At 69.6% G+C, this 226,580-nt stretch carries 215 protein-coding genes, 5 tRNA genes, 4 pseudogenes and 1 riboswitch (2 of these 225 running past the window's edge); of the genes and pseudogenes, 109 read left to right on the forward strand and 115 right to left on the reverse strand.

Translation table 11 applies throughout. From position 1 onward, the window contains the following. The 3 genes from OIE13_RS00995 to OIE13_RS01005 all read right to left on the reverse strand — a co-directional run. On the reverse strand, positions 1-665 hold the 5' portion of the coding sequence (locus tag OIE13_RS00995) for an MvdC/MvdD family ATP grasp protein (protein ID WP_326644060.1). Its footprint begins 361 nt before the window's first position; the window shows 665 of its 1,026 coding nt (coding positions 1-665); the start codon lies at positions 663-665; its stop codon lies beyond the left edge, outside the window. Positions 666-800: 135 nt separating this feature from the next. Then, positions 801-941, reverse strand: coding sequence for a putative ATP-grasp target RiPP (locus OIE13_RS01000; protein ID WP_326644058.1), 141 nt, complete (start codon positions 939-941; stop codon positions 801-803). Between the two features lie 47 nt (positions 942-988). Next, positions 989-1,126 (reverse strand): putative ATP-grasp target RiPP, encoded by a 138-nt coding sequence (locus OIE13_RS01005; protein WP_326644056.1) that lies wholly within the window; start codon positions 1,124-1,126, stop codon positions 989-991. Between the two features lie 644 nt (positions 1,127-1,770). On the opposite strand from OIE13_RS01005, the gene OIE13_RS01010 reads away from it, so the two are divergent. Then, complete coding sequence (locus OIE13_RS01010) at positions 1,771-2,127, forward strand: SH3 domain-containing protein (RefSeq protein WP_326644055.1); 357 nt, start codon at positions 1,771-1,773, stop codon at positions 2,125-2,127. Positions 2,128-2,213: 86 nt separating this feature from the next. On the opposite strand, the gene OIE13_RS01015 is transcribed toward OIE13_RS01010, so the two are convergent. Together OIE13_RS01015 and OIE13_RS01020 are read right to left on the reverse strand one after the other, a co-directional pair. Then, positions 2,214-2,555, reverse strand: a complete 342-nt coding sequence (locus tag OIE13_RS01015; RefSeq protein ID WP_326829423.1) for a tripartite tricarboxylate transporter permease — start codon at positions 2,553-2,555, stop codon at positions 2,214-2,216. Between the two features lie 82 nt (positions 2,556-2,637). Then, positions 2,638-3,015: pseudogene (locus OIE13_RS01020) on the reverse strand (hypothetical protein); the annotation flags it as partial. Between OIE13_RS01020 and OIE13_RS01025 the strand changes: the two are divergent. From OIE13_RS01025 to ilvC, 7 genes are all read left to right on the forward strand, one after another. Beyond that, on the forward strand, positions 2,947-3,099 hold the full coding sequence (locus OIE13_RS01025; RefSeq protein WP_326644052.1) for a hypothetical protein: 153 nt from the start codon (positions 2,947-2,949) through the stop codon (positions 3,097-3,099). The pseudogene OIE13_RS01020 and the gene OIE13_RS01025 sit on opposite strands and share 69 nt — an antisense overlap. Positions 3,100-3,207: 108 nt before the next feature. Continuing rightward, positions 3,208-5,253, forward strand: a complete 2,046-nt coding sequence (locus OIE13_RS01030; protein WP_326829424.1) for a VanW family protein — start codon at positions 3,208-3,210, stop codon at positions 5,251-5,253. Positions 5,254-5,287: 34 nt separating this feature from the next. Further along, positions 5,288-6,196, forward strand: a complete 909-nt coding sequence (locus OIE13_RS01035) for a 2-hydroxyacid dehydrogenase (RefSeq protein ID WP_326644049.1) — start codon at positions 5,288-5,290, stop codon at positions 6,194-6,196. Between the two features lie 259 nt (positions 6,197-6,455). After that, a complete protein-coding gene (locus OIE13_RS01040) occupies positions 6,456-9,113 on the forward strand; it encodes a putative bifunctional diguanylate cyclase/phosphodiesterase (protein WP_326644048.1) in 2,658 nt (885 codons plus the stop codon). Between the two features lie 177 nt (positions 9,114-9,290). After that, the gene (locus tag OIE13_RS01045) at positions 9,291-11,078 is read left to right on the forward strand and encodes an acetolactate synthase large subunit (RefSeq protein WP_326644047.1); all 1,788 of its coding nucleotides are present in this window, start codon (positions 9,291-9,293) and stop codon (positions 11,076-11,078) included. Positions 11,079-11,080: 2 nt separating this feature from the next. Further along, entirely contained in the window at positions 11,081-11,605 is a 525-nt protein-coding gene (gene ilvN, locus OIE13_RS01050) for an acetolactate synthase small subunit (protein WP_326644045.1), read from the forward strand. A 39-nt stretch (positions 11,606-11,644) separates the two neighbouring features. Beyond that, positions 11,645-12,625 (forward strand): ketol-acid reductoisomerase, encoded by a 981-nt coding sequence (ilvC, locus tag OIE13_RS01055; protein ID WP_326646885.1) that lies wholly within the window; start codon positions 11,645-11,647, stop codon positions 12,623-12,625. A gap of 192 nt (positions 12,626-12,817) precedes the next feature. Here ilvC and OIE13_RS01060 read toward each other — a convergent pair whose 3' ends face one another. The 3 genes from OIE13_RS01060 to OIE13_RS01075 form a co-directional block, all read right to left on the reverse strand. Continuing rightward, complete coding sequence (locus OIE13_RS01060) at positions 12,818-13,678, reverse strand: CAP domain-containing protein (protein WP_326644043.1); 861 nt, start codon at positions 13,676-13,678, stop codon at positions 12,818-12,820. Between the two features lie 310 nt (positions 13,679-13,988). Beyond that, positions 13,989-14,537 (reverse strand): DUF1707 and FHA domain-containing protein, encoded by a 549-nt coding sequence (locus OIE13_RS01065; RefSeq protein WP_326644041.1) that lies wholly within the window; start codon positions 14,535-14,537, stop codon positions 13,989-13,991. 202 nt (positions 14,538-14,739) lie between these two features. Further along, on the reverse strand, positions 14,740-15,594 hold the full coding sequence (locus OIE13_RS01075) for a hypothetical protein (RefSeq protein ID WP_326644039.1): 855 nt from the start codon (positions 15,592-15,594) through the stop codon (positions 14,740-14,742). Between the two features lie 252 nt (positions 15,595-15,846). On the opposite strand from OIE13_RS01075, the gene serA reads away from it, so the two are divergent. Then, the gene (serA, locus tag OIE13_RS01080; protein WP_326644038.1) at positions 15,847-17,436 is read left to right on the forward strand and encodes a phosphoglycerate dehydrogenase; all 1,590 of its coding nucleotides are present in this window, start codon (positions 15,847-15,849) and stop codon (positions 17,434-17,436) included. 484 nt (positions 17,437-17,920) lie between these two features. On the opposite strand, the gene OIE13_RS01085 is transcribed toward serA, so the two are convergent. Further along, complete coding sequence (locus OIE13_RS01085) at positions 17,921-18,517, reverse strand: C40 family peptidase (RefSeq protein ID WP_326644036.1); 597 nt, start codon at positions 18,515-18,517, stop codon at positions 17,921-17,923. Continuing rightward, a riboswitch (cyclic di-AMP (ydaO/yuaA leader) is annotated at positions 18,505-18,735 on the reverse strand. Its footprint overlaps the gene before it by 13 nt. 147 nt (positions 18,736-18,882) lie before the next feature. Here OIE13_RS01085 and OIE13_RS01090 point away from each other — a divergent pair. Together OIE13_RS01090 and OIE13_RS01095 are read left to right on the forward strand one after the other, a co-directional pair. Further along, the gene (locus OIE13_RS01090; protein ID WP_326644034.1) at positions 18,883-19,929 is read left to right on the forward strand and encodes a 3-isopropylmalate dehydrogenase; all 1,047 of its coding nucleotides are present in this window, start codon (positions 18,883-18,885) and stop codon (positions 19,927-19,929) included. Positions 19,930-20,099: 170 nt separating this feature from the next. Further along, a complete protein-coding gene (locus OIE13_RS01095) occupies positions 20,100-21,194 on the forward strand; it encodes a branched-chain amino acid aminotransferase (RefSeq protein ID WP_326644032.1) in 1,095 nt (364 codons plus the stop codon). A gap of 60 nt (positions 21,195-21,254) precedes the next feature. Here OIE13_RS01095 and OIE13_RS01100 read toward each other — a convergent pair whose 3' ends face one another. The 3 genes and pseudogenes from OIE13_RS01100 to OIE13_RS01115 form a co-directional block, all read right to left on the reverse strand. Then, positions 21,255-21,905: a Uma2 family endonuclease gene (locus OIE13_RS01100; RefSeq protein ID WP_326829425.1), complete on the reverse strand. Its 651-nt coding sequence runs from the start codon at positions 21,903-21,905 to the stop codon at positions 21,255-21,257. Next, positions 21,847-23,444 (reverse strand): annotated as a pseudogene (gene iscB, locus OIE13_RS36520) (RNA-guided endonuclease IscB). The gene OIE13_RS01100 and the pseudogene iscB overlap by 59 nt, the downstream one beginning before the upstream one ends. Before the next feature lie 198 nt (positions 23,445-23,642). Then, a complete protein-coding gene (locus OIE13_RS01115; RefSeq protein ID WP_326644026.1) occupies positions 23,643-24,296 on the reverse strand; it encodes an O-methyltransferase in 654 nt (217 codons plus the stop codon). Between the two features lie 287 nt (positions 24,297-24,583). Between OIE13_RS01115 and cimA the strand changes: the two genes are divergently transcribed. After that, positions 24,584-26,158, forward strand: coding sequence for a citramalate synthase (cimA, locus tag OIE13_RS01120; RefSeq protein ID WP_326644024.1), 1,575 nt, complete (start codon positions 24,584-24,586; stop codon positions 26,156-26,158). A 104-nt stretch (positions 26,159-26,262) separates the two neighbouring features. Here cimA and OIE13_RS01125 read toward each other — a convergent pair whose 3' ends face one another. After that, positions 26,263-27,942: a heparinase II/III family protein gene (locus OIE13_RS01125; RefSeq protein ID WP_326829427.1), complete on the reverse strand. Its 1,680-nt coding sequence runs from the start codon at positions 27,940-27,942 to the stop codon at positions 26,263-26,265. Positions 27,943-28,148: 206 nt separating this feature from the next. On the opposite strand from OIE13_RS01125, the gene OIE13_RS01130 reads away from it, so the two are divergent. Beyond that, the gene (locus OIE13_RS01130) at positions 28,149-28,745 is read left to right on the forward strand and encodes an HD domain-containing protein (RefSeq protein ID WP_326829428.1); all 597 of its coding nucleotides are present in this window, start codon (positions 28,149-28,151) and stop codon (positions 28,743-28,745) included. Positions 28,746-28,883: 138 nt separating this feature from the next. Here the strand turns inward: OIE13_RS01130 and OIE13_RS01135 are convergent, their stop codons facing one another. The 7 genes from OIE13_RS01135 to OIE13_RS01165 are packed head-to-tail and all read right to left on the reverse strand — an operon-like array spanning position 28,884 to position 32,548. Then, positions 28,884-29,303, reverse strand: a complete 420-nt coding sequence (locus OIE13_RS01135; RefSeq protein ID WP_326644019.1) for an antibiotic biosynthesis monooxygenase family protein — start codon at positions 29,301-29,303, stop codon at positions 28,884-28,886. 52 nt (positions 29,304-29,355) lie between these two features. After that, positions 29,356-29,943: an alkaline shock response membrane anchor protein AmaP gene (locus OIE13_RS01140; RefSeq protein ID WP_326644018.1), complete on the reverse strand. Its 588-nt coding sequence runs from the start codon at positions 29,941-29,943 to the stop codon at positions 29,356-29,358. A gap of 5 nt (positions 29,944-29,948) precedes the next feature. Continuing rightward, positions 29,949-30,671 (reverse strand): DUF6286 domain-containing protein, encoded by a 723-nt coding sequence (locus tag OIE13_RS01145; RefSeq protein ID WP_326644016.1) that lies wholly within the window; start codon positions 30,669-30,671, stop codon positions 29,949-29,951. After that, positions 30,668-31,276 carry an Asp23/Gls24 family envelope stress response protein gene (locus OIE13_RS01150; protein ID WP_326644014.1) on the reverse strand — a complete coding sequence of 203 codons (609 nt, stop codon included), beginning with the start codon at positions 31,274-31,276 and terminating at the stop codon, positions 30,668-30,670. The genes OIE13_RS01145 and OIE13_RS01150 overlap by 4 nt, the downstream gene beginning before the upstream one ends. Next, the gene (locus OIE13_RS01155) at positions 31,273-31,461 is read right to left on the reverse strand and encodes a hypothetical protein (protein ID WP_326647132.1); all 189 of its coding nucleotides are present in this window, start codon (positions 31,459-31,461) and stop codon (positions 31,273-31,275) included. Before OIE13_RS01155 ends, OIE13_RS01150 begins: the two co-directional genes overlap by 4 nt. Then, a complete protein-coding gene (locus OIE13_RS01160) occupies positions 31,458-32,045 on the reverse strand; it encodes a hypothetical protein (protein WP_326829429.1) in 588 nt (195 codons plus the stop codon). Before OIE13_RS01160 ends, OIE13_RS01155 begins: the two co-directional genes overlap by 4 nt. 8 nt (positions 32,046-32,053) lie before the next feature. Further along, positions 32,054-32,548, reverse strand: a complete 495-nt coding sequence (locus OIE13_RS01165) for an Asp23/Gls24 family envelope stress response protein (RefSeq protein ID WP_326644012.1) — start codon at positions 32,546-32,548, stop codon at positions 32,054-32,056. Between the two features lie 268 nt (positions 32,549-32,816). Here OIE13_RS01165 and OIE13_RS01170 point away from each other — a divergent pair, with 268 nt between their 5' ends. Together OIE13_RS01170 and gltX are read left to right on the forward strand one after the other, a co-directional pair. Then, on the forward strand, positions 32,817-33,593 hold the full coding sequence (locus OIE13_RS01170; RefSeq protein WP_326644010.1) for a fumarylacetoacetate hydrolase family protein: 777 nt from the start codon (positions 32,817-32,819) through the stop codon (positions 33,591-33,593). Positions 33,594-33,621: 28 nt separating this feature from the next. Further along, on the forward strand, positions 33,622-34,953 hold the full coding sequence (gene gltX / locus OIE13_RS01175) for a glutamate--tRNA ligase (protein WP_326646884.1): 1,332 nt from the start codon (positions 33,622-33,624) through the stop codon (positions 34,951-34,953). Between the two features lie 163 nt (positions 34,954-35,116). Here the strand turns inward: gltX and OIE13_RS01180 are convergent, their stop codons facing one another. Continuing rightward, a complete protein-coding gene (locus tag OIE13_RS01180; protein ID WP_326644008.1) occupies positions 35,117-35,353 on the reverse strand; it encodes a hypothetical protein in 237 nt (78 codons plus the stop codon). Between the two features lie 194 nt (positions 35,354-35,547). Then, positions 35,548-37,527: a M3 family metallopeptidase gene (locus OIE13_RS01185; protein ID WP_326644007.1), complete on the reverse strand. Its 1,980-nt coding sequence runs from the start codon at positions 37,525-37,527 to the stop codon at positions 35,548-35,550. A gap of 175 nt (positions 37,528-37,702) precedes the next feature. Here OIE13_RS01185 and OIE13_RS01190 point away from each other — a divergent pair. The 3 genes from OIE13_RS01190 (at position 37,703) to OIE13_RS01200 (ending at position 37,998) form a co-directional block, all read left to right on the forward strand. After that, positions 37,703-37,774: transfer RNA gene (locus OIE13_RS01190), tRNA-Gln, on the forward strand. A gap of 62 nt (positions 37,775-37,836) precedes the next feature. After that, positions 37,837-37,912 (forward strand) — tRNA-Glu (locus tag OIE13_RS01195). Between the two features lie 13 nt (positions 37,913-37,925). Next, positions 37,926-37,998 (forward strand) — tRNA-Glu (locus OIE13_RS01200). A 152-nt stretch (positions 37,999-38,150) separates the two neighbouring features. Here OIE13_RS01200 and OIE13_RS01205 read toward each other — a convergent pair. Further along, on the reverse strand, positions 38,151-39,893 hold the full coding sequence (locus OIE13_RS01205) for a hypothetical protein (RefSeq protein ID WP_326644005.1): 1,743 nt from the start codon (positions 39,891-39,893) through the stop codon (positions 38,151-38,153). Positions 39,894-39,972: 79 nt separating this feature from the next. After that, the gene (locus tag OIE13_RS01210; protein ID WP_326644003.1) at positions 39,973-40,689 is read right to left on the reverse strand and encodes an IclR family transcriptional regulator; all 717 of its coding nucleotides are present in this window, start codon (positions 40,687-40,689) and stop codon (positions 39,973-39,975) included. Between the two features lie 70 nt (positions 40,690-40,759). Here OIE13_RS01210 and leuC point away from each other — a divergent pair, with 70 nt between their 5' ends. From leuC to OIE13_RS01230, 4 genes are all read left to right on the forward strand, one after another. After that, positions 40,760-42,136 carry a 3-isopropylmalate dehydratase large subunit gene (gene leuC, locus OIE13_RS01215; RefSeq protein WP_326644001.1) on the forward strand — a complete coding sequence of 459 codons (1,377 nt, stop codon included), beginning with the start codon at positions 40,760-40,762 and terminating at the stop codon, positions 42,134-42,136. Between the two features lie 12 nt (positions 42,137-42,148). Further along, positions 42,149-42,736 (forward strand): 3-isopropylmalate dehydratase small subunit, encoded by a 588-nt coding sequence (gene leuD, locus OIE13_RS01220; protein ID WP_326829431.1) that lies wholly within the window; start codon positions 42,149-42,151, stop codon positions 42,734-42,736. Then, entirely contained in the window at positions 42,715-42,969 is a 255-nt protein-coding gene (locus OIE13_RS01225) for a hypothetical protein (protein WP_326643997.1), read from the forward strand. Before leuD ends, OIE13_RS01225 begins: the two co-directional genes overlap by 22 nt. A 163-nt stretch (positions 42,970-43,132) precedes the next feature. Then, a complete protein-coding gene (locus OIE13_RS01230) occupies positions 43,133-43,432 on the forward strand; it encodes an HU family DNA-binding protein (RefSeq protein ID WP_326643996.1) in 300 nt (99 codons plus the stop codon). Between the two features lie 202 nt (positions 43,433-43,634). Here the strand turns inward: OIE13_RS01230 and OIE13_RS01235 are convergent, their stop codons facing one another. Continuing rightward, positions 43,635-43,856 (reverse strand): hypothetical protein, encoded by a 222-nt coding sequence (locus OIE13_RS01235; protein WP_326643995.1) that lies wholly within the window; start codon positions 43,854-43,856, stop codon positions 43,635-43,637. 56 nt (positions 43,857-43,912) lie between these two features. Then, positions 43,913-44,608, reverse strand: a complete 696-nt coding sequence (gene cofC / locus OIE13_RS01240; protein WP_326643993.1) for a 2-phospho-L-lactate guanylyltransferase — start codon at positions 44,606-44,608, stop codon at positions 43,913-43,915. Positions 44,609-44,675: 67 nt separating this feature from the next. On the opposite strand from cofC, the gene OIE13_RS01245 reads away from it, so the two are divergent. From OIE13_RS01245 to OIE13_RS01260, 4 genes are all read left to right on the forward strand, one after another. Further along, positions 44,676-45,389 (forward strand): lysophospholipid acyltransferase family protein, encoded by a 714-nt coding sequence (locus OIE13_RS01245; protein ID WP_326643991.1) that lies wholly within the window; start codon positions 44,676-44,678, stop codon positions 45,387-45,389. A 100-nt stretch (positions 45,390-45,489) separates the two neighbouring features. Next, positions 45,490-46,500 (forward strand): NAD(P)H-dependent glycerol-3-phosphate dehydrogenase, encoded by a 1,011-nt coding sequence (locus tag OIE13_RS01250; RefSeq protein ID WP_326643989.1) that lies wholly within the window; start codon positions 45,490-45,492, stop codon positions 46,498-46,500. Positions 46,501-46,516: 16 nt separating this feature from the next. Continuing rightward, on the forward strand, positions 46,517-47,743 hold the full coding sequence (locus OIE13_RS01255) for a trans-sulfuration enzyme family protein (RefSeq protein ID WP_326643987.1): 1,227 nt from the start codon (positions 46,517-46,519) through the stop codon (positions 47,741-47,743). Positions 47,744-47,793: 50 nt separating this feature from the next. Continuing rightward, positions 47,794-48,903, forward strand: coding sequence for a D-alanine--D-alanine ligase family protein (locus OIE13_RS01260; protein ID WP_326643985.1), 1,110 nt, complete (start codon positions 47,794-47,796; stop codon positions 48,901-48,903). Here the strand turns inward: OIE13_RS01260 and OIE13_RS01265 are convergent. Continuing rightward, on the reverse strand, positions 48,886-49,332 hold the full coding sequence (locus tag OIE13_RS01265; RefSeq protein ID WP_326643983.1) for a DUF3515 family protein: 447 nt from the start codon (positions 49,330-49,332) through the stop codon (positions 48,886-48,888). The two genes, OIE13_RS01260 and OIE13_RS01265, sit on opposite strands and share 18 nt — an antisense overlap. A gap of 39 nt (positions 49,333-49,371) precedes the next feature. Beyond that, complete coding sequence (locus OIE13_RS01270) at positions 49,372-49,605, reverse strand: Lrp/AsnC family transcriptional regulator (RefSeq protein WP_326643981.1); 234 nt, start codon at positions 49,603-49,605, stop codon at positions 49,372-49,374. Between the two features lie 51 nt (positions 49,606-49,656). Here OIE13_RS01270 and OIE13_RS01275 point away from each other — a divergent pair, with 51 nt between their 5' ends. The 3 genes from OIE13_RS01275 to thiD all read left to right on the forward strand — a co-directional run bounded on the left by OIE13_RS01275 (position 49,657) and on the right by thiD (position 52,710). Next, positions 49,657-50,613, forward strand: a complete 957-nt coding sequence (locus tag OIE13_RS01275; protein WP_326829432.1) for a thiamine-phosphate kinase — start codon at positions 49,657-49,659, stop codon at positions 50,611-50,613. Between the two features lie 225 nt (positions 50,614-50,838). After that, positions 50,839-51,735, forward strand: a complete 897-nt coding sequence (locus tag OIE13_RS01280; protein ID WP_326643977.1) for a hypothetical protein — start codon at positions 50,839-50,841, stop codon at positions 51,733-51,735. Positions 51,736-51,903: 168 nt separating this feature from the next. Further along, positions 51,904-52,710 carry a bifunctional hydroxymethylpyrimidine kinase/phosphomethylpyrimidine kinase gene (gene thiD / locus OIE13_RS01285; protein ID WP_326643975.1) on the forward strand — a complete coding sequence of 269 codons (807 nt, stop codon included), beginning with the start codon at positions 51,904-51,906 and terminating at the stop codon, positions 52,708-52,710. A 72-nt stretch (positions 52,711-52,782) separates the two neighbouring features. Here thiD and OIE13_RS01290 read toward each other — a convergent pair whose 3' ends face one another. After that, complete coding sequence (locus OIE13_RS01290; protein WP_326643973.1) at positions 52,783-53,943, reverse strand: RNA-guided endonuclease InsQ/TnpB family protein; 1,161 nt, start codon at positions 53,941-53,943, stop codon at positions 52,783-52,785. Positions 53,944-53,962: 19 nt separating this feature from the next. Between OIE13_RS01290 and tnpA the strand changes: the two are divergent. After that, a pseudogene (tnpA, locus tag OIE13_RS01295) lies at positions 53,963-54,403 on the forward strand (IS200/IS605 family transposase); the annotation flags it as partial. Positions 54,404-54,668: 265 nt separating this feature from the next. Here tnpA and rpmB read toward each other — a convergent pair. Then, complete coding sequence (rpmB, locus tag OIE13_RS01300) at positions 54,669-54,854, reverse strand: 50S ribosomal protein L28 (protein WP_012894387.1); 186 nt, start codon at positions 54,852-54,854, stop codon at positions 54,669-54,671. 353 nt (positions 54,855-55,207) lie between these two features. Between rpmB and OIE13_RS01305 the strand changes: the two genes are divergently transcribed. From OIE13_RS01305 to OIE13_RS01350, 10 genes are all read left to right on the forward strand, one after another. Beyond that, on the forward strand, positions 55,208-56,785 hold the full coding sequence (locus OIE13_RS01305; protein WP_326643967.1) for a DAK2 domain-containing protein: 1,578 nt from the start codon (positions 55,208-55,210) through the stop codon (positions 56,783-56,785). A 189-nt stretch (positions 56,786-56,974) separates the two neighbouring features. Beyond that, positions 56,975-59,146: an ATP-dependent DNA helicase RecG gene (recG, locus tag OIE13_RS01310; RefSeq protein ID WP_326829433.1), complete on the forward strand. Its 2,172-nt coding sequence runs from the start codon at positions 56,975-56,977 to the stop codon at positions 59,144-59,146. Between the two features lie 576 nt (positions 59,147-59,722). Continuing rightward, positions 59,723-60,310, forward strand: a complete 588-nt coding sequence (rsmD, locus tag OIE13_RS01315; RefSeq protein WP_326643963.1) for a 16S rRNA (guanine(966)-N(2))-methyltransferase RsmD — start codon at positions 59,723-59,725, stop codon at positions 60,308-60,310. Positions 60,311-60,326: 16 nt separating this feature from the next. Continuing rightward, the gene (coaD, locus tag OIE13_RS01320) at positions 60,327-60,803 is read left to right on the forward strand and encodes a pantetheine-phosphate adenylyltransferase (RefSeq protein WP_326643961.1); all 477 of its coding nucleotides are present in this window, start codon (positions 60,327-60,329) and stop codon (positions 60,801-60,803) included. A gap of 66 nt (positions 60,804-60,869) precedes the next feature. Further along, positions 60,870-61,424: a YceD family protein gene (locus OIE13_RS01325; RefSeq protein WP_326643958.1), complete on the forward strand. Its 555-nt coding sequence runs from the start codon at positions 60,870-60,872 to the stop codon at positions 61,422-61,424. Between the two features lies 1 nt (position 61,425). After that, positions 61,426-61,605, forward strand: a complete 180-nt coding sequence (rpmF, locus tag OIE13_RS01330) for a 50S ribosomal protein L32 (protein ID WP_012894381.1) — start codon at positions 61,426-61,428, stop codon at positions 61,603-61,605. Between the two features lie 271 nt (positions 61,606-61,876). After that, positions 61,877-62,548: a ribonuclease III gene (gene rnc, locus OIE13_RS01335; protein ID WP_326646883.1), complete on the forward strand. Its 672-nt coding sequence runs from the start codon at positions 61,877-61,879 to the stop codon at positions 62,546-62,548. A 22-nt stretch (positions 62,549-62,570) separates the two neighbouring features. Next, positions 62,571-63,437 (forward strand): bifunctional DNA-formamidopyrimidine glycosylase/DNA-(apurinic or apyrimidinic site) lyase, encoded by an 867-nt coding sequence (gene mutM, locus OIE13_RS01340; protein WP_326643950.1) that lies wholly within the window; start codon positions 62,571-62,573, stop codon positions 63,435-63,437. Beyond that, a complete protein-coding gene (locus tag OIE13_RS01345; protein WP_326643949.1) occupies positions 63,434-63,709 on the forward strand; it encodes an acylphosphatase in 276 nt (91 codons plus the stop codon). Before mutM ends, OIE13_RS01345 begins: the two co-directional genes overlap by 4 nt. A gap of 192 nt (positions 63,710-63,901) precedes the next feature. Continuing rightward, positions 63,902-64,096, forward strand: coding sequence for a hypothetical protein (locus OIE13_RS01350; RefSeq protein WP_084195478.1), 195 nt, complete (start codon positions 63,902-63,904; stop codon positions 64,094-64,096). 65 nt (positions 64,097-64,161) lie between these two features. Here OIE13_RS01350 and OIE13_RS01355 read toward each other — a convergent pair whose 3' ends face one another. Beyond that, positions 64,162-64,956 carry an alpha/beta hydrolase-fold protein gene (locus tag OIE13_RS01355; RefSeq protein ID WP_326643945.1) on the reverse strand — a complete coding sequence of 265 codons (795 nt, stop codon included), beginning with the start codon at positions 64,954-64,956 and terminating at the stop codon, positions 64,162-64,164. A gap of 164 nt (positions 64,957-65,120) precedes the next feature. On the opposite strand from OIE13_RS01355, the gene smc reads away from it, so the two are divergent. Both smc and ftsY read left to right on the forward strand, forming a co-directional pair. Next, the gene (gene smc, locus OIE13_RS01360) at positions 65,121-68,804 is read left to right on the forward strand and encodes a chromosome segregation protein SMC (RefSeq protein ID WP_326643943.1); all 3,684 of its coding nucleotides are present in this window, start codon (positions 65,121-65,123) and stop codon (positions 68,802-68,804) included. 243 nt (positions 68,805-69,047) lie between these two features. Further along, on the forward strand, positions 69,048-70,214 hold the full coding sequence (gene ftsY / locus OIE13_RS01365; protein WP_326830256.1) for a signal recognition particle-docking protein FtsY: 1,167 nt from the start codon (positions 69,048-69,050) through the stop codon (positions 70,212-70,214). On the opposite strand, the gene OIE13_RS01370 is transcribed toward ftsY, so the two are convergent. Further along, positions 70,129-71,055: an iron chelate uptake ABC transporter family permease subunit gene (locus tag OIE13_RS01370; protein WP_326643941.1), complete on the reverse strand. Its 927-nt coding sequence runs from the start codon at positions 71,053-71,055 to the stop codon at positions 70,129-70,131. The genes ftsY and OIE13_RS01370 overlap by 86 nt on opposite strands. A gap of 519 nt (positions 71,056-71,574) precedes the next feature. Here OIE13_RS01370 and OIE13_RS01375 point away from each other — a divergent pair. Next, complete coding sequence (locus OIE13_RS01375; protein ID WP_326643939.1) at positions 71,575-72,171, forward strand: sigma-70 family RNA polymerase sigma factor; 597 nt, start codon at positions 71,575-71,577, stop codon at positions 72,169-72,171. A gap of 78 nt (positions 72,172-72,249) precedes the next feature. On the opposite strand, the gene OIE13_RS01380 is transcribed toward OIE13_RS01375, so the two are convergent. Then, positions 72,250-73,086 carry a DMT family transporter gene (locus OIE13_RS01380; RefSeq protein ID WP_326829434.1) on the reverse strand — a complete coding sequence of 279 codons (837 nt, stop codon included), beginning with the start codon at positions 73,084-73,086 and terminating at the stop codon, positions 72,250-72,252. A gap of 85 nt (positions 73,087-73,171) precedes the next feature. Here OIE13_RS01380 and OIE13_RS01385 point away from each other — a divergent pair, with 85 nt between their 5' ends. Both OIE13_RS01385 and OIE13_RS01390 read left to right on the forward strand, forming a co-directional pair. Then, complete coding sequence (locus OIE13_RS01385; protein ID WP_326643934.1) at positions 73,172-73,747, forward strand: helix-turn-helix domain-containing protein; 576 nt, start codon at positions 73,172-73,174, stop codon at positions 73,745-73,747. A 215-nt stretch (positions 73,748-73,962) separates the two neighbouring features. After that, positions 73,963-74,895, forward strand: coding sequence for a polysaccharide deacetylase family protein (locus OIE13_RS01390; RefSeq protein WP_326829435.1), 933 nt, complete (start codon positions 73,963-73,965; stop codon positions 74,893-74,895). 201 nt (positions 74,896-75,096) lie between these two features. Here OIE13_RS01390 and OIE13_RS01395 read toward each other — a convergent pair whose 3' ends face one another. The 3 genes from OIE13_RS01395 to typA form a co-directional block, all read right to left on the reverse strand. Continuing rightward, positions 75,097-75,246, reverse strand: coding sequence for a hypothetical protein (locus tag OIE13_RS01395; protein ID WP_326643930.1), 150 nt, complete (start codon positions 75,244-75,246; stop codon positions 75,097-75,099). A gap of 178 nt (positions 75,247-75,424) precedes the next feature. Beyond that, positions 75,425-76,048, reverse strand: coding sequence for a superoxide dismutase family protein (locus OIE13_RS01400; RefSeq protein ID WP_326643927.1), 624 nt, complete (start codon positions 76,046-76,048; stop codon positions 75,425-75,427). 207 nt (positions 76,049-76,255) lie between these two features. Beyond that, on the reverse strand, positions 76,256-78,109 hold the full coding sequence (typA, locus tag OIE13_RS01405) for a translational GTPase TypA (protein ID WP_326643925.1): 1,854 nt from the start codon (positions 78,107-78,109) through the stop codon (positions 76,256-76,258). A 256-nt stretch (positions 78,110-78,365) separates the two neighbouring features. Between typA and OIE13_RS01410 the strand changes: the two genes are divergently transcribed. From OIE13_RS01410 to OIE13_RS01420, 3 genes are read left to right on the forward strand one after another with little or no spacing between them, the layout of a single operon-like run. Beyond that, positions 78,366-79,145 carry an alpha/beta hydrolase gene (locus OIE13_RS01410; RefSeq protein WP_442811718.1) on the forward strand — a complete coding sequence of 260 codons (780 nt, stop codon included), beginning with the start codon at positions 78,366-78,368 and terminating at the stop codon, positions 79,143-79,145. Between the two features lie 35 nt (positions 79,146-79,180). Further along, a complete protein-coding gene (pta, locus tag OIE13_RS01415) occupies positions 79,181-81,226 on the forward strand; it encodes a phosphate acetyltransferase (protein ID WP_326643921.1) in 2,046 nt (681 codons plus the stop codon). After that, positions 81,223-82,359: an acetate/propionate family kinase gene (locus OIE13_RS01420; RefSeq protein WP_326643920.1), complete on the forward strand. Its 1,137-nt coding sequence runs from the start codon at positions 81,223-81,225 to the stop codon at positions 82,357-82,359. The genes pta and OIE13_RS01420 overlap by 4 nt, the downstream gene beginning before the upstream one ends. 244 nt (positions 82,360-82,603) lie before the next feature. Here the strand turns inward: OIE13_RS01420 and OIE13_RS01425 are convergent, their stop codons facing one another. Then, positions 82,604-84,037: an aldehyde dehydrogenase gene (locus OIE13_RS01425; RefSeq protein ID WP_326643918.1), complete on the reverse strand. Its 1,434-nt coding sequence runs from the start codon at positions 84,035-84,037 to the stop codon at positions 82,604-82,606. A gap of 383 nt (positions 84,038-84,420) precedes the next feature. Between OIE13_RS01425 and OIE13_RS01430 the strand changes: the two genes are divergently transcribed. Then, positions 84,421-85,332: a coiled-coil domain-containing protein gene (locus OIE13_RS01430; protein WP_326643916.1), complete on the forward strand. Its 912-nt coding sequence runs from the start codon at positions 84,421-84,423 to the stop codon at positions 85,330-85,332. A 149-nt stretch (positions 85,333-85,481) separates the two neighbouring features. Continuing rightward, positions 85,482-85,913 (forward strand): hypothetical protein, encoded by a 432-nt coding sequence (locus OIE13_RS01435; protein ID WP_326643914.1) that lies wholly within the window; start codon positions 85,482-85,484, stop codon positions 85,911-85,913. 127 nt (positions 85,914-86,040) lie between these two features. On the opposite strand, the gene OIE13_RS01440 is transcribed toward OIE13_RS01435, so the two are convergent. The 16 genes from OIE13_RS01440 to OIE13_RS01515 all read right to left on the reverse strand — a co-directional run bounded on the left by OIE13_RS01440 (position 86,041) and on the right by OIE13_RS01515 (position 103,990). After that, positions 86,041-86,586 carry an AAA family ATPase gene (locus OIE13_RS01440; protein ID WP_326829436.1) on the reverse strand — a complete coding sequence of 182 codons (546 nt, stop codon included), beginning with the start codon at positions 86,584-86,586 and terminating at the stop codon, positions 86,041-86,043. Positions 86,587-87,579: 993 nt separating this feature from the next. After that, the gene (gene meaB / locus OIE13_RS01445; protein ID WP_326643911.1) at positions 87,580-88,617 is read right to left on the reverse strand and encodes a methylmalonyl Co-A mutase-associated GTPase MeaB; all 1,038 of its coding nucleotides are present in this window, start codon (positions 88,615-88,617) and stop codon (positions 87,580-87,582) included. Positions 88,618-88,643: 26 nt separating this feature from the next. Beyond that, positions 88,644-89,054, reverse strand: a complete 411-nt coding sequence (locus OIE13_RS01450) for a VOC family protein (RefSeq protein WP_326643909.1) — start codon at positions 89,052-89,054, stop codon at positions 88,644-88,646. 27 nt (positions 89,055-89,081) lie between these two features. Beyond that, complete coding sequence (locus OIE13_RS01455; protein ID WP_326643907.1) at positions 89,082-90,155, reverse strand: ABC transporter permease; 1,074 nt, start codon at positions 90,153-90,155, stop codon at positions 89,082-89,084. Between the two features lie 15 nt (positions 90,156-90,170). Beyond that, a complete protein-coding gene (locus tag OIE13_RS01460; protein ID WP_326643906.1) occupies positions 90,171-91,274 on the reverse strand; it encodes an ABC transporter permease in 1,104 nt (367 codons plus the stop codon). Continuing rightward, positions 91,271-92,830 (reverse strand): ABC transporter ATP-binding protein, encoded by a 1,560-nt coding sequence (locus tag OIE13_RS01465; RefSeq protein ID WP_326643904.1) that lies wholly within the window; start codon positions 92,828-92,830, stop codon positions 91,271-91,273. The genes OIE13_RS01460 and OIE13_RS01465 overlap by 4 nt, the downstream gene beginning before the upstream one ends. Positions 92,831-92,833: 3 nt before the next feature. Further along, the gene (locus tag OIE13_RS01470; RefSeq protein ID WP_326643903.1) at positions 92,834-93,835 is read right to left on the reverse strand and encodes a BMP family ABC transporter substrate-binding protein; all 1,002 of its coding nucleotides are present in this window, start codon (positions 93,833-93,835) and stop codon (positions 92,834-92,836) included. Positions 93,836-93,900: 65 nt separating this feature from the next. Further along, on the reverse strand, positions 93,901-95,322 hold the full coding sequence (locus OIE13_RS01475; RefSeq protein ID WP_326643901.1) for an amidohydrolase family protein: 1,422 nt from the start codon (positions 95,320-95,322) through the stop codon (positions 93,901-93,903). Between the two features lie 353 nt (positions 95,323-95,675). Beyond that, on the reverse strand, positions 95,676-96,362 hold the full coding sequence (locus tag OIE13_RS01480) for a GntR family transcriptional regulator (protein WP_326643899.1): 687 nt from the start codon (positions 96,360-96,362) through the stop codon (positions 95,676-95,678). Positions 96,363-96,481: 119 nt separating this feature from the next. After that, positions 96,482-97,453 (reverse strand): hypothetical protein, encoded by a 972-nt coding sequence (locus OIE13_RS01485; RefSeq protein ID WP_326643897.1) that lies wholly within the window; start codon positions 97,451-97,453, stop codon positions 96,482-96,484. Between the two features lie 6 nt (positions 97,454-97,459). Further along, on the reverse strand, positions 97,460-98,452 hold the full coding sequence (locus tag OIE13_RS01490; RefSeq protein WP_326643895.1) for an LLM class flavin-dependent oxidoreductase: 993 nt from the start codon (positions 98,450-98,452) through the stop codon (positions 97,460-97,462). Position 98,453: 1 nt separating this feature from the next. Beyond that, a complete protein-coding gene (locus OIE13_RS01495) occupies positions 98,454-99,593 on the reverse strand; it encodes a M20/M25/M40 family metallo-hydrolase (RefSeq protein ID WP_326643893.1) in 1,140 nt (379 codons plus the stop codon). Next, positions 99,590-100,759 (reverse strand): CaiB/BaiF CoA transferase family protein, encoded by a 1,170-nt coding sequence (locus tag OIE13_RS01500; RefSeq protein ID WP_326643892.1) that lies wholly within the window; start codon positions 100,757-100,759, stop codon positions 99,590-99,592. The genes OIE13_RS01495 and OIE13_RS01500 overlap by 4 nt, the downstream gene beginning before the upstream one ends. A gap of 14 nt (positions 100,760-100,773) precedes the next feature. Beyond that, the gene (locus tag OIE13_RS01505) at positions 100,774-102,366 is read right to left on the reverse strand and encodes an acyl-CoA mutase large subunit family protein (RefSeq protein WP_326643890.1); all 1,593 of its coding nucleotides are present in this window, start codon (positions 102,364-102,366) and stop codon (positions 100,774-100,776) included. Beyond that, complete coding sequence (locus OIE13_RS01510) at positions 102,363-102,785, reverse strand: cobalamin B12-binding domain-containing protein (protein ID WP_326643888.1); 423 nt, start codon at positions 102,783-102,785, stop codon at positions 102,363-102,365. The genes OIE13_RS01505 and OIE13_RS01510 overlap by 4 nt, the downstream gene beginning before the upstream one ends. Next, positions 102,782-103,990, reverse strand: coding sequence for a M20 family metallopeptidase (locus OIE13_RS01515; RefSeq protein WP_326643886.1), 1,209 nt, complete (start codon positions 103,988-103,990; stop codon positions 102,782-102,784). Before OIE13_RS01515 ends, OIE13_RS01510 begins: the two co-directional genes overlap by 4 nt. Positions 103,991-104,785: 795 nt before the next feature. Between OIE13_RS01515 and OIE13_RS01520 the strand changes: the two genes are divergently transcribed. Both OIE13_RS01520 and OIE13_RS01525 read left to right on the forward strand, forming a co-directional pair. Beyond that, the gene (locus tag OIE13_RS01520) at positions 104,786-105,064 is read left to right on the forward strand and encodes a peptide chain release factor family protein (RefSeq protein WP_326829437.1); all 279 of its coding nucleotides are present in this window, start codon (positions 104,786-104,788) and stop codon (positions 105,062-105,064) included. A 17-nt stretch (positions 105,065-105,081) separates the two neighbouring features. After that, positions 105,082-105,381, forward strand: coding sequence for a hypothetical protein (locus tag OIE13_RS01525; protein WP_326643882.1), 300 nt, complete (start codon positions 105,082-105,084; stop codon positions 105,379-105,381). Positions 105,382-105,622: 241 nt separating this feature from the next. On the opposite strand, the gene OIE13_RS01530 is transcribed toward OIE13_RS01525, so the two are convergent. The 4 genes from OIE13_RS01530 to OIE13_RS01545 all read right to left on the reverse strand — a co-directional run bounded on the left by OIE13_RS01530 (position 105,623) and on the right by OIE13_RS01545 (position 109,693). After that, a complete protein-coding gene (locus tag OIE13_RS01530; RefSeq protein WP_326643880.1) occupies positions 105,623-106,504 on the reverse strand; it encodes a hypothetical protein in 882 nt (293 codons plus the stop codon). Between the two features lie 525 nt (positions 106,505-107,029). Next, a complete protein-coding gene (locus OIE13_RS01535) occupies positions 107,030-108,091 on the reverse strand; it encodes an iron chelate uptake ABC transporter family permease subunit (RefSeq protein WP_442811654.1) in 1,062 nt (353 codons plus the stop codon). After that, entirely contained in the window at positions 108,072-108,887 is an 816-nt protein-coding gene (locus OIE13_RS01540; RefSeq protein WP_326643876.1) for a siderophore-interacting protein, read from the reverse strand. The genes OIE13_RS01535 and OIE13_RS01540 overlap by 20 nt, the downstream gene beginning before the upstream one ends. After that, positions 108,884-109,693 (reverse strand): ABC transporter substrate-binding protein, encoded by an 810-nt coding sequence (locus OIE13_RS01545; protein WP_326643874.1) that lies wholly within the window; start codon positions 109,691-109,693, stop codon positions 108,884-108,886. Before OIE13_RS01545 ends, OIE13_RS01540 begins: the two co-directional genes overlap by 4 nt. Positions 109,694-109,775: 82 nt before the next feature. On the opposite strand from OIE13_RS01545, the gene OIE13_RS01550 reads away from it, so the two are divergent. Then, positions 109,776-110,597: a helix-turn-helix transcriptional regulator gene (locus OIE13_RS01550; RefSeq protein WP_326643873.1), complete on the forward strand. Its 822-nt coding sequence runs from the start codon at positions 109,776-109,778 to the stop codon at positions 110,595-110,597. 49 nt (positions 110,598-110,646) lie between these two features. Here the strand turns inward: OIE13_RS01550 and OIE13_RS01555 are convergent, their stop codons facing one another. Further along, positions 110,647-111,000, reverse strand: a complete 354-nt coding sequence (locus tag OIE13_RS01555; RefSeq protein ID WP_326643872.1) for an rRNA adenine N-6-methyltransferase family protein — start codon at positions 110,998-111,000, stop codon at positions 110,647-110,649. 148 nt (positions 111,001-111,148) lie between these two features. Between OIE13_RS01555 and OIE13_RS01560 the strand changes: the two genes are divergently transcribed. Continuing rightward, complete coding sequence (locus OIE13_RS01560; protein ID WP_442811652.1) at positions 111,149-111,376, forward strand: aldo/keto reductase; 228 nt, start codon at positions 111,149-111,151, stop codon at positions 111,374-111,376. A 67-nt stretch (positions 111,377-111,443) separates the two neighbouring features. Here OIE13_RS01560 and OIE13_RS01565 read toward each other — a convergent pair whose 3' ends face one another. Next, a complete protein-coding gene (locus tag OIE13_RS01565) occupies positions 111,444-112,745 on the reverse strand; it encodes a GH1 family beta-glucosidase (protein ID WP_326830257.1) in 1,302 nt (433 codons plus the stop codon). A gap of 69 nt (positions 112,746-112,814) precedes the next feature. On the opposite strand from OIE13_RS01565, the gene OIE13_RS01570 reads away from it, so the two are divergent. The 3 genes from OIE13_RS01570 to OIE13_RS01580 all read left to right on the forward strand — a co-directional run bounded on the left by OIE13_RS01570 (position 112,815) and on the right by OIE13_RS01580 (position 115,641). Next, the gene (locus tag OIE13_RS01570; protein WP_326643870.1) at positions 112,815-113,471 is read left to right on the forward strand and encodes a TetR/AcrR family transcriptional regulator; all 657 of its coding nucleotides are present in this window, start codon (positions 112,815-112,817) and stop codon (positions 113,469-113,471) included. Positions 113,472-113,539: 68 nt separating this feature from the next. Next, positions 113,540-113,923 carry a MerR family transcriptional regulator gene (locus OIE13_RS01575; protein ID WP_326643868.1) on the forward strand — a complete coding sequence of 128 codons (384 nt, stop codon included), beginning with the start codon at positions 113,540-113,542 and terminating at the stop codon, positions 113,921-113,923. 251 nt (positions 113,924-114,174) lie between these two features. After that, positions 114,175-115,641: a peptidoglycan D,D-transpeptidase FtsI family protein gene (locus OIE13_RS01580; protein WP_326643866.1), complete on the forward strand. Its 1,467-nt coding sequence runs from the start codon at positions 114,175-114,177 to the stop codon at positions 115,639-115,641. On the opposite strand, the gene OIE13_RS01585 is transcribed toward OIE13_RS01580, so the two are convergent. Beyond that, complete coding sequence (locus OIE13_RS01585; protein WP_326643865.1) at positions 115,629-117,506, reverse strand: ABC transporter ATP-binding protein; 1,878 nt, start codon at positions 117,504-117,506, stop codon at positions 115,629-115,631. The genes OIE13_RS01580 and OIE13_RS01585 overlap by 13 nt on opposite strands. Positions 117,507-117,823: 317 nt before the next feature. Between OIE13_RS01585 and OIE13_RS01590 the strand changes: the two genes are divergently transcribed. From OIE13_RS01590 to OIE13_RS01610, 5 genes are all read left to right on the forward strand, one after another. Continuing rightward, positions 117,824-120,301 (forward strand): ATP-binding protein, encoded by a 2,478-nt coding sequence (locus OIE13_RS01590; RefSeq protein WP_326643863.1) that lies wholly within the window; start codon positions 117,824-117,826, stop codon positions 120,299-120,301. 720 nt (positions 120,302-121,021) lie between these two features. Continuing rightward, the gene (locus OIE13_RS01595; protein WP_326643861.1) at positions 121,022-121,798 is read left to right on the forward strand and encodes an AMP-binding protein; all 777 of its coding nucleotides are present in this window, start codon (positions 121,022-121,024) and stop codon (positions 121,796-121,798) included. An 86-nt stretch (positions 121,799-121,884) separates the two neighbouring features. Continuing rightward, on the forward strand, positions 121,885-122,196 hold the full coding sequence (locus OIE13_RS01600) for a hypothetical protein (protein WP_326643859.1): 312 nt from the start codon (positions 121,885-121,887) through the stop codon (positions 122,194-122,196). Positions 122,197-122,482: 286 nt separating this feature from the next. Then, positions 122,483-123,319 carry a pentapeptide repeat-containing protein gene (locus OIE13_RS01605; RefSeq protein ID WP_326643857.1) on the forward strand — a complete coding sequence of 279 codons (837 nt, stop codon included), beginning with the start codon at positions 122,483-122,485 and terminating at the stop codon, positions 123,317-123,319. Positions 123,320-123,413: 94 nt separating this feature from the next. Next, a complete protein-coding gene (locus OIE13_RS01610; protein ID WP_326643855.1) occupies positions 123,414-123,608 on the forward strand; it encodes a hypothetical protein in 195 nt (64 codons plus the stop codon). Between the two features lie 443 nt (positions 123,609-124,051). Here the strand turns inward: OIE13_RS01610 and OIE13_RS01615 are convergent, their stop codons facing one another. Further along, positions 124,052-124,531: a hypothetical protein gene (locus tag OIE13_RS01615; protein WP_326643853.1), complete on the reverse strand. Its 480-nt coding sequence runs from the start codon at positions 124,529-124,531 to the stop codon at positions 124,052-124,054. Between the two features lie 28 nt (positions 124,532-124,559). On the opposite strand from OIE13_RS01615, the gene OIE13_RS01620 reads away from it, so the two are divergent. Further along, positions 124,560-124,778, forward strand: a complete 219-nt coding sequence (locus OIE13_RS01620; protein ID WP_326643852.1) for a winged helix-turn-helix transcriptional regulator — start codon at positions 124,560-124,562, stop codon at positions 124,776-124,778. A 17-nt stretch (positions 124,779-124,795) separates the two neighbouring features. Here the strand turns inward: OIE13_RS01620 and OIE13_RS01625 are convergent, their stop codons facing one another. The 5 genes from OIE13_RS01625 to OIE13_RS01645 all read right to left on the reverse strand — a co-directional run bounded on the left by OIE13_RS01625 (position 124,796) and on the right by OIE13_RS01645 (position 129,085). Beyond that, positions 124,796-125,617, reverse strand: a complete 822-nt coding sequence (locus OIE13_RS01625; protein WP_326643850.1) for an IclR family transcriptional regulator domain-containing protein — start codon at positions 125,615-125,617, stop codon at positions 124,796-124,798. Continuing rightward, entirely contained in the window at positions 125,601-126,023 is a 423-nt protein-coding gene (gene pcaC / locus OIE13_RS01630) for a 4-carboxymuconolactone decarboxylase (RefSeq protein WP_326643849.1), read from the reverse strand. The genes OIE13_RS01625 and pcaC overlap by 17 nt, the downstream gene beginning before the upstream one ends. After that, positions 126,023-127,372 (reverse strand): 3-carboxy-cis,cis-muconate cycloisomerase, encoded by a 1,350-nt coding sequence (pcaB, locus tag OIE13_RS01635; protein ID WP_326646879.1) that lies wholly within the window; start codon positions 127,370-127,372, stop codon positions 126,023-126,025. Before pcaB ends, pcaC begins: the two co-directional genes overlap by 1 nt. A 142-nt stretch (positions 127,373-127,514) precedes the next feature. Continuing rightward, entirely contained in the window at positions 127,515-128,243 is a 729-nt protein-coding gene (locus OIE13_RS01640; protein WP_326646878.1) for a CoA-transferase subunit beta, read from the reverse strand. Positions 128,244-128,284: 41 nt separating this feature from the next. Continuing rightward, entirely contained in the window at positions 128,285-129,085 is an 801-nt protein-coding gene (locus tag OIE13_RS01645) for a CoA transferase subunit A (protein ID WP_326643848.1), read from the reverse strand. A 71-nt stretch (positions 129,086-129,156) separates the two neighbouring features. Between OIE13_RS01645 and OIE13_RS01650 the strand changes: the two genes are divergently transcribed. Next, positions 129,157-130,611, forward strand: coding sequence for a CynX/NimT family MFS transporter (locus OIE13_RS01650; RefSeq protein ID WP_326643846.1), 1,455 nt, complete (start codon positions 129,157-129,159; stop codon positions 130,609-130,611). Positions 130,612-130,639: 28 nt separating this feature from the next. Here OIE13_RS01650 and OIE13_RS01655 read toward each other — a convergent pair whose 3' ends face one another. Genes OIE13_RS01655 through OIE13_RS01665 form a run of 3 tightly spaced genes read right to left on the reverse strand, consistent with a single transcriptional unit; the run spans position 130,640 to position 133,646 of the window. Beyond that, positions 130,640-131,713 carry a sensor histidine kinase gene (locus OIE13_RS01655; protein ID WP_326643844.1) on the reverse strand — a complete coding sequence of 358 codons (1,074 nt, stop codon included), beginning with the start codon at positions 131,711-131,713 and terminating at the stop codon, positions 130,640-130,642. Beyond that, entirely contained in the window at positions 131,710-133,224 is a 1,515-nt protein-coding gene (gene kaiC, locus OIE13_RS01660) for a circadian clock protein KaiC (RefSeq protein WP_326643842.1), read from the reverse strand. The genes OIE13_RS01655 and kaiC overlap by 4 nt, the downstream gene beginning before the upstream one ends. After that, positions 133,221-133,646, reverse strand: a complete 426-nt coding sequence (locus tag OIE13_RS01665) for a circadian clock KaiB family protein (RefSeq protein ID WP_326829438.1) — start codon at positions 133,644-133,646, stop codon at positions 133,221-133,223. Before OIE13_RS01665 ends, kaiC begins: the two co-directional genes overlap by 4 nt. 284 nt (positions 133,647-133,930) lie before the next feature. On the opposite strand from OIE13_RS01665, the gene OIE13_RS01670 reads away from it, so the two are divergent. The 3 genes from OIE13_RS01670 to OIE13_RS01680 all read left to right on the forward strand — a co-directional run bounded on the left by OIE13_RS01670 (position 133,931) and on the right by OIE13_RS01680 (position 136,935). After that, positions 133,931-134,584: a response regulator transcription factor gene (locus OIE13_RS01670; protein ID WP_326643838.1), complete on the forward strand. Its 654-nt coding sequence runs from the start codon at positions 133,931-133,933 to the stop codon at positions 134,582-134,584. 186 nt (positions 134,585-134,770) lie between these two features. Beyond that, a complete protein-coding gene (locus tag OIE13_RS01675) occupies positions 134,771-135,661 on the forward strand; it encodes a sensor histidine kinase (protein WP_326643836.1) in 891 nt (296 codons plus the stop codon). 176 nt (positions 135,662-135,837) lie between these two features. Beyond that, on the forward strand, positions 135,838-136,935 hold the full coding sequence (locus tag OIE13_RS01680) for a glycerophosphodiester phosphodiesterase (protein ID WP_326643834.1): 1,098 nt from the start codon (positions 135,838-135,840) through the stop codon (positions 136,933-136,935). Here the strand turns inward: OIE13_RS01680 and OIE13_RS36525 are convergent. The 15 genes from OIE13_RS36525 to OIE13_RS01750 all read right to left on the reverse strand — a co-directional run bounded on the left by OIE13_RS36525 (position 136,860) and on the right by OIE13_RS01750 (position 150,604). Continuing rightward, positions 136,860-137,294, reverse strand: coding sequence for a cytidylyltransferase domain-containing protein (locus OIE13_RS36525; RefSeq protein ID WP_442811650.1), 435 nt, complete (start codon positions 137,292-137,294; stop codon positions 136,860-136,862). The two genes, OIE13_RS01680 and OIE13_RS36525, sit on opposite strands and share 76 nt — an antisense overlap. Positions 137,295-137,320: 26 nt before the next feature. Continuing rightward, a complete protein-coding gene (locus tag OIE13_RS01685; protein WP_326643832.1) occupies positions 137,321-137,884 on the reverse strand; it encodes an NUDIX hydrolase in 564 nt (187 codons plus the stop codon). Positions 137,885-137,889: 5 nt separating this feature from the next. Then, a complete protein-coding gene (locus OIE13_RS01690; protein ID WP_326643830.1) occupies positions 137,890-139,011 on the reverse strand; it encodes an adenosylhomocysteinase in 1,122 nt (373 codons plus the stop codon). After that, entirely contained in the window at positions 138,924-140,072 is a 1,149-nt protein-coding gene (locus OIE13_RS01695; protein ID WP_326643829.1) for an NAD-dependent epimerase/dehydratase family protein, read from the reverse strand. Before OIE13_RS01695 ends, OIE13_RS01690 begins: the two co-directional genes overlap by 88 nt. A gap of 32 nt (positions 140,073-140,104) precedes the next feature. Continuing rightward, positions 140,105-140,944: a phosphotransferase gene (locus OIE13_RS01700; RefSeq protein WP_326643827.1), complete on the reverse strand. Its 840-nt coding sequence runs from the start codon at positions 140,942-140,944 to the stop codon at positions 140,105-140,107. After that, positions 140,941-141,579, reverse strand: a complete 639-nt coding sequence (locus OIE13_RS01705; RefSeq protein ID WP_326643825.1) for a histidine phosphatase family protein — start codon at positions 141,577-141,579, stop codon at positions 140,941-140,943. Before OIE13_RS01705 ends, OIE13_RS01700 begins: the two co-directional genes overlap by 4 nt. After that, complete coding sequence (locus tag OIE13_RS01710; RefSeq protein ID WP_326643823.1) at positions 141,576-142,346, reverse strand: phosphotransferase; 771 nt, start codon at positions 142,344-142,346, stop codon at positions 141,576-141,578. Before OIE13_RS01710 ends, OIE13_RS01705 begins: the two co-directional genes overlap by 4 nt. Beyond that, positions 142,343-143,185: a class I SAM-dependent methyltransferase gene (locus OIE13_RS01715; protein WP_326829439.1), complete on the reverse strand. Its 843-nt coding sequence runs from the start codon at positions 143,183-143,185 to the stop codon at positions 142,343-142,345. Before OIE13_RS01715 ends, OIE13_RS01710 begins: the two co-directional genes overlap by 4 nt. A gap of 34 nt (positions 143,186-143,219) precedes the next feature. Next, entirely contained in the window at positions 143,220-143,738 is a 519-nt protein-coding gene (locus OIE13_RS01720) for a topology modulation protein (RefSeq protein WP_326643820.1), read from the reverse strand. A gap of 96 nt (positions 143,739-143,834) precedes the next feature. Continuing rightward, positions 143,835-144,917 (reverse strand): glycosyltransferase family protein, encoded by a 1,083-nt coding sequence (locus OIE13_RS01725; protein ID WP_326829440.1) that lies wholly within the window; start codon positions 144,915-144,917, stop codon positions 143,835-143,837. Continuing rightward, positions 144,902-146,623 (reverse strand): carbamoyltransferase family protein, encoded by a 1,722-nt coding sequence (locus OIE13_RS01730; protein WP_326829441.1) that lies wholly within the window; start codon positions 146,621-146,623, stop codon positions 144,902-144,904. Before OIE13_RS01730 ends, OIE13_RS01725 begins: the two co-directional genes overlap by 16 nt. Before the next feature lie 8 nt (positions 146,624-146,631). Then, entirely contained in the window at positions 146,632-147,576 is a 945-nt protein-coding gene (locus OIE13_RS01735) for a thymidylate synthase (protein WP_326643813.1), read from the reverse strand. Between the two features lie 66 nt (positions 147,577-147,642). Beyond that, positions 147,643-149,391 (reverse strand): hypothetical protein, encoded by a 1,749-nt coding sequence (locus OIE13_RS01740; protein ID WP_326643812.1) that lies wholly within the window; start codon positions 149,389-149,391, stop codon positions 147,643-147,645. After that, a complete protein-coding gene (locus OIE13_RS01745; protein ID WP_326829442.1) occupies positions 149,388-150,092 on the reverse strand; it encodes an HAD family hydrolase in 705 nt (234 codons plus the stop codon). Before OIE13_RS01745 ends, OIE13_RS01740 begins: the two co-directional genes overlap by 4 nt. A gap of 44 nt (positions 150,093-150,136) precedes the next feature. Beyond that, entirely contained in the window at positions 150,137-150,604 is a 468-nt protein-coding gene (locus tag OIE13_RS01750) for an ATP-binding protein (protein WP_326643809.1), read from the reverse strand. Between the two features lie 414 nt (positions 150,605-151,018). Here OIE13_RS01750 and OIE13_RS01755 point away from each other — a divergent pair, with 414 nt between their 5' ends. Further along, positions 151,019-151,786, forward strand: a complete 768-nt coding sequence (locus OIE13_RS01755) for an SDR family NAD(P)-dependent oxidoreductase (RefSeq protein ID WP_326829443.1) — start codon at positions 151,019-151,021, stop codon at positions 151,784-151,786. A 2-nt stretch (positions 151,787-151,788) separates the two neighbouring features. Here the strand turns inward: OIE13_RS01755 and OIE13_RS01760 are convergent, their stop codons facing one another. From OIE13_RS01760 to OIE13_RS01770, 3 genes are all read right to left on the reverse strand, one after another. Beyond that, positions 151,789-153,171 carry a hypothetical protein gene (locus OIE13_RS01760; protein ID WP_326643805.1) on the reverse strand — a complete coding sequence of 461 codons (1,383 nt, stop codon included), beginning with the start codon at positions 153,169-153,171 and terminating at the stop codon, positions 151,789-151,791. Between the two features lie 191 nt (positions 153,172-153,362). Then, on the reverse strand, positions 153,363-153,881 hold the full coding sequence (locus OIE13_RS01765; RefSeq protein WP_326643803.1) for a cysteine dioxygenase: 519 nt from the start codon (positions 153,879-153,881) through the stop codon (positions 153,363-153,365). A gap of 112 nt (positions 153,882-153,993) precedes the next feature. Next, positions 153,994-154,917 (reverse strand): amidohydrolase, encoded by a 924-nt coding sequence (locus OIE13_RS01770; RefSeq protein WP_326643801.1) that lies wholly within the window; start codon positions 154,915-154,917, stop codon positions 153,994-153,996. A gap of 235 nt (positions 154,918-155,152) precedes the next feature. On the opposite strand from OIE13_RS01770, the gene OIE13_RS01775 reads away from it, so the two are divergent. Continuing rightward, complete coding sequence (locus OIE13_RS01775) at positions 155,153-156,106, forward strand: LacI family DNA-binding transcriptional regulator (RefSeq protein WP_326643800.1); 954 nt, start codon at positions 155,153-155,155, stop codon at positions 156,104-156,106. A gap of 11 nt (positions 156,107-156,117) precedes the next feature. Here OIE13_RS01775 and OIE13_RS01780 read toward each other — a convergent pair whose 3' ends face one another. Beyond that, positions 156,118-157,584 (reverse strand): aromatic amino acid lyase, encoded by a 1,467-nt coding sequence (locus OIE13_RS01780; protein ID WP_326643798.1) that lies wholly within the window; start codon positions 157,582-157,584, stop codon positions 156,118-156,120. A 4-nt stretch (positions 157,585-157,588) separates the two neighbouring features. Continuing rightward, the gene (locus OIE13_RS01785; RefSeq protein WP_326643797.1) at positions 157,589-157,969 is read right to left on the reverse strand and encodes a phage holin family protein; all 381 of its coding nucleotides are present in this window, start codon (positions 157,967-157,969) and stop codon (positions 157,589-157,591) included. 702 nt (positions 157,970-158,671) lie between these two features. Here OIE13_RS01785 and OIE13_RS01790 point away from each other — a divergent pair. The 4 genes from OIE13_RS01790 to OIE13_RS01805 all read left to right on the forward strand — a co-directional run bounded on the left by OIE13_RS01790 (position 158,672) and on the right by OIE13_RS01805 (position 161,129). Beyond that, positions 158,672-159,676, forward strand: a complete 1,005-nt coding sequence (locus OIE13_RS01790) for an NADP-dependent oxidoreductase (RefSeq protein ID WP_326646877.1) — start codon at positions 158,672-158,674, stop codon at positions 159,674-159,676. A 22-nt stretch (positions 159,677-159,698) separates the two neighbouring features. Then, positions 159,699-160,022 carry a hypothetical protein gene (locus tag OIE13_RS01795; protein WP_326829444.1) on the forward strand — a complete coding sequence of 108 codons (324 nt, stop codon included), beginning with the start codon at positions 159,699-159,701 and terminating at the stop codon, positions 160,020-160,022. Between the two features lie 73 nt (positions 160,023-160,095). After that, on the forward strand, positions 160,096-160,491 hold the full coding sequence (locus OIE13_RS01800) for an OsmC family protein (RefSeq protein WP_326643795.1): 396 nt from the start codon (positions 160,096-160,098) through the stop codon (positions 160,489-160,491). Positions 160,492-161,052: 561 nt separating this feature from the next. After that, positions 161,053-161,129 (forward strand) — tRNA-Lys (locus OIE13_RS01805). A 52-nt stretch (positions 161,130-161,181) separates the two neighbouring features. Here OIE13_RS01805 and OIE13_RS01810 read toward each other — a convergent pair. Together OIE13_RS01810 and OIE13_RS01815 are read right to left on the reverse strand one after the other, a co-directional pair. Next, positions 161,182-162,894 carry a protein kinase domain-containing protein gene (locus tag OIE13_RS01810; protein WP_326643794.1) on the reverse strand — a complete coding sequence of 571 codons (1,713 nt, stop codon included), beginning with the start codon at positions 162,892-162,894 and terminating at the stop codon, positions 161,182-161,184. A gap of 6 nt (positions 162,895-162,900) precedes the next feature. Continuing rightward, positions 162,901-164,301: a DUF4407 domain-containing protein gene (locus OIE13_RS01815; RefSeq protein ID WP_326643793.1), complete on the reverse strand. Its 1,401-nt coding sequence runs from the start codon at positions 164,299-164,301 to the stop codon at positions 162,901-162,903. Positions 164,302-164,605: 304 nt separating this feature from the next. Here OIE13_RS01815 and OIE13_RS01820 point away from each other — a divergent pair, with 304 nt between their 5' ends. From OIE13_RS01820 to OIE13_RS01835, 4 genes are read left to right on the forward strand one after another with little or no spacing between them, the layout of a single operon-like run. Further along, positions 164,606-166,027: a hypothetical protein gene (locus tag OIE13_RS01820; RefSeq protein ID WP_326643792.1), complete on the forward strand. Its 1,422-nt coding sequence runs from the start codon at positions 164,606-164,608 to the stop codon at positions 166,025-166,027. Positions 166,028-166,050: 23 nt separating this feature from the next. After that, positions 166,051-167,049 (forward strand): hypothetical protein, encoded by a 999-nt coding sequence (locus OIE13_RS01825; RefSeq protein WP_326829445.1) that lies wholly within the window; start codon positions 166,051-166,053, stop codon positions 167,047-167,049. Between the two features lie 20 nt (positions 167,050-167,069). Further along, positions 167,070-169,031 carry a hypothetical protein gene (locus OIE13_RS01830; RefSeq protein WP_326829446.1) on the forward strand — a complete coding sequence of 654 codons (1,962 nt, stop codon included), beginning with the start codon at positions 167,070-167,072 and terminating at the stop codon, positions 169,029-169,031. 14 nt (positions 169,032-169,045) lie between these two features. Further along, complete coding sequence (locus OIE13_RS01835; RefSeq protein ID WP_326643789.1) at positions 169,046-170,839, forward strand: hypothetical protein; 1,794 nt, start codon at positions 169,046-169,048, stop codon at positions 170,837-170,839. A gap of 25 nt (positions 170,840-170,864) precedes the next feature. Here OIE13_RS01835 and OIE13_RS01840 read toward each other — a convergent pair whose 3' ends face one another. Genes OIE13_RS01840 through OIE13_RS01860 form a run of 5 tightly spaced genes read right to left on the reverse strand, consistent with a single transcriptional unit; the run spans position 170,865 to position 178,003 of the window. Next, positions 170,865-173,663, reverse strand: a complete 2,799-nt coding sequence (locus OIE13_RS01840) for a serine protease (protein WP_326829447.1) — start codon at positions 173,661-173,663, stop codon at positions 170,865-170,867. Then, positions 173,660-174,973: a CHAT domain-containing protein gene (locus tag OIE13_RS01845; RefSeq protein ID WP_326646876.1), complete on the reverse strand. Its 1,314-nt coding sequence runs from the start codon at positions 174,971-174,973 to the stop codon at positions 173,660-173,662. Before OIE13_RS01845 ends, OIE13_RS01840 begins: the two co-directional genes overlap by 4 nt. A 5-nt stretch (positions 174,974-174,978) precedes the next feature. Continuing rightward, positions 174,979-176,727, reverse strand: a complete 1,749-nt coding sequence (locus OIE13_RS01850; protein ID WP_326643787.1) for a hypothetical protein — start codon at positions 176,725-176,727, stop codon at positions 174,979-174,981. A gap of 2 nt (positions 176,728-176,729) precedes the next feature. Further along, positions 176,730-177,665 carry an AAA family ATPase gene (locus OIE13_RS01855; RefSeq protein WP_326643785.1) on the reverse strand — a complete coding sequence of 312 codons (936 nt, stop codon included), beginning with the start codon at positions 177,663-177,665 and terminating at the stop codon, positions 176,730-176,732. Next, positions 177,662-178,003 (reverse strand): CU044_2847 family protein, encoded by a 342-nt coding sequence (locus OIE13_RS01860; RefSeq protein ID WP_326643783.1) that lies wholly within the window; start codon positions 178,001-178,003, stop codon positions 177,662-177,664. The genes OIE13_RS01855 and OIE13_RS01860 overlap by 4 nt, the downstream gene beginning before the upstream one ends. Positions 178,004-178,854: 851 nt before the next feature. On the opposite strand from OIE13_RS01860, the gene OIE13_RS01865 reads away from it, so the two are divergent. After that, the gene (locus OIE13_RS01865) at positions 178,855-179,712 is read left to right on the forward strand and encodes a 3-methyladenine DNA glycosylase (RefSeq protein ID WP_326643781.1); all 858 of its coding nucleotides are present in this window, start codon (positions 178,855-178,857) and stop codon (positions 179,710-179,712) included. A 37-nt stretch (positions 179,713-179,749) separates the two neighbouring features. On the opposite strand, the gene OIE13_RS01870 is transcribed toward OIE13_RS01865, so the two are convergent. Further along, entirely contained in the window at positions 179,750-180,559 is an 810-nt protein-coding gene (locus OIE13_RS01870) for an SAM-dependent methyltransferase (RefSeq protein WP_326643779.1), read from the reverse strand. Positions 180,560-180,754: 195 nt separating this feature from the next. Between OIE13_RS01870 and OIE13_RS01875 the strand changes: the two genes are divergently transcribed. Both OIE13_RS01875 and OIE13_RS01880 read left to right on the forward strand, forming a co-directional pair. Beyond that, complete coding sequence (locus tag OIE13_RS01875) at positions 180,755-181,003, forward strand: hypothetical protein (protein ID WP_326643778.1); 249 nt, start codon at positions 180,755-180,757, stop codon at positions 181,001-181,003. Further along, complete coding sequence (locus OIE13_RS01880; protein WP_326643777.1) at positions 181,000-181,296, forward strand: hypothetical protein; 297 nt, start codon at positions 181,000-181,002, stop codon at positions 181,294-181,296. Before OIE13_RS01875 ends, OIE13_RS01880 begins: the two co-directional genes overlap by 4 nt. A 257-nt stretch (positions 181,297-181,553) precedes the next feature. Here the strand turns inward: OIE13_RS01880 and OIE13_RS01885 are convergent, their stop codons facing one another. After that, the gene (locus OIE13_RS01885) at positions 181,554-181,931 is read right to left on the reverse strand and encodes a YdcF family protein (protein WP_326643775.1); all 378 of its coding nucleotides are present in this window, start codon (positions 181,929-181,931) and stop codon (positions 181,554-181,556) included. 288 nt (positions 181,932-182,219) lie between these two features. On the opposite strand from OIE13_RS01885, the gene OIE13_RS01890 reads away from it, so the two are divergent. Beyond that, positions 182,220-185,354, forward strand: a complete 3,135-nt coding sequence (locus OIE13_RS01890) for a M14 family metallopeptidase (protein ID WP_326643773.1) — start codon at positions 182,220-182,222, stop codon at positions 185,352-185,354. Between the two features lie 133 nt (positions 185,355-185,487). On the opposite strand, the gene OIE13_RS01895 is transcribed toward OIE13_RS01890, so the two are convergent. Then, positions 185,488-185,661 carry a hypothetical protein gene (locus OIE13_RS01895; protein WP_326643772.1) on the reverse strand — a complete coding sequence of 58 codons (174 nt, stop codon included), beginning with the start codon at positions 185,659-185,661 and terminating at the stop codon, positions 185,488-185,490. Between the two features lie 16 nt (positions 185,662-185,677). Between OIE13_RS01895 and OIE13_RS01900 the strand changes: the two genes are divergently transcribed. The 7 genes from OIE13_RS01900 (at position 185,678) to OIE13_RS01930 (ending at position 189,139) form a co-directional block, all read left to right on the forward strand. Next, a complete protein-coding gene (locus OIE13_RS01900) occupies positions 185,678-185,830 on the forward strand; it encodes a zinc ribbon domain-containing protein (protein ID WP_326643770.1) in 153 nt (50 codons plus the stop codon). 231 nt (positions 185,831-186,061) lie between these two features. Continuing rightward, positions 186,062-186,304 (forward strand): carbohydrate-binding protein, encoded by a 243-nt coding sequence (locus tag OIE13_RS01905; protein WP_326643768.1) that lies wholly within the window; start codon positions 186,062-186,064, stop codon positions 186,302-186,304. Positions 186,305-186,492: 188 nt separating this feature from the next. After that, positions 186,493-186,717, forward strand: a complete 225-nt coding sequence (locus tag OIE13_RS01910; protein ID WP_326643766.1) for a DUF305 domain-containing protein — start codon at positions 186,493-186,495, stop codon at positions 186,715-186,717. 118 nt (positions 186,718-186,835) lie between these two features. Beyond that, positions 186,836-187,624, forward strand: coding sequence for a MetQ/NlpA family ABC transporter substrate-binding protein (locus tag OIE13_RS01915; protein ID WP_326643764.1), 789 nt, complete (start codon positions 186,836-186,838; stop codon positions 187,622-187,624). A 161-nt stretch (positions 187,625-187,785) separates the two neighbouring features. After that, the gene (locus tag OIE13_RS01920; protein ID WP_326643761.1) at positions 187,786-188,052 is read left to right on the forward strand and encodes a DUF6458 family protein; all 267 of its coding nucleotides are present in this window, start codon (positions 187,786-187,788) and stop codon (positions 188,050-188,052) included. Between the two features lie 131 nt (positions 188,053-188,183). Then, positions 188,184-188,429, forward strand: coding sequence for a BON domain-containing protein (locus OIE13_RS01925; RefSeq protein WP_326643759.1), 246 nt, complete (start codon positions 188,184-188,186; stop codon positions 188,427-188,429). Then, a complete protein-coding gene (locus tag OIE13_RS01930) occupies positions 188,426-189,139 on the forward strand; it encodes a metallophosphoesterase family protein (protein WP_326643757.1) in 714 nt (237 codons plus the stop codon). The genes OIE13_RS01925 and OIE13_RS01930 overlap by 4 nt, the downstream gene beginning before the upstream one ends. 349 nt (positions 189,140-189,488) lie before the next feature. Here the strand turns inward: OIE13_RS01930 and OIE13_RS01935 are convergent, their stop codons facing one another. Further along, entirely contained in the window at positions 189,489-189,638 is a 150-nt protein-coding gene (locus tag OIE13_RS01935) for a GPGG-motif small membrane protein (RefSeq protein ID WP_165959640.1), read from the reverse strand. A gap of 22 nt (positions 189,639-189,660) precedes the next feature. Next, the gene (locus OIE13_RS01940; protein ID WP_326643753.1) at positions 189,661-190,164 is read right to left on the reverse strand and encodes a DUF6328 family protein; all 504 of its coding nucleotides are present in this window, start codon (positions 190,162-190,164) and stop codon (positions 189,661-189,663) included. 60 nt (positions 190,165-190,224) lie between these two features. On the opposite strand from OIE13_RS01940, the gene OIE13_RS01945 reads away from it, so the two are divergent. Then, positions 190,225-191,349, forward strand: a complete 1,125-nt coding sequence (locus OIE13_RS01945; protein ID WP_326643752.1) for an RNA-guided endonuclease InsQ/TnpB family protein — start codon at positions 190,225-190,227, stop codon at positions 191,347-191,349. 168 nt (positions 191,350-191,517) lie between these two features. After that, a complete protein-coding gene (locus OIE13_RS01950; RefSeq protein WP_326643750.1) occupies positions 191,518-192,114 on the forward strand; it encodes a hypothetical protein in 597 nt (198 codons plus the stop codon). Positions 192,115-192,276: 162 nt separating this feature from the next. Here the strand turns inward: OIE13_RS01950 and OIE13_RS01955 are convergent, their stop codons facing one another. After that, positions 192,277-192,648 (reverse strand): PRC-barrel domain containing protein, encoded by a 372-nt coding sequence (locus tag OIE13_RS01955; protein ID WP_326643748.1) that lies wholly within the window; start codon positions 192,646-192,648, stop codon positions 192,277-192,279. Positions 192,649-192,899: 251 nt separating this feature from the next. Here OIE13_RS01955 and OIE13_RS01960 point away from each other — a divergent pair. Continuing rightward, positions 192,900-192,973, forward strand: a tRNA-Lys gene (locus OIE13_RS01960). 265 nt (positions 192,974-193,238) lie between these two features. Here the strand turns inward: OIE13_RS01960 and OIE13_RS01965 are convergent. Beyond that, a complete protein-coding gene (locus OIE13_RS01965; RefSeq protein ID WP_326643746.1) occupies positions 193,239-194,054 on the reverse strand; it encodes an SDR family NAD(P)-dependent oxidoreductase in 816 nt (271 codons plus the stop codon). A 90-nt stretch (positions 194,055-194,144) separates the two neighbouring features. Between OIE13_RS01965 and OIE13_RS01970 the strand changes: the two genes are divergently transcribed. Next, positions 194,145-194,690 carry a TetR family transcriptional regulator gene (locus OIE13_RS01970; RefSeq protein ID WP_326643745.1) on the forward strand — a complete coding sequence of 182 codons (546 nt, stop codon included), beginning with the start codon at positions 194,145-194,147 and terminating at the stop codon, positions 194,688-194,690. A 108-nt stretch (positions 194,691-194,798) separates the two neighbouring features. Here the strand turns inward: OIE13_RS01970 and OIE13_RS01975 are convergent, their stop codons facing one another. Then, on the reverse strand, positions 194,799-195,482 hold the full coding sequence (locus tag OIE13_RS01975) for an alpha/beta hydrolase (protein WP_326643743.1): 684 nt from the start codon (positions 195,480-195,482) through the stop codon (positions 194,799-194,801). A gap of 81 nt (positions 195,483-195,563) precedes the next feature. On the opposite strand from OIE13_RS01975, the pseudogene OIE13_RS01980 reads away from it, so the two are divergent. Continuing rightward, a pseudogene (locus OIE13_RS01980) lies at positions 195,564-196,115 on the forward strand (AMP-binding protein); the annotation flags it as partial. Then, positions 196,037-196,504, forward strand: coding sequence for an aromatic-ring hydroxylase C-terminal domain-containing protein (locus tag OIE13_RS01985; protein ID WP_326643741.1), 468 nt, complete (start codon positions 196,037-196,039; stop codon positions 196,502-196,504). The pseudogene OIE13_RS01980 and the gene OIE13_RS01985, both read left to right, overlap by 79 nt. Positions 196,505-196,568: 64 nt before the next feature. Here the strand turns inward: OIE13_RS01985 and OIE13_RS01990 are convergent, their stop codons facing one another. Next, the gene (locus OIE13_RS01990; protein WP_326643739.1) at positions 196,569-197,801 is read right to left on the reverse strand and encodes an ADP-ribosylglycohydrolase family protein; all 1,233 of its coding nucleotides are present in this window, start codon (positions 197,799-197,801) and stop codon (positions 196,569-196,571) included. 137 nt (positions 197,802-197,938) lie between these two features. Continuing rightward, positions 197,939-198,295: a hypothetical protein gene (locus OIE13_RS01995; RefSeq protein WP_326643737.1), complete on the reverse strand. Its 357-nt coding sequence runs from the start codon at positions 198,293-198,295 to the stop codon at positions 197,939-197,941. Between the two features lie 215 nt (positions 198,296-198,510). Here OIE13_RS01995 and OIE13_RS02000 point away from each other — a divergent pair, with 215 nt between their 5' ends. Beyond that, positions 198,511-198,807: a hypothetical protein gene (locus OIE13_RS02000; RefSeq protein WP_326829448.1), complete on the forward strand. Its 297-nt coding sequence runs from the start codon at positions 198,511-198,513 to the stop codon at positions 198,805-198,807. Between the two features lie 40 nt (positions 198,808-198,847). Here OIE13_RS02000 and OIE13_RS02005 read toward each other — a convergent pair whose 3' ends face one another. After that, positions 198,848-199,825: an SCO6745 family protein gene (locus OIE13_RS02005; protein ID WP_326829449.1), complete on the reverse strand. Its 978-nt coding sequence runs from the start codon at positions 199,823-199,825 to the stop codon at positions 198,848-198,850. Positions 199,826-201,634: 1,809 nt separating this feature from the next. On the opposite strand from OIE13_RS02005, the gene OIE13_RS02010 reads away from it, so the two are divergent. Genes OIE13_RS02010 through OIE13_RS02040 form a run of 7 tightly spaced genes read left to right on the forward strand, consistent with a single transcriptional unit; the run spans position 201,635 to position 212,528 of the window. Next, positions 201,635-202,519, forward strand: coding sequence for a DUF1702 family protein (locus tag OIE13_RS02010; protein ID WP_326643732.1), 885 nt, complete (start codon positions 201,635-201,637; stop codon positions 202,517-202,519). A gap of 20 nt (positions 202,520-202,539) precedes the next feature. Then, complete coding sequence (locus OIE13_RS02015) at positions 202,540-204,414, forward strand: FG-GAP repeat domain-containing protein (protein ID WP_326829450.1); 1,875 nt, start codon at positions 202,540-202,542, stop codon at positions 204,412-204,414. A gap of 31 nt (positions 204,415-204,445) precedes the next feature. Beyond that, on the forward strand, positions 204,446-205,381 hold the full coding sequence (locus tag OIE13_RS02020; protein WP_326829451.1) for an enediyne biosynthesis protein UnbU: 936 nt from the start codon (positions 204,446-204,448) through the stop codon (positions 205,379-205,381). Beyond that, positions 205,378-211,056 carry an SDR family NAD(P)-dependent oxidoreductase gene (locus OIE13_RS02025; protein ID WP_326829452.1) on the forward strand — a complete coding sequence of 1,893 codons (5,679 nt, stop codon included), beginning with the start codon at positions 205,378-205,380 and terminating at the stop codon, positions 211,054-211,056. The genes OIE13_RS02020 and OIE13_RS02025 overlap by 4 nt, the downstream gene beginning before the upstream one ends. Next, positions 211,056-211,466 (forward strand): acyl-CoA thioesterase, encoded by a 411-nt coding sequence (locus OIE13_RS02030; protein WP_326643724.1) that lies wholly within the window; start codon positions 211,056-211,058, stop codon positions 211,464-211,466. Before OIE13_RS02025 ends, OIE13_RS02030 begins: the two co-directional genes overlap by 1 nt. Before the next feature lie 34 nt (positions 211,467-211,500). Beyond that, positions 211,501-212,040, forward strand: coding sequence for a hypothetical protein (locus tag OIE13_RS02035; protein WP_326643722.1), 540 nt, complete (start codon positions 211,501-211,503; stop codon positions 212,038-212,040). Further along, positions 212,037-212,528 carry a hypothetical protein gene (locus tag OIE13_RS02040; RefSeq protein ID WP_326643719.1) on the forward strand — a complete coding sequence of 164 codons (492 nt, stop codon included), beginning with the start codon at positions 212,037-212,039 and terminating at the stop codon, positions 212,526-212,528. The genes OIE13_RS02035 and OIE13_RS02040 overlap by 4 nt, the downstream gene beginning before the upstream one ends. Before the next feature lie 35 nt (positions 212,529-212,563). Here OIE13_RS02040 and OIE13_RS02045 read toward each other — a convergent pair whose 3' ends face one another. Together OIE13_RS02045 and OIE13_RS02050 are read right to left on the reverse strand one after the other, a co-directional pair. Beyond that, entirely contained in the window at positions 212,564-213,256 is a 693-nt protein-coding gene (locus OIE13_RS02045) for a helix-turn-helix domain-containing protein (protein ID WP_326829453.1), read from the reverse strand. 70 nt (positions 213,257-213,326) lie between these two features. Continuing rightward, the gene (locus OIE13_RS02050; protein WP_326643715.1) at positions 213,327-213,926 is read right to left on the reverse strand and encodes a hypothetical protein; all 600 of its coding nucleotides are present in this window, start codon (positions 213,924-213,926) and stop codon (positions 213,327-213,329) included. Positions 213,927-214,106: 180 nt separating this feature from the next. Here OIE13_RS02050 and OIE13_RS02055 point away from each other — a divergent pair, with 180 nt between their 5' ends. After that, positions 214,107-214,577, forward strand: coding sequence for an SRPBCC domain-containing protein (locus OIE13_RS02055; RefSeq protein WP_326643713.1), 471 nt, complete (start codon positions 214,107-214,109; stop codon positions 214,575-214,577). A gap of 19 nt (positions 214,578-214,596) precedes the next feature. Here OIE13_RS02055 and OIE13_RS02060 read toward each other — a convergent pair whose 3' ends face one another. From OIE13_RS02060 to OIE13_RS02085, 6 genes are all read right to left on the reverse strand, one after another. Further along, positions 214,597-214,824 carry a hypothetical protein gene (locus tag OIE13_RS02060; RefSeq protein ID WP_326643710.1) on the reverse strand — a complete coding sequence of 76 codons (228 nt, stop codon included), beginning with the start codon at positions 214,822-214,824 and terminating at the stop codon, positions 214,597-214,599. Between the two features lie 7 nt (positions 214,825-214,831). Next, positions 214,832-216,043 (reverse strand): HEAT repeat domain-containing protein, encoded by a 1,212-nt coding sequence (locus OIE13_RS02065; protein ID WP_326829454.1) that lies wholly within the window; start codon positions 216,041-216,043, stop codon positions 214,832-214,834. 418 nt (positions 216,044-216,461) lie between these two features. Next, complete coding sequence (locus tag OIE13_RS02070) at positions 216,462-217,679, reverse strand: ATP-grasp domain-containing protein (protein ID WP_326643706.1); 1,218 nt, start codon at positions 217,677-217,679, stop codon at positions 216,462-216,464. A gap of 33 nt (positions 217,680-217,712) precedes the next feature. After that, positions 217,713-218,525 (reverse strand): ABC transporter permease, encoded by an 813-nt coding sequence (locus OIE13_RS02075; RefSeq protein WP_326643703.1) that lies wholly within the window; start codon positions 218,523-218,525, stop codon positions 217,713-217,715. Between the two features lie 10 nt (positions 218,526-218,535). Next, complete coding sequence (locus OIE13_RS02080) at positions 218,536-219,318, reverse strand: ABC transporter permease (RefSeq protein WP_326643702.1); 783 nt, start codon at positions 219,316-219,318, stop codon at positions 218,536-218,538. Positions 219,319-219,327: 9 nt separating this feature from the next. Beyond that, on the reverse strand, positions 219,328-220,266 hold the full coding sequence (locus OIE13_RS02085; protein ID WP_326643701.1) for an ABC transporter ATP-binding protein: 939 nt from the start codon (positions 220,264-220,266) through the stop codon (positions 219,328-219,330). A 178-nt stretch (positions 220,267-220,444) separates the two neighbouring features. Between OIE13_RS02085 and OIE13_RS02090 the strand changes: the two genes are divergently transcribed. From OIE13_RS02090 to OIE13_RS02115, 6 genes are all read left to right on the forward strand, one after another. Continuing rightward, a complete protein-coding gene (locus tag OIE13_RS02090; protein WP_326643700.1) occupies positions 220,445-221,137 on the forward strand; it encodes a GNAT family N-acetyltransferase in 693 nt (230 codons plus the stop codon). Then, on the forward strand, positions 221,094-222,209 hold the full coding sequence (locus OIE13_RS02095) for an amidohydrolase family protein (RefSeq protein ID WP_326643699.1): 1,116 nt from the start codon (positions 221,094-221,096) through the stop codon (positions 222,207-222,209). Before OIE13_RS02090 ends, OIE13_RS02095 begins: the two co-directional genes overlap by 44 nt. Before the next feature lie 97 nt (positions 222,210-222,306). Then, positions 222,307-223,602 (forward strand): amidohydrolase family protein, encoded by a 1,296-nt coding sequence (locus tag OIE13_RS02100; RefSeq protein ID WP_326643698.1) that lies wholly within the window; start codon positions 222,307-222,309, stop codon positions 223,600-223,602. Continuing rightward, positions 223,583-224,629 (forward strand): phytanoyl-CoA dioxygenase family protein, encoded by a 1,047-nt coding sequence (locus tag OIE13_RS02105; protein WP_326829455.1) that lies wholly within the window; start codon positions 223,583-223,585, stop codon positions 224,627-224,629. The genes OIE13_RS02100 and OIE13_RS02105 overlap by 20 nt, the downstream gene beginning before the upstream one ends. Next, positions 224,626-225,375 carry an HAD family hydrolase gene (locus OIE13_RS02110; protein WP_326643696.1) on the forward strand — a complete coding sequence of 250 codons (750 nt, stop codon included), beginning with the start codon at positions 224,626-224,628 and terminating at the stop codon, positions 225,373-225,375. Before OIE13_RS02105 ends, OIE13_RS02110 begins: the two co-directional genes overlap by 4 nt. Before the next feature lie 10 nt (positions 225,376-225,385). Then, a protein-coding gene (locus OIE13_RS02115; RefSeq protein ID WP_326829456.1) for a PEP/pyruvate-binding domain-containing protein crosses the window boundary here: on the forward strand, positions 225,386-226,580 show its beginning. Its footprint extends 1,463 nt past the window's final position; 1,195 of the gene's 2,658 nt are visible here — the first part of the coding sequence; it begins with the start codon at positions 225,386-225,388; the stop codon falls past the right edge of the window.

A 226,580-nucleotide genomic window follows, 5' to 3' on the forward strand; every position in this document is an offset into this window, starting at 1 on the left:
AGGATGACCGGCTCGTGCTGGATCCGGTGCCGGGAGGTCAGGTGGCGGCGGGTGACCACCGTCGTGTACGCGCGGTGCTCGGCGCCGTCGACCTGGAACGGCTCGGCGGTGATCTGCTTGGCGACCAGCCGCCCCTCCGCCGCCTCGTACGCGCCCGCCAGCCCCGCGGGGTCGTTGGTGTACATCGTGTCGGGTACGGAGAAGCCCAGCTCGATCGCCCGCGCCATGTGGAAGATCTTGTTGTGCGCGCGGCGCTCGTCCGCGCGCCGTCCGGGCAGCCAGCGCGCGGGTAGCAGGCTCCACACCCCGTCCAGCATGAACTCCGCCTGCTGGTCGACGTGTGCGCGGTGGCTCGGCTCGGTCACGGTGTCGGCGGCGGAGGGGGCGCTTGGCCGGCTGCGCCAGACCGCGGTGATCCGGGACAGGTCGATCGTCTCCGTACCGGTGTCCAGCAGCAGCCGCCGCTCCCCGCCGGCGAACGACGCGGTGATCCGGCTGCGGCCCGGGAAGTCGCCGGTGTCCCACCACAGCACCGGCGTTCCGGGACCATCCGTGGTGGTGTCCGTGCCGCCGTCCGGCCCCACCAGCCGAGCGCCGCGCCGACGGAGCGCGGTCACAACCCTTTCGACCGCCCCGTCATCTCGCTTGCTGATGATCAGAATCACTGTCCGGTCCCGTCTCGAAGACGCGGCGGAACGGGTATCCCGTTCCGCCGCGCCGTGTTCATCCGATGCGCCGTCCGTCGAAGGCCCGGCCCGTCTCACGGCGGGCGGGTTCTCGGTGCCGGTTGGGCGGCCCGATCAGTTGGCGGACTCGCGGACACAGCCCTCAGGGCGGTAGGTCAGCACCCACCCGGGCATACCGCCGGACACCTGGCCCAGTTCGGCCTCGGCCAGCTCGGCGCCCTCGAAGGGCAGGTCGTCGATCGTGATCTTCGACATGGTCACTCCTCTCGGTCGCGTCGCTGCGGTACGGTCGTGTGCTCGGGTCAGTACTGCCACCACTCGCACGGCAGGTCCTTCTTCCAGGCGCTGACCGACCACCTGCCGCCGGACACCTCGCTCAGTTCGGCCTCGGCCAGCTCGGCGCCCTCGAAGGGCAGGTCGTCGATCGTGATCTTCGACATGGTCACTCCTCTCGGTCGCATCGCCGCGACCCCCACTGGTCATCCGGCCTCGGTGTCGAGAACCGGCCACCGGGCCCCCGTCTTCGGCACCCGGTCATGTGGAGAAACCTATGAACGATCACTTGTGGGTTACTTGTGTCCTGCTTGTGGCACGCCGATTTCGGAGGGAGGCTCATCACGGGTGTGGGCGGAGATCCCGAAGGCCGGCCCGGGGACGCGACCCGTTTCGCGGGGCTCCGTACGCGCCCACGCGCGCCGCAACCTTGATCGGCTGCTGGGCCCGGCCTCGTCGACCAGGGCGACCACTTTCCGGGGCTCATGATGGACGGGCTGCGGTGGATGGATAGGGACGGGGCTCTGGTCCTCTCGGTCGTGTAGCGGAGGTGAAGGTCCTTTCGGTCATGCAGCGGAGGTGAAGGTCCTCTCGGTCATGCAGCGGAGGTGAAGGTCCTTTCGGTCGCTTGCATTCCAGTAATCGGAGGGGCCTTTTTTATGTGGTAATTCACATTTTTGAAACCGAGTAGGTATTGACGAAATTCTTGATGGCTTGCACAGTATTCACTGCAGTCCCTACTGTCACTCCGGCACGACCTGACCTCGCGATCGGAAGACGTCCAATGAAAAGGTTTCTGGCATTCGCCGCCGTGACGTTGACGGCCGCCGCGGGAATGGCCGTTGTGGCCGTCCCCGCTCAGGCGACCCATGTGAACAGTGCTTTCGCCCTGGCGGCGCTCCCTGCCGTGGACGCGGTGGTCATCGCCAACGGGGTGCGTCTGCGATCGAGCCCGGGAGGGGCGACGGTTATCGGCTATCTCTACCACGGCGATTACGGTCAGATTCTCAATCCGCTCTCGACGAACGGCTGGTGCAACTTCCGGCTGGGTGCCAGTTCGGCTTCGGGGCTGCCCTCCGGCACCACGGGATGGGTTTCGTGTACCTATCTGGCCAGGGAGGACGGCCGGAAATTCAACGGCCCGGCGGTGGACACCCTGCGGGAATAGCCTGCCCTCCGGGATAAGCCCGGCCGCCCGACTTCCCACGGTCGGGCGGCCGTTTCCGTTTTGCACGTCAGCGCCCTCGGCGCCGGTCAGGCTCCGCGACGGGCGATCGTCTTCCTGATGAGGGGGGTGAACAGCGCCAGGAGCGAGACGACCAGCAGCGTCGCCGCGATCGGGCTCCTGACCAGGACCGTCGCGTCGCCCGCGCCGATGGCCAGGGCCCGGCGGAGTTGGATCTCGGCCATCGGGCCCAGGATCAGGCCGATCACCGCCGGGGCGATGGGCAGGCCGAACCGGCGCATCGCGAAACCGAGCAGGCCCAGAAGGTAGAGGATGACCAGCTCCACCCAGGAGGAGTTCAGCGCGTAGACGCCGAGCGCCGCGAACAGCGTGATCCCCGAGTAGAGGTAGGGGCGGGGGATCTGCAGCACCCGGGCCCAGAGCGGAGCCAGCGGCCCGGGCCCAGAGCGGAGCCAGCGGCAGGTTGAGCACCAGCAGCATGGTGTTGCCCACGAACAGCGAGGCGATCATGCCCCAGACCAGCGCCGGGTTGTGGTCGAACAGCTGCGGCCCCGGCTGCAGCCCGTACTGCCCAAGGCCTCCTCCACCCTGGAGTCGTCGGACAGCACCAGGGTGGAGGAGGCCTTGGGCAGTACGCCGAGATCCGCCGGAGGCCGGCCACTCTCGGGGACGAGGCGCGCCAGGACGAGGTCGACCAGCTCTTCGGCACGGTAATAGGGGGTCCAGCCGCCACTGCCCAAAGGGTTGTCGGCCACCACGTGCACCCCGGTGGCCGCCGCGCTCAGGAAGAGTGACACCGACATGTCGGCGGCCGAGGCGGCGGCGATCACCGGTCTCTCCAGAGTCGGCGCCCGCCGGTACCTGGAGCACCTGTGCGCGGCGGGTCAGGCGGAGCTCCGTCCGAAGTACGGCACCGCGGGCCGGCCCGAGCACCGCTACCGCTGGACTGGTTGATTTGTTATTTCTTTTCGGTTGTTGGTTGACCGATGTGGTTTAGGGTTACAGGAGGTAGAAGCTGCGAAGCAGGAGGAGACGGAGGCCGTGCGGAACGCCGGAGCGTCTGTGGACCCGCCGACGGATCCCTTTGAGGCGATGCCGCTCCCCTCGCGTCCTGTCCCGCCCGGTGCCCGCGATCCGCGCCGTCCTCCGGGAGCACAGGCCGGGCATTCCCAGGATGGCTCGCGCCTTCCTCCGGGAGTCTCACCTGACATCTTCGGCTCCACCGGCTCCACCGGCTTCGGCGGTCCCGCCGCACCGGCCCGCGGGGCGACGGCGCTCCCGCCCGCGGCACAGCCGCCGCAGCCCTGGCAGATGGCGGCCCCGCCCGAGCCCTCCTTCCGGCGGGACGAGCCCTCGCTCGTCCCCGGCGGCGACGGGGGGTTCCCGCCACCTGGCGGGCTCCGTTACGAGGAGCCGCCCCCAAGCCGTCGCAAGGGCCGCGGGGTCTTCCTGATCGTCCTCGCCGTGCTGTTCGTCGTCGGCCTCGCCTACGCGGTGCCCGCGGTCATCATGTCCGGCAAGATGCTGCCGGGCACCACGGTGCGGGGTGTCGACATCGGCGGTCTGACCGCGACCGAGGCGGCCGACAAGCTCAGAGACCGCCTGGCGGGCGAGGCGTCGGAGGAGATGACCCTCCTGGCCGCGGGCAAGCGCTATGACTTCGACCCGGGCAAGGCGGGGCTGGAGTTCGACGTGGTCGCCACCATCGACCGGGCGCCCAGCGACTTCCCCACCCCCGTCGAGGTCTGGCGGGCCTTCACCGGCACCACCGAGCTGGACCCCAGGATCTCCACCGACCCCGAGGCGATGAAGACCGCGGTCGCGGGCCTGGCCAAGAAGATCGACCTCAAGGTCCGCGAGGGCTCGGTCACGTTCAAGGGCGTCAAGCCCGTCGTCGTGACGCCCCGCGACGGCAGGGCGCTGGAGAGGGAGGCCGCGGTCGCCGCGATCACGGACGCCTTCCTCGGCCCGGCGAAGGAGGTCCGGCTCCCGGTCTCGGTGATCAAGCCCAAGGTCGGTGCGGAGACGGTCAAGAAGGCCGCGAACGACGCGGTCAAGGCTCTGTCCGGGCCGGTCACCCTGACCTTCTCCGGCAAGCAGGTCCAGTTGCCGGTGGAGACCCTCGCCGCGCACCTGTCCTTCGAGCCGGAAGGTGCCGGCGGGATGCGCCCGGTGTTCGACGCCAGGAGCGCCGTGGCCTCGGTGGAGGGGGAACTCGTCGATCCGGCAGTGGCCCCGCGCGACCCCACGTTCCAGATCGTCGGCGGAAAGCCGAAGCTGGTGCCCGGCCGCAAGGGGAAGGGCATCGACGACGAGCGGCTCGCGGCCGACGTGGCCGAGATGGTCGCCCGTGACGGAGACCGGACGATCCCGGTGGCCATGACCACGGTCCGGCCGCGGATGTCCGACGCCGAGGCGCGCAAGCTCGGCATCAAGGAGCGGATCAGCCAGTTCACCACGCCCTACGAATGCTGCCCGCCGCGGGTGACCAACATCAGGGCGATCGCCAAGCTGATGGACGGTTACCTGGTCAAGCCGGGCGAGACCTTCTCGCTCAACGGTGTCATCGGCCAGCGCGACACCGCCCGTGGCTTCGTCCCCGCTCCCATGATCCAGGGCGGCAGGCTGGTCGACTCGGTCGGCGGTGGAATCTCCCAGTTCGTAACCACGATGTACAACGCGGTGTTCTTCGGCGGCCTTGAAGACGTCCAGCACATGGCACACGAGTTCTACATCTCCCGCTACCCCGCCGGACGGGAGTCCACGGTCTCCTGGCCCCAGCCCGACTTCCGCTGGAAGAACGACTCGCCGTACGGGGTGCTGGTGAAGACCTCCTTCGACAACAGCGGGGTCACCGTCGCCTTCTGGAGTACCAAGCGGTACGAGATCGAGTCGATCTCGTCCGGGCGCTATAACGTCACCCCGTTCAAGAGCGCGACCGACAGCGGCCCCGCCTGCATCCCGATGGTCGGCCAGCAGGGCTTCACGATCGACGTCTGGCGCGTCTTCAAGCAGGACGGCAAGGAGATCAAGCGCGTCAAGAAGACCACGGTCTACCGCCCCGAACTCGACCTGAAGTGCGTGCCCGAGGGAAGCGCGGACGAGTAGTGGCTCACGGGCATCGCGCTTGGATAATGCGAGGATGAAGATCTGGGTCCCCTCGAAAGCCGCCGCCGACGTTCTGTGTGATCTGCCCGAGGTCGAGTGTGTCGTCTACGACGGCACGGGGCCGGTGCAGGAGGGGGCGGAGAAGGTCGAGGTCTGGATTCCACCGCTGATGCCGGTGGCGGATCTCCCCGAGTTGCTCGCCCGGATGACCGGCCTGCGGTTGCTGCAGACCGTCACGGCGGGTGTCGACGCCTACCGGCCGCACCTGACGGAGGGGGTGACGCTGTGCAACGCCCGGGGCGTGCACGACGCGGGTACCGCCGAGTGGGCGGTGGGAGCCATGATCGCCGTGCTCCGGGAGTTCCCCGGGTTCGCCCACGCGCAGCGGAAGGGTGAGTGGACCTACCACCACACCGGGGTGCTGGCCGACTCCACGGTCCTGATCGTCGGCTATGGCTCGATCGGTGAGGCGCTGGAACGACGGCTCGACGGTTTCGAGGTGGACGTCGTCCGGGTGGCCAGGACCGCCAGGCCCGGCGTGCACGGCATGGACGAGCTGCCCGCCCTGCTGCCCGCGGCGGATGTGGTGGTGCTGCTCGTGCCGTCCACCCCCGCGACCGCCGGCATGGTGGACGCCGGCTTCCTGGCGGCGATGAAGGAGGGCGCCGTCCTGGTGAACGCGGCCAGGGGCTCGGTGGTCGACACCGCCGCGCTCGTCGCCGAGCTGGGCAGCGGCCGGATCCTCGCCGCGCTCGACGTCACCGATCCCGAGCCGCTGCCCGAGGGGCACCCGTTGTGGAGCGCGCCGGGGGTCTTCATCACCCCGCACGTCGCGGGCAGCAGCCCGGCGTCCGTACGGCGCACGCTGAAACTGCTCCGCTCCCAACTGCTGCGCTACCTCGCGGGCGAGCCGCTCAAAAATGTGATCACGGGTTCCTACTGACCGGCAAAGGAATCCGGACCGTGGCTGCCTCGTGACCTGCGGTGCGTACCGTCGGCTAAAGCGATTTCCATCGCCCGCGCGGTTATCAGATCGGTGACGACTACGGTGTTGTCGCCCCTCGCGCGGGCTGGACGGCCCACACTGGCCGTGTGCCGGTACGAGCGACGAGGACGACGCTCGCGCCGGCGGCACGAGCGCAGCGAGCAAAGGATGCTGCGGGAGCAGAACACACCAAAACGACACCGATGGGCAGACGACATTGATCCGCTGGCGTGACCCCCGGGTAGCGCTGACCGCCGCCGCCGTCGGCGTGGTGGGGCTCGTTGCCGCTCTTGTCGGCGGCGCTCCCGCCGTGGTCGTCGAGGCGGTGGCGGGCGTCGTCACCGCGGCGGCCGCCGCGGGCTCCCTGTTCACCGCGGCCTCCAGGGGGATCGGCCGGCGCAGGGCGCTGGCCTGGCGCTGGCTGGCGGGTGGCTCGGTCACCTGGCTGGCCGGGGTGGGGGTGCGGCCGATCGCGGACGGCGCGCCGTTCGTGGTGACCTTCGCCGACCTGGTGCTCCTGGCCGGTACGGCCATGATCGCCGTCGGTGCCGTGCTGTCGGCGACCCGGCCCGCCCGAGGGCATGCCCTGCTGCGCGACCTCGCCGACTCCTACGTGTGCGCCGCCTCCATCCTGGTGATCATCTGGGTGACGTTGGTGGGACCGGTCTACCGCGACGCCGGCGACGCGGGCAACATCGCGGTCACCTTTGCCTCACCCCTGTTCTGCCTGATCCTCGCCTGCGTCGTGGGCCCCGCCGTGGTGCCGATCAGGAGGTCGGCCTGGCCGGTCGGCCTGGCGGCGCTGGCCGTGCTGGCCGCCGTCGCGACCTCCGAGACGATCACCGCGCTGGCCCGGGTGAGCGGTGACACGCCGTCGCTCACCTGGGTGTGGCTGGCCCCCGTCGCGTTCCTGGTGCTCGCCGCGGTCCCGTGGAGCGGGCGCGCGGCGCGACCGCCGGATCTCGAGGACGACGAGCCCCTCCTCCGGGAGAGCACGTCCTCGCTGATCGCGGCGGTGCCGCTGTTCCTTGTCGCGGTGGCCGCCGTCGTCGTGCTCCTGAAGGTTATCGGCGGCGGGGTGCAGGGGCCGCCGGTGGTGCTGGCCTCGGTGTGCGCGTCGATCGTCGCGGTTCTGCTGGTCCGCATGTTCGTGATGCTGCTGGAGACCGGGCGGCTGCGTAGCCTGCTCCATTTCGGTGAGCGGCAGCTGCACGACCTGGCCGAGAGCGCCGGCGACGTGGTCCTGCTCTGCGACTACGACGGCGTGGTGCGGCAGATCGGCGAGGGTGTCGAGATCACGTACGGGTACCGCCCCGAGGAGCTGGTCGGCGGGAAGATCTTCGACTACATCCATCCCGAGGACGTGCCGGGAATCCAGAGGGCGCTGAGCGCGATGAGCCTGGAGGAGGAGCCCGAGGAGGGGCCTGGCGCATGCATGGTCGCCTGCCGGGTCCGAGCCTCCGACGGTACCTGGCGTCCCGCCGAGTCGGTCGCCACCCGGCACGTGCGCGGCGAGGGTCTGCTGCTCGTCACCACCCGCGACATCAGCGACCAGGAGGCCCTGCGCAGCCAGGTCGCCCACCTGACCTTCCATGACGGCGTCACGGGCCTGCCCAACCGGGCCTACTTCGAGGAGCGCACCCGCGAGGTGCTCGGCCGTCCCAGCGCGAGCAGCGTCGCCGTGGTCTTCCTGGACCTGGACGGCTTCACCGCGGTGAACGACTCGGTCGGCCACGCCAGCGGCGACTACCTGCTCGGCCAGGCGGCCCGCAGGCTCCGCGCCGCCGTACGGACCGACGACACCCTGGCGCGCTGGGGCGGAGACGAGTTCGCGGTGCTGCTTGAGGCGGCCGACGCCCAGACGGCGGTGGACCTGGCCGAGCGACTGGTTCGTACGGTCTCGTCCGAGCCGTTCCGGGTGGCCGACCGCGACATCGCGCTGACCGCGAGCGTCGGGGTGGCCTTCGCGGCCGACGACGTCTCCTCCGCCGATCTGATCCGCAACGCCGACGTGGCGATGGCCAGGGCCAAGGAGCTGGGCGGGCGCAGGGTCGAGGTGTTCGCCGCGCACATGCACGCCGACGTGGTACGGCGCCTGGAGCTCGCCGCCGACCTGCAGCGGGCGCTGCTGGAAGACCAGTTCGTGATCGAGTACCAGCCGGTGGTCGACCTGGCCACCTCGCGCGTCACCGCCGTCGAGGCGCTGGTGCGCTGGTGCCGGGGGGGCGAGTTCGTGCCGCCCGAGCAGTTTCTCGGCCCGGCGGAGGACACCGGCCTGATCGTGCCGCTGAGCGAGTGGATCCTGCGCGAGGCATGCCGGGAGGTGGCCGCCTGGCGCGCCTCCGCGTGGGAGATCGGGCTCTCGCTCAACCTGTCCGCCCGGCAGATCATGGCGCCGCGTTTCGTGGAGACCGTCGAGTCGGCCCTGGTCGAGAGCGGACTGCCGCCCAGCGCGCTGACCCTGGAGGTCATCGAGGAGATGCTGGTCGAGGACGCCGAGCAGATCATCGCCCGGCTCTCCGAGCTGCGCACCCTCGGGGTCCGGCTGGCCATCGACGACTTCGGCACCGGCTACGCCTCGCTGGCGCTGCTGCGGCAGCTACCGGTCGACATGATCAAGATCGACCCTTCCTTCGTGTCCGGGCTCGGTCGCGACGAGACGCTGACCCTGCTGACCCGTACGATCGTGCGGCTCGGTCACGACCTGGGGCTGATCGTGGTCGCCGAGGGCATCGAGCGGCCCGAGCAGCTGGAATCGCTGCGCGAGATGGGCTGCACCCGAGGCCAGGGATTCCTGGTGGCGCGCCCGATGGCCGCGCGCGGCGTCGACTCGCTGATGCGCACCAGCCTCTCCAGCCTCGGGACGCACGCATGACCTCACATCTTGGACTCTGAGATATGTGTCCCATGAATTTGACGCGGGGGCACTTCGTCGGCCAAGGTGGAGGCATGCAGATTGACCGTGGGATCCTCGTAGTACTTCACCGGCGCGCAGGTCGCTGAGCGAAGTACTTCGACCTGCGCGCCGCCCCAGCTCCGCCGATCAAGCGGAATGGGGCATTTTTTATGCCACCAAGCATGTTCAGCCACAAGGAACGAGCCGATGACCGAACAGATGACAGGAGCCCAGGCCCTCGTGAGGGCGCTGGAGCACGTCGGGGTCGACACTGTGTTCGGGATCCCGGGCGGCGCGATTCTCCCCGCCTATGATCCCCTCTACGACTCGACCAAGGTCCGGCACGTGCTTGTACGGCACGAGCAGGGGGCGGGGCATGCGGCCCAGGGCTATGCGCAGGCCACCGGCAAGGTCGGGGTCTGCATGGCCACCAGCGGTCCCGGCGCGACCAACCTGGTCACCCCGATCGCCGACGCCTACATGGACTCGGTCCCGATGGTCGCGATCACCGGCCAGGTGGCCAGCCACGCCATCGGCACCGACGCCTTCCAGGAAGCCGACATCTCCGGCATCACCATGCCGATCACGAAGCACAACTTCCTGATCACCGACCCCAACGACATCCCCAGGACGATCGTGGAGGCATTCCACATCGCCTCGACCGGGCGTCCGGGGCCGGTGCTGGTCGACATCGCCAAGGACGCGCTCCAGGCGAAGATGACCTTCGAGTGGCCGGTCGTCATGCAGCTGCCCGGCTACCGGCCGGTGACCCGGCCGCACTCCAAGCAGATCCGCGAGGCGGCCAAGCTCATCGCCAACGCCGGCAGGCCCGTGCTCTACGTGGGCGGTGGCGTGCACCGGGCGGGGGCGTCGGCACAGCTGCTGGAGTTCGCCGAGTTGACCGGCATCCCGGTGGTCACCACCCTGATGGCGCGGGGCACCTTCCCCGACAGCCACCCGCAGCACATGGGCATGCCCGGCATGCACGGCTCGGTGTCGGCGGTCGGCGCGCTGCAGAAGGCCGACCTGATCATCGGGCTCGGTGTCCGCTTCGACGACCGCGTCACCGGCGACCTGTCGAGCTTCGCGCCGTACGCGAAGATCGTCCATGCGGACATCGACCCGGCGGAGATCTCCAAGAACCGGCACGCGGACGTCCCGATCGTGGGCGACTGCAAGGAGGTCATCTCCGAACTGATCACGGCGGTGCGCAATGAGGGGCGCGCGGGCGACTACGCCGACTGGTGGAAGGCGCTCAACGCCTACAAGGCGACCTACCCGCTGGGCTACACCGAGTTCGAGGACGGCTCCCTCGCCCCGCAGTACGTGATGGAGCGGCTGGGCGCGCTCGTCGGCCCGGACACGATCTACACCGCCGGGGTCGGCCAGCACCAGATGTGGGCCGCGCAGTTCATCGGCTACGAGAACCCCGGCACGTTCATCAACTCCGGCGGCGCGGGCACCATGGGCTTCGCCCTCCCGGCGGCGATGGGTGCCAAGATGGGTCGGCCAGACGTCACGGTCTGGGCCATCGACGGTGACGGCTGCTTCCAGATGACCAATCAGGAGCTCGCCACCTGCACGATCGAGGGTGTGCCGATCAAGGTCGCGATCATCAACAACGGTAACCTGGGCATGGTCCGGCAGTGGCAGACGCTGTTCTACAACAAGCGTTACTCCAACACCGACCTGCAGACGGTCCGCCGCATCCCCGACTTCGTCAAGCTCGCCGAGGCCTACGGTTGTGTGGGGTTGCGGTGCGAGCGTCCCGAGGACGTGGACGCGACGATCAAGAAGGCCATGGAGATCAACGACGTGCCGGTGGTGGTCGACTTCGTGGTGCATCAGGACGCCATGGTGTGGCCGATGGTCGCGGCCGGGACCAGCAACGACGACATCAAGTTCGCGCGCGACATGGCGCCGGTCTGGGACAGCGAGGACTAGGCATGAGCAGGCACACGCTCTCCGTGCTGGTGGAGAACAAGCCCGGCGTGCTCGCGCGCGTCGCGGCGCTGTTCAGCCGCAGGGGGTTCAACATCGACTCGCTGGCGGTCGGGCCGACCGAGCACGCGGACATCTCCAGGATGACCATCGTGGTCAGCGTCGCCGACCTGCCGTTGGAGCAGGTCACCAAGCAGCTCAACAAGCTCGTCAACGTGCTGAAGATCGTGGAGCTCGACCCGGCGCAGTCGGTGCAGCGCGAGCTCACACTGATCAAGGTGCGTGCCGACGCCGACAACCGCTCCAACGTGCTGGAGCTGGTCAACCTGTTCCGGGCGCGCTGCGTCGACGTCTCCTCGGACGCGGTGACCATCGAGGTCACCGGCACGCCGGACAAGCTGCAGGCCTTCATCAAGGTCCTTGAGCCGTTCGGTATCAAGGAGCTTGTCCAGTCGGGCATGGTGGCCATCGGCCGCGGCGCCCGTTCCATCACCGACCGTTCTCTCCGGGCCCTGGACCGGACCGCATAACGCACATGAGAAACCCGAAAGGTTGAGCAAGTGACTGAGATCTTCTACGACGACCAGGCCGACCTGTCGATCATCCAGGGCCGGCACGTCGCCGTTCTGGGATACGGCAGCCAGGGCCACGCCCACGCGCTCTCGCTGCGCGACTCCGGCGTGGACGTCCGGGTCGGCCTGCCCGAGGGTTCCAAGAGCCGGGAGAAGGCCGAGGCCGATGGCCTGCGGGTGCTCACGCCCTCGGAGGCCGTCGAAGAGGCCGACCTGACCATGATTCTCGCGCCGGACCACATCCAGCGCCACCTGTACGCCGACCACGTGGCCCCGAACCTGGTCGAGGGCGACGCGCTCTTCTTCGGGCACGGCCTGAACATCCGCTACGGCCTCATCGAGGCGCCGGAGGGTGTGGACGTGGCCATGGTCGCCCCCAAGGGCCCTGGTCACCTCGTGCGCCGCCAGTACACCGCGGGCCGCGGCGTGCCGTGCCTCGTCGCGGTGGAGAAGGACGCCAGCGGGAACGCCCTGGACCTCGCCCTGTCCTACGCCAAGGGCATCGGCGGCACTCGCGCCGGCGCGCTGAAGACGACCTTCAAGGAGGAGACCGAGACCGACCTGTTCGGTGAGCAGGCCGTGCTCTGCGGCGGTGTGTCCGAGCTGATCAAGGCCGGTTTCGAGACCCTGATCGAGGCGGGCTACCAGCCCGAGGTCGCCTACTTCGAGTGCCTGCACGAGATGAAGCTGATCGTCGACCTGATGTACGAGGGCGGCATCCACAAGATGTACTGGTCGGTCTCCGACACCGCCGAGTACGGCGGCTACTCCCGTGGCCCGCGCGTGGTGACGCAGGAGACCAAGAAGGAGATGCAGCGCATCCTCGCCGAGATCCAGTCCGGTGAGTTCGCCAGGGAACTGGTGGAGGAGTTCGACAGCGGTCAGAAGAGGTTCACCGCCTACCGCGAGGAGCTCGCCGAGCACCCGATCGAGAAGACCGGTGCCAAGCTCCGCCCGATGATGAGCTGGCTGAAGTAGGAGCCGGCTGCGCCAGGCGCCCGGTATGGCCCGCGCCCCCGCGACGTGAACTCGTCGCGGGGGCGCGTGCCGTTTTCACGGGGATGGCCGACCGGCTCCCATACCCTGGCCGGGGCGTGGGAGCCGGTCGGACGCGGAGTCCGGCCGGGCCCAGGGCCTGGGGCCCGGCCGGATCCGGTACCCGGTGGGTGCTCAGTGCTTGGCGAAGTTCTGGGTCCAGTAGATGCCACGGGAGCTGTTGGCCACGCCCACTCCGAGGTGGGTGTAGCCGCAGTTCATGATGTTGGCTCGGTGACCGGAGCTGTTCATCCAGGCCCGCACCACTTCGGCGGGGGTGCGCTGGCCCATCGCGATGTTCTCCGCCCAGGCTCGCACCGGGCTGAACCCGCTCGCCTTGATGCGGGCGGTCAGGTTCCTGCCGTCCGCCGAGGTGTGGCTGAAGTAGTTCTTGGCCGCCATGTCGGCGGAGTGGCCCTGCGCGGCTGAGCGCAGCTGGGGGTCGGAGACGAGTGGAGCACAGCCGCCCTTCTGCCGCTCGGCGTTGGTCAGGCGCACCACCTCCTCCGAGGTGGAGGACCCTCCCGGTGCGGGTGTGGGAGCCGTGGTGCCGGGGGTGGTGGGAGTGGCGGTGGGAACAGGGGCCGGTGTCGGCTTGGCGGTGGAGGTCGGGGTGGGCGTGGGGGAGCAGGCGAGCCTGACGGCCGTGGAGCGGCTGACATTGCCCCGGTAGTCGGTGACGACGGAGTAGTAGACGCCGGGGGCGCACGACAGCCTCACGGTCACCCGTCCGTTGGTCCCGCGCAGGGAGGCGCTCTTGACGACCGGGTCGGCACCGGCCACGGCGCGCTTGATGCGGATGCGGACCAGCGCGGTGTCGTCGCAGCCCAGCCGTGCGGCGGACGCCTGGATCCGTCCCGCCGCGGTGACGTACGGCTTGGCGGCGTACACGCGGCACTCGGCCAAGGGGGCGCTCGCGGCGTTAGCCGTGGCGATCGGCGTGCTGAGGGCCGCCAGGCTCCCGAGGCACAGCAGTACCCCTAGCGGTCTGCGCATGTCGGTTCCTCCAGTTGGTTAGACGCTGGACGGTTCCGCATTCTTTCGGGGACAGATCAGTCTTGTCAGCAAATTACCGACATTAACTGTGGGCTCCAGGTAAACCAGAGCGATCACATAGGCGTCTGGGGGCGGTGATGCACCGGTCCAAATCGGAGGTGATTTGCCGAGAAAACCCTACGGCGACCACCACGCTCTTCCTGAGTCTCGTCGGCCCGCTGCTGATCACCATTTGCGTTCGCCGGAAGCCCTTGGGCTTTGGCCCCGGTGAGCGTTGAGGAGCCGCAGGCCCCCGGCTTTGGCCGTGGGGTCAGGACAGCAGCTGAGGCGTGATCATCAGGAAGCCGCAGTCGCCGAAGGAGACGACGTCGCCCGGCCGGACCTTCGCCGGGCCGACCAGGCGCCAGTCGTTCAGCCGGGTACCGTTCAGCGAGCCGAGGTCGACGAGGACCCAGCCGTCCGCGTCGCGGCGGAGTTCGGCGTGCACCCGGGAGACGGTCAGGTCGGCGAGGACCAGGTCGCAGGCGGATCCCCTGCCCACCACGTAGCGGGCCCGGTCGTCGGCGGGTAGCGCCAGCCTGGGCAGCCTGGGGCGCCGCCAGGCCGACTCCACGCGCTTGGTGAAGTCGGAGGCAGAGGCGACGACCTCGGTGACCATGCGGCGGAACCGGCCGCGTTGCGGCAGGTCGGCGACAAGATTGTCGAGTTCGCCCTGGTTGCGTGCGCGCAGGGCCATGTCGACGCGGCCGAGGAACGTGTCGTGCGACAGATGCCCCTCGACAGCACGGTCACGGAGCTCGTTGATCGCACGATCGCGATCCCCGTCGGAGGCGCGGGACGGGGGATGCGTCGAGCTCATCCTCCGAGTATCGGCCCCAGGGGCGGAACCTGTCCAGAATATGTAAATCTCGTGCAAGGAGCATACCGGGTATGCATACTTAGTATGCATGGCGATCCGACAGGGGCTACTCGCCCTGCTGAGTCAGGGACCTCGCTACGGCTACCAGCTGCGCACCGAGTTCGAGGCGTCGACGGCGGTGGTGGTGGTGGTGGGGGTGCCGTCAGTCGGTGACGTCGGCGCAGACCACGTGGGCGCCCAGTTCGACCATCCGCTGCTCGCTGCGGGCGTCGGCGACCCTGGCCATCAGGATCGGCGCCTCGCTCGCGGCGAGTTGCGGCAACCGGGCGCGCACCCCGCGATGGATGTCCCTGACCACGTCCTCGGCCGCCGACATGTGCACCTTCACGTGCAGCATGATTCCCGGCGCGCCGGAGGAGGTCCTGGCCTCGGAGATCCACACGTGAGGGACGAGCGGGTAGTCGACGAGCAGGTGCGAGATCGCGGCGCGCAGCGCGGGCAGGATCGGGTGCTCGCACCGCCGGTAGCCGGGATCCACCAACTGCATCGGCCCCGACAGGTGGGGCCGGGGCGCCGGGATCCACGGCTGGGCGGGTGAGGCGGGCACCGGCGTTCTTTGCGGGCGCGCCGGCGCGGGACGCGAGACCGTGGCCATCGCCCCGGTCGCGTACGCCGTCGGCGCCGCGCTCGACAGCGCGGGCGCGGGGCCGCTGCGCTTCGAGAGCAGGTAGCGCTGGAGGTCCTCGATCGGCACGGCCGCGGCCGCTGGGCCTGCCGCGTCGATCACTATCTCCCGCACGCCGGTGACCCGCTGGATGTCGAGGACAGTGTCGGCGTCGCACGCCGACAGCGAGTGGCTGCCACGGTGCCGCGCGTAGGTGTCCGCCGAGGTGTACCCCAGCAGAACACGCTCACCGGCCTGCGTCGTGCCGAGCACGACGGAGCGGTCGGGTCGCACGGCAACCAGGAGTCCCCATTCGGCAAGCGCCGCCAGCAGCCGGTGCGGGTCGCCGTGCTGCGCGAGCACGTTGCCGAGAGCGGGGTTCCCGATGCTCATATGAGGAACGATAGGTAGTGAACCACGGCTTATCAGAGTAATCGCGAAGTTTTCTTAGGATCAAGACCAACTTGAATTTCGGCCGCATGAGATGCGTCAAGGACGGGTACCGGCGTGCTGGATCATGGAGGCGGCCGCGTCTCGTATCTCGGGACACTCGTGAATGGGTTCACAAGCGCCGATAGACTACGTGAGGTCCGTGCACCCTCACCGCCTAGTGTGCACCCTCACCGCCTAGTAAGGATCCAGCCTGTGAACAAGCCCGTCGTACTGGTCGCCGAGGAACTTTCCGAGGCCGGTCTCGCGGTCCTGGGCGCGGACTTCGAAGTCCGCCACGCCGACGGCGCCGACCGTGCCCAGTTCCTGCCCGCGCTCGCCGACGTGGACGCGCTCATCGTGCGCAGCGCCACGCAGGTCGACGCAGAGGCGATCGCCCACGCGCCCAGGCTCCGCGTCGTCGCCCGCGCCGGTGTCGGCCTGGACAACGTCGACGTGGAGGCCGCCACCAAGGCCGGCGTCATGGTCGTCAACGCGCCGACCTCCAACATCACCAGTGCCGCCGAGCACACCGTCGCGCTGATCCTCGCCTCCGCCCGCAACGTCGCCCAGGCTCACTCCGCACTCAAGGGCGGTGAGTGGAAGCGCTCGAAGTACACCGGCGTGGAGCTCGACGAGAAGGTCGTCGCCATCCTCGGTCTCGGCAAGATCGGCCAGCTGGTCGCGCAGCGCCTCCAGCCGTTCGGCGTCGAGCTGATCGCCTACGACCCCTACCTGCAGCCGGCCCGCGCCGCGCAGATGGGCGTCCGCCTGGTCTCGCTGGAGGAGGCCCTGCGCGAGGCCGACTTCATCACGGTGCACCTGCCCAAGTCCAAGGAGACCATCGGTCTCATCGGTGACAGAGAGCTGCACGCGGTCAAGCCGAACGTCCGCCTCATCAACGTCGCCCGCGGCGGCATCATCGACGAGAACGCCCTCTACTCCGCGATCAAGGAGGGCCGCGTCGCCGGCGCCGGCATCGACGTGTTCCCGAAGGAGCCGGTCACCGACAGCCCGCTCTTCGAGCTCGACCAGGTGGTCGTCACCCCGCACCTGGGCGCCTCCACCCACGAGGCCCAGGAGAAGGCCGGCACCCAGGTGGCGCGTAGCGTGAAGCTCGCCCTGGCCGGGGAGTTCGTGCCCGACGCGGTCAACGTCCAGGGCGGCGCCGTCGCCGAGGGCGTCAAGCCGGGCCTGCCGCTGGCCGAGAAGCTCGGCCGGGTGTTCACCGCCCTCGCGGGCGAGGTCGCCACCAAGCTCGACGTCGAGGTGCGCGGCGAGATCGCCGCCCACGACGTCCGCGTACTGGAGCTGGCCGCGCTCAAGGGCGTCTTCACGGACGTGGTCGAGGACTCCGTCACCTATGTCAACGCCCCGCTGCTGGCCAAGGACCGCGGCGTCTCGGTCGAGCTGGTCACCAGCACCGAGAGCCCCGACTGGCGCAACGTCGTGACGGTCCGCGGCGTCCTCGCCGACGGCCGCGCGGTCTCGGTCTCCGGCACCCTGTCGGGTCCGAGGCAGATCATGAAGATCGTCGAGGTCAACGGCTACCAGATGGAGATCGAGCCGACCGACCACCTGTCGTTCTTCACCTACACCGACCGCCCCGGCGTCGTCGGCGTGGTCGGCCGCATCCTCGGCGACCACTCGATCAACATCGCCTCGATGCAGGTGGCCCGCGACGTCAAGGGCGGCAAGGCCCTCATCGCGCTCACCGTAGACACCGCCATCCCGGCAGAGGTGATCGACCAGATCGGTGCGGAGATCGGCGCCGACAGCGGTCGCTCGGTCGACCTGGCCGACTAGGCCCGGTAGGCAAAAGATCCACCGAGATGGCCGCCGCCCCGCAGTGCGGGGCGGCGGCCATCTTTCGTCCCGGCATGTGAGAAGTGTGTACACCGGGTGAGACGGTGCTTCGGCCGGCAGGTAACCTGAAGTGGAATGCGCCAGGTCTTACCTGCCGCGACGAGGCCTGACAGGGACAGGCCGGCAACTCGCCGGCTCCACACCACGAATCATCGGTCCGTGATCCGGATCCGTGACATCAGGCCTGGCCGGAGCCCTGATCGGAGTCTCGACCATCTTCCTTGCTCGCATGCGACCGAGACGAGATCCACCATGTACGACATGTATCCCTGGAACCGCGCCGAAGAGGTCGAGGACGAGGCCGCCGAGGCGCTCCAGACCGCCCTGGACCGCCGGGACAACGGTGGTGCTCCCATCCGCTGAACCTGATTCCCGATGCCGTCGGGATTTTTGGGGCTTTCTACCGGTTGCCGGCCGGCGTGTCCTATCCGCCGGTCGCGATTTTGATCTGTTCGGTCAGCTTGACCCCCTGCGGATCGGGGCGCACCGCGCCGACGAAGGAGGACCGGCGCCAGGCGCTGAGCTTCTCCTCCTTGACCACGTCGCCGCTCCGCGGGGCGTGGACCATGTAACCGGGCCTGGTGATCATGCCGACGTGGCCGAGGCCGCTGAAGAAGGCCAGGTCACCGGGCTTGAGATCCTTCCAGGCGATCTTCTTGGAGAAGGCCGCGTACTGGTCGTTGGTGACGCGGGGCAGTGTGATCCCGGCGGCGCCGTAGGCGCGGAGCATCAGGCCCGAGCAGTCGAAGCCGCCGTTGCCGGTGCCGCCCCAGACGTAGGGCGTGCCGCGCTTGGACATGGCCCAATTCACGGCTTTCCGCCAGGCGGGCCTGGGCGTCGCGCTTTTCAGCGCCGCCTTCAGCGTGGAGGTGCCGAGCGCGGGGGATTCGGGGGAGGGGAGGGGGGCGGCGGCCAGTGCCGCTGTCGGCGCCATGGCCGAGGCCGCGAACACCGCGGCGCCGGAGACGAGGATGGACAGGACGCGAGAGTACATCTTGCCGGACAGGATGATTCCTTCCATAGGGCCGGCCGGGTGAGCTGTCGGGCTCGGGCGTGGAGGCCGCCCTACGGTGCGCGAGCGCACCGATTCGCCCCAAGGAATCCCGTGATGGCGGCCGGGAACGCGCTCCGGGGGAGGAGCGGGTTCCCGGGGGCCGGGTGGATCCCGGAAAAAGTGGTTCCCCGGCTCCGTACGGGCCGATAAGGGGATGGTCCGTACGGATTAGGCATCAATGTGAATGGGGAGGACGATAACGAAACCTCGCGAAACGGTCAATAGGGAGTAAAAAAGGACAAAGTGATCACATGTGGACGTGTGGACGTGTTGACGTGTCCGAAGAGTGAGACCGGTGTTCGATCACCGAGACGGACAGGTAAGGTGCCTGCATGGATTCGCGTAACATTCGCCTGGCGGTCATCCCCGGGGACGGGATCGGAGTCGAGGTCGTCACCGAGGGACTGAAGGTCCTCGAAGCGGTCGGCACCAAGATGGAGACCACCACGTACGACCTCGGAGCCAAGCGCTACCACGAGACCGGCGAGACCCTGCCCGACCCGCTCCTCGACGAGCTACGCGGATACGACGCGATCCTGCTCGGCGCGGTCGGCGACCCCAGCGTGCCCCCGGGCATCCTGGAGCGCGATCTGCTGCTCAAGCTCCGCTTCCAGCTCGACCACTACGTGAACCTCCGCCCGGTCAAGCTCTTCCCCGGCGTCGAGACGCCGCTGGGCAATGCCCGCCCCGAGGACATCGACATGATCGTCATCCGCGAGGGCACCGAGGGCCTGTACGCCGGAGCCGGCGGCGTCCTGCGCCGCGGCACGCCGCACGAGATCGCCACCCAGGAATCGCTGAACACCGCCTACGGGGTCGAGCGTGTGGTGCGCTACGCCTTCGAGAAGGCCGTGGCCCGCCCCCGCAAGAAGCTGACGCTGGTCCACAAGACCAATGTGCTCACCTACGCAGGCGACCTCTGGGCCCGCACGTTCGACCGGGTCAGCCTGGAGTATCCCGAGGTCCAGACCGACTACTGCCACATCGACGCGGCCTCGATGTTCTTCGTCAGCCAGCCGGAGCGCTTCGACGTGATCGTCACCGACAACCTCTTCGGCGACATCATCACCGACATCGGCGCGGCGATCGCCGGTGGCATCGGCCTGGCGGCCAGCGGCAACGTCAACCCCGACCGCACCGCGCCGAGCATGTTCGAGCCGGTCCACGGCAGCGCCCCCGACATCGCGGGCCAGGGCAAGGCCGACCCGACCGCCACGATCCTGTCGGTCGCCATGCTCCTGGACCACCTGGGCCTGGCCGACGAGGCGGCCCGGGTCGAGCAGGCCGTCGCCGACGACCTGCTCGAGCGGCTGGCCGGCTGGGCCGGCCGGACCACCCAGGAGATCGGTGACGACATCACCGCGCGAGTAGCCGGCTGAGGAAGCCGCCCCCTCGACTCTGACGCGCCCGGCGGCTCTCTGAGCCGCCGGGCGCGTTTTTGTTTCCTCCGCACTGCCGGTTTGCGGCATGGATGCAGTAGTTTCCCGTTACCCGGTCCAACGCAGAATGGACCCGAGGTAAGCCAGACATCAAGATAAGGATCCGCGTCATGACCACCGCTCAGAAGCTCAGCTTCGACGTGCAGCTCTCCGACCACGCTCGTACCGCGGCCGAGCGCGAGCAGGTAATGGCGACTCCGGGGTTCGGTCAGGTCTTCACCGATCACATGATCTCGATCGACTACACCGAGGGCGAGGGCTGGCACGACGCCCGGCTCATGCCGTACGGCCCGCTCAGCCTCGACCCCGCGACCGCGGTCTTCCACTACGCGCAGGAGCTCTTCGAGGGCATGAAGGCGTACCGCCAGCAGAACGGTGCGATCGTGACCTTCCGCCCCGAGGCCAACGCCGCCCGCTTCAACACCTCCGCGCTGCGGATGGCCATGCCCGAGCTGCCCGAGGAGACGTTCGTCGAGTCGCTGGAACTGCTCGTCCAGACCGACCGCGAGTGGGTTCCGACCAGGCCCGGACACAGCCTCTACCTGCGCCCCTTCATGATCGCCACGCAGCCGGCGCTCGGGGTCAACTACCCCTCCAGGACCTACAAGTACATGGTGATCGCCTCTCCGGCGGCGGCCTACTTCGGCGGCGGGCAGGCGGTCAGCGTCTGGCTCTCCACCGAGTACACCCGTGCGGCCCCCGGCGGCACCGGCTTCGCCAAGTGCGGCGGCAACTACGCCGCGGCCTTCGTGGCCCAGCGCCAGGCCGTCGAGCAGGGCTGTGACCAGGTGGTCTGGCTGGATGCGAGCGAGCACCGCTACGTCGAGGAGATGGGCGGGATGAACCTGTTCTTCGTCTACGGTGACCGCCTGCTGACCCCGGCGCTCACCGGCACGCTCCTGCCGGGCATCACCCGCGACTCGATCCTCGCCCTCGCCGCGGACCTCGGCCTGCGGGCGGAGGAGGGGCGGCTGTCGATCGAGGAGTGGCAGCGGGGCTGCGAGTCGGGCGAGCTCACCGAGGTCTTCGCCTGTGGCACCGCCGCGGTCGTCACCCCGGTCGGCTCGGTCAAGGGTGCGGACCGCGGCTGGACGATCGGCGACGGCACCCAGGGGCCCGTCACCGAGAGGATCCGCGAGGAGCTCGTGGGCATCCAGTACGGTTCCCGCCCGGACTCGCACAACTGGGTCCACAAGATCTGCTAGTCCCGTCCCCTTGGAGGAAGCCCGGTCTCCAATCCGGCCGGGCCTCCTCCTGCGGCGGGTCTATCCTTCGCTCAGCTTGCCGGTGTCGATCGTGAGGTTCCACGGCGCGGGCAGCTCAAGCGGCTTGCCGATCGACTCGGTGATCTCGTCGGAGTACCCCTCCGGCCCTGGCCTGCTGAGCAGCCTGAAGCGGTTCGCGAAGGTGTCTATCACCAGGTAGAGCGGAACTCCCGCGAGTGCGCAGGCCCGCGGTTTGACCACGTGGTCATCGTGAACGCTGCTGGGGGAGACGACTTCGGCGACCAGTAGCGTGGCGTTGGCGTACACGTGGCTGGGGTCCCAGAGGGGAGGGTTCGGGGGAACGACGACGAGGTCAGGTTCGAAGCGGTCCGCCTGCACCTGCAGGAGGAGTTTGGCCTCGGGGTAGACACGCCATCCCTTCTCTATGGAGAACGGTATGAGCTCCGCCATGAGCTGGTAAGCGACTTCGGCGTGAGCGATCGTGGGCATCTCCCTCACCACGATCCGGCCGTTGATGATCTCGATTCGGTGCTTCTCGAACCGATCGACGAGCTCCAGGTAGAGCCGTTCGAGCTCTTCCTGATCGTTGATCTGGTATGCGATCGATCTTTTCATGAGTAGTCCCACGAGGTCATCGGTTACTTCCAGCGTGGATACCTCCGCCCTCGGGCGGGGGAGGAAACGCGGCACTGTGCCGCGCTTCTGGGTGGGTGATGTAACCGTAGCCGTCGGCTCGTTGGAGCAGGCGAACATGGCGGTGGTGGATGCCCTGCACGAGGCCGTGCCGGGTGCGAATGTTGAATTTGCCGGTGGAGCGGACCGCGACCCGCCCCGTGTGCGTCCCGGTTTTGGTGCCGGTCGGGACGATGGCGCGGACCAGGTCGCCGGTCTGGTAGCCGTGGTGGCGTTTGGTGCGGGGTAGTGCCAGCCGGGGGAATCCGTAGCGGTCGCTGCGGGTGCGGCGGTAAGTGCCGCGCCCGGTCGCTGCGACCACCAGGATCACAGACGGCCAACCGGTCACGGTGTCGAGGTGGCCGACGTGCAGGGCGTCGAGGGTGTGGGATTTCGCGGCGCCGGTGCGGGACCGGTTCCATTTCGTGCGCCCGCCGGACGCGACGGCGACCGGTAGGCCGGTGGCCTCCAGTGCCCGCCACAGTGCCCACCGGGTGGCGTTCACGGCGGCGGCGTCCCGCAACGGGGCCTTGATCTGCCGCAGTACCTTCGCCAGCACCTTCGGCCGGTCGGCCAGGAACTCCTCGACCAAGGTGGCGGCCTTGGCCTGGTTGCACGGTATGCACGCCACGACAAGGTTGCTGAGGCGGTTGGAGCCGCCTCGGCTGTGCGGGTGGAGGTGGTCGAGGTTCAACGGTACGCCGGAGGCGCCGCAGTAGGCGCACGCCCGCCCCCACCTGGCCAGCAGGTACTCGCGGACCTCGTACCCGGCGAGGGTGCCCTGCTGGTATTCCACTCCTTCGAGTGGCCTGCCCGCCGACAGGGCGTGGGTGTCGAACGCGACCCGCTCGACGTGGACGGCCCGTACGGGCGCCCACCGGGTCAACCGGGTCGCCCACGACATGGTGGTGTCGACGCGGTGGCGCAGCGACGGCGCCAACCACCCCTGTGGTTTCGTGCGGTTGTTGAAGCGGGGGGGGCGCGGTAGCGCAGGTTCCGCGACCGGCGCCCCCGGCGTAGAGCGGCGCGGGCGGTGAGCCTGTCGCGGATCTGCCCGCCCCGGTGGTCGAGCTGAATGCCGTACAGGCCGGTGCGGTCGGCGTGGCCGGTGCGGAACACCGCGATGCCGGTGTGTTTGCTGCCGGGGTCGATGCCGACCTGCACACCCTGGACGACGGAGTCGGCCACGGTGCGGTCGCGCAGGCGGATGACGAACGGGGTGTGACGCACCACCACCGCCCGGCCCGCCGCCAGCAGGCGGCGGGCACGAGCCGGGTGGCATGGGTCAAGCGGGTGGCTGTGCACGTCCAGGACGAACACGGCCGGGTGAACCTCACGGTTCGCTCCCTCGGACGCCTCAGCGCCCTTGGGGTGACGCCGGTCAGATGGTGCGGCCTGGCCGGTCTCCCCTCGCCCAGGTTGAACACCCGTTGCCTTGCGGCGTCCACGTCCCGTTTCGTCCCGACCCTGCGGGGTGTCTGCTGACGTGGATTCGAGGATCCGGGGCTGAGGAAGCACCCCGGAGTCGGTCTGCCGGCGTGTGTTCAACGTAGCCATCTGGTTCGCACCTCCACATCGTGATGGCTGGGGCTGGTCAACATGGAGCTAGCGGTGCGCGGTGCGGCACTTCAAGCTCCGGCCTTCGGACCGGGGTCGTTGACCCTTCCCTCCGCGCGGGTGGGCGTAACGTGTTTGGCATGTCGCTTAAAGTAATCGAAAAGATTTCTGCCCGCCCGGGGTTCGGGAAAGTTCTCGTCAGTGCTTTCGAATCATGGTGAGGCCGTCGGCGATGGGGAGCATGATCGAGGTGACCCGCACGTCGGCGCTGACCATGTCGTTGAACTCGCGGATGTGTCTGACCGTCTCGTCGTCCCTGCTGGGATCGGCGACGTGGCCGTTCCACAGCGTGTTGTCGACGAGGATCACCCCGCCGGGGGCCAGGCGCGACATCAGGATCTCGTAGTAGACGGGATAGTTGACCTTGTCGGCGTCGATGAACGCCAGATCCACCGCGGGGTGCTCGGGGAGCTCGCGCAGCCGCTCGGCCGCCGGGCCGATCCTCAGCTCGATGCGGTCGGAGACCTGCGTCTTCTCCCAGTATCTCCGGGCCACCGCCGTCCACTCCTCGCTCACGTCGAAGCAGGTGAGCCCACCGCCGGGGGCGAGCCCGCGGGCGAGGCAGATGGAGGAGTAGCCGGTGAAGGTGCCCACCTCCACCGCGTTCCTGGCGCCGCAGATCTGAGCGATCATGGTGAGGAATCGCCCCTGGTCGGGGGAGATCTGCATTACCGCACTGTCGCCGGTCAGCTCGCGGGTCTCGACGGCGAGCGCGTCGAGGACGTCGTCGGGCAGGGTGGTGTGCGCGAGCAGATACTGCCCCACTGCGGGGTCGAGATAGGTCGCCTTCATGGGCCTCATTCTCGCCGGTGCGAGGCGATCGCGAGGCGATGACGGGAGTGAAGCCGGGCCGTGTCGGCAGGTCGCGGGTCTCAGATCCTAAGATCGATGTGTCGGATGCTGTCAGCGTGTGGCAGACTCCAAAGCATCATGTTCTACGGTCTGCTCATTATCGGCAGGCGCGCTGGCTGAAAAGGGACACCGCCAGCGCGCAGACCTCTCACGTCCGTGAGGGGTTTTTTTGTTTCTCGAAGCCGAATGAGCGCGCGGCGAATCATCGAACCGCGAAGGAGAACGACATGGCCGACGATCGCTTCCACGTGTACGACACGACTCTCCGTGACGGAGCCCAGCAGGAGGGGCTCAACCTCACGGTGGCCGACAAGCTGGCCATCGCGCGTCACCTGGACGGCCTGGGCGTCGGTTTCATCGAGGGAGGCTGGCCGGGGGCCAATCCCAAGGACACAGAGTTCTTCAGGCGCGCTCAAACAGAGCTCGACCTGAAGCACGCGCAGCTCGCCGCGTTCGGCGCGACCCGCCGGGCAGGTGCGAAGGCAGCCGACGACCCATTGGTGGCCGCGCTGCGCGAATCCGGCGCGCCGGTCGTGACCCTTGTCGCCAAGAGTCACGACCGGCACGTGGAGCTGGCCCTCCGCACGACCCTGGAGGAGAACCTCGCGATGATCCGCGACACGGTCTCCCACCTCCACGCGGAGGGGCAGAGGGTCTTCCTCGACGCCGAGCACTTCTTCGACGGCTACAAGTCCAACCCGGCGTACGCGCTGGAGGTGCTGCGCACCGCCGCCGAGGCGGGTGCCTCGGTCATCGCGCTCTGCGACACCAACGGGGGCATGCTCCCCGACGAGCTGGCCGAGGTCGTGCACGCGGCCGTCGGGACGTCGGCCAGGATCGGCATCCACTGCCACGACGACACCGGCTGCGCGGTCGCCAACACCCTGGCCGCGGTGAAGGCCGGCGCGACCCACGTGCAGGGCTGCGCCAACGGCTACGGCGAGCGCTCGGGCAACGCCAACCTGTTCACCGTGGTGGCCAACCTGCAGCTCAAGCGGGGATTCGACCTGGTGCCGAGGGAGGCGCTGGCCGACATGACCAGGATCGCCCACGCGGTCACCGAGGTCACCAACGTCACCCCCAACTCCCACGCCCCCTACGTCGGCGTCTCCGCCTTCGCGCACAAGGCCGGGCTGCACGCCAGCGCGATCAAGGTCGATCCCAACCTCTACCAGCACATCGACCCCGCCGAGGTCGGCAACGACATGCGCATGCTCGTCTCCGACATGGCCGGACGCGCCTCGGTCGAGCTCAAGGGGCGCGAGCTGGGCTACGAGCTGGCCCCCGAAACCTCGCGGGAGCTGGTGAACCGGGTCAAGGAGATGGAGTCGAAGGGGTACACCTTCGAGGCCGCCGACGCCTCCTTCGAGCTCCTGCTTCGCGACACCGTCGCGGGCGAGCGCAAGCGCCACTTCCAGGTCGAGTCCTGGCGGGTGATCGTCGAGCGGACCCGCGGCGGCGAGGTCGTCAGCGAGGCCACCGTGAAGCTGCACGCCAAGGGTGAGCGGATCGTCGCCACCGGCGAGGGCAACGGTCCGGTCAACGCCCTCGACCGGGCCGTACGGCAGGGACTTGAGCGGCTCTACCCCGAGCTGGCGGGGGTCGAGCTGATCGACTTCAAGGTACGCATCCTGGAGGGCGCGCACGGCACCGACGCCGTCACGCGCGTGCTGATCACCTCCAGCGACGCGGCCGGGGAGTGGTCCACCGTCGGCGTCGACGAGAACATCATCGAGGCGTCCTGGCAGGCGCTGGAGCAGGCCGTCACCTATGGCCTGCTGCGCGCCGGCCACACCGACTGAGGGGCGGCCTCCGGGGTGCTTTCCCTGGCCGGCTCGGAAACTTCCGGCCAGGGCGGATGCGGGCGGGCTCTTTGGGGCTCGCGCGCCCCGGCCGGGGCTTGTCGTCAGGAGAGGTCGGCGCCGCCGACGCGGAAGCTCACCGGGCCCTTGGAGGTCTCCACATTGACCTTGCCGCCGGAGCAGGAGAGAGACGGTTTTCCGGTACCGGGCACCAGCACGGTCAGTACGGAGTCGCCCGAGGCGGGGGAGACGACCGCGGGTGCGGGGTGTCTCTGCAGGTAGGCGGAGGAGACCCAGCCCTGGTAGGGGTTCTTCTGGCCGCGGACCACCTTGAGCCCGCCGACCGGCTTGCAGGAGGGCATCGAGACCTGCACGAGCGTCGCCTTCCAGCCCGCCTTGTCCTTCACCACGACCTGGCCGCCGCTGTTCGAGACGGTGGACAGGTCTCGCGAGAAGTGCCAGATGTTGCGGACCGAGGAGCCCTTGGGGACCGTGTCCAGCACGGCCATCAGGTCCCGTTCGTGGTTGACGAGCACCGAACGGGTCCTGGGCACGCCGTAGGCCCTGTCGGTCAGCCGGTAGCTCTGCCGCTCGGACCCGATCGAGGATTTGCTCAGGGTGGTGGCGGTCCTGCCGCGGAACCGGGCCCCGGACACGATCGAGGTGTTGTGCGCCTCGGCCGACATCGTCCAGTGCCGGTAGCCGCTGTTCTCGTACGAGTCGAAGCCGACGTCGACCAGGACGTCGCGGCCCTGGGCGTAGTAGGTCACGCCCAGGTGGTCCTCGTGGCCGTGGTACTTCATGCCGGGCCCGAAGCGGATGGAGTAGAACGCCGACTCGGGCTTGTCCCAGGCGGTGCGCCCGTAGACGTAGCCGTTGCCGAACACCCGCACCGTCTTCTTCGGGTGGGAGTAGCCGACGGGCCGCACGTCCGCGCCGCCGTCGCCGATCGGGACCATGAACCCGTCGGGCTGGGTGGAGTGGGAGATGAAGTCCTCCAGCGACTCCCAGCGGCGTGAGATGTCGGCGGGCACCTTCCGCCCGCACGACTTGATGTTGTCCATCGCGACCTTCAGACGCTCGTAGACGTAGATCGCGTAGCGGGGGGCCTGCTCGCGCAGCGCGCCCTGGGAGTCGACGTCGAGCTTCACGGTCTCGGTGAGCCGCCTGATCGCGAGGCTGGACCACTGGTCGCGGCCGTAGCGGCAACCGATGCCGAGCAGCGCGATGTCCTGGTCGATGCCGTGGTTGTGGCCCTTCTCATACAGCTTCGGGTCCGACAGCATCCTGGCGTGCTCGGCCAGGCTGCCGGAGAGCCACGACTCGTTGACGTGCTTGCTGAGGCAGACCAGCGCGGGGGCGCGCAGCGCGATCGGGTGCTCCTGCCAGGCGTACGGGCTGGTCCCCGCGCCGCCGCGGGGGTTGTCGGCCACCCAGTCCTTGGCGATCTCGGCGGCCCGCGCCAGGTACGCCTCGTTGCCGTTCGTCTCGTAGTCGGCGACGAGGCGGCCCATCCAGCGCAGCGAGTGGAAGACCATGCTCCAGGAGCGGTTCCGGTAGGGGTCGGTGCGCCAGTCGACGTTCTTGCCGATCTTCACCGGGGCCAGGTCCAGGAAGGCGACCTCGCCGTTCATGATGTCCGCCGCCGTCGGCGTGGCCGGCAGCCAGTCGCCCTGGCACTCAGCGGTGCGTTTTACCTCCTGTGCCTCCGCGGTGCCGGCCGTGGCACCACAGGTCATCAGGAGGACGAGGGAGAGAGCGAGTGCTTGTGTGCGGCGGCGCACGCCAGTTCCTTCCGGGCCGAACAAGGGGAGTGGATCATGCTGTCCGAATCCCACTGAACCGGTCAAGCCGGGAGAGGCGCTTCCGGGACATCGTTAGCAACTAGATGCGGGTCTCCCAGGTTTCCCGGAGGGTGTGGCCTGATCCTGCCGGCCGATGTCCCTGCGGCCACTCGCGGGTGCCTTCGTGTTTCGGCAGGCTGGGCGGTATGAGACTCGCCGACATCGTCATCCCCGACACACCGGCCGCCCGCGGCGCGCTGGAGGTGGCGACCGCCTACTGCTCGCCCGCCCTGCTCAACCACTCCGTGCGCGCCTACCTGTGGGCGGCGGCCTACGGTGCGATGAACGACGTCGCCTTCGACGCCGAGTTGCTGTACGTCGCGTCGATGATGCACGACATCGGCCTGGTCAAGGAGTTCGACAGCCACACCGTGCCGTTCGAGGAGGCGGGAGGCCATGTCGCGTGGGTCTTCGCCGCCGGGGCCGGATGGCCCGTCGAGCGCCGCGTGCGCGCGTCGGAGATCGTCGTACGCCACATGTGGGACAGTGTGGACCCCGCGTGGGACCCCGAGGGGCACCTGCTAGAACTCTCCACCGCGCTCGACATCTCAGGGCGCCGGCCGGAGGACTTCCCCCCGGGGCTCCGCGCCGAGGTGCTTGAGAGTTACCCCCGGAAGGGGATCGGCTCCGAGTTCACCGCGTGTCTCATGAACCAGGCCACGCGTAAGCCGGACAGCCTGGCCGGAGGGTTCGCCCGCTCCGGGGTCGCCGAGCGCATCGCCGCCAACCCCCTGGACCGCTGAGGGTACCCGGCTCGGCCCCGCTCCCTGGACCGCTGAGGGTACCCGGCTCGGCCCCGTTCCCGGGGGAGCGATCGGGAGCGGAGCGCGCGCCCGGAGCGGACCCGGGCGTGCGCTCCTCCTGGCCGGTGCCCCCGACGATCAGGCTCCGGGCGCGGGGCCGGTGCTCTGCACGACTTCAAAGGACCACAACTCGGCCCCGGAGGCGGCCGGGCCCTGCCCGTGGCCGTGCCCCTGGGCCGGGCCGCCCTGGTCCTGGCCGTGCCCGTGGCCCTGGGCCGCACTGTGGGCGTGGCCGTGCCCCTGACCGGCCTCGGCGGCGGCCTGGGCGTGGCCCCGCTGGAAGGCCTGGCTCTCGGTCCAGCGCTTGAAGTCCTCCTCGGAACGCCAGCGGGTGTAGACCAGGTAGCGGTCGGTGCCGTCCACCGGGCGGAGCAGTTCGAACCACTCGAACCCGTCCGCGGACTCGACCACTCCCGCCCGTCCGGAGAAGCGGCGCTCCAGCTCCTCGCGCATCTCCGCGGACACTGTCAGCACGTTTATCTTCACGACCGAAGGCACATCGTCTCCTCGAAGCATTGGTTTCCCTGATCACCCTATGATCGGTGCTCCGTCAGGCGACGGTCCTTCGGGGGGGCGGCGCGTCCCCCAGGCTCACCCGGGCGACGGCGGGCATGCGCTCGGTCTCCAGGGCCTGGCGCATGTGCGGGATGACCACCCCGCCCAGCTGCTCGCGGACCGCGCTCATCGGCGCGTCCTCGGCGACCGCCACCCGCATCCGTACGACGGGGTGCTCGCTCGTGCCGACTATCGCGGCGGTGGCGCCGATGATCGAGGGGTGCGAGCCCGCCTCGGCCGCCGCCGCGTCGGTCACGCTGTGCGTGTCCACCTCGGTGATCCCTGCGGGGCCGCCGTCCAGGCGTATGCCGCTCAGCTTCCGGCGGCGTCCCTGGACCAGCAGCCAGCGCAGGCCGAACAGCGCGAGCACTATCGCCGCCGCGGCGACCACCCACCACAGCCACGGGTCGTAGCGGGCGAACGGCGCACGCGTCCGGGCGTCCACGAGTGGCCCGTGGGCGGACGCCACGGCCGGAGAGAACGCCCCCGCGCCGCGCGCCATCGCCAGGGCGCCCAGGGCCATCAGGGCCAGTCCCACGAGCAGCAGCCCCAGCCGGTTGCCCCGGGCGGTCTTGTCGTCCATGGCGCTCACTTCCCTCGCAGGTGCACGTGGACCGGATGGTTCCAGACGGGGGAGAGCGCGACGATCCGCGCGGCCACCGCCTCCCGTACGGCGTCGGCCAGTCCGGTGGTGTCCCGAACGCCGCTGTGGGCGTCCACTCGCACGGTCTTCCCCACCAGCCGTACCCTGGCCCGGTCGACCCCCTGCACCCGCTCGGCCGTGTGGGCCAGCGACCGGGCGAAGCCCCGGCGCTGCATGCCGATGACCAGGTCCTTGTCGCCCGTCCTCACCGGGATCAGCGTGGGCCGCCCCGGGATGAGCGCGAACAGCACCAGCAGCAGGCCCAGCAGGCCGATCAGGCCCGCGCCCGCCATCACTCGCGGATCGCTCCACGGCGTTGACGATGCCCAGGTGAGCATCCGGTCGTAGGGCAGCAGGCGTAGCGGGTGGCCCACCAGCGCGGAGATGACCTCCAGCGCCACGATGACGCCGATCGCCGTCATCAGCACGGCCGTGATGACCGAGGGGACCACCCGGCGCGGGCGGAAGGCCCTGACCGCCGCGCGATCCGCGGAGGCGTCCCTCGCCACCTCGTCGGGTGCCCGCGACGCGGGCGGTTCCACGAACGCCGAACCGGGCGCGGCCGGGATCTCCTCGGTCGGCCCCGTCTCGGAGACATGCTCGGAGAAGGGCGTCTCGGAGACATGCTCGGAGAAGGGGCCGGCCGGGTCGGGGGTCTGGGAGGTCATCGCCCTTCCTCCCGTGACGGGACGTCGGTCCCGTGGGCCGCCGTGTCCGGTGTCCGGAAGTCGGGCTGGTTCCCGCCCTCGGCCCATGAGAGCCCGCCTGAGACCTCGTGCGAGGTCTCGGCAGGGCTCTCGGCCGGGTTCTCGGGGGCGCGGGTCACGTTGGTGACGTCGATGTCGATGTGGCCGACCTCCATGCCGGTCAGCGTCATGATCCGCTCGGCGACATGGCGCCGGACCTCGTCGGCCACCTCGCGGATCGGGGCCGGATACTCCACGGTCACATCCAGCCGGAGCGTCGCGAGCGTGCCGTCGACGGCGGCGCGGGTGCCGCCGCGGAAGGACAGCGGCCCCTGTTCGCCGACCTTCCGCACCCGTGCCACCTCTCTGGCCGCGCCGGCCGCGATGCGTGACACCACCCGGTTGGATATGTCGGTTCTGCCGCGCAGTTCGGCCGGCACGGCCCGTTGTGACGGCTGGGCTGGTACGGCGGGTGGCGCGGACCGCTCGGTCCCGGCGAGGACGGAGCCCACCTGGTCGGCGGGGAGGCCGCCCGGGTCCGCGGCCGTTCCCGAGGAGGTGGCGCGGTGCTCGACGGGGGTGTTCATCGCCGTCTCGCCGAGAGCCGGGACAGGTCGACCTCGCCGACCTCCGCGAAGTGGCCGATAAGGAATCCGATGGCGCCCAGCACGAGCACCAGCAGGAATGCCCCGAAGCCGCCGAAGGCTCCGGCGAAGCCCAGAAGAACGCCGACGATCGTGCCGAGCACGGACCACACTGGGAACTTGTTCATGTCAAACCTCCGATATGGACATTCACCGGCCGGTCGTCCGCCATCGGGACGACCGCCGCGCGTATCTCGTCGGCGATCTCCGGTAGCGGGCGCCCCAGCTTGACGACCACCGAGACCTCGATCCCGTCCTCGTGCAGCGCGACACCGGAGATCCTCTCGCCGGGCAGGTAGGTCGCCACCGTCCCGAACGGGCCGCCCGAGAGGTCGACGACATCGGGGCAGCGCCGTACGGCGTCGGCTATCCCGTGCGCGAGACCCGACTCCTGGCGGGCAGGGTCCCGCTCAGTGGCCCGCCCAGTGGCCTGCTCACTGGCCCGCTCAGCGGCCGCGGCCGGTTTCTCGCGGGCAGGACCCGCCTTCTCGCCGGGTGCCGCGGCTGTCGTGCGGGCCGGGCCCCGTGGCCTCTGCGCGGGAACGGCCTCCGCCGGGGTGGCAGGCCGGTGGGCCGGGTGCTCCAGTCTGTGTGCGGGCATGACGGCCGGGGTCGGGTGCTCCGGTCCGTGCTCGGGCATGACGGCCGGGGTCGGGTGCTCCGGTCCGTGCTCGGGCATGACGGCCGGGGTCGGGTGCTCCGGTCCGTGCACCGGATCTCTCACTGGACGCGCGGCTCAGGCCCGGACGACTCCCCCGAATCGTCCTTGTCCTGGCCGGGCATGTGGACGTCGGAGACCTTGATGTTGACCTCGGTGACCTCTAGCCCGCACATGCGCTCGATCGCCGTGATCACGTTGCGGCGTACGGCGGTGGCCAGGTCGGGGATGGCCATGCCGTATTCGACGACCACTTCGAGGTCGGCGGCGGCCTGACGCTCGCCCACCTCGACGGAGACCCCCTGCGTGATGTTCTGGTCGGCGCCGACCATTCCGCGTACCGCGCCTAGGGCGCGCGCCGTGCTCGCGCCCATGTTGTGCACGCCGGGAATCTCCCGGGCCGCCAAGCCCGCGATCTTCGCTACGACGGCGCTCTCGATGGTGGTGGTTCCCCTGGGAGTGACCAGGCCACCCTGGGATCCGGGAGTGTCGGTGCGTGCCCGGGGCACAGATACCTCGTCGCCCTTGGGCCTGTTCACCGTGCTGGCTTCAGTCACGTCCGTTCCTTCCCCCGAGGGAAGACCTGCTGGCCCTCCCGCATACTGACAGAAACGGTCATACCCCTAGTATTCCTGGCAATCAGGACATACTTATTCTTAACTCAATCGTGGTCGTATTGGGAAAATAGGTTTTATGGGTATTTTTAGTTGTATATAGCCCAGAGGGTTCGGTGGTGTGCTGGAGGATGCCGGACGGGCGGGGCGCGAGTCCTCCGGAGACGCGGGGGCGGTCAGGCGAGACCTGGAGCCCGACTAGCCTTGTCGTGTGCGTATAGCGAGGTTCTCCACAGGAGACGGTGTCGGGTTCGGGGTGGTCGAGGGTGGACCAGGGGAGGAGTTCGTCTCCGCGATCTCCGGTCACCCGTTCGGACCGATCCAGTTCACCGGTGAGCGTTACTCGCTCTCCCAGGTCAGGCTGGTCGCGCCCATGCTGCCCAGCAAGGTCGTCGCGATCGGCAAGAACTACGCCGACCACGCCCACGAGATGGGCGGCGAGGTCCCCGACGAGCCACTGGTCTTCCTCAAGCCGTCGACCTCGGTGATCGGTTCGGGTGAGGCCATCGCCTACCCGACGACCCTGTCCCAGCGGGTCGACTACGAGGGGGAGCTGGCGGTGGTGATCGGCAGGCTCTGCCGGGAGGTGCCCCGTGAGCGGGCCCACGAGGTCATCTTCGGCTACACCTGCGCCAACGACGTCACGGCCAGAGATCTGCAGAAGAAGGACGTCCAGTTCACCCGGGCCAAGGGCTTCGACACGTTCTGCCCGCTCGGCCCGTGGATCCAGACCGAGCTCGACCCGAGCGACGTCGCCATCGTCACCTCCGTGAACGGCGAGGTCAAGCAGAGCTCGCGCACCTCCAAGCTCATGTACGACATCCCCGCGCTGATCGCTCACGTGAGCGCGGTCATGACTCTGATCCCCGGCGACGTCATCCTCACCGGGACGCCCGAAGGGGTCGGCCCGCTCAGCGTCGGCGACGAGGTCAGCGTCTTCATCGAAGGAATCGGCACTCTCAGCAACCGGGTGGTCTCCCGTGATTAGGGTTCGTTTCGCCCCCTCGCCGACCGGCATGTTCCATGTCGGCGGCGCCCGCTCCGCGCTGTTCAACTGGGCCCTGGCCGAGAGGACCGGCGGAAGGTTCGTGCTCCGAATCGAGGACACCGACGCCGCGCGTAACCGGCCGGAATGGACCGAGGGCATCATCTCGGCGCTCGCCTGGATCGGGATCAACGACGGTGCCCCGGCCTTCGAGGGGCCCTACTTCCAGTCCTCGTACGAGAAGCAGCACCGCGAGGCCGCGGCCAGGCTGCTGGCCGAGGGCCGGGCCTACTACTGCACGTGCACTCGCGACGAGGTCAAGGCCCGCACCGGGTCCGAGCACCAGGGGTACGACGGCTTCTGCCGCGACCGGGGCCTGACCGAGGGCGCGCTCCGCTTCCGCACCCCCGGCGAGGGCGTCACCGTGATCTCCGACCTGGTCCGCGGCACCGTCGAGTTCCCCAACGGCGCGATGGAGGACTTCGTCATCGCGCGCGGCGACGGCTCCCCGCTCTTCGTGCTGGCCAACGTCGTCGACGACGTCGAGATGCGGATCAGCCACGTGGTCCGCGCCGAGGAGCACCTGTCCAACACCCCCAAGCAGCAGCTGCTCTGGGAGGCGCTCGGCGTCACCCCGCCCACCTGGGCGCACGTGCCGGTCATCGTCAACGAGAAGCGCCAGAAGCTGTCCAAGCGCCGCGACAAGGTCGCCCTGGAGTCCTACCGCGAGGAGGGCTACCTGGCCGAGGCGATGGTCAACTACCTGATGCTGCTCGGCTGGGGACCCGGCGACGACCGGGAGATCATGCCCTGGTCGGAGATGGTGCCGCTGTTCAAGCTGGAGGACGTCAACCCCTCCCCGGCCTTCTTCGACGAGAAGAAGCTCCGCGCGTTCAACGGCGAGTACATCAGGGCACTGCCCCTGGAGGAGTTCATCGCCCGCTGCGAGCCGTGGCTGGACCCGAGCTGGGACCGCGAGACCTTCGCCAAGGTCGCCGAGCTCGCCCAGACCCGCATCGCGGTCCTGTCCGAGATCACGGCGAATGTGGACTTCCTCTTCCTGGACGAGCCCGTCTTCGACCAGGTGTCGTGGGACAAGGCCATGAAGAACTCCGCCGTGGAGATCCTCACCGGCTACCTCGACCGGCTTGAGAAGGTCGAGATGGACCCCGAGTCGCTCAAGACGGCGCTGGAGGAGGTCGGCGTCTCCTGCGGCCTCAAGCTCGGCAAGGCCCAGGCGCCGGTCCGGGTGGCCGTCACCGGCCGCACCGTCGGCCTGCCGCTGTTCGAGTCGATCGAGGTCCTCGGCCGGACGCGGTCGATGGACCGCATCCGCGCCGCCCTCGCCAGGCTCCAGGCCTGAGGAACGCAGACCGGACGAGGCTCGGGTGTGCGGCGGAGCCGTCAGCGCATCGGAGGTCATCGTGGAGCCGGGGGTTCCGCCCAGGCCTGGGAGGAGTCACCCCCACCCAGGCCGGGGCAGGACCGGTGGTGCGGGAAGGATCAGGTCGGCAGGCCCCGGCGCCCTAGGAGGGGCGTGCCGGCGCCGTCCCGTGCGAGGCGAGCGGTCTGACCCCGCCGGGCAGCGGGAAGAGCTGGGGCGCCGTCTTCTCGTTGACCGCGGCCTCGTACTCCTCGGCCGTCATCGGCGGGAACATCAGCGACGTGAACAGCATGCCCTCGTCCCTGGTGATGCCCGTCAGCATGGGCACGCGGTGGAAGCGGCCCTCCCCGAACACCTTCGAGGGATCTTCGGGCAGCACCGCGTTACCGTACGCCGGCCCCCGGTGCCAGCAGCAGGGCGCAGGCCAGGCCGGAGACGAGCGCGGCGCCCATCCCGGTCCACTTCCATGGTCGTTTCATGGTGTTCAGTGTGCGCACCGCCCGTGCGGAGCGCATTGGAGATGCGTACCCGTCCGGGGTGCGGTTTCCCGCACCCCGGACGGTGCGCGAAGGGCTATGCCTCCAGGCCGCGGCGCTTCAGCAGAGGCTCGATGCGCGGGTCGCGGCCGCGGAAGTCGCGGAAGGCGTCCATCACGTCCCGCGAACCGCCGACCGACAGCAGGGTGGAGCGGAAGTGGTCGCCGTTGCCGCGCGTCAGGCCGCCGTTCTCCTCGAACCAGTCGACGCTCTCGGCGTCCAGCACCTCGCTCCAGATGTAGGAGTAGTAGCCGGCGCTGTAGCCGCCCACCCCGCTGACGAAGATGTGCGCGAAGTAGTTGGTCCGATAGCGGGTGCGGACCAGGTCGTAGGCGATCCCGGCGCGCTCCAGGACCGCGTTCTCGAACGCCTCGGCGTCCTCGACCCTCTCGCCCGCGGCCAGCTTGTGCCAGGCCCAGTCCAGCAGCGCCGCCGCGAGATACTCGACGGTGGCGAAACCCTGGTTGAACTTCTCCGCGGCCCTCATCTTCTCCAGGAGCTCCGCGGGCACCGGCTCGCCGGTCTCGTGGTGCCTGGCGAAGCCCGCGAGGATCGAGGGCCAGGTGGCCCACATCTCGTTGACCTGCGAGGGGTACTCCACGAAGTCGCGCGGCACGTCGGTGCCGGAGACCCGGGGGAAGCGCACATCGGAGAAGAGGCCGTGCAGGGCGTGGCCGAACTCGTGGAAGGCGGTGTTGACCTCCTCGAACGTCAGCAGCGTCGGACCCTCGGAGGGCTTGGTGATGTTGAGGTTGTTCATCACCACGGGCAGCTCGCCGAACAGGTGCGACTGGGTGACCAGGTTGTTCATCCAGGCGCCGCCGCGCTTGGTCGGCCGGGCGTACGGGTCGAACACGAACAGGCCGAGTGGTGAGCCGTTCGCGTCGGACACCTCGAAGACCCGGACGTCCGGGTGGTACCCGGCCAGGTCGTCCCGGTCGGCGAAGGTGATCCCGTACAGCTCGCCGGCGGCGCGGAAGACACCGTCCCGCAGCACCCGGTCCAGCTCAAAGTAGGGGCGAAGGTCGGCGGCGTCGAAGTCGTAGCGGGCCTTGCGCACCCGTTCGGCGTAGAAGGACCAGTCCCACGGCGCCAGGGGGAAGCCGGCCTGCTCGCTCAGCGCCTCGGCCTCCCGGCGGGCGTTGGCCACCGCGGGACCCACCAGCTTGCCGAGCATCTCCTCGACGGCGTCGGTGGTCTTGGCGGTCTGGTCGGCGACGGAGTATGCGGCGTGGTTGGGATAGCCGAGCAGGGCCGCCCGCTCGGCGCGGAGCATCGCCATCCTGGCCGCCAGCTCGAAGTTCTCCGGCGCCCGGCCGACGGACAGCTCGTACAGCCTCCTGCGGGTCTCCCGGTCGGTCAGCTCGGCCAGCGCGGGCTGGTTGGTGTAGTTGAACAGCGGCAGGACGTAGCCGCCGTCCTTCTCGATCGCCTTGATCGTGCTCTCGGCGAGCCCGTCCAGCAGCTTGACGTCCTCGACGACCAGCGCGGAGGCCGTGGAGGCCGTGAGCAGGTTCTGGGAGAAGGTCGTGGCGAGCCTGGTCAGTTCCTCGTTGAGCGCCCTGAGGTGATCCTGGTCGCTCTCGGACAGATCCGCGCCGGCCCTGACGAAGTCGACGCGGTACTTCTGCAGCAGCCACGCCTCCTCGGGGTCGTCGGTGGCCACCTGTTTGATCCGGGCGTACAGGGCGCGGTTCAGGCGGATGGAGTCGGCGTGCTGGGTCAGCCGGGGGGAGACCTGGGTCTCGATCTCCCGGATGCCGTCGGTCGTGTCGGAGGCGGAGATGCTGCTGAAGACGGTCACGACCCGCTTGAGAATCCGGCCCGAGCGCTCCAGGGCCTCGATCGTGTTGGCGAACGTCGGGGGCTCCGGGTTGTCGGCGATCTCCCGCACCTCGCGCAGCTGGTCGGCCATGCCGCGCTCGAAGGCGGGAAGGTAGTGCTCCTCCCTGATCAGGGCGAACGGCGGCAGTCCGTACGGCAGCGTGCTGGGTTCGAAGAACGGGTTCTCGGCCAAGGCGGGAACTCCTCTCAGGTGGACGGATCTCTCCAGCAGGGTTACACAGCGGACCTTCGTTGCGGCAGCCCGGTGATACCGCGATTCGGTCGCAGGCAATCGTTTTGGTCTTGACCCCCAACCTGGGCTATTCTTTCGGAGGCGCCAGCGAGTCCCGCAAGGGAGTCCAGCGCGGTGGGGTATGGTGTAATTGGCAACACGGCTGATTCTGGTTCAGTTGTTCTAGGTTCGAGTCCTGGTACCCCAGCTGCATCTTCTCCGGAAGATGCCGCAGATTCGGCTCCCTCCGAATCTGATGACAGTGTGTAGGGTCCCGTCGTCTAGTGGCCCAGGACGCCGCCCTCTCAAGGCGGTAGCGCCGGTTCGAATCCGGTCGGGACTACCACTGTCTCTCGCAAGGCTCCGTCGTCTAGTGGCCTAGGACGCCGCCCTCTCAAGGCGGTAGCGCCGGTTCGAATCCGGTCGGGGCTACAAGTGCGAAACCCCCGGGAGCAACGGCTCCCGGGGGCTTTTTTCGTTTCAGGGGCGCCTGAACGCTCCCCGCCATGGCGGAACAGGAACTTCCCGCCATGGCGGAACAGGAAAGGGACGGGGCGCCGCCCCGTCCCTTTCCTGTTCCGTTCCTAGTTCTGCCCCGAGCGGGCCTTGAACAGGGCACGCTTGGCGGCCTTGCCGACCTGCTTGTCCGGATGCGCCTTGCCGATCGCCTCCAGCAGTTCCTCCAGGTGCGGGTGCGGCACCTTCCAGATCACTTCGAGCAGGCTGACCAGGTTCGGCACGTTGCCGATGTCGTCCAGGCTGCTGACGAACTCGGGACGGCCCAGGCCGGCGGAGATGGTCAGCATGTCGAGGATCAGCCAGTGGGTGTCGGCCTGGGTGGGCGGGGGAGCGTCCTCGACGCCCAGTTGGGCCAGGTGGGTGGCCGCGTACGGGCGCAGGGACGGCTCGTCGAGCGCCTCCCGCCAGGCGGGTATGGCCACCTCGCCGAGCGAGCCGACCATGCTGGCCGCCTGGACCCGGATCAGCGCGTTCGCGTCGTCCTCGGCCGCGGCCTCCAGCAGGTCCCTGGCGGCCTGTTCGGGCGCGCGCAACTCCATCCAGGCCTCGAACTCGGCGTCCGCCTCCTCCTCGGGCAGCTCGGAGCCGAAGGAGAGCAGGTCCAGGGCGGTCATCGCGTCGATGGCGGGCCGGGCGTCCAGCTCGATGTCGGCGTCGTCCACGAGGTGGACCACGCCTTCCATGCCGAGCGGGGTCAGCCGCACCTGGTCGTGCTCGACCTCGACCATGCCGTACCCGGCCAGCCAGTCGAGCACCGGGTTGAGCGGGTCGCCGTACTGCGCGGTGGCGGCGGCCCAGGCCTCCGTGCCCAGGTCGTCGTACTCGGCGGCGGCCTCGGCCAGCTCGGTGCGGAGCTCGGCCAGCGGCTTCGAACCGGTCGCCAGCAGCACCCGGACCAGCAGTGCCCTGGTCAGCCCGGACAGGGCGATCGTGGCCTCCTCGTCCTCCAGCTCCGGGTCGCCGTAGTCGATGGAGTGCAGACCGGCCATCCACGCGTCGAGGGCGTCGTCGTCCTCCTCGAAGGGCCACTCCGCGGTGTCGGCGTCGACGCTGACCGTGTCCTCCCCCTCGGGCTGGAGGAAGTCGAGGTCGATCGCGAGGTTCCAGATGTTCCAGAGCGCGGGGACGGAGTCGGCCAGCGACTTGTCGCCCTTCTCGGGAACGGGGAGGCCGAGGGCGGCCAGGGCCTCGGTGATCTCGGCGTCGTCGAGCAGGCTCGTCTCGCCCACCCGGCGCTCCGAGCCGACCCAGACCGCGAGGTCGCGGGCCTTGGAGATCAGAGGTGCCCTGCGGGTGGCCGCGGCCAGCTCGGAGTCGGGGCGGAGCCTGATCGTCGGCAGCTCGGAGAGCTCGTCGGCGAAAGGCTCGAAGTCGCCGAGCCCCTCGGACTCCTCCTCGTCGTCGTACTCGTCGTCCTCGTCCTCCTCGACGACAAGATCCTCCATGGCGTCGACGAAGTCGTCTTCGAGGCGGTCGAGCTCGGCGAGCAGGTCCCCCAGCGGAGCGGAGCCCTTGGCCAGGCGGTCGGACTCCGACAGGAAGGTCAGGTAGGCGCGGATCGCGGGCACCATGCCGTCGGCGGCGGCGTCCGGGTCCTCGACGACCTGGGGCATCCGGTCGAGGAGAACCGTGCGCAGGTCGGACTGCCTCCACCGGCCGACGTCGTCGGAGGCGATCAGCCGGTGCCACAGCGCGACAGAGCCGACCAGGTTGGAATCGCTGCCGGGCGCGTTCTCACGCGCCCACAGGATGAAGTTCTGGAGCAGGGGACGCAGTTCAGCCGCGGCTGCCTCGATGCGATCTGTCACCTGCCCAGCCTAGGGGGCCGCAGGGGTGCTCGCCTCCTCATATCGCCCACAGGTCGACCGGTGTCAGCCGCCGTGGACGTCAGTTGGCGCGGCGCATCGACTCGGTGATCCGTTCGGCGGCGGTGACCACGGGGGCGGCGTGCAGCCTGCCGGGGGTGCGGGTCAGGCGCTCGATCGGGCCGGAGACCGACACCGCGGCGACCACCTTGCCGCCCGCGCCCCTGATCGGCGCCGAGACGCTGGCCACGCCCTGCTCGCGCTCGCCGACGCTGTGCGCCCAGCCCCTGCGCCGCACGCTCGCGAGCGTGGCCGCGGTGAACTTGGCCCCGCGCAGGCCCCGGTGCAGGCGGTCGGGCTCCTCCCAGGCGAGCAGGATCTGCGCCGCGGACCCCGCGAGCATCGGCAGGGCCGAGCCGACCGGCACGGTGTCGCGCAGTCCGCTGGCACGTTCGGCGGCGGCCACGCAGACCCGCTCGTCGCCCTGGCGCCGGTAGAGTTGCGCGCTCTCCCCGGTCAGGTCCCGTAGCTGGGTGAGGACCGGCGAGGCGACGGCCAGCAGCCTGTCCTCACCGGCGGCGGTGGACAGTTCGGACAGGCGGGGGCCCAGGACGAAACGGCCCTGGGTGTCGCGGGTGACGATGCGGTGGTGTTCCAGGGCGACGGCCAGCCGGTGGGCGGTGGGGCGGGCCAGGCCGGTGGCCTGTACGAGCTGCGCGAGGGACGCAGGGCCGGCTTCAAGGGCGTTGAGCACGAGGACGGCCTTGTCCAGTACGCCGACTCCGCTAGAGTTGTCCATACACCGATACTGCCGTCTCGACATATGAGAAAGCAAGTGGATGTGGGACAGCCGATCGCAAGGAGGCGACATGGGCCGCACGCTCGCGGAGAAGGTCTGGGAGCAGCACGTCGTGCGACGTGCCGAGGGAGAACCGGACCTGCTCTACATCGACCTGCACCTCATTCACGAGGTCACGAGCCCGCAGGCGTTCGACGGCCTGCGCATGGCGGGTCGCCCCGTCAGGCGGCCCGACCTCACCATCGCCACCGAGGACCACAACGTCCCGACCGTACGCGGCCCCATCGACGACCCGGTGTCGCGGGTGCAGGTGGAGACGCTGCGCAAGAACTGCGCGGAGTTCGGCGTCCGGCTGCACCCGATGGGTGACGCGGGGCAGGGCGTGGTCCACATCATCGGCCCGCAGTTCGGCCTGACCCAGCCCGGCATGACGATCGTGTGTGGTGATTCTCACACCTCCACCCACGGCGCCTTCGGCGGCATCGCGTTCGGCATCGGCACCTCCGAGGTGGAGCATGTGCTGGCCACCCAGACGCTGCCCGCCTACCGGCCGAAGACCATGGCCATCGAGGTCTCCGGCGAGCTGCCCCCCGGTGTCACCGCCAAGGACCTGATTCTGGCGATCATCGCCAAGATCGGCACCGGCGGCGGCCAGGGCCACATCGTCGAATACCGCGGTGAGGCCATCCGCAAGCTCTCCATGGAGGGCCGGATGACCGTCTGCAACATGTCCATCGAGGCGGGCGCCCGCGCGGGCATGATCGCTCCGGACGAGACCACCTTCGAATATCTCAAGGGCCGTCCGCACGCGCCGTCCGGTGCCGACTGGGACGCCGCGGTCGAGTACTGGAAGTCACTGGTCAGCGACGAGGACGCGGTCTTCGACACCGTCGTGGAGATCGACGCCACGACGCTGACCCCGTTCGTCACCTGGGGCACCAACCCGGGCCAGGGTGCCCCGCTGGGAATGCCGGTGCCCCGCCCCGAGGACACCGACGACCCGGCCGCCGCCGCGCGTGCCCTGGAGTACATGGGCCTGACCGCGGGTACCCCGCTCCGCGAGGTCAAGGTCGACACGGTCTTCGTGGGCTCCTGCACCAACGGCAGGCTGGAGGACCTGCGCGCCGCCGCCGAGGTGCTGCGCGGGCGCCAGGTCGTGACGCGCACGCTGATCGTGCCCGGCTCGATGCTGGTCAAGCTGCAGGCCGAGCAGGAGGGGCTGCACGAGGTCTTCAAGGCCGCGGGCGCCGAATGGCGCGAGGCCGGCTGCTCCATGTGCCTGGGCATGAACCCCGACACCCTCGCCCCCGGCGAGCGCAGCGCCTCGACCTCCAACCGCAACTTCGAGGGACGCCAGGGCAAGGGCGGCCGTACGCACCTCGTGTCCCCGCAGGTCGCCGCCGCGACCGCCGTCACCGGCAAACTCACCGCGCCCGCCGACCTGTAAGGAGTCCTCGAGATGGAAGCGTTCGTCACCCACACCGGCCGGGCCGTTCCGCTGCGCCGCAGCAACGTGGACACCGACCAGATCATCCCCGCCGTCTGGCTCAAGCAGGTCAGCAGGACCGGGTTCGAGAAAGGCCTGTTCTCCGCCTGGCGCGAGGACCCCGGCTTCGTCCTGAACGACCCCGTTCACGCCGGCGCCACGGTCCTGCTCGCCGGCCCCGACTTCGGCACCGGCTCCTCCCGCGAGCACGCGGTCTGGGCCCTGCAGCAGTACGGCTTCCGCGCCGTGATCGCAGCCCGTTTCGGAGATATCTTCCGTAATAATTCCACCAAGATGGGCCTGCTCCCGGTCGTCCTGCCGGGCGAGGTCGTCGAGGCGCTGCAGACCGCGGTCGAGGCGGACCCGACCCTGGAAATCACCGTTGACCTGGAGGGACGCCAGGTCCGCTGGGGCGCGGAGGCCGTCGCCTTCGAGATCGACGACTACACGCGCTGGCGGCTGATGGAGGGCCTGGACGACATCGGGCTGACCCTGCGCAACGCCGATGCCATCGGGACATACGAGAATGGTCGGCAGCCATGGCTGCCGACGACCATCTGACGAGTTCAGAACACGAGCTGGCGTGGCGGCTGCGCGAGGCGCACCGCCGCGTCCGGTCCCTGCACGTCTCCGTCGAGGAGAGAAAACGTCTCACCAGGCGCCTTCTGGCCATCTGCGATATGGCCAAGCGTGACCTCGATCACGCCACAGGGCGCCTTGATTTGTTCCTTCTCAGCATTGATGTCTTGGTTTCAGATACGCCGAGCACTGGAAACATTGCGGAAGGTGATTGAGTCATACGGCTCCGTCCCCTAATTTCAAGCGAGCAGGGGGTTTCTCACCGTGATCGTTGATGAGAGATCTGTGATGAGACCCCTCGCCGTGACAAATCGGGTGAGACGGGTTTTCTGCCCCGTGACCCACTCCCGGACATCGGTAAGCAGGGGGAGCAACCTTATGAACAAAAAGGAACTCGTCGACGCCATCGCGGATCGGGTGGGCGACAAGAAGACGGCCACCGAAGCCGTGAACGCGGTGCTCGACACGATCCAGGCCGCCGTCGCGAGTGGCGACAAGGTCTCGATCACGGGGTTCGGTGCCTTTGAGATGGTGCACAAGCCGGCCCGCACCGCACGTAACCCCTCGACGGGTGCCGAGATCCACGTCGCCGAGAGCTGGGGGCCGAAATTCCGGCCGGGTTCCGACTTTAAGGAACTCGTCAACAACGGCGGCAAGAAGGCGGCGAAGAAGAAATAGGCCCCGGCGCCCGGACTCCCGAAGCGGGGCGTCCGGGCGTCCGGCCTCCCGACCGGCGCCGCCGGCTCGGGATCCCCGGCAGGGGCCGGCGAAAGCGCCCGGTGCGGTGTCCGGCCACATTCACCGGGTTCGACAGCGGGGCGCCCCGGAGATGATCTCGGCCCCGGACCGCCGGGGAAGCCGGTGAGGATTCCCGGCCGCCTCACCGGCCGGGTACGGGGAAACCGGGTACGGGGAAAGTCGAGAGAGTGATGTAGGAGACATCGTCGCCGTCCATGACGATGTTGACCCGCTGGCCTGACCTGAGCAGCCTGAGCGGCCCCGCGTCGAACGCCGCCGCGCCGAACGGGATCTCGGTCCCGTCGTCCAGAAAGACCGACCCCGACCGGGTCGCCTCCTCGAAGCTCCGCACCGTCGCCTGCACACGCCCAGGGTAGCCTCCGGGCCGGAATCCCGCCCGAACCAGGTCGGGGCGTTCCGCTACCGGTCTCTGTCGCGCTCCTCCGGCCGCGAAGACCCGCCGGACGCCGAGATCTTTTCCGCGATGGCCAGTGTGCGGGGGCCGACGCCCAGGATCAGCGCCTGGCGCAGGTCGTCTGGGGTGTCCACGTCATGGCGGACCGACACCACCCCCTCCACGCAGAGCTCCTTGGCGCCGCGCCGCAGGTGCCGGTCCCGTGACTCGCCGCCGAACCCCGGCGTGAACGGCATGCCGGGCCGTACGCCGTAGAAGGTCGTGCCGACCTCGGCGGCGTCGGGCAGGAACATCTGGTCGAACTCCGTGGCGGCGGTCAGCACGCGGGCCAGCTCCGCGGGGCGGAGGGCGGGGAGGTCGGCCTGGAGGGCGCCGACGGCGTCGCCGGGCGCGAGCCGTACCGCCTCCAGGGCGCCGTGCCGCAGGGCGGCGTTCAGCCCCGCCTCCGGGTCGCCGACCACGTGCGCGCCGACCTCGCCGAGTGCCCCGGCGGCCACGGGGTCACCCGTCACCACGACCACCCGGGTGACGAGTGCGCAGCTCAGCGCCGCCTCGACGGTGTCGCAGGCGATCGCCACGGCCAGTGCGGCCCGGTGCGGGCCCGCCGCCGCCGACAGGCGGGTCTTGGCGGCGACCAGCGTTTTGACCGGGACGACAAGGGTCCAGGCGGAACTTCCCTGAGCAGGCATAGCGTTAAGCATCCCGCCTCGACATCCCGGGGAGCCAACCGGGAGACTTGGTGTGCAAACCGTTCATATGGAGGAGCCCATGAGACGCCCTGGCTGGCCCTCGCGATTCTGGGTCGCCTTCGCCGTCGTGATCGTCAAGCCGATCTCATGGCTCCTGGTCAAGAAGGACTGGCGTCGCAGCGACCGGTTGCCCAGGACGGGCGGGGTCATCGTGGCGACCAACCACCTGTCGTGGCTGGATCCGATCCTCATCTCGCACTTCCTCTACAACAACGGCCGCTGGCCGGTGATTCTCGCCAAATCGGGTCTCTTCTCGGTGCCGCCGCTCGGTCCCCTGCTGAGGGCGCTCCAGGCCATTCCCGTCTACCGGGGGAGCTCTGACGCGGGGCGCTCGCTGGAGGAGTCACGGCGCCGGTTCGCCGCGGGGGCGTGCGTGATGTTCTATCCGGAGGGTACCTGCACCCGCGACCCGGACTTCTGGCCGATGGAGGGCAAGACCGGCGTGGCCAGGCTCGCGCTGGAGACCGGCGCGACGGTTGTCCCCGTCGCGCACTGGGGAGCCCAGGAGATCCTGCCCTACGGAGCCAGAAAGCCCCGCCTGCTGCCGCGCAGGACCTTCCACGTGCTGGTCGGACCACCACTCGACCTGTCGCGGTACGAGGGGCGGCCGCTCCAGGCCGACGCGCTGCGCGCCGCGACCGCCGACATCATGGCGGCGATCACGGCGCAGCTGGCCGAACTCCGCGGCGAGAAGGCACCCGAGGCGCCGTTCAAGCGACCTTCCGACGCCTGACTTCGGCGTACGGTGTTGACATCCTCCTCTCCCCGCAGGGAGGGGATTCCCGTTTTCTCCCCCGCCCGGAGGCGGAGGTTTCCACGCCCAAGGAGAACCGATGACCAAGGCGGCTGTATTCGGCACGGGTTCGTGGGGAACGACCTTCGGCGTGATCCTCGCGGGGGCGGGCACCCGGACGATCCTGTGGGGCCGCAGCGCGGAGGTCGTCGAGGCGATCGACCGGCGGCACGAGAACCCCGTCTACCTGCCGGGCACGGTGCTGCCCGAGACGCTGCGCGCCACGACCGACCCCGCCGAGGCTCTCGACGGCGCCGACTTCGTGGTGCTCGCGGTGCCATCCCAGACCCTGAGGGAGAACCTGACACGCTGGAAGCCGGACCTGCCACCGGAGGCGGTGCTGGTCAGCCTGATGAAGGGCATCGAGCTGGGCACCACCAAGCGGATGAGCGAGGTGATCTGCGAGGTCGCCGGGGTGCCCCAGGAGCGGGTCGCGGTGGTGTCGGGGCCCAACCTGGCCGGTGAGATCGTCCGGGGCCAGCCCGCCGCCACCGTGGTCGCCTGCACCGACGAGCGGGCGATGGAACGCCTTCAGGAGGCCTGCTACCTGCCACCCTGGTTCCGCCCCTACACCAACCCCGACGTCGTGGGGGTCGAACTCGGCGGGGCCGTCAAGAACGTGATCGCCCTCGCGGTCGGCATCTCGGCGGGGATGGGGTTGGGCGACAACGTCGGGGCGATGCTCATGACGCGCGGGCTGGCCGAGATCTCCAGGCTCGGCGCGGTGCTCGGCGCGGACCCGCACACCTTCGCGGGCCTCGCGGGCATGGGCGATCTGGTGGCGACCTGTATATCCCCATTGTCGCGGAACCGAACTTTCGGGGAGAATCTGGGGCGGGGCATGACCTTGGCCGAGGTCGTCGCCGCCACGAAACAGACCGCCGAGGGGGTCAAATCCTGCGAGTCGGTGCTCGAACTGGCCAGAAAGCACGACGTGGAGATGCCGATCACCGAAGTGGTGGTGGCCGTCGTCCACGACGCAATGCCTCCCAGCGAGGCCGCGGTGCTCCTGATGTCGCGGACTCCCAAGCCGGAACGGTACGGCCTGTGAACACACGGTGTGGCCCATGAACAGACGGATACGCAGGCGTAGGGGGGAGAACACCCGGTCGGTACACCTGCCGGCTCCCGAGACGCCCCCGCAGCGGCCCTTCGGCCTTCCCGTGTGGCGCAGCTCCGCGTGGGGTTTCGGCGACTCCGCCGAGTACGCCGACGCGTTCGAGGAGAAGGGCTCCGGCCACACCTACGGCCGGATCGACAACCCCACCACCGCCGCGTTCGCATCGGCGGTGGCCTCTCTGGAGGGGGCCGCGGCGCCCGAGGACGTGGCCGGGCAGGCGTTCGCCTCGGGGATGGCCGCCGTCAACGCCGTCCTGATGACGTTCCTGCGCGCGGGCGCGCACCTCGTGGCACCCACCCCGCTGTACGGCGGGACCCACTCGCTGATCACCAACGTGCTGTCCAGGTTCGGGGTCGGCGCGGACTTCGTCGGCTACGGCGACCTGACCGAGGTGCGGGCGGCGATCAGGCCCAACACGAAGATCATCTATGCGGAGACGCTCTCCAACCCGACCATGGCGGTCTCCGACATTCGCGGCCTCTACCGGATCGCCCGAGCCGCGGGGGCGCTGCTGGTGGTCGACTCCACCTTCGCCACCCCGATCGTGTGCCGCCCCCTGGAGCACGGCGCCGACCTGGTGATCCACTCCGCGACCAAGTATCTCGGCGGCCATGACGACTGCGCCGGGGGCGTCGCGGTGGGCCGCCCCGACCTGATCGCCCAGTTGCGCGAGGTCAGGATCGACACCGGGGGCACGCTCTCTCCCGACGACGCGTTCCTGCTCCGCCGGGGGCTCGCGACCCTGCCGCTGCGGGTCCGCCGGATGTGCTCCACCGCGATGGTCTTCGCCGCGGCCGTGGCCAAGCACCCCGCCGTGCGCCGGGTCGACTACCCGGGGCTGCCGGAACACCCCGGCCACCAGCTCGCCAGGCACCTGTTCGACTCGGGGCCCGAGGGCACCAGGTACGGCGCCTGTGTGACGATCACCCCGCGTGGCGGTTACGACGCCGGCGTGGCCCTGGCCGACGCACTCAGGCTCGCCTCGATCGCCACCTCCGCCGGAGGAATCCACACCAAGGCCGCGCACGTGGCCTCGACCACCCACCGGAGAGCCGGCAAGGCGTCGGGGATCGACGAGGCGGCTGTCCGGTTCTCCATCGGACTGGAGGATGCGGAAGATCTCATCATGGACGTGACCAAGGCGCTCGACTCACTACCCGCATCGGGTAGATAGGCGCGTCTAACAGCCGGATTGCCCCCTAACAGGGGGTAGATTCGGTCATCATGAGTGAGCAGCACGAACCTCTACCGAGGGTCGCCGTCGTCTTCGGCGGTCGCAATTCCGAGCACGCCGTCTCCATTCTCGGGGCGGGAAGCGTGCTGGAGGTCATCGACAGGTCCAAGTACGAGGTGGTCCCGATCGGGATCGCCCAGGACGGCCGGTGGGTGCTCGCCTCCGGGGAGCAGCGATACGGGATCGAGAGCGGTGAGTTGCCCGCCGTCGACGCGGCGAGTGCGACGCTGGCGCTGACATCCGGTAGCGGCTCGCTGGTGGCGTACGACCCCGGCAGCATTCCCGTCGAACTCGGCCACGTCGACGTCGTCTTCCCGGTGATGCACGGCCCCTTCGCCGAGGACGGCACCATTCAGGGGCTGCTGGAGATGGCCGGGGTCCGCTATGTCGGCTCCGGGGTGCTGGCCAGCTCCGTCGGCATGGACAAGGCGTACATGAAGATGGTCCTCGCCGCCTCGGGCCTGCCCATCGGGCCGTACGTCGCGATCCGTGACCGCGACTGGCGGACCGACCGTGGCCGGGTGCTCAAGGAGGTCCAGGAGCTCGGCTGGCCGGTCTTCGTCAAGCCCGCCCGCGCCGGGTCCAGCCAGGGCATCTCCAAGGCCGCCGACCTGGAGGAGCTTGAGCGGGCCATCGAGTTCGCCCGCGAGCACGACCCCAAGGTGCTGGTCGAGGCCGCGATCACCGGCCGCGAGATCGAGTGCGCCGTGCTGGAGTCGCCGGACGACGAGGCGCCCCGCGCCAGCGTGCCAGGCGAGGTACTGGTCCACGGAGAGCACGAGTTCTTCGACTTCGAGGCCAAGTACATCGGGAATGACATGTCCCTGTCGGTGCCCGCGGACATCCCACAGGAGGCGGCCGAGCAGTTGCGGGCGATGGCCGTGCGCGCATTCGAGGCGCTGGGCTGCGAGGGCCTGTCGCGGGTCGACTTCTTCTACACCCCCGACGGGCGGCTGATCGTCAACGAGATCAACACCATGCCGGGCTTCACCGCGATGTCGGTCGCGCCGCAGCTCTGGGCCGCCACCGGGGTGCCCTACCCGGAGCTGGTCGACCGGCTGATCCAGCTCGCGCTGCGCCGCTCACCCGGTCTGAGGTAGGGCGGCCTTGATCGGTGCCGCGAGATCGACAAGCACGTTCTGCGGGGTGTGCTCCCGCGCGATCGTCACCTCGACGTAGGCCGCCCTGCCGATCGACGTGAACAGCGTCGGTCGGGCCGGGTCGGCGTACCACGCCACTCCGTCGATCTCGGGCACCTGGTCGGTGGGTGACATGGTCACCGGCCGTGGCACCCCGCAGCGCAGGGCGATGCGGCCCTGCCCCCACACGGCGACGTAGGGTGAGGCGGGGGTGGACTCGACCCGGTCAGCGCCGTCGAGTCTCCGCGGGAGCCGCTCGGCGAGCGCCTGGCACGCGGCGGCGGCGGACCCCTCGGGGACGGGCGGCTCGACCTGGACGGCGCCACCGCATCCCGCCAGGATCAGCAGGGCGCAGGTGCACCCCGCCAGGCGGGCGAACCGCAGTGGCATGTCACGTTCCCGACGGTCGGATACGGACCAGATACGGACTCAGATGTGGACGATGGGACACGTCAGTGTACGCGTGATCCCCTCCACAGCCTGAATCTGCGCCACCACGAGCTTTCCCAGCTCATCGACGTTGCGGGCCTCCGCCCGCACTATCACGTCGTAAGGGCCGGTGACGTCCTCGGCCTGGGTGACACCCGAGATGCCGGAGATCTCCGAAGCCACGTTCGCGGCCTTGCCGACCTCGGTCTGAATAAGGATGTAGGCCTGCACCACAACGACCTCCGGGGCGATTGGATCAGTGCCGAAGGGCCACCGTACCCTGTGATGAACGGGAGGTGTGTCATCACAGTCGGAGATCTCGGCGAATTCGGGGTTGTTGCACGTATTGCCGGACGCTTGCCACAGGGTGGGGCCGTATTGCTCGGTCCCGGAGACGACGCCGCGGTGGTGAGCGCTCCCGATGGGCGGGTCGTCGTGACGACTGACCTGTTACTCGAGGGTAGGCACTTTCGCCGTGATTGGTCCAGCGGCTACGACATCGGACGCAAGGCCGCGGCACAGAATCTCTCGGATGTCATGGCGATGGGAGCCCGTCCCACCGGCCTCGTGGTCGGCCTCGGGCTGCCCGCCGACGCCGCCATCGGCTGGCTGGACGACCTCACGGACGGCTTCCGCGACGAGTCCGATCTCGTCGGTGCCAGCGTGGTGGGAGGCGACATCGCCCGCTGCGACCTCGTCATGATCGCGGTCACCGCCCTCGGTGACCTGGGTGGCCGGGCGCCGGTCACCCGGTCGGGGGCCCGGCCCGGTGACGTGGTGGCGGTCGCGGGCCGCCTCGGGTACGCCGCGGCGGGCCTCGCGCTGCTCCGTGCGGGCCTGGCCGGGCCGGTGGAGCTGATCGACGCCCACCGCCGCCCCTGCCCTCCCTACGCGCAGGGCCCCGAGGCCGCCACGCTGGGCGCCACCGCCATGCTCGACGTGAGTGACGGCCTGCTCCAGGATCTCGGCCACGTGGCGGCCGCGGCCGGAACCGCGCTCGTGCTCGACCCGGAGGCGTTCGACGTCCCGCCGGTGATGCGGGAGGCGGCCCGGCTGCTCGGCGCGGACCCGCTGGAGTGGGTGCTCTCCGGCGGCGACGACCATGCCCTCGCCGCGACCTTCCCGGCCCACGTACGGTTCCCGGCGGGCTGGAACGTGGTGGGGCATGTCATCGAGGGGGAGGGAGTGCAGGTCAAGGGCCATCTGCTCGACCGTGGAGGCTGGGACCACTTCCGGGAGTGACTTTTACCACTCGTTGTTACATCTGCGAAAATTACGACAAACGGTTATTGAACTGGTATGAAGTTGGGCGGTCGAGATTCCCTCCGAGAAAGGGGCGATATGGGCCGCCATGCTGGAAACGGGGATGAGGCTTCCCCGGGCCGGGGGAAACGCGGGCCGGAGTCCGCTCCGGCACCCGGTCACCGGGACGAGCCGATCGGGCGCCGGCTCCGTCCCGAGGAGTCGATGATCACTGAGCCCCAGACGGGTTTCCTGGGGTCGGGATGGACGTCGGAGTCCAAGACGTCCGTCACATGGCCCGAGGACGAGGAAAGGTCCGGCGGACGGATCAAGACGACCCTGCTGATCGTCGCCGCGGTGGCGGTGGTGCTCGGCGGGACAGTGTTCGGGATCCGGGCGCTGACCGGCTCCGAGGGTTCCGCCGCCGACTGCCCGCCCACCGGTTGTGTCACGGCGGCGTCGAACCAGCCGGAGCTGCAACCCGACCCCGTCGGTGAGACCGAGCCCGAGGAGCCCGTACCGACCGACGAGCCCGCGGAGGCGGGCGACAGGACCGCGGAGGCCACCCCCTCCCCGACCCCCACCTCCACTCGCAGGGGAGGCGGGGCCACCCCCACCTCCCGGCCCACCGCGACGAGAAAGGCCACCCGCGCGCCCCTGGCCACCGACGAGCCGTCGTCCACCGACAAGCCGGAACCCACACCCACCTCCGAGCCTCTCGTCGTCGGTGACCACCGGACACCGGCCCCTGAACAGTCCCCGAGCACCACGGCGCCCGCCCCCGTGCCCAGCGACACCTTCGAGCCGCCCGTGCCCGCCGCGGGGGGCGCCATGATCATGGTCGGCGCCGCTCTCGTGAGGAGCAGGGCACAGTCGTACACGGTCAAGCTCGTGGTCGCCGCGGACGAGAGCGTCGAGAACCTGAAGGTGAGCGTGCCGGTCAGCGGGACGGTCTCCTCGGCGAGCGGAGCCGACTGGGAGCAGGTCGGCGACAGTCTGGTGATCGAGTCGCCGGAAGGGCTGCAGGTCGGCGAGGAACTCGTCGTCGTCTTCACCGCGAGCGGTGACGCGGAGATTCCGGAGACCTGTGAGAGCGACGGGGGAGAGTGCGCCGTCGCCTGACCCGGTGCCGTCGCGGCTCTGCCTGCGCGGCCCAGGTGCGGTGGGGAGTGGCAGCGGGGGTCTGATCCGCCACAGCCCCCGCACTTCAGTCTGCCTGCGCGGCCCAGGTGCGGTGGGGAGTGGCAGGGGGGCGCCAGCCGGTCGGGACGGGGCTGGTTGGATGGGGGCATGACCGTTCTGGCTCCCCCACGCGTGCTGACCGTCGCCGGCTCCGATTCCGGAGGCGGCGCGGGCATCCAGGCCGATCTGAAGACCATGCTGGCCCTCGGCGTCCACGGCATGAGCGTGATCGCCGCGGTGACCGCCCAGAACTCGGTGGGCGTGCAGGGCTACTGGGAGCTTCCCCCGGAGGCGGTCCGTGCCCAGCTCGACTCGGTGCTCGGTGACATCGGCGCCCAGGCGGTCAAGACCGGCATGCTCGCCTCGCCCGTACTGGTGGAGACGGTCGCCGAGGTGCTGGCAGGGCTGGATGTGCCCGTCGTGGTCGATCCCGTGGGAGTCTCCAAGCACGGTGACGCGCTCCTCGCCCCGGAGGCCGTGGAGACGGTCAAGTCGAGCCTGCTGCGCACGGCCACGGTGGTCACCCCCAACCTGTGGGAGGTTCTCCAGCTCACCGGGGTGAAGGTCGAGGACGACGCCGACCTGCGCCGGGCCGCCGACGCGGTCCTGGAGCTCGGGCCCGGGTGGGCGCTCATCAAGGGCGGCCACCTTCCGGGGGCCCCCGTCGATCTGCTGACCGACGGCACGCGGGAGTTCCGCTTCACCGCGGAGCGCCACGACAACCGGCACACCCACGGCACGGGCTGCACCCTGGCCTCCGCGATAGCCTCCTACCTGGCCCTCGGCGAGGATGTCCCCGCCGCCGTGGAGAAGGCGAAGGCGTACGTCACCGGTGCGATCGAACACGGCTTCCCCCTGGGGGCCGGCATCGGCCCGGTGGACCACGGCTGGCGCCTGCGCTCCCAGTCAACTTGACCCGGCCCTAAAGGACCGGGCTTGGAGGTAGGGCACCACTGGCTGTGGTGTGGCCTCCTCCGTCCAGACCACCTACGGGGTGGCTGGGACGCGTGACTCACGCCCCGCAATCCACGCAGCCTCGCCGCGTGCGGCGATGTTGCGGGAGGCATTCCGGTCGGCGTGGGCAACGACCCCGCAGTTCCGGCAGACGAAGAGGGCCTGGTTGACCCGGTTGTTCTTCTCGATGTGGTGGCAGTCGGCGCATTCCTGACTGGTGCAGGCCGGATCAACGCGCACCAGCGGGACGCCCGCCCGCCGCGCTTTGTACTCAAGGAAGGCCCCGAGCTGGTGGAAAGCCCAGGAGTGGAGCATGACCCGTTGGGGCTTGCGGAGCCGTACCCTCTCCCGGATTCCGCCCAGGTCTTCCAGGGCGATACCGGACGAGGTGCGTGCAGCCTCGGTCACGATCTTCTTCGAGATGATGTGGTTGACGTTCGCGGCGTGCCGCCGCTCTTTGCGACGGCGGCGCTTAAGCCGTCGCCTGGCGGACTTGGTGCCCTTGGCCTGGAGCTTACGGCGAAGTTCGAGCTGCCGCTTGCGGTGCCGGTTCAGACCACGTCCGTTGAACGGCGTCATGCCGTCCACGGTGGCGATGTTGACGATGCCGAGGTCCACGCCGAGCCAGCCGTCGGGGTACTCGTTGACCGGGGCCTCAGGTACCTCGCACACGGCGATCAGGTAGAAGGCGCCGTCGCGTTCGATCAGATCGGACTCACCCTTACGGTGTTCACGCAGCGCCTTGAGCGCCTCGGCCGAACAGACGAAGCGGACGTTCCTGATACGCCCGGCGGTGGTCCAGATACTGACGGTCTGAGCGTCGTACTGCCAGCTCAGACACCGGTCGTCAAACGGGTGCGCCGCCTGTGGACGGAAGGTGATCGGCGTGGACTCCGCTTTGATCCGGCGCTTGGAGCCCTTCTTGCCGAGGTTGCCGGCACGGACGTTCGCCTTCAACGTGGTGTAGGCATCGCGGACCTTCTTGATGGTGTGCTGAGCGGCCTGTGCCCCCAGCCCCCGCGCCTTCAACTCGGCGTAGGTGTGCTTGCGCAGCTCATACTCACGCGGCACGCCGTGCTCGAATGCCACGGCCGACACCCGGTTCGCGGCGTCGTTGACCGCATGCAGGGTAGCCGACAGCGCGGTGGCCTGATCGGCCTGCGGCATCAGCTTCACCTGCACGACGACCTTCACTTGGAAGATCGTATGATCTGTGTCACCACGCCGGGAGCCGAACCCCGACATTCGCAGGGGCCGTACACTCGTCTGCACCCTCTGCGCACACGTGGTCTTCACACCCGGGTATCGGCGCGGACCGTTCACCGACGAAATCCTCAGGCGGTGCGAAGACGTCATGCGGGCCGTCCGCGCCGACTTCGAGACCGAACCGGTCGAGTTCAACGGCGAGCGTGATCACGTGCACCTGCTGGTGCGCTACCCGCCGAAAGTCTCCCTGTCCAGGCTGGTCGGCTCCCTGTCCAGGCTGGTCGGCTCCCTCAAGGGCGTGTCCGCCCGGAGATCGCGACAGCAATACCCCGACCACATCGGCAAATACCTGTGGGGTGCCCACTTCCGGTCACCCTCGTACTTCGCGGCCCGGTGCGGCGGAGCACCGCTGTCCATCATCAAGGAATACATCGAGAGCCAGAAACGCTCAGGCCGAGCCGCTCTCCGAAAGGTGCCGTCACCGCACCGCTCGGCCCTTGGCGGGCCTCCCGCGCTGCCGTTTCCTCCCGGGCGTGAACGCCCAGGGTTCCACGACAGATCACGCTGAACGTGGAGAACCTGCTCCGAACGAGGCGGAGCCGTCCTCGGAAGTGGGCCGTCCTCGGAAGGGGTCGTCCTGGGCCGCGAAGCCCGTTGGGAATGGCGAAGCCCGCCGTCCCATCGAGGGGACGGCGGGCTTCGCGGAAGTCCGACTAGCGGGTGACCTTGCCGGCCTTGATGCAGGAGGTGCACACGTTCAGCCGCTTCGGCGTGCCGTTCACCACTGCGCGCACGGGCTGGATGTTCGGGTTCCAGCGGCGGCGGGTGCGGCGGTGCGAGTGGGAGACGTTGTTGCCGAAGGTCGGCTTCTTAGCGCAAACGTCGCAAACGGAAGCCACGGTTCGCTCCTTAGATCAGTCGAGAGGCTCGATCCGCCGCACTGGCGGGCGGTCATCGGGCATGCCGGGACGACCGGCTGGCCATACGAGGATACCCGATGTTCGGCCCTACAGGCGAACGTGAGCCGCCATGAACGGTCGAACGGGGATAATCTCCGGAGGCAACCGTAGCGCATCCCGGGACACGCCACGGCGGGTCGTGTCCGGCGAGCGACGATCAGCCGGTGCGGCCGGGGTCGGCCGGGCTGTGCGGACGCTGAGCCACAGGTGGCGGCATGCCGGTCGCGGAGCCGGGACTCGACCGGAGAGACCGGAGAGACCGGAGAGAGCCGGTCAGGAGCAGGAGGGCAGGAATGCTGCAGGTTCTCGACCCGCCCTCGGTGCGGAGGTGGTCGCGGCTGGCCGCGGAGACACTGGGGAAGGCGCGCGAGGAGATCGACGCGCTCAACGTCTTCCCGGTGCCCGACGGCGACACCGGCACCAACCTGCACCTGACGATGCTCTCCGCGGCCGAGGCGCTCGACGGGCTGCCCGCCGACGCGGGGGCGGAGGCCACCTGGCAGGCACTCGCGCAGGGAGCGCTGCTCGGCGCGCGGGGCAACTCCGGGGTGATCGTCAGCCAGGTGCTGCGCGGCCTCGCCGAGGTGTTCAGGGAGGCCGAGGGGCGCGGCACGGACCTTGGCCGCGGCCTGGTCAGAGCCGCCGAGCTGGCCCGCGCCGCGGTGGCCAGGCCGGTCGAGGGCACGATCCTGAGCGTCCTGACCGCCGTGGCCGCGGTGGTGCGCGAGAGCCGGGAAGATCTCGTCTCGGTCGCGAGAAGGGCGGCAGAGGAGGCGCGCTCCGCGCTCCGCCGCACCCCCGGGCAGCTCGACGTGCTGGCCCGCAGTGGGGTGGTCGACGCGGGCGGCGCGGGCTTGACGATCATTCTGGAGAGCCTCGCCGCGGTCGTCACCGACTCCTACACCGAGCGGGTGGACATCCCCGCCCCGGCTCACCGGATCGGCGTGGAGGTCACGGAGGAGAGTGCGGACGGGCCCGGCTACGAGGTCATGTATCTCCTGGACGCCGGAGCGGCGCAGGTCACGGCGCTGCGTGCGGAGCTCGACGCGCTCGGCGAGTCGCTGGTGATCGTGGGTGGGGACGACCTGTGGAACGTGCACGTCCACGTGGACGACGCGGGCGCGGCGATCGAGGCGGCCGTCCGGCTGGGGCGGCCCCACCGGATCAGGGTGACGTATCTGGTCGGCTCGGGCAGGACCCGCCCGGCAGCGCGGGGCAGGGGGGTGGTGGCCGTGGCGGCGGGACCCGGGCTGGCCGCGCTGTTCGAGGAGTCGGGGGCCGTGGTCGTCCGCCGCGAGCCGGGCTCCAGCCCGCCACTGGCGGCGGTGCTCGCCGCCATCCGCGAGGCAGGCTCGGAGGTCGTGGTCCTGCCCAACGACAGTGGGACGCGTGAGGTCGCGGCCGCCGCCGCGGAGATAGCCAGGGAGGAGGGCCTGGTGGTCGGCGTACTCCCGACCAGGGCCTCGGTACAGGGCCTGTCGGCGCTGGCCGTGCACGACCCGCTGCGCCGCTTCGACGACGACGTGGTGGCCATGACCGAGGCCGCCGCGCACACCCGCCACGGGCACGTCTGGGTGGCCGACCGCGAGGTCATGACGAGCGCGGGCCTGGCCGAGCCCGGTGACGTTCTGGGGGTGGTCGACGGGGACGCCGCGCTGATCGGCAGGGACCTCGGGGCCACCGCTCTGGAGGTCGTGGGCCGCATGGTGTCCTCCAGCAGTGAGCTGGTGACCGTGCTGGAGGGCGTCAACGCCCCCGAGGGGCTTGCGCGCGCGGTGCGGGACCATCTGGCCGAGACCAGGCCGGACATCGAGGTGCTCCTGTACGAGGGTGGCCAGGGCGGCTACCCGCTGCTCATCGGTGTCGAGTGAACCGGTGTCGGACGAGCCGGTGTAGCGAGATTCGGTGTCAAGTGAGTCGGTGTCGCGAGATTCGGCGGCCGGTGCGCCGCCGGGGCGTTCGCGGGTGACGGCGCGTGAACCGCTCCGCGAGCCGGATCGGCGGCGCCGTCCGGGCCGGGTCGGGCGATTTCTGTCCCCCGCGCACGGTAGAAAGCTGGGGTGACGAGCTTCGACGAGCCGCTGGCGAAGGCGCTGGACCCTAAAACCGCCAAGTTGCTGGAGAGCGTTCTCGACCTGCGCACCGTCGGCGACCTGCTGCGGCACTACCCGCGGCGCTACGCCGAGCGGGGCGAGCTGACCGACCTCGACGATCTGCGGGTTGACGAGCACGTCACGGTGGTGGGCGAGGTCACCAGGGCGATGCGCAGGCCGATGCGTAACAAGGGCGGCACCTGGCTGGAGGTCGAGGTCGTCGACGCCCGCCGCAGCAAGATCTACCTGTCGTTCTTCGGCAAGGCGTCACACATCGCGGAGACGCGGCTGCGACCGGGCAGGCGCGGCATGTTCGCGGGGAAGGTCAGCGCCTTCGGCCAGGGCGAGAAGCGCAAGTGGCAGCTCTCCCACCCCGAGTTCGAGATGATCGAGGAGAGCGAGACGGGGGCCGAGGAGTTCGCCGCCGCGCTCGTGCCGATCTACCCGGCGGGCAAGGACGTGACGCCCTGGGCCATCCGCAGGGCGCTGGGCGTCGTCCTCGACACGATGGGCGAGCTCGACGACCCGCTCCCCGCGGAACTGCGCGGCCGGCACAGGCTCCCCGGCCTGTCGGACGCGTTGCTGGCGGTTCACCGCCCGCGCGACCACGCCGACGTGAGCAGGGCGCGCAAGCGGCTCAGGTTCGACGAGGCGTTCCTGCTCCAGGCGGTGCTGCTGCAGCGCCGGATGGCCGCGGCCTCCTGGCCCGCCACGCCCAGGCCCGCGATTCCCGACGGGCTGCTCGCCGACTTCGACGGGCGGCTGCCGTTCGAGCTGACCGAGGGGCAGCGCGAGGTGGGCAAGGAGGTCGCGGCCGATCTGGCCATGACCCACCCCATGCACCGGCTGCTCCAGGGCGAGGTCGGGGCCGGCAAGACCGTGGTCGCGCTGCGGGCGATGCTCCAGGTGGTCGACGCCGGGGGGCAGGCCGTGCTGCTGGCGCCCACCGAGGTGCTCGCCCAGCAGCACCATCGGTCGATCTCGGCCATGCTCGGCGACCTGGCCACCGGTGGCATGTTCGGCGGCACCGCGGTCGCCCTGCTGACCGGCTCGCTGGGTGCCGCGGCCCGTCGTTCGGCCATGCTCGACGCGGCCTCGGGCGCGGCGGGCATCGTCGTCGGCACCCACGCGGTCCTGCAGGAGCGGGTCCAGTTCGCCGATCTCGGCCTGGTCGTGGTCGACGAGCAGCACAGGTTCGGCGTCGAGCAGCGCGACGCGCTCCGCGAGAAGGCCGGGGGTGGCCGCCCGCACGTGCTCGTCATGACCGCCACGCCCATTCCCCGCACGGTCGCCATGACGGTCTTCGGCGACCTCACGGTCTCCACACTCTCCCAGTTGCCCTCCGGGCGTGCCCCGATCACCACGCATGTGGTTCCCGCCGCGGAGAAGCCGCACTTCCTCGACCGCGCCTGGACCCGGCTGCGCGAGGAGATCGGGCTGGGCCGCCAGGCCTACGTCGTGTGCCCGCGCATCGGCGATCTGGAGGGCGACGAGGGCGACATGTCGAAGGCCGACGATGAGCGCAGGCCGCCGCTGGCGGTGCTCGACGTGGCTGAGACGCTCTCGCACGGGCCGCTGCAGGGGCTCCGTACGGAGGTGCTCCACGGCAAGCTGCCTCCCGAGGAGAAGGAGGCGGTGATGAAGGCGTTCACCAGGGGAGAGATCGACGTGCTGGTGGCGACCACGGTCATCGAGGTCGGCGTCGACGTCCCCAACTCCTCGGTCATGGTCATCATGGACGCGGACAGGTTCGGCGTCTCGCAGCTCCACCAGCTCCGCGGCAGGGTCGGCCGCGGCGGGCTGCCGGGTCTCTGCCTGCTGGTGACCGATTCCCCGGGGGGCACGCCCGCCAGGGAACGGCTCGACGCCGTGGCGGCCACCCTGGACGGCTTCGAGCTGTCCCGTGTCGACCTGGAACAGCGTAGGGAGGGTGATGTGCTCGGCGTGGCCCAGTCGGGGCGCAGATCGTCGCTGAAGATGCTCAGGCTCCTCCGCGACGAGGATGTCATCCACGCCGCACGCCTGGACGCCGAGACGATGCTGGAGGCCGACCCCGAGCTGGCGGGGCACCCCGTGCTCCGCGCGGAGATCGACAGGCTCCTGGCGGACGAGCGCGCCGAATATCTGGAGAAGACCTGACAGGTGGCGGAGGCGATGCCAGGCGGAAAGGCGGGCGTCGTGGGTGTCGCGGGTGTCGCGGCGGTGGCAGACGGCCGGGCCGCGCTGTGCCCAACTGCGGGGACGGCCTCCCCCCGAATGCCGTCCCCGCCTGGGCCCACTCCCGGGTCAGGTGCCGAGAGCACCGGCGTGCGGAAGGGCTCACGATCACGCCGGTCGGCCTCCCCCTGGGTCACTTGGAGGCCGCAGGAATCATCATGCAAGGGACCGGCACCTGACGGAACGACCCTTACGCTTTCGTCGCCACTCCTTGCCCACTCTTGACCTAGATCACCTACCAGGACCCTTTTGACCTGCGGTTATGTGATGCGTCGCGACACGCCGTGCTGTGCGCGGCGCACCTGGGCGTCTCAGGGGCCGGTGTCGGAACCGGTGTCGGAACCGGTATCGGGACCAGTGTCGGGACGGGGTGCGGGCCGCGTCTGACGGTGTCTGACGGCACTGGGCGGCGCCTGACGGAACCGGTATCGGGACAGGGGGCGGGCGGCGCCTGACGGTCCTGACGGCACTGGGCGGCGGCACTGAGAGGATGGCCGGGTGAGCCGAGTCATCGCGGGAAGCGCAGGGGGACGGCGGCTGGCCGTGCCGCCGGGGCGGGGGACCCGCCCCACGAGTGACAGGGCGAGGGAGGGGATCTTCTCCACGGTGGGGTCGCTGATCGGCCCGCTGGAGGGGTGCCGGGTGCTCGACCTCTACGCGGGCTCGGGCGCGCTCGGGCTTGAGGCGCTCTCCCGGGGGGCCGCCCGTGTGCTTCTCGTGGAGTCGGACGCCAGGGCGATCCGGACGATCAGGCAGAACGTCACCTCGCTGGGGTTGCCCGGAGCCGAGGTAGCCGCCGACAGGGTTGAGCGGCTGCTGGCCAGGGGTGTCGGGGACACCGGGGACACTGGGGAGCCCTACCACCTCGTCCTCGCCGACCCGCCGTACGCGCTGGGTGACGAAGAGGTGGGGACGGTGCTTGAGCTGCTACGTGACCGGGGCTGGCTGGCCGAGGACGCGCTCGTCGCGGTGGAACGTGAGAGCAGGGGTAGAGACCTCCTGTGGCCCACGGGCTACGAAGAGGAGAGGGTCCGTCGTTACGGTGAAGCGTCCGTTTGGTACGGTCGCGCCGCCGGGAATCCTTAAGAGCAGGGAGTCCACCTTGCGTCGCGTTGTCTGTCCGGGATCATTCGATCCCGTCACGAACGGTCATCTGGACATCATCGGCCGGGCTTCCCGGCAGTACGACGAGGTCGTTGTAGCCGTACTGATCAACATCGAGAAGAAGAGCCTCTTCACGGTGGATGAGCGCATCCAGACGCTCCGGACGGTCACCAAGGAGTACGGGAACGTCCGCGTGGACAAGTTCCACGGCCTCCTGGTCGACTACTGCAGGCAGCAGGAGATCCCCGCCATCGTGAAGGGCCTGCGCGCGATCAGCGACTTCGACTACGAGCTCCAGATGGCGCAGCTCAACTACCGGATGTCGGGGGTGGAGACGCTGTTCATGGCCACCGGCCCCGAGGTCTCCTTCCTGTCTTCCAGCCGCATCAAGGAGATCGTCAAGTACGGTGGCAGTGTGGCCGGACTGGTACCTGATCTTGTCCAGGAACTCCTGGTCGAACGGCTCAGGGGCTAGGCCCTGCTATTCTCTTGTTTCGGCCTTGCACGATGGCGATGATGCGCCATGCCTAATGAGAGTGAAATGATTCAGCGCAACCTTGACCCCCGAGCCCCGTGGGTGATCTCTACCCATGACCTGGGGCGACGACCAGGGTCAATGCGTCGGATGAATCTCGTTCTCCCGGCACCGGCGGACATCGGCGTCGACATGATCGGCGTCCCCAGGGACGCCGATGTCGAGCTGGACATCCGGCTTGAGGCGGTCATGGAGGGTGTGCTCGTCACGGGCACTGCGCAAGCCCCGCTGCGGGGGGAGTGCGCACGCTGCCTGGAGCCGGTCATCTCGCGAACCGAGGTGGACTTCCAGGAGCTGTTCTTCTACTCGGCAGAGGATGCTGCCGAGAGTGACTCGCTTCTCGACGGTGAACTTCTCGACCTCGAACCCGCGTTTCGCGACGCGGTGGTGCTCACACTGCCGTTGAGTCCGGTCTGCGGTGAAGACTGCACCGGGCTCTGCGCGGAGTGCGGGGTCAGGCTGGCGGATGCCGAGCCTGACCACGGCCATGAGGTGATCGACGCCCGCTGGGCGAAGTTGCAGGGTCTGGTTCCGGAACATAACAACGATCAGGAGAGCTGACGTGGCTGTCCCCAAGCGCAAGATGTCGCGGAGCAACACCCGCTCCCGCAGGTCGCAGTGGAAGGCCGCCGCGGTTTCGCTCGTGAGCTGCCCCCAGTGCCGCTCGCCGAAGCGTCCGCACGTGGCATGTCCGACCTGCGGCACTTACAACCGCCGTCAGGTGATCGAGCCCTCCGCCTGATCGCATTCTGACTGACGGATGCCGACCGGGTCCTCCACGGCCTCGGTCGGCGTCACCGTCTGCATCCCCTGCGATGGCGGCCCGCCCGCGGCTGTGGTGGACGCCGGGGTTCGCGGTAGAACGCGTGCCCTCCCGGCGCCCACCACATCTTCGGGCATCTCTCGTTCCTTCGCCATCGCGCATTCGATGAGAGAACGTGCGAGGAGAAGCCTTGGGTACGAGCGTCAAGCCGGTCGCCGTCGAGTTCGTCAAGAACGAGCTTGAGCGCCTTCTGTCGGTGCGCCTGGACGTCGCCATCCTGGAGCGTGCGCTGACGCACCGCTCCTACGCGTACGAGAACGGCGGCCTGCCGACCAACGAGCGCCTGGAGTTCCTGGGCGACTCGGTGCTGGGCCTGGTCGTCACCGACAGCCTCTACCGCAACCATCCAGACCTGCCCGAGGGGCAGCTCGCCAAGCTCAGGGCCGCGGTGGTGAACATGCGCGCCCTCGCCGATGTGGCCCGCTCGCTGGGCCTTGGCCGCTTCCTGCGGCTCGGCCGGGGCGAGGAGGGCACCGGGGGGCGTGACAAGTCCTCGATCCTCGCGGACACCCTTGAGGCGCTCATCGGCGCGGTCTACGTGAACAGGGGCCTGGACGAGGCGTTCCGCGTCGTCCACCTGCTCTTCGATCCCCTCATCACCCGCTCCGCCTCGCTCGGCGCCGGGCTCGACTGGAAGACCTCCCTGCAGGAGCTCACCGCGTCCGAGTCGCTCGGCGTGCCCGAATACCATGTCGAGGAGAGCGGCCCCGACCACGCCAAGTCCTTCACCGCGGTCGTTCGCGTCGGCGGAGAGGGGTACGGTTCGGGATCCGGCCGCTCAAAGAAGGAAGCCGAGCAGCAGGCCGCCGAGGCGGCCTGGAACAGGATCCGCCAGGACCGCGACAGGCGCGAAGCCGGCTGACTCGTCGCCAAAGGAGGGGTGCATGCCCGAACTGCCCGAGGTCGAGGTGGTACGCCGTGGCCTGGAGCGGTGGGTTTCCGGCAGGGTCGTCGCCCATGCCGAGGTGCTCCACCCGAGGGCGATCAGGCGGCATCTTCCCGGAGCCGAGGAGTTCTCCGCCCGGCTGCAGGGCCGCACCGTCGGCCCGGCGGAGCGCAGGGGTAAGTACCTCTGGCTGCCGCTGGACGGCTCCGGCGCGATCCTGGCGCACCTCGGGATGAGCGGCCAGCTGCTGGTCGTGGAGCCGGACTCGGCATCGGAGAAGCACCTGCGGGTCCGGATCGGCTTCACCGACGGCGGCCCGGAGCTGCGCTTCGTCGATCAGCGAACCTTCGGCCACGTGCTGGTGACCACCATGACCCGGGCCGGCGGCCGGGCGGTGCCCGAGCCGATCGCGCACATCGCGGCCGACCCGTTCGAGAGGCATTTCGACGACGAGGCGTTCGCCCGCCGGCTGCGCGTCCGGCAGACCGAGGTCAAGCGCGCGCTTCTGGACCAGTCGCTGATCAGCGGTGTCGGCAACATCTATGCCGACGAGGCGCTCTGGCGGGCCGGACTGCACGGTGCCAGGCCCACCGGGTCGCTGACCAGGCCGAAGATCGCCGAGCTGCTGGGCGCCGCCAGGGAGGTGATGTCCGCCGCACTGGCCGAGGGCGGCACATCTTTCGACAGTCTTTACGTGAATGTCAATGGTGAGAGCGGTTACTTCGACCGTTCCCTCGCTGTCTACGGCAGGCGCGACGAGCCCTGTTCCCGGTGCGGTGCCCTGATCGTCCGCGAGTCGTTCATGAACCGCTCCTCCTACAGTTGCCCTCGCTGCCAGCCCAGGCCGAGGGGGGCCGCGGAGTGACGGACGTGCGGCTGACCGCCTGGGTCAGAGGTCGTGTGCAGGGTGTGGGGTTCCGCTGGTGGGCGCGGGCCAGGGCGCTGGAGCTCGGCCTGGTCGGCTGGGCACGCAACACGGCCGACGGCCGGGTCGAGGTGGTCGCGCAGGGTCCTGAGCAGTCGTGCTCCATGCTGCTTGAGCTGCTCAGGGGTGGTGAGACACCCGGCAGGGTGGACGGGGTCGTCGAACGTTGGAGCGAGGTCAAAGGTAGTCCCGAAGGTTTCGTTGAGCGTTGACCACTTTCCAGACCCACCCAAAATAAGGTATAGTTAACTGTCGAGAGTGCCTACTGGTGCATCCACTCGGAGCGTTCAACTTGACCGTCTCCCTCACCGGTGCGACTCTTGCATAAAGAACCACGCGCACCCCTCCCGCGGCAAAGAAGTGCGCGAACCAGTCTGGTCACTCAGCGTGGAGGACCCTTTACTATGGCGAAGGCTCTACTCGGCCACGTCGGCGGTCCCGACCCTCGTATGGTCTCGGAAATGCGTCGTCTTCAACAACGCATCCGTGATCTCGAGGGAGAGCTCACCCGGCTCCAGGCCCAGAACGACGAACTCGCGGCAAGTGCCCGCGATGAGGAGTTCAACCGTCTGCAGGATCGTGAGCCGGCCCTCACTTAACGGGGCCGGGGCGGAAACACACTGTCCGGGGACGCCTCGTCGGGGCGTCCCTTGTCATATACGTGTCATATATGTCGTGCGAGGAAGGCCAGCTGCTCGGGTAACACCCTGCGGCGATAGGCCGTGTCCTGGCATCCGTCGCTGATCCCTCCCTCGGCCGTGGCGCCCAGTGCCTTCAGGCCCTTCAGCATGGTCTGGGTCTGCCGTGCCCATGCGTCGCGCTCTCCACACCCCAGCCAGACCGGGATGTTCACGAGTTCGCGCAGCGGCGCCTGCGCCGCGCTCACCGTCGGCGATGCCGCGACGACCGCCCCCACCTGTGCGGGGCCCAGCTCCGCGGCCAGCCTCAGCGCCCCCGCGCCGCCCGCCGACCAGCCCATCAGCCCGATCTTCGTGGTGTCCATCCCGTTCATGCTCAGGTAGGGCAGCAGGGTTCCCGGGATGTCGGCGGAGGGCCAGTCGTCGATGGAGGCCAGCGCGAAGCGCCCGCCCCCGGCGGCCAGATAGCGGTCGATCGCGTAGACGTCGAACGGCGTGCGCGCGTCACCCGCGGCCCCGTGAAGCATGATCACCACGGGTAGCCCGTCCGCCGCCCCCGGGGGCAGCCCGACGATGACCCGCCGCCGGTCGACCCGGCTGCGCTGGAGCGTTCCAGGAGACGTCACCGGGGGTGCGGGGACCAAGCCGCAGACGATCTGGGCGTACGCCCCCCGGATGCCGTCGGGGCCGGCCGCCAGCACGGCGCCACCGAGGCCCAGCGCGGCCAGTCCGCCGCCCACCAGGAAGGCGCGCCGCCCGAGACGACCCCTGCCGCTCGATGGGCGTGACGGAGCTCCGTCGGCACCGCGTTCACCGTTCATGCAGGGCACCATAGGCGGTGTGCGGGCGGGTGCGGGTGAAGAACGGTAGTCTTCCCGCGTTGGCGAAGCCGTGGGCTGACGAGGGATGACGCGTTCATCGGTGCCGGGGGTGCGGCGCGTGACGCGCAGGCCGGCGCGGCCGCACCGTGAACGGGGGGTTTTCCTTGTATCTCAAGACCCTTACCCTGCGCGGTTTCAAATCCTTCGCCTCGGCCACCACGCTCAGGTTCGAGCCGGGTATCACCGCGGTCGTCGGCCCCAACGGGTCCGGCAAGTCCAACGTGGTCGACGCCCTGGCCTGGGTCATGGGGGAGCACAGCGCCAAGTCGCTGCGCGGTGGCAAGATGGAGGACGTCATCTTCGCCGGCACCTCCTCGCGGGCACCGCTGGGCCGCGCCGAGGTCACGTTGACCATCGACAACACCGACGGCATGCTCCCGATCGACTACACCGAGGTGACGATCAGCCGCCTGATGTTCCGGGCCGGCCAGAGCGAGTACGCCATCAACGGCGACATCTGCCGCCTGCTCGACATCCAGGAACTGCTGTCCGACTCCGGCATCGGCCGCGAGATGCACGTCATCGTCGGCCAGGGCCAGCTCGACCAGGTGCTGCACGCGGGACCCGAGGAGCGCCGGGCGTTCATCGAGGAGGCCGCGGGCGTTCTGAAGCACCGCAAGCGCAAGGAGAAGGCGCTGCGGAAGCTCGACGCGATGCAGGCCAACATGACCCGGGTCCAGGACCTCACCACCGAGCTGCGCCGCCAGCTCAAACCGCTGGGCCGCCAGGCCGAGATCGCCCGCAGGGCCGCCGTCATCCAGGCAGACCTCCGCGACGCCAGGCTCCGGCTGCTCGCCGACGACGTGCTCACCCTGCGGACCACCCTGGAGCGGGAGATGGCCGACGAGGCGGCGGTCCTCGCCCGCCGCACCGCTGTGGAGATCGAGCTGGAGCAGGGGCAGGCCGCCGAGGCCGAGCTGGAGGGCGCCGAGGCCGAGGCCCAGCCGCGCCTGGCCGCCGCACAGGAGACGTTCTTCCGGCTCTCCTCCCTCCGCGAGCGGCTCAGGGGCCTGGCAGGGCTCGCCGCCGAGCGGCACCGGCACGCCACCGACAACGCGGTGGAGCGGCGGGGGCGTGATCCCGAGGATTTCGAACGTGAGGCCGAGGAGGTCCGCGAGCAGGAGCGGGTCCTGGTCGAACTGCTCGAAGGGGAGCGGGAGTCACTCGCCGAGGCCGTGGCCCGGCGTGCCGAGACCGAGGCCGCGCTCGCCGCGGAGGAGCGGCGGCTGGGCGCGGAGGCCAGGGCCGCCGCCGACCGGCGCGAGGGCCTGGCCAGGCTCAGGGGTCAGGCCGGGGCCGCGCGCAGCCGGGCGGGGGCCGCAGAGGAGGAGATCGGCCGGTTGCGGCGCTCGCTGGAGGAGGCCGAGCAGCGCGCAGAGGGAGCCCGCGCCGAGTACGACGGCCAGGAAAGTGCCGAGCCGACCGCCGACCCGGCCCTCGCCGAGGAGCTGGAGATCGCCCTGGAGACGGTCGAGCAGGCCAGGGAGTCCGTCGAGTCGGCCAGGGCCGGGGGCGAGGAGGTCAAGGCGGCCGTCGCGGGCCCGAACGCCGCGCTCGCCGCCGCCAGGGCCGCCCTCGCCGCGGCCCGCAAGGCCGACCAGCAGGCGCAGCGCCAGGTGGCCGCGCTGGAGGCCAGGTTCGAGGCTCTGGAGCTGGGGCTGGCCGGTGGTGCCGACGGTGGAGCCGCGCTGCTCGCCGCCGACCTGGCCGGGGTGCTCGGGCCGGTGGCGACCATGCTGTCGGTGCGGGCCGGCGCCGAGGAGGCCATCGCCGCAGTGCTCGGGGCCGACGCCGAGGCCGTCGCCGTCGAGTCGCTGCAGAGCGCGGCCGACGCCATCGAGTTCCTCAGGGGCCACGACGGCGGCCGGGCCGGTCTCGTCATCGCCGCGGGTGGAGCGGCGGTCCCACCGGGCCAGGTGCCGCAGGCCGGTGCGGAGTGGGCGATCGACCTGGTCACGGTCTCCGCCGAGCTGCGGGCCGCCGCCACCCACCTGCTGGCGGGCGTGCTGGTCGTGGACGATCTCGCGATCGCGAGGAAGACGGTCGAGCAGTACCCCGAGCTGCGGGCCGTCACCCGCTCCGGCGACCTCCTGGGTGCCCACGTCGCCGGCGGCGGCTCGGCGGGCGGCACCTCCGCCATCCAGATGCGGGCCGCGCTCGACGAGGCGGCCGCCGACCTGGCCGAGGCCAGGGTCGCCGCCGAGCTGGCGGCAATGGAGCTGGAGGAGACCGCACAGGCCGAGGGGGAGGCGCAGCTCGCGGTCGAGACCGCCCAGGCGCGGGTCGCCGACGCGCAGACGGGGGTGCAGAACACGCAGGCCGCCTTCAACGCGGCGCAGGCCGCCCTGGACCGGGTCAGGGCGAGGCAGCGCGACGTGGACCAGAAGGTCGCCGCGGTGGCCAGGCGGCTCGCCCAGCTGGACGCCGCCGCCAAGGCGGCCCGTGAGGAGTGCGAGCGCCTGGCAGGGGGCGTACGGGCGGCCGAGGAGGCGCGTGACCGCGACACGGCCGGTTTCGCCGAGCTGGAGGAGCGGCTCGCCGAGGCCGTAGGTGCCGAGGAGCAGCAGAGCGAGCCCGGCACCGACCTGCGCGACGAGCTCGCCGAGATCTGCGCGACGGCCAGGCAGGACGAGATGGAGGCCCGCCTCACCGTACGGACGGCGGAGGAGCGGGTCAGGAGCATCGACGGCAGGGCCGAGGAGCTGACGCGCGCCGCGGAGCGCGAGCGCGAGGAGCGTGCCAGGGCGGCCGAGCACAGGGAGCGGCGGCGTGAGCAGGCGCGGACGGCCCAGGCGGTCGTCAGGGGCGCGGAGCTGGCGCTGCGCGCGCTGGAGACCTCCCTGACCGCCGCCGCCGGAGAGCGCGACGAGGCGGAGCGGGCACGCGGGCAGATCGACGCCTCGCTCAAGGCGGTCAGGGTCCGGGTCCGGGAGCTCACCGGCGAGCTGGACAAGCTGGTCAATCGGGCGCACGGCAGCGAGGTGGCCCGCACCGAGCAGCGGCTCCGCCTGGAGCAGCTCCAGGGGCGGGCGGTGGAGGAGTACGGCGTCGAGACCGAGACCCTCATCGCCGAGTACGGCCCCGGCGAGCCGGTTCCGACGGAGGACGGCGAGCCCATCCCCTACGACCGCGAGGAGCAGCTCAAACGGGCCAGGGCGGCCGACCGCCAGATGGCCCAGCTCGGCAAGGTCAACCCGCTCGCGCTTGAGGAGTTCGCGGCGCTGGAGGAGCGGCACGCGTTTCTCACCTCGCAGCTGGAAGACCTCAAGAAGACCCGCCGCGACCTGCTGCTGGTGGTCAAGGAGGTCGACGAGCGGGTCGAGCAGGTCTTCGGCGCCGCGTTCGCGGACGTGGCCCGCGAGTTCGAGACGATCTTCACGCGGGTGTTCCCGGGTGGTGAGGGCAGGCTGCTGCTCACCGACCCGCAGGACATGCTGACCACCGGTGTCGAGGTCGAGGCCCGGCCGCCGGGCAAGAAGGTCAAGCGGCTGTCGCTGCTGTCCGGCGGTGAGCGGTCGCTGACCGCCGTGGCGTTCCTCGTGTCCATCTTCAAGGCGCGGCCCTCGCCGTTCTACGTGATGGACGAGGTCGAGGCCGCGCTGGACGACACCAACACCCAGCGCCTGCTGACCCTCTTCGAGGAGCTCCGGCAGACCTCGCAGATCATCATCATCACCCACCAGAAGCGCACCATGGAGATCGCCGACGCGCTGTACGGCGTGTCGATGCGCGGGGACGGCGTCACCCAGGTCATCAGCCAGCGCCTGAGGGAGAACGAGCCCGCCTGAGGTCCCCAGGGGGCCTGGAGAGAGCCCGCGGGATGAGGCGCCGGTAGGCCGTGAACCTGCCCGAGCCCTCGGGGGCGGTCCGGGGCCGTCCTCACGATGAACGAGTCCGTCCGGGTCTTTGAGGGTGGTCCGCCCGGTCGGGGGTGACCGGTGACGAGGGACCGCGCACCCGTCCGGGCACCTTGAGGTCGGAGCATCCCGGGCCGTCTGGAAAACTGTGGTCTTGTGGAAGGCTATCTCGGCATGATCGCGATCATCGTCGTCGTCGCCCTGCTGGCGGCAGGCGGCATGCTCCTGCTGTTCAGGAGGGGGGGCACCAGTGCGCCGCCGCGGGTCGAGGCGCCCGAGGCGCCGACGACCCCCGAGGAGACGCGGGCCCCCGGCAGGGGCGCGGTCGTGGAGGACGACGAGGCGACGACCACCCTGCCGCCGCCGGCCAGGCCGGTCGAGCCCGAGGCCGTCGTCATCCCGGAGATCGAGATCCCGCCGCCGTCCGCCGGCCGGATGGTGCGGCTCCGCGCCCGGCTGGCCCGGTCGCAGAGCACCCTGGGCAAGGGGCTTCTTGAGCTGCTCTCCCGTGACCGTCTCGACGACGACGCCTGGGACGAGATCGAGGAGACCCTGATCACCGCGGACGTCGGCGTGGCGCCGACCCAGGCGATGGTCGAGGAGCTGCGTACCCGGGTGAAGGTGCTGGGCAGCCGGACGCCCGAGGAGGCGCGCGCCCTGCTCAAGGAGCAACTGCTCGGCCAGATCGGTGCCGACATGGATCGTACGCTGCACGTCAAGCCGCACGGTGAGCGTCCCGCGGTGGTCCTCGTGGTCGGGGTCAACGGCACCGGCAAGACCACCACCACGGGCAAGCTGGCGCGCGTCCTCATCGGCGACGGCGGCAAGGTCGTGCTGGGTGCCGCCGACACCTTCCGCGCCGCCGCCGCCGACCAGCTGCAGACCTGGGGAGACCGGGTTGGGGCAGCGGTCGTACGCGGCCCGGAGGGCGGTGACCCCGCCTCGGTGGCCTTCGACGCCGTGGCCGAGGGCATCAGGGAGAAGGCCGACGTGGTGATCGTCGACACCGCCGGGCGGCTGCACACCAAGACCGGTCTGATGGACGAGCTCGGCAAGGTCAAGCGCGTCATCGAGAAGAAGGCCACCGTCGACGAGGTCCTGCTCGTCCTCGACGCCACCACGGGTCAGAACGGCATGCGCCAGGCCCAGGTGTTCGCCGAGGTGGTCAACATCACCGGCATCGCCCTGACCAAGCTTGACGGCACCGCCAAGGGCGGCATCATCATCTCCGTCCAGCGCGAGCTGGGCGTCCCGGTCAAGCTGGTCGGCCTTGGCGAGGGTCCCGACGACCTCGCCCCTTTCGATCCCGAGGTCTTCGTGGACGCGCTCCTCGGGGAGTGAGTCCCGCCCGGTTGAGCCGGTCGGTCTCGGGGAGAGGCCGATCGGTGTGGCCCGGTTCGATCCCGAGGTCTTCGTGGACGCGTTCCTCGATGAGAGGCCGGACGGGCCTGGCCCGGTTCGATCCCGAGGTCATGGAGATCCAGGCCCGCTGTCGCTGCCCGCCTGACAGCTCGTCCAGCGGACGATCGCCCAGGTCGAGCAGGCCGGTCATGGCCAGGGCCACGCCGACCGCGGACTCGTCGTCGGACGACCACTGCCGGTACCAGGTCTGGTGCGGGTGCCTTCCCCTGGCGACCAGGTCCGCGCCGACGACCAGGACCGCGCCGGTGAGGGCCGAGACGACCAGCGGTGGCTGCGCCACCCCGGCCAGGCGCAGCGCGATCTGCGGGGCGGTCAGGGCGACGAACGCGATCGGCCCGGCGGAGGCGGTCGCCGTCGCCGCGAGAAGTACGGCCGCGAGGATCATCAGGCCCCTGGCGAGGTTCATCCGCACTCCCAGGCCGGTCACGGTGTCGTCGCCGAAGCGCAGCGCGCCGAGCGAGGCGGTGCCGACCAGGACCAGCCGGTAGCCGTCCATGCCGCTACGCCAGGCCAGCAGGTAGACGGTCAGCGCGCCGAGCAGGCCGCCGAGCAGGGCCGCCGCGGGGACGCCCGCCTCGGCGAGGACACCGCTCACGCCGCCCCAGGTGTTTCCCGCCGCTACGATGACCGCGACCACGGTCACGCTGGCGCCGGTGGTGACGCCCAGGATGTCGGGGCCGGCCAGCGGGTTGCGGGTCCGGTCTCTGCCGGTCGCGGTTGGCCCGCGACAGGAACGCGCCCCAGGGCGGCGCCTTCTCAAATACTGATTAATTTCAGGTACCCGTACATCACATACTTGGACGCGACCACGGTACGAGCCGTGTCCGCCAAGGGGAGCGCGTGCGGTGAACCGCCGGGGTATGCCGGGCCGTCTTCCAAGTGGAGATTAAGTCCCCAACGCGTGGGAAGCGGGAAGGCGTGGAGATGGGTCTTGGAACTTCTGTGGGCGTAGGCCTCGATCCGGAGGCTATCCGGTGGCGAGTCCGTCAGGCGTGGCGATTGACACCTTTCCTAACCCGAAAGATGTCACTACCTGAGGCTATGTGATGATAGACACACCTTCGACCGAATCCGGAGAACGATGTTACGATATTGATACTTGTTCGGCTGTAGGGCGTGTCGTGCCCGCCGTTGGCGCAGTCGGCGAGCAGCCTCCCGATCGCGCAGGGCTTTTAACGGCCCCCTTACGGGGTGCCTGCGAGCATCGGCTACGCCGTCAGAAAGGGTGCGCCGCAGCCTTGCCGGGCGGCAGCGGGGGGAAAAGCACGAGGGGGGTCCAATGATCACGATGACGGAAGAGCAACGCCAGGACTGGTTCGAACGCGATGTCGTGCCGGTCACCGGTCAGCTCTACGCGTCCGCGATGCGTCTGACCCGCAACACCGCCGACGCGGAGGACCTGGTCCAGGAGACCGTCACCAAGGCGTTCACCTCATACCACCAGTTCCGCGAGGGTACCAACCTCAAGGCGTGGCTGCACCGCATCCTGACCAACAACTTCATCAACGACTACCGCAAGAAGCAGCGCTCGCCCAAGCTCTCGGCCGCCGAGGAGATCGAGGACTGGCAGCTCGCCGCCGCCGAGTCCCACATGTCCAGTGGTCTCAAGTCCGCCGAGACCGAGGCACTGGAGCAGCTGCCCGACAGTGCGGTCATGAACGCCCTACGTGCCCTGCCTGAGGACTTCCGGGTCGCCGTCTACCTGGCCGACGTCGAGGGCTTCGCCTACAAGGAGATCGCCGAGCGGATGGGCACCCCCATCGGCACGGTCATGTCCCGCCTCCACCGCGGTCGCCGCCAGCTCCGTACCATGCTTGAGGACTACGCCCGCGAGGAGGGCGGCCTCCGCTCGTCCGAGCAGGTCCAGGTCGCCTGAGCCGTTTCCCGCCTTCCCGCCTCGCCTTCCTGCTTTCTTGCCGGGACACCGCGAGGCCGGGAGGCCGGGACGGACGGGTCAACCGGATGCGATCAGCGCGACCGCGGCGAGCGTGAAGCCGATGCCCACGGTCTGCACGGTGTTGAGCCGTTCCCCCAGCACCTGACGGGCCAGCAGCAGCGTGCTCGCCGGGTAGAGCGAGACCAGGACGCCGACGAGGCTCAGCAGCCCTCGCTGCTGGGCGAGCATGAAGAGCACGTTGGCGACCATGTCGAGCGTTCCGGCCGCGATGATGACGCGCAGCGCGCCCGGTCCCGGCCGCAGGGTGCGGCCGGTGGACAGGGCCAGCAGTGCGATGAGGGTGACCGAGGCCAGGCGTGCCCCGACCAGAGGCCACACGCCACCTTCCGCCGGGGCCTGGGCGAGCATGATGAAGAAGCCGCCGAAACCCGCGCCCGCGGCGAGTGAGGCCAGGATCGGGCCGTACCCTCTGACGCTTTTCCCACCGGAGGAGTCGCGGCTCACCAGTAGCACCGCCAGCAGTGCGAGAACCACCCCCGCCAGCGCGATCGGCTCCGGACGCTCTCCGACGGCCAGCCCGAACAGCACGGGCAGCACCGCCGAGACGGTCGCGGTGATCGGCGCCACCACCGACATCACGCCGGTGGCCAGCGCCCGGTAGAACAGCACCACCGCCGCCGCGCCGCAGAGACCGGAGGCCGCGCCCCAGGCCAGCGTCACGGGTGCCGGGGTTCCCGGCAGGGCCGGTAGCAGCGCGACGGCCACGGCCAACCCTGCGACCTGGGAGAGGACCACCACGGCGAGCACCCGCGACCGGCGAGTGGCCATGCCGCCCAGGAAGTCCGCGGTGCCGTAGACCATCGCGCAGGCCGTCGCCAGCACCACAGCGGTCACGCGTCACCTCAGTTCAATGGACTGTACTCCTAGGACAATATATGAAGTGCAATGGAGTGCCAACAAAGTTCACTAAACTGAACTTGTGGACCCAGAGACGATCACTGCCGCAGTCGCCAACAACGTGCGGGCCCAGCGGGCGCACCGGCAGATGACCCTCGACGAGCTCGCCGCGCGCTCCGGGGTGAGCCGGGGCATGCTCGTCCAGGTCGAGCAGGGCAGGACCAACCCGAGCATCACCACGCTCACCCGCATCGCCGACGCGCTCGGGGTGACCGTCGCACGGATGGTGGAGGTCTCCGACACGCCCGTGGTCCGGGTGGTCCACAGATCGGACGTGGTCACCTTCCCGCACGGCGAATCCAGCACCGCGCGCCTGCTGGTCGGCACCGACGCGCCCGCCATCCTGGAGCTGTGGGACTGGCGGCTGGCCCCCGGCGACCACCATGACGGCGACGCCCACCCCCCGGGAACCCGCGAGATGCTGACCGTGCTGGAGGGACGGCTCACCCTCTCGGTGTACGGCAGGAGCCACACCGTTGAGGAGGGTGACGCGGTCGTGTTCAGTGCCGACCGCCCGCACAGGTACGCCAACGAGGGGGACGTCCCGCTGCGGTTCATGATGGTCGTGACCGAGCCCCGGGAGACGCCGGACCGCTGACCGATATGAGACGTTCGCTGGACAGAGCCCTTTTAAGGCGCTAACTGGCCTCATCAGATGAGACATCGCCCCAGGTTATGCATCTCACTGAATGTGGCGCGTCGATACGGACAACTGGCGATTGACGCCCCATCCTGGTAGAAGTCCCGGCCATGATCCTGCGGGGGAGGCCGCCGGGGCTGCTTGTCGTCCCCGCGCCGCTTTCTGGGGGAAGCATGCGGGTATGGATGGTGGTGGCGACCCTGCTGCTCGTGGTCGCGGGATGCGCTTCCCCGAGCACCACGACGGGCTCGCCCGAGCCGGCGGCGCCCACCGGGACCATCGCGCCCACCGGGAGACCCACCCCGATCGAGCCGACCGCCCCGATCGAGCCGACCGCCCCCATCGTGCCCATCGTGCCCGCGCCTGCCGGTACCCCCGCCGGCGGCGTGCCCTCACCGGCCGGTTCCGGGAGGGCCGGCGCGAGGAAGGCCGAGGTCCGGCCGGGCCGGCCGGCGGGAAACCTCCCCGCCCCGCGCCCGGCGCGCAGGATCGACTGCGAGCGGGTCAAGTGCGTGGCGCTGACCTTCGACGACGGTCCGGGTGCCTACACCGAGAGCCTGCTCGACATGCTCGCCAGGCACCGGAACAGGGCGACCTTCTTCGTCGTCGGGCAGATGGTGCCGGGGAAGGGGGAGAGCATCCTCCGCAGGATGGTGGCCGAGGGGCACGAGCTGGGCAACCACAGCTGGAACCACCCGGAGCTACCCGGCCTGTCGGAGGTCGGTATCAGAGAGCAGCTGAACCGTACCCAGTGGATCGTCAAGCGCGCGACGGGGGTGACGATGGACCTCATACGCCCCCCGTACGGGGCGACCGATGCCCGGGTCGCCGCGGAGAGCCGCCACCTGGGGCTGGCCCAGATCATGTGGGACGTCGACACGCTCGACTGGCGTGACAGGGACTCCTCGCTCGTCGCCCGCCGCGCGGCCGAGGCGACACCGGGCTCCATCGTGTTGATGCACGACATCCATCTCTCCACCGTTCAGGCCGTCCCGCGGCTGCTGCACCATTTCGCCGCCAGGGGCTACAGGTTGGTGACGCTCTCGGAGCTGTACGGGAGGCGCCTGCTGTCGGGCAGGAAGTACCCCAGAGACAGCGGCTTCTGACCTCCGGTGACGGCCCCGCCCGGGAGGACCTCCGGTGACGGCCCCGCCCGGGAGGACCTCCGGTGACGGCCCCACCCGGGAGGAGGGCGGCCTGACGATCACCGTCGAGTTGCTGTACGAGAGCCCCTGACCAGATCCGGTACGGCTCCGTTCCCCCGAGCGGAGGCCGTACCGGTCGTGCTCTCAGGTGAGCAGTAGCTCTCAGGTGAGCAGTAGTACGAGCGCGGTGAAGGCCACCCACGCGAACAGCAGGGCCAGACGCATCCGGCCGGTCACGACCTGCATGGTGATGATCCCCCTTTCTATGCGGAAATCCTGCCCGGCCGCTCTTGGAGGGGGGTTGGAAGTCACTGGGGCCGATCCTGCCGATCCCGCCGTGGTGAGGCGTGGTGAGACGTAGTGAGGCATGGTGAGGATCGGTCAGGCGCTGCCCCGCAAGGCGCGAGAGGAGCGGCGGCGTGTGGCGGTGATCGGCGACGGCGCGGCGCCGCCTGACCGCGGTGGGCGGAGGATCCAGGGGATGGAACCCCTAATGCCTGATGATCACGCCGCAGGCGACGCGTCCGCCGGAGTCTCCCGCCTTGAGGGTTTCCGCGTCCGGGCCGCCTGTGCCGGCCGGGTCGCCGGGATCGGCGGGGTGGCCGTAGCGGTCGGGGATGTTGGCATGGTTGTCGGGCAGCATGTGGACGACGATGGAGCTGCCGTCGGAGTCGAAGAGCTGTCCCACCCGGAAGCGGTCGGTCACGACCGTGGCCTCACCGGTGCCGTCCGCGGCGACGAGGAGGTTGGGCAGGTCGCCGGAGTGATCGCCGTGCGTGGCCGAGTGGATGGTGAAGTGCGCGCCCGCGCTGGAGAAGGGGCTGCGGGTGACCGGGTCGATCGCCTTGGGGTCGCAGACACCCCTGGTGTGGATGTGGAAGCCGTGATAGCCGGCGTTCAGGCCGCTGACGGAGACCGTGAGCCTGGACTTGTTGTACGGCTTGTGGTCGATGCGCAGAAAGCCGACGTTCTTCCCGGCCGTGTTCTTGATGACGGCCTCGGCCGACGGCCAGGGCCATCGTGGCACGTGTGACGTCGCCTGGGCGGTCGCGCCGGTGCCGGCCGCCAGCGTGCCGAGCGCGACGGCCAGGGCGAGACAGGTCCTGTGAAACATGAGAGATCCCCCGTACGGTTCCCGGGCTCCCCCTCAGGTGGGGGGAGCGGCCCCAGCACAGGTTCATACCCCAACGGGGACGGGCACCCGCGTCACCACGCCGCCCCTGTGGGCACTCGGGGTGATCGCCGGCTCGTCGTGTTTACCCGGCGGGCGTCCGACCTGCCCGGCCCGCGTGGTGACGCGGGCCGGGCAGGTCGGTGGCGATCAGTTGGTCCGCTTGGCGCGGGCGGTGGTCCTGGCGCGGGTCGAGGCGTCGAGGACGACCTTGCGGATGCGCACGTTCTCCGGCGTGATCTCCACACACTCGTCCTCACGGATGAACTCCAGCGCCTGCTCCAGCGAGAGCTGGCGCGGCGGGATCAGCGTCTCCGTCGTGTCGCTCGTCGAGGAGCGCATGTTGGTGAGCTTCTTCTCCTTGGTGATGTTCACATCCATGTCGTCGGAGCGCGAGTTCTCACCGACGATCATGCCCTCGTAGACCTCGGTGGTCGGCTGGACGAACAGCACGCCGCGCTCCTGCAGGTTCAGCATGGCGAACGGGGTCACCGGGCCAGGCCGGTCGGCCACCAGCGAGCCGTTGTTGCGGGTGCGCAGCTCGCCGAACCACGGCTCGTAGTTCTCGAACACGTGGTTCACGATGCCGGTGCCACGGGTCTCGGTCAGGAACTCGGTGCGGAAGCCGATCAGACCGCGGGCCGGGACCACGAACTCCATCCGGATCCAGCCGGTGCCGTGGTTGGTCATGTGCTCCATGCGGCCCTTGCGGACGGCCAGCAGCTGGGTGATCGCCCCGAGGTAGTCCTCCGGGCAGTCGATGGTCACCCGCTCGACCGGCTCGTGGACCTTGCCGTCGACGAGCTTGGTGACGACCTGCGGCTTGCCGACGGTCAGCTCGTAGCCCTCGCGGCGCATCTGCTCGACCAGGATGGCCAGCGCCAGCTCACCGCGGCCCTGCACCTCCCAGGCGTCGGGGCGCTCGGTCGGCAGGACGCGCAGCGACACGTTGCCGACGAGCTCCTTGTCGAGCCGGTCCTTGACCATGCGGGCGGTGACCTTGGAACCCTTGACCCTGCCGACCAGCGGCGAGGTGTTGGTGCCGATGGTCATGGAGATCGCGGGCTCGTCGACCGTGATGAGGGGCAGCGGACGCGGGTCGTCGGGGTCGGCGAGGGTCTCGCCGATCATGATGTCCGGGATGCCGGCGATCGCGATGATGTCGCCGGGGCCCGCCTCCTCGGCGGGCTTGCGCTCCAGCGCGTCGGTCATCAGCAGCTCGGTGACCTTCACCCGCTGGATGGTGCCGTCGGTGCGGCACCAGGCGACCTGCTGGCCCTTCCTGATGGTGCCCTGGTGGACACGGCAGAGCGCGATCCTGCCCAGGTAGGAGGAGGCGTCGAGATTGGTGACGTGCGCCTGCAGCGGGGCCGTCGGGTCGTACGTCGGAGCCGGGATGGTGTTCTTGATCACCTCGAACAGCGGCTCCAGGTCCTCGGAGTCCGGCATGCCGGCGTCCTCGGGACGGTTGAGCGAGGCGCGGCCGGCCTTGGCCGAGGCGTAGACGATCGGGAAGTCGATCTGCTCCTCGGTGGCGTCCAGGTCGATGAAGAGCTCGTAGACCTCGTCCACGACCTCCTTGATCCGGGCGTCGGGGCGGTCGACCTTGTTGATGCACAGGATGACCGGCATCTTGGCGGCGAACGCCTTGCGCAGCACGAACCGGGTCTGCGGCAGCGGGCCCTCGGAGGCGTCGACCAGCAGCACGACGCCGTCGACCATGGACAGACCCCGCTCGACCTCACCGCCGAAGTCGGCGTGGCCGGGGGTGTCGATGATGTTGAGCGTCATACCGCCGTGCTTGACCGCGGTGTTCTTCGCGAGAATGGTGATGCCCTTCTCGCGCTCGAGGTCGTTGGAGTCCATGACACGGTCGTCCACGTCCTGGTTGACGCGGAATGCGCCCGACTGCCAGAGCATGGCATCCACGAGAGTGGTCTTGCCGTGGTCGACGTGCGCGATGATCGCGATGTTCCGCAGGTCGTCGCGGCTGTTCAAAGGCATGATGGAATCTCACTCTGTGATCGTGGAGGCGGCCGAGGAACCTGCGGCTCTCCTATTTTAGTTGATCCGGACAATCGCTCTCACGCCTCTGACCGATGAAGTGTGTCAATTCACCCTCAGAACCCCCGCCGGTCCCCTTCGATCCACAATCGGTACCGGGGTGGACGTCCACGACGAGCTCGCGCTGGAGAAGGCCGGGACCTTCCTGTGGGTCCATGCCGTGGCCGGCCACCGGGCACTCCCTAAGCTCGGATACATGCCTTACGCACCGTCGTTCCCCGTGATGCTCAGGACCCGGGATGATCTGCGGATCGATGCCGCGCACACCCCGTCGCGCGGGGCGGCCGACCTCGGGATCGTGCTGGCCCACGGTTTCACCGGGTCGTGGAGGGAACGTGTCACCCGCCGCATCGCCCACGTGCTCAGCGGGTTCGGCGGGGTGGTGGCGTTCGACTTCCGAGGGCACGGCCGCTCGGGAGGGCTGTCGACGGTGGGCGACCTGGAGATCCTCGACGTGGACGCGGCGGTGCGGCACGCGCGGACGATCGGCTACCGCAGGGTCGTGACCGTCGGGTTCTCCATGGGGGGTGCGGTGGTCCTGCGGCACGCGGGGGTGCTCGGCGGGGCGGACGCGGTGGTGTCGGTGAGCGCGCCGGCGCGGTGGTACTACCGGGGGACCCGGCCGATGCGCCAGGTGCACTGGGCGATCGAGAGGCCGGTCGGGCGGCTGGCCACCCGGCTGGGCAAGAACACCCGGATCATGAAGGGCGTGTGGGACCCGCTGCCGCTGGCGCCGTACGAGGCGGCCGCGAAGATCTCACCGGTGCCGCTGCTCGTCGTGCACGGGGACGCGGACCCGTTCTTCCCCCTGGAGCACGCGCACCAGATCCACGGGTGCGCGGACGAGCCGAAGGAGCTGTGGATCGAGCCCGGGTACGGTCACGCGGAGTCGGCGGCCACGCCGGAGCTGATCCGCCGCATCGGCGGGTGGGCCGTCGCCCGTTCCCGCCCGCCGGAAGGTGTTTACTCCTCTTGACGACGAATGATCGACAACGGTGGGGGACGGGGCGTATGCGGAGCATCTACGTGGCGGGTCTCGGGCGGGGAGACGGCAGGCAGATCGTCGAACTCGGCCTGATGGAACTGCTCACCCGGAGGGCCGGCCGTACGGGGGTGTTCCGGCCGATCACCGGGGGCGGCGAGGACCGCATCCTGGAACTGCTCAAAAGCAGATACCAGCCCGCAGCCGCGGTGACGGGGGTGAGCGCCGAGGAGGCAGCGGAGATCTACGCGGAGCGGGGCGTCGAGGAGCTCGTCGGCCGGATGGTCGCCCGCTTCCACACGCTGGAGCGGGAGTGTGACGCGCTGCTGGTGCTCGGCAGCTATTTCGACACCGACGACCTGCCGCGCGAGCTGGGTTTCAACGCCCGTCTGGCCGCCGAGTTCGGCGCTCCGGTGATCGTGGTGGTGGGCGCGCACGGCGACGCCGCCGAGGAGATCGCGGCCGAGATGCGCACCGGCTACCAGGTCTTCTCCGACCTGGGGTGCACCGTGCTCGCGGTGATCGCCAATCGGGTGCCCGAGGGCACGGTCGTCGACTGTGAGCTCCCGGTCCTCTGCTACGCCATCCCCGAGCATCCCTCGCTGTCGGCGCCGACCGTCGGGCAGGTCATGCGGGCGGTGGACGCGGAGCTGATCCAGGGCGACGAGGACGGCCTGCTCCGCGACGTGTTCGGGTTCGTGTTCGGCGGGGCGACGCTCCCGGTGTTCCTGGAACATCTGCTCGACGGCGCGCTGGTGATCGCACCGGGCGACCGCGTGGACCTGCTGCTGGTCTCGCTGGCCGCCGAGGCGGCCGGTACGGTGCGACCGGCCGGGGTCGTGCTCACCGTGGGGGAGCGGCCCACGACGCCCGTACGGGCGCTCACAGCCCGTCTGGCGCCCGGCATGCCGGTGCTCGCGGCCGACGGGGGCAGTTTCGAGGTGGCGACCACCCTGGCGGGCCTGGAGGGGCGGCTCACCGCGGACAACCCCCGCAAGATCGAGACAGCCCTGGGCCACTTCGAGGCCCATGTGGACGCCGACGCCCTGGCCGACCGGATCGAGCTGACCCGCTCGGAGCGGGTCACCCCGATGATGTTCGAGCACACGCTGCTGGAGCGGGCGCGGACCGACCGGCGGCACATCGTGCTGCCCGAAGGCGAGGAGGACCGCATCCTGCGGGCGGCGGACATCCTGCTGCGGCGCGGCATCGTCGACATCACCCTGCTGGGCAGGGAGGACGTGGTGCGGCGGCGGGTCGCCGACCTCGGCCTCGACCTGTCGGGTGTGACCGTCGCCGACCCGCTGACCTCGCCGCTGCGGGAGTCGTTCGCCCGGGAGTACGCCGAGTTGCGGGCGCACAAGGGCGTCACCCCCGAGCGAGCCGTGGACGTGGTCGCCGACGCCAACTTCTTCGGCACGATGATGCTGCACCGGGGCCTCGTGCACGGCATGGTCTCCGGGGCCGCGCACACCACGGCCGCCACCATCCTGCCCGCCTTCCAGATCATCAGGACGGTCCCCGGCACCTCCATCGTCTCCTCGGTGTTCTTCATGTGCCTGGCCGACCGGGTGCTCGTCTACGGCGACTGCGCGATCAACCCCGACCCGGACGCCGAGCAACTCGCCGACATAGCGATCTCCTCGGCCCGTACGGCGGAACGGTTCGGCATCGAGCCGAGGATCGCGATGCTGTCCTACTCCACCGGCGAGTCGGGCAGCGGCGCCGACGTCGACAAGGTCCGCGCCGCCACCGCCCTGGTCGCCGAGCGCGCGCCGGACCTGCTGGTCGAGGGGCCCATCCAGTACGACGCGGCGGTGGACGCCCGCGTCGCCGCGGCCAAGCTGCCGGGGTCGCGGGTCGCCGGCCGGGCGACCGTGCTGATCTTCCCGGACCTGAACACCGGCAACAACACCTACAAGGCGGTGCAGCGCTCGGCCGGGGCCGTCGCGATCGGACCGGTCCTGCAGGGGCTGCGCAGGCCGGTCAACGACCTGTCGCGCGGCGCCCTGGTCACCGACATCGTGAGCACCGTCGCGATCACCGCCATCCAGGCGCAGGAGGTCACGCTGTGAGCCGGGTACTGGTCCTCAACTCCGGGTCGTCCTCGGTGAAGTACCGGCTGCTGAGCGGTGCCGAGCACCTGGCCTCGGGAGTGGTGGAGCGGATCGGCGAGCTCGGCTCCCCGGTGCCCGACCACCGGGCGGCCCTGAAGGTGGTCGCCGACCTGCTCGCCGCCGAAGGGCTGGGGCTCGACTCTCCCGAGCTCGTCGCGATCGGGCACCGGGTGGTGCACGGCGGCACGACCTTCGCCGAGCCCACACTGATCACCGACGAGGTGGTCAGGAAGATCGAGGAGCTCATCCCGCTCGCCCCCCTGCACAACCCCGCCAACCTGACGGGCATCGAGGTGGCGCGGCGGCTTCGCCCCGACCTGCCGCAGGTGGCCGTCTTCGACACCGCCTTCCACGCGACGATCCCCCCGGCCGCCTCGACGTACGCGATCGACAGGGCGGTGGCCGAGCGGCTGAGCGTGCGGCGCTACGGCTTCCACGGCACCTCACACGCGTACGTCTCCCGCCAGGCCGCACTCCTCGCGGACCGGCCCGGGGCCAACGTGATCGTCCTGCACCTGGGCAACGGGGCCAGCGCCTCGGCGGTGTCCGCGGGGCGGTGCGTGGACACGTCCATGGGCATGACCCCGCTGGAGGGCCTCGTCATGGGCACCCGCAGCGGCGACCTGGACCCGGCGGTCGTCCTCTACCTGGCGCGTGCCGGAGGCATGTCCCTCGACGAGATCGACGTGCTGCTCAACCGCCGCAGCGGGATGCTCGGCCTGTGCGGTGACAACGACATGCGCGCGGTGGCGGAGCGGGTGAGCGAGGGCGACCCGGACGCCGAGCTGGCCATGTCGGTCTACTGCCACCGGCTCCGCAAGTACGTCGGCGCCTACTACGCGGTCCTCGGCACCGTCGACGTCATCGCCTTCACCGGAGGGGTGGGGGAGAACTCCGCGCTGGTCAGGGAGCGGTCGCTGGCCGGTCTCGGGGCGCTCGGCATCACCGTCGACCCGGCGCGCAACGTGCGGGGCGGCACGATCATCTCCCCTGACGGCGGTGGCGTGAAGGTCGCGGTGATCCCCACCGACGAGGAATTCGAGATCGCCAGGCAAACTCTGCTGGTCGTTTCGCGAACCAACCGGGGATGAATCACGTCTACCCATGGTGGACACATGAAATCCGCCGGAAGAAGTCCAGGGGACACGGAGCATCGCTCGACGATGCTCCGCGGGACATACTTCAGTGGTCGGGCGGTTGCCCAGTGTCGCGGGGGCGCGCTGGGCGGTGTGTCCGACGAGGGTGCCGGTACGGCTCGACACGAGCCGTACCGGCACCCACTCAAAGGAGCGGATCAGCCCGGACCAAGGATCAGCCCGGACTCAAAGGAGCGGATCAGCCCAGGCGGGCGATCGACTTGTACTCCAGGAAGGACGACAGTCCCTCGGGGCCCAGCTCGCGGCCGAGGCCGCTGCCCTTGAACCCGCCGAAGGGCGAGCTGGTCTCGATCATGAAGAGGTTGACGCCGTAGGTGCCGGTGCGCACCTGACGGGCGATGTCCATGCCGTGCTCGGTGTCGGCGGTCCACACCGTCCCGGCCAGGCCGTAGTCGCTGTCGTTGGCGATCCGGACCGCGTCGGCCTCGTCCTCGTACGGGATCACCGCCAGGACCGGGCCGAAGATCTCCTCGCGGGCGATGCGCATCTCGTTGGTGGCTCCGGCGAAGACGGTCGGCGCCACGTACCAGCCGCGGTCGTGGGGGCGCTCCAGGCCGCCGACGACGGCCTTGGCCCCCTCGTCGATGCCGATCTTGATGTAGCCCTCGACCCGCTCCTGCTGCCGCTTGGCGACCATCGGGCCGATACCGGTCGCCGGGTCGGACGGGTCGCCGACCGGCATGCCCCGTACCATCGCCGAGACCGCTTCCACCACCTCGTCGTAGCGGTTGCGCGAGGCCAGGATGCGGGTCTGGGCGACGCAGGCCTGGCCGTTGTTCATCAGCGAGGCGATCGACAGGAAGCCCATCGCGGAGGGCAGGTCGCAGTCGTCCAGAATGATCGCCGCGGACTTGCCGCCCAGCTCAAGCGTGCAGCGCTTGAGCTGCTCGCCGCAGATCGCCGCGATGCGGCGCCCGGCGGCGGTGGAGCCGGTGAAGGCGACCTTGTCCACGCCGGGGTGGGAGACCAGGTGCTCGCCCGCCTCGCGCCCGGCGGCGACGATGTTGACGACGCCGTCGGGGACGCCCGCCTCCCTGACCATCTCGGCCAGCAGGTAGGCGTCGAGCGGTGTCTCGGGCGCGGGCTTGACCACGATCGTGCAGCCCGCGAGGAGGGCGGGGGCCAGCTTGATCATGATGACGAACTGCGGGACGTTCCACGGGACCACGGCGGCCACCACGCCGACCGGCTCGCGGCGCACGGTCACCGGGCCGAACGTGCCCGCGCGCTCCTCCTCGACGGGGAAGGTCTTGCCGAGCTCGGCGTAGTACTGGAGCATGCCGAGCGGCTGCGGGGCCTGGGCCATTTGGGAGAAGGTGATCGGGGAGCCCATCTCCAGCGTGATGATCTCGGCCATCTCGCCTTGGCGGGCCGCGTAGATCTCGGCGAGCCTGGACAGGACGGCGGCGCGCTCGGGCATCGTCATCCGGGGCCACGGGCCGTGGTCGAACGCCTGGCGGGCGGCGGCCACCGCCCGGTCCATGTCGGCGGCGGTGCCGTCGGGGACCCGGCCGACGACCTCCTCGGTGTGTGGGGATATGACGTCGATGGTGCCGGTCCCTGCGGGGGCCACCCAGTCGCCCCCGATGAAGAGCGTGTCGTGCCGGCGCATGATGTGTTGCCTCCTGGTGGGCGGGCCAGAGTCATAATTTGAGCGAATGCTTGCTTGGACAGTGTTATCCGACAGTGTTATCCGACAGTGTCATCCGCGGGGAAGGGCGCCACAAGCCCCACCGCCGCTTGAGACCGAATCATGTTCTGTCGCCGATGGCAAGGGTGGCGGAAGTCTCCGCCCGATGAGCGGGCCGGGGCGCCCTGTGCGAAGATTCATCAGGGTTAAACCAGTGACACGTCAGGAAATGTTTACTCAAATCACCCTAAATGGGCAGATGGTTCGTCAATGGTGCGCGAGTTCCTCCGTTCCGGTGGCGAGCACCAAGATCGTCTTCTATAGTTTCGCTCCGTCCATGAGGGGGCGCCGGAGGTGAGCGAAGCGTGAGGCCGACTCGCTCGGCGGTGCTGGTCGCCGTGCTCGCCGCGCTGCTCCTGTCGCCGGCCGTCGCGGGGGCGGCACCCCTCCGAGCGGCCAAGCCCAGTCCGGAGGTCGAGCTCAAGAGGCTGACCAAGGAAGCGGCCGAGATCAACAAGAACTACCGCGGCCAGGTGCAGAGCCTGGAGGAGACCCGGGTCCAGGCCAGCAAGGCCACCGTCAACGCCAGGAGCCTCAAGCGTGCCCTGGTGGCCGCCGAGGCCGACGTCGTGCGCTTCGCCCAGACCGCCTACATGGGCGGTGCCCTGGACGACGGCAGCCTGCTGAGCTTCCAGGGCGACCCCACCCTGGCCCTCAGCCAGGCCGCCACCATGTCCTACCTGGCCGGCCGCCGCGCCACCCAGCTCAACCGGGTCAGGGAGCTCATCAAGAAGGCCAAGGCCGCGGAGAAGGCCGCCGACGCGAAGATCCTCAAGCTCAAGAAGGACATCGCCGACCTCAAGAGGCAGCGGGTCAGGATCGAGGGGCTGCTGGCCAAGTACGGTTTCCAGACCCCCTCTGGCAACGGCGGACTGACCCCCCGCACGGTCACCATGCGCAACACCGTGCTGCAGAGCTTCCCCATGCCCTACGGCTACGGCTGCCTGCGCCCCGGCGACCCGGGCGACCACGGCACCGGCCGGGCCTGCGACTTCATGCTGAGCACCGGCGGCCGCGTGCCCACTCCGGATGCTCTGGAGCGCGGCAACCGCCTCGCCCAGTGGGCCATCGACAACGGCAACAAGTACGGGGTCATGTACATCATCTGGCAGCAGAAGTACTACGACGTCCGCACCGGCGCCGGCTGGAAGATGATGTCCAACCGAGGCGGCAACACCGCCAACCACATCGACCACGTCCACATCTCGATGTTCTGAGCTGCTGGGCCCCTGACCTGCGGTGATCTCGTCATGTGGGGCCTTCAGGGCACATCCAGGGCACTTCACGCTTGATGATCTTCAGCTGGCACGCGATAGAAGGTAGGGGCGGGCGCGTGCCCGGAGAACCTCGCCCGAGGAGGATCGCGGTGCCCCTGATCTCTCGCAGCGACTGCGAGCTGAACGCCTACGACCGCACGTTCTTCGTGGTCGATGTGACATTCGCCTACGATCCCGGCGACTTCCCGGGTGGCGGCTGGTTCGGAGCGATCACGAACTGCTGCCGCGTCTCCGCGGACGACGACCGCGTGAGCATCCGGCTTGAGGCGTGGGCCGACGTACCCGAGGAGCAGCGCGAGCCTTGGGCGGACGTCGCCTCAGGCGTGTTCCGGTCGGAGACCGGGGAGATCTGCGCGGCGGAGCTCTACACGGATGTGCAGGACGGGTTCCTGATCCTTGGGGAGCCGGGCCGGGACCGGCATGTGCGGGCCCACACTCGCACCGATGACGAGGCGGATCCGAGGGAGGAGTTCCTCTTCCAGTTCTGGCCGGCTCCCGTCATCGAAAAGCCTTCCTTCTAGGACTTCGACGTCGCGTTGCCAGGGGGCGCCCATATGTTTTCGATGACCTGTCTCATGCGCTCCTCGCTGGAGGGCATCAGGTGTAACGGCACCGTCGGATATCAGAACTGTCCGAATGGGTGTTTGATCACTGGACCTTGGCCTCGGCCCATGCTCGGGTGAGGATCTCGTCGACGGTGTCGTCTGGAGTCTGGTCGGAGGTGTCGAGCCAGAGCCCGAGGTGGGGGGTCTGGCTCCGCAGGCCATCGTCGAGCATGTCGATGGTCCACTGGTTGTAGGCATTCTTGCCGCGGGCTGCTTCCCGGGCGGCGATGGCCTCGGGCCGGGGGGCGAGCACCATGACGAGCAGCGGCCGCTGCTGGATGAGTTCGATCATCTCAGTGAGGTGTTCGCCGAGGATGACGTCTTGGGCGACCACCGTGAACCCCTCCCGGAAGTACTCATTGCAGGTCGCCGCTGTCAATCGGTGGCGCAGACGCAGCTGCCGCACCGCCTCCTCGGAAGAGTCGGGAGTCATGTCCGCCCGCCCGTTGATCACCATGCGCCGGAACAGGTCACCTCGGACGTGCACCGAGCGAGGCAGCCGTTCAGCCAGCAACTGCGCGATGGTCGACTTCCCGGCCGCCTGGATCCCGGTGATGAGGATGACGGCCTGCTGGTGTGCTGGGGTCACTGTGCGGTGTCCTTCGTGGATCGGCGGCTGACGTCGGCGGCGTAGGTCATCCAGTCGCCGCTGCTGGCGCGTTGCCAGGCGACGGCGACGTCGATGTGGATGCCGAGCATGCGGGCGAGCAGGGCTGCGGGGAGTTCGGTGGCGAGTTGGAAGAGTGCGGCGGAGCGTGCTTGGCCGGGTTGGATGTCGAGGTTTTTGAGGCGTTGTCCGAGGTGGGTGGAGCTGATCGGGCGGCCGGGCCGGCCTCCGGGGAACAGCCGGGGTGAGGGGTTCCCGGTGCCGGTGGTGGCGTGTCCACGTTTGCCGTCCAGGAGCCGGCGGGTGAGGTCGGCGACGGGTTCGGGCAGGGTGATAGGCGCTGATCCCAGGCGGATGCGGACCGTTGTGCCGTCGATGGTGATCTGGTCGGTGGTCAGTCGGCTGATCCGGGCGACTGGTTGGGCATAGAGCAGGACGAGAAGACCCGCGAGGCGGTCCCGGTTGCCGATGGTGTCGTCGTGGAGCAGGCGGCGGGCTGCCTCCCAGCGACTTTCCTCGTCCAGTACTTGGGTGGGGCCGTGCCAGCGGGTGGCGGGAAAGGACAGCGTGGTGAGTCGCTGGCCGACGCTCCAGCGGACGAAGTGTCCTGCCTGGTAGCGGTGGGAGGCTTCCCCGCTGGCCCTGTTTGTCCGACGCGCTGGTCACGATCGAGGCGTCGGCGTCCAGCACGATCCACCCGTTCACGGCGCGGCCGGCGGTGCTCACCCAGGGGAATCCGTCAGGGCGCCGGGCGAGCAGGTCCCACACACGGCGGCGGATGGTGGCGCGTGCCCGGCCGATCCTGGTCAGGTGGTGTGCGGTCACCTCGCCCGGCGTTCGCCAGACGATCGGCATCGACGCCGTCGTACCGAATACCGGGGTCGGGTGCTTCAGCAGCGCGATACGATCTTGTCCGGGCCACTGTGAAAGATGCGGGCCGACCGGCGTCCGCGACCACCGAACGTCGCGAGGAACTCAAAGCTGCCCGCCGCTGAGATTGTCGGCCGCATGGCCGGCACCGAACTCCCCTAGGCGGCCCTGCACCATGACCCTCCGCCATGTCGCCAGCAGCATGTCTGCTGCCGCGTACGGGTCGGTCGTTCCTGCAACGACTTGTTCCGCGAACTCGTCGAGCACGGCATCGCCGCGAATCCCTTCCCAGTCTTCCCGCAGCGACGTCACGGCGATCGTTTCGATCTCTACTTTCGCGCGGGCCAGACGTCGCTGCCGCAGCTGTCCGTTGGATGTCATCCACTCCAGATGTTCGGTCAGCACGTCAGCGACCTCTTGGATTCCGTCGCCAGTTTGCGCGACCAGTCTGAGCACTGGACGCCGCCACTGATCTGGCCTGCGGTCCATCACCTGGGTTGCGGCGCGTACGTCGCGGCGCACCTGGTCGGCGCCGCCCCGGTCAGCCTTGTTCACGACGTACACATCGCCGATCTCCAAGATCCCGGCTTTCGCTGCCTGGATCCCGTCTCCCATGCCGGGGGCTAACAGCACCACCGTCGTGTCGGCCATTCCAGCGATCTGAACCTCACTCTGCCCGACGCCGACGGTCTCGATAATGATGACGTCGCAGCCCGCGGCGTCAAGGATCCGTAACGCATGCGGGGTTACCCGGGCCAGCCCTCCGAGCTGCCCTCGCGACGCCATCGACCGGATGTAGACGCCCCTGTCGTGGGCATGGTCCTGCATGCGTACGCGATCACCTAGCAGCGCACCGCCGGAAAACGGTGATGACGGGTCAACGGCGAGTACCCCCACCTGCTTGCCTTGCCTGCGTAACACGCTCACCAGTGCCGACGTGGAGGTCGACTTCCCCACGCCGGGCGCGCCCGTGATACCGACGACGTGCGCGTTTCCCGTGTACGGCGCGAGGCCGGCCATAATCTCACGCAGGAGCGGAGACGCGTTCTCGACCAGGGAGATCATCCGGGCCACCGCCCGCAGCTCCCCGTCGAGCGCCTGCTTCACCAGTTGCGCGACATTCCGCCCCGGATCCTGCCTCATCGCTCAGCCTCCGTCTTGCCTGTCGTTCACGCCGTGTGGCTGGGTTCCTGGACGAACTCGACCAGGACACCGCCGAACGAGTGGGGATGCGCGAACATGATCTGCGTACCCATCCCACCGGGGCGTGGTTTCTCGTCGATGAACATCACCCCACGGGCGCGCAGGACAGCGATCGTTTCTTCGATGTCATCTACTTCGAACGCGAGGTGGTGGAACCCTTCCCCGCGCCGTTGGATGGAACTACGGACGACGCCGTCGCCCGTAGCCTCGAGCGCCTGCAGCCAACAGTCGCCAACCGGGATCATGCGTTCGACGAACCCGTCGGCGCTCTCGCTGTGCTCGACCGGGGTGCCGAGCAGATCGCACAGGAGTCGCACCCACGGGGCACCGGTCTCCTCGGCGAAGGCGACGTGGTGAAGCTTGCGGACAAGGCTCATACAGATCTCCAAGGTGGCGAACGCGGGCTACAGGTTCTTCCGGTCGAAGGGTTCGGCGAGCGCGGAGGGGACCCGGGCCCGTCCCACCAGTCCGCCGAGCGCCGCCAGGCTGAGGATGTAGGGAAGAGCGAGCCACAGCTGCGCCGGCAGCGACAGGGCGAGGTCGAACACCAGCGGCGCCGCGATCACCGGCACGGCGCCCGCCAGGACCCATCCGGATTTGGTGACGCCGTTGCGGCGCACGTGGCGGACCAGGAACACGACCGCTACCGCGACTGCGGCCAGCCAGACCACCGACGGGATCGTCTCGGCTCCCTGCAGCCGCAGTTGCAGCGCGTCGGCCCCACCGAAGAGCAGGCACGCGAGGATCATCCCGCGGGGATGCCACTTGCCGAACACGACGGCGGCCAGCGCGAGGAAGCCGCGACCGCTGGTCATCCCTTCGATGAACAACCCGACCTGCACCACCGACAGGAATGCGCCGCCCAGGCCGGAGAGGCCTCCGGCGAGGAGCACGGCGCTCCAGCGGACCCGGTTGACGTTGATACCAGCGGTCTCGACCGCTTCGGGAAGCTCGCCGGAACCACGAACGGCCAGGCCCCACTTGCGGCGGTACAGCACCCAGGCGATGAGCGGAACGATCCCGTAGCACAGGTACACCACGGGTGACTGGTCGAAGAAGACGCGCCCGATGACAGGAAGGTCGGCGAGAACAGGGACCGGGACCTTGTCCATCCGGGCGACGGTGACCTGTCCGGCGTCGAGGTACATCTGACGGTTGAGGAAGATCGTGACGCCTGCCGCCAGCAGGTTGATCCCGACCCCGACGACGATCTGGTCGGCGCGCAGCGTGACCGACAGCAGCGCCATCACCATCGCCAGGCTGGTTCCGGCGACGATGCCCACGAGCAGGCCGAACCAGCTCGAATTGGTCTGCTCGACGATCAGGAACCCGAAGAAGGCGCCGAAGAGCATCATGCCTTCGAGCCCGACGTTCATGACACCGCTACGTTGTGAGACCAGCTCCCCGCTGGCGGCCAGCAGGATCGGCACGGCGAGGAGCAGAGTCGTCGTCAGCCATGCCATGTCAAGGGGTGACATCGTCCGGCCTCCTGATCAGTTCGTCTCTGAGGTCAGTGCTGCCACCGGCTGCGATCCGGGCGAGGTCTTGGCCGACACCCGCCGGACCCGCCGTTTCTCGAACAGGTAACCGGCGCCGGCGACCAGGATGATGACCAGACCTTGTGTCACCAGGACGAGTCCGGACGGAACACCGACGCGTGCCTCCAACAGGCCGCCGCCCTGCTTGAGGGAGGCGAACAGGAACGCGGCGGGGATGCAGGCCAGCGGCGAGTTCCTCGCGAGCAGCGCGACCACGATGCCTTCGAACCCGTAGTTGGCGGAGAAGTTGTCGGCCATGTTGGCCTGCGGGCTGGCACCGATCAGCGACGCTCCCGCCAGCCCTGCGAGGCCACCTGACGCGACGAGCGCCAGGGCGGAGATCCGTACGGTCTTGATGCCGGAATAGGCGGCGAAGTCGGGGTTGGCGCCGGTGGCGCGCAACCGGAACCCCGCCGTGGTGTTGCGCAGGAGCAGGGACAACCCCACCGCTGCCACCGGTACCAGGAAGAAGTCCAGGTGCAGCACCGTCCCGGGTATCAGCGTCGGCCATCGCGCGGCCTGCTCGATCGGCGCGGTCTGCCCGAGTGTCTGGGTCGGCTCCTCCAGCGGACCGGAGACCAGCCAGCTGACGCATTGGATCATGACGAAGTTGAGCAACAGGGTGGAGATGATCTCGTTGACGTCGCGCTTGGCCCACAACCACGCTGCGACCCCGGCCCACAGGCATCCGCCCAGGATGCCGCCCAGGATCATCAATGGCAGGTGGACGACGGCCGGGATACCACTGATCAGCAGCCCGATGGTCGCCGCGACGACGCCGCCCGCGAGGATCTGCCCTTCCAGCCCGACGTTGATCCGGCGGGCCGAGAACGCGAGCACCCATCCGAGCGCCGCCAGGGTCAGTGGCACCGACTTGGCCAGCATCGCACCCATCCGGCCGGTGCTCCCGAGCGCACCGTCGTAAAGCGCCTGCGCGGCCTCGCCGGGCGAGCTGCCGGCTGCCGCCACGATCGCCAGCGACGCCAGGAGCGCCAGCACCACCGCGCCGACGGAGACCGCCCACGCGATGAGCAGTCCACGCAATCGATCCGACATCATGCCATCGCTTCCGCTGCACCGGACATCAGGTGGCCGATCGTCTCCGAGGTCGCCTCGTCACCGACGAGGACACCGACGATCCGGCCACGCACCATGACCACGACCCGATCTGACAGGGTCAAAATCTCATCGAGCTCGGACGAGACGAGCAGCGTCGCGCCCCCTTGTTCCCGGTGCCGGTTGACGCACCGATACACGAACTCCATCGCGCCGATGTCGAGTCCGCGAGTCGGTTGTGCCGCGATGAGGAACTTCGGGGATCGTTCCAACTCCCGCGCCACGACCGCCTTCTGCTGGTTGCCGCCCGACAGTTGCCGCATCCGTACGTCGAGGCCCGGCACACGGATGTCGTAGTCGCTGATCAGCTTGCGGCAATGGTCCCGGATGGCACGACGCCGCAGGATCCCCGACCGTACGAACCGGTCATCGCCGAGGCTCTTCACCATGAGGTTGTCGACCATCGAGAGCGACAACGCGACCGCGTCACGATGCCGGTCCTCGGGGATCACCGCAGTGCCGGCGGCCGCGACGAGACTCGGGTCCAGCCGCTCGATCTCGACGTCGCCGATCTGCACACGGCCCCGGCTCGGCTGCCGGGCGCCGGCGAGGATGTCGACCAATTCGGACTGACCGTTCCCCTCGACACCGGCGACCCCCACCACCTCTCCCGCCCTGACCTGCAGGTTGATGTCGTCTAGGCGCACCCGGCCATCGGCGTCGCGAAGATGCACCCCCTGCACGTCGAGCATGACCGGGCCGGGTTCGACCTCGGCTCGGGGGACGCGCAGCAGAACCTCCCGGCCCACCATCATCCGCACGAGGTCCTTCACCGTCGCCTCGGCCGTGGTCACGGCCCCGACCACCTTTCCGCCTCGCAGAACGGTGCAGCGGTCGGCGACCTCGAACACCTCGCCGAGCTTGTGCGTGATGATGATGACGGACTTGCCCTGCCGGGCCAAGTCACGCAGCACCGTCGCTAGATGCTGCCACTCGCCTCGGGTGAGTACCGCGGTCGGCTCGTCGAGGATCAGCAGCTCGGCGTCTCGATAGAGAAGCTTGACGATCTCCACGCGCTGCCGTTCCCCGACCGACAGCTCGCTGATGCGAGCGTCGGGATCGACCTCCAGCCGGTGCTGCTCGGCGAGCCGGGTGAACCGATCCCTGACGCCTGCCAGATCCGATCCGGCGGCCAGGTGTCCTGGTGCCGTCAGGGCGATGTTCTCGGTCACGGTCATGTCCGCCACCAACATGAAGTGCTGGTGGACCATGCCGATGCCGAGCTGTTGCGCATCGCGGGGCCGCCGGATCGTGACCTGCCGGCCGTTGACGTGGATCGAGCCCTCGTCCGCCTGCACGACCCCGTCGAGGATCTTCATCAGCGTGCTCTTGCCAGCTCCGTTCTCGCCGAGAAGGGCGTGAATCTCACCGCGCAGCACTTCGAAGGTGACGTCCTCGTTCGCGACGACTCCCGGGTAACGCTTCGAGATGCCCAGCATCTTGAGGAACGCTTCGGAGGTGATTTGCCCCTTGTCGGGTGCTTCGGGCTGGCGCATCATCGATCAACCGCCCTCGGGCATCTTGATCTCACCGGCGTTGATCTTGGCCGTGACCGCGTCCGCCTCGGCCTGCAGATCCGCGGAGTTCGGGCACATGGTCAGCTTCTGAATCTTCGGGTCCTCCAGCGCGTACTTCTTGGTGCCCGTGGGCAGCCTTCCACTGGTGTAGTCCTGCAGGATCGTCGTCACCAGCTGCTGGTTGTTCTGGTAGTCGTAGCCGATGAGGGCATCGGACTCCTTGCAGCGGTTGGTGGTGGGATTGAACACCTTGACGTCCTTGCCCGATTCCTCGATCGCCTGCAGCACACCCGGCAGACCGGCGTCGACGAACGCGTAGATCACGTCGACCCCGTCGGTGATCTGGGCGGCGGCGGCCTGTTTGGCCTTGGTGGCGTCGCTGAAACTCCCGACGGTGATCGCCGAATACTTGATGCCCGGGGTGGTGGCGTGAGCGCCGGCCTTGAAGTCGATGTCCGACTGGCTGGTCGGCGGGATCTGCGCCCCGCCGATGAACCCGACCTTTCCGGTCTTGGTGACCTTGGCGGCGAGCACGCCCGCGACGTAGGCGGGAACGCCCTGCAGCATCATGTAGGCGTGGAGGTTGCCGATGCCCTCCGTGACGACACCTGACATCACGAAGGTCGTGTCGGGGTGCGTGGCCGCGATGGCGTTCGCGCCGGCGACCAGCGCGCTTCCGCCGCCGATGATGAGGTCGTTGTCGGCGGCCAGGTTGGTCAGCGCGTCCGTGATCTGCTGAGGGGCGACCAGGTTGTCGACGACCGACACCTTGAGGTTCATCGCCTCAGCGTTCTTGGTGACGCCTTCCAGATACGTCTGGTAGAAGGCGTTATCGTTGCGGGGCCCAGCCAGAGCGACTCCGACTCGGATGGTCTTTTCCTTATCCGAGCCCTCGGGGGCATCGGTTGCCCCAGCCCCGCAGGCGCTCGTGAGCAGCAGCGATCCCGCCACCGCCACCGCGGCGGTCAATCGTGAAGGAATTATCATGATGAAGCTCCATTGGGGGAAGAAGCCGAAGAGCATCGGCAATGGCGCTGAGTGAGAGCGGATCATCAGTAGATAGGCCAAGTGCCGCGAGGCTCGATCCCGATCTCCTTGAGCACGCGGCGGTCGATCTTCTCGACCTCCTCGCGGAGAGCGCCTTCGTCGACCCTGGTGAGCTTCTTGTTGTCCAGCAGGATGTCCCCACTGACCAGAACGGTGTGGACGGAGTGCCCGGTCGCCCCGTACACGAGGTTCGCGACGGGGTTGTGCAGCGGCCGCCAGTCGAAGTCGTCGGCCTCGTAGACGACGATGTCGGCCTGCTTGCCGACCTCGATGCCGCCGACGATGTCGTCCCACCCCAGCACGCGCGACCCGCCCAGGGTGCCCATCTCCAGCGCCTGCTCGGCGCTGACGGCGTTCGGGTCCTGCCGAGCGTCCCGCGGCAGCAGGGCGGCGAGCGAGATCGCCCGAGTGATGTCCTGGTGGTTCGAGCAGTTCTCGGCATCCGTGCCCAGGCAGATCGGGACGCCGGCGGCGAGCAACTCGGGCCACTTGCCGAACTGGGTCGTGCCCTTGGCGAGCTTCAACGCGGTACTCGGGTTCTGGGAGATCCGGGCACCGGAATCGGCGATGAGGGGGACCTCCCACTCCGCCACGCTTGTGACGTGGTTCATGAGGACCCGCTCGTTGAGCGCACCGATCTTGTGCATGTGCTCGATCGGCCGGTGACCGAACGCCTTCAGTTCCAGCGCCACCTCGCGCTCGCTGGTGGACTTGTGGATCACCATCAGTGACTCGGCTTCCAGCGCCAGTCTCGCCGCGCCCACGGTCAGCTCATCGGAGCAGGTGCCGACGCCCTCGATCGTCACGGCATCCCGGATACGCGGGTTGTTGAAAGAGCGGACGGTCTCCACACCCCACTCGAGCCGCTTGATAGCCTCCTTGGCATCGAACTTCAACCAGTCAGGAAGATCGCTAGGACCGGCGGAGCCGTTCTGGTCCCACGTCCAGGGACCGATCCGGCACCGCATGCCTGACGTCGCCACCGCCGTCATGACGGCCTCGATGTGGTTGCACCCTGGCTCTTCGAAGCTTGTGGTTCCGAAGCGCACCATCTCCGCGGTCGCGTGCAGTGCGTAGACGTGCATGTCCTCGGCGGTCAGCCGTGAGAAGGATGGGTAGATGAAGCGCCGCAGTGCGTCGAGGGTGGTCCCCCCTTCAGGCATCGCCCCCTTGGCGCAACACAGCAGGTGACGGTGACCGTTCGACAGGCCGGGGATCGTCACCTTGTTCCGGCCGTCGATGACGCGCTTCGCGTGGTAGCGGCCGGCGAGGTCCTCTCGTCGCCCGACATCGACGATCACGCCATCCTTGATGGCGACGAACCCCTGCTGGAAGATCCGGCGCTCCGGGTCGAGGCTGAGAACCCAGCCACCGTCGATGACAATGTCGACTTCCACCGTCGAGGAGATGGTTTGCTCTTCTGACATCTATAAGCCCTTCCCAAGCAGCAACGGCCTGCCAGGTATCTGGAGCCCCACGGAAGATCAGATCTGAGATCTGATATCGCATTGGCGCAAACCTATCGATGGCCGGAGCAGATCGTCAACAGTTTGAGAGACGGAATCCCCGGCGCGACATTCGAAAGCCGCAGGTCCGAGACCCTCAGGGCACGGGGATCAGGCAAGGCGGGACCTGGACGGCGACCATTGCCCCGAGGGTGGGACGTCACCTCAGGGGGTGCGAACAGCCAGGTGCCTGAGCCGGAGATTCCGGCGAACATGATGGTCGGGGGCGAGGGTCATCGCCCCCTTCGCCCCCGTCGGCAAGGAGCGGGCGAGTGTCAGGCGGGGCCGGAGTCGCTGAAGTTCTCCAGCTGGTCGGCCATCACCGAGACGACATGCGACCGCATCAGCTTCTCGGCGCCCTCGGCGTCGCCCTGGGCGATAGCCGAGCAGATACCGGCGTGCTCTTCGATCGACTGCTCAAGGCGCCCAGGGATGCCGACGGTGAGCCGCCCGATGCGCCGCTGGTGGCCTTCGAGGTTTTCTATCAGATCGTTGATCCACTTGTTGTTCGACTGACTGTAGATGAGCCGGTCGAACTCCTCGAACAGCCGGACGACCTCGGCAACATCGTCGGCGGCGAGCGCGTCGCGGCCCGCCTGCACGTTGCGCTCGAGGTCGGCGCGCAACCGGCCGGTCGGCTCGGCCGCGGCCGTGGCCGCGCAGGCGCCCTCGATCAGCTCGCGCACCTCATAGACCTCACGGAGGTCCTCGCGGCTGTAACCGGCGACGACCGCGCCCTTGTACGGAATCAGCCGCACCAGCCGGTCCTTGTGCAGCCGGACGAAGGCCTCCCGGATCGGCGTCTTGCTGACCCCCAGACGCGTGGCGATGTCGACCTCACGTAGCGCGGCGCCCACCTCGAAGTCGCCGTCCACGATGCCTTGGCGGAGATACTGGTAGACGCGGTCCTTGAGCTGCAGATGCGGCAACCCGTCCTGACCGAGGCGTTCCGCCGATTCCATTCAGGCCCCTAGATGAATTGTCGTTCCGGGAGATAGGCGTCTGTACGGCGTCTTGACAACTCCCAAGACAGCATAGTTTCGCGCGTAAGATGTGATGTGCCAAACCAGAAACGTCAAGTTCAGGTAAGCTCCCCGTTGATCAGGATCGGGCGACTGTCGAGCTCCAACGTCGCCTCCCGCATGACACAGTCGAGATGGGCCGAAGCGTCGACGGTCCCCCCGTAGGCGATCGAGTTGCCCAGCGCTATGTGGGCGCTGCCCAGGGTCGACTCGGTCTCCATCGCGATGCCGCATACCCGGCCATTGGGGTTCAACCCCATGGAAACCTCGGCGAGGTTGCTCATCCGCTCATCCTGGCAGCGGTCCATCATCTCCGTCAGGCGGATTCCTTCATCACCTTCGACCGCCACGAGGTGTCCGTCGGTGAAGTGCAACGCGACCGGCCGGGTCACCGGCCCCTGCCCCATGAACAGGAAGTCGGCGTCGATGACCACGACCCCGTTCGAGCTGTGCTCGACCGGGGCGGTCCCCGACTCGACATCGGGCGGCGCCATGTAAGCACCCCTGTCGCGGGCGACCCCGAACAGGGCCCGGCCCGGACGCCCTTCAACCGATCCGGACAGGTCGGTGCCCGCCGGGGTCGTCAACCGGTAGCTGGACGCCGATCCCCACGCTCGCGCGAGCCGCTCGGTCAAGGTTCGCAACCGGTCGAAGTCGACGTCGAACGGCCCACCGAGCCGGAAGGTGTCGGCGACGACGCCCGGCATGGCCAGGTAGCGCACGCCCTTCGCGGTCGCCCTCTGGCGCGCCCGGCTGGACCCGATGAACGTCGAGGTCAGCTCGATCGCGGCGGCGGCGCCGGCCAGCAGGCCCGCGACCGCCGCCGGCGGCTCACTTCCCGGCACCACGTATCGCGGCATCTTCGCTACGACCGGGACACAGTGCCTCTCCTCCAGGCCCGAGACCAGCGCCGCGACGACGTCCGCGTCGGTGCCCTCGTCAACGAGGAGGACCACCTCCTCCAGCGGCCGGGCACCCAGGCACTGGTCGAGGACGGTGGACAGGGTCCGGTCCGGAACGGGGTTTGCCACGACCGTTCAGCTTCCGGTGACGCTGTCGAAGCATTCCTTGAAGTACCGGACCGTCTTCATCCGGTCATCGCCGAGCGGGAACACGCTGACGCACTCCACGTCGAGTTCGAGCATGTTCTTGATGTGCTCCCGGGCACGGTCCTTGCCACCGGCCAGCGACATCCGATGCACGAACTCGTCAGGAAGCAGTTTCGCGGCCTGCTCGGCCTCCTGGAACTCCCCACCGCTGTACATCTCGCGGACCTGCCGGACGAGCTCGTTCGACAGACCCGCCATCTCGCAGTACACCGGAGCGGTCTGCGGAAACCAGGCGGCGATGGTCCGGCCGGCGGCCAGCGCCTTGTCCTCGTCGTCGTCGATCGCGCCGTACGCGAAGACGGTGATGTCCGGACGGGCGGACCGGCCCGCCTTCTCCGCGCCCCGTTCGATGTGGTCGATCGCCCACCGCAGCCCTTCCGGGTGCAGGCCGGCGAGTAGGATGACGCCGTCGGCGACACGACCGGCGAGCTCGAGGGTCTTCGGACCGCTCGCCGACATGTAGACCGGGATGTCGGAGCGCCCCGGCTCGCGCATGTGGGCATCATCGAGGACGAAGCCCGGCGCTCGCATCGTCACGTTCTCACCGGTCCACAGCCGCCGGATCGCGTCGATGCCCGCCTCGAGCTGCTTGAGCGGCGCCGGCTTCGAACCGAGCGCGAGCAGCGGACGATCTCCGGCGCCGATGCCGAGGACCGCGCGCCCACCGGAGACCTCGTCGACCGTGGTGATGGCGGTGGCGGTGACCGCGGGGTGGCGGGTGATGGGGTTGGTCACCGCGGTCCCGAGCCGTATCCGGTCGGTCCGCGACGCGGCCAGGGTGAGGTACACATAGACGTTCCGTGCGTGCAGCGACGAGTCGGTGAGCCAGAGTTCGTCGAACCCGTTGCCCTCGATCTCCTCGACCATGGACTCGAATTCCGTTGGGGCGTCAACGGGTTGCAGTGCCACTCCGCTAAGCATTTCAAACTCCCGAGGAGATGTACGTGTAGATGGTGGTGACCAGAGCCCGCAGGCCGAGCGTGACCGGTTGGATCTCGATCCACTCGGTCTCCGTGTGAGTGCCGTCCCCGTAGGTGATGCCGAGGGTCACCGCCGGGATGCCGAGCTTGTAGGCGGCGTTCGCGTCGGTGCTGGCTGCCGTGTAGCGGGGCTCGATGCCCAACGCCCGCAGCGACGCCGCGGCGGCCTCGACGAGTGGATGGTCTGCGTCCATCCGTCCCGCCGGGCGGTCGCCGATCTCCTCGATCTCGACGTTCACCCGCGGGGGGACATTCTCCAGGATCGCCGTCGCGCCCTCGGTGAGCGACCGCAGGGCGAGCGGGTCCTCCGAACGCAGGTCGAGGTCGAACATGCAACGCTGGGCGCGGGCGTTGATGGACTCACCGCCGTGCAAGGTGCCGACGTTGACGGTTACCTTCGCGGTGTGCTCCACCCGGAGGTGCCCCAGGTCGCGGATCATCTCGGCCGCCACATGAACCGCGCTCGGGACATGCGGGTCCTCCCACGCGTGCCCACCGGGAGCGGTGACGGTGACGCGCTTGCGGACCGAGCCGACCCCGATCAGGTTCACCCGGCCGAGGTAGTTGCCTTCGAGGGCGATCAGGGCACCGATCGGGACGAGCGGACGGTCGAGGGCGGCGGTGACACCGCGGAGGTTGCCAAGGCCCTCCTCACCGACGGTGGCCACGATCCACACCGGCCGGTCCGTCGGTGCCGCCATCAGCCGGTCGAGGCTGGACAGGGCGGCGACCGCGACCGTGTCGTCCCCGCAGCCGGGCCCGACGAGACGTCCCGCGCCGTCATGGGTGAGCCCGTGCCGGATGTCGCGTCCGAAGACGGTGTCGAGGTGCGCGGCGATCAGCACAGCCGGGCCGCGACCTTCACACACCCTTGCCCACACGTTTCCCACCTGGTCCATCGCGACCTCGCGCAGGCCGTCAGCACGCCACCACTGGGCGACCCGCTCGGCGCGGTCGGCCTCGTCCAGCGGCGGCGCCGCGATCAGCGAGAGCTCGATGGTCCGCTCGATGACCTGGCCGGCCTCGATGTCGCTGGTGGTGGCCAGAGCCGCCCGGGCCGCTTCGTCGAACGAGTCGGTCATGAGTCGACCACCACCTCGGCTTGGCCGACGGCCTGCCCGAGATCCAGCTCGGCCAAGATCTCATCGGTGTGCTCGCCCAGCTCGGGCGCGCCACGGTCATAGGAGAGAGGACCGTCCACCTGGAACGGCGGACCGATGTAACGGTAGCCGCCGGTCCGTATGCTCTGCTCCCGGACCAGCCCCAATACGGCGACCTGGGGCGAGGATAGCACCTGTGCGAGATCCCGCACCCGGGCCGACGGGATCCTGGCCTTCCCGAGATGCGAGAGCCAGGCGTCGACGTCCTGCTCGGCCAGCACGGCCTCGATCGCGTCGACGAGATCGGTGAGGTTGCGGACCCGGTCGGCATTGGTGGTGAAGCGAGAGTCCTCGAGTAACCATCGGGTGTCGAGGGCGCCGCACAGGCGATGCCAGAGATCCTCGCTTCCCGCGCCGGCGATGACGAGGTAGCCATCACGCGCACGGAACGCGCCGTACGGAGCGAACGTCGGGGAGTGGCTGCCCATCTGCCGCGGTACCTCGCCGTCGACGAGGTACGCGGGTGCCGCGCTGGAGAAGGCGGCGACCGCGAACTCCAGCAGCGACGATGACACGTACGCCCCGTCGCCGTGACGTTCTCGTCCCATCAGGGCTGCGACCACCGCGAGCGCGCACGAAACGGCGCTGCCGATGTCGAGGATCGGCACGCCGACCTTGACCGGTTCCCCTCCGGCGACACCCGTGACGCTCATCAGGCCACCCTCGGCCTGCAGGATCAGGTCGAACCCGCCCCGGGAGGCGTCCGGGCCGACCTGGCCGTACCCGGAGATGGAGGCGTACACCAGGCGCGGATGACGCGCGCGCACCGAATCGCTGTCGAGCCCTACCCGCCTGAGGGACCCGGGCCGGCCGTTCTCGATCATCACATCAGCCGACCCGATCAGGGCCTCCATGACGCGCAGCCCCTCGTCGGACTTCAGGTCGACGTGGATGCTGCGCTTGCCGGTGTTCAGCACCTGGAACAACACGCTCTCGTCACCGACGAACGCGGTCCCCTGCACCCGGTACGGATCGCCGGCGGCCCCCACCTCGACCTTGATCACATCGGCGCCGAGCGAGGCGAGGAGCATCGAAGAGTAGGCCCCCGAGACGAACCGGGTCAGATCGACGACCCGGATGCCTTCCAACGGCCTTTGCCGCCTCACCATAGCTGCGGCTCGCGGTAGACGCCGAACCTCGCCCGCATGGTGTCCGCGATCTCCCCGAGAGTCGCGCCGGCCCGACCGCACTGCATGATGTACGGCATGGTGTTGGCGCCGTTGCCGAGTGCCTCGTCGAGGTCCTCCAGCGAGTTCCGCACCGCCGCCTCGTCACGGGCCGCGAGCCGGTCCCGCAACTTGCGCCGCTGACGGTCACCCGCGGTCTCGTCGATCTCGAACAGGGGTGGGGCGATGTCGGAGTCGTCGGTGTACTTGTTCACCCCGACCTTGATGCGTTCACCGCTGACGATCTGCCGCTCGTAGGCGTACGCGGACTCGGCCACCCATCGTTGCGGGATGCCCTGGGCGAGCAACTCGACCAGCCCTCCGCCGGCGTCCACCTCGTCGACCAGCGCCCACGCGCGCTTCTCGATTTCGTCAGTGAGGCTCTCCACGAAGTACGAACCGGCGAGCGGGTCGATCACCCTCGCGACCCCGGACTCGTGCGCGATGATCTGCTGGGTACGCAGCGCCAGCCGTACCGATTCCTCGGTCGGGATCTCCAGCGCCTCGTCGTACCCCATGACGTGGATCGACTGTGCCCCGCCGAGCACTGCCGCGAGGCACTGCAGAGTGGACCGGACCACATTGTTCAGCGGCTGCTGCGCGGTCAGGGTCGCTCCGGAACATCCGGAGAAGAACCGCAGCCGCGCCGAGTTCTCCTGCTTCGCGCCGAACCGCTCAGTGGCCAGCCTGTGCCACATGCGACGCGCCGCGCGGACCTTCGCCGCCTCCTCGAACAGGTCGAGCTGGCTGGAGAAGTGAAAGGACAACCTCGGCGCGAAGAAGTCGAAGTCGAGTCCCCGGGCGAGGAACGCCTCAGTGTAGGCGATCGCCGAGGCCATGGTCAGCCCGACCTCCTGGATCGCGTTGCATCCCGCTTCCCTGGCGTGGTACCCGGTGATCGAGATGCCGTTGAACCGCGGCAGCTCCGCCGAGGCGTACTCCACCACGTCGGCGACGAACCTGATCGACGCTTCCGGCGGGAAGATGAACGTCTTGCGGGCCAGGAACTCCTTGAGGATGTCGTTCTGCAGCGTTCCGGCGACATCACGCAGGTTCACGCCCTGCCGCTCGGCCGCGACCAGGTAGAACGCCAGGATGATCGGGGCGGTCGCGTTGATCGTGAAGTTCACCGACAGTTCGCCGATCGGCAGGCCGTCGAACACGGCCTCCATGTCCTCGACCGTGTCGATGGCCACGCCCACCCGGCCGACCTCCGAGGCCACGTCCGGCGCGGTCGAGTCGTATCCGAGTTGCGTAGGCAGGTCGAACGCCACCGACAGAGCCGTCTGTCCTTGCGAGAGCAGGTAGCGGTAGCGGGCGTTGGTGTCTTCCGCCGAGCCGTACCCGGCGTACTGGCGCATGGTCCACAGCCGCTCGCGATACATCGTCGGGTAGGGCCCCCGCGTGAACGGAGGCTTCCCCGGTAGGCCGAGCCTGTCTTCCAGCCCGTCCTCGACCATGTCCGCGAAGTAGATCGGCTCCAGGGGAATCCCTGAATCGGTGGTGACCTCGTTGGGGTCATCGTTCATGACGCACTCCGCCCTCGTTGCGCAATGTCGAAAATCCTGGCCACCACGTCCGGCAGCGGCGTGCCCACCGGGAAGACGTCACGGACACCGAGGGTCTTGAGCCTGTCGACATCGGCGGGCGGAATCGTCCCGCCGATGACGATGGCGATGTCGTCCAGGTTCGCCTCGCGGCAGGCTTCGATCAGTTGCTCGGCCACGGCGATGTGCACGCCGGAGAGAACCGACAGCCCGATGATGTCCACATCCTCGGCCAACGCGGCCCCCACGATTTGGCTCGCCGACTGCTGGAGGCCGAGGTACACGACCTCGGCTCCGGCGTCGCGCAGTGCCATCCCGACGACCTTGACGCCGCGGTCATGCCCGTCTAGGCCCGGCTTGGCCAGGACGACTCGCGGGCGGACGGTCACCGGGTCGCTCATCGGGTCTCCTGGTCCCCGAGCGCGAGGGCCGCGAAGGTGGCGTAGACCTGGGTGGCCTCGACGATGTCGTCGATCGACAGGTGCTCATCGGGGCAGTAGACGGGTTCGCCTCCGGGGCCGAAGATGATCGTCGGAACCTTCTGGCCGAAGCTCGCGGTGTCGCCGAGCCACCCGGCCGCCTGCAACGGCGGTTCGCTGCCGCGCACCGAACGCACCGAGTCGCGCATGAGCTGGACGACGCGGTCACCGGGCTGGGCGAGGTAGCCGGACTTGACGTCGGCCAACGTGACGTCGGCCTCGAACCTCGGGTCGCGGACCTTGGCCGCGCGCAGGCAACGGTCGATCTCCTCCCGCACCTGCTCCACGGTGACGCCGGGCTGCGGCCGGCAGTCGACGCGGATGACGCACTCGTCGGGGATCATCGACGGGCCACCCGGCGGTAGTCCACCGTAGACCCGGCCGGGAGCCATGTAGGTCTCCGCACCGAACAGGTCGGTCACCCAGTCCTCGAGCTGTGGCGTGAGGCGGGACTGGTCGAACTCGAGCAGGGCATGCGCGGCGAGTGTGTTGGCGTTGACCGCGAGCGGCTTGTGGCAGGTATGGGCGGACTTGCCGCGCACCGTGATGTCGAAATAGTAGCGGCCCCGGTGGCCGAGGAAGATCTCGTTGCCCGACAGCTCTCCGAGCACGCACAGGTCGGCCGGGTACTCGTTGAAGTAGGCGATCGACCCGAGCTGGTCACCCATGTGATCGGAGACGGCCGCCATCGCGACCGAGCCGCGCAGCGGGATGCCGGAGTCGCGCAGCGCCTCCATGGCGACGATCTGGCAGACCAGCGCCGCCTTCATATCCATGATGCCGTGGCCGTAGATGGCCTTGTCGATGATGTCGCCCGAGAACGGCTCGGTCTTGGTCCAGCCCTGCGAGACCGGCTTGGTGTCCATGTGACCGGTCATCACCACCCGCGGCCCCGCACCGAAGGTGACCTCCCCGACCGTGTTCGGCCGGTCCGGAAGGACGTCCTGCAGCGCGGTCTTCTCGAAGCCGGAGTCCTTCATCACATCGAACAGGAACTTCGCAAGCGGGCCCTCGTCACCGAGGATGCTCGGGATCCGGCAGACCTCCTGAACGAGCGTCGTCAGCCGTTCGTAGTTGATGGCATCGACCGCACGAGAGGCCGCGTCGTCGCTTACCTCAGTGGTCATTCTTCATCCTTCCCTCGCTGACTGCGGTCGGTCGAATGGGGCCACCCAGGCGGCAGCACGGGGCTCCCGATGTTCGGCACCGAAGCCCAGCACCAAGTGTTTAAGATCTGATATGCAATCTAGCAGGCCCGGCAGGCCATGTCACTATCATCACTCATCAGATCTGAGATCTAATATCTCCTTTGTGGTGTTTGGGTGTGCCGTGCCAAAACTCATGCACCGGCTCCAACCTGGTATTTCGCATGCTTCCGAGGCGGGTGATGTTCTGGTGCCCAGAGCTTCGTCCACTTCGTGTGACCTGCAGTGTCTGCGGTTGGCAGGGTGCGTGGAAGGAGGCGGATGATCCTACCGAGGGGACGTCACCTAGAAGAGGGAACCTCGTAGGCAGGTGGCTGGCCAGCCATCAAGTCGGTCAGGTCGTTATCGGTGAGGCTGAGGTCGAAGGCGTTGCCCGCCTGCCATGGATTCCAGCCGCGATCAAGGGCCCTACGTATGGTCGCCATCACGAGCACCGGCCGTATGGCCATCATCCGCTCCCCGAGCCATGCGTCTGGCCGAGAGCAGGGAAGCGACACCAGGAGAACGCGACCCGGCGTATCGGACAGCTCCACCGCAAAGGTCAGCGGGCCCCAGCTGTTCCCCTGGCAGACGTGGGCTTACGACGGACCCACCAGCGGTAGACGATGCCATCCACCGTGATGAGCCGTGAGCCCTTCTTGGGGATCGCCATGAGACAGCCTCCTGCTCCGTTCCGTCCTTGTTCCGTGGGAGCGCCGAAACCGACGACGCCGTGCGTTGGGGATCGCTCAACCGGCGGTACGGGCGACCCGCCGGCCCTCGGGGGTCGTCGTCGTGGTCGACACCGAGCGGCAGTTCAGCCTCAACCGCCGCATCGCCATGCGGCTGCTGCGACAGCGCATCGAGGACGGCGACGAGACCGCGGGGCGCGCCGTCACCACCGCCCGCTGGCGCGTTCACGATGAGCTCGTACGCGGCAACCCCACCCGCATCGAACGCCCGGAAATGCCGAAGCAGGACCTGGCTTCACAGGAGCAAACGCGCCGACGACCGTGACAGTCCACCCGACCATAGTGATCGGCAAGCTGCTCGGCCTGCACCCCAACACCGTCGAACGCTGGGCGATCCTGGATCGCGGTGCCCCTGGTCTCTTGCAGCGACTGCGAGCTGAACGCTACGACCGCACGTTCTTCGTCGTCGATGTGACGTTCGCCTACGATCCCGGCGACTTCCTGGACGGCGGCTGGTTTGGAGCGTTACGAACTGCTGCCGTGTCTCTGCGGACGACGACCGCGGGGGTATCCGGCTTGAGGCGTGGGACGACGTACCCGAGGAGCAGCGCGAGCCTTGGGCGGACGTCGCCTCAGGTATGACGGATCAGATCTCGATGTTCTGCGCTGCCGGGCTTCCGACCTGCGGTGATCTCGTTGTAAGCCTCTCTCAGGGCACATTGCCCCGCCGCCCACACGTCTTCGATGACCCGCCTCATCCGGTCCTCGCCGGAGGGCGTCAGGTGCGGGTAGGTCCGCGTGCCCGAGGAGGTCGGCCGCAGCCTTGACGGAACTTGGAGATCTTCCATGACCGGCGGGCCGTTCTCGTGATCGCCAGGGTGCCCTAGGTGTTCTTGGAGTCTGTCGGAATGGGGATGTTCTGCATGCGGATGTACTCCAACAGATCATCTTCGTCGATGACCTCGTCGGCGGGCGGGGCGGTGACGACGAGCCGGCATCCCCAGTCGGTGTAGCGCGTGTCGCTCCGCTTGACCAGCGGCTCTTTTCCCTCTCCCACGGTGTCGGTGGTGGTCAGGCGCTTGAGCAGACCGTCACGGTCGGCCCAGAGTTGCCAGGAGACCTTCCCCTTGCTCTTCTTGCCGATGGGCTGCCCCGAGGTCCAGCTGATGAGGGCGCTCCTGGAAACCCTGCTCAGCTCCTTGTAACTCATGGTGCCCCGGTAGAGGAAACCACCGGAGACGGGCTTGCTCGCCGAGCGCTTCAGCACGGCCTTCAGCATGGACAGGTCGTACACGTTGATCGGCTGCAGGCTGGCGTCCCAGGCCATGTCCCGGCTCATGCCTCCCCTGTGGTTGTTCGGGAACCGGATCCACTTCTTGCCATCCGGGACCGGTCCGGGATACCGGTCGGCGTCGTCGTACACGTCTTTGCCGACGCGGATCACCCGGTAGGGGGCCGACTTCTTGGACGGGAGCCCCTTGCCCCTCGGCTGGGAAAGATCCCACCAGGTGAAATCTGCAGCCACCGGGCCCGATGGGGCGAGCTGGAGACTACCGCTGATCCGGGTCCCGCTCCCGGAGACCTTCGACTTCTTACCGAAGAAGTAGCGGCTGGTCTCGGAAATCCGAACGCCATGCTCGTTTCGGAACTGCTTTTTGAGTGTGCGCGCCGGATCAGGGGCGCCTGCCTGTGCGGCGGCGGGACTCATGGCAGTCGGCACGGACGCGATCAGTACGGCGACAGCCAGGGCGGACCATCGTCTCATGGGGCATTCGTCCTTGTTGTTGAGCTTTTTAGGCATTCGACGGAGAAGTGAAACTTAGCTGAGATGGTAACGGGCAGACCTTGCCCGCTTCGACGTTCGGCCCTGTGCTTTCTTTCATGGCGGGCGGCAGCGCCGAGCACGCGTGCGATGAAGCGGGGCGATGCTTGAACCCCTGGCACCACGCTCGATCCTGCTGACGGAAGCGCTGACAGCACCCCTGGACAGGGATGGACGCCGACAGAAAACGATCAAGAGATTGGGGTCTGCGAGCAGGTCTTGGGGATGCCGGTGGACGATCTCGAACTGGCTATGGATCTCAATGTCAGGCTTTTAAGGTCGTGTGGGGTGCTCGCCTGATGTGGCAAAGACGATCATTTGAGAACGGATGCCGATTGGGGGTTGAAGCGGTGTAAGTGAAGCGCCCTGGACTCGATCGGGGGATGGCGTCGGTGTCCTATTGGAAACCACCTGGTAGGGGCATGGTGACGCGGGGTTTCCGTGTTCGGGCCGCCTGGCGGGTGAAGGTCAGGCGGTCGGCACCACCATGGGGGTGCCGGTCACCGGGTCGGGGACGACGACGCAGGGCAGGTCGAAGACCTCCTCGATGAGCGCGGCGTCGACGATGTCGGCGGGAGCTCCCTCCGCGACGACGCGGCCGGCCTTCATGGCCACGAGGTGGTCGGCGAACCGGCAGGCCTGGTTGATGTCGTGCAGTACCGCGATGACCGTGCGCCCCTCGTCGCGCAGCCGCGCGAACAGCTTGAGCAGCTGGTACTGGTGGGTGATGTCGAGGAACGTGGTGGGCTCGTCGAGCAGCAGGTAGGGCGTCTCCTGGGCCAGCACCATCGCGACCCAGACGCGCTGGCGCTGGCCTCCGGACAGCTCCTCGACGCCTCGCTCGGCCAGTTCCGTGACGCCGGCCGCGGCCATGGCCTCCCGCACCGCCCGCTCGTCCTCGGCCGACCAGGTGGACAGTAGGGCGATGCCGATCGCCAGCAGCGGGATGGTGTGCGACATCTGCTCGCGGCCGGCCAGCGCCCCGACGGACCAGAAGCGGAACCGGTCGAAGACGTCGGGCAGCATCAGGCGCATGCCGAGCGAGAGGCCCGCGAGCACCGAGCTGAGGGCGACGCCGGCCAGGACGAGCCGGAGTGGGGAGGTCCGGCCGACGGAGTAGACCAGCAGCACCGCGAGCACGGAGCCGGCGAACGCGAGCATCAGCTGCGCGGACTGCGACCCCGCGAGGCCGAGCGCGCCGCCCAGGTTGATGGCGAAGCCGGCGCCGGCGGTCACCCCGAGGATGCCGGGTTCGGCCAGCGGGTTGCGGGTCAGCGTCTGGATCAGCGCGCCCGAGGCGCCGAGGGCGGCACCGACGAGGATGCCGAGGATCGTGCGCGGCACCCGGACATCGCGGATGATCAGATGATCGTCACTGCCGGCGTAGTCGGCGAAGGCACGCCAGATCTCGGCCGGTGCGATCGCGCGCGTTCCGACACTCACGCCGGCCACCGCCACCACAACGAGCAGTGCGAGGGCCGCGAGGAGGATCGCGGCCCGCGCCGGTAGATCAGTCCTCAAGCCCGGCAACTCCGCGCTTCCAGTATCCGGTGAACAGCGAGTCGAGCCGTCCCGCGCCCCATGAGCGCAGCGGCTTGATGTCGCACGCCTCCCCGGCCGCGAACAGGAAGGTCCGCTCCTCGGGCAGGGGCAGGGAGCGCACCGTCTCCGCGAGCGAGGAGCGGGTGCCCTCGCGGACCAGCCGGACGACCTGCACCCCTTCGCGCGCCGCGAGCGGGTAGGCGTGCTCGGCGGCGTCGTCGGTCTCGATCACGACCTGGGCCGAGACGTCCGCCGGGGACTCCTCCAGCCAGCGCGCGACCGCGGGCAGCGCGGTGGCGTCGACCGCGAAGACGTAGTGGCCGTAGTTGTGCGGGAACGCCTTGGCCCCCGGCGGACCGGCGATCGTGAGCTCGTCGCCCACCTCGGCGGCGACCGCCCACGCCGACGCGATCCCGCCCTCGTGGAGCACGAAGTCCAGGTCGAGCTCGGCGGCCTCGGCGTCGTACCGCCGCACCGTGTACTTGCGCGTGGTGGGCATCGGCTTCGGCCAGTCGAGCTCCAGGTGGTCGTTGGCGACCGGGGCGCGGTGGGTGCCGTCCGGATCGGGGAAGACGATCTTGATGTGGTCGTCCGCCTGGTAGGTGTGGAATCCTTCGAGCCCGGGGCCGCCGACGGTCAGCCGGAGCAGGCGCGGGGTCACGTACTCACGCGCGAGCACCGAGACGGTGCGGACCCCGATCGGGTAGCCGATACGCGCGGTGCCGGTCCCGGTCCGGTGGTGGGCGGCGACGCGCCCCCTCGGGTCGAGGCGGTCGGCGCTCATCGGCCGAGCAGCGGCGCGAGCGCCTCGTCGATGGAGTCCAGCGTCTTGACGGCCGAGCCGTATGTCGCCGCCTCGGTGTAGCGCAGCGGGAAGACCTTGCCGGCCTTGACCGCGGGCAGGTTCTTCCACAGCTTGGAGTCGAGGACGTACCGCACCGGCTCGCTCACCGAGCCGTCACTCTCCAGCGTGTACGTGACGGCGTCGGCCTCGGCGAGGCTCTCCGGCAGTTCCTCGATCGAGGGGTACTCGCTGACGTCGAGCGCGCCGCCGCCCTTCTCCTTGACCTCGCCGTAGTAGGTCACGCCGATGTCGGAGGCGATGTTGGTGCCCCACGACCCGGCGAACTCGCGGTGGAACGTTCCCTTGGCGATGTCGCCGTAGGCGCCGACGTGGCCGAACTTCACACCGTCGAGAGCGCTCCGGTACTTCTCGGTGAGCTCGGCGGTCCTCTTCTCGTACGCCGCCTTGGCGGTCTCGAAGTCGCCGAGGCGACCCGCGGCGTCGGACTGGCGTCGCGACAGCTCGCGCCACGCGGAGGGGACGGTCGGGCCGATGACGACGACCGGGGCGATGGACTCCAGCCGCTTCATGTCGAGATCGGCGAGGGCCGGCTTCGGGACGCCGATGACGATCAGGTCGGGCTTGGCCTTGGCGACGGCCTCGTAGTTGGTCTCGGCTGCCGTCTCTCCGGCGACCTTTTCGAGGCCGTTGTACGTCGCGAGGTCCTCCTCGGTCATCATCGCCAGGCCGCGTCTCCAGCCGGAGATGCCGACCAGAGGGGCGTCGGCCTCGATGAGTGCAGGCACCGCGTACCCGGTCGCGACGACGCGCTTGGGGTCGGCGGGGATGGTGATCTCGCCGTTGTCGGCGGGAGGCCATCCAATGTCGATGGGAAGTCACTCTGCGACCGGTGCCGGCCACTTCGGGACCGATCCGCTCTGGTGCGAGGAGTACGGCTACGGCCTGGGCACGCTCACCGGCGTCCTCGTGCTCAAGTACCGTTCGGCGGCCGTGCTCGAATTCGGCCAGAGCAGGCAGGACTTCCTGCACCAGCTCTACTGGTCGCCCGACGGCGTGCTCTCGACCCGGCACGGTGCCGACGCACAGTTCGTGGGCGCGCGGGAGGCGTTCTGGGCCCACCGCGCGGTGAGCCACGAGGTGCGGGCGGCGGGCCGGCAGACCGTGTACCGGGTCTGCCTGCGCCAGGTGCCCGAGGCGCTCGGCGGGCTGCGGGCCGGCGCGGTGTCCATCGACGACGAGGCGGCGCGGCTCGTTCAGGCGATCGCCCGACCGGGGTACGACGAGCGGGAGGCGCTCGTCGCCCGCGAGCGCATCATGGCCGGACTCGGTGCGTCGACCCGTGAGTTCGTCGGCCACCACGCCACCGGCACCGGTTTCGCGATGACCGTCGCCCGCACGCTGTCGCACGACCCCGGCGATCCCGTCCGCCTCGACGAGTGGGCCGAACGGCTGCACGTCAGCGTCAAGACGCTGCAGCGGGACTTCGTGCGCGAGTTCGGCATGTCCTACTCGCAGTGGCGCACCAAGCTGCGCCTGCGCGCCTCGCGGGTGCTGCTGGAGACCCAGCCGGTGGCCGAGGTCGCCCGCCGTGTCGGATACGCGACCCCCTCGGCCTTCATCGCGGCCTTCGCGAAGGAGTACGGATGCACGCCCGGCAGGTACGCTCCGCGCGAGGCCGACTCGGCCTGACCGGGAGGGAGACCGCACACCGCCCGGGTCCGGGCGGTGTGCGGGTGTGTCAGCGGAGCAGCTCGAAGAGCGTCAGCCACCGGTCGGGGTGGACGAACGCCACCACAGTGTCGCGGTCCACTCCCGCCTCCGTTTTGCCCGCGTGTCGCGGGTCGATCTCGTAGGCCACGACCCTTGCGCAGCTTTCGGCGAGGGCGAGGGTGAGCGCACCCTCGCCCGCGCCAGGCTCCAGGAGCAGCCCGTGCGATCCGGCCGCGGCGGCCATCTGCCCGACGGCGTGCGGATCGACGAGGAAGTTCTGCGAGAGGGTACGTCTGGCCAGGTCGCGGTCACCGCGACCGCCGCTGTTCCTTACCTTTCTCTGGGTGTGTGAATGGTTTCCGTGCGCGAAGGAGTGCGCCACAGCCGTCGCCCTTTCGGGTCCGAGGTGAAAAAGGTCTCGGAAAGGCCCTGGGCGCGCATTGGGGACGCGTGCGGAACGGAGAAGAGGTGACGCGTCCCTAGCGGGCCAGAGCCCGGCTGCCGCGAGGACGGATCACGTAGCCGACCATATGATCGTCGCCATCGCCGGGAAGTACGGCAAGACCCCGGCCCAGATCGTCCTGCGCTGGCACCTCGACCTGGGCAACGTCGTCATCCCCAAGTCGGTGACGCCGTCGCGGATCAGGGAGAACCTCGACGTCTTCGACTTCGCCCTCACGGACGAGGACATCGCCGAGATCGCCAAGCCGGACGCCGGCACCCGCGCCGGGCCCGACCCGGACACCTTCAACCGCTGAGTGCGTCCGCTCGCCCGCGCCGTGGCGGTGAGGTCCGCGGCCACGGCACGGGCGGGTGTCGGATGTCCTAGCCCTGTGAGATCCGCCGGCGTAGCCACTCGTAGGAGGCCTTCGGGGTGCGCCTGCCCGTGGGGAAGTCGACGTGGACGAGTCCGAAGCGCTGGCTGTAGCCCTCGGCCCACTCGAAGTTGTCCAGCAGGGACCAGACGTAGTAGCCGCGCACGTCCACCCCCTCCGCCCGCGCCCGCTCGACGGCCCCGATGTGGCCGTCGAGGAAGTCGATCCTGGCCTGGTCGTCGACCGTCCCGTCAGGGCCAGGCTCGTCGGGCTGGGAGCAGCCGTTCTCGGTGACGTAGACCGGCGGGAGGGCGTCGCCGTACCGGGCCCGGAGGCCGACCAGCAGCTCGCGCAGACCGTCGGGGGCGACGGGCCAGCCGAAGGCGGTGGTGGGGTAGCCGGTGACACCCGCGTCGGAGAAGGGGAGGCCCTCGCCGGTGGGCGCGGCGATCCGGGTGGGGTTGTAGTAATTGATACCGATGCCGTCGAGGGGCGCGCCGATCAGGTCCAGGTCACCGTCGCGGACACAGTCCAGGCTCACCCCGTACGCCGACAGGTCGGGGTAGGTGCCCAGCAGCAACGGGTCGTTGAACAGGCGGTTGTGCAGGATGTCGTAGGCGTCGGCGGCGGCCAGGTCGGCGGGGTCCGCGGAGGCGGGCCAGACCGGGGTGCAGTTGTTGGTGATCAGGACCTTCTCCGCACCGAGCGCCCGCAGCTCCCCCGCGGCCAGGCCGTGCCCGAGCAGCTGGTGGTGGGCGGCGGGGAGCGCGTCCAGGGCCAGGGTCCTGCCGGGGGCGTGGGTGCCCAGCGCGTAGCCGAAGACCAGGTGGACGAAGGGCTCGTTCAGAGTGATCCACATCGGGATCCGGTCGGCGAGCCGGTCGGCCACCGCCGCGGCGTACTCGGCGAAGCGGTAGGCGGTGTCGCGGTTCAGCCAGCCGCCCTCGTCCTCCAGGGGCTGGGGCAGGTCCCAGTGGAACAGCGTGGCCGCCGGGACGATGTCCCTCTCGTGGAGCGCGTCGGTCAGCCGGTCGTAGAAGTCCAGGCCCGCCTGGTTGATCGCGCCCCTGCCGTCTGGCTGGACGCGCGGCCAGGCGATGGAGAAGCGGTAGGAGTTCACCCCGAGACCGGACAGCAGCTCGATGTCCTCGCCCCAGCGGTGATAGTGGTCGCAGGCCACGTCGCCGGTGTCGCCGCCGCGGACGCGGCCGGGCTCGTGGGTGAAGGTGTCCCAGATCGAGACGCCGCGCCCGTCCTCGGCGATGGCGCCCTCGATCTGGTAGGACGCGGTCGCCGTACCCCACAGGAACATTCCGGCCTCCAAGTGCATGAGTCTGGCTCATGTTAACCGTCGCGCCTGCTTGTGGGGGATGATGGGGAGATGACGAACGTCTCCGGGGGAACGCTTCGCCGCCGCCCTGCCCAGCGCCGCAGCCTGGAACGGGTTGAGCGCATGCTGGACGAGTGCGCGCGACTGCTGGACGAGGTCGGCTACGAGGCACTGACCACCAAGGAGGTCGCGCGCCGCGCGGAGGTGCCGATCGGCACCTTCTACCAGTTCTTCCCCGACAAGCAGGGGCTGGTGCGCGCGCTGGCGCTGCGCAACCTGGAGGCGTTCCTCGGCAGGGTCACGGCCAGGCTCGCGGAGGTACGGCTCTCCAACTGGACCGAGATGGTCGACCTCGCGATCGACGAGTTCGTCGCGATGAAACGGGCCACGCCGGGGTTCGCCGTCGTCGACTTCGGAGAGGTGCTCGCCGCGCCCGGCGGGCCGGTGGTCAAGGGGACCGACCGGATGCTCGACGCCGTGCTGGAGAACAACGTCATCGTGGCCGACCGGCTCCGTGCGATCACCGTGGAGCTGCTCGGCGCCCCGATAGGCCCGGAGCTGGACCGGGCGCTCTTCGTCGCGGTCGAGGCGGCCGACGCGGTGCTCAAGCTCGCCTTCCGCTCCCTGCCGGACGGGGACCCCGAGCTGATCGCCGAGTGTAAGCACCTGGTCCGCCGCTACCTGTCGGCGCACCTGCCGCAGGAATGATCCCGGGGGCCGGATCCCGATGGTCCTTCACTTGACCTGGAGTGGGCTCCAGGTGGCATGCTGCCCGAGTGAGTGTGTACACACCGGGACAGGTGGTAGAGGAGACCGGCTTCAGCCTCGACACGCTCCGCTACTACGAGCGGATCGGGCTGCTTGAGTCGATCGACCGCAACGCGGCCGGACAGCGCAGGTTCACCGAGAAGGACGTCGGCTGGCTCGGCATGATCCGCTGCCTGCGCGACACCGGCATGCCGATCGCGGAGATGCTCCGTTTCGCCGAGATGACCAGGGCGGGCGACCACACGGTCCGCGAGCGGATCGCGCTGCTCGAAGCCCACGACCGGCGGGTACAGGGGCAGGTCGACAACCTGCGTGAGAGGCAGGTGGCGATCCGGAACAAGATCGCGTACTACCACTCGGTGGTCGGCCGGCCACTGCCTCTCCGAACCTGACCGGTGGTGGTCGGCCACTGCCAACCGGTGGTGGTCGGCCACTGCCTCTCCGAACCTGACCGACTCTCTCCGGGTCGAGACGCCCGCTCCCTGACGGGAGCCTCCCGGCCGACGTTCGGTGCGGGGCCACTGGAAGCCGTACGGCGGTAAATCCTACGGCTTATTGGTCGATCGGAACCCGTACGGCGGCTTTGCCGCTGGTCGAGGCACCCTTTTCGGTCCGGCTGTTAAACCGGTATCGGGGAGGGGCCATGGTCGCACCGCGCGCACGCCGGATCAACATCCCGCTGCGGCACGTCGCCCTGATGTGCGGGGGGATGCTGTTCGCTCTCCTCGCCAACGTGACCTACCTTCAGGGCCTGGACTCCGAGCGGCTCAACGAGGACCCGCGCAACCAGCGGACGATGATCGCTCGCTTTCACAGCCCCAGGGGTCGGATCCTGCTCCACGACGGCACGGTCATCGCGACCAGCCGCAAGGCTAAAAGCGCCACGTACCGGTATCGGCGCTCCTACCCTGGAGGCCCGCTCTACGCGGCGATCACCGGGCACTTCTCGCTCCACGGCAGCGGGGGCATCGAGCAGGCCGAGGAGGCTCTGCTCTCGGGAAGCGACCCCCGGGTGAAGGTGCGCGGGCTGGTCGGCGGCACCCGTGGCGGCGCCACGCTCCGGCTCACCGTCGATCGCGGTGCCCAGCGGGCCGCCTACGACGGGCTGCGCGCCACCGGAAAGCCCGGTGCCGTCGTCGCGCTCAATCCCCGCACCGGCGCGATCCTGGCCATGGTCTCGCTGCCCTCGTACGATCCGAACCTGTACGCGAGCTTCGACACGGCCAAGCTCGACCGGGTCTACAAGCGGTTGCAGGGTGATCCCGCGGACCCGCTGCTGAACCGGGCGATCCAGCGGAACTATCCGCCGGGATCCACCTTCAAGGTCGTCACCGGTGCGGCGGCGCTCCGCTCCGGGCGGTACGGCCCCGGCACCCGGGTCAGCGCCCCGGTATTCCTGCGCCTCCCCGGCACCGGCACCTACCTGCGCAATTTCGGCGGCCGTAGCTGCGGCAACGGCAACCCGCCGCTGCTCCAGGCGTTCAAGCTCTCGTGCAACACCCCCTTCGCGAAGATCGGGGTCGACCTCGGCCAGGACGTGTTGCGCGAGCAGGCCGAGGCGTTCGGGTTCGACACCGACGACCTGGAGATACCGATGCCGGTGGCCAGGAGCGTCTACCCTCCCGTGTTGGACGACGCGCAGACCGCGATGTCGGCGCTTGGCCAGTTCGACGTCCGGGCCACTCCGCTCATGATCGCGATGATCGCGGCGGCCGTGGCCAACGACGGTTCGCTGATGCGCCCCCACCTCGTGGAGGACGTACGTCTCGCCGACGGCACGGTGATCGACGAGGTCGAGTCGTCGGCGTACCGCCGCGTGTTCGGCGCCGAGGAGGCCGAACGGCTCACCCTGATGATGGTCGCCGCCACCGGGAAGGGGGGGACCGGCGCCGCCGCGGCCATCCGGGGGGTGAAGGTCGCCGGCAAGACCGGCACCGCGGAGAACTCCGCCAAGGGCAAGGACCACGCGCTCTTCACCGGCTTCGCCCCGGCCGTCTCCCCCCGGGTCGCCGTGGGGGTCCTGGTCGAGGGCGGCGGGTCAGGCGGGCAGGTGGCGGCGCCCATCGCCAGAGCCGTCATGGAGGCGGTCCTGGGCGGTCAGGCCGAGTAGGCCCTGGCCTGGAGGCCGTAGAGGTCGGCGTACAGCCCGTCGAGGTCCATGAGCTCTTCGTGGGTGCCGTGCTCGACGACCTTGCCGTGGTCCAGGACGTAGATCCGGTCGGCGTAGCGGACGCTGGCCAGCCGGTGGGTGATCAGCAGGACGGTGCGCCCGTCGGCGTGCTGCCGGATGCGTTCGAACAGGGCGTGCTCGGCACGGGCGTCCAGGGCCGCGGTGGGCTCGTCGCAGATCAGCAGCGGAGCGTCCCGATGGAAGCCGCGGGCCACCGCGATCCGCTGCCACTGGCCGCCGGACAGCTCCTGGCCGTCCTTGAAGCGCCGGTCGAGCAGGGTGCTGTAACCGTGCGGCAGCTCGGCCACCACCTGGTCGGCGCCCGCGACCTCGGCCGCCGCGACGAGCGCGGGCTCGCCCTTGTCGGTGCCCATGCTGATGTTGTAGCGGGCGGTCAGCGGCCAGCGGGTGTGGTCCTGGGCGATGACCGCGATGCGGTGTCGCAACTCGTCGGGATCGACACCGGCCAGATCGGTGTCGTCCCAGCTGACCCGGCCGCCGTCCGGCTCGTACAGCCCGGACAGGAGCTTGGCCAGCGTGGTCTTGCCCGAGCCGTTCTCCCCGACGAGGGCGACCACCTCGCCCCTGTCGATGCGCATCGTGAGCCCCCGGAGCGCGGGGACGGCGGAGCCCGGGTAGGTGAAGACGACGTCCTCGGCGGTGATCCGCTCGAAGCTCTCCGGCGCCCGCGCCGGGCGCCCGGAGGGTAGTCTGCGCTCCGCCTCCGCGCAGAAGTCGAGGAAGTCGGTGAAGTACAGCCCCTCCTCGTAGAGGCGGTTCGTGGCGTACATCAGGTTGGCCAGATAGGTCTGGCCCGAGCGGATGGCCAGCACGGCGGTGCCCGCCACCGCCAGCGGGACCGCGCCCATCGCGAGCAGCACGCCCAGGGCCACGTAGACCACGGCGGTGCCGACCCCGCCCAGTGCCTCGCCGACGACCTTCGCGAGCACCTGCCGCCGAGCCAGGCCGAGCATGACCGTCTGCTCGGCGGTGGCCACCGCGTCGTACATCCGCATCAGGAAGCCGCGCATGGTGAACGAGCGCACCTCGGCGGCGGGTTCGCGCTCCGCGAGCAGTTCCGCGATGATCCACTTTCGGCGGCGGGCGGGGATCAACGCGTACATGGTGGTGTAGCGCATGCGCGCGGAGCGGACCGCGGCCCAGGCGTCGGGCAGCACCGCCAGCACCAGCAGCGGCAGCAGGACCGGGTGGAGCACCCCCAGCACGCCCGCGGCGGCGACGATGCCGATGATCGCGGTCAGCGCGTTGATGGCCGTGGCCACCACCTCGTCCGCCATGGACACCCCGCGCGCCCTGGCCCGCTGGAGCGTGTCGTGGAAGTCGGGGTCGTCGAAGGCCGCCAGGCCGACCTGGCTGGTCAGCCCGTACAGGCGCTCCTCGGCGATCCGGCCGACCTGGGGCTCCAACCGCGACTGAGCCCAGCCCGCGCCCGCCTGAGCGAGGGTACGCAGGGCCGCGGCCACGCCCACCAGGATCAGGCTCGGTAAGGCGGCCCGCACTCGCTCGGGGGTCGGGCCCGCCTCGAACAGCGCCGACAGCACCCCGGTCGTGGCGAGCAGCCCGAACGCGGTGAACACCCCGCCGAACAGGCTCAGGGTGATCGCGACGGAGGTGTCACGAGGGCTGGCCAGCCAGGCCAGCCTGACGGCCTGCGACACCAGTGCGGGCAGCCTGCGGGCGATGGTTAGGAAACCGACCTTCGCCATCTTGTCGGTGTGCGCGTACCACTCGGAGAGGCTGAGCTCGCCAAGCTCGGGGGCCGGATCGGTGGGGGAGTCTGCCATGCGAGCAGTGTGAGCCGCCGCACCGGCGATGGCCATCGAATGGCCGGTTACGGTCGACGTCGCCTCGTATTCGAACCGCCACCGTCCCCGGCCGGACCGTCGGTCACTTTCGGAATCACATCAAATGCGGAGCGTCATGATTCTCGATGGATCGCCGTCCCGAGGCGGGGTGAGCGGTCACGGCCGAGTGGCGGGTGAGGCGGAACGTGCCGGGACGGGATGATCTGTAGGCCGGAAATGGTCTAAGACTGGGCATGGTTCGGTAATTGATGTCACACTTTCTGTGACGGTTCTACCCGCGACCTCTTTAAGAGCCGATGACCCAGGACACCGCACACGCTTCCCTCACCGGAGGCAACCTGCCTCTCGAACCCAACGGCTTCGTGGGGCGTGAAGCCGACGTGGAAGAACTCGCAGACCTGCTGAGCGTCGCCCGGGTGGTGACGCTCTGCGGGGCGGGCGGCATCGGCAAGAGCAGGCTGGCGGTCCGGGTCGCGACCCAGCTGGCGGGGGAGTTCCCCGGTGGTTCCTGGCTGGTCGAGCTGGCCGACGCGGTGCCGGGCGACCTGATCGAGCCCCGGGTGGCCGCCGTGCTCGGGGTCAAGGCCGAGCCGTCCCGCGCGCTGGCCGACACCCTGATCGACGCGCTCGGCGAACGGCGGCTGCTGCTGGTCATGGACAACTGCGAGTCGCTCATCGAGGAGTCCGCCAGGTTCTGCCGCGCCGTGCTCACCGTCTGCCCGGACGTGCGGGTGCTCACGACCAGCCGCGAGCCCCTGCGGGTGGCAGGGGAGACCGTGTGGCGGGTGCCGCCGCTCAGCCTGCCCAGGGGCGAAGGCCGTGACGTCGGCGCCAGCGAGGCGGTGCGGCTCTTCGTCGACCGTGCCACCGCCGCCTCGCGGGGCTTCGCCATGACCGAGCAGAACGCGGCGGACATCGCCGGGCTCTGCGCGGCGCTCGACGGGATGCCGCTCGCCATCGAGCTCGCCGCCGCCCTGTGCAGGGTGCTGACCGTGGAGCAGATCAACGCCAGGATCCAGGACCGGTTCCGGCTGCTGTCGGTGGGCGACAGAACGGCCCCGGCCAGGCAGCAGACGCTCCGGGCGACGGTCGACTGGAGCTACCAGCTGCTCAACGAGCCCGAGCGGATCCTGCTGCGGCGGTTGGCGGTCTTCACCGGCGGGTGGACGCTCGACATGGCCGAGCAGGTCTGCGCGGGCAGCGCTCTGCGGGCCGAGGACGTCCTGGGGGTGCTCTGCGACCTGGTCGACAAGTCGCTGGTCCTGGCCGACGCCGAGGTCGCGGGCGAGACGCGATACCGCATGCTGGAGACGATCCGCGAGTACGCCGCGGAGCAGCTCGAAGCCTCCGGCGAGGAACCCGAGTTCCGGCGGCTGCACCGCGACCACATGATCGAGCTCGCCGCCCGGATCCACCAGACGATAGTCCGGCGGCCCCGGCCCACCTGGACCGAGATCTGCCCGATGCTGGTCATGCTGGACGAGCTGCAGGCCAACGTCTGGGCGGCGGTGCGCTGGTCCGTCGAGGCCGCGAGCGACCCGGAGAGCGCGCTCCGCCTTCTGGTGCTGCTCCGCTGGCCGATCATCGCCGGGGGGAGGTTCACCCCGACCGACAAGTGGCTCGACCGCCTGCTCGACACCGCGCCCGAGGAGCTGGCGCCGTACGTGCGCGGCGACGCCCTCGCGCTGCGCGGGCAGGTGGCCTTCGGGCAGGGCGACCCGGACACCGCGCAGATCGCCTGCACCGCGGCGGTCGAGCTGTGCCGCGAGACGGGCCTGCCCGGGCCGCTCAGCGGCGCGCTGGCCATCCTCGCCTGGGTGGCGATCTACCAACGCCGCCCGGAGAGGGCCAGGTCCCTGCTGGACGAGGCACTGGAGGCCGTGCACACCGTCGACGACCCGTGGCACGAAACGGTCATCCGCTCCATGGAGGGCACCTTCGCGCTGTCGGAGGGCAGGGCGAAGGAATCGCAGCGCTCCTTCGAGGCCGCGCTGGCCATCGCCCACGAGCTCGACAACCACTGGGCCGCGCCGGTGGCCCTCATCGGCCTGGCCCAGGTCGCCTGGCTCCGCGGCGACCTGGCGGAGGCCCGCGCCCACTACGAGCGCGCCCTCGACATGCTCCAGGACATCACCGCCCACTGGCAGTCCATCACCTGCCTGTCAGGTCTTGGCCGGATCGCCCTGGCCCAGGGAGACCTCGTCACCGCGCGGACCAGGCTGATCGAGAGCCTGCGGCTCTGCATCGGGACCGGGCAGCGGCTCGGCGTGGCCCGCCGGATCGAGACACTCGCCCAGCTCGCGCTCGCCGAGGAGGACGACCGCAGGGCGGTGCGCCTGGCCGGCGCCTCCGCCGCGATCAGGAGCGCGATGAGCGGAGCCGTGCTGCCGCCCGGGTTCGGGGCACGGATGGAGGAGCTGCTCCAGCCCGCCCGGGTGCGCCTCGGTGACGTGCTGGTCGCCCAGCTGTGGGCGCACGGCCAGGAGATGTCCCAGGAGCGGGCGGTCCGCTACGCGCTCCAGCTCGACGAGCCGTACGAGACGCCCGTCCTGCTCGGCAAGCCTCCGGTCGCCGCCCCGCTGACCACGCTCACCTGCAGAGAGGCGGAGATCGCCGAACTGATCGCCAGGGGAATGAGCAACAGGGCCATCGCCGACGAGCTGGTGATCAGCCCCGCCACCGCGGCCAGGCACGTCGCCAACATCCTGGCCAAGCTCGGCTTCTCCTCCCGTACGCAGGTCGCCACCTGGGTCGTCGAGCAGAACCGTCCTTAGCGCGGTGTTCGTTCACGCTCGCCGGGCACGGCGGCGCGCCACCTCGGAAGACACCCCCGGGCTGGGACCGCCCGGGAATCCGGTGCGGATTCCCGGCCATCGCTTCCCGGCCGCCACCGCCCGGCCACCGCACCGGCCCGCACGCTCGGCTCGGGCCACTACATACCTCGGGCTACACATGTGCGGGCGTGAAGATACATCTCGGGATACCTAGTCCGGAGTATGTTCCGGGGCCGCCGCTCGCCGTACGTTTTCCTGGTGTTCGACCGATGACGTCCAGCCTTCCGCACCGTGCCGGTCACAGTTCCGGTCCGGGACGGCAGGTCCACACCATCCCGGACGTCTCGGTCGAGCACGTTGCGGACGTCGCGTGTCCCGGTAGACGGTGAGGTCCCCTCGGAGGGGTGGGGGCCGGAGCCAAGGGCCGCACGCGGCAGCGGGCTCGAGTCGCGCAGGGCTCGGGCCCGCCTTCCGTTTCCGGGACATCGTTTCCGGGACATCGTTTCCGGGACACCGCTTCGGAGGCGCTGTTTTTTGGGGAACTGTTTTCCGGGGGCGCTGCTCTCTGGGGCGCTGCTCTCTGGGGCGCTGCTCTCGGGGGCGCTGCTTTTCCAGGGGAGTGCGGCTCGGGGCGTCACGGGGCGTCACGGGGCCGAATACACAGTCATCTACATACATCTGTCGATGCCCCTGTGGACAGGCCGCCCTACCCTCATCGGAATGAGACCCACCTCGCCGTCCACCAGCTGCACACTCACCGAGGCGGTGTTCGGCTACGCGCACGGGCGAGGTGATCGGCCGGCACTGATCGACCTCGGCGCGGGAACGGTGTACGGCTACCGCCGGTTGGCCGCGGAGGTGACCCGAGGAGCCTCGGGCCTGGTGCGGCGGGGGGCACGGCGGCGTCAGGTGGCCGGGATCCACGTGGACAGCGCGGTGGCCCAGACGCTGGCGGTGCACACGGTCATCGCGGCCGGAGGGGTGGCGGCGCCGATCACCTCGGGGTGTGAGGAGATGGCCGACCTGCTGGCCGAGTGGGAGGCGCGGCTGCTCATCACCACCCCGCGCCTGGCGGACGCCTCGTTGCGGGCCGTGGAGGACTCACGGGTCCGGCAGGTGATCGCGTTCGGCCCGGCCCGCGACACCGTCGACTTCGCCGACCTGCTGCTCCTGGAGCCCGTCCCGCTGCCCTTCCTCGACCCGGCGGTGCAGCCCGCCCTGCTGATCGAGGACGGAGGGGTGCTCACCCACCAGGATCTGATCACGCGGATGGGCCTGCTCGACAGGGGCGCCGAGCTGGAGAAGTCCGACGTCCTCCTGGTGACCTGGCCACTGAGGTGCAGCCTGGCCCTGACCACCCTGATCGGGCTGGCGTTGATGCGCGGCTCCCTGGTCGTCGTGGCCCCGGGCCTCTCACCCGAGGAGCTGGCGGCGACCATTCATGACTTCGGCGTCACCGTCGTGGCACTTTCCGACGGGGCGGTCCAGCGCGTCTGAGCTGTTCGCCGGAGCCGTCCCGGTGTTCACGACGGGCCGAAGACGATCCCCACGTAGGAGTCGGCCCGTAGCCGCCGGGCCGCACGGTGGGTCACGCCGTTCGGCTGCGCGCCCTCTCGCCGCTTCGACCATTCGCGCTATGGCTCATCAAGCCGGAGGAGGCCCGGGCTTTCCTCCGGGAGGAGATGGAATACCACCGGGCGCGACTGCGGGGCATGCGGGTCCTGAGGAAGGGACTCGATCTCAGCCGGCCCGCCGACCGGGCGTCCCTGCTCGGCCTCGAAGCCGGCATCCGGCGCCTGGAAGCGATGATCTCCTGGGCGGAATGGGCGATCGATGTGGTGGCGACCTGGCCGGCGGACGCCGACGCCGCGACCGGCGAGAGGGAATCAGGCTGAGGCGCCACCGCCCAGTGCGGCTGGACGGTTCACTCTATTTTCGTGTCAGACCCGTACGGGAGAGGCCTCATGAGGAAGCGTCGAGGGCCGGTGAGCGGCCGATCAGGGAGTCGCCCAGGGGGGTGCGGTGGTAGAGGACGGTGCGGCCGGAACCGTGGTAGGAGCCTTGGCGTATGCGGGGCGCTCGCCGCCGGCCAGGACGGGCTCGGAACATCGGGCGGCCTGCGGTCGGCGAGAATGGAGATTCGTTCGGAACGTCCCACCTCGCGGTAGGAGATCATCTACGTTGTCCCAGAAGCGCGAAGTCCCCTCGGCCGTCGGAGACAGTGCCCGCCTGCGGGCCGACTGTGCGAACTGCTTCGGGCTGTGCTGTGTCGCGCTGCCCTTCGCCGCCTCGGCCGATTTCGCGATCGACAAGGACGCGGGGAAACCGTGCGTGAACCTGCGGGCGGACTTCCGCTGCGGCATCCACGCGAACCTCCGCGAGCGGGGCTTTCCCGGCTGCACGGTCTTCGACTGCTTCGGCGCGGGACAGCAGGTCTCCCAGATCACCTTCGGCGGACAGGACTGGCGGCAGGCTCCGGGCACCGCCGGGAAGATGTTCGAGGTGTTTCCCGTCATGCGGCAGCTCCACGAGCTGCTCCGGTACCTGACCGAGGCACTGGCGCTGCCGCAGGCCCGCCCCATCCACGATGATCTCCGTCACGCGCTGGACGACACCGAACGCCTCACGCACGGCAGTGCGGAAACGCTCGCGAAAACGGACGTGGCAATGGTCCGTCAGGGTGTCAACGCCCTGCTGCTCCGCACCAGCGAGCTGGTACGGGCCGAGGTGCCCGGCCGCAAGAAGAATCACCGGGGAGCCGATCTCATCGGGGCCCGGCTCAAGGGCGCCAACCTGCGGGGGGCCAACCTGCGCGGGGCCTACCTCATCGCGGCCGACCTGCGGAACGCCGACCTGCGTACGGCCGACCTCATCGGGGTGGACTTCCGTGACGCCGACCTGCGCGGTGCCGACCTCACCGGGAGCATTTTCCTCACCCAGGCCCAGGTCAACGCGGCCAGGGGAGACGCCGCGACCAAGCTGCCCGCCGCACTCACCCGCCCCGCGCACTGGTCCTAAGCAGGGAGTTCCCCCGAGCCCCGGGGGATGAGCCTGGTCGGCAGCTCGACCCTCTCGGGAGTGCCGTGGTCGCCCGACAGGCGGCGGCGACAGCGTGGCGGCGATCCGGCAGTGGGCCGCCCGGACCTCGCAAGCGGTGTTGGAGCGGCTGGGTGCCTACCGTGATCCGTTCACCGGCCGGTTCACCGTGCCCAGCGAACGGACCTTCCGCCGGGTCCTGGCCGAGCTGGACGCCGACGCGCTGGACGCGGCGATTCCACCGCCGCCAAACACGGTGTCGACGTCATGACGACGATCCGCGACGCGTTACTGGGCCGCGCCTGGATGCCGCCCGACCCGGCATCGACCTGACCCCGGTTACCGTCCGCGATGACTCATCTTTAAGGACGATCACATAGCGCGAGCATGCAACCCCGGAATGCGCTGGACGTGAATGCTTACGACAAGAGACGATGCGAGAGGTATTAGCCCCACGCGAGGACACGGTGATCAACGAGCGGGGCCAGGGACATCGCCGCGCTCCTACGTAGCCCCATCGGGCCAGGACGCCGTCGGCAGCCCTGGGGGTCCCCGACCGGCGTGGGGGCATGAGATATCTCCTGGCTCCCACGGCCGTTGTCCGGTTGCGGGGGGTCGGTGCTGGTCATGGTGTGGGCCAGGGCCGGTTGCCACATCATCCAATCGGCGTCGCCTTCGGTGATCGAGTGGTGAAGGTCGTCGATGAGCTCCGGGTCAGGACGTGGTGGCCCGTACCGCGTCGGCCGGCGATGTGCCGGGCCGGCCGATCAGGCGGCCGAGGTCGTCGCCGGGGGTGTCGAGGTCGCCGCGCGCGGTGGCCTCGTCCAGGGAGGCGACGAAGTGGGCGGTGCCCTCGTCGAGGCCGGCGGACTGGAGGACGCCGGCCAGTTCGGGGACCGTGATGTCGCGGTACACGACCTTCGTCCCGGTCACCTCGGTGATCGTCGCGGCGAGCTCCTCCATGGTGAACGGTGTGCCGCCCAGCTCGTAGACGGCGTTGTCGTGCCCCTCGTCGGTCAGTACGGCGGCAGCGGCGGCGGCGTAGTCGGCCCGGGTGGCGGCGGCGATCCGCCCGTCGCCGACGGCCCCGAGGATCTCGCCGCGCTCAAGGTACTGGCCGAGTTGACCGGTGTAGTTCTCGGTGTACCAGCCGTTGCGCAGCAGGGTGAACGGGACGCCGGACTCGCGCAGCACGATCTCGGTGGCCTTGTGCGTGGCGGGTGTGAGCGAGAAGATGCTGGCGCAGACCCTGCAGACCCTTGAACGGGACGGCATGGTCACCCGCGAGGTCCTCACGGTGATACCCGCCCGGGTGGAATACTCCCTGACCCCTCTCGGAGCCCGTGTCGCCGAGCGCCTGCGCGACCTCGCGGACCTACTCGAAGGCTCCGTGGGCGAGATCGGCGCGGCGCGCGAGGCGTACGACAGCCGCCAGGCGTGACCGCGGGCGGGAACGACTCAGGACGTTTCTCTCCAGGATGTCCGGGTGGTGCTTCCCGCCATCCCGGCCGCGTGTAGATCGGCCTCAGCCCGGGCGGCCGCCGCGAGCAGCGAAGGCAACAGGTCACGGCGGGCGGACTCGGGGGTCGTACGGCTCGCGTGGGAGGAGATGTTCATCGCGGCGGCCACCCGGCCGGAGCGATCGCGGATCGGCACGGCGATCGAGCGCAGCCCCTCCTCCAGCTCCTGGTCGACCATCGCCCAGCCCTGGGAGCGGACCCTGTCCAGCTCGGCTCGGAGCGCATCGGAGGTCGTGATGGTTTTTGGAGTGAACCTGCGCAGTTCGGCGCGTTCCAGGTAGGCGTCCAACTCGTCCGGGGGCAGCCAGGCGAGCAGCACCCGGCCCATCGAGGTGCAGTGGGCCGGGAAGCGGGTGCCGATGTTGATGGTCACCCGCATGATCCGGGTGGTGGCCACCCGGGCCACGTAGACGACGTCCTCGCCGTCGAGCACGGCCACCGACGCCGACTCGCGCACCTCGGTGACCAGCCGTTCGAGGTGCGGCTCGGCCATCTCGGGCAGGGAGAGGCCGGACAGGTAGGCGTATCCGAGGTCCAGGACGCGGGGGGAGAGCGCGAACAGCCGCCCGTCGGTCCTGACGTAGCCGAGGTCGACGAGCGTCAGCAGGAACCGCCGGGCCGCCGCCCTGGTCAGGCCGGTCGCGCGGGCGACCTCGCTGAGCGTCAGCTCGGGGCTCGTCGCGCTGAACGCCTTGATCACCGAGAGCCCGCGCGCCAGCGACTGCACGTGGTCGGAGCCGCGGTCAACCGGTTCGATCATCGCCGTCCTCCTCGTTCCGATCGAACTCCAGTGCCGCCCGTGCCACCGCGAACGCCCGGTTCGCGGCGGGTACGCCAGCGTAGATCGCGGTCTGCAGCAGCACCTCCTTGATCTCCTCTTCGGTGAGACCGACGCGGAGCGCGGCCCGCACGTGCATGGCCAGTTCGTGCTCCTGCCCGAGCGTGGCCAGCATGGCGAGGGTGATGCAGCTGCGGGTGCGCCGGTCCAGGCCGGGGCGGGTCCAGATCTCCCCCCAGGCGTACCTGGTGATGAAGTCCTGGAAGTCGGCGGTGAACGGGGTGGCGCTCGCGGTGGCGCGGTCCACGTGCTGGTCACCGAGCACGGCCCGGCGCGTCGCGTCCCCGGCCTCCCAGCCGTTCGTGTCCCTGGTCTCACCCGTGCTCATCACATCTCCTCGGGCGTGGGGCGTCGGCCGCTGTTCTCGTGGGCGGCGAGCGCCCGGTCGACGAAGGCGGCGGCGGAGCCCAGGGCACCCGCCGGGTCGAGGGCCGCGTCGATCTCCTCGGCGGTCAGCGAGACGCCGGGATCGGTGAGCAGGACCTCTCGCAGCGCCAGGCCCTCGGCGGCGGCGCGGGCGCAGGCGGCGTCCACCAGCCGCCGGTGCTGCGGAGTGCCGCCGAGCCGGACGACCACCTGCTCGGCCATCAGCAGCCCCCGGGTCGCGTCGAGGTTGGCGCGCATCCTGGCGGTGTCCACGGTCAGGCCCTCCAGCACCTCGCGTAGCCAGCAGGCGGCGCTGCCGGTGAGCCGGAGCAGCTCGCCCAGCGTCTCCCACTCGGCCTGCCAGGGGCCGGCCGCGCGCTCGTGCTCGGCGACCATGCCGCCGAGGAGGGAGGCGACCAGCCCGGGTACCCGCTGGACGCAGGCGAGTACCGACATCGAACCCACCGGGTTCCGCTTGTGTGGCATCGCGCTGGAGGTACCCCGTCCGGGCCCGGTGGGCTCGGCGACCTCCGCCACCTCGGTCTGGGCCAGCAGCTTCACATCGTTCGCGATCTTGCCGAGCGTCCCCGCGACGGTGCCGAGCGCGCAGGCGAGCCGGACGACCGGGGTCCGGTCGGTGTGCCAGGGAACGACCGGCTCGGCCAGGCCGAGCTCGGCCGCGAGCAGCGGCGGCACCTCGTGGCCCCGCTCGCCGAGGACCGACAGGGTGCCCGCCGCCCCGCCGTACTGGGCCGGCAGCGGCACCCGCGCCAGCTCGGTCCGGGAGCGGTCCAGCGCGCTCAGCCAGCCCGCCACCTTCAGCCCGAACGTGATCGGTACGGCGTGCTGGCCGACCGTACGGCCGGCCATGACGCTGCCGCGGTGCTCGGACGCCAGTCGCGCGCACGCCCCGGCGCAGGCGGACAGGTCGGCCAGGACCGGGGCCAGGGCGCGGCGGGAGAGCAGCATCGCCGCGGTGTCGTTGATGTCCTGGCTGGTGGCGCCGTAGTGCACGAACCGTCGCAGGCCGGGCTCGACCCGCGCCCGCAGGGCGGCGACCAGGCCGATGACGGGGTTGCCGCTCCGGGCCGCCCCGGCGCCCAGCTCGGCGAGGTCGTAGAGCTCGGGACGGCAGGCCGCGGCCACTGCCGGGGGCACCTCGGCGGGGACCAGCCCGATCCCGGCCTGCGCGGCGGCCAGCGCGGACTCGACGTCCAGCATGGCGGCCAGCCACGCGACGTCCGACACCTGTGCGGCGGCCCCGCCCCTGGCGAACATCCCGGAGAACAACCCGGCGGCGGGAGCGGACATGGTCACCTCCGGATGGTTCGAATGTCGTTCACGGCGGACCAGAAGCCGACGCCCCCGGGGACGGCGGCGAGTCCCACACCATCCTCGCCGCCCCGGGGGCGCGACCTACCCGGTGCCGCACGCCTCACGCGCGGCGCGTCCTTCACGGCTTCCCGCCGGTGAGAGTGCGGAGGGCGGCGAGCTCCTCGGGGGCCGGGGGCGCGGTCTCGCGGAGACCGGGAGCGGCGGCCAGCGCCCAGCCGGTGGCGGCGCGGGCCTCGTCGAGGGTGACGCCGGGGTGCAGGTGGGTGAGGACCAGCTCGCAGGTGTCCGGGTCGGGCTCCAGGATGCCCAGGTCGGTGATGATCGTGCGGGGGCCGCTGCCGCGCAGGCCGAGGCGCTCGCGGTCGCCGGGCCCCGAGCCGAAGCCCACGGAGGTCACGAAGTCCACCCGGTCGACGAACGTGCGGCGGCTCTGCCGCACGACCACCGTCACCTCGCGGCAGGAGGCGGCGATCTCGGGGGCCCCGCCCGCGCCGGGCAGCCGGACCTTCGGGTCGTCGTAGGGGCCGATCACCGTCGTGTTGATGTTGGCGAACCGGTCGATCTGGGCGGCGCCTAGGAATCCGACGTCGATCCGGCCCGGCTGGAGCCAGTAGTTGAAGATCTCCGGCACGCTGACGACGGCGTCGGCGGTGTCGGCCAGCGCGCCGTCCCCGATCGACAGGGGCGGCCGGTCGGGTTTGGCGCCGATGGTGCCGGACTCGTAGATGAGGACCAGGCCGGGGGCGTGCGTACGGCGGGCGAGGTTGGCGGCGACGCTGGGCAGGCCGATGCCGACGAAGCATGAGCCGCCGTCCCGCAGCCGCCGGGCCGCGGCCACGGTCATCATCTCGTCGGAGGTGTAGCCGGTGCTGTGGGAGGGGGCGGTCGTCAAAGCACGTGCTCTCTCATCCAGGCCGCGAAGGTCTCCCGGTCGCGGCTGATCTCGTCCCAGGCGAGGTAGAAGTCGTTGTCGCGGCTGGAGTACCCGGCGCTGTAGGAGGGGTGGGAACCGCCGGGGGCCTCGGAGACGTGAGTGATCGCCCAGCCGGGCAGCACGATCGCGCCGGGGCGCGGCTCCAGCTCGTCGACGAGCTCCTCCACGGTGACCAGCGAGCGGCGGGCGGCCAGGACCGCCTCCTTCTGCACGCCGGTGATGCCCCAGAGCTGCACGTTGCCCCGCCGGTCGGCGCGCTGCGCGTGGATCACCGCGACGTCCGGGTTGATCGCCGGGACCGCGGTCAGCTCCTCGCCGGTGAACGGGCAGGTGATCGGCCTGATGTCGGCGGTCCTGCCTGGCAGGTCGGTGCCCCGGTAGCCGCGCAGCACCGCGAAGGGCAGTCCCGAGGCTCCGGCGACATAGGCATTGGCGATGCCGGCGTGGCTGTGCTCCTCGATCTCCAGGGGACCCGGCCAGTGGTTCTGCACCGCGTCGCGGAAGCGGTGCAGCGAGCCCACCCCGGGGTTGCCGCCCCAGGAGAAGACCAGTCTGCCGGCGCACCCCATCCCGATCATCTGGTCGTAGATCAGGTCGGGGGTCATCCTGATCAGGGTGAGATCGCGGCGTCTCTGCCGGATGATCTCGTGCCCGGCCGCGTAGGGGATGAGGTGGGTGAAACCCTCCATCGCCACGCTGTCGCCGTCGTGTACGAGCTCGGTCACCGCCTCGGCGAGCGGAACCACCGTGGCCATCGCGCCCCTTTCGCGGCTGTTCGATATGCGAACGACTGTTCTTTGGGTGAACATACTGACTCTTCGTTCGGATGGTCAACCCGGCGGCCGGCGTGGACGCCACCCCCATCCGCCTCGGCAAGTCCACGAGGTTCTTCGACCGCACGCCGGCGGCCGAGCTGTGGACGGCCCTGGGCCAGACCGGCTGGGGGCGCCCGGCCCGGCCATCGCCTGCTGCGCGGCGGTGCCGGTCGGGAGGCATGCCCCCTTCTCACAGGCCACCGAACGGGCTGTGGGAAGGTTGGCCAATAGTCGAGCGGGGGGTCGGTGTGTCGCGGGTGTCGCGGGTGGTGCTCATCGCGGGCTTCGTGCTCGCCTCGCTCAACCTGCGGCCCGCGCTGGCGGGCGTCTCCCCGGTGCTGGACGAGATCATGGGCGACCTCGGGCTGAGCGCCGCCGGGGGAGGAGCGATCACCACGGTCATGGTGGTCTGCCTGGGCGTGCTGGGCCCGCTCGCCCCGCTGCTCGCCCGCCGTTTCGGCCTGGACCGCACGCTCATGGCCGGGCTGCTGATCCTGGCCGTCGGGGTGGCGCTGCGCAGCGCGGGAAGCGTCCCCGCGCTCTACGCGGGAGCGGCCGTCGCCGGCACGGCCATCGCCGTCATGAACGTCACGATGCCCGGCGTGGTCAAGCAGCACTTCCCGGCGCGGGTCGGCCTGTTCACCGGGGTCTATGTCTCCGGCCTGGTGCTGGGCGCCGCCGCGGCCTCCGGGCTGGTGGTCCCGCTGGAGCGTGCCACCGGATACGGCTGGCGCGAGGTGACCGCGATGGCCGCGCTCCCGGCGCTGGCCGCCGCAGTGCTCTGGCTGCCCCAGGCACTGCGCCGCCCCGCCCGCTCCGAGGTCGCGCCCAGACCGTTCGCGCCGCTGCTCCGCACCCGGATGACCTGGTACGTCACCGCCTACATGGGCCTGCAGTCGCTGACCTTCTACGTCATGCTGGCCTGGCTGCCGACGATCTTCAAGGACGCGGGGCTCCCCGCCGACCAGGCCGGATACCTGCTCGGCCTCACCAACCTGGCCCAGGTGGCGGCCACCTTCACGGTCCCGATCCTCGCCGGGCGCGCGCGGTCGCAGGTGCCGTACGTCACCGCCGCGACCCTCCTCACGGTGGCCGGATACCTCGGCGTGCTGTTCGCCCCGGCCACCCTCCCGTGGCTCTGGATGATCGTCCTCGGGGTGGGGCAGGGCGCCTCGATCGCGCTGGCCCTGCTCATCATCGCGCTCCGCGCCCCCGATCCGGTCTCGGTGACCGCGCTCTCGGCCGTCGCCCAGTCCGTCGGGTACGTACTGGCCGCGCTCGGGCCGCTCCTGGTCGGTGCGCTCTACCAGTTCTCCGGCGGCTGGACGCTGCCGCTGCTGGCCGGGCTCGGCGCCTGCGGCCTGCAACTGGCGGCCGGGTTCCCAGCGGGGCGACCGGTCCCGCAGGCCGATACGGGCGCCCCGCCGGGAACCCGGCCGGACGAGGACTCCCCCTCCCCGGCCTGACCCGTCGCCACCCTGGGATCGGCGGAGCTCAGGACATCGGCTCTCGTCGCAGACGCAGGCAGAAGCAGGCGCCCCCGTCCTTGCCGGGTTCGTACCAGGCGTCGCCGCCGTTGCCCTGGGCGAGGCTGCGGACGATCCAGAGTCCCAGCCCCGTTCCCTCTGTCCTCTGCTCAACCCCCGGCTCACGGCTGAAGCGCTCGAACAGCCGGGGCACGAAATCCTCCGGTACGCCCGACCCCCGGTCACACACCCGGACCTGGACCCAGCCGGGCCGCCCGAACGCGGACACCTCGATCGGCGGGCGCCCGTAGGCGAAGGCGTTCTCCAGGTAGTTCTCCAGCATCGCCGAGAACTCCTTGCGATCGACCATGGCCACCAGTTCGGGACTGCAGGACAGGTGCACCTCCTGGGATCGCCCGTCCAACTCGCCCAGCCGTTCGAGGATGAATTCGAGCACGGGGACGCTTTCCAGGGAGGCGGACGCGCCCTTCGCATCGATCGTCGACGCGGCGAGGAGCTTCCGGACCAGCCCCTGGAGGCGGGCCGTACGGTCGGCGATGCGGTCGACGATCTCGGCCCTCTGCTCCTCGGCCAGCGCGACCAGGCGGTCACGCAGCACGTCCACCAGCACGCTGATCGTCGCAAGCGGATTGTGGAGCTCGTGAGCCGCGATCGCCACGGCGACGTTCTGGCGTTCCAGGGCCGCTTCCATCTCTCGCTCGTCGTGCCTCTGGCGTGTGACGTCGCGGAATGTCGCCACGTAGAGGCGCTCGCCCTCCAGGGTCGTGGCGGTGATCCGCATCTCGACCACCCGCCTGCCCCCGCCGGGCAGTATCAGGTCGATCCCGGTCGCCGCGCCGACGACGAGGGGGAAGCCGAACAGGGTGCCGATGAGTTCCTCCGCCGGGCGGGCGAAGAGTTCCGCGGCGGCCGGGTTGCAGAGCCGGATGACGCCCTGCTCGTCGACCGCGATGATCCCGTCCGCCGAGGCCGACACGATCACCTGGTTGATGTTGCCCGGAGATCCCGCGTCGTCGGGCCGCCTCGGCCCGGAGCCCACGGCGGGCCTTCCCTCGGCTGAGGGATCCCCTTCGATCCTCACTCCGACGGTCCTTCTGTCCCCTCGGATCCGGGTGCCCACAGGGTCGCGGGGCTGATGTCCCCGGCGAGGATCTGGGAGACGCCCCGCAAAGGCTCACCAATGTGCATGCCGGTACCGTCGATCGTCACCTCGCGAATGCCTTGGTCGTGGGCGGAACCCCGCGTCTGGAGTACGGCGATCGCACGCTGGATCTCCCCGACGCGCTCGACGTACTGGAGCAGGACCCAGACATCGGTGAAGCCGGCGATCTCCGCGGTCGTCGGGGTGCCCGTTGCCATGAGCCGTCCCGTGGGTCTCGCGGTGAGAAGCGTCGTGATCTCGCTCTGGCGGAGGACCGCTCCCAGCGCGATGACGAAGTCGAGCAGGGCCCGTGGCGTGACGACGCGTTCGAGCGCGGACAGCGTGTCGATGACCAGCCGACGGGGCCCGAACTCCTCGATGGCCCGCCTGAGCTGGAGAAAGTGATCCTCTGGCGACGCCACCTCCGGGTAGTCGGCGATGACCCGGAGCAGACCCGATGCCTGCATGGATCTGATGTCCAGGCCCCAGCCGTCGGCGTTGCGGAAGAGCTGCTCACGGGTCTCGTCGAAGGTGCAGAACAGGCTGCGCTCGCCCGCCTCGAACGCGCTGGCGGCGAAACGCAGACCCGCCAGCGTCTTGCCCGTGCCGGTCGGGCCGGACATCAGGACGATCGCGTCCCGGTAGAAGCCGCCGCCGCACATCTCGTCCAGCTCGGCGTTGCCCGACGAGACACGGTCCGGTGACGCGCGGCCGGAGGACACCAGGAACGCGAGGGGGACGACCACGATCCCGTCCCGCGGGTCGACGGTGAAGAGCCATTCCCCGGAACGGTGCGGGGCGCCGCGGAACTTGACGATCTCGACGGTACGGCTCCGCCGCCCCTGCCGCAGGACGTTGCGCAGGATGATGACGTTGTCCAGCACGAACTGTTCGACCCCGTAGCGGGTCACGCCGTCATACTCCGCGGGCCGCTCCGCGGTGAGCACCGAGGTCACCCCGAGCGTTTCGAGGACGGCGGCGATCCGGACCAGCTCGTGGCGGATGGTCTCGACGCCGGTGAAGCGGGTGAAGATCGCGCCGAGTGAGTCGAGCGCGACACGGCGGGCTCCGGTCTGGCGGACCGCGTGCTGGATGCGGGCCACCAGCGCGCCGAGGTCGTAGGACCCGACGGTCGGAGCCTCCTCGCCGATGCCCGTTGACGCGTCGACGAACGCCCACTTCCCCTCGTCCTCCCACTGCTCGATGGGGAAGCCCAGCGAGGCCGCGTTACGCCGGATATGGCTGGATGTCTCCTCGAAGGTGACGAACACCCCCGGCTCGTTGAAGCGCATGATCCCGCGAGCGAGGAATTCGACGGCGAACAGCGTCTTACCGCTGCCGGTCGTGCCGCTCACGAGCGTGGACCGGTTGGCGGGCAGCCCGCCCAGGGCGACATGGTCGAAGCCGTTGATCCCCGTGGGCATCCGCTCGATCGTTCCGCCGCCGCTCATCGCCGCGGCCTTTCCGGGGGCGGTTCCTCCAGGACCGGGAGGCCGAGGGCGACGGCGGCGCGGTTGTGATCGGACAGGTCCCCGATTACCCGTAGCTGCGGTGACGGCGCGAGTCTGATCACCGTCGGAGTGGCCAGGATCCGTCCCTCCTCCGCCAGGTCGGGCCGTTCGGCGGCGTCGACGACCTCGACCTCGTAGGTGCCGGACAGGCGGGCGTCGCAGAGGAACCGCAGGTTCACCTCCGCCGCCTTGGACCGTTCCGTGTTCCCGGCCACATACAGCCTGAACGAGTAGATGGTCACCTGGGAACTCGTCTCCAGCCTGCGCGGATCCCAAACGGGCCCCGCGGGATATGCCGCCGCCCGTGCCCTCTCGGGGGTGAGGAGAGGCCGGGGCACGTACCCGGTACCTCGAATGCTCATGAGTCCCAGCGGTCACACCCGCCGCACGGAGACCCCGTGACCTCCTCCAGCGGGCCTTGCCCGTCGCCCCGCGCCGCGAGTAGCGTCGTGAGCAGGGCCTTTTAACGCCGTTCGGCCTGTTCCCGACCCCTGACTCGCCCGCGAGGCCATGGGCCCGGGTTCGGTCATGATCGGCGAACCGTAGGGCGGCGGGGGCCACCCACGAGCCGGGAGGCGTTCGCGGTCCAAGTGAGCGGTCCAAGTGAGCAGTCCGAGTGAGCGGTCCAAGTGAGCAGGAGCATCCGTTGACCCGAGTCCTCGTGGTGGAGGACCAGCGGGCGCTTGCCGGTGCTCTTGAGATCGCGATCGACGCCCAGCCGGATCTGGACTGTGTGGGAGCCGCTGGAACGGTTGAGGATGCCGTACGCCTCATGAAGGCGCACCACCCCGACGTCGTGCTCATGGACATCCACCTGCCCGACGTCGACGGAATCGAGGGCACGAGGCGGATCAAGGCGGCCTACCCGGAGACCCGCGTCCTCGTTCTGACGGGAGACGCCACTCCTGATCTCTTCACGGCCGCCGCGGCGGTGGGCGCCGCCGGATTCCTCGCCAAGGACACGACGTTCCCGGCCATCCTCAGAGTGATCCGGGCTTCGGTCGACGAGAAGATCATCATGGTTGAGGGCGAGACGCTCGGAGTGCTGCTGCGGAACCCCCCACCCGACACGCCGCCCCGCGACGGTCGTGAGAACCGGGCGGGGCTCACCGCACGCGAACTGGAGGTCCTCGGGCTGATGGGGGAGGGGCTCGATCCCCGAGCGATCGCCGAACAGCTCGTCGTGAGCCTGCACACCGCCCGCGGCCACGTCAAGAACGTCATGGCGAAGCTGGGCGTGCACAGTCAGCTTGAGGCGGTCGTCGTGGCCACCCGGACGGGTCTCCTGCCAGGCCGGTAGGCGTACGGCCGAGCCTCGGGGGCGGCCCGAGGCGCAGGCGTCCCGTCCGGCCGAGGTCGCCGATCCGGCCCATCTGGGGGTGGTCATCGGACCACCTGGGGGTGGCGGGTCCGCCGGTCGTCCTCCTAGCGTGGTGACCACGCACCGCACACTGCCAAGGCTTGGTGGCGGGAAGGAAAAATTGACATGAGGGATACGGTCGGTCTGTGTGACTATGTCGATGATTTCGACACGTCTTCGGACCTCGGGCACGGGTGCCACAAGACTCCCGGGCACTCCGACGGTGTCGAGGTCGTCCAGACCGTCGCCCGCACGCTGAAACGCCTCGGGCAGGCGCTGCAGCAGCAGCGCCGGTTCGCCTCCGACGCCTCGCACGAGCTGCGCGGCCCTGTCGCCGCGCTGCGCGTGGAGCTGGAGGAGGCTCAACTGCATCCCGGCGATCACGACCTGGGGGAGGTGCTCGGGCGCGCACTGAGCGACGTCGATCGGCTTGAGGCGATCATCGCCGACCTGCTCGCGCTCTCCAGGGCCGGGGAGAACGCGCCGATCGAGTGGGAGCCGGTGGACCTGGCACAGCTGGTCCGGACGGAGGTCTTCCGGCGGGCGGACCGGTTCGATGTCCAGCTGCGGCTCGCACCCGGGGTGAACGTCAACACGGTCCGTCTCCAGCTCGCCCGGGTGCTCACCAACCTGCTGGACAACGCCCAGAGGCACGCGGAACGAGTGGTGCGGGTCGAGGTCACCCGTAACGCGCACACCGCGGAACTGGCGGTCTCCGACGACGGAGCGGGCATCGCCGAGGCCGACCGGGAACGGATCTTCGAACGGTTCACCCGGCTGGACGCGGCCCGCAGCCGCGACCGCGGCGGCACCGGCCTTGGCCTGGCGATCGCCCGTGAGATCGCCGAGGGCCATCGGGGGACCCTCCAGGCCGAGGACTCACCCATCGGCGGCGCGTGTTTCGTGCTGCGGCTCCCGCTCACCGACCCCTCTGGACTCCCGTTCCACGACTCGGCCCCGGGGCAGGCACGAGGGGATGGCGCCTTCGGATGTCACATGCTGGGCAACCCCAGGTGACCTTTGCCTACATAGAGATCAGGCCACCAAGCCAATCATGGCGGGCTTCAGGAGGATCGCCAGGCCGGTGCCCCAGGCACCCGAGGCCGTCGTCTTTGTGACTCGCTGTCCTTGTGGCTGACTTCCTTTGCGAGTCGTTGTCCCGCTGGTCATCCGGTCCTTCTACGGTCCTGAACATGATCCGTAGGTTTCAGGTCGCGGTGCTGGCGGTCCTCGCGACCGGTACCGTCGCCTTCGTGTCGCCACAATCCGAACCCGCGATCGCAGAGCCCCGCGGCCGCGACCCCATCGTCATCGGCCACCGTGGTGCCAGTGCCCACCGGCCCGAGCACACCCTGCTCTCGTACGAGGCCGCCATCGCGCTCGGCGCCGACTACATCGAGCCCGACCTGGTCTCGACCAAGGACCACGTGCTGGTCGCCAGGCACGAGAACGAGATCGGCGGCACCACGGACGTCGAGAACCATCCCGAGTTCGCGGACCGCCGCACCACCAAGACCATCAACGGTAGGTCGATCACCGGCTGGTTCACCGAGGATTTCACGCTCGCCGAGCTGAAGACCCTCAGGGCCGAGGAGCGCATCCCCGACCTGCGACCGGGGAACACTGTCTTCAACGGCCTCGCGGAGATCCCCACCTTCGACGAGGTGGTCGCGCTGGCGCGGCGGCACGGGGTCGGGGTCTACCCGGAGACCAAGAGCCCGAGCTACTTCGGCTCCATCGGCCTCTCCCTGGAGGGGCCGCTGCTGGAGGTGCTCGGCAGACACGGCTGGAGCGGGAGCGGCGCCCCGGTCTTCATCCAGTCCTTCGAGACGGCCAACCTGCGCGAGCTGAGCAAGCGGACCGAGCTGCCGCTGATCCAGCTGATCACCGCCGGCGGCGCCCCGTACGACTGGATCGCGGCCGGAGACCCGCGCACCTACGACACCATGGTCACCCCCGCGGGGCTGCGTGAGGTGGCCGGTTACGCGGACGGCGTCGGCGTCGACACCCGGCGGATCGTGCCGGCGGGACCCGACGGCCGCCTCCTGCCGCCCACCACGTTCATCCGGGACGCCCACGAGGCGGGACTGAAGGTGCACGCCTGGACCGTCAGGAACGAGAACTCACACCTTCCGCTGGACTTCCGGCTGGGCAACCCGGCCAGCCCGGCCTTCCCCCGGGCCACCGGCGACGTGATGGGCTGGCTGGAAAGGCTCTACCGGCTCGGCCTGGACGGCGTCTTCGCCGACGACCCGGGCATGGCCAGAGCGGTGCGGGCACGGGTGTTCTGACCTGCTGGGTTCGGTGACCGTCCAGGTCCGAGAGCCGTGCGGACTGCCACCGTCGCACGGGGGTTTCGCGACGGCGAGACCCCTGCGCTCTCTCCAGAACCGCGATCAGTGCCGGTGAGGTGATTTCCGGTCAGTAGGCAGGCCATACCGAGCCGACAGCACTCTTCTTGAATGCGCGCGTCATCGGTGGCGATGAACGTTTCCGCGATGTTTTCGGCCTGCTGGCAGCGCCGGTAGACGTGCCACATCAGGGGCTTGTCTCCCAGGAGTGCGAGCGGCTTGCCGGGGAACCGGGTCGAGCCGTACCGGCAGGGGATCACGGCGACATGGTGCGGGGTGGTGCCTCCCGATGAGGGCATAGGTACGGCTCCTGAAGGAAGAAGGTCTACGAGGACAGGAGCATCGCGAGCTTCGCCGCGAGACTGGGGGAGGAACAGGTGGCGAGCTTCAACCAGCGGTAGCCGCCGACCTCCTCGGGCTGCAGGGTGATGTCGACATCGCGCCGGCCGGTAGTCCGGAACGCGAAGCGGAAGTCGAAGTGCGGGTGCTCAGGTTCGGCTTTGGCAGGGTTGGCGGGGATGGTGTGGATGTCGATGTCCAGCGGCGTCCCGTCCATGGCGAGGTCACGGCTGACCGCGTCTGTGGGGATGCCGGTTTCTTCGGTGAGTTCACGGAGTGCCGCGGCAGGGAGGTCGGCATCGGCGCTTTCCAGGTGGCCGCCGGGTAGGAGAAGCCGGTCCAGGGCGTTGTGGTGGATGTGCAGGACCTGCCCGCACTGGTCGATGAGTACAGCGCTGCAGGTCACGTGGCCGGTGAAGGTGCCCCGGTTGGCAAGGTGACCGGGTGCGGTCAGAGCTTCGGTCAGTGGGATGAGAGCTCCGCGCTCGTCCGGGTGGCGTGCGAGATAGGCGTCGAGAGCGGCGCGGATGTGGTCATGGCTGATGGACACGCGGGTCACCTCTTGAAGTAGTCGAGCCAGATCTCCGCGATGACCTGACGCGCATCGGTGGTGAGTTCATACAGGCCGGGGGCATGGTCGTCACTGGTCAGGAGTGCGGTGACGGCGAGTATCTCGGCCTGCACGAGGTGGATGTAGGGGCCGACCGTCGCGCCGTGCAGGAAGTTGACGGCGTTGCCATCGGCCAGGACGTAGAAGTAGTGGCCGGTGGTGGAGTACCGGGTGAGATGGGGGCCGACCTCGACGCGACGGTAGAGAGGCGTGAGGGCGGTCAGTTCGAGTTCGTCCTCGGAAGAGGTGACCGAGGCGATGTAGGCGCCGTTCGGAAGCGCGGTGAAGTCCTCGTGCCTCAGGGCGAGGTTTCCGGTGGCGCACACGATGAGCCCGCACCCGCGGACGGCCTCGGCGCGGGTGACCGGGACGTGGAAGCCGTGGGAGCGGGCCTGGACCCGCTTGACCGGGTCGCCGTCGTAGACGGTGACCCGGACGTTCTTGGCGTGGAGCATCCGGGCGATGGAGCCGCCCAGCTTGCCGTACCCGATGACGCAGGCGTCGAGGCTGCCGAGGATGTCGCCGCGGGAGCGGATCAGGGCCTCGGTGGAGAACACGATCGAGTGGCCGACCAGATGGTCTTCAGGCTCCTTGAGCGGAGAACGGGCCACCGAGTAGACGGGGCAGGGCAGTTTTTCGAGTGCAAGGTAGCGCTGCAAACCGTTTTCCGTGTCTTCGACGACACCGCGGATCCTGCCGGAGAACTGCGCGCAGACCGCTTCCAGGCCGACGGCGAAGTAGCCGCCGATGTCGAGCAGCAGCAGGTCCTGACCTGCGGCGGTCTCCTCCAGGTAGTTCAGCGCGGTGACGGGATCAGCGAATCGGGTCCGACTGAGCGAATCGAGCGTGAAGTGCTTGCGGGCCTCGGCCGCGGCCGACTCGAAGATGGACCTGGGCTTGGGCAGAACGGCCGCGACGCGGGTCAACCGGGCCATCGCGTGAAGGAAGGCCGGACGTTCAGCGAGCAGGTGCGTAATGATCACGGAGGAGACCGGCTCGGGGTCGGGGAAGCGCTCGGTGACGCGCCGGAAGAAGGCGTCCAACCGGGCTTTCTCGAAGCTTTCCACAAGGAATTCCCTTGGTAGTCGGGCGGCATGTGTTCAGACGGCGGCGTGCTGATGGGAGGCGAGCCAGTCCAGTTGCGCGGCCATGCCGTGGCCAGGTCGACGCGGGGGTGCCAACCCAGCAGACGTCGCGCGGTACGGGGGTCGGCGTGCGTGGCGGGGACGTCACCGTAGCGGGTGCTGGCCATCTCGACCAGGACCGGCTCCCCGGTGAGCCGACGAGCGATGTCGATGACCTCGTTCAGGGAGGTGGTAGTGCCCCCGCCAACGTTGATCACGTCGTTTCCGGCAGGGGCCGTTGCGGCGGCGATGGTCGCGGCGACGACGTCGGTGACGTAGGTGAAGTCACGGCGCTGGTTGCCGTCGCCGAAAAGCCCGACGCCCCGACCCTCCAGGGCCGCGGTGAGGACGCGGTGGATGAACATGTCCTCGCGCTGGCGCGGTCCGAAGACGGTGAAGTAGCGCAACGCCACGACGCTGGTGGCGCAGTCGGGACGGGCGGCGTGCGCCAGGCAGAGTTGTTCCTCGGCGAGTTTGGTGACCGCGTACGGTGAGGCGGGTCGTGGATGATCGGTCTCCTTGCTCGGAGTGCCGTCGGTCGCTCCGTAGACGCTGGAGGAGGAGGCGACGACGAACCGCGGGACACGGAGCCGGGTGGCGGCTTCCATGATCCGCTGGGTGGCGAGGATGTTGCAGGCGACGTAGTCGCCGAACTGCGGCCCCCAGGAGGGCCGCACGCCGGGGATGCCGGCGAGGTGGAACACCGCGTCCGCGTCGAGCAGAAGAGGTTCGACGGCGCAGGTGAGCAGGTCCGCGGTGATGGAGATGAATCCCGGCTGGTCGTTCAGGGCGGCCAGGTTCGCGGCGGCGATGTGGTCGGCTCCGGCATTGCGGCGATCCACCCCGATCACGGTCATGCCGTACTGGAGCAGGGCCAGTGCCAGGTGGGAGCCGATGAATCCGGCGGTGCCGGTGACGACGGCTCGGCGCGGCGTTCCCAGGGATGCGCCGGAACGCGATGTTCCCAGGCGTTCGCCGGAAAGGGAGGACGGGGCCTCAGGCATGAGGAAGGTCTCCTGCTGGATGGATGACGTGGTCAGATGAGCTGGTCGAGCAGCGTGCGGCCATGTACGGCAAGCTGGGGGTTGCCGCTCTCGCGTCCGCGGACCAGCGCGGTGAGCGCCTCGATGACGCCGAACCGGATGAGAAGGTCGCGCTCGGTCTCGTCCGGTGGCCGACCGTAGCCGTCGAAGAACGTCTGGCGGAGGTAGGGGTTAAACCGCCAGTGGCGGTGTTCCAGCCGGGCGAAGTCCCGGACGCGGGCATCGAGCCGCGCGTGCTCGAAGTCGAGCACGCGCACGACCCCGTCCGGGCCGACGAGCCAGTTCCTGGGCTGGTAGTCCAGGTGACAGATCGCGCCCTCCATGGCCGTGACGGCCAGGGCATCGGCGTGGGCGAGCAGCGTGCGCCACTCGGGCGCGCTAATCAGACCGGCGGCGTGCGCCCGGCCAACCCACCAGCGGGTCCGCTCTGCCAGATAGACGGGGACGCTGTCTCCGGACTCCGTTGGCCCGACCTGGTGAAGTGCCCAGAGAGTGGCACCGGCGGAGTGATGGGCATCCCGCTCAGCGGACGAGCCGGGCGGGAGGTCGACGGCGCTCTGCCCGGAGAGCAGGGTCAGCAGGAGAGAGCGGGTGACTGGATCCGCCGCGACCATTTTCGGGGCACGGTCACCCAGGTGAGGGACCACGGTGATGTAGGCGTGTGCCTCCTGCCGGAAGCGACCGGCGTCAGTGTGCCGCTTGACCACATGGAGGACGTCACGGGCGTCGACGAGCGCCAGCAGGTGTGGTGGCAGCCCGGGCATGGGCACGGGACTGACCGGGCCGAGGGCCTGGCGGGCGAAGGTGAGGCGCGGGTCCTCGACAGCGATCACAGCGCCACCAGGTGTGCGGTGTCGTTGTGGCGGTCGAGCATCCAACGGCGTCGGCCTAGCCTGTTGAGATGGAGCTGCCAACAGGTCAGCGATCCGTGGTCGACGGTGAACCCGGCCTCGGCCCTGGGAGGGAGGCCGAGCAGGAGGGTATGTGCGGCGAGTACGGTCTCACCGTGCGCGGCGAACAGGACGCGCTCACCGTCGTGGCGTTCGACCAGGCTGGCCAGGAACGCTCCGGCCCGCCGCAGGTAGCCGTTCCATGTATCGGATCCGATGGCCCATGGCCGGTCGGGATGGGCATGCGGACCTCCGCCGAAGCCGGTCTTCACCTCGTGCCAGGGCTGGCCGTCGGCGTCCCCGTGGATCGGCCCGTCCAGGCCGGGCTCGATGATCAGCGGCAGGTTCAGGGCCGCGGCGTAGATCTCTCCGGTCTGACGGAGCCGGAGCCGGGTCCCGGCGTAGAGCGCGGTGATGGGCGCGTCGAGGTGCTCGGTGGCGATCCGCCGCACGGCCAGAGTCGCCTGGCGCCGCCCCAGCTCGGTCAGACCGGTGCAGGTGCGCGGGCCACCAACCAGACCCGCGACGTTACAACGGGCCTGCCCGTGCCGGGTGAAAACCAGCTCGGTGACGATCATGCGTGTCCTTCCTGTTCGATGACGAGACGCACCTGCGGCCAGGAGTGCCGGTAACCACCTCGTCCCAGGTAGGGAGCGGTGAGGATGCGGTGCAGCTCGGCGTGGCCGAGGAGCTGCGTCATGCTGGTGCCTCCCAGCCGGGCGTCATGTCTGGTTGCTGCCTGGTTGTAGCCAGCGAGCGCATGCTGGATGGCCGTTAGCTGGAGCGGGCCGTACGTCATGGCCAGGGTGACGACGAGCTTGGCGAGGTCATAGCCGAACGGGGCGAGGGTGAGGTCGTCGACGTCGACGATGATCGGGATGCCTTGCTCGGTGATGAGGATGTTGCGCGGGTTGGTGTCCTTGTAGAACGCCGCCGGTCCGATGGCGACGGCGTGCAGGAGCCTTTTCGCGGCGGTCAGGTCTTCGTCGTCAGCCAGATGATGAGTACGGCGCCGGGCGTCGAGCGCGGCGAGGCGGGGAGCGAGGAAGTCCGCCATCGTGTGGCCTGCGGGTAGCGGGTGAGGAACGCCCTGGTGTGCTCGGTGCAGGTCACTCACCCAGGCGGCCCCGTGCGCGTCTCCCAGAAGGGCTGCGAGCATCGGCAGGTCCCGCACACCCGGGTGACGGCCGTGAATATAGGTGAAGTCGATTGACGTCATTCCGACCGCTTCGATACCGGGTTGCCGGAACGGCAGGGCGTGCTCGGCCAACCAGGCATGATGCCGTACCGCCTGCGCGCACTCCTCCTGGGCGCCGTAAACCTTGGTGAAGACCGGCAGGTTCATCGCTCACCTCCCGGCTTCCGGGCCAGCAGGTAGGTGACGACCGAGGTGGTGCTCACTGGCTCGTCCGGCAGGCGGGTGCGCAGCGCGGAGGCGATGGCAGTGGGGTCGCCACGCAACTCTGCAGGAAGTTGGTACTTCGGGCTGGTGGCCAGGTATTCGGCGACGTGACCCAGGTTGGTGAAGGTGAAGCCGTGCTCTTCGTGTTCGAAGTGCTCGATGGGCAGCACCGGTTCGGTCAGGTCAGCCAGGTTGCCGCTGTGTGCCGCCGCGTACAGGCTTTCCCGGTACGACGCGTCTGGATCGAGCCCGGCATCGGCGACGAGGATGTCCAGGTCGTGGTAGCTGTCAGCGGACTTGGTGACCAGGATGGCGATGCCGCCCGAAGTGAGAGCGCGGGCGATCTCCGCGATCACCGCCTCCGGCCGGGGTGCGTGGTAGAGGCAGAACGCGGCGACGGCCACGGTGCACGCGCCGGTCGGTACGGGCAGGTGACGGAAGTCCGCCTGGACGAAGGACACCGCGCTGTCCGTGACGCCGAGGCGGGCGCGGGCGTCGTCGAGCATCGCTGCTGAGGCGTCGATACCAATGAGCCGTCTCGGTCGTAGGCGCTCGGCCAGGACGCGGCTGCTGGTCCCGCGCCCGCATCCGACGTCGATCACCAGCGGCACCTCGGGGGCAGGTAGATGCGCGGTGGCCAGGTCGGCAATGACCTCGGCGACCGCCCGGCCCCAGGTCTTGGCACGGTGCAGGGCCGAGGTGCGAGCGGCCAGCCGGGAGGCGTTCCGATACAGCTCCTCTTGCGCTGTCGCATCGAGAAAGGGGTTGGTGGAGGCGGTCACCGGCTCCACCTCCCGGTGCGGGGGGTGGAGCGCGTTATGCCTGGTGTGGGGCTGTCTGCTTCAGCCAGCGGCGGGTGTGACGGCGGCTGGTCAGCAGTACCACGTCGGCGTGCCCGCCGTACTCCTTGATCTTGGCCAGCACGCGGGGCCGCATCCTGCGCCGATAGGTCGCCACATAGCGCAGCACGCCCCAGTGGATGCGGTTGTAGATCCCGCTGTCCCGGTCCTGGCCGTGGCCGTGCTTGAGCTGGCGGGAGAAGACTCCCCACAGCGCCACGACAGTGGGCATGTCCATCAGGATCACGGTGTCGCAGGCCTCCAGCCGCACCTGGAGCGTGGAGTTGTAGTTGCCGTCGATCACCCAGCGCTCCATGCGGACCAGGTCGCGCTGGAGCGCCTCGAACTTCTCGGGTGGCAGCGGATTCCACGCGTCGTCGTAGTAGACGGCGTCCAGATGGGTCACCGGCGCGTCCACGACCTTGCCCAGCTCGCGGGCGAGGTGGGACTTGCCGCTGCCTCCGCAGCCGATGATGGCGACCCTCTGCATCTGCATGATGCTCCACGATAGTCAGGACGGTGACCTGCGACCGGGCATCGGCGCGGGCTCGTCCGAGTACAGCGGCCCCGCTGCCCGGGGTACGCGAAGGGATCATCTGACTTCCCTTCCTGAACTGACCGCCTCGATACGGGCCCGCGGTCCGGTGAGGTCGGCCAGCACCGCTTCAAGGACCCGGATCTGGGTGCTCAGCCGGAACAGTTCCAGGTGGTGCAGGCATTCGGCGATCAGCCGCATGTGCTCCCGGCTGCCCGCGATGGCACGCAGGCGGGCCAGCTTGCCGATGACGTCGGTCCTGTCGCGGACGATCAGCCGGGGAGGGACGAACCGCTCGACGTGCCGGATGTCCGCGGGGGCGAGCGGCAGGCATCCGGCCAAGACCGCCTCGAAGATGCGCTGGGTCACCTGACCGGCCGCCGCGTATCTCCGGGGCAGGAGCAGCACGGTCGCCAGCGCGCCGCCGTACAGCTCGTGCACCTGAGGGAAGGGGATCCTTCCTAGGAAGGTCACGTAGGGCCAGCGGTCGGTGTCGGGCCACTTGCCGGCGACCCGGTGCGGGAAGCGCGCGGCGGCGGACGCCAGGTAGGTGTCGAACTCCTCGTCCCTGTCGTACTGGTTGCCCACGTAGCCCAGGGTGATCGGCCGAGGAACAATCGCCAGGGCGCGCGGGTCGGCGCTGTCCAGCAGCGCGTCATCGACGGGGAACAGCAGGCTGCGCGCTCCGGCGGTCGGCGCGAGAGCGGCCTCGCACACGATCACGCCGGGTCGGTGGCGCCACGGGCTACCGGCGGTCAGCTGCCGGTCCTTGTCCCAGATCACCGTCGGGGTGCGCCGGACAACGGTGTAGTGATCCAGGAGTTCGTGCTGCCGGTGCAGGTCGCAGGTATGTTCGGGAGTCCCGCACGGAGTGGTGTTGCGGCCGGGGATGATCCAACGCCATTCCAGGAACAGCACGTCGATCTCGGGGAGACCTCGCTCGAAGGCGTAGCGACCGCCGAGGTCGTCACCGGCCTCCAGCCGGTCGCGGTCGGCCTGGAGGAAGACCAGCTGGTGGCCCTGCCCGATCAGCGCGTCGACCAGGGGACGGCGGTGGCTGCGTCCTCCGTCGGGAGTGTCGGTGATCCCGGGGCCGAGGAAGCCCCAGAAGCTGTATCCGATGATCACTTCGTCACCCACCTGCCTTCCAGGAGCAGCGCGTCCAGCCCGGAGACGGCCAGGCAGTCCAGAGCCATCCGCGGCGTTCCGCAGATGGGCTTGCCCTTGACGTTGAGGGAGGTGTTGATCAGGACGGGGACGCCGGTCCGGCGGGCGAATGCCTCCAGTACGGCGTGCATGAAGGGATTCTGATCTTTGGTGACGGTCTGGAGCCGTGCGGTCCCGTTGGCATGGACGATCGCCGGGATCCGGGCACGGGCGAGATCGGTGACGCCGGAGGCCATGGACATGAACGGGGCGTCCTGGCCGAGGGTGAAGTAGTCGGCCGCATGGTCGGCGAGGACCATCGGGGCGAACGGCCGGAACGGCTCGCGGAACTTCACCGTGGCGTTCAGCCGCTCGACCACGCCTTCGTTCAGAGGGGAGGCCAGGATGGAGCGGTTGCCCAGTGCCCGAGGGCCCGCTTCGACCCGCCCCTGGAACAGCCCAACGATGCGTCCGCTCGCAAGCTGCTCGGCCAGATGTTCGGCCGGGTCACCCTGCACGTGTTTCAGCGCGAGGGTGGGCCATGGAGACAGGTCGAGTTCCGGTTCGGCGAAGGCCGGGCCCAGATAGCAAACTCCGGCGATGCCGGACAGCGGCCGACCACCCGCGTTGAGATGGACGGCCGCAGCCGCTCCGATGGCGGTTCCCGCATCCCCCGGAGCCGGCGGGACGAAAACCTCCTCGAAGATCCCGGCATCGATGATCCGGCCGATGCTGACGCAGTTGGTCGCCACTCCTCCGCCGACACACAGGCGGCGTGATCTGGTCAGAGCCCGGGCGCGGCGGGCCAGGTGCAGCATGACCACATCGGTGCGTTCCTGTAGCGCGGCGGCCAGGTCCCGGTGAACCTGCTCGACGGGGGCGTGCGGGTGACGGGAAGGACAGGTCTCGGCGACGAAACGGGGCGACAGCCGAGGGTAACCGGAGGACAGGACCCGGATCGGGAAGAGCCTCGGGTCCAGGGTGAAACCGTCCGAGGTAAGGCAGATGGCCCGGGTGAACAGCTCGCGGAAACGCGCCGGGTCGCCGAGGGCGGCCAGCGCCATCACGGTGCCCTCCTCGTCTCCACGCCGCCAGCCCAGGTGTTCGGTGACCGCGCCGTAGGCGTAGGCGAGCGAGGCGGGATCGTGCAGGGCATGTAGAGTGCGGATCTCGGGCTGGCCGGGGGTGCGCTGGCGGGCGACGGCGACCGTGGTTGTCTGCGTCTCGCCCAGGCTGTCCACGACAAGCACGGCGGCCGCGTCCCAGCCGGAGGCGGCGAAGGCGTACATCTGGTGGGTCCGATGGTGCAGGACCGGCCGTACTCGCGCGCCTGGGAACATCCGGCCCAAGACTTGGACACGGCGGGCCGTACGTAGGGCGACCTTGGCGAATCCGGCCGCCCGGGGCAGCGCCCGTCCCCGCGTCTCGACCGAGCACAACAGGCGAGCCGCGTCGGGGACGGCGTCCAGGTAGCGGGGACCGCAGAAGTTGTAGGCGATCGCGTCCACGTCGGCGGCGGTGATGCCGGCCTCCCGCAGCAGCCACCGGACGGCATGGTGGGGGTAGTCCCTGGTGTGCTTGATCTGCGACAGGCGTTCCTCCTCGACGAACCCGACCAGCTCGCCGTTCACCAGCAGCGCCGCGGCGGAGTCGTGGGTGTAGGAGCACAGGCCCAGCACGACCGGAAAGGGGGATGTCATCACTGGTCTCACCGGGTCCCGGCCGTTGCCGTCGCGCGCGACCGTAGTTCCTCGTACCAGGCACGCAACGCCTCTCCCAGCGGCCCGCGTGCTTGGTCGGCGAGGTGCTGGGCACCGACACGGTCGCCGCTCTTCCATAGCCGGTAGCTGTGGAGCACCTCGGCCGCGGTGTCCCAGCCAGGATGGCCGGTCAGCTCGCCCGCCCGGGTCCGCGCCAGGAGCGTTTCGAAGCCGTGCCACGGCGCGGTCATCGCGGGGAGCTCCGGCGTCTCGGGGATCGCCCTCAGCGTGGCGGCCTGGTCGATGTCGCGTTCGTAGATGTGCAGGGAGTCGACGTGGTGGTGGTAGTCGCCGAGCTCGGCCTCCAGCCACCCGGCCATCAGCTCGTGCAGGGTGGTGGTGAAGAACAGGTCATACGGCAGGCCCACCCATACGTCCTGGCCGCGCATGGTGGTGGACATGTGCAGTCGCCCCTGCCGCAGGTGGAAGCGGAAGCCGAGGGTGCACGGGACGTCCCGATGCCCTGCGGTGTCCTGAGCGGGGTCGTACAGCTGAACCACCGCGCGGCGGGAGTCCGGATCGGCTTTCAGGGTCTCGATGACCCGTGCCAGCTGGTCGATCCGCCCACCCCAGCGGCGCATCCGCGGGCCATAGGCGCCGCGCAGGACTCCCCCGTCGGCGAACTGACGAAGCCGCCCGTTGAAGTCGAAGATCCACGGGTCGTCGGAGCCGGACAGGATCCACACGGTCTCGGCGATGGCGAAGGCCGGGTTGAGGATGCGGGCTGGTGGGGCGAGCAGCAGCCTGGCCCGTGGCCGGGTCAGCCGGAGGTTCACGTCCAGAACCTCTCGCGTGGCCATGCCTCGCGGGCTGACGCTCCGCCCGCCGTTCATGGTCAGAGCTACCGTCCCGCCGAACAGCCCGGCGACGCTGTCAGCCGTCAAGGTCATCATCAGGGGTTTCCTTCCTGGCCCGCCATCAGCGGGGCATCGTTGTCGAGAAATGCGGGCCGTACGAGGTCAGCTCGACGGGCCGAGGACGAGTTTCGCGACGGCGGCAGCAGTCGCGCCGTCCCATCGGCACACGGCGTTCTTCGCCCTGCCGGAGACGGATGTCTGACGAGGGAATGCGGCCAGGTGAGACAGGGCCGCGGCGACATCGGCCGCATCCGCGCAGGCACGCGCCGCCTGATGTTCGGCCAGACCGAGGGTTTGCTCGCCGGGCAGGCGGAGTTCGAGCACCGGCACGTTCAGCAGCATCGCTTCGATACCGCAGGTGGAGGAGACCGTCACGATGGCGTCGGAACCGACCAGGCAGCCGCGCGCCCCTGTCGCCGGATCGGCGACGGCCACTTTCAGCCCGGAGAGAGCCTCGAACACGTGCGGGTCCTGCGCAGGATGAGGAGCGATGACCAGTTCCCAGCCTCCCTCCGCTGCCTGCATCCCACGTAAGAGGATCTCCGCCTGGGTTCGCAGACGGCTGCGGGAGAACGGCTGGCAGGCCCAGACCACGATCCGTTCCGGTGGCCGGCCGCCTTCCGAAGTGAGCAGACTCTCCAGGTAACGGCGCTGACGCGGGCGATCCACCGAGGCGAGTGCGTCAAAACGTGGCTGGCCCAGCACGTGGATCTCGGCGTCGTCACGCCGTACCCACCCGGCGGCCGACGCGGCGTCCCGCTCACCCATGACGACGATGTGACGGCAGTGCAGGACGGGCCAGGCCACCGACCCGGGAATCCACGCTCCGTGCTGCACGTAGACGGTCCGCACGCCGATCCGGTCGGCGGTATGTACGGCGAGCGCGCCGAGAGGGCTCGTGTCATTGCTGACCAGCATCGTCGCGGGCCGGGTGGCGGCGATGACACCGTCCAGCCACGCTTCGGCGTTCACGGTGGCGCACCAGGACGGCTGGGTGCATCCCGCGCTGCGCTCCAGCAGGCGGGCCGCGAGGTCGGCCAGCCGGTCCAGGAGGACCTTATGTGCTCCGATCAGCACGGATCGACTGTCGCCCGGCTGCCGCATGGCATGGAGAGTGGTCACGGGAAGCCCTCCGGGAGCGAGCAGGCGGGTGAGGGGAATCCGGTGGACCGTGATCAGCGGATCATCGACCTCCAGGCACCGTTGTGCAGGGTCAGTGGCCAGATCCAGCAGCAGGCTCCGCTGTCCATTGCGGCTTACCTCCGCCAGGACCGGGAGCAGCGTCCCGGCATGGCGCGATGACCACGACACAGCCACCACCGCCGCCGTCGGGAAGCTGGGGACATCCCGGATCTCTGCGCTGGCGAAGGAACGGGGTAACGGCGCCGACGCGGCGAGGACCTCTGCGCCGAGGAGGTAGGCGATTCCCGGCCAGGTGACCGTATAGGAGCGGTACTCCTGCGAACTGCTGTCGCGTTCGCCGATCAGCGCTTGTCCAGGTGGGACGGTAATGGGACCGGGGGCGCTCGTGAACGGCGGCCAGGCCGACAGGGCGAGCAATTTACGCACGACCTGGGAGACCAGCCTCCGCACCGGCACTTGATGGACGTGCAGCCACGAGGCGCCGCTCGGTGTCACGGCGAGTTCCGAGGCGAACGATCCGAGCTCGTCCATCACGTGCTCGACATGCCGCTTGATCTCGTCGGGATCAATCTCGCCCACGTCGAGTTCCTCCACGCGGATGCGCGGTCCCGCTGAGGGCGTGAGGCTCGCGGCGCGCATCAGGTCCCAGCTCGGCGTGGCTGACGGCCGCCCTGAGAAGATCAGCGTGAGGTCGCTGGCAGTGGTCATCTGGGGCTCCTCAAGGGCACCGGTGAGGACGCCGCGGGAGCCTGTAGGTTCCGCCCGATCTGGACGAGGCGGGCGGGAGTCTCCACGACCAAGGGAGACGGTGTGGTAGGAGCCCCATATCCCCATCCGGCGTGGATATACCGCACGCCTGCGCGCAAGGCGGCCTCCTGGTCTACCGCCATGTCCCCGACGTAAACGGCTTGTGCCGGATCCGCTCCGAGCTCGACCAGGGCCAGCAGCAGGGCGTCAGGAGCGGGTTTGCCACGCTCGCTACCGGGAGTACGCACCGTGCCGAACGGACAGCCCAGGTGTTCCAGGAGCGGTGCCGCCCGGTTGAGCGGCTTGGCGGTCACAACCCCAAGCGACCAGCCGTCCTCAGCGAAGGCACGCAACGCCGCCTCGATTCCGGGAAACGGCGGGGCGAGGTCAGCCCACGTGACGGACGCCTCGTCGTAGGTGGCGTGCAACAGCTCGGCCTCGCACAGGCCAAGCTGCCGCATGATGTCGGGGAAGGGACGGCCGATGTGGCGCAGGTAATCCTCGAAGGGGACGTCCACGTTGTGACGTTCCTGAACGAGCTGCCAGGCCCTGCACATCACGACGCGGGTGTCGAACAGGACGCCATCCAGATCGAGCAGCAGCGCTCTGCGGGGCTCGGGGGCGGGCGATTCATCGTGGGAGCCAGCAGATGGGGAAATCACGGTCGCGGTTCTCCTTGCTGAGGCGGATCCGGGGATGTCACAGGTCACGCGGAGGACGTGCTGTCGCGGCGCAGGAAGGTGGTGACCTGCTTTCCGTTTGCGGCGATAGGAGCGGCAGTCCATGACTGAGCGAGAGCCGTGATGATCTGCAGCCCACGGCCGTTCTCCTGATCGTCAAGAGCGATCCGGGGCACGGGCAGGATCGGAGAGCCGTCCTGGAGATGGATGCCCACGGCGTTCGGCCGCAGTTCCAGGAGCAGGGTGACGATCTCAGTGCTCTGACCCATGAGAGCGGTGAGATCTTCCGGCCTCTGGCTTCGACCGTGATGGAAGGCATTGGTGACCAGTTCGCTGACGATCAGGACGGCGTCATCGATGAGATCCTGCTCTCCCCACGCGCGCAGGATGTCGGCGGTGAAGACGCGGGCCCTCTTCGGGGCGAGAGGATCGACGGCCGTCTTCAGCTGGGCGTGAAGTGTAACTGCTGGAAGGTCCACGTCGGCGGCGCTCATCACGGCTGCTTCCGGCCGACCGCTCCGGATGCGTCGTTCCGCCTTTTCGCGTAGTGAGAGCGCTGTGGGCGCGAGGTGCTGGAGATGCCATCGACGGCCATAGCCGGATTCCTTCCTGGAGACCAGACGGGGGACACTCTGTGCTCAGCGACCGTCACCGTTCGAAGCGGTAGGGCGCCGTGCTCAGGCAACCCCTCCGGCGGCCGTTCCGGAAGGATGCATCGATGGTGTTTGCGGGCACGCCGGGGTGCACGCAGGTTGTACGCCTTGCGCGAGGTGGGGCGTAGTCGCGAGGTCCTGTGCTGCTGCATGCTCACCAGGGACCATTCGGCAAGATCGTGGAGTGTTGACACAGGAAGGGGACACGACATGGACGGCAGTCACGCCGGCCCGGCCGGAAGCGCTGGATTCACATTGACCGGAAAGCGTGTTGTCGTCACGGGCGGATCACGCGGGCTGGGCGAGCAGATCGTGCGGCGTCTCGTGCTCGAAGGCTGCTCGGTGGCGGCATGCGCCCGCAGCGAGGAGCACCTCCGTCAGATGGCTGAATCCCTGGGGGGGTACGGTGAGAACACGCTGTTCACCAAGTCGCTGGACGTGACCGCCTCAGAGCTGCTGGAGGAGTTCGTCGCCGAAGCGGCTTCTCGATTCGGCGGGCTGGACGGCGTCGTGGCATGTGCCGGTGGGGCGAGAGGCGGAGCGCTGGGCTCAGCGACCTCCCAGGACTGGACGGCGACGTGGGAGCTGAACGTCGGGCACGCGGCCCGGCTCATCTCGGCCGCCGCCCCGCATCTCCGTGCGGCGGGTGGTGGATCCGTCGTGATCGTCTCGTCGATCTCCGGCTGGAAACCCGGACCTCAGCCCCAGTACGGCGCGGCCAAGGCCGCACAGATCCACCTGGCCACCTCGCTGGCCCGGGAGCTCGGGGCGGACGGGATCCGGGTCAACGCCGTCTCACCGGGCTCCATGCTCATCCCGGGCAAGCGGTGGGATCGGATGCGCACCCAGCATCCCGAACGGTTCGCCGCGTTCACCCGCGAGTTCCCCGCCGGGCAACTGGTGGATCCTGCCGAGGTCGCGGCGGTGATCGCCTTCCTGCTCTCCGACGCGGCGAGCGGCATATCAGGGGCGAACATCCCGGTGGACCGGGCGCAGAACGCGCCGACCCCGGACGGTTACTGACCTCAGGCCGCGCCGAGTACGGGCCGGGCCTGCCGTTCGAACCGGCGCACCAGCGGCTCCGCGTGGTGCGGCTCCAGCCTGGTGCGGAAATCACGCAGAGCCTGCACCGACCGTTCGGAGTGAACCGTGCCCAGTAGGTTCAAGGCGGTGCTGGCCGCATCGATGGCCTCGTCCAGGCGCCGCTGCTGTAGATGTGCGGTGGCCAGGACGGACTGGCTGATGGCCTGGCGTCGACGCCGGTCGGCGTTGGCGCGTACCGAGTCGTCGGCGAGGTGTTCGGCGCGGCGGGCATCGCCCAGGTCACGGAAGCAGTGCGCGGCCTCGGCCTCCAGGTAGTGGTGGTCGAGGTAGCGGACCCAGGGCGACTCCTCCGAAGGACCGTCGCTGGCGTCCAGGGCAGCGTCGGCGGCCTTCAACGAGGCGGCGGCCTGCGCCGAGTGCTTGAGGGCGGCATGCCCGCGAGCCGCCATGGCATGCAGCCGCATCAGCCCGAGCGGGCTTCCCGCATTCTTGGCTGTGGCCAGTCCGCTACGCGCGAGGGCGACTCCCTCGTCGGGACGGCCGAGGCTGGTGGCCAGATGAGACAGGCCGGCCAGGATCTGCCCGCCCAGCACCCGGTCCCCGCCTTCGGCACAGAGCCGTAGCGCCTGGATCATGTAGCGCTCGGCCAGGCCGTACTCGGCCGAGTCATAGGAGCTCCAGCCCGCCATCGCGGCCAGCTTCGCCGCCGCAGTGAACAGCCGGCCGCGCTGGCGCTCGGGTGCCCCAGACCGCTGGAGCATGGGGACGACCTCGGCGGTGAGGTAGTGCACGACACTGGAGCGCACCTGTCCGCCGCCGAAGCGGTTGTCCATCTCGTCGAACATCGCGATCATCGCGTAGACACGCTCAGCGGGGCCACTGTTCGCGACGGCTGTCAGGTGTGTGGCCTGGTCGTCTTCGAGAAGCCAGAGCAGCCAGCGGCGCTGAGGGTCCATCAGGGCCGTGGCGACGAAGGGCACACTGCCCAGCAGCGCGCGGCGGGAGATATCGGTGGAGCCGAGTTCGGCAAGCGTGTGCAGTGTTTCACCCACATCTTCACCATAGGCGAGCGAACGGGCCACGACGGGACGCTGAGGCTCCGCCAGAAAACCGATGGCGACCGGACTGAGCGCGCGTCCGAGGCGTTCGGCCAGCGCAGCGGCTATGAACTCCGGGACATGGCCCCGCGGATGCATCCCTTGCAACCAGCGGGTGACAGATGCCTTATCGTAGCGCGTCACCACTCCCTGGCGCCCCGCCAGCTCGTTCACCCGACGCGCGAGCGCACCGTGGGAGCACCCCGCCTCGGAGAGCACCGCAGCCAGCGTCGTGTTGCCGCCCAGGAGTGTTCTGTCACCGCCCATGCGTTGATGATGCCTGCCCAGGGGGCGCCTGTCCCAGTATCTGGACCTGGTCTGCTCTCAAATACAACCCCCCGTACAACCGAACAACCCTTGGGCGGTCCGGTGCCGAACTTGATCAATTCTTTTTTGATCAGGTTCGGCACCTGTCCAAGGCCGTCTCCCTGCCGAATCTCCGCCCGAGCCGTCCGGCCTCAGGCGACCTCGACCATCTGCTCGGCGTCGTCCAGCGGGCGCAGCTCGTCGGCGTAGCTGACCGAGACGCGGCGCATCACGCCGCTGTCGCTGATCGAGTACTGGCCCAGGCGCCACAGCGGCGGTGAGTACGCGTGGATCGAGACGCTGCCGTGCACCGCGCCGTTCAGCCGGTGGATGTGGTCGGGACCGAAGGAGAAGGACCCGCCCTCGGAGATCATGGTCTCCAGGTGCTCGCCGCCGATCCGGGGGTTGCACTCCAGGAGTGTCCCGGCCACCACCCGGACCGCGCCGGAGGAGGTGTCGTGGTCGTGCCAGCCGGTGTCGTCCTCGGGCCGCCAGCACAGCAGCCAGATGTCGACGTGGGAGTCACGGTAGAGAGAGGCGTAGTGGCGGCCCCCCTCCTCGGGGAACTCGACCTGCCCCTCCCATCGGGAGGGGTCGGCGGCCAGCTCGTTGACCAGGTCGAGAAGCTCGCGCCGGTCGAGGGCGCGGGCGGGCAGGGCCTCGTAGCTCATGCGGACTCACCGCCGGACGGCTTGGCGCCGCTGCTGTTCACTCGCGTGGCGCTCGCGTCGCTCGGGGCCGTCGTCGCCGGGAGCACACAGCTCCCACGGTCCTGGGACTGGTTCACTGACGCGACTCCTTCCGGTTCAACAGACGGTTGGGGTTGGTGACCGCCATGGCGTGCCAGGCGGCGTCGCCGAGCCCGGGGTCCGGGGCGGTGGCGTAGGGCTGGTCGGAACCGCTGACCACGACGTCGACGCCGAGTTCGCGGACGATCGCGTCGATGGCGCGCGGACCGTAGGAGGAGGTCTCCAGGAACATGCCGGGGTCGACCTGCCCCCGGCCCTCCCCGCCCCGGTTGGCCAGGCGCTCGGAGTGCAGCGGGGCCAGCCCGGCGAGCAGCGAGAAGCAGACCCGCAGGCGGGGGTGGCGGGCCCGGCCGAAGGCGGCGAAGGCGTACCAGGCGGAGTGCATCTGCTGCACGTACGGCACGACGGCCGGCCACCAGCCGGGCACCCCGGGTACTTCGGGTTCCTCGGCTTCCGGGGCGGGTCCTGGGTGCACGAAGAGCGGCAGGTCGCGTTCGGTGAGCACGTCGAGCAGCGGGGCGAGGTGGGCCAGGCCCGCGGCGTCGCGCACGGCGGTCGCGGGCAACTGGAGCCCGGCGAACCCTCGCCCGGCGTGCCGGGTGTCGAGGCTCTTGGCGAGCCTGCCCGGGTCGACCTCGCTGAGACAGGTCGCCGCCCAGGCGCCGAACGGCGCGGGCAGGGCGAGGGCGTCCTCGTGGTAGGCGTCGATGATCGGCCAGGCGTCCTCGGGCGGCAGCGACTCGATGCCGAGCGGGCTGGACAGTGACACCAGGGTCAGGGAGAGGTCCGAGTTCAGTGCGAGGCGCGCGGTGAGGTCGTGGTCTGCGGGGTTGACCTCGTAGGGGGGCTCGCCGCCGGTGTGGAGGGTCCAGCCGTCGAGGCGGGGCGCGGCCGTGCGGTGCCTGAGCGCGTCGACGAACGCGGGCGTCCACAGATGCTGGTGAACGTCGACGGCCACAACCGGCCTCCCCCCAGACTATCGAGGTATTTCCTACCTAGAATATAGGTAACCGCTCCCACCATGCTACATCCAGCAGTGACACGGTTCAGTGAACCGTTTCAGTGAATCGCTTCACCTCGTATCATGTCAATACCCTCAAAAGCCGCGATCTCCCTGGGAGTGCGCCTTCGGAGGCCTTGAGGAATAGGCTGGTCCGATGCCCCAGCCCCGGAAACGAGCGACCATACGTGAGGTGGCGAAGGCCACCGGACTGTCACCCGCCGCCGTCTCGTACGCGCTGCGCGGCATGCAGGTCTCCGAGGAGACCATCGAGCGGGTACGCCGGGCCGCGGCCGAGCTCGGCTACGAGGCTGATCCCATCGCCCGCGCGCTGGCCAGCGGCAGAACCGGCATGATCGGCCTGCTCTGCGGCTCCCTGGAGGATCTCTGGCAGCAGGCGCTGGCCGTCGGCATCGGCCGCGCGCTCAAGGACAACGACCGCTACGCCCTGATCCTGGACGCCGCGGGCGACCCCGCGAGGGAGCACACGCTCGCCAGGCAGCTCCGCGACCAGCGAGTGGACGCGCTGATCGTGCAGCCGGTCGACCCCGCGGCACCGCTCTGGGCCGAGCTGTGCGAGGGGCTGCCGGTGGTGTCGATCGGCGACGCGCTGGCCGGGGCGCGCGCCGCGGGCGAGGTCGTCTTCGACAACAGGGCCGGGGTGACCCTCGCCCTGGAGCACCTGAGAAAGCGAGGCCACCGGCGCCTGGCCGTCCTCACCTCGACCGGGGCCAGCACCCCCGACAGGCCCGCCGACGTGCACGTCATGGCCGAGGCCGGGCGGCTGGATCTGGACATCGAGATGGTCACCGCCCCGCAGTCACTGGCATCCGCCACGAGGGTCGCCGGCGAGATGCTCGACGCCGGGCACCGGGCGTTCTTCTGCTTCGCCGACTCGATCGCCTACGGCGTCTACGCGGCCTCGGCCGAGCGGAGGCTGGTCATCCCGTCGGAGGTGTCGGTGATGGGCTACGACGACCACCCCATGTCGGGACTGCTCACCCCCGGCCTGACCACCGTCGACTGGGACATCGACGGTATCGTCCGGGCCGCCGTCCGGATCGTGGTGGCCGCCGCCGACGGCAACCCGCGCCGCCGCCGCATCGTCCAGGCCCCCCAGCTCCGCGAGCGCGGCTCGGTCGGCTGACCGGCGGAGAGTCAGCGAACGGCGAGGGCGAGGCCGGACAGGAGCCCGCGTGCCACGTCGAGGTCGGCGTCCAGCGGGCGGTCGTCCATCGCGGGATCGAACGGTAGATCGCAGGGGACGCCGCGCAGGCGCAGGGCCCGTACGGAGGTCACCAGCTCGCAGGCCAGGACGATCTCCAGCGGTTCGACGGAGGCGAGCGTGGAACGGGCCGCCTGCGGGGTGAAGCTCGCGTGGTCCTCGGTTCCCAGGGAGAGCACGGCGCCGCCCAGAGTGACGGGGGCGGCCAGGTGGCGCAGCTCGGCCAGGGCGGAGTGCGCGACGTATTCGAGGATCATCACCCCGGAGCGGCCGGGGCGCTCGGCGAGGAAGGGGAGCAGCCCGGTGTGGGCCGGGTCGTTCAGGGTGGCGAGCCTGGCGGCGCTCAGCGTCGCGGTCTGCACGAGCGCGGCCCGCAGGGCGTCGAGGGCCAGTGCGACCCGCGCCGAGTGGAAGTTGCCGTTGTGCCAGGCCCGGCCATCGGCGATCAACGGGTTCTCCGGAGCCGCGTTCGCCTCCTCGGTGACGGTCTGCTCCGCCCGGTGAAGAGCGTCGAGCACGGCCCCGTGGACCTGAGGGAAGGCGCGGTAGCCGTACGGGTCCTGTACGCGGCGCGGGTTGGTGGCGCCGACCAGGGCGCGCAGCCCGGCCGCGACCGAGGTCTGCTCGGGGCCGCGCTGCACGACGGGAGAGAGCGGTTCCAGCGAGGCGTCGACCGCCAGGAAGGAGCGGGCCGCGACCGCCGTGGCGGCGGACAGGAGGACTCCCAGGCGGTGGCAGGCCAGCGCCGCGTCCGCCAGGGTGGCCGCGCCCGAGCTGATGAACGGCAGTGCGTCACCGGCGGCGAGCGCGAACCGGGGCACGGGCTCACCGGCGTGCGTGCCGGGAGAGGCGTCTTCGGCCCGGGCATCGGACCCGCCGGCCCGCGTCGCCCAGGATGAGGCGTCGGTTCCGGCTCGCCCGCCGGTCCGTACGCCCTCGGAGGGAGACCTCCAGGCGAGCTCGCCCAGCAGACAGAGCGCGGTGGTGGCCAGGGCGGTGAGGTCACCGGTGCCGATGGCGCCGTAGGTGCGGATCGGCGGGGTCAGGCCCCGGTTGACGGCGGCGGCGAGTACGGGCAACAGCGTGGGATCGACCCCCGAGCCGCCGGCGAGCAGCTGGTTGAGGCGGACGACGAGGGTGGCGCGGGCACGGAACTCCTCGATCTGCGGCCCCGCGCCACCCGCGTGGCTGCGGAGCAGGTCAAGACCGGCGGCCTCGGTCGCCACGTCCTTGTTGGCGCCCACCCCGGTGGTCCGGCCGTATACCGGCCCTTCGAGCAGGCAGGCCGTCCGCCATGCCGCCCGCGCGCGGGCCGTGGAGCCCAGCGCGACCGGTGAGCCGTGAGCCGCCCGATCGACCTGTTCGCAGGTCAGGTGGGCGCCGTCAAGGACGACGACCATCGGTTCAGTCGCCGACGATCGCGTCGAGGATCAGGTCGAGCAGCCAGCTGACCAGGCCGATGACGATCGCGCCCCAGAACGCGGGCCAGAAGCCCTCCACGTGGAAGGGCAGGCTGAGCTCCTTGGCGATCCAGCTGGTCAGCAGCAGCAGCCCGGCGTTGACGACCAGGGCGAACAGGCCCAGCGTGAGGATGTAGAAGGCGCAGCCGAGTGTCTTGATGACGGGCTTGAGAACGGTGTTGACGATCCCGAACACCAGGGCGACGGCGAGGAGCGTGCCGATCTCCTTGGCAGGGGTCTGCGCGGACACCGTGATGCCGTCCACGAGCCGGGTCGCCGCCCACAGGGCGGCGGCCACAACCAGTATTTTGATGATTATTTTCACGTTTGGGCATCCTCGCATGGATGGTTGGACGGGCGGCAGATCTGCATCCCGAGAGCGGATATATACGGACACTAGACACTTTGCTGGCCGGCCGAGCGCCTGCCGATCCGATCGATACCGAGCGCCGCGGGTACGGCGGTCACGGTGACCGGGACGGCGGACCGTATTCCGGCTTCCGTGGAGAGTTTCGCATCCGTGACCAGATGCGGTCACGAAAGTGGCGAGATCTTGTCAGGTGCGTCGCCGTTTCGCGAGAAGAACCGCTACCGGATGGGAAAGTCCCAGATGAGAAGCACAAATCGCCGAGGGGGCCTCATCATGTCGGACGACCGATCATCCACCGGCCGATCAGGAGATCAGTCCACCGGAGGCGGGACAGAACCCGGAACCCGGCCGGTCCCCAAGCCGGGCCCGAGGCCCGGTCCCGTTCCCAGGCCTGGACCCGGCCCCAAGCCCGGTCCCAAGCCTGGACCCGCTCCCAAACCCGGCCCCCAGCCCGGCGCCGCTCCCAAGCCCGGGCCCGGACCCGGAGCAGGACCCGGAGCCCGGGCCGGGGCCGGACCCGGGGCCGTGCCGGAGACGGGAGCCGGGCCGAGGGCCGGAGCGGGCACCGGTGCCGGGAGGGCCGCCGCGACCGGGACCGCCGCCGCGACCGGGACCGCCGCTGTGAACGGGACGTCGGCGCGTGCGGCCGGCCGTACGGTGTCGCGGGAGATCCGGCTGGCGTCGCGGCCCTCGGGGTGGCCGGTCCCGGAGAACTTCGAGCCGGCCGAGGCCGAGCTGCCCGCTCCCGAGGAGGGGGAGATTCTGGTCCGCAATCTCTTCATCAGTGTCGACCCGTACATGCGGGGACGCATGAACGAGGGCGAGTCCTACTTTCCGCCCTTCCAGATCGGTGCCCCCCTCGACGGCGGGGCCGTCGGCGAGGTCGTCGTGTCGCGCTCGCCGGACTTCGCCCCCGGCGACTTCGTCACCCACGGGTACGGCTGGCGCGAGTACGCCGTGCTTGACGCGAGGCAGGCCTGCAAGGTCGAGGAGATCCCGGGTGTCCCGCTCTCCGCCTACCTCGGGGTGCTGGGCATGACCGGCCTCACCGCGTACGTGGGCCTGCTCGACATCGCTCACTTCAAGGAGGGCGAGGCGGTGTTCGTGTCCGGCGCGGCCGGGTCCGTGGGCAGCCTGGCCGGGCAGATCGCCCGGCTGAAGGGCGCCTCACGCGTGGTGGGCAGCGCCGGGTCGCCGGAGAAGGTCGCCTACCTGGTCCGCGATCTCGGCTTCGACGCCGCCTTCAACTACCGCGACGGCCGGATCGGTGAGCAACTCGCCGAGGCGGCCCCCGGCGGGATCGACGTCTACTTCGACAACGTCGGCGGCGACCATCTACAGGCGGCCATCGACGAGCTGAGGATGTACGGCAGGGTCGCGATGTGCGGGGCGATCTCGGTCTACAACGCCACCGAGCCGGTACCGGGCCCGAACAACCTCCTCCTGGCCGTGGGGAAACGGCTCACCCTGCGCGGATTCATCGTCTCCGACCACCAGGCGCGGCTGCCCGACATGATCGCCGAGGTTGGCGCCTGGCTCCGCGAGGGCAGGCTCGTCTCGACGGAGACCGTCGTCGACGGCCTGGATAACGCCCCGCGGGCGTTCATCGACATGCTCCGCGGCGCCAACACGGGGAAGATGCTGGTCCGGCTGGTGCGCTGACTGTGCGTACCGTCGATCGCGCATGATGGTGACAATCTCGGGGCAGAAGGGGCGTGAGGGGGTGGGTCTGTTGGAAACGGATGAGCTTGAGTCACTGTCGGCCCAAGAACTGCATGATCGCGCGGTCCACTACGCCGTGCACCACGGAGATCTCGGCTTTCTGTGGGAGCTGCTCTCCTTGATCCCGGCGGCGGAGGCGTCATCGGGCCACGGGGATGAGACGACCAACGACCTTAGCCGGATCTCGGCTCTGCTCAGTGACGCCATGGTCTCGGGCCACGGGGAGCTGGGCGACGCGCTGCGCCCGTTCTACATCGAGTACCTGTCCAGACATCCCGATGCCTGAGGCGGGCGCCGTTCCGGCCTCCCTGCCTCTGTAGGGTGATCCGCAGATCCAGGGCGGCCGGAGGAGGAACGCGATGGCGCAGGTGAGAGTGGAACGGACCGAGAACGGGTTCGTGGCGCGCAATGACCGAGGAGCCGAGGTCGCCATGGGCAGTGGCGACGAGCAGGGGACCTTCACCCCGGTCGAACTGCTGCTCGCGGCGCTCGGCGGCTGCAACATCGTCACGGTGGAGCCACTGACGGCCCAGCGTGGCCACCGCATGGTCCGCCTGGCGATGACGGTCCAGGCGGAGAAGGTCGAGGCGAGCAAGCTGGGGCCGATCACCATCACCTACGACGTGGAACTTCCCGAGGGTGACGAGAAGGCCTCCGAGGTCCTCCGCGCGGTGGCCCACCGCGTCGAGGAGAAGTACTGCACGGTGAGCCGGGCGCTGAGGGAGAACACCGAGGTCGGCCTCGAACTCCCCTGATCCAGGCCCGGGGCAGGCAGATCGGTTCTCGGCCCGAGCTCGAACCGGGCCGATCGGCCTTCGGTCCGAGCCCGGGGCAGGCCGATCGACCCCCGGCCGAGCCCGAACCAGGCACCTCGACCCCCGGGAAGCCGGATTGTCGGGTATCCGGCGGGGGTTGACGGAGGCTTCGGTGATACCGGGTCAAGGGTGGGTGTAGGTGCAAAATCAACCTTTGGATGACGCGCCCGTTACATTTGGCCAGGTAGTGTTGTTGCAGGTCAAGGGGTCTGCGAAGCCCGGGGGGAGCATTGCAGAGACTTTTCACCGGATAAGGACGCGAGGGGGATCGCGTTCCCGAGCGGAGCCGCCGGAGTCTTGGGGGAGACGATGGCAAAGCCCGCGAAGAGGCCGGGGCCGGACAGTTGGGGGACTGTCCGGCCCCGAGTCTATCCGGGGGCCGGACGGCGTCCAGGCGGTGGACAGTGGCGGACAGTGGCGGACAGTGGCGGACAGGGGCCGAGCGGGATCAACCGGGGTGCGAGCGAGCTGAGGCTGCTGCTAGAGTTACCCCCGTTGCAAGCGCCGCTAGCTCAGTTGGTTAGAGCAGCTGACTCTTAATCAGCGGGTCCGGGGTTCGAGTCCCTGGCGGCGCACCACCGGCTGAAGCCGATGACCTGGGCACCTTCCGCACCGCGGGGGTGCCCGTAGTCATTTCCGGCCCTCGTGCGGGTTCTCCGGCCGCGCCCGCCCCTCACCTGATCGTTGATCTTTCGATGGGTGCGGATGGCGAAGGACCTGAGCGCGTAGAGCGCCGTCGAGGCCGTTGAGCAGGCGGTCGGCGCGGCCGTCGGAGGAGGATTCGAGCAATCTGGCGATGATGGCGGGGGGCAAGTAGCCGAGCACGTCGCACGCCTTTTGTGCGGGCATCGTCTCGATCAGGCGGATGGCGAGCGGGGTCGCGGCGAGGACGCGGACGATGCCGGCCGTGGTCCGGGCGGCGGTGCGCGCGAGGATCTTCGCGACCTCGCCGGGAGGTATGGCGCCCAGCAGCGCGCCGCCCTGTCCGGGATCGATGTGGCTCAGCGCCTGGCCCGCGCGGGCCGTCTCCATCGCCCGCAGCACCGCGGCGGTCTCCCGCCGCCTGGCCGCCATCACATTCAGCACGGGGCCTGCGGTTCTCGCCGGGACCGCGTCGAGAAACGAGGCGGCCCTGTCCGCGGACAGCTCCAGCAGGATCGCCCCCGCGGCTTCCGGCTCGATGTGGACCAGCACCCGCGAGACGATCTCCGCGGGGAGGCGGGCGAGCAGTCGCGCGGCGGGCGAGGTCGCCATGGCGCTGACGACCCGGGCGGCTTCGGCTGGGGCCAGCCCGTCGAGATCCACGGGCCTTTCCTGCGCGCGCTCGGTGGCCCTGGACGAGATCGGTGACGCGGGCCTGGGCGACGGTGTGGCTGAGGGTGCGGCCCCTGGCCGGTGCTGCGAGGGCGCGGGGTCGGAAGGGTGGGGTGAGGGGGCGGCGACCCTGGGCCGGCGCTGTGCAGGCGCGGGGTCGGCAGGAGGCGGTGAGGGGGCGGGCCTGGGGCGGTGTGGCGAGGGCGCGGGTGGGGGATCGGCGACGATCGACCTCAGAATCCCCTCCAGTCCCCGCGCGTCCATCCGCCGGTCGGGATCCTTGCGGAGCAGCCTGACGACCGCGTCGGACAGCGGCCCCGTACGAGTGAGGCGGGGAGGGGCGTCGAAGGTGATGGCTTTCATGGTGGCCGGCACATTGCCGCGGAAGAACGGGGAGTATCCCTCCAGGGCGTGGAAGAAGGTCGCCCCCAGAGACCACAGGTCGGCGGGCGGCCCCGGAGGAAGGCCGTTGATCCGTTCCGGCGCCATGTATTCCAGCGTGCCCGCGAAGGCGTTCTGCGAGGTGAGGCGGCTCTCGCCGATGATGTGGGCGATACCGAAGTCGACGAGGAACACCTCGCCCCCCTCGCCGACCAGGATGTTGGCGGGCTTCACGTCACGATGCAGCACGTCGGCCCGGTGCGCGGCGGTCAGCGCGGCCAGCACCCGCCTGCCGATCTCGGCGATCCGGCGCTCGCCGATGGGGCCGCGCTCGATCAGGTCCTGGAGCGAACTGCCCTTGACGTAGGCCATGACGATCCAGGAAAGATCGTCCTCCACGAACATATCGTAGACCTCGACGATGCCGGAGTGCCTGATCCGCGCCGCGGCCCGCGCCTCGCGCAGCACGCGCTGGCGACGCACGGACAGGTGCTCTCCGTTCGGGAACAGGATGAGCTCCTTGAGCGCGACGCGGCGCCCGAGCAACTCGTCCTCGGCCAGCCAGACATTCCCCATCCCGCCACTGCCGATCATGGACAGGAGCCGGTAGCGGTCATTGACCAGGCGGCCGTTCATTTCGGGGATCACGCAGGGTCAGTCGTCGTCATCGGGGAACAGTTCGATCCTGCCGGGGCGCTCGCCCGCCGGGCCCGCGGAGTCGGATCTACGGAACGCCCGGGTGTTCGGCATCGCGCGCAGCATGTCGTCCTCGGCGGAGTAGTGGTCGTTGTCCGGGTTCTGAGGGTCGGTCAGATGCATGGTCTTCGACTGCCCGGCCGGGGTCTGCACCCTGCGGGTGGCGCGTAGGGGGTCTGGTTCTTCCCAGATGTCCCATATTGATGCGGAGTCGTCGTCGGCGTCCTGCTGTGTCGCGGAACCCGGCGAGGGGGCGGAGGAACCGAACTGGGAGCGGTAACTGTCTCGCGCGTCCCGGAACTCCTGCTTCGCCGCGAGGTTGAGAATCTTCTCGTAGTTGCCCGGCTTCTGCATCAGCTTGATCGCGACCGGCAGGCACTCGATCAGCAGGAACAGCAGGAACAGCAGGAGGTGGGTCGACCTGAGGGTGAAATCCTTGCCGGACGCCTCGTTGAGGGCCTGCAGCCGGATCAGCAACCCGTTGGTGGCCCTGTTCTCCGCGTCGAAGGCGTTCTGCAGGTCGCTCTGGCGCCGCACCGCGGCATCGAGCGACTCCTGGACCTTGGGCAGGTCCTGCGTCGCCTGGTCGAGGCGCTCCTTCTTGCTGCTCTCGTCCGTGGCGGTGAGCTCTGACTTGCGGTCCTCGATCTGCCGGGTGAGCAGGTCGACCTGGCTCTGGGCCTTCTCGTAGGCGCGCTTGCTCGCCTGGGCCAGGGGGCCGTCGCCCTTGCGCGGGCATGTCTTCCCGCCGTAGAGCTGGCACTGCCATTCGTCGTAGAGCTTCTTGGTCTGCGTCTGCTGGGCGCCGCGCTCGGCGGTCAGTGATTTGATCTTCGGGTCCTTGGCGGGATCCAGCGGGACGTCGCCTTCGGAGGTGATCACGTTCTGGAGGGCCGTCGTCTCCGTGCGGAGGCGGGCGACCTCCCGGGCGACGCTGCCCGTGCTCTGCCGCGTGGAGAACTCGTTGGCGCGCTGCTGCTTGATCTGGACGATCTGTGCGTCGATCTCGGACTTGAAGATCTGCAGGACCAGCGGGGTCGAGATGACGAGGCCGAGCAGCACGGCCATGAGGATCCGGGGCAGAGCCACCCGCCAGCGCCGCGGCCCGTCGGCGTGCATGGTGCTGACCAGCCAGCGGTCGAGGCTCATGATGGCCAGGCCCCAGACGAGGCTGGCCGGGATGGCGAGGACAAGGGAGACGCCGAGCGCGGAGTTCAGGGCGAACGTCATCGACACGACCGCCAGCACGCTGGTGGTGAGCACCGCTCCGCCGATGCCCTCGAATTTGCCCTGCTCGGTCGGGCAGAGCTTCAAGACTTCTGGGCGTGCGCCGGACAGGGCAATCAGGAGTGTCCTCATCTATTCCCCTTCCGAATGGCGCCCGAGCCCACGGTTATGAACTTTAGATCATGAGCTGGGAACGTCGCCACGACATGGACACTATTATAATTCTGTAAGGTGTGATTCCTTATACCGCAGGGAAATCAAGTCCGTGGGACGTCCCGGAGGTGGTCGTTGTGGGATCGATGCGACGCTGACAAAAGACGGAAAGAAAATTACACCGCAGGTGTTCGGGAATTCGTCGAGGGGATTGCCGGGTGGCGGAGCCGTCGCGCCGACAGTGGTCCATGCCTTTCTTTAGACGCGTTACGGAGGCCTTCAGGTGACCGAGCCGGGTGAGGTTCTGCTCCGCAAGGCCCTCGCCGGGGCGGTCGCCGGACTCGACGAGTCCAGGCGGCTGACCTTGGTGGAGGTGGCCGCCGACGGCATCACCACTTTCGACCTGCGCCGCGACGACCTGGGCAGGCCGCGCTGCCGGTTCGACCCGGTGATTCCGTGGACCTCTCTGGCGGGTGAGCGCGGGTGGGACAACCCCACGCAGGACCCCACCGAGGAAGCCGTCATCCGCGCCGCGGGCGTCCACTCCCACGCCGCGCTGATCCTGGTGTGCTCCTTCCCGGACAGTCCACTGGCCGGACAGGCGCTGGCCTGGCTGCACGCGGCACGCCCGGAGGCGATGGCTTTCGTCCAGGCGGACGTGCGGGTCGACGCGCTGCTGCGCGAGGTGCTCCTGAACGACCCGCTGGACCGCCCGTACGAGCTGGTCGTGCTGGAGCGGAGCGTGGTGACGGGCGGGTTCGAACTCGCCGCCCATCGGCTGTTCGCCATCGGGGCACGGCCCGGCGCGGTCGCCGAGGTCACCGTGCGCTGCGAGGCGGGTGACGAGAGGGGCACCGCCTTCGCCGTGGTGGCCTGGGGCCGCAGGCCGCTGCTGCTGTCGCTCCAGTCGGCGAGGCTCGTCCCGGGCCGTTACGATTTCCTGGTCGAGCTGGAGAGGCCGGGCCGGGTTCGTCTCCTCGGCCTGCCGGGCCTGGCGCAGGACGACCGTAGCTGGGCCGACCTGGTCGCCGCGGTGCCGCGCCGGGTCGACACCCGGACCGGCTCGCAGCACCTGATCTGCGCGGTCGAGACCAGCGGTGCCCCAGGTGACATCGTGAAGCGGCTCGACCGCCTCCGCCAGATGATCGCGACGGTGTCCGCGGGTTCTTCCGGCCATCTCCAGGTGTCACTGGTCACCTACGGCGCGCACTCCTACGACCGAAGGGTTCCCGAGGGGAAGGTCGAGGTCGTGGACTGGCTGGTCTCTCCCGGGCACGCCCTGACCTCGCTGACCCGCCTGGAGGAACGCGATCCGGCGCCGGAAGGCCACCCGCACGGCGCGCAGCTGGAGGACATGCTGGCCGTGGTGGCCGGCCGGATCGCCGCGGGAGAGGCCGAGCGGACGGTGCTGCTCACGGTCGGCGATCGGTCGCCGCATCCGGCCAGGGTGAACGGGAGGATCCTGCCCTGCCCGCACCGGCACGACTGGCGCGCGCTGCTGCACCGGCTCGAACAGTATCCGGGCATGGCGTTCGGAGCGATCTGCGACCGGGACGTGGGGAAGGCCGACCCCGTCTGGTCCCGTCTGGGCGCGACGGCGCTGACCTGGCTGGACGCCCTGGACATCCGCGAGTTCGGCGCCGAGCTCGGCCTGGCGGCGCCTCCAGACCAATCGATCCCCTTCCCCCTGATCGAGGTGCCATGACGAACATATGGAGCGGGCAGCGTATGGCTCCCGAGGCCGGATCCGGGCGTTCGCTGCCCAACATCGCGATGTGGGGTGCTCCGGGCAGTGGTAAGACCACGCTTCTCGCCGCGCTCAACATCGCCCTGCTCCGCCAGGAGGGCAACTGGAGCATCGTGGGCGCGGATGCCCAGTCCACCAGCTTTCTGACGGAGAAGACCACGGCGTTGTCGCGGGACAAGGTGTTCCCTCCGGCGACACAGGGTCTGGACAACTACAACTGGTTCCTGGTCGGGCAGCCCGAGCGTCGGCGTGCACGCTGGTTCCGCAGGTCGAGGATGGCCCGCGCCCTCAAGATCGGCATCAATCCGCTCGACCCGCCCGGCGGGGCCTTCGGCGACAAGGAAGGGGGCGGTCGCGCCTCCCAGCAGGACTTGCTCCGCAACCTGGTGCACAGCAGGGGCATCCTCTTCCTCTTCGATCCCATCAGGGAGAACGAGGACGGCGACGCGTTCGAATATCTCTACGGGGTGCTGGCCCAGCTCGCCGAGCAGGTGATCGCCGGGTCCGAGGTGACCGACGGCAGGCTGCCGCACTATCTCGCGGTCTGCATCACCAAGTTCGACGACTTCAAGGTGCTGGAGACGGCGAAGCGGCTGAGGCTGCTGACGACCGACCCCGAGGATCCCTTCGGTTTTCCCCGGGTGGCCGACGAGGACGCGAAAGAGCTGTTCCAGCAGCTGTGCAGGGTATCGGCCAGCGGAAACGCGGATATGGTACTGAATGCTATTGGGCGATTTTTCCGTGAAGACCGAATTAGGTACTTTGTCACCTCGTCGATTGGTTTCTACGTCGGCCCCAGGAACAAGCTTTTCGACATGGATGATTATCAAAACCTTGTCCCGACGGTGTCCAAGCCGACGGACGGTCAACCGGTCTCCGACACCAGGTACAACACCGAGATTCGGATACGCGGCGAAGTGCGTCCGATCAATGTGATGGAGCCGATGCTCTGGCTCGGGCAGCGGATTTCCGTGCCGTAGCCGATCAGGAGGACTGGCCGATGAGCACGGTGCAACTGCCGTTCGAATGGGCGGTGGGGGGGAAGCTCCCCGGCAGCGGTGACGACTACAAGATCCTCGCCTGCAGCCAGGGGTTGCTCAGCCGCGACGACTTCGAGGAGATCAGAACGGTCTACACGATCGGCACCCCGGAGAAATTGCCCCAGGTGACGACCGCGTGGGTGGGCAGCGGTGACGACGCGCATCTGGTCCTGGCCATCCAGACGTGGTCGGACGAGGAAGACAGGCGGCATCGCAGGATCGCCCGCACCCACTACTTCTGCGTGCCGTACGCCCGCATCACCCAGCCTCCCCACCCCGTGTCCTACGAAGATCTCTACCACGTTCTCGGGATGTGCTCGCTGACCACGGACAGGCAGCTCGTCGTCCCCGTTCCCACGCTCGACTCCGGCGCGGTGGCGGCGAGGATCGACGGGACGGCCATGACCACGGCCGCGCTGCTCATGACCGGTCAGCACGTCTGCGTCGTGGACGGCGAGGCCGTTCCGACGATCGAGCGCCTGCGATTCCTCGACACGGTGGCCGCGCTGCTCCCGTACGGTATGCGCGCGAGGCTGACGGCGTCCACCTGGGCCAGCAGCACCGCCGACCACAAGATCAGGCTCGCGTTCACTCAGCACGTCCCGGCCAGGACGTACCCGGTCGCCTGGGGACAACTGGCGGAGATCCCCCGTCACGAGGAAGACGCGTACCGCTACCTCACCCTGCTGGGGCGCCACGCTCCGGACGCCAAGCTGGTCGACTGGCTCGCCGCGCGGACCGAACCGCTCACGTTCGGCAAGAACGGTAGATCCCGCGTGCTGGACCTGCTCCGGGGGTTCAACCCCTCGCCCCTACCGGCACTCATGCCCCCGCCCGCACAGCCGCCCGCACAGCCGCCCGCTCAAGTGCCCGCTCAGGTGCCCGCCGCCCAGGAGACGGTGGAAGGGCTGCTGACCGAGTGCGCCGATGTCCTCGAACGCGGGAGGACGGCTGAGATCAGGGACGTTCTCGCCAGGCTGGACGGCGTCGTCACGAGCCTTGGGCTGACGATCTCGGATGCCGAGCGGGCCCGCTACCAGAAGATCATCAGGGACCGGCAGCTGCTGTTGCCGAAAGGCAGCCTGCCCGAGGAGCTGGAGGCTTTTCTGCACGCGGTGATCCGGATGGCCGGATACGGTTTGGCGGACACGCCCGCGCAGCTGGGCGGGACCACCCAGAGTGTGGTTCAGCCGGCCAGGGCGGCGACGACGGCGATCGTTCGCAGGCCCCCTCCCGATCCGGTCGCCTCCATGAAAACGGCGTACGAACTGGGCCGGGAGGAGCTGGAGGAGACGCTCAGGCCGCTGCAGACCAGGGAACTGGTCGCGGTGGCCGCGCGGCGGCCCTACGACATGCGGGTGGTGAAGATCACCTGTGACGAACTCGTCAAGCGGGGCGGTGGCAATGCCGAGGACCCGGAGATCGCCGAGGCTCTGCGCGAGCACCACTACCTCACCGACGCGCTCAGCGCGCTTCATCCGGCAGGGGACCGAGCCCAGTTCGACCGGCTCTGCGATCTGCTGGGGGCGGCTTACGGGCAGGAACTACACCCCAAGGCGTTCGAGGAGGTCTTCCGCTCACCGGGCGGACGGTCGGCGATGCTGGTCGCCGCCGCGGTGTTCCGGTTCGGTACGGGCGCGGGGGAGGCTCTGAAGAAGTCCGTCATCAACCTCGTGCGCGACTCGGGGCTCGAGCGCGAGATCGTCGAGCAGGTGGAGAAGCGGCTGCTCGAATCCCAGTCCGGCATGAGCCATCTGACCGCCGCCGATCCCCCACGGAAGAGGTGGTTCGGCCACCGGCGCCGGGGCAACAGGGGCAAACCTCTCGTCCCGACCCTGACCCTGTACTTCGCGATCATCGTGCTCGCGATCATCGCGCTGGTGGAGTTCTTCATGCTCATCCCGCGCATCCCGGGTTCCTGAGCGGGCGGCCGGTCATGCTGATAACAGCCGAGTGGGCACTGTGGGGCGTGCCTCCGGGAAGCAAGGACACGCACGACGTCCTGTCCTGCAGCCAGGGACGGATCGGCCGCTCAGGCTTCTCCCAGCTCGTCGACCGATACGCGAAGGCGACCCCCAGGGAGCTCCCCCAGGTGACGATCGCCAGGGCGGGCGCCGGCGAGGCCGCGCACATCTTCCTGGCCGTCCAGGAGTGGTCCGGCGCGTACGACGGGCTGGGCCGGGGAATAGCGGTCACCCGCTGCTTCTGCGTGCCCTACGCGCAGGCCGCCCTCGGCCCCGTCTCCTACGAGCGGCTTTATCGGGCGCTGGAGGGTCAGGCACTGCCGCCCGACGGTGCCCCGCTCGTCGTCGACCCACCGGCACTGGACGTCGAGGCCACCGCCGCGGCCGTGGGTCAGACCGCCATGGGCGCGGCGGCCCTCCTGCTCACCGGGCAGCGGGTCTGCGTCGTCGAAGGCGGCGGAGCGTCGCTGCTCGACCGGCTCCGGTTCCTGGACACGGTGGCCGCGCTGCTCCCGTACGGCTTCAGGACCAAGCTGATCGCCTCGACCTGGGCACCTCTCGCGGCCGAGCACCGGAGCAGGCTGTTCTTCGCCGAGTACCCGTCGGAGAAGGCGTTCAACATCGTCTGGAGGCAGGAGGTGAGCATTCCCGAGAGCCACGACGTCGCCCACCGGTATCACGACATGCTGACGAGCAGGAAAGAGAGAGGGCTCGCCGGGCTGATCGCGCGGTTCTCCCATGAGACCGAGCAGAGAGCGTTCTCCACGGAGACCCTGGCGGCCGTCCTGCCGATCGCGGAGTCCGGCGCGGAGCCCTCCCCCACGTCGATCGACGACCTGTTGATCGCCTGCGCCGACAGCATCGAGTACGGGCAGGCAGGCCTGATCCCCGGTCACCTGGCCCGGCTCGACGCGCTGCGGGATTCGGCCGCCGTGAACGGCAGCGTGCGCCGCCGGCGCAATATCGTCAGCGACCGCGGCCTCCTTGTCCCGAGTCCCGCCCTGGTCCCGGCGGTTCAGGAGCATCTCTACGATCTGGTACTGAGCGTGGCCTACGGGCCCGAGCTCACCGTCGACGGGCTCGACCGGATCCTTGCGGACGTGGATCCGATCCCCGCACGGCTGCTGACCGCGCTGTCCCGGATGCCGGCGGCTGATCCGACCGTCACGTTGAGGCTCGCCGGCCGCCTCGACCCGCGCCGGTCCGCGCCGGTCCTCGCGTCGCTGTCCGTCGGGGAACTGGTCGACGCGGGGGAGCGGGAGCCGATCGACGCGCCCGTGGTGCGGCTCGTGTGCTCGGAGCTCGCGGCCCGCTGGTCCGAGCCTCGCCAGCGGGCCGCCATCGGCGCGGCGCTGCGAGGCCGCGCACGGCTCACGGCCGCGATCGGGCGGCTCGACGGGACCGACGTGGACAGCCAGTTCGAGAGGTGCCTCGTCCTGCTGGTGGCCGACTACGGCGCATCCCTCGACTCCGACGAGTTGCGGGAGGCTTTCACCTCTCACGCCGAGGTGTTGTCGGTGCCGCTGCTCGCCGCGCTCGCACTGCTGTGCGACGCCCCCGCCCACCGGCTGCTCACCCAACTCGTCTTCCGCGCGCTTCTCAGCCAGGGGGGTATCACTGCAAAGACCTTCGAGAAGTTCCAGGCCGAGCACGACACCCCGGAGCCTGCCGACCCGTCGTGGACGCGCGTTCCCAAGCCGGAGGAGCCCGACGCCGACCCCTCACTCCTGCGCCGCCTCGGGTTCACGTACCGCAAGCGCGCTTAGATCCTGGAAAGGAGACCGGTCCTTCTCACGGCTGTGCCAGCCAGAGGAACGGCTTCACCACATTGATCGGATGTACTTCGCCGCGTATCCGGGCCTCGGTGTTGTACCCGGTGCCGGAGACCGGCTGGCCGCCCGCGGGTCCGGACTCCGCCGGAACGAGATTCTGATAGTCGTCCATGTCGAAGTACTCGTTCCTGGGGCTGACGTAGAAGCCGATCGACGAGGTCACGAAGTATCTGATCCGGTCCTCATGGAAGAAACGAGCGATGGCATTCGGCACCATGTCCGTGGCCCCGGATATCCTGCACAGCTGCTGGAACAGCTCTTTCGCGTCATCGTCGGTCACCAGGGGAAACCCGAGGGGATCCTCGGGGTCGGTGGCCAGCAGCCTCAGCCGCTTCGCCGTCTCCAGCACCTTGAAGTCGTCGAACTTGGTCAGGCAGACCGCGAGACGGTGCGGTAGGCGGCCGGCCGCGTCGAGGTGCGGGCCGAGCTGTGGCAGCGTGCCCAGGAAAAAGCCGGAGGCGTCGTCCCACCCCGACTCACCGAGGGGGTCGAAGAGATAGACCAGGTCATCGCAGCCGGCCAGCCACCGCGCCATGTCCTCGCGCTGCCCGCCGGAGGTGGTCATGACGCTGAGATGGAGAGTGAAGTCGGTCTCGCGGCGCCTTCCCAAGAAGCCCCGGGACAGCCGCTTTCCCCGGAATGTCAGCTCCGTGCCATCCAGCGTGATGTTCGCCGGGGGGAACCTGCGTCCCCGTACCAGCGTGTCGGTGAGTGCGACGAGCCGATCGGTCGCCGCGCTGTCGGCGCCCAGCAGCGACAGGCCGGCGTCGTGGCGCATGACCGCCATGTTGAGCGCGCCGAGAAAGGTCGTCTTACCGCTGCCCGCGGGGCCCAGCAGCCCAACGCGGCGCACGCGCCGGCCGGGTTCGGGCACCGCACCGTGCTCGGCCGTGATCCTGCGGGTGGGCGCCGCTCTCCTGGCGGGTGCGACGTGCTGTATGGCCATCGCGTCCACGAGGGCGGCAGGATCGGCCCGCCGCAGTTCCACGGAGTGATCGACACCGAGCCTTCGCAGGTGCGGGGACGTACGGCCGGGTGCGTCGTCGGTGACGGTCATGAGGCGCACCCCGCGATCGGCGAGCCGATCGGTCAGCTCCCGGTGGTCGTAGCGGTTCGGGCACGGGAGCGCCGCGTCGCGGCTGGCCCTGACCGGATGGGGCGGCTGCCTCGCCAGTACCAGCAGGACGACGGGGTGGCCCGGGTCGCCGGGGGAAAGGCGGCGCTCGATGTGATGCAGGGCGTCTTCCAGGGGTGCCGCCCCCGGGAAGCTCACCGACGTCGATTCCAGACTCGCCAGTGAGGCCAGAGCGTCCTCCGCGGGCTCCAGCCAGGAGCCGCTGACCACGGGCCGGCGCCCGTCGCCACGGCGGTTGTAGTCGTGGTAGGTGTAGCCGATGACCGCCACGTTCACCTCGCCGGGGTATCTGGCCATCAGCTGTTCGATCGTGGCCGCCGTCAGCCGCCGACGTCGCAGGACGGCTTCGTCCCTCCCGGACATCTCGATGGCGAAGATCACATCTGCCCGCTCCCGCCGGGCGGGAGCGGGTTGCCCGGCCTGGTCGCCCAGCAGGCTGTCCAGCAGTCCGGCGTCAGGACGCGGCGGGACACCGTCGTCGTGGTCCGGCACGACGCCGGTGCGTACCTCCGGCACGACGCCGGTGCGTACCTCCGGCACGACGCCGGTGCGTACCTGCGGGGTCAGGCGGCTCTTCCAGCCCTGGCCGCCGATTCTCCTGCCACGCGCCTCGGGGAGCTGGCCGGGAAGCAGCGCGTTCACCTCTCGCATCGTGATCGCCACACCGCTGCCCGGCCCGCCGACCTTCGTGACCATTCCGATGACGGCTCCGTAGCCCGGCGACCACACCGCGGCGCCGCTGAGGCCGGGATCCAGCCGATGGCCGGGGTCGGTGGTCAGCGTGACGCTCCCATGGGCGGGCGCGAGGTCCATGACCCCCTTGACGATCACGCTCCGGCCCTCGTCGTCGGGCAGCCCCACCGCCGACCACCGCCGCCCCACCAGGTCGTCCACTTCGTCCAGCCGTACGGGCGCCGCGACCACCTGGGGCGAGGGGGTCTCCGCGAGCAGCAGGACCGCCAGGTCACCCGAGGCGCCCGAGGCTCCCGCCCCCGAGATCACCGAGGCGCCGTACCGGCGCGTCGGCCCGTTCGCCCTGGGGAAGGTCACCCACAACCGGTCCGCGGTCCGGCGACCGGGCGGGATGCCGTGGGCGCAGGTCAGCACCCGGTTCTCGCCGACGAACACTCCGGCGCCCACCGGCGCCGGATCGTCTCCCCGATGGATCGCGGCGACCCAGGTCCCCTCCTTTCCCGACCGGTTCCCCGGCCAGGGCTTCCCGGGTACGGCCTGGAAATCGACGTGACGATCCTCCGCTCCGGACGCGAGCGCGGTGATGCGCACGGGCAGGGTGTCGGTCCTGACGGTGGCACCCCTCTGGGTGCTGAGGCTGAGCCGGAGCTCGTGATCCCCCGCGTCTCCCCGCGCGGTCACGACGAACCGGGCAGGCCCGTACGTGCCACCGAACCGGTGGAGGATCACCGAGATGTCGTCCACCGACTCGACGGCGATTCGCTCCCCGCCGTCGAGCATGCAGCTGAAGGCGAACTCCTCTTCCCGGTACGGCCACTCGTCGCCGGGCCGCGCGAGCCTGAGATCCACCGTGACCAGGTACTCCTGGCCCACTGTCATGGCCCGGGGCCAGCTGACCAGGGGCTCCAGCTGGATGGTGGGCGGACTCACCGGGTCTCCTCGCGCGGCGCCGGCCCCAGGGTGGTCTCCGGGCTTCCGAAGTACGCGTACATGAAGGCGTAGAAGAACGGGAGCAGCTGTGCGGCGGCCTCCTCGTCGTCCTCACCGGGGACGCCCACGATCGGGGCCGCGACTTTTCTCCGATAGTCGCGCAGGGCCACGACCACGGGCGTGCCGGGGTTCCCGGTGAACGCGTCGAGCAGGCTCTTCGCCAGGTCGTACCCGTGCTCCCGGCCGACCTCTCCCATGGTCCCGATGAACCCGGAGGCCCCCGCGTCGAGGAAGACCCTGGCGAAGCTGCGCAGCGTGGTGTTGTCGAGGTCGGGGTCGACCTTTTCCCTGGCGGAGTGGCAGGCGTTGAGGAAGACGAGTCCGCCGGTCTGTTCCAGGCGGAGCAGGTCGTGCGCGTGGATCTCGCGGAGGCTGATCCCGCGCTTCGAGCCGCGAGAGCCCTCGATGAGTTTGATCTCTGTCCCGGAGTGGGGTGTGCCGGTCTTCCCGTACCTTCCGTGGCAGGCCACGTAGACCAGCGAGACGGGGCCGCCCTCCGCGTCCAGCAGATTCAGCAGGCCCTTGAGGGTGACGTCCCTGGTGGGCATCGGGAATCGATCCAGCAGGGCACGGTCGCCCGCCATGTCGGGAGCGACATAAGCGAGGATCTCGCCGGTGCATCTGGTCACCGCCGAGGGAGGTGTCCCCACCGAGCGGGCGATCGGAAACAGCGCGCCCAGCCACTCACCGGCCAGGCCCCTGTCGCGGTGCCGCAGTAATTCCCAGGGGAGGTCGTAGCCCGTGACATCCTCGATGATCATACGGACGTCGTCGCCGTGCGCCCGGCGGATCTCGGAGAGAAAGCCCTTGAGACCCTCGCTGGCGTCCTTGGACCAGCTGATGAGGCGCAGGAACGTCTTGGTCGGAGATTCCCCGCCGGCGCCGCCGTGGATGAGGTCTCCCAGGGTCAGCCTGGAAGGTTTCACCTGTTGCGGCTGCTTCTGGTAGGTGAGCGCGATGCCGCAGCAGCAGACCCCGGCGAGTCCGTAGCTCTCCCTGCCGGTGCCGCTCTCCCGCCACACGTTCAGGCGGGCGGTCCTGGGGGGCAGACCGGCGGTGGGATCGATGGGGGCCGGGGGGAGGGGGGCCATCTTGGTGACTCCCGCCCCGGCGCCGCCGACCGGCGGAACCCGTGCCTCCGCCGCCCCGGGGTCCCCCTTCGAGGGAGCCTGTGCCCGCGGGGGGCCGGCGGCGCGCGGGTTGAAGGGACGTCCGCCGCTGAGTAGTGCCCTGCGCAGCCCGTTCGGCATGCCGTTCACCGTGGCTCACCACCCTGCTGGAGCCGGGCGCCGCAGGCCTCGGCCAGCGCGCGGGTCAGAGCCGCGCCCGGTCTGGGGCCGGGATCGAGGACGACGGCGTGGATCCGTTTCATCCTGCTCAGTTCTCGTGCCATCGCCAGCGCGTCCTCCACTCCCTCGCTGCCGACGCGGTCGGGCAGCTCGCCCGTCGCGCTCGCGCGCAACGGGATGTTGCCGCGCCCGTCGGTGACGATGACGAGCAGCACGTCGTCGGCGGGCACCCTCCCCAGGTGGAGCCGGTGGCGCAGTGTCTCGACGGCCAGGTCGAGTCCGTGCGCGAGTGGGGTGCAGCGGCCCACGGGCCGTTCCAGGGCTCGTACGACCCGAGGGTCGAGCAGGCTGGACGCGCTGAACCGCTGGGCGCGGAGCTCGTTGGCGACGCCCGCCGCGCCGACCTCGATCACGGAGACGCCGGCCCTGCCGGTATAGGCCCACTGCAGGTAGGGGGCCAGGGCGTCGAGCCAGTTCCAGCCCGCCCTGCAGGTGTGATCGAGGACGAGGACCAGGAGCCTGGCCGGGTCGGCGCTACGGCGATGGACCCTCAGGTCCGGCGGGATCAGGTGCAGGGGGTGCGGCGGGCGCGAGTAGTGATCCTCACACCGCCCGGCCTGCAGGGGAGCGGCGCCGAGGATGGTGGCGACGATCGCCAGGTCGCCGAAGGCGCCCGGCCGTGACCCGATGGACCTGCCGTGGCTCGGCCGCGACGAGGAGTGCCGCGTGGTCTGCGAGCGAAGCGACCCCGGGTCTCGTTCCGGCTCGGTGTCGTCCTCGGGGTAGGGGCCGCCGGGGTCGGCGGGGGAGACGGGGCCCGGAGCGAGCGGCTGGGCGGGAGCCGGGGCCGCGACGTTGAACCCGTCCGCTCGCGCCGAGGGGGACGGCTCCTTCCCGCCGCGCCTTCCGGCTCCGCCGCCCTCTTCGGGATCGTGCCGCCCGCGGGCGACGCCGCCCCCGGAGTCGTCGCGGTGACCCCGATCGAGTGGTGGGGGGAGGCGCAGCAGTGACGCCGCCTGCTCGACGTCGGCGTTCGTGGTCCAGGTACGGCTGTCGAGGGTTGCCAGCGCCCGGCCGATCCTGGCGAGGGCGAGGTCCCGGCGCGCACCGGCCGTGCCCCTCGCGGTACGGCCGAGAACCCCTCTGGACACCTCGTCGGGTACAGTCGCCAGCCGGCCTCCGGCCAGCGCGTGGCGCCACTTCTCCGCTGGGGGTTCCAGATCCGCGGGGAGCCCGGAGGCGTCGACGCGCAGGGGGAAGCGGTCGAGCAGATGCGGCGGGATCCGGCCGACGTCGGCGCGGGCGCAGCCGGCCACCCACCGGGTCCGTGGCGCCCAGGTCACGCTGAGCCCTTCGCGCTCCAGGTGGGCCACGTCGGCGTCCAGCAGGGTGATCGCGGCCCGCTGCCCGGTGAGCGAGAGCTTCGCGAGATCGGAGACGAGGACGGTGAGGGGAGGGGCGCCGGGGCTGTCGACCAGGGGTCCCGGAGAGACGCCGAACGTGGGCCTGGAGGACAGGCCGATCCACGCGTTGTCCGCGACGGCCGACGTTCCCAGCACGTACGGGTGGGGATTCCCGAGGAGCGAGCCGAGCCAGTGCCCGATGTCGAGCAGCAGGGCGGGCTCCAGGTCGAACAGGAGCACCCCGCGGAGCCGTGGGTCGAGCGCGGCGCACGCCAGGGCGTACCTCACTCGCGACGCGGTCGGCATGGCCATCGTTACCCCAGGATGATCGTGTCCAGCTGGTCTCGCTCCTTGGCGGTCCACTTGATCGACTCGCCGTACACCGCCTCGGGAAGGCGATGCGCCAGGGCGAACTCGGCGACCGCGCGGACGTCGCCGGAGGTGACGATCCGGTGTCCTTCCAGCGCCGCCCGCGCTCTGGCGGCCAGTGCCATCACCTTCTCGCCGCGGTGCCCGGCCACCTCGAACTTCGCCGAGATCCGGGAGCAGAGGCCGAGGATCTCGTCCGGCATCTCCACCTTGCCCACCCTCGTCTTGGCCAGGTCAAGCCGCCTCCGTATCTCCCGGTCCTGCTCGGCCCCCTTCTCCAGCCACGGGGAGCCCGGCTTGGCGATCTCCTCCTCGAACCGCAGGACCGTGCGGAGGATCTCGTGCCGCTGTTCGACCGCCGTCTCGGCGCTGACCGGCACCAGCAGGCCGAACCGGTCAAGAAGCTGCGGGCGCAGCCACCCCTCCTCCGGGTTCATGGTGCCGACCAGCGTGAACTTGACGGCGATCGTCGGCCGGTCGAGCCCTTCCCGGTGGACCACGAGCACATTGGTCGAGGTGACGTCCAGGATGATGTTGACCAGATGGTCGTCGAGGAGGTTCACCTCGTCGATGTAGAGGAGACCCTGCTTGTCGGCGGCTTCCAGCAGACCCGGCTGCCGCTCGGTCCTGCCCGTCATCAGCGCGTCGATGCTCCAGCCGCCCAGCACGCGGTCTTCCGTGGCGTTGATGGGCAGCGTGACCGGAAGCCCGCCGTAGGCCATGAGGCTGAAGGACCGCACCGTGGTCGACTTGGCCGTGCCGCGCTCGCCGCTGACCAGCACGCCGCCGATGCCCGGCGCGACGAAGGCCAGCTCCAGGCATCGGCGCAGGTCCGCCTGTCCGACGACGTGGCTGTAGGGCAGAATCCGCACCTCGGTCATGGAGCCGGCTTCCTCCAGCGCAGCGTGACCAGAAGCTGCGCCCCGGAGGCCAACTCCACGATCTTCGCGCCGACCTTGCCGTCGACCTTCACGGCGAGCTGCATCTCGAACTCGTCGGGACGAGCCTCCTTCGCCATGGCACCGATCTGGTCGCCCACCTCGTAAGCGCAGTCCGTCACCATCTGGATCGCCTCGCTGAACAGGTGGCGACCGATCACCAGAGGTTTTTCCAACGCTCCCCGGGTGTCGCCGTCGTAGATCGACGCATGATCATTCGCTTCGAATTCGTCGATCTCGATGTTGATGGTCCCGCGACCGGACGCGCTCTCAACCGCCACTACAACCATGAAACCTCACTGGAGATTAACGTCGTTCTCAACGCCACTCGGCAGGCTCCCTGATTGTGCCGTAAATACCGGGGGTACGTCAGCGTATCCGGTGATGTACTTTCCCGCCGCGGAGCCGGATCGCGGTGATTCTCGCCCCGGCCCGGTGCTCGGATAAAGGGTCCGGTATTCGACCGCGGAGCGCACCGGCAGGTCATGCCGGGGAAAGCGGTTGTGGCAGCCCTCCGGTTCCGCGGAGGCGTTGACGACCGGATCCGCCGGCGCGGACCTCCGGGCAGATCGGCCGCCTGTCGAGGGCCTTCCGCTCCCACGTGGTCACCACCGGCGCGGGCGGGGGGTGCGGATGGTCGGGAAGATCTATAAGGGTATTTAGGGTGTAATAATACGAAATATCGGCCCAGTCCGGATCTGGTGGCGATGATCGGCCGCCGGCCTTTCGTGGCCAGTCTGGATATCCGACGATGTGCGGTCAGAAAGCCCGGCCCGATCGCACCGGATCCGGCTTTCATTTATTCACCCCGGGTATTGCCTTCCCCACGGTCCTGGCGAAGAGGGTCGCCCCGCGCCGCTTCCCGTCATTCTTTCATCGGTCAATCGGCGCCTTCCATGCGCCCGGCGGTGAAGACTTACCGGCGTGGTTCGAACTCTTTACCACCCGGCCGTCCCCGTCCGAGGCCGGCGGCGGGGGATCAGCGGGACCGGGACGATCGCGGACGCGGCCTGCGCCGGCTCCTCGACGGTATCGCCGGGCGGTCGCTCAGCGGGATGGACCGGTCGCGAGCGGCGATACCGGAAGAGTCCCCGTTTACCGCTCACCGGCTGGGTTTTCCTACGATGCGGGGATGGAAGTGCTGAGCGAGCAGGAGTGGCGGCGCCGGGCCTCGGCGCACCGGGATCGGGTCGGAACCTGGCTCGAACCGCATCTGCGCCGCGGCCAGGAGCGGGTCGCCCATCCGGTCGAGGACTTCCTGTTCACCTACTACAGCTTCCGGCCGGGACGCCTGCTGCGGTGGCACCCGGGGGCCGATGTGGTCCTGGCTGGGGCGAGTTCCTTCGGGGCGAACTACCGTGACTGCGAGCAGGGTGCGGTGCTGGACCTTGGGCTGGTGCTGCCGCAGCGCACGGCCGCGATCGGCTGGACCAGGGAGCTGCTGGCCGCCACCGCGAGCCGTCCGCCCTACCTGGGCTGCTTCGGGATGCACGAGTGGGCGATGGTCTACCGGACGCCGGAGGCGGAGATCCGGCACTCCTCCTTCCCGCTCCGGCTCTCTCCCGAGGGGATCGAGGAGGTCGTCGACCAGCGCGGAGTGCGGTGCGGCCACTTCGACGCGTTCCGGTTCTTCACCGCCCCCGCCCGCCCGCTCAACGTGATCCAGCCGACCCGCGAACGCCAGCGGGAGCTGGAGCAGCCGGGTTGTCTGCACGCCAACATGGACCTCTACAAGTGGGCCTACAAGCTGTCGCCGCTGATCGGCAGCGAACTGGTCGCCGACTGCTTCGCGCTCGCCCGCGACATCCGGATCGTGGACATGCGGGCCAGCCCGTACGACCTGAGCGCCCTGGGCTACCGGCCGATCCAGGTGGAGACCGCCGAAGGTCGCGCAGAGTACGCGACCGCCCAGCGCGCCTTCACCGAACGCTCCGCTCCACTCCGCCAACGCCTGCTGGAGGAGTGCGACCGCCTGCTGGCCCTGGCCTGACCGACGTCGGCCCCGGCAGCGTGGCCCGGTCGGCGGGCTACGGCTTGCGCGCCACAGCCCCGTGCGCGTCGATCCAGGGCGAGTCGTCGGTGTCGGGCCGCCAGCGTGTGATGGGCGCCAACCCCGGCTCGACCAGCTCCATATCCGCGAAGCACTCGGCCAGCTGGTCGAGCCGACGCAGGTAGTACGGCACGGCTCCGCTCTCCGCGAGCTTCTCACTGCCCTCGTTGACCGCCTCGCCCGTGTCGGTCCCGTCCCAGAGCACCAGGTAGCTGCCGGAGGGCACGGCATCCATGACGCGCGAGACGATGGAGCGCATCACCGCGAAGTCCTCCACATAACCGAGGACGCCCATGAACATCACGGCGATCGGCCGGGTGAAGTCCAGGACGTTGCGGGCGTCCTCCAGGATCAACTCGGGCTCGTGATAGTCACCGTCGACATAGGCGGTCACACCCTGCGGAGTGGTGTTGCGCAGCAGCGCCCTGGCGTGCACCAGCACCATGGGGTCGTTGTCGACGTAGACGATCCGCGCATGCGGCGTGACCTGCTGAGCCACCTCGTGGGTGTTCTGCATCGTCGGCAGGCCGGTGCCGATGTCGAGGAACTGGTCGATTCCGGCCTCCGCGGCCAGGTGACGCACCGCCCGGGTGAGGAACTTCCGCGACTGCGCCGCCATCGTCACGATCTGGGGGTAGACCGCGGCGACTGCGTCGCCGGCCGCCCTGTCCGCCTCGAAGTTGTCCTTGCCGCCCATCCAGTAATTCCAGATCCGCGCCGCGTGCGGAATATGTGGCTGGATCTTCGCGGCCAGGTCGCCGCGCCAGGGGATCAGAGGATCATCCATGTGCTCGAACTCCGGAGGGGGGTGAGGTGACGAGAGCAGTGCAAGAGTGATCATAAGCCTCGGCGGCTGTGCACCGCCATAACAAGGTATGAAGGCCACGAGAGATCTCTTTGCGATGAGCAACGGAGGCAATCCACAAGGTCCACGGCCTCGTCAACGCACTCGGATTTCCTGGCCGGTGTGCCGGGCAACAGCATGCTGGACGAACTGCGCCTCCGTTATCCCGACGGCACACTCAAAACGATCAACCTCAGCGTGTTCGGCCCCGTTCTACTACCGGTCCAGACCGTGTACCGCTACGTCGGCAGCTCGAACGACAACCTCACGGGCGCGGCCGAGATCGCCCATGAACAGCCAATTGGCTGTTCAGAGGCCTTACTACTGAGGTTCATGTGGTCTCTTCCCGCTGCGGCACCTTCCCTGCGGCTATCCTCACTGGTATGAGCGCTCAGCCTGTTCACCCGCACGTTCCTGGGGAGCCTCGGGTGCCGCGTACCGTCGACGGGATCTCCACCGCCCTTCAAGGCGGTCGGCGGATGGAGTTCTATCGCGAGCTCGGTATGGCACCCCTGGACCAGGCAGAGGCGATCCTGCGCCGTTGGTGGTGCGAGGCGATGCTCGACACTGATCCCAAGGCCGACCAGATTCGCAAGGCCGCGCTGGAGGGCACCTTGCCCGTCGCCACTCTCGCGGATGTCCTTGCTCGCAGAGAGCGGCAGGGTTTGCCCCTTGAGTGAGTCCGACGAGGAGGGATGGCCTTGCTATTTCTCCGAGGGAGTCGCGGAACTCCTGTCGGATCCCCAGATCAGCCCGACGTTGTTCTCAATGATCGCCGCGCTGTCCGTTGAGATCAACGAGACAAGAGGCGATCTCTCCGGACATACGGCTTCTGTCCAGTGGCCGCAACAGCGCAGAGTTCCGCTCGGCAAGGGTGGGATCTTGGGTATAGCTGAATATGTCGTCGTCGCAGACGCAGCCGAACCGCACTGTGTCATCATCCGGATCCAACGATCATGGCGATGACCAGGTGCTCATCGCCGATGGTCGTCACGTAGTCGGGCAGGGGGAGGGGGTCGGAGGCGCACACGACGTCCACCTCGGGCCAGAGCCTGCGGCAGGTCGCGAAGGCACGGCGTTCCGCGTACGGCTTCGAGACCAGCAGGACGGAGTCCACCCCGAGGGGTTCCAGCAGCCGGCGGGAGAGCGTGATGTTGTCGCCGGTGTTGCGGGCACGGGGCTCCACGATGATGGCCTCTGCGGGTACGCCGAGCTCGATCGCGTGTTCCCGGTAGTGCACGGCCTCTCCCCGGGGGAACCGGGCGGCGGTTTCCGTCTCGCTCTCGGGCGGCGCCGCGGTAACGGTCGCGGTCACGGTGAGGGTCGGCCTCGGGCTCGCGGTCGGGCTGGGACTCGCCTGGCGCGGGGCTTGCCGCTTCGCGGCGCCGTCCGGCCGGCGGACCTGGGGCGGATCGCCTGATGTCCCGGCTGACCAGGGAGAGCTTCACGCCCTGCATGTCCTTCGCGGTGAAGTAAGGCCTAAATGTCGCTCTGACCATATGTGGTCAGAGCGGAACGGTGGCAAGGATTGCCGTTGACTCGGATCCGGCCGCCGCGCAGATTACGGGCATTCCTGTTCTTCGGGGGATGTGCGGAGGTTGCCATGAAACGTGCGAGATTGGTCATTCTCGCAATCACGGTCCTGTTGCTGAGCCTGATCGTGACCACGCCCGCGGCGGCGGTACCGGATCCGCCGGCCGGTGATGACGGAGTACACGTCTACGTCGGCGAACTCACCGTGCGGCAGCTGGACGTGCTGCTGAAGTCGGGCGTCGACCGTGAGGAACTGCGGATCACCAAGTCCGTGAACGGCCAGAGGCTTCTCGTCGAGGCGGTCCTCGGGGCGGCCCAGGTGGAGCAGCTCCGCCGGGAGGGCCTCGGCCTGAAGGCCCAGCAGGCCGCGGCGTCGAGCAGACAGGCGGCCAAGGGGGACGGCGTCTTCAAGCCGTACAGCGGCGCGGGAGGCATCCGCGAGCAGATCGTCAACGCGGCGAACGCCAAGCCCGGCATCGCCAAGGTCGTCGACCTCGGCACCACGATCAACGGGCAGCCGCTCACCGCGATCAAGGTGACCAAGAACGCGCGGCAGCTCAGGGACGGGGCACGCAAGGCGGTGCTCTACATGTCCGCCCAGCACGCCCGCGAGTGGATCACCCCGGAGATGAACCGGAGGCTCCTGCTCCACTACCTGAACGGCTACGGCGTCGACCCCGAGATCACCCAGCTGGTCGACACCGTCGAGCTCTGGTTCATCCCGGTGTCCAACCCCGACGGCTACGACCACACCTTCACCGCGGGCAACCGCCTCTGGCGCAAGAACCTCCGCGACAACAACGGCGACGGGCAGATCACCAGCGCCGACGGCGTCGACCTGAACCGTAACTTCGCCTACAAGTGGGGCTACGACAACGAGGGCTCCTCGGACAACGCGGCCAGCGCGGTCTACCGAGGCCCGAACGCCCAGTCGGAGCCCGAGACCAAGGCCGTCGACGCCCTCGCCAAGCGTGTCGATTTCAGCTACGTGCTCAACTACCACTCGGCGGCCCAGCTGCTGCTGTACGGCGTCGGCTGGCAGCAGGCCACGCCCTCTCCCGACGATCTGATCTTCGAGGCCCTGCTCGGCGACGACGCGACGCCCGCCGTCCCCGGCTACGACCCCGACATCGGCGCCGAGCTTTACACGACCAACGGCGAGACCGACGGCCACATGACCAACAAGCGCGGCGCCCTGGCGATCACACCGGAGATGACCACCTGCGAGGTGGCGGCAGAGAGCGTCCCCGACGACGAGTGGACGCTCGCCGACTGCGCGGGCGGCCTGGGCTTCACCTTCCCCGACAGTGAGGCGCTGATCCAGGCGGAGTTCGCCAAGAACGTCCCGCTCGCCCTCGCCCTCGCCAAGTCCGTGAAGACCCCCGACAACCCGGTCTCCCCGGTGGGGCGTACGGTCCCCGATTTCAGGCCGGACAGCTTCACCGTCTCGTACGGCGACCCGCAGCCGGTGGCCGTGACCGCGCGGCGCTCCCTGTCGGCCAAGCAGCTGCGCTTCCGGATCAACGGGGGCCCGGTGCGCCTGCGCGGGCTCACCGAGTGGAAAGGCGGCGAGCGGTACGGCGACGAGAACGACGAGTACTTCGCCGAGTACCGCGCGAAGGTGGAGGGCGCCAGGCCGGGAGACAGCGTCGAGGTCTGGTTCACCGGCCACAAGACCGGCACCGGCACCGTGGAGAGCCGGCACTTCACCTACAAGCTGGAGAAGAAGTCCAACGCCAAGGTGCTGATCGTGGCGAACGAGGACTACACCGGGTTCAACCCGGACTATCCGGCGTCGGTGACCGCGCCGAAGTACGCCGCGCAGTACAGGCAGGCGCTGCAGAGCGCCGGGTACTCCTCCGAGACGTGGGACGTCGACGCGCAGGGCGTGCCGCACCACCTCGGGGTGCTCAGCCACTTCAAGGCGGTGGCCTGGTACCTCGGTGACGACCGGCTCGCGATGGACGCCCAGGACGTGGCCACCCAGACCCCGTTCGGCCCGCTGCCCGACATGGACGTCAAGCGGGAGCAGCAGGACCTGACCATCTCGGTCCGCGACTACCTCAACGAGGGGGGCAAGCTGCTCTACACCGGGGAGACGGCCGGATACCTCGGCTTCTTCGGCACCAGCCTCGGCGGCATCTACTACGGCCTGGACGGCGCGCCGGACGCCGACTGCGTCATCACCAGCACGGACGGCTTCTTCGAGGAGTGCCTCATCCTCGCCGACGACTTCGCCCAGTACTACCTCGGCGTCTACGGCCGCAACCCGCGCGTCGGGCCGTCCGGGTTCACCGGCACCGGCACCGGGCTGAACGGCACGAGCGGCACCTTCGGCGGCCCGGCGGTCACCGACAACCCGCTGGACGAGGCGGGCAACCTCCAGGTGACCAGCGACAAGCTGCCGCCCGCGAGGTTCCCGCAGTTCAAGAGCTCGGCCTCGGCCGAGTACATCGGGGCGACCGGGCCGTTCGACCCGGTCGAGGGCGGCTGGTACGCGGCCGGACCGCACACCGACGACGCGTACATGAGGCTGACGCGCACGATCGACCTGGCGGCCGTCCCCGCCGCGCAGCAGCCCAGGCTCCAGTTCCAGCTCTCGTTCAACACCGAGGAGGGGTACGACAACGTCGTCGTCGAGGCGCACACGGTCGGCCAGGACAACTGGACCACCCTGCCCGACCTCAACGGCGGCACCTCCACGGGCGTCCCGGCCGAGTGCGAGGCCGGCTTCCTGCTGGACGAACACCCGTGGCTGCTGCGCTACCTGACGCCGGGCAGCCCCTGCGCGGCGACCGGGACCAGCGGCTCCTGGAACGCCTTCACCGGCGACTCCGGCGGCTGGCAGCAGGTGGCCTTCGACCTGTCCGCGTACGCGGGGCAGCAGGTCGAGGTGTCGATCAGCTACGTGACCGACCCCGGCACCGGCGGTGTCGGCGCGTTCGTGGACGACACCAGGGTCACCACGGCCGGTGGCCAGCTGAGCGCCGAGGGCTTCGAGTCCGGTCTCGGTGCCTGGTCGATCCCCGGGCCGCCGCAGGGCAGCCCGTCGGGCGCGGGTGACTTCGCCAGGGTGCAGGCCGACAGGACGGCGGCCGTCTCGACGAAGGACAGCGTGTTCCTCGGCTTCGGCCTGGAGCAGGTGGCCAGTCCCGCCGAGCGCGCCGCGACCATCAAGAAGATCATGAAGCACCTGATCGGGTAGCCGGGTCCCACCGATAACGGGCAACCGGTAACCGACCCGATAACCGGTGACCGGACCCGACCGTGAGGCCGGGCGTCACGCACGTGGCGCCCGGCCTCCGCGCGCCCCGCTGACGTCGTCCACACAACCGCGTTCAGTTCCGCGGGTCGTCCCAGTAGTTCTTGAGCATCTCGCCAGGCCAACTGGGCTCGCGTACTTCGCCGCGCGGACCCATCTCTCTGAAGTACGGCGCCAGATCGTAGACGGGGCTGCCGTCGATCGCGTCGAGGTCGGTCACGTGCAGGTCCAGGCCGTCGGCCAGGGGCACGGTCGAGGTCCCCGGCGTGAACGTCGCGCAGAAGGCCGGGCTGAACCGCTCGATCGCCGGGGAGGCCTGGGCTCGCACCGTGACCCTGCTGGAGTACAAAACCCGTGATCGCGGCGGGATGGTGGTGAAGGTGGCAGCCCCGGGCACGTCGCAGACCTGCCACCGGTGAGGGCACGGTCTGACACCAGGACTCATGGTCCAGGACGAGGGAGTGCTCACTCACCAGCAGCTACCAGGCACCGAGTCTGCCCGAACAGCAGAACCGGTAGCTCCCATTAGGACGTGGAGACCTCGGGGTTACCCGGTCTGCGAAGCGTCAACCCCCGCGCGCCGCTTAACCGCGACGCGACGGGAGAATCTCCGGTCTTCAGGCCGGGGAGGAGTTCAAACCTGCTCCGACGTGAGCTTCGGCGGGGGCGGCAACCCCAGCCCCACGCCGACGGTGACTCCCACACAGACCCCGACCTCTACTCCGACAGTCACTCCGACGAGCCAGCCGGGCGGCACCTGGCAGGCGGGCACCACCTACGCGGCGGGCGCCACGGTGACCTACGGCGGCGTGACCTACCGGTGCCTGCAGGGGCACACCGCGCTGGCGGGCTGGGAGCCGCCGAACGTCGGTGCCCTGTGGCAGCGCGTCTGACCCGTTGAAATCCGGCCGGGGCGGTCGTCGCCGCCCCGGCCGGGCTCATCGCCGCCTTCGGGGGTCGGTGTCGACCGCTCCGCCGCTTTCAGGGGTCGGTGTCGACCACTCCCCGCCCAGAAGGACTCCGCGGCCGAACATGTCGGCCCGGTGTCCGGCTTTCCTCCCCGGCCTGTCAAGGAGATCTGATGAAGCGTGCGGTTGAGGAGGTGGCGGCGCTCACCGCGGCGCCCCCGGCCGAGTTCGAGAGAAGGTTCCTCGACATGCTCATCGCCCAGCAGGACGACGCCTCCCAGATGGCCAAGGTGGAGGTCGTGACCGGTCTGCACGCCGAGGTCACCGAGATGGCGAAACGCGTCGCTGTCTCGCGTACAGCGCAGATCGCGCAGATGCTGGCTTTGCGTGATAAGTGATGATTTGTCCCTTTATCTACTTCTGTGAGATATTTCCTACCAGCTGTACGGGGAATCTGGGGGAGAATTATGCGCAGGATATTTGGGATCGTGGCCGGACTGATCTTGGCCGGGACCCTTGCCGGATGCGGGGGGGGCGTCCACCGACACGGCCCAGCCGGCCGACGGCACGCCGAAGGCCGATACCCCGCTCAAGGTCGGGGTCAACCCCGTGCCGCACGGCGAGGTGCTCAAGTACGTCAAGGACAACCTCGCCACCGCCGCCGGGCTGAACCTGGAGATCGTCGAGTTCACCGACTACGTCCAGCCCAACATCCAGCTCGACGAGGGAAACCTGGACGCGAACTACTTCCAGCACGTCCCGTACCTGGAGGAGTTCTCCAAGGGCAAGAACATCCAGCTCAGCTGGGTCGCCCCGGTCCACGTCGAGCCGCTCGGCCTGTACTCCAAGAAGATCAAGAACGTCTCCGAGCTCGCCGAGGGCGCCCAGGTGGCCCTGCCCAACGACGCGAGCAACCTCGGCCGCTCGCTCAAGCTGCTGGCCGACAACGGCCTGATCACTCTCAAGGAGGGGGTCGGCGTCAAGGCCACCGAGCGCGACGTCGCCGACAACCCCAAGAAGCTGGAGTTCAAGCCCCTTGAGGCCGCCCAGCTGCCCCGCTCCCTGGAGGACGTGGACGCCGCGATCGTCAACGGCAACTACGCCCTGGAGGCCGGCCTGCAGCCCGCGGCCGACTCCCTGCTCCTGGAGAAGAGCGAGGGCAACCCGTACGCCAACGGCCTGGTCACCGTCCCGGCCAAGGTGGACGACCCTCGGATCAAGAAGCTCGCCGAGACCCTGGCCGGCGCCGAGGTCGGGAAGTTCATCGAGGACAGGTACAAGGGCGCGGTCCTGCCCGCCCAGTGACCGATCCTTCGCCGATCTCTCAAGGGCCTGACGACTTTTCCGAAGTCGTCAGGCCCTTGACGTCTGCCGGGATGCCGTGGCCGGCATCTGTCTCCGCCGGGTGACGTTTGGGAGCCGTGTGCGGGATAGGGGGGATGCGTTGGCTCGAAGGAGGAGATCCCATGACCATCGCAGGCGGCATCCTTTTTATCATGCTCGGCGCCGTTCTCACCTGGGCCGTCGAATTCGACATCGCCGGATTCGACATCAACGTCGTCGGTGTCATCCTGATGATCGGCGGTCTCGCATGGCTCCTGTTCGCCGTCTACCGGCTCAGCATCGCCCGCCGGGCGGTGGCGGACTCGACGGCCACCACCGTGGTCGAGGACCCGGTCACCCGCCGTCGCGTCTACGAGAAGCGGCACTACAACGACCCTCCGGCGGTGTGAGTCAGGTACCGGCCAGGCGTGCCCGCGTCCTGGGCACAGCGGCCTCCTCTGCCCCCATCAGGGGTTTTAAACGTGTTTGACCTTGGGTTTCGCGGGAAGGCGAGCTGTTTTGGACGGAAAGGAGTTCGACGATGGAGGCTCCGCAGTACGTCGCCGCGCGTGTGCAGCGCGCGCTCGCCGAGGACGAGAGAACCACGGAACTCGGCATCCGGGTGGATGTCCGAGGTGACCAGCTCTACCTGCGCGGCCAGATCACCAGCGCCGACCGCCGCGACCTGATCGCCAAGGTGGCCGGCGAGGCGGCTCCCGGGCTGGTCGTCCACAACGAGATCGATGTCGTGAGCGTGGTGGAGCCGGTGAGGGAGGAGCAGCTGTGAGCGCGCTGCGGATCGCGGCGGTCGGGGACGTGCACCTGGACGAGAGTCTCAGGGGGGATTACCGCAGGCGGCTCGACGGTATCGAGGATCGGGCCGACGTGCTGCTGCTCGCCGGCGACCTGACCCGGCACGGCACCATGGAGGAGGGGGAGATGGTGGCGGACGAGTTCCACGACCTGCCGATCCCGGTGGTGGCGGTGCTCGGCAACCACGACTACCACTCCGACCGGCCCGCCGAGATCGCCGCGCTGTTGCGCGGGGCCGGGATCGAGGTCCTGCACGACGACGCGACGGTGATCGAGATCGACGGGATGCGGCTCGGCGTGGCCGGTGGCAAGGGCTTCGGCGGAGGGTACGCGGGCAAGTGCGCCAGCGACTTCGGTGAGCCGGAGATCAAGGCGTTCATCGGTCACACCAAGCGGATCGCCGATCGCTGGCGGGTGGCGCTGAAGGAAATGGAGGCCGACTACCGGGTCGTGCTGTCCCACTACTCGCCGGTCAAGGACACCCTCGACGGGGAACCGCTGGAGATCTACCCCTTCCTCGGCAGCTACCTGCTGGCCGAGGCGGTCGACGCCGAGGGCGCAGACCTGATCATCCACGGGCACGCGCACGCCGGTACGGAGAAGGGCGTCACCCCGGGCGGTATCCGGGTGCGCAACGTGGCGCTGCCGGTGCTGGGCCGGGCGTACGGGGTGTACCTCCTGTAGAGGGGCCCCGCGTCATGGCTCACGTCGCACCACCTTGTGACATGAGCGGGGTGTGGCCTCCGATAAAGGGCCCGCCGGAGGGGTCCGCCTGCAGACCTGTAGAGGGGACCGCGCCCCTCCCCCGCACCGTCGGGCGCGCCGCCGCAGGGGAACCGGTGGTGGGGGAGGGGGACATGAAGAAGCGGGCCGGGGAGATCCGGCCCGCGAGGCTTCTTGGGGTTCGGGGCGACTTGCGCCTTACGGGCGCGAAGCTCGCTTCGAATGGCGTGTCGGCTCAGGGTCGACACTGGACGGCGTGCGGGTCATGGGCCCGCACCGGACATGTGCTTTCGCGAGTGTGGGGCTCGCGTCAGACATTGAAGATGCTCACGCCCCCGGGGCCGACGAGGAAGCCGAGGACGATGAGGACGATCCCCCAGAGGAGGTCACGACGGGCCAGGATCACGTAGATCCCGGAGATGACGAGAATGACCGCGATGATCCAAAGTAAGGTTGCCATAATCGGCCTCTGCCCTCACGATTCATGACTTAACATCTTCATCATCCTTTGTTCGGTATAGATCAACTATCGGCTGAATGAACCAAAACCAGGCGCTGGACAGGGCCACGACCCCGCCGAACACCGCCGCCGGCCAGGCGTTGACGACCGTCTCCGCGACCAGCGCGACCGAGCTCGTCATCGCGATCGCGAGCCCGGCGGCCCCCGCTATGCCGACTCCGTTGGCGCGGTGCAGCATCTTCTCCTTCAGCCCGGTCCGGAACAGCAGGCGATGCTGGGCGGCCGGGGTGATGAAGCAGACGGACGCGATGGCGGCGCTCAGCAGGGCGATGAAGAACAGCCAGTGCCCCAAGACATCGACCTTGTTGAAGCCCGCGGCGAACGGCAGCGTCAGCAGGAAGGCAAAAAGCACCTGCACGCCGGTGACCGCGACGCGCAGGCCCTGCAGGAGCTCGCCGAGTTCGCGGTCGACGCGTTCCTTGCGGGTTTCTTCAGCGATACTTAGCGAGGAACCCCGGGTGTTCACGCCCGGGAGGAATCGCATACGGTGCCGCGCGTTTGGCGAGTCAACGCTATACTTCACAGCGTGAAATTCGTTGTGCAGGTCCGGCTGTTCCCCACGCCCGCCCAGGAGGCGGCGCTGGCAGACACGCTGCGCCTGTGCAACGACGCCGCCAACCTCGTCTCCGGTGTCGCGTGGGCGACGAAGGTGTTCCGCAACTACGACCTGCGGCTGCACTCCTACGGCGACCTGAAGGCCATGGGCCTGTCGGCCCAGCCCGCCCAGCACGTCATCAAGAAGGTCTCCGACGCGTACACGACGGTGAAAGCCCAGGTGAGTGCGGAGCTGCGCACGCCTCTGGCCAAGCCGATCGCCTTCCGCCCGGACGCGGCGCAGCCGTTCGACGATCGGTGCCTGTCCTGGCAGGTCGAGGCCCGCACCGTGTCCATCTGGACCACCGGCGGCCGGATGAAAGGCATCCGGTTCGCCTGCTCCGACGAGCAGGCCCGCGCACTGGCCGCCTACCGCAAGGGCGAATCCGACCTGATCCACCGAGACGGCATGTGGCTGCTCATCGCCACCTGCGACGTCCCCGATGCCGACGTCACCGAACCCGACGCCTTCCTCGGCGTTGACCTCGGCATCGCCAACATCGCCACCACCGGCGACGGCGAACGACACTCCGGCAGGCACCTGAACGCGGTCCGGCACCGCAACCGGGAACTCCGCCGCCGCCTGCAGGCCAGGCAGACCAAGTCCGCCAAGCGGCTCCTGAAGAGGCGCCGCCGTAAGGAGTCCCGGTTCGCCCGGGACGTTAACCACCGCATCTCCAAAAGCATCGTGACCGAGGCTGCACGCACCGGACGCGGCATCGCCCTGGAAGACCTCCAGGGCATCCGTGAGCGGGTACGGCTCCGCAGGCCCCAGCGGGTCACGCTGCATTCGTGGTCGTTTCACCGGCTCGGCCGGTTCGTCGCCTACAAAGCCGCCCGCGCGGGTGTCGCCGTCGTCTACGTCGACCCGGCTTACACCTCGCAGGAGTGCTCGGCGTGCGGGCACGTCGACAAACGCAACCGGCCCAACCAGGAAACCTTCGCCTGTACGTCGTGCGGTTTCGCTGAGCACGCCGACGTCAACGCGGCCCGCAACATCGCCTCGCGCGGTGTGACGTGCTGGGCAGTGAGTCACGCTGCCGACGACGCGGCCTGAACCGTCGAACCCATCGACGGCGAGGAGCTGCAAGCTCGGTCGTTTACGGCCGAGAAGCTGACGGGAGGGATTTTCTCTTTGCATATGCTTGACTTGAACCATACGCCCCGTTTACCCGAGTCAAGGTCCGGCATGCCTACCGTGGAGGCTATGGGGTACGCGTGAGCCATGGGCAGCCACAGTCATGAGGTCACGGACGCGATCCTGGAAACGCTGAAGCGGGCGAGCAGCGGGCTGAAGGAGGCGGATATCAGGTTCGCGCTCGCCGGAGGCTGCGCGGCGTACGCGCGAGGAGCCGCGCCCTCGCTGCACGACGTCGACTTCGTCCTCCCCGTCGAGGACGTGCCGCTCGCGCTCGAAGCGCTGGGCAAGCTGGGCTTCGAGACGGTCAAGCCGCCGGAGGACTGGCTGGTCAAGGCATTCGACGAGGGCAGGCTGGTGGATCTGATCTTCTCGATCTGCGACCATCCGATCACCTCGGAGCTGTTGAAGCGGGCCGAGCCGATGAAGACCTCGGCGGTGATCCTGCCGGTCCTGGAGGCCACCGACCTGGTCATCTCGTGGCTGCTGCCGTTCTCCGAGCACACCTGCGACTACGGTTCGTTGCTGCCCCAGGTCCGTGCCCTGCGCGAGCAGGTCGACTGGAACCGTGTCGCCGCCGTCGTGCGGGACTCCCCGTACGCCTCCACCTTCCTTACCCTCCTGGGACGCCTCGACATCATCCCCGACTCCCTCGACTCATCGGGCGACCCGACCTGGCCGTGAAGCGTCATCGATCTTCGGAGGCGCCACCCGGGGGTCGGCGGCGCGACTTTCCGGTACCGCCTTCCGGTACCGGAACGCGACTTTCCGGTACCGGAAGGCGGTACCGGAAACGGAGAGTGCCCCGCCGGTCGGCGGGGCACTCTCGTTGTTCGGCGTGCCGGATCAGATGGTGCCCGGTCCGCTCCCGAACGGGAAGCGGCCGTAGTACTCGCCGACGCGGTCACGGTAGGCGGGCTCCTTGAAGTTCGCCTCGTCGAACTCGGGCGCGCCCTTGATCTCGTGCTTGGTGCGCGCGACGTAGACCTTCTTTTCCTGCGGGTCGATCTGTGTCACGGTGCTCGCCGGCAGGAGGACCTTCTTGCCGAAGATCCACGGACCCGTGTCGATGACGAGGTAGCTCTCGCCGACCTCGTAGGTCGCCTCGTCGACGGAGCCGATCTTCCCGTCGGTGGCCTCAACGTGGTACCCGGCGACATCGAGCGTCCTGTCCTGGCCGTACACGTCGGCGCGGTAGTTCCAGAGCTCAGGCTGCATGGTTGAACATCTCCTTTGCGTTGGATTCTCCGGGCTCCGATCAGGTACCCGAGCGAGGGGCGCTAAACGGGCTCCGTTCCGAGTCGGCCGGTGCGGAGCACCGCCCTGCCCCCCTCGCACCGCAGGTCGCCACGTGATTCCGCCCTCCCATCCCGCCCGGAGAAATCGCAGCTGTCACCTGTTCGTTGCTGCTCATATGTCAGTGCATGTACGGACTACAGCGCCGAGTCCGGTAGTCTTGTCGAGGTCTGGCGCCGCTAGCTCAGTTGGTTAGAGCAGCTGACTCTTAATCAGCGGGTCCGGGGTTCGAGTCCCTGGCGGCGCACCTGAAAGAAGCCCCAGCCGGGTATGCCCGGCTGGGGTTTCTTCGTTCGTCGCCTCGTTGAATCAGTCTGTCTCGTCCTCGTCCTCGTCCTCGTCCTCGTCCTCGTCCTCGTGATCGTGTTTTGGTGCTCGCGGTGTGGTCGTGCGTGGCCGCGTCGTAGCGGGCAGATCGTCGATCTTCACCCCGGTCTCGTGCGATCCGGGCTCCGTCCCGCATGCCTTCCGTACGCCACGGTGTGGGCGGCCGTAGCCGCCCACGCCGCGCCTCAGGCGAAGGCCTTGCGCGACAGGTCGTCCCACGCCTCCCATTCCGCGATCCGCCGCGCGTACTCCGCGCGCAGCAACGGCAGCGGCTGGTCGCCGAAGAAGACGCGCAGCGGCGGCTCCTCGGCGTCGACGATCGCCAGGATCGCCGCGCCGGTGGCGTCGGGATCGCCGCGGCGAGCCGAGGCGCTGATCGGCATGTTGCCCCGGAACTCCTCATATGCCGACAGCTGCGATGCCCGTACGGCCGAGGATCCCTGCCAGTCGGTGGCGAATCCGGCCGGTTCCACCAGGGTGACCTTGATCCCGAACGACCGGACCTCCATCGCCAGGCTGGATGTCAGGCCTTCCAGGCCCCACTTCGACGCGTGGTACAGCCCGAGGCCGGGCAGTGCGAACACACCGCCGACCGACGACACCTGGATGATGTGCCCGTGACCCTGCTCGCGCAGCACGGGCAGCGCCGCCTGCGTCACCCACAGCGGGCCGAGTAAGTTCGTGTCGATCTGCCGCCGGGCCTGTTCCTCGGTGACCTCCTCGACCATGCCGAACAGCCCGTATCCGGCGTTGTTGACGACCACGTCGAGCGAGCCGAACCGGCTGTGCGCCGTGGCGACGGCGGCGAACGCGGCGTCGCGGTCGGTGACGTCGAGCTCGATCGGCAGGACGGCGTCGCCCCATGCCTCGACGAGCGGGGCGAGCGTCCGCAGGTCGCGCGCCGTCGCGGCCACCGAGTCGCCGCGTTCCAGGGCCGCCAGCGTCCACACGTGGCCGAATCCTCGCGATGCTCCGGTGATGAACCATGTCTTGGGTACCATCGAGACCTCCTTGAAGTAACTATATGGTTATCTGTCTATCTTGGCATTGATTGCTTGTCAATAACCAATTATTTACTTATGCTGGGGTGTATGGCACGCGATGCGGACAAGACTCGGGACAAGCTCCTGCTCGCGGCGACCGCCGAGTTCGCCGCGTACGGCGAGGCCGGTGCACGGATCGATCGAATCGCCGAGCGCGCGGGCGTCAACAAGCGGATGATCTACGCATACTTCGGCAACAAGGAACGGTTGTTCGCCACCGTGCTGGAGCACTCCCTCAGCCGGCTCGTCGAGGCGGTCCCGCTCACGACCGACGACCTGCCCGGATATGCCGGTCGTCTCTTCGACTACCTGGTCGACCATCCCGAGCGGCACCGGCTTGCCCTGTGGCGCACCCTGGAGAGCTCGCCGTCCACCGAGGTGGAGGAGCGCTCCATCGCCGAGAAGCTGGCGGCGCTGTCGGCCGCGCGGGCTCATGACAGCGCGCTCGATCCGGTGGCGCTGCTGGTGTTCATCATGGCGCTCGTGCAGGCATGGCCGAGCAGGCACGGCGCCCTGGCCCGGCCCACGTTCGCGGACGCCGCCGCTCAGCGGGCCACCGTCGTGGAGGCGGTCCGCCGCCTGACGACTCCGTAGCCGGCAGCACGCCACCGGCTCTGGCCGGTCGGCGTTCTTACCGGCGTTCTTACCGGACTTCTTGTCGGCGAAGATGTGCCGACAGCCCGCCGTAGTGAATCTGGGCGATCATCTGCTGCTCTTGTCGCCGGAGCCCTGAGTGGATCTCAGCCGGGAACGGAGGAAGTTCACGATGATCGACATGACCTGCGTGCTGGTCCAGATGCGGGCCTTGGACGACAGTACGCCGTGACCGGCACCCTCCAGCACATACCGCCTGCTGTCCACATCGGCGCGGCGCAGTGCCTGGTGCAGGCGTGCGGTCTGCGCAGGAGCCACGACGCGGTCGTCGTCGCCGTGCAACAGCAGGAACGGCGGCGTCTCACCTGTGATGTGGCTGACCGGGCATGGGCGCGCCACCAGTAGCGCCAGGACGGCCGGCACCAGTGCGGCCAGCATGACCAACGCCATCGCTCGCACCGTAGTGCCACTCAATGGGGCGGCCAGGGCGCCGAACAGGTAGGCGGCACTGCCGGACAACGCGGAGGCCGCCCCGGCGCGGGCGTGGCCGATGGTCTGCGTGATGGTGGTGACGGCGGGGAAGACGCCGCCGACGCCGAACATCGTGACGGCCAGGCAGAGCCAGGTGCCGGCCAGGGTGGGCGCCAGCATGGCCTGGACTGCCAGCGCCAGCGTGCCGAGGGTGGCGATGGCGATGTAGCCGGTCAGTAGCAGCGGCAGCGCCGCTCGCCGGGCGGCCAGGCCGAAACTCGCGCTGGCGGTGAGCATGGCCACGGCGTTGACGGCGAACACCAGCCCGTACTGGACGGCGCTCAGCCCGTAGCCGTCCTGGAAGACGTAGCCGCCGACCCGCTGCTACCCGGCACCCACACCGTGAGCATCCGGGGAGTCCTGCAGCGCTACCACGTCGCCGGCTTCACCCAGGCCTACGGCATGACGGAGCTGGCCCCGGTGGCCACACTGCTCACCGCGCGGGAACACCTGACGGGTGGCGGGCTGCTGCGCTCGGCAGGGCGAGCCACACCCCACTGCGAGGTCCGCGTCATCACCTCCGACGGTCAACCCGCCCCGGCGGGCACGGTCGGCGAGGTCACCGTCCGGGGCGCCAACGTGATGCTCGGCTACTGGGGCAGGCCCGACGACAGCGCCGCCGCGGTGCGCGAGGGCTGGATGCACACCGGCGACGGTGGCTACCTCGACGAGCACGGCTACCTCTACATCGTCGACCGGATCAAAGACATGATTATCACCGGCGGCGAGAACGTCTACTCCTCCGAGGTCGAAAACATCATCGCTCAGCATCCCGCGGTGGCCTCCTGCGCCGTCATCGGCGTACCGGACGCACAATGGGGAGAGCGAGTGCACGCCGTCATCGTCCTGCGCCCCGGCGCGACCACCACCGCCGCGCACATCAGGACCCATGTCAAGACCACATCGCCGGCTACCCCGTCTGGCTCTCCCGCTTCGGCAACGCCACCCGGCAGGCGGCGACCTACCGCAAGGGCAGGGTCTTCCTGGCCGGTGACCACGCCCACCCGCTGACCGGAACCCGGGCCCCCGACCTCGACCTGGCCGATGGGACGCTGTTCGAGCTGCTGCGCGACGGCCGTCCGGTGCTGCTGGACCTGTCGGGCGGCACCCTGGCGGCCGTCGGTGGCGCCCACGTGTACGCCGTCGCTCCGGCGGCCGGTGACCGGCCGGGATGGGCCACCGCCCGGGCGGTCCTGATCAGGCCTGACGGGTATGTGGGGTGGGCGTCCGAGGAGCCGGACGACGCCGCCTTGGCCAAATCGGCGCGAGCCATGCTCCACTGACCACCCGGCCCGCTATCGCAGCACCTTGGCGACGCCGCGCCCGCTCCGGAGGCGACGGCCCCGGTCATCGGGTGTATCGGGCGACGCGCAGCCGGTGTAGCCGTTCGACCAGGTCGGTGGGGCGGTCGAAGTCCACCAGGGGGAGCCAGGTGAGAGTGTCGAGCTCCTCCGGGGCCATCGCGCCCCGGATTCCGCCGACCAGCGCGGCGACGGTGTCGGTGTCGCCGCCGAGGAGGACGGAGTGGCGCAGCGCCGAGTCCAGATCCGCTGTCGTGCTCAGCACGTGGACCACGGCGGCGGTCGTCTCCAGCGCGTCGAGGCTGACGCCTTCGGCGGGAGAGGTCCAGTTGCCGGCGAGGGCGGCGCGGACGGCGGTGGGCTCGCCGTAGCGACCGGCGACCCAGTCGGCCTCGGCCTCGGCGGCGGCCAGGACCGCGGCGAGTCCCAGGCCTTCGATCGCCCTGGCGGCCATCGCGGCGACAAGGCAGGCCGCGGCGATGGCCTCCGGGGCGCGGTGGGTGCCGATCGCCAGCGCCTCCACCAGGTGACGGCGCAGGTCGGAGGCGGTGGCGGGAGTGGTCCAGCCGACCGGGAGCATGCGCATCGCCGCGCCGTTGGTGGCGCGCTGGCCGGGGATCGGCTCGGGCAGGGCACCCGTCTCACGGAAGTGCTCCAGGGCCCGGCGGGTGGTCGGGCCGATGCCGCGGATCTCGTCCTCCGCGGCGGCGAGCCGGGCCAGGAAGGCTTCGGCGGTCGGGTCACCCTCGGTGTCGGCCAGCAGCTCGCAGACCAGGAGCATCTGGGCGGTGTCGTCGGAGGTCGCGCCGCGCGGCCAGCCCCGCCGGGTGGCCGGGATCTCACCGATGCGGTCGGCGTCGATCGCCGCCGGGGCCGAGCCCTCCCAGGGGACGCCCAGCGCGTCGCCCGCGGCGAACGCCGTCATCGCCCGCCCGATGCGCTCGGCGCCGTCGAGGCGGCCCGCCGGGGACGTGGCCTCGGCGTGGCCTCGGGTCACCTTCGCGTGTGGCGGGCGTGGGGTCACCTTCGCGTATGGTGGGCGTTCTCCCTGGTCACGGGCGAGCGAGGTAGATTTGGGGAGCCGTTCCTCTGGTTGCTGCACCGCTACATGGTAGTTCGTGAGCACCTGGTGAGCCTGCGATACGAGTTCCGGCGTGATGTTCGTGACGGCGTGACGCGGCGACCGGTGGAGGGCGGGCCGCTGTTCCCCGAGGACGGGGGTGACGAAGGAGAACGCGGTCAGCCGCCGGAAGGCCGTCATCGTCGCGGGGAGGTTCATCTCCGCTTTCAGCCGGAGGAACAGGTCGCCGTCGAACGACTGGGTGGCCGACTCCCCGTCCCGTGAGAGCCGAAGAGGCTCCGATCCGGGCGCTCACGGCCCGGGCCGGAGCCCGTGGTCCTGCGGTGTGGCGATGATCAGCCGACGTTGGCGCAGATCGCGTAGACGCTGATGCCGACGTCGTTGTAGCCGGGCTGGCGTCCGAGGCCGATCCAGCCGCCACCGTCATCGGTGGGGAAGGAGCCCACCAGGACGGCCTGGTTTCCCTGTGCCTCGGCGCCGCCGCCGACGACCTTCTTTCCGGCGGGACACCTCACCACCCGGCGCTGGAAGTTGGGAACGTTGGCGTTCGGAAGCTTGACGATCTGGTATCCGGTGAAGTCGGCGGCGGCCGGCACGGAGGCCGTGGCCGGGGTGGTGACGGTCAGCGCGGTCAGGCCCGCGATGCCGACGGCGACGCTCAGGGCGGTGGTCACGAGTTTCCTGCTTCGCATGATCTCTCCTGGGGGACCGGGGATTCCTGAATGGTCACGCATAGTAAATTGGTCACCGCTCTGCGTGTCCAGTCTTGGTTCTGTCGCCGCTTCGCCAGTTGTGCCGGTCTTGTCGATCGGGTACGCGCGTGACGGGTGGGGGCGCCGCGTAGGTGGGGGCGGCGTGTGCGCGAGGGGCTGGACGGGCGTGGGAGCCGGGGGCGTGCGGAGGTGCGGTGTGCCCGGAGGTGGCGTCGGGGGCCGGTGCCGGGCTTGGCGGGGTGGGGGTACGGAAGGTGGAAACGGGCACCGTCAAAGCTGGGACAGGGGGGGAGACCTACGCCTACTTCGCCACCGACCCGGTGACGGGCTGGGAGCACTACACGCAGGGCGCGGGGCCGCAGTCCTCCTCGGGAACGCTCGGCAACCTGTCCGGAGGCCAGGTGAAGGTCGAGGTCTGGAGCGCCATCGGCAACGGCACCACCTCCCTCGGCGTCGGCAACCAGTCTCTCGTACGGCTGCCGTTCAGCTGATCCGCGACGGGGCGGCGGGTTCACCGCCGCCCCGTCACCCTCAGTTGATCTGCGAGGGGAAGGCCGGGAGCGAGAGCTCCCGGCCGTTCTCGTTTCCGGTGGCGGACGGCAGGGGCAGGCCGATCGGGCTCAACGGCGGCAGGAAGCCCGACTTCACGACGGCGCAGGCCAGCGGGCGGAGCAGCCGGGCGAGGACGGAGGTCCGCTCGTCACCGAGGGCCCGCCAGGGACCGGACGCGGCCTCGTCGGTCAGCCGTTCGATCCGCTCGCGCACCCGCGTGCCCTCGGACGTGAGGCCGCCGGAGGCGTCGACCCACCCGCGCTCGCGCAGGGCGGCGGCACCGGACTCCCACTCCTCGTCCGGCCAGGGGCGCGCCGCGCGCAGCAGGGCCATGTCGGTCTCACCGGCGGCGACCTTGAGCAGGTGGGCCTGGATCGGGGGGACGCCGTGGGTGATGAGCGCGGCCACGTGCCCGTCGCCCCGGTGCTCGCGCAGCGTGGTCGCGGCCTGCCAGAGCAGCAGGTGCGACTCGCCCGGCGCGGGCAGCGCCTGGTTGGCCGCGCTCAGCACCCGGCCCGCGGTGTCGGCGAGGCCGGCGGCCTGCCAGGCGAGGTCGGCTGCCGCGCGCAGGTCGTCCGGGCCGGTCACCTCGTCGGTGAGCAGGTTCCGCAGCGCCGCCCTCGCCCCGTCGCGCCGGGCACGGAGCACGTCGCCGGGTGTCGCGAACGTCCATGCGTCGGGGAGCGCCCTGGACACCTTGGCCGGGGGGAAGCCGTGGAAGGCGGCCGTGACGACGTCTGGGCCGACCGGCCCGAGCGGCGCCGCCCGGGCCGCGAAGTACCCCATCCAGAAGCCACGCATGCCAACCGCGTCGGACGCCGCCCGAGCCTCCGGGGCGAAGTAGGTGACGGCGTGCAGGGGCTCCAGCAGCTGCCACATGACACGCGGAACGTTCGGTTCGTGCTCCGGCACGGTCTCACACCCTGTCTCGTGGATCCTGGCGGATCGGCTGTGCATGTTCATACGGTACTCGGCGAAATAACCGTTGATCTCCCGTTGGGAGATCCGCTCATATGGTCCGAACCCTGACCTGATCAGCGGAGATGGGTCACCTTTCCGGTAAGGCTGGGTCTTCTCAAGGGATGCCGTGCGGGTTGTCGAGAACTCAGAGCGAATTGTGATCCCAGACGGTTCGCCCTCTGTCGCCGCACTCCCGGTGCCACCGTCATGTCCGGTCGTCCAGCCCTCCCGAGTCGATGGAGAGCCGCGCGTGTCGGTCACTGAAGGTGACACCGGCGGCGGCGCCAGACCTGGGCGGCCGCTCCGGTGACCGGGGAGGGGGAGCCCGCCCTCACTCCACCGGCCTCCCGGCCCCGCGGCTCTAGCGGCACCTCGCTCCCTCGCCGAGCTTTCGACCCTGAACCTGGGTGGTGCCGTGCGGCGAGTCGCCTGCCGCGCTCCCGTACCCCGGAAGGCGGTGGTCGGGGGGTGAGCCGGCCCGGGGCTCTTTCCTCGCTGGATGAGCCGCGACGGTGCCGTCGCCGCGCGGGGAAGCCGGGGCATGATATAGCAAACGGGGTTGGTATGCCCCGGAAGTAGGAGCCAACCGTTATTTACCTTTGTGCACGGTTGTTGGGGAATCTGGAAATTGGTGGTAAATCATCCCGGCGCTGCGGGGCCATGGCAGAGGGCCCGGCGGGGCGCTTTCCAAAGTCGACATTGTTCATGACTACAAGTAAAGAGAACGGTGGAGAAGGGGGTTGTCTGGGCTCCATGTGGTAGGGCCTCGGGGGGAGGCGGCCTCTTTCTCCTAGATGGATCGTTCCAGTGGACGTCGAGTCCGGTCTCATGGCGCATGACGGGAAGATCTCCCGGATCGGGGCCGGCCTGGGGTGGGGGGCGGCCAGGGGTGGGGGCGGTAAGGAACCCGCTGGGCGCGGGCGCCGGAATGCCCGTCGCATGGAACCTCGGGGCCCTCTGTGGGATCGCCGGTGACGGCGGAGCCGAAATCGTCAGTGAAGTTCGCCTGTCGAAAAGGGTGTTCATGAAGCCCGTGATCTGGCCGGGGCGACTTATGTGAGAACGGCGGGAAGAATGCGCCGTGACAGCCGGAATTCCCGGAGGAGGACTGAATGGCGCCCGGCATGAATATGTCGAGATGTTTGATAATTGCTATATTAAAAATAAGCGGCAAATAGCGAAGAGTGGATGTCGGGTTCTTTTTGAAACGCTCTCGGGATGCCGCTGATTCGTGACCGGACGCAACCCGTGAGGCGGGTACGACCACGGCGTGCGGCCGGACGGTCGTGCGCACGGCCCCGGAGGCCTCCGGGGACTTCCGGGCGGGGCACGTCGGGGCCCGGTCGGAGGTGACCGCGGGGCCGTCGCCGGTGAGCGGCCGCCTGGATGTGCCGGAGTCGCCGTCAACAAGGTGCGGACCAGGGGCGTTCCCCAGACCGAGAGAGTTGCGTTCTCTGGCCGGAGCGATTGTCGCGGACTCGGCGAGGGGGCGGACCGGACCGGCGGGAGATCGTCCCGGGGTGATCCGTCGTGCGGATGGCCACTCCGATGGCCATCCGGGCGGGTTGCTACAGATTTCAAAGTGAGGAGCCCTACCCTGAGTCGCTGGTCAGGGGGTAAATTTCCTGTTAACTGCTGGTTTGTCGCCCCCATGTACTTATCCCGCCCCCTTACCCAAAGTCAAGGTCTTGCCGATCGCTATTGATGCTGATAGTCATTCTGGGTAGGACATTCGGCTGAATCGGCTCTCCGAAAATCGGTTCTCCGAGAGGGGCTGTGGCGATGCGGTCACTATTGCCATACGGGATGGCGGACTTCGAACGGCGCGGTTTCCGGACCGATCACGCAGCGGCCCGGGCGATTCTGGAGGAACGCGCCAGGAGCTTTCTTGACGGATTCAACCTCGCAGCCTTCCGCTGGTCGGACATCCACGAGGCGCTCGCCACGGTGCCGGCGGAGAACCGGGGGTTCGCCTACGAGGGCGCGGCGATGTACGCGGCCTATCGTGACCTGCCCAACCCGCGGCGAGACAGCGCGCTCCACCGGCTGCTCGACGGGCCGGGGCGGGGCTACCCCCACCTCATCCACGTCGGCGCGGGCTGGGGGCTGACCCCCGCCCGGCTGCCGGCGCCGCTGCGGCTACCGGGGACCCCGCTGCTGCGGTGGCTGGCCCTTGACGGCGCGGGGTTCGGCGAGGTGTTCTTCGGCGGCCTGCGGGCGCTGGCCCGACGCAGCCGCAGGGCGCCCACCGCCAGGGGGGCGATCCGGCTGGCGGGCTGCGGCCGGGCGCTCTGGTTCGCCGAGTCCGCCGACGTCGCCGGGGTGGCGGAGGTCATCGGCCGTCAGCCGGGAGTGGCTCGCACCGAGCTCTGGAGCGGAATCGGCCTGGCATCGGCGTACGCCGGGGCCACCACGGAGGCCGGGCTGGAGGCGCTGCTGGCCGCGGCCGGCCCCTCGGCGCCGGCCTTCGCCCAGGGGGTCGTCTTCGGGGCCACCGCCCGCGTCCGCTCGGGCATCGTCCCGGCCCACACCGAGCTCGCCTGCCGCGTCGTGCTCGGGGTCGACCTTGACACCGCGGCATCCTGGGCCGACCGCACCGCCGCGGACCTCGACCACTCCTACGACGCCGCCGCCTACCAGGAATGGCGGGCCCGGCTGAGAGGTATCACCGCCGCCCGGCAAGCCGCTTGAACCTCCGATCGGAGAACGGAATGGTCCACACCATCCTGCGCAGGAGCGTGCCGGCCACGGTCGCGATCGTCCTCTGCGCCGCGCTGGGGTTTCTCACGCTGCGGCCGAGCATCGCGACCGGAGAGGCCACCCGGCTCGCCGGGCGCTACTCGTTTGAGAGCCTCGACCTGAACTCGGCCCCGCCCCAGGCCCGCACCGAGCGTGTCGTGGCCCCCGGCCTCCGGGACATCAGAGGCTGGATCTCCGCGGTCGGCGCGGCTGTGGCTCTGACGGACCTGCGTGGGCTCGGCCACTCCGGCGACGTCTGCCTGGTGGACCCCCGCGACGACAGCGTCACGCTCCGGCCGGCCCCCCGGTCGGGCGGCACGCCGTACCCGCCGGTCGAGCTGCGGCCCTCGGGCGGTGTGCCGTACGACGCGACGATGGCGCCGATGGGGTGCGTCCCCGCCGACCTCGACGAGGACGGCGACACCGACATCCTGGTCTACTACTGGGGCCGGTCACCGGTCGTCTTCCTCAACACCCGGCCCGGCGTCCCGGCCGCCGCGGGCTTCACCGCCACAGAGCTCGTCGAGCCCATGCAGGTGTGGAACAGCACGGCACTCAACATCGCCGACGTCGACGGCGACGGGCACCTCGACGTCCTGGTCGGCAACTACTTCCCTGACGGGGCCAGGGTGCTCGACCCGACGGCGGCCGACGACAGCCGCATGGCGATGCAGCACTCGATGAGCCTGGCGCGCAACGCCGGCGGCAACCGGATCCTGCTCGGCAGGCCGACGGGCGCCCGCGACACCCTGCCCCGGTTCACCGACGCCGGCACGGCCCTCGACGACGACGTCGCGCGTTCGTGGACCCTCGCCTTCGGCCTGCAGGACCTCACCGGAGACCTGCTGCCCGAGATCTACGTCGCCAACGACTTCGGGCCCGACTTCCTGCTCGCCAACGAGTCCACGCCCGGCCACCTGCGCCTGCGGGCCGTGCCCGGCACGCGGACCCTGACCATGCCCAAGTCCAAGGTGCTCGGCCACGACTCGTTCAAGGGCATGGGGGTCACGTTCACCTATCCGGGCGGTACCGGCCTGCCGATGATGATGGTCAGCAACATAACCAGCGAGTACGCCCTGCAGGAGAGCAACTTCGCCTTCGTACCGGTCGGCGGTCCCGGCGAGCTCGCCTTCCGCGACGACAGCGAGGAGCTGGGGCTCTCCCGCAGCGGCTGGGCCTGGGACGTCAAGTCCGGTGACTTCGACAACGACGGCACCGACGAGATCCTGCAGGCCACCGGGTTCCTCAAGGGCGAGAAGGACCGCTGGCCCGAGTTGCAGGAGCTCGCCATGGGCAACGACGACCTGCTCGACCTGGCCGGGGCCTGGCCGAACTTCGGGCCCGGCGACGACCTGTCCGGCCACCAGCACAACCCCTTCTGGGTCAGGACTCCCACCGGCCGCTACGCCGACCTGGCGCCCGCCCTCGGACTCGACCGGCCGGACGTCAGCCGGGGGTTCGCCCTGGGCGACGTGAACGGGGACGGGAAGCTCGACGCCGTGGTCGCCAACCAGTGGGAGAACTCCCGTCTCCTGCTGAACCGGTCCGAGGGGCCTCCCGGAATCGACCTCGAACTCGTCGTGCCGGCCGCCGGCGGAGGCACCAGGGCCGCGGTCGGCGCGCAGGTCGAGATCACCGGGCCCGTACGGCAGAAGACCCAGCTTTATCCGGCCAACGGGCACGCCGGCGCCTCCGCGTCGCGGGTCCACCTGGCGGCGCCCACCGGCTCCGCCACGGGGATGGTGACCTGGCGCGACGCGGCGGGCACGCACAGCGCTCCGATCTCGCTCACGGCGGGCCGTCACACCCTTCTGCTCGGCTCCGACGGAACGGTGGCGACGCGATGACGACCACTCAGAAGGAACGGCGGTTAACGCGATGACCACCACGCTTCCCCAGCCGGAGATCCAGCTCCCACCCCCCTCCACGCCTGAGCAGGCGGCCCCGCCGGTCGACATCCGCCTGAAGGCGCTGCAGCGGTTCGCCATATCGATCACCATCCTCACGATCCTCGGCCACGCGGTGCTCGGCTTCGAGCAGGCCCCGATCACGCCGATCGTCTCGGTGCTCGCCGCCTACGCCGTCGAGCTGCTGATGGAGACGTTGAGCGCGTGGTCGAAGGGCCGGCGTCCCGGCTACGCGGGCGGCCCACGCGCGCTGGTCACCTTCCTGCTGCCCGCGCACATCGTTGGTCTGGCCTGCGCCATGCTCCTGTACGGCAACGCCTCCGTCTGGCCGTACGTCTTCGCGGTGGCGGTGGGCATCTGCCTCAAGCACCTGATCAGGATCAAGGTGAACGGCTCCGCGCGGCACTTCCTCAACCCGTCGAACGCCGGCATCGTCGTCACCCTGCTGCTGTTCCCCTGGGTGGGCATCGCCCCGCCCTACCAGTTCACGGCGAGCATCAGCGGGGCGCTGGACTGGTTCGTCCCGCTCGGGATCCTGATGCTCGGCACCATGCTCAACGCGAAGCTCACCGGGAAGATGCCGCTCATCGCCGGGTGGGCGGGCGGTTTCGCGGCGCAGGCGGTCATCAGGTGGCTGCTGCTCGACCACTCCCCGGTGGGCGCGCTGCTGCCGATGACGGGGGCGGTGTTCGTCCTCTACACGAACTACATGATCACCGATCCGGGGACGACGCCGGTCAAGCCGCGCAACCAGATGATCTTCGGTGTGACGGTGGCCGCGGTCTACGGCGTGCTCGTCACCCTTCACGTCGCGTTCGGTCTGTTCTTCGCATTGGCGATCACCTGCCTGCTGCGCGGGGCGGTACTCCTCGTGGGCCGGGTCCGCAGGGAGAAGGCGGCACGATGAGTCCTGCGAACACCCGGATCGCCGTCGTCGGGATGGCCTGCCGCTACCCCGACGCGGTGAGTCCGGACGAGCTGTGGCAGACGGTCCTCGGCGGGCGGCGGGCGTTCCGCCACCTCCCCGAGGCGCGCACGCGCGTCGCCGACTACCGGGGAGAGGGGCCCGACTCGATCTACTCCGGCCAGGCCGGTGTGCTGCGCGACTGGGAGTTCGACCGGAGCCGCTTCCACATCTCGGGCCCGCTGTACCGGGCGGCCGACCACACCCACTGGCTCGCGCTGGAGACCGCGGCGGACGCCCTCGCCGACGCGGGCTTCCCCGACGGCGACGGACTGGAGCGCGACCGCGTGGGGGTCGTCCTGGGCAACTCGCTGACCGGCGAGTTCAGCCGGGCCTCCGCGCTCCGGCTGCGCTGGCCCTTCCTGCGCCGGGCGGCGGCCGCCGCGCTGGCGGGTAGCGGCCTGGAGTCCGACGCGGTGTCCGCGGTCCTCAGCCGGCTGGAGAACCTGGTGAAGGACCCGTTCCCCGAACCGGGCGACGAGACCCTCGCCGGGGCGCTCAGCAACACGATCGCCGGGCGGATCTGCAACCACTTCGACTTCCGCGGCACCGGTTACACGGTCGACGGCGCGTGCTCCTCCAGCCTGCTCGCGGTGATGACCGCGTGCCGGGCGCTGGCCGACGGGGATCTCTCCCTGGCGCTGGCCGGGGGGGTGGACCTCAGCCTGGACCCGTTCGAGCTGGTGGGCTTCGCCCGGGTGGGCGCGCTGGCCCACGGGGAGATGCGCGTCTACGACGCCGACCCGACAGGCTTCCTGCCCGGCGAGGGCTGCGGGATCGTCGCGCTCATGCGCACCGAGGAGGCCGAGCGGCGCGGGCTGCGCGTCTACGCGTACCTGACCGGCTGGGGCAGCTCCTCGGACGGCGCGGGCGGGCTCACCCGTCCCACGGCGCGAGGGCAGGCCCTCGCCATGCGGCGCGCCTACCGCCTCGCGGGGACCGACCCCGCCGAGGTGGGGTTCGTCGAGGGCCACGGGACCGGCACCGCCGTCGGTGACCGTGTCGAGATCGAGGCCCTCACCGAGGTCAGAGGCCGGGGGGCGGCGCGCGCGGCCCTCGGCAGCGTCAAGGCCAACATCGGGCACACCAAGGCGGCGGCGGGCGTCGCCGGGCTCATCAAGGCGGCCCTCGCGGTGCATCACCGGGTGCTTCCCCCCTCGACGGGTACGCGCGAGCCGCATCCCCTGCTCGGGGCGGCGGGGGTGCCGCTCCGGCTGCTCGCCGAGCCCGAGCCGTGGGACCGGCCGGTGCCCAGGGCCGCGGTGTCCTCGCTCGGCTTCGGCGGGATCAACGCGCACCTGGTCCTTGAGGGCCCCGGGCGCGCCCCCGCCAGGTCGCTCTCCCCGGCCACCCGCCGCTGGTCGGCGCCGGTCCCCTCCCACCATGTCGTCGCACTGGCCGCCCCCGGCACCGGCGCGCTCGCCGATCTCCTGCGGGACGTGGCGGGGCTGGCGCCCGCGCTCAGCCAGGCGGAGCTGCACGACCTGGCGCTGACCTCGCAGGCCGGGTTCGGTGGCGGTGCCGCCCGCGCCGCCCTGGTGGCCGGGACCCCCGACGAGCTCGCGCGCGCCGCGGAGGCGGCGCTGGACAGGACCGGGGAATGGGACGGCGGGCTCGTCGTCGACGCGGGAGGCGGCTTCGCGCTCGCATCGGGACCGCACGCCCGGGTGGGACTGCTCTTTCCCGGGCAGGCGGCGCCGGTCCGCGAGACCCTCGCCGCCTGGGCCGGCGGCCTCGCCGTCCCCGACTCGCCGGTCGCGCTGCGTGACGGCGACCCCGACACCGCGATCGCGCAGCCCGCGATTCTGCGACAGTCGCTCGCAGCCCTCGCCTGGCTCGACGCGATCGGCTGCGAGCCCGTGGCGGCGGTGGGACACAGCCTCGGCGAGATCGCCGCCCTTACCTGGGCCGAGGCGATCACCCCTGGCGACGCCATGCGCCTGGCCGCCGCCCGCGGCCAGATCATGGCCCGGCACGGCACGCCGGGTACCACCATGGCGGGCATCGCGGCCCCGCCCGAGCGGGTCACCGAGTTGCTCGCCGGGACCGGGGCGGTCGTCGCGGCGCTCAACGGCCCCGCCCAGACCGTCGTCGCGGGACCGGTCGAGGACGTGCGCGCCATGGTCGCCCGCGCTCGCGCGGAGGGGACGGAGGGAGCCGTCCTGGCGGTCTCCCACGGATTCCACAGCCCCGCGATGCGCCCCGCCGAGGCGCCGCTGCGCGAGTTGCTGGACACGATGACCGTGCGGGCGGCGCGGCGACGGATCATCTCCACGGTCACCGGCCTTCCGTACGGCGACGGCGACGGCGACGGCGACGGCGGCGGTGGCGGTGGCGGTGACGGCGATCCGGCGGCGCTGCTGGTCGACCAGCTCACCCGCCCGGTCAGGTTCGCCGAGGCACTCGCGCGCCTGGTGCGCGAGTGCGACCTGCTGGTGGAGGCGGGACCGGGAACCACCCTGTCCGGCCTGGCCGCCGGACTGCCCGCGATCTCGCTCAGCATGGACTGCGGCGGCGACCCCAGGCGCCAGGCACTCGTCACCGCGGCCCTGGCGGTGTCAGGGAACGCGGACCTGCCGGGATGGGCCGCCGGGCGCGCCTACCGGCACCTTCCCATCGACAGCTCGCCGAGCTTTCTGGCCAATCCGTGCGAGACCCTCCCCTGGGACGGGACCTCCGGGGACGGGCCGCCTGCCGAGGTCGCGTCGCCCCGGCCGGTGGCCGAGATCGACGAGGCACCCGTGGCCGAGGCTGGGAGCGGGGCCGGGAGCGGGGCCGGGGCCGGGAGCGGGGCGACCACGGACCTGAACCCCCTGGAATGCCTGCGCGAGGAACTGGCGGCAGGGCTCGAACTGCCGCTGGAGACCATCAGGCCCGCCAGCTCGCTCCTGGGTGATCTGCACCTCAACTCGCTACAGGTGGTCCGGCTCGTGGGCCGGGCCGCGAAGGCTCTCGGCAGGCAGTTGCCCGCCGTCCCGCTGTCGCTCGCCGAGGCGTCGGTGGCCGAAGCCGCCGAGGTACTCGCGGCCCTGCCGTCCGCGGGGGAGGAGAGCACCGAGCACCTCGAGGGCGTCGGCGGATGGGTGCGGGCCTTCCGGCACGAGTGGGTCCCCGCCGATCCTGCGGGGCCGACAGGGGAGCCGGTGTTCTCGCTCCCCGCCGAAGCCGGCCCTGAAGCCGTGGCCGCGCTGCTCACGGAGATCGCCGAGCGCGCTCCCGAGCGGCTCGTGCTCCGCCACGACGGGCACCCGGCGGCCGAGGCCGTCGGCCGCAGCCTCGCGGTCGAGCTCCCGCGCACGTCCGTGACGGTCCTGCGCACGGCGGGAGGCGAAGAAGGGCCGCCGGTCGGCGCGGAGCACGGGTACGCCGAGCTCAGACGGCTGCCGGACGGTTCGTACCAGCGGGTCCGCACGGTGCCGCACCCACTCTCCGCGAGCGGCGGGCCGCCCATCGGCGTCGGCGAGGTCTGCCTGGTCACCGGCGGTGCCACCGGCATCACCGCGCACAGCGCCGCCGCCCTGGCCGAGCGGGCCGGATGCGTGCTCGCCCTGCTCGGCCGCAGGCCCGCCGACGATCCCGAGGTCGCCGCCGCACTGGCGGACCTGCGGACCCGGGTCCGGGCGGTCTACCTTCCCTGTGACGTCACCGACCCCGCCCAGGTGCGGGCGGCGCTCGCCGCCGCCGCCGAGCACGGGCCGGTGCGCGGCCTGATCCACGGGGCGGGCGTCAACCTTCCGCAGAGCCTGTCCGCCGTGACAGCGGAGACGCTCCGGGCGCATCTGCGTCCCAAGGTGGACGGGCTGCGTGTGCTCCTCGCCGAGGCGGGAGAGGGGTTGAGCCTGGCGGTGGCCTTCGGCTCGATCATCGGCAGGCGCGGCCTGGCCGGGCAGTCGGAGTACTGCCTGGCCAACGACTGGATGCGGCACGTGGTCGAGGACTGGGCGGCCGACCACCCGTCCTGCCGCACCCACCTGCTGGAATGGTCGCTCTGGTCCGGGGTGGGAATGGGCGTCAGGCTGGACACGGTCGACGCCCTCCGGCGGCAGGGCATCACCGCCATCGCCCCGGACGAGGGCGCGGCCGTGTTGCTCGACGTGCTCGGCGACGCGGCGGCGCCCACCACGCTCCTGCTGACCGCACGCTTCCCCGCCGGCCCGACCCTCGCCGTCGACGGGCCGCCCGCGCCCCTGCTGCGCTTCACCGAGCGGGAGCTCACCCGTACCCCCTGCGTCGAGGCCGTCTACCAGGCCGATCTCGGCGCTCGCACCGACCCCTACCTCGACGACCACCGGATCTCGGGCACCCGGGTGCTTCCAGCGGTCGTCGGCCTGGAGGCGATGGCCCAGGTCGCCACCGCCGTGGGCCACGGCGGTGAGCAGTGGTCCTTCGAGAACGTCCGCCTGCGCGCGCCCGTCATCGTCGACGGTGACGCCCCGCATCCGGTACGGCTGGCCGCGCTCGCCGGGCCGGACGGCACCGGTGTCGTCCTGCGCGACTCGGCGGACGGCTTCACCACGGACCGCTTCACCGCCAGGCTGGTCCCTCCTGCCCTCACGCCTGCCGCCACGCCCGCCCTCACGCCTGCCGCCACGCCCGCCCCGGTGGGCGCTTCCGCCGCGCACGGCTTCTACGACAACGGCCTGTTCTTCCACACGGGCAGGTTCCGGCGGGTCGCCTCGTACGGCCTGCTGACCGCGTTCCGGGTGGAGGCGGAGATCGAGGGTGGGGCGGACGACTGGTTCTCCTCCTTCCACTCGCCCGATCTGCTGCTCGGCGATCCGGGGCGGTACGACGCCGCAATCCACGCGCTGCTGGCCTGCGTGCCGCACCGTGAGGCGCTCCCCGTCGGGATCGACAGGTTCACCGTCTGGCGGCGGCCTTCGGGGGGCTGCCTGGTCCGAGCCGCGGAGCGGGAGCATCACGCCGGTGAGTACGTCTTCGACATGGACCTCGTCATGGACGACGGGCGGATCTGTGCCCGCTGGGAGGGACTGAGGCTGCGCGCCACGGGCCCCAGGGCGTGGCCGGGTTCGCTGCCGCTGTCCCTCGCCGGGCCGTGGATGTCGCGGCTGCTCGCCGAGAACGGCCTCGCCCGGCGCGTCGAGCTGGCCGCCGTGCCCGGACGCAGACAGGACGGCGCCGCGGCCGGGCTCGCGACCCGGCTCACCGCCGGCGCCGCCGGCGCCGACAGCGCCGGTGGTGCCGTGTGGCACGACGCGCGCGGCGCGCTGCGGGCGCCCACCGGGGGAGTGAGCGCCTCGTACACCGCGGGCCACGTCCTCGTCGGGGTGGCCGACCACGCGATCGGGGTCGACTGGCAGGACACCTTCGGCATCGCGGACAGCGAGTGGCCGGACCTCGTCGGCGAGCGTGGCACCGCGCTCGCCGACGCCCTCGCGGCCAAGACCGGTGAGGGGCAGGCGATCTGCGCCGCGCGCTCCTGGACCGCCAGGGAGTCGCTGGCGAAGGCAGGGAGCGCCCCCGACGAGCCACTGCGCGTCCACCAGGTCGGCCGCGACGGCCTCGTCGTGCTCACCGCCGGGGGCTGGTGCTGCGCGACCGCGCTCGTACCCGGTACCGGGGTCATGGTCGCGACCGCGGTACCCGAGGAGATCTGATGCGCGCATACCGCCACGTCCACACCGTCACCTTCGACGAGACCAACCTCGTGGGCAACGTCTACTTCGCCCACTACCTGCACTGGCAGGGGCACTGCCGGGAGCACTTCCTCGCCGAGCACGCCCCCGGGGTCCTCAAGTCCCTCGCTGACGGCACGCTCGCGCTGGTGACCCTCGGCTGCGACATGACCTACTACGAGGAGTGCTTCGCGCTCGACAAGATCGAGGTGCTCATGACTCTGTCCGCGGTCAACGGCAACCGTATCGCGATGAACTTCGACTTCCGCCGGGGCGGAGTCCAGGTCGCGCGCGGCTCCCAGTCCGTCGCCTGCATGCGCAGGACCCCCACCGGCGTCGCCCCCGTCGCCCTGTCCGCCGAGCTGTCCGCCGCACTCAACGCCTTCGCCTGATCCCCCGTTCCCACCTGATCGCGAGAGGTCCGAGATGACATCGCTCAACAGCACCAGACACCGCACCGCGCTCTTCGTGTTCCTCCTGATCGTGCTCGCACACTGGGCCGAGCATCTCGTTCAGGCCGCCCAGATCTGGGTGCTGGGATGGCCGATCCCCGAGGCGCGCGGCGTGCTCGGGCTGTGGTTCCCCTGGCTGGTCAAGTCGGAGGCGCTGCACTACGGCTACGCCGTGGTCATGCTCGTCGGGTTCGTTCTCCTGCGCAGGGGGTTCACCGGCCGCTCGCGGGTCTGGTGGAACATCGCCCTGGGCATCCAGGTCTGGCACCACTTCGAGCACCTGCTGCTGCTCGTCCAGGCGGTGACCGGCAACCACCTCCTCGGCCGGCCGGCGGTCACCAGCGTCGCGCAGCTCGTCTTCCCCCGGGTTGAGCTACACCTGTTCTACAACAGCATCGTCTTCGTCCCGATGGTCGTCGCCATGCTGCTCCACCGCAGGCCCAACCTTGCGGAGTACAAGGAGATGAACTGCTCCTGTGCGGCGGTCGTGCCGCGTGCGGCGGTCCCGGCGTGAGCGACGACCCGGGTCCCACCACGGGCACGGTCGACCCGCCCGAGGCCCCGGTACGGAGGCCGTCGGTGTTCTCCATGGTGCTCGCCACCGTCGCCGGGCTGGGGCTGCTCGCGCTGACGCTGCCGAGCATCGGACCCACGGTCCGCGCGGCCTACGCCGACGGGGTCAGGGGCACCTTCACCGCGGTCCGCCTGAGCTGCGTCGAGCATCCCGGTCACGAGGCGTGCTCCTGGTACGGCCGGTTCAGGCCGGAGGGGGGCGTGGACTCCGCCCAGGAGGTCTACCTGTACGGCAGCGACCGCGAGATGCTCAGCCCCGGCCGGCGGACGGCGGCGGTGGACGTCGGCAGGGGCAGCCGGGTGTACGGGCCCGGCGGCTCCAGGGAGTGGGTGTTCGTCGGCCTGCTCACGCTGGCGGGGCTGGGCCTGCTCGGCCTGGGCGGGCGGACCGCGGTCCGGCTGGGCAGCAGGCGTGCGGGAGAGGGGTGAGAGCGGCGACGGCCACTGCGGACGGTCGCCGCGGCTCAGGAAACGGAGGAGGGGGCGGGTATCGGCTGGGCCGACAGCCCCATCAGCTGGGTGCACCTCAGGATCGCCGCCGGATCGCCTTCGAGCGACAGACCTCCGGTGACGACGGCGTCGAACGGGCTGATCAGCTCGGCTCCGATCCGGACGAACGTCTCGGCGCTCGTCCGCACCACTATCGCCGGCTGGTCGGCGGGACCACGGTGGGCCGTCGCCGCGCCCGCGGTCACGGCGATGTGGAACACGTCCTCGTCTATCCGGAACTCGTAGGACTCGTGCACGTCGGGCACCGGTTGCCCCTGGATCATCGCCTGGAGGGCGAAGAACCCCCAGGAACTGCTGGTCATCCCCGTCCTGGCATCGTCCTCGGTGAGGAAGCGCATTCCCCATCGGGAGAGGTACAGCAGGGGCTCGCGGAGCTGCTCCCCGATGGGAGTGAGCCTGTACCGCTTTCCCCGGGCGTCTCCGGGAACGGGCTCGGCCTCCAGGATCCCCCGCGCGCCGAGCGCCTTGAGACGGTCGGTGAGCAGATTCGGACCGATTCCCGGTAGGTGTGCCTGGATCTCGTGAAATCGTGCGGGCGCTATGATCAGTTCCCGGACGATCAGCAGTGTCCAGCGCTCCCCGATGATGTCAAGCGCGGCGGCCAGCCCACAGAACTGTCCGTAGTGCCGCTTGTCTGACGTGAGCACGCGCTCTCAAACCTTCCTGTTGCTTTTTTCAACTGCCCTGTGTTCGGTGCCCCGCCCGGCCGCGTCCACGTCAGGCCGGGAGCGCCTTGAGCTCGCCGTTGACGCGGCACCCCGGCTCGCCCAGCACGTTGATCTCCCCGTAGCCCCCGGCGGGCAGGCCCGACCCCGTGCCGCCGGGGTTCCACACCGATGACGGCAGCGAGAGCGCCAGCACCGCGCACGCCGCGAGCACGGCCGTGGTCTCGGCGTCCCGGCAGCCGGCCGCGTAGAGGCAGTGCTGCTCGCCGTACTCGCTCATGATGCGGATCACGGCGCCGCTGACTGGAGCGTTCCCGCCGGGAATGGGAACGACCTCGCACTCCAGGAAGGGGAAGACCGGACGCCCGGAGACGCGTCCGTCGAGTTCCCAGACCCTTCCCATCGCGGCGGCGAGTGCTTCGGCGTGGTCAAGGCACGCGCCGATCAGCGACCCCGTCAACTCCAGGCGGTACGGCCGGGTATGCACGAAGCTGGTCGCCATTCCCACGAGGGTGAGGGAGGAGGGATCGGAGCCCGTACGGACCTCCAGGCCGAAATACTCCCCGCCGTTGAGGAAGGCGACTGTTCCGAGAGCCGGCCTTGGGGTAGGGGTCCGCTGGTCGCGGTTCGAGTCGCTGCTCGTGGCCGTCATGACGACATCACCTCGTCGGCATCCGAGTTCGCAATCATTGTCGCCGAGTCACTATGCACATTCAAATTGTATTCCCATCAAGCCCTGGACGAGGCGTCAATTTTGCAATTGACTATATAAAAAAATAGTGTAATCTCCACGCTGGAGGGCATACAGGGCAGGGAAGAGGGGTGTGAATCCATGACGGAGAAGCCGCCGGCGAAGATCGGCAAGGACGACATCGGTTTCGACTGGGCGCTGGAGAAGGATCCCGGGGCGGTGTGGGCGGCGCTGTCCACCGAGGAGGTCGTGTCACGGTGGTTGGGCTGCAAGGCCGCCGTCGACCCCGTTCCCGGTGGCAAGGTGCGGTTCGACTGGGGGGACGAGGGGATGACCGAGGGCGTCGTCACCGACGTCGAGCCCGGCCGGATCCTCGAATACAGCTGGGACGAGACGGCCGAGGAGGCGTCCAGGGTCCGCTGGGAGGTCGAGGCCGCCGAAGGCGGCAGCCGCCTCCTGCTGACCCACAGCGGTTTGAACAGGCCGCAGAAGGCGGTGAAGGAGCTCGCGGCGGGCTGGCATGACTTCCTCGACGCCCTCGTGGCGGAGCTGAGCGGCACCACGCACACCAGCCGCCACGACGAGCTGCTCGAACGCTACGCGAAGAGTTAGCGCGGCCGGACCGGACCGTTCACCGGGCGGTCGCGCCCGCGACGCGGCCGGTGGCGAAGCCCGCCAGGCAGCGCATCCGCTGGGTGGCGACCCGGGCGCTCGCGGACGCGGGATCGGCCGGGGCGAGCCGGTCGGCTCGCTGGTCGGGTGCGTACCGGCTGGTCGAGGGCTTCGGCGTGTTCATGTGGCCTCCGGCGAAACGGGCGCGATGGCCGGCGCGGACGCCGGCCATCGCGGGGTTGGTCACGGGTGGGTCAGTGGTGCCAGCCGGTCCGCGGGCAGTACTGGATGCCGGGCTCGTCGGCCACGCCGTCCAGGTCCGAGTCCACGTCGGCGTCCCTGGTGGAGTAGATGTCCAGGGAGTTGAGGTCCACCTTGCCGTCGCCGTCCCAGTCGACCAGCTTGCCCTTGAAGGTGCCGGTGATGAAGGCGTTGGTCAGCGGTCCGGTGGGGGTGTCCAGCGTGCCGAGGATGCTGTTGCCGGGGAAGAGGATCTCCTCCAGGGAGCTGCCCTTCATCGCGTCGAAGTTGACGTAGCCCCAGGTGTGCACGCCACCGCGGACGTAGCGGATGGCGGCCTCGTCCTTGATGGTCATCCGGGGGTCGAGCGTCCAGCGGCCGGCCCGGGAGGCGATGACCTGCTCGTTGCGGTGCCCCAGCGAGTCGTCGTCCGCCTGGCCGGAGAGGAAGATCGGGCGCAGGCCGCGCGACTGGAAGTAGAAGCTGCCGTGCCCGTCGTCGCCCATGTTGGTGACGCCGCGGAACAGGAAGTTCTCCACGTGCGGCGAGCCGTCCTCGTGCAGGCCGGAGAGTGACTTGCTGATGATCAGCTTGTTGTGCCGGGTGTCCACGTTGGGGCACGCGTGCGCCTGGCCGAAGCTGCGGGCCAGTCCCTGCGGGGAGAGGGTGATCTTGCCCCAGTGCTTGCCCGTGTCGTCCAGCATGACGTAGACGTGGCAGCTGATGTTGAGGTAGATGGTCTCGTCGAAGGTCCGGTCGGCGTGGTAGACCCACGCGCGGCGGTCGAAGGTCGGGTAGCCGGTGGTCAGTTCGGAGGCGAAGAGCCCCGCCCACTCACCGACGTCGGCGTCGTCGTCGTTCACGGTGCGCTCGAGGATCTCCAGGGCGCGCGCGCCGCCGATCTTCTCCAGCGCCCAGAGGGCGTTCCAGCGGACCTCGCGGTTGTCGTCGGTGGCCACGGCCTCGGCCAGCAGGTCCACGGCGTCCGGCAGGTTGCGGTCGACGTACTGGTACAGCGACTGCTCGCGGATCATCGGGTCCGCGTGGTGCAGGGCCTCGTGTGCGACGTGGGCGTCGGGGCGGGAGTCAAGGCGCACCGCCACCTGGTCCAGGAATCGGCCGAAGTCGCTCTGGAGGTCGGCGGGGTCACCGGCGAGCGGACTGGTCCACGGCGTGCTACCGCCGGGAGTGAACTCGGATACTTCGCGGGTGAATTCGACGGTCATGACCAGCTGCTTTCTCTTGGAGATTTCGTCTCGACATCGTCGTGATGGGGGCTCGCGGGGTCATGGACAGGTGCCGTGATTCGCCGAACGCGGCTACCTCCGTTTCGAACGGTTGCCTGTTCGAGGCCGGTCTGATCGCTACGGGAAGTGCCCGGGGGCCGGCCGGTCAACTGATCGAGAGAGGCGGCGTCGATCACCATACCGCCCATCTCGCTATATATAAAAATAGTATCGCGGGTTCGGGAAAATCAACCCCCAGCTTCGCCCGATCTGGCCCTCTCGGTGGGTGTGTCCAGCTTTCGTAGGGTGAAATGGGTCAGGCTAGGCGCACTCATCACACTCTGCACCTAGCCTGAGAATAAAGATCTTTATCTGTAAAGATAGTGTTCTGTGGCCTACGGCCGCCGAGGGGGAATTGTCAGCACGGCACGGCCTCGATGTTCGCGGCGAAGGCGGCCGCGATGTCGTCGATCCGGGTCTGCGTCTCCTCCTCCGTCGCGCCGTGGACGACCGCGCAGCCCGCGTCGACGTTGAGCACCGTCCGCCGGTCGGGTACGCGGTCGCCGATCGCGATGCCCAGGTCGACGTCGACCACCCCCGGCATGCTCCGGATCCGCTTCATGTCGGGCAGCCGGGTGACGTGGCCGGTGGGGACCGGCAGCTCGCTCCAGGCGACGTAGCCGTCCCCGTGCGGCCCCGGCGGGCTGAAGTCGTCCATCACCGCCACCTTGAACGCGGTGCTCTCCAGCTCGATGCCGAACCGGTGGGCGATGCAGGGGAGGATCCTGCCGCCGCCGCACCGCGCGGCGCACTCGGAGAAGAAGGTCCCCTCGGACGACTCGAAGAGCTCAAGGTGGAAGACCGTGGAGGTAAGCCCGAGCGCGCCCAGCGAGGCCTCGGCGAAGCGGTGGTAGCGCGAGTAGAGGTCCGGGTGGGCGCCGGGGTCCATGATCATGGAACCGACGAGGTTCCCGTTCCTGAGCTCCAGCATGTTCCGCACGTAGCGGCCGACGCTCAGGAACTCCACGACCCCGTTCCTGACGATCCCGTCGAGGTGGAACTCCACCCCGTCGACGAACTCCTCGACCAGCCACGGCCCCGGAACGCTCCGGTGGACTTCCCGGTAGGCGCGCAGCACCTCGCTCAGGTGCTCGCGGTCGCGGACCCGGGTCACCCCGTAGGTACCGGCCGAGGCCAGTGGTTTGACCACGGCGGGGAATCCGAGGTCGTCGATTCCGTCGACCGGCGAGTGGTTCGACTCCAGGACGGCGGAGGGGGTGACGGGGATGCCCGCGGCGCGGATGAGCGCCTTCTGGAAGCCCTTGTCGCGCGCCGCGACGGCCGCCCTGACCGGGATGCCGCGCGCGCCGAGCAGCTCGGCCAGCGCCGCCGCGGTGATCATCCCCGCTTCCGAGTTCGTGAACACGGCGTCGATGTCGCGGTGAATGCCGCGGCGGTGGAGCGCGGAGAGGATCTCGGCTATCGAGGTCCGGTCGGCGACCGCTATCGGATCGCTCTGGAGCCGCAGGTTCTCCAGCCGGAGCCCGTGTGCGTCGAGCACGTTGAACAGGACGACGCCGTTCTCCTCCGCGTAGTCCGCGTAGGCGGAGCTGTGTCCCAGGACGAGTACGCGCATGGCATTCTCCGATTGGTGGGCGTCCCACCCTCGTTATCTGATCAGTATGCTGTCCAGCCGCCGGCGGGCCACGAGCAGTGCGGCGACCCCCACGACCAGCAGGTAGGCGACGTGGCCGAGTGCGTCCCATCCCGCGTGGCCGAGCGCGAGGTCGCGGATGAGCACCACGCCGTGGTAGAGCGGTGTCCAGGCGACGATGTCCGCCAGCCAGTCCGGATAGACCGACAGCGGATACAGCGTCGTGGAGAGCAGGGAGAGCGGAACGACGACCAACTGCACGAATTCGTAGTCGTCGTAGTCGCGCATCAGGGTGACGGCCACCATGCCGAGCGCGGCGAAGGTGAACCCCAGCAGCACGCACGCCGACAGCGCCAGGACGCCCAGGTGCGCCTGAACCAGACCGAGCGCGACGAGGATGGCCATGAAGACCGTCGAGTAGGCGGTCGTCCTGAGCAGGATCCAGATGGTCTCGCCGATGGCGATGTCGGTGACCATGATGGGAGTGTTCAACACCGCGTCGTACGTTTTGGCGTAGCGCAGCTTGGCGAACATGATGAGTGTGGTGTCGTACACCGCGTCGTTCATGACCGCCGACGCCAGCAGCGCGGGTCCCACGAAGGCCGCGTAGCCGACGACCACCCCCGGGGACATCTCCACCTCGCCGATGAGGCTGCCGATGCCGAACCCGATCGAGAACAGGTGGAACAGCGGTTCGAGGAACCGGCACAGGACCGCCATCCGGGTGCGGCGGTAGATGATCACATTCCGCTCGATCAGGCGGAACGGCCTGCGCCGGTTGCGGTACGGAGGTGACAGGACCTCGTCTCGCCGCGCGGTCTGGGTCAACGGAGCCGCCTCACTTGGTGAGAACCCGCTGGTAGCTCCGTACCGCCAGGAAGAGCCCCAGCGCGGTCAGCGAGAACAGGTAGAGAACGTGCACGGTCAGCGCCCCGGCTTCGACGTGGCCGATGACGAGCCCCCGGCACAGCTCGACCCCGTGCCAGAGCGGGGTGGCGTACGCCAGCGGGCGGAGGAGCGCGGGCATCTGCTCGATGGGGAAGAAGATCCCGGAGAACAGGAAGAGCGGCAGCACGATCACCCGGAACACCGCGTCGTACCAGACGGCGCTGACCTGTCGTACGGCGAAGGCCATCGTGACGGACGCGCACGCGATGCCGGTGAGCAGCGCGGCGGGCAGGGCGAACAGGGACGACCAGGAGGAGATCGCGCCGAGCAGCAGGCCGGCCAGCAGGAACGCCGTGCTCACCATGGTGATCCGCACGCAGATCCAGAGCAGGTGACCGAGGAAGACGTCCCTGACCCGCAGCGGGGCCGCGATCATCGCCGCGTACGTCCGTTCCCAGAACGCCGCGGTGGTCACCGGCCAGGTGGACTCGCCCACGGCGGTCTGCATCGCCGCCCAGACGAGCAGTCCCGGCGCGATGAACACCACGTAGTCGACACCGCCGATCTGGCCGGAGCCGGAGATCTTCGTGTCGACGAGCGCCCCCAGGCCGAAGCCCATCCCCACCATGAAGACGATGGGGGTGAGGATTCCGCTGATCACGGTCCCGCGCCATCGTCGCCGGTAGTTGATCGCCCAGTACTCCAGGGCGTGGATCGTGGGATGTTTCGGCATCGGGTTCCCCTAGTCGGTCAGCGCGCGTCCGGTGAGCCTGAGGAACACGTCCTCGAGACCGCTCCGGCGCACCAGCAGGACCTCCGGTGTGAGGCCCAGCTCGACGAGCTCGATGGCGGCCCGGTCGCCGTCGTCCGTGTAGAGCAGCGTCCGGTCGCGCATCGTCTCCACCCGCTTGGCGAGCTGGGACAGGCGGTCGCCGAACCGGGCGACCACCTCGGAGTCGGCCCTGATCTCCACGACCTCGCGGGTGGAGTATCTCTCGATCAGCTCGCGGGGCGAGCCCTCGGCGACGATCCGCCCGGTGTCCATGATGACGAGCCGGTCGCAGAGCTGCTCGGCCTCCTCCATGTAGTGCGTGGTGACCACCAGGGTCACGCCCTGGCTCTTGAGGCGGTGGAGCCTGTCCCAGACGGCCTGGCGGGCCTGCGGATCGAGCCCGGTGGTCGGCTCGTCGAGCAGCAGCATGTCGGGATCGCTCACCAGGGCGCGCGCCATGGTCAGCCGCCGCCGCATTCCGCCGGAGAGGTTGGCGACCTTGTCGCCGGACCGATCGTTCAGATGGACGAACTCCAGCAGTTCCACGGACTTCGCGCGAGCCTGCCGCCAGCTCATGCCGAAGTAGCGGGCATAGACGATCATGTTCTCGTGGACCGTGAGGTCCTCGTCCAGGCTGTCGTCCTGAGGGACCACGCCGAGCCGCTGTTTGATCGCGGACTCGTTGCCGGGGATGTCGGTGTCGAAGACCCTCAGCAGGCCCTCGGTGACCGGGGAGACACAACCGATCATGCGCATCACGGAGCTCTTGCCCGCCGCGTTCGGGCCGAGGAAGCCGAAGGCCTCGCCCCGGACGATCCGGAGATCGATGCCGTCCACGGCGGTCAGCGCTCCGTACCTCTTCACGAGGCCCTCGGCGTGGACGTAGGTTGCCTCCACATCATTGCGCATATATGAAACGATAGCGTCATGGGTAAGGGGCGTCCATGGATCACGGCCCTCCCAGCGGGGATATCGCTTGTTCTTCGGCACTTTCGCGGTCGTGATTCTCGGTAGATCGGTTGTCGTTGACGCGTATCGTTATAGATATATATTGTCTTCCCTGTCTTGACCTGCGGGGGAGGTTCGTATGCCACCTGACACAGCCGGCCACCCGAGCAGGCCACTCACCAGGGGGAGTGTGACCGTCCGCCCGTGGACGCGGCACGACGTGGCCTTCCTCTCGATGGTGAGCTCGCTCGAAACCAACCCCTGGGCTCCGGTGCCGCTCGGCCTGTCAGCGGCGCAGTGGCTATCGGAACTCGAAGCGACAGCGGACCGGGGCGACCTGGGCTTCATCATCGAGGTCCAGGGCGTAGAGGCGGACGAGAGCGCCGGGATCACAGGGAGCGCCGGGATCACAGGGAAGGCCGACGACGCCGGGCGGGACACGCGCCCGGCACCGGCCGGCCTGCTGACACTCGGAGCCTTCGACCCCCACCACCGCGTCGCCGAGATCACCGGCTACTGGGTGTTGCCCCGCCTGCGTGGCCGGGGTGTCGCGGCGACCGCCATCGACCTCGTCACCGGCTGGGCCATCGCCTCGCTGGGTTACGCCCGCATACAGATCTTCACGCGCCCCGACAACGTGGGCTCCCGTGTGGCCGCGCTGCGCGCCGGCTTCGCGGAGGAGGGCGTGCTCCGATCATTCGTGGAAGTCGCGGGCGAACGTTCGGATGCGGTGGTGCTCTCACGCGTCCACCCTGTTTCACCTGTCCCTACCGAGAGGAATGCCCCCCGTGCTCTCGACGCCGCCGACCAGGCGCCGGCTCATCTCCGCTGACTCCCACCTGGACCTGCCGTGGATCCCGCCGGGCCTGTGGCAGGAGAGGCTGCCCGCGAGCCTGCGCGAGGAGGGGCCACGCGTCGTCGAGACCGGCGACAGGGGCTCGATGTGGGTCTGGGAGGGCAGGCCGCACACCCCGTCGGCGGCCGGGTCGAACAACGCCCTGCTCCTGAAGGATTTCTACGGTGACTTCGGCGTCGAGACGGAGCCCGGATCGCTGCCGCCCTCCGATCCGAAGCTGGTGAGCGCCCACCTCGAAGGCGCGGGCGTCACCGCTCAGGTGATGTTCCCCCCGGTGGACGGGTTCATCTTCGGCGACGAGCGGCTGGGCCTGGCCTGTGTGCGCGCCTACAACGAGTTCGCGCTGACCATGGACCGGGACAGCGGTGGGAAGGTCGTACCGCTCGCCATCCTGCCCACCGGCTCGCCGGAGGCGTGTGCGGCCGAGGCCCGCTGGGCCGTCGAGCAGGGTTTCCGCGGGCTGGAGTTCAACGCGCTGCTGGCCGGCCGGCCGCTGTGGGAGCCGGTCTGGGAGGAGTTGTGGGACACCGTGGAGCAGGCGGGCGTCCCGCTGTGCACGCACATCTCCGCCACTCCAGGTGTCGAGCCGGTACGCCACCACGGCCAGTGGCCCTCCTACGTCGTGCAGGCGTCGTTCGCGATCCTGGACCCGATCCTGTCGCTGCTCTTCTCCGGCGTGCTCGACCGGCGGCCGGGGCTGCGCGTCCTGCTGGGCGAGTGCCGCGTGGGCTGGCTGCCGTTCGTCATCCAGCAGGCCGAGGACACCGCCAGGGAGCGCTACACCGACGTCAAGCTCTCCAGCACGCCCATCGAGATCTGGCAGCGCCAGATCGCGGCCACCTTCGAGGAGGACCGCATCGGCGCGCGGATGCTCGCGATGCCGTGGGCGAACCTGGCGGGAACCGTCATGTGGGCCTCGGACTACCCGCACAACCACCGCGTCTGCTTCGACCCGCACCCCGTCCTCGACGAGTTGTTCGCCGAGGTTCCCGAGGACGTCGCCGACCACGCCTGCTACGGCAAGGCAGCCGAGTGGTTCGGACTGTGACCCCCCGGACCTGTACCCGCCCGTCACCGAGCAGTCGCCGATCCGCACCCAGCCGTCCGGCAAGGAAGGCGCGGAAGACGAGAAAGGGAGGTTCGGCATGTACCGGACCAGCAACGCCGAGTTCACCGGCCCCTCGATCCGGCCGCAGGTATCCGGACCGATCATCGACGTGGACCAGCACCTGAACGAGACGTTCGGCACCTGGGACGGCGTGGACCTGACCGAGACCGGCGGGCTCAAGCTGGACCTGCGCGAGGACGAGTTCGGCCGGCGCTTCCTGTACCTCGGCGAGGAGCGGATCGGCCCGGGCCGGGCGACCGTCCCCGACGAGTACGAGCGCATCGCCCGCCTCATCGCGGCCGACGAGCTGGCCTACGAGCGGGAGAAGGAGGACCGGGCGCTCAACCCCCGCTCCTTCGACGAGACATGCGAGCCGACCGCCAGCGACCCGGCCGCCAGGATCCCGCTCCTGGACCAGATGGCCACGGACGTCGCCATCATGTTCCCGAGCTACGCCTTCTACTGGACCCGGCTGGTCGAGCCGCGTGGCCACCGCGTCGTCCAGGCCCACATGGCGGCGTGGAACGACTGGGTGGCCGGGCAGTGCGCGCCCTACCACGAGCGGCTGCTGGCCGCGGGGCAGATCGGTCTGTACGACGTGGACTGGACCGTCGCCGAGATCCACCGCTGCGCCGCGCTCGGCATGAAGGGCGTCTCCCTGGCGATGAAGCCGTTCCGGGGGGTGCCCTGGTCCCATCCGAGCAACGAACCGGTGTGGAAGGCGCTGGAGGAGACCGGCCTCGCGGTGTTCATGCACATCGCGGTCATGCCGCACACGGTCGACCCGGCGTGGGAGAGAGTCGACGCGTACACGGACTCGCACTCGGGGCCGGACCTCAGCTCGATGATCAATCGACACCTTCCGGTCGAGGCGGCGCTCAGCGACCTGATCTTCGGAGGGGTCTTCGAGCGGCATCCCGGGCTGAAGGTCGCCACCATGGAGTGCGGCGGCCTGTGGGTGCAGAGCTTCCTGGAGCGGATCGACTGGGTGATGGACGTCGTCGGGGTGCGCAACCACTATCTGCGCCGGCAGCTGTCCATGCCGCCCTCGGACTACTTCCGCCGCGCCGTGCGAGTGGGCGCCTTCCCCTTCGAGGGACTGCCCGGCTACCTCTTCGAGGGTGGCGAGGACCTGTTCCTGTACGCCAGCGACTTCCCGCACTACGAGGGGACGGCGTACGGGACCGGACGGTTCGAGGAGGTCTTCGACGCCCTGGGCGCCAACCCGTCGATCAGGCAGAAGTTCTACGTCGACAACTCGGCCGAGTTCTTCGGGATCTCCCCGGTGAGCGGGCAGGAAGGCGCGCCGGCCGATGTCGTGGCGTCTGCTTAGCGCGGCGGACGCCGCCCCGGTGCCGTACGGCACCCGCTCGCTGTCGGCTGCCGGCGGTCCGTCAGGGGAGGCTGCCGGCGGTCCGTCAGGGGAGGCCGCCGAGTCGGCGTCGGAGGTCGCGGGTCCGCTGTCGGCGGGCGAGGTCGCGGGTCCGCTGTCGGAGGCCGAGGTCCAGAGCTTCGCCGCCGACGGATACCTGGTACGCCGGGACTTCTTCACCCCGGAGGTCCACCGGGAGCTGCTGGCCGGTGCCGACCGGCTGATCGAGCTGGTGGTCGACTCCTCGGTCGTGCTCGGCCGCCGGAACCCGCGAGGCGACCTGCTGCTGGACGCCTCGGGCGAGCTGGTGATCCGCAGGATCAGCCCCGTCGTCGATGTGCTGCCCGTCGCCGCGGCCCTCGCCGCCGATCCGATGATGCTGGCGGCGGTACGGCAGCTGACCGGGCACTCCGGCACGCTCATGGAGAGCAAGCTCAACTACAAGCAGCGCCTGCCTCCGGTCGAGGGGCTTCCGTTCCTGCCGACCCGCGCGTCCGGCGACACCTGGCCGCTCCACCACGACTGGGGCTACTACCGTCAGCAGGGCTACCCGCCCAGCACCATCTCGGTGGCGGTCAGCCTGGACGACACCGAGAACCGGGGGCCGATGACGGTGGTGCCGGGCTCGCACCGCGAGCCCACCCGCCTGGTGGGCCGCGATCCCGACAGCGGCAGCGGCCGGGTCGAGGAGAGCAGCGTCGGGCCGCTGCGGCGGAAGATCCACGCCCCCGCCCGTTCGGTGCTCTTCTTCCACAGCCTGCTGGTGCACTCCTCCTCGCCCAACGAGTCGGGCCTGCCGCGCAGGATCCTGCACCTGACGTACGCCCCCCCGTTCGCCGACGGGACCGCCGCCACCCGGCGCAACGGCCGCTGGCAGGAGGCCGCGGCGCGCTTCGAGCGCCGCTACCGCGAGATGGGCGGGACCCGTTCCTTGACATCCTCCCCGAAGCCGGAGCACGGGGTTTCCACGCTGGAGGGATTCAGATGAGCACCGACGCGACCGCAGGGCAGGCCGCCCCGCTGAAGGCCGTGGTCTTCGACTGGGGCGGCACGATCACGCCCTGGAACCTCGTACCCAGGCAGCTGCAGTGGCTCGCCGCGGGTGCCCTGCTGGACGGGGCGGACCCGGAACGGGCCGCCGCCGCGCTGGCCGCCGCGGAGACCGAGATCTGGAGCATCTGGGCCGAGACCAGCGAGGTGGCCTCGATCCTCACGGTCCCCCGTATGGCGGCCGACACCCTCGGCGTCGAGCTGCCGGACGGGCTCGCCGACGAGGTGCTCGCCGCGCACCTGGAGACCATGGCGCCCAACATTCACGCCCGCCCCGAGGCGCGGCGGGCACTGGCCGCGCTCAAGGAGCGTGACCTGCTGGTCGGCATCCTGACCAGCTCGCACTGGCCGCGCTCCTGGCACGAGCGGCTCTTCGAGGAGGACGGCCTGGCCGATCTCCTGGACGTCTGCGTCTGCGGCTCGGACCTGAAACGGGCCAAGCCGGACCCGGACAGCTTCCTCACGGTCCTGCGGATCCTGGGGGTCACCCCGGCCGAGGCGGTGTTCGTCGCCGACAGCCCCTGGGACATAAGCGGCGCCCAGGCGGTCGGCATGCGCGCGATATGGCTGCCCAACGGCCTCCAGGAGGAGGAGGGCACCGACCCGGAGGCGATCGTCACCGACCTGGTCGGCGTCGTCGACGTCGTCGACCGCTGGCTCGACCCCGTACCGCTCTCCAGCTGAGAGGCTCTCCATGCGTTACGTAGTGCCCCTTGAGGAAGCCCCCGCCGGTGCCGGTGCCGGTGCCGGTGCCAGTGCCGGTGCCGGTGCCAGTGCCAGTGCCAGTGCCAGTGCCAGTGCCGGCGTCGGTGTCGACGCCGGTCTCGGCGCCGGTGTCGGCGGTAAGGCGTCGGGGCTGGCCGACCTGCTGCGTGCCGGGGTCAGGGTTCCGGCCGGGTTCTGCCTCACCGTGCTCGCCCTGCGGGACACGCTCGCCGCGGCCGGGCTGACCGAGCTGGCCCGCGAGGTCGAGGAGGGCCGATCCGACGCCTCGGGCGTGGCGGAGCTGAGGTCCGGCCTGCTCGGGGCCGAGCTGCCGCCCACGCTGGTGACCGAGGTCCTCGACGCGTACGACCGCCTCGTGGCGCGCTCCTCGCGGGGCGGGGGGGAGAGCGCCGCCGCGGTGGCGGTGCGCTCGTCCGCGCTGGCCGAGGACGGCGCCGAGGCGAGTTTCGCCGGCATCTTCGACAGCCACCTGAACATCGGCGACGCCGACGGGCTGCTCCACGCGATCCGCGCCTGCTGGCTGTCGCAGTGGTCGGAGACGGCGCTGGCCTACGGCGAGCGGATGGGGACGTCGGGACACACGATGGGCGTGCTGGTGCAGCGTCTGGTCTCACCGACGGCCAGTGGCGTGCTCTTCACCGCCGACCCGGTCACCGGGGACCGCTCCCGCCTGGTGGTGAACGCGGTCTACGGCCTGGCGAGCGAGCTGGTCGAGGGGACCGCCCCCTGCGACACGTTCGTCGTGGACCGGGAGACCGGTACGGTGCTGGACCGGAAGATCGCCGACAAGCCCTCGGCGGTCGTCCCCGGTGGGCCGGGTGAGATCGTCGATCTGGAGGTGGCGGCCGGGCGGCGACAGGCGCCCGCGCTGACGGACGCGGAACTGCGGCGCCTGGTGGAGCTGGCGGCCGAGATCGAGGCGGTCAGGGGCGACAACCAGGACATCGAGTGGGCCTTCCACGACGACGAGCTCTTCGCGTTGCAGGCCCGCCCGATCACCGGGCTGCCGTCGGACCTGAGCGCGCAGTACTCCCCGGACCTCCCGCCGGACGGCCGCTACTGGCTGCGCGCCTCCGAGCTGTCCCTGGGGCCCTCCTCGGTATGGGGTCTGATCTCGTTCGGGAAGTTCACCGAGGGCCTGAACCGGGCGCGCGCCTCCTGGC

It is taken from the genome of Streptosporangium sp. NBC_01810 (assembly GCF_035917355.1).
GTDB lineage: Bacteria > Actinomycetota > Actinomycetes > Streptosporangiales > Streptosporangiaceae > Streptosporangium.

Excerpts from the sequence above, each read along its gene's own strand:
- OIE13_RS01780 (WP_326643798.1), bottom strand. The coding sequence starts at position 157,584 with ATGGTCGTCGTCCTTGACGGCGCCCACCTGACCTGCGAACAGGTCGAT.
- OIE13_RS01950 (WP_326643750.1), top strand. The coding sequence starts at position 191,518 with ATGGGCAGCCACAGTCATGAGGTCACGGACGCGATCCTGGAAACGCTG.
- OIE13_RS01250 (WP_326643989.1), top strand. The coding sequence starts at position 45,490 with ATGACCAAGGCGGCTGTATTCGGCACGGGTTCGTGGGGAACGACCTTC.
- OIE13_RS01075 (WP_326644039.1), bottom strand. The coding sequence starts at position 15,594 with ATGAGCATCGGGAACCCCGCTCTCGGCAACGTGCTCGCGCAGCACGGC.
- OIE13_RS36525 (WP_442811650.1), bottom strand. The coding sequence starts at position 137,294 with ATGCCCTCATCGGGAGGCACCACCCCGCACCATGTCGCCGTGATCCCC.
- OIE13_RS01835 (WP_326643789.1), top strand. The coding sequence starts at position 169,046 with ATGCTGATAACAGCCGAGTGGGCACTGTGGGGCGTGCCTCCGGGAAGC.
- OIE13_RS01085 (WP_326644036.1), bottom strand. The coding sequence starts at position 18,517 with ATGGAAGGAATCATCCTGTCCGGCAAGATGTACTCTCGCGTCCTGTCC.
- OIE13_RS01150 (WP_326644014.1), bottom strand. The coding sequence starts at position 31,276 with ATGAACACCCCCGTCGAGCACCGCGCCACCTCCTCGGGAACGGCCGCG.
- OIE13_RS01750 (WP_326643809.1), bottom strand. The coding sequence starts at position 150,604 with ATGAGCGCCGCCGACGTGGACCTTCCAGCAGTTACACTTCACGCCCAG.
- OIE13_RS01390 (WP_326829435.1), top strand. The coding sequence starts at position 73,963 with ATGCGGGTATGGATGGTGGTGGCGACCCTGCTGCTCGTGGTCGCGGGA.
- OIE13_RS01045 (WP_326644047.1), top strand. The coding sequence starts at position 9,291 with ATGGGGCATTTTTTATGCCACCAAGCATGTTCAGCCACAAGGAACGAG.
- OIE13_RS02020 (WP_326829451.1), top strand. The coding sequence starts at position 204,446 with ATGACCACCACGCTTCCCCAGCCGGAGATCCAGCTCCCACCCCCCTCC.
- OIE13_RS01515 (WP_326643886.1), bottom strand. The coding sequence starts at position 103,990 with ATGACCACTGAGGTAAGCGACGACGCGGCCTCTCGTGCGGTCGATGCC.
- OIE13_RS01760 (WP_326643805.1), bottom strand. The coding sequence starts at position 153,171 with ATGGGCGGTGACAGAACACTCCTGGGCGGCAACACGACGCTGGCTGCG.
- OIE13_RS01410 (WP_442811718.1), top strand. The coding sequence starts at position 78,366 with ATGCCTTACGCACCGTCGTTCCCCGTGATGCTCAGGACCCGGGATGAT.
- OIE13_RS02055 (WP_326643713.1), top strand. The coding sequence starts at position 214,107 with ATGACGGAGAAGCCGCCGGCGAAGATCGGCAAGGACGACATCGGTTTC.
- OIE13_RS01095 (WP_326644032.1), top strand. The coding sequence starts at position 20,100 with ATGACCACCGCTCAGAAGCTCAGCTTCGACGTGCAGCTCTCCGACCAC.
- OIE13_RS01035 (WP_326644049.1), top strand. The coding sequence starts at position 5,288 with ATGAAGATCTGGGTCCCCTCGAAAGCCGCCGCCGACGTTCTGTGTGAT.
- OIE13_RS01350 (WP_084195478.1), top strand. The coding sequence starts at position 63,902 with ATGGCGAAGGCTCTACTCGGCCACGTCGGCGGTCCCGACCCTCGTATG.
- OIE13_RS01595 (WP_326643861.1), top strand. The coding sequence starts at position 121,022 with ATGAGACCCACCTCGCCGTCCACCAGCTGCACACTCACCGAGGCGGTG.
- OIE13_RS01000 (WP_326644058.1), bottom strand. The coding sequence starts at position 941 with ATGTCGAAGATCACGATCGACGACCTGCCCTTCGAGGGCGCCGAGCTG.
- OIE13_RS01565 (WP_326830257.1), bottom strand. The coding sequence starts at position 112,745 with ATGTTCCTGTGGGGTACGGCGACCGCGTCCTACCAGATCGAGGGCGCC.
- OIE13_RS01740 (WP_326643812.1), bottom strand. The coding sequence starts at position 149,391 with ATGACCACTGCCAGCGACCTCACGCTGATCTTCTCAGGGCGGCCGTCA.
- OIE13_RS01265 (WP_326643983.1), bottom strand. The coding sequence starts at position 49,332 with ATGCCACTGCGGTTCGCCCGCCTGGCGGGGTGCACCTGCGCCCTGCTG.
- OIE13_RS01455 (WP_326643907.1), bottom strand. The coding sequence starts at position 90,155 with ATGTCACCCCTTGACATGGCATGGCTGACGACGACTCTGCTCCTCGCC.
- OIE13_RS01460 (WP_326643906.1), bottom strand. The coding sequence starts at position 91,274 with ATGATGTCGGATCGATTGCGTGGACTGCTCATCGCGTGGGCGGTCTCC.
- OIE13_RS01865 (WP_326643781.1), top strand. The coding sequence starts at position 178,855 with ATGGAAGTGCTGAGCGAGCAGGAGTGGCGGCGCCGGGCCTCGGCGCAC.
- OIE13_RS02025 (WP_326829452.1), top strand. The coding sequence starts at position 205,378 with ATGAGTCCTGCGAACACCCGGATCGCCGTCGTCGGGATGGCCTGCCGC.
- OIE13_RS01115 (WP_326644026.1), bottom strand. The coding sequence starts at position 24,296 with ATGAAGGCGACCTATCTCGACCCCGCAGTGGGGCAGTATCTGCTCGCG.
- OIE13_RS02105 (WP_326829455.1), top strand. The coding sequence starts at position 223,583 with ATGTCGTGGCGTCTGCTTAGCGCGGCGGACGCCGCCCCGGTGCCGTAC.
- OIE13_RS01880 (WP_326643777.1), top strand. The coding sequence starts at position 181,000 with ATGAGCGCTCAGCCTGTTCACCCGCACGTTCCTGGGGAGCCTCGGGTG.
- OIE13_RS01130 (WP_326829428.1), top strand. The coding sequence starts at position 28,149 with ATGAGACTCGCCGACATCGTCATCCCCGACACACCGGCCGCCCGCGGC.
- OIE13_RS01140 (WP_326644018.1), bottom strand. The coding sequence starts at position 29,943 with ATGGACGACAAGACCGCCCGGGGCAACCGGCTGGGGCTGCTGCTCGTG.
- OIE13_RS01875 (WP_326643778.1), top strand. The coding sequence starts at position 180,755 with ATGCTGGACGAACTGCGCCTCCGTTATCCCGACGGCACACTCAAAACG.
- kaiC (WP_326643842.1), bottom strand. The coding sequence starts at position 133,224 with ATGAGCGGCGGCGGAACGATCGAGCGGATGCCCACGGGGATCAACGGC.
- OIE13_RS01570 (WP_326643870.1), top strand. The coding sequence starts at position 112,815 with ATGACGAACGTCTCCGGGGGAACGCTTCGCCGCCGCCCTGCCCAGCGC.
- OIE13_RS01925 (WP_326643759.1), top strand. The coding sequence starts at position 188,184 with ATGGAGGCTCCGCAGTACGTCGCCGCGCGTGTGCAGCGCGCGCTCGCC.
- OIE13_RS01255 (WP_326643987.1), top strand. The coding sequence starts at position 46,517 with ATGAACAGACGGATACGCAGGCGTAGGGGGGAGAACACCCGGTCGGTA.
- OIE13_RS01590 (WP_326643863.1), top strand. The coding sequence starts at position 117,824 with ATGACCCAGGACACCGCACACGCTTCCCTCACCGGAGGCAACCTGCCT.
- OIE13_RS02035 (WP_326643722.1), top strand. The coding sequence starts at position 211,501 with ATGACATCGCTCAACAGCACCAGACACCGCACCGCGCTCTTCGTGTTC.
- OIE13_RS01665 (WP_326829438.1), bottom strand. The coding sequence starts at position 133,646 with ATGAGCATTCGAGGTACCGGGTACGTGCCCCGGCCTCTCCTCACCCCC.
- ilvN (WP_326644045.1), top strand. The coding sequence starts at position 11,081 with ATGAGCAGGCACACGCTCTCCGTGCTGGTGGAGAACAAGCCCGGCGTG.
- OIE13_RS01530 (WP_326643880.1), bottom strand. The coding sequence starts at position 106,504 with ATGAGACGATGGTCCGCCCTGGCTGTCGCCGTACTGATCGCGTCCGTG.
- cofC (WP_326643993.1), bottom strand. The coding sequence starts at position 44,608 with ATGCTTAACGCTATGCCTGCTCAGGGAAGTTCCGCCTGGACCCTTGTC.
- OIE13_RS01955 (WP_326643748.1), bottom strand. The coding sequence starts at position 192,648 with ATGCAGCCTGAGCTCTGGAACTACCGCGCCGACGTGTACGGCCAGGAC.
- OIE13_RS02100 (WP_326643698.1), top strand. The coding sequence starts at position 222,307 with ATGTACCGGACCAGCAACGCCGAGTTCACCGGCCCCTCGATCCGGCCG.
- OIE13_RS01510 (WP_326643888.1), bottom strand. The coding sequence starts at position 102,785 with ATGAGCGACCCGGTGACCGTCCGCCCGCGAGTCGTCCTGGCCAAGCCG.
- OIE13_RS01995 (WP_326643737.1), bottom strand. The coding sequence starts at position 198,295 with ATGCGAAGCAGGAAACTCGTGACCACCGCCCTGAGCGTCGCCGTCGGC.
- OIE13_RS01935 (WP_165959640.1), bottom strand. The coding sequence starts at position 189,638 with ATGGCAACCTTACTTTGGATCATCGCGGTCATTCTCGTCATCTCCGGG.
- OIE13_RS01280 (WP_326643977.1), top strand. The coding sequence starts at position 50,839 with ATGATCACTGAGCCCCAGACGGGTTTCCTGGGGTCGGGATGGACGTCG.
- OIE13_RS02005 (WP_326829449.1), bottom strand. The coding sequence starts at position 199,825 with ATGCACAGCCGATCCGCCAGGATCCACGAGACAGGGTGTGAGACCGTG.
- typA (WP_326643925.1), bottom strand. The coding sequence starts at position 78,109 with ATGCCTTTGAACAGCCGCGACGACCTGCGGAACATCGCGATCATCGCG.
- OIE13_RS01650 (WP_326643846.1), top strand. The coding sequence starts at position 129,157 with ATGGTCAACCCGGCGGCCGGCGTGGACGCCACCCCCATCCGCCTCGGC.
- OIE13_RS01710 (WP_326643823.1), bottom strand. The coding sequence starts at position 142,346 with ATGAACCTGCCGGTCTTCACCAAGGTTTACGGCGCCCAGGAGGAGTGC.
- OIE13_RS01260 (WP_326643985.1), top strand. The coding sequence starts at position 47,794 with ATGAGTGAGCAGCACGAACCTCTACCGAGGGTCGCCGTCGTCTTCGGC.
- OIE13_RS01965 (WP_326643746.1), bottom strand. The coding sequence starts at position 194,054 with ATGGTACCCAAGACATGGTTCATCACCGGAGCATCGCGAGGATTCGGC.
- OIE13_RS01230 (WP_326643996.1), top strand. The coding sequence starts at position 43,133 with ATGAACAAAAAGGAACTCGTCGACGCCATCGCGGATCGGGTGGGCGAC.
- OIE13_RS01550 (WP_326643873.1), top strand. The coding sequence starts at position 109,776 with ATGGGAAGTCACTCTGCGACCGGTGCCGGCCACTTCGGGACCGATCCG.
- OIE13_RS01275 (WP_326829432.1), top strand. The coding sequence starts at position 49,657 with ATGAACGGGAGGTGTGTCATCACAGTCGGAGATCTCGGCGAATTCGGG.
- OIE13_RS01640 (WP_326646878.1), bottom strand. The coding sequence starts at position 128,243 with ATGATGACCGTGGCCGCGGCCCGGCGGCTGCGGGACGGCGGCTCATGC.
- OIE13_RS02050 (WP_326643715.1), bottom strand. The coding sequence starts at position 213,926 with ATGACGGCCACGAGCAGCGACTCGAACCGCGACCAGCGGACCCCTACC.
- pcaC (WP_326643849.1), bottom strand. The coding sequence starts at position 126,023 with ATGAGCACGGGTGAGACCAGGGACACGAACGGCTGGGAGGCCGGGGAC.
- OIE13_RS02015 (WP_326829450.1), top strand. The coding sequence starts at position 202,540 with ATGGTCCACACCATCCTGCGCAGGAGCGTGCCGGCCACGGTCGCGATC.
- OIE13_RS01910 (WP_326643766.1), top strand. The coding sequence starts at position 186,493 with ATGAAGCGTGCGGTTGAGGAGGTGGCGGCGCTCACCGCGGCGCCCCCG.
- OIE13_RS01400 (WP_326643927.1), bottom strand. The coding sequence starts at position 76,048 with ATGTTTCACAGGACCTGTCTCGCCCTGGCCGTCGCGCTCGGCACGCTG.
- OIE13_RS01920 (WP_326643761.1), top strand. The coding sequence starts at position 187,786 with ATGACCATCGCAGGCGGCATCCTTTTTATCATGCTCGGCGCCGTTCTC.
- OIE13_RS01090 (WP_326644034.1), top strand. The coding sequence starts at position 18,883 with ATGGATTCGCGTAACATTCGCCTGGCGGTCATCCCCGGGGACGGGATC.
- OIE13_RS01765 (WP_326643803.1), bottom strand. The coding sequence starts at position 153,881 with ATGAGCTACGAGGCCCTGCCCGCCCGCGCCCTCGACCGGCGCGAGCTT.
- OIE13_RS01695 (WP_326643829.1), bottom strand. The coding sequence starts at position 140,072 with ATGCCTGAGGCCCCGTCCTCCCTTTCCGGCGAACGCCTGGGAACATCG.
- OIE13_RS01815 (WP_326643793.1), bottom strand. The coding sequence starts at position 164,301 with ATGAGGACACTCCTGATTGCCCTGTCCGGCGCACGCCCAGAAGTCTTG.
- OIE13_RS01705 (WP_326643825.1), bottom strand. The coding sequence starts at position 141,579 with ATGATCGTCACCGAGCTGGTTTTCACCCGGCACGGGCAGGCCCGTTGT.
- OIE13_RS01540 (WP_326643876.1), bottom strand. The coding sequence starts at position 108,887 with ATGAGCGCCGACCGCCTCGACCCGAGGGGGCGCGTCGCCGCCCACCAC.
- OIE13_RS01465 (WP_326643904.1), bottom strand. The coding sequence starts at position 92,830 with ATGATGCGCCAGCCCGAAGCACCCGACAAGGGGCAAATCACCTCCGAA.
- OIE13_RS01475 (WP_326643901.1), bottom strand. The coding sequence starts at position 95,322 with ATGTCAGAAGAGCAAACCATCTCCTCGACGGTGGAAGTCGACATTGTC.
- OIE13_RS02080 (WP_326643702.1), bottom strand. The coding sequence starts at position 219,318 with ATGCCGAAACATCCCACGATCCACGCCCTGGAGTACTGGGCGATCAAC.
- OIE13_RS01795 (WP_326829444.1), top strand. The coding sequence starts at position 159,699 with ATGATGGTGACAATCTCGGGGCAGAAGGGGCGTGAGGGGGTGGGTCTG.
- OIE13_RS01855 (WP_326643785.1), bottom strand. The coding sequence starts at position 177,665 with ATGACCGAGGTGCGGATTCTGCCCTACAGCCACGTCGTCGGACAGGCG.
- meaB (WP_326643911.1), bottom strand. The coding sequence starts at position 88,617 with ATGAGGCAGGATCCGGGGCGGAATGTCGCGCAACTGGTGAAGCAGGCG.
- OIE13_RS01560 (WP_442811652.1), top strand. The coding sequence starts at position 111,149 with ATGATCGTCGCCATCGCCGGGAAGTACGGCAAGACCCCGGCCCAGATC.
- OIE13_RS01585 (WP_326643865.1), bottom strand. The coding sequence starts at position 117,506 with ATGGCAGACTCCCCCACCGATCCGGCCCCCGAGCTTGGCGAGCTCAGC.
- OIE13_RS01470 (WP_326643903.1), bottom strand. The coding sequence starts at position 93,835 with ATGATAATTCCTTCACGATTGACCGCCGCGGTGGCGGTGGCGGGATCG.
- OIE13_RS01375 (WP_326643939.1), top strand. The coding sequence starts at position 71,575 with ATGATCACGATGACGGAAGAGCAACGCCAGGACTGGTTCGAACGCGAT.
- OIE13_RS01325 (WP_326643958.1), top strand. The coding sequence starts at position 60,870 with ATGATTCAGCGCAACCTTGACCCCCGAGCCCCGTGGGTGATCTCTACC.
- OIE13_RS01025 (WP_326644052.1), top strand. The coding sequence starts at position 2,947 with ATGTCGGCGGCCGAGGCGGCGGCGATCACCGGTCTCTCCAGAGTCGGC.
- OIE13_RS01990 (WP_326643739.1), bottom strand. The coding sequence starts at position 197,801 with ATGAACCTCCCCGCGACGATGACGGCCTTCCGGCGGCTGACCGCGTTC.
- ftsY (WP_326830256.1), top strand. The coding sequence starts at position 69,048 with ATGATCGCGATCATCGTCGTCGTCGCCCTGCTGGCGGCAGGCGGCATG.
- OIE13_RS01450 (WP_326643909.1), bottom strand. The coding sequence starts at position 89,054 with ATGAGCCTTGTCCGCAAGCTTCACCACGTCGCCTTCGCCGAGGAGACC.
- OIE13_RS02110 (WP_326643696.1), top strand. The coding sequence starts at position 224,626 with ATGAGCACCGACGCGACCGCAGGGCAGGCCGCCCCGCTGAAGGCCGTG.
- OIE13_RS01155 (WP_326647132.1), bottom strand. The coding sequence starts at position 31,461 with ATGAACAAGTTCCCAGTGTGGTCCGTGCTCGGCACGATCGTCGGCGTT.
- leuD (WP_326829431.1), top strand. The coding sequence starts at position 42,149 with ATGGAAGCGTTCGTCACCCACACCGGCCGGGCCGTTCCGCTGCGCCGC.
- OIE13_RS02085 (WP_326643701.1), bottom strand. The coding sequence starts at position 220,266 with ATGCGCAATGATGTGGAGGCAACCTACGTCCACGCCGAGGGCCTCGTG.
- thiD (WP_326643975.1), top strand. The coding sequence starts at position 51,904 with ATGACCGTTCTGGCTCCCCCACGCGTGCTGACCGTCGCCGGCTCCGAT.
- OIE13_RS01305 (WP_326643967.1), top strand. The coding sequence starts at position 55,208 with ATGCTGCAGGTTCTCGACCCGCCCTCGGTGCGGAGGTGGTCGCGGCTG.
- OIE13_RS02065 (WP_326829454.1), bottom strand. The coding sequence starts at position 216,043 with ATGACCGTCGAATTCACCCGCGAAGTATCCGAGTTCACTCCCGGCGGT.
- OIE13_RS01680 (WP_326643834.1), top strand. The coding sequence starts at position 135,838 with ATGATCCGTAGGTTTCAGGTCGCGGTGCTGGCGGTCCTCGCGACCGGT.
- OIE13_RS02010 (WP_326643732.1), top strand. The coding sequence starts at position 201,635 with ATGGCGGACTTCGAACGGCGCGGTTTCCGGACCGATCACGCAGCGGCC.
- OIE13_RS01060 (WP_326644043.1), bottom strand. The coding sequence starts at position 13,678 with ATGCGCAGACCGCTAGGGGTACTGCTGTGCCTCGGGAGCCTGGCGGCC.
- OIE13_RS01625 (WP_326643850.1), bottom strand. The coding sequence starts at position 125,617 with ATGATCGAACCGGTTGACCGCGGCTCCGACCACGTGCAGTCGCTGGCG.
- gltX (WP_326646884.1), top strand. The coding sequence starts at position 33,622 with ATGTTCCATGTCGGCGGCGCCCGCTCCGCGCTGTTCAACTGGGCCCTG.
- OIE13_RS01245 (WP_326643991.1), top strand. The coding sequence starts at position 44,676 with ATGAGACGCCCTGGCTGGCCCTCGCGATTCTGGGTCGCCTTCGCCGTC.
- OIE13_RS01505 (WP_326643890.1), bottom strand. The coding sequence starts at position 102,366 with ATGAACGATGACCCCAACGAGGTCACCACCGATTCAGGGATTCCCCTG.
- OIE13_RS02090 (WP_326643700.1), top strand. The coding sequence starts at position 220,445 with ATGCCACCTGACACAGCCGGCCACCCGAGCAGGCCACTCACCAGGGGG.
- OIE13_RS01145 (WP_326644016.1), bottom strand. The coding sequence starts at position 30,671 with ATGACCTCCCAGACCCCCGACCCGGCCGGCCCCTTCTCCGAGCATGTC.
- OIE13_RS02030 (WP_326643724.1), top strand. The coding sequence starts at position 211,056 with ATGCGCGCATACCGCCACGTCCACACCGTCACCTTCGACGAGACCAAC.
- OIE13_RS01210 (WP_326644003.1), bottom strand. The coding sequence starts at position 40,689 with ATGGACAACTCTAGCGGAGTCGGCGTACTGGACAAGGCCGTCCTCGTG.
- OIE13_RS01225 (WP_326643997.1), top strand. The coding sequence starts at position 42,715 with ATGGCTGCCGACGACCATCTGACGAGTTCAGAACACGAGCTGGCGTGG.
- mutM (WP_326643950.1), top strand. The coding sequence starts at position 62,571 with ATGCCCGAACTGCCCGAGGTCGAGGTGGTACGCCGTGGCCTGGAGCGG.
- OIE13_RS01490 (WP_326643895.1), bottom strand. The coding sequence starts at position 98,452 with ATGCTTAGCGGAGTGGCACTGCAACCCGTTGACGCCCCAACGGAATTC.
- OIE13_RS01480 (WP_326643899.1), bottom strand. The coding sequence starts at position 96,362 with ATGGAATCGGCGGAACGCCTCGGTCAGGACGGGTTGCCGCATCTGCAG.
- OIE13_RS01065 (WP_326644041.1), bottom strand. The coding sequence starts at position 14,537 with ATGAGCTCGACGCATCCCCCGTCCCGCGCCTCCGACGGGGATCGCGAT.
- OIE13_RS01720 (WP_326643820.1), bottom strand. The coding sequence starts at position 143,738 with ATGCAGATGCAGAGGGTCGCCATCATCGGCTGCGGAGGCAGCGGCAAG.
- OIE13_RS01735 (WP_326643813.1), bottom strand. The coding sequence starts at position 147,576 with ATGATGACCTTGACGGCTGACAGCGTCGCCGGGCTGTTCGGCGGGACG.
- OIE13_RS01425 (WP_326643918.1), bottom strand. The coding sequence starts at position 84,037 with ATGCGCCGGCACGACACGCTCTTCATCGGGGGCGACTGGGTGGCCCCC.
- OIE13_RS01850 (WP_326643787.1), bottom strand. The coding sequence starts at position 176,727 with ATGGCCATGCCGACCGCGTCGCGAGTGAGGTACGCCCTGGCGTGCGCC.
- pta (WP_326643921.1), top strand. The coding sequence starts at position 79,181 with ATGCGGAGCATCTACGTGGCGGGTCTCGGGCGGGGAGACGGCAGGCAG.
- OIE13_RS01645 (WP_326643848.1), bottom strand. The coding sequence starts at position 129,085 with ATGGCCACGGTGGTTCCGCTCGCCGAGGCGGTGACCGAGCTCGTACAC.
- OIE13_RS01870 (WP_326643779.1), bottom strand. The coding sequence starts at position 180,559 with ATGGATGATCCTCTGATCCCCTGGCGCGGCGACCTGGCCGCGAAGATC.
- OIE13_RS01675 (WP_326643836.1), top strand. The coding sequence starts at position 134,771 with ATGAGGGATACGGTCGGTCTGTGTGACTATGTCGATGATTTCGACACG.
- OIE13_RS01845 (WP_326646876.1), bottom strand. The coding sequence starts at position 174,973 with ATGCCGAACGGGCTGCGCAGGGCACTACTCAGCGGCGGACGTCCCTTC.
- OIE13_RS01800 (WP_326643795.1), top strand. The coding sequence starts at position 160,096 with ATGGCGCAGGTGAGAGTGGAACGGACCGAGAACGGGTTCGTGGCGCGC.
- cimA (WP_326644024.1), top strand. The coding sequence starts at position 24,584 with ATGGCCGACGATCGCTTCCACGTGTACGACACGACTCTCCGTGACGGA.
- OIE13_RS01830 (WP_326829446.1), top strand. The coding sequence starts at position 167,070 with ATGAGCACGGTGCAACTGCCGTTCGAATGGGCGGTGGGGGGGAAGCTC.
- pcaB (WP_326646879.1), bottom strand. The coding sequence starts at position 127,372 with ATGTCCGCTCCCGCCGCCGGGTTGTTCTCCGGGATGTTCGCCAGGGGC.
- OIE13_RS01495 (WP_326643893.1), bottom strand. The coding sequence starts at position 99,593 with ATGACCGACTCGTTCGACGAAGCGGCCCGGGCGGCTCTGGCCACCACC.
- OIE13_RS01580 (WP_326643866.1), top strand. The coding sequence starts at position 114,175 with ATGGTCGCACCGCGCGCACGCCGGATCAACATCCCGCTGCGGCACGTC.
- OIE13_RS01005 (WP_326644056.1), bottom strand. The coding sequence starts at position 1,126 with ATGTCGAAGATCACGATCGACGACCTGCCCTTCGAGGGCGCCGAGCTG.
- OIE13_RS01730 (WP_326829441.1), bottom strand. The coding sequence starts at position 146,623 with ATGACATCCCCCTTTCCGGTCGTGCTGGGCCTGTGCTCCTACACCCAC.
- OIE13_RS01355 (WP_326643945.1), bottom strand. The coding sequence starts at position 64,956 with ATGAACGGTGAACGCGGTGCCGACGGAGCTCCGTCACGCCCATCGAGC.
- OIE13_RS02070 (WP_326643706.1), bottom strand. The coding sequence starts at position 217,679 with ATGCGCGTACTCGTCCTGGGACACAGCTCCGCCTACGCGGACTACGCG.
- OIE13_RS01970 (WP_326643745.1), top strand. The coding sequence starts at position 194,145 with ATGGCACGCGATGCGGACAAGACTCGGGACAAGCTCCTGCTCGCGGCG.
- OIE13_RS01985 (WP_326643741.1), top strand. The coding sequence starts at position 196,037 with ATGGGGAGAGCGAGTGCACGCCGTCATCGTCCTGCGCCCCGGCGCGAC.
- leuC (WP_326644001.1), top strand. The coding sequence starts at position 40,760 with ATGGGCCGCACGCTCGCGGAGAAGGTCTGGGAGCAGCACGTCGTGCGA.
- OIE13_RS01890 (WP_326643773.1), top strand. The coding sequence starts at position 182,220 with ATGAAACGTGCGAGATTGGTCATTCTCGCAATCACGGTCCTGTTGCTG.
- OIE13_RS01825 (WP_326829445.1), top strand. The coding sequence starts at position 166,051 with ATGGCTCCCGAGGCCGGATCCGGGCGTTCGCTGCCCAACATCGCGATG.